At 55.6% G+C, this 201,859-nt stretch carries 192 protein-coding genes, 2 tRNA genes and 2 pseudogenes; 134 read left to right on the top strand and 62 right to left on the bottom strand.

The genetic code is table 11. The features are described 5' to 3' along the window. Nucleotides 1–344 precede the first annotated feature (344 nt). The 11 genes from KQI26_RS02525 (at nucleotide 345) to KQI26_RS02475 (ending at nucleotide 11,944) form a co-directional block, all read left to right on the top strand. Nucleotides 345–2,675 carry a SpoIIE family protein phosphatase gene (locus tag KQI26_RS02525; protein ID WP_216503064.1) on the top strand — a complete coding sequence of 777 codons (2,331 nt, stop codon included), beginning with the start codon at nucleotides 345–347 and terminating at the stop codon, nucleotides 2,673–2,675. Between the two features lie 59 nt (nucleotides 2,676–2,734). Further along, the gene (locus KQI26_RS02520; protein WP_118746412.1) at nucleotides 2,735–2,989 is read left to right on the top strand and encodes a hypothetical protein; all 255 of its coding nucleotides are present in this window, start codon (nucleotides 2,735–2,737) and stop codon (nucleotides 2,987–2,989) included. Between the two features lie 161 nt (nucleotides 2,990–3,150). After that, the gene (locus KQI26_RS02515; protein WP_216503063.1) at nucleotides 3,151–4,356 is read left to right on the top strand and encodes a CapA family protein; all 1,206 of its coding nucleotides are present in this window, start codon (nucleotides 3,151–3,153) and stop codon (nucleotides 4,354–4,356) included. Beyond that, on the top strand, nucleotides 4,344–5,312 hold the full coding sequence (gene dusB, locus KQI26_RS02510) for a tRNA dihydrouridine synthase DusB (RefSeq protein ID WP_216503062.1): 969 nt from the start codon (nucleotides 4,344–4,346) through the stop codon (nucleotides 5,310–5,312). The genes KQI26_RS02515 and dusB overlap by 13 nt, the downstream gene beginning before the upstream one ends. A 29-nt stretch (nucleotides 5,313–5,341) precedes the next feature. Further along, entirely contained in the window at nucleotides 5,342–5,947 is a 606-nt protein-coding gene (locus tag KQI26_RS02505; RefSeq protein WP_371744058.1) for an RNA polymerase sigma factor, read from the top strand. Then, complete coding sequence (locus tag KQI26_RS02500; RefSeq protein WP_216503061.1) at nucleotides 5,944–6,996, top strand: zf-HC2 domain-containing protein; 1,053 nt, start codon at nucleotides 5,944–5,946, stop codon at nucleotides 6,994–6,996. The genes KQI26_RS02505 and KQI26_RS02500 overlap by 4 nt, the downstream gene beginning before the upstream one ends. Nucleotides 6,997–7,128: 132 nt before the next feature. Then, the gene (locus KQI26_RS02495; RefSeq protein ID WP_177613663.1) at nucleotides 7,129–8,574 is read left to right on the top strand and encodes a spore germination protein; all 1,446 of its coding nucleotides are present in this window, start codon (nucleotides 7,129–7,131) and stop codon (nucleotides 8,572–8,574) included. Then, complete coding sequence (locus KQI26_RS02490) at nucleotides 8,564–9,688, top strand: Ger(x)C family spore germination protein (RefSeq protein WP_216503060.1); 1,125 nt, start codon at nucleotides 8,564–8,566, stop codon at nucleotides 9,686–9,688. The genes KQI26_RS02495 and KQI26_RS02490 overlap by 11 nt, the downstream gene beginning before the upstream one ends. 8 nt (nucleotides 9,689–9,696) lie before the next feature. After that, entirely contained in the window at nucleotides 9,697–9,924 is a 228-nt protein-coding gene (locus KQI26_RS02485; RefSeq protein ID WP_118746406.1) for a hypothetical protein, read from the top strand. Further along, nucleotides 9,921–11,009, top strand: a complete 1,089-nt coding sequence (locus tag KQI26_RS02480) for an endospore germination permease (RefSeq protein ID WP_118746405.1) — start codon at nucleotides 9,921–9,923, stop codon at nucleotides 11,007–11,009. The genes KQI26_RS02485 and KQI26_RS02480 overlap by 4 nt, the downstream gene beginning before the upstream one ends. Nucleotides 11,010–11,053: 44 nt before the next feature. Next, complete coding sequence (locus KQI26_RS02475; protein ID WP_216503059.1) at nucleotides 11,054–11,944, top strand: LysR family transcriptional regulator; 891 nt, start codon at nucleotides 11,054–11,056, stop codon at nucleotides 11,942–11,944. A 36-nt stretch (nucleotides 11,945–11,980) separates the two neighbouring features. Here KQI26_RS02475 and KQI26_RS02470 read toward each other — a convergent pair whose 3' ends face one another. The 9 genes from KQI26_RS02470 to gdhA all read right to left on the bottom strand — a co-directional run bounded on the left by KQI26_RS02470 (nucleotide 11,981) and on the right by gdhA (nucleotide 22,896). Then, nucleotides 11,981–13,228 carry a glutamate-5-semialdehyde dehydrogenase gene (locus KQI26_RS02470; RefSeq protein WP_216503058.1) on the bottom strand — a complete coding sequence of 416 codons (1,248 nt, stop codon included), beginning with the start codon at nucleotides 13,226–13,228 and terminating at the stop codon, nucleotides 11,981–11,983. A 14-nt stretch (nucleotides 13,229–13,242) separates the two neighbouring features. After that, a complete protein-coding gene (gene proB, locus KQI26_RS02465; protein ID WP_253292620.1) occupies nucleotides 13,243–14,040 on the bottom strand; it encodes a glutamate 5-kinase in 798 nt (265 codons plus the stop codon). A 135-nt stretch (nucleotides 14,041–14,175) separates the two neighbouring features. Beyond that, nucleotides 14,176–15,597, bottom strand: coding sequence for a dihydrolipoyl dehydrogenase (lpdA, locus tag KQI26_RS02460; RefSeq protein ID WP_216503057.1), 1,422 nt, complete (start codon nucleotides 15,595–15,597; stop codon nucleotides 14,176–14,178). Nucleotides 15,598–15,669: 72 nt separating this feature from the next. Next, nucleotides 15,670–16,686, bottom strand: a complete 1,017-nt coding sequence (locus tag KQI26_RS02455; RefSeq protein WP_216503056.1) for a lipoate--protein ligase — start codon at nucleotides 16,684–16,686, stop codon at nucleotides 15,670–15,672. Next, on the bottom strand, nucleotides 16,683–18,122 hold the full coding sequence (gene gcvPB, locus KQI26_RS02450) for an aminomethyl-transferring glycine dehydrogenase subunit GcvPB (RefSeq protein ID WP_216503055.1): 1,440 nt from the start codon (nucleotides 18,120–18,122) through the stop codon (nucleotides 16,683–16,685). Before gcvPB ends, KQI26_RS02455 begins: the two co-directional genes overlap by 4 nt. Beyond that, a complete protein-coding gene (gcvPA, locus tag KQI26_RS02445) occupies nucleotides 18,119–19,450 on the bottom strand; it encodes an aminomethyl-transferring glycine dehydrogenase subunit GcvPA (protein ID WP_118746399.1) in 1,332 nt (443 codons plus the stop codon). The genes gcvPB and gcvPA overlap by 4 nt, the downstream gene beginning before the upstream one ends. A 1-nt stretch (nucleotide 19,451) precedes the next feature. Then, the gene (gene gcvH, locus KQI26_RS02440) at nucleotides 19,452–19,829 is read right to left on the bottom strand and encodes a glycine cleavage system protein GcvH (RefSeq protein WP_118425312.1); all 378 of its coding nucleotides are present in this window, start codon (nucleotides 19,827–19,829) and stop codon (nucleotides 19,452–19,454) included. Between the two features lie 60 nt (nucleotides 19,830–19,889). Next, complete coding sequence (gene gcvT, locus KQI26_RS02435) at nucleotides 19,890–20,975, bottom strand: glycine cleavage system aminomethyltransferase GcvT (RefSeq protein ID WP_118746398.1); 1,086 nt, start codon at nucleotides 20,973–20,975, stop codon at nucleotides 19,890–19,892. Nucleotides 20,976–21,549: 574 nt separating this feature from the next. Next, nucleotides 21,550–22,896, bottom strand: coding sequence for an NADP-specific glutamate dehydrogenase (gdhA, locus tag KQI26_RS02430; RefSeq protein ID WP_118425308.1), 1,347 nt, complete (start codon nucleotides 22,894–22,896; stop codon nucleotides 21,550–21,552). Nucleotides 22,897–23,382: 486 nt separating this feature from the next. On the opposite strand from gdhA, the gene pepT reads away from it, so the two are divergent. From pepT to KQI26_RS02395, 7 genes are all read left to right on the top strand, one after another. Further along, nucleotides 23,383–24,618, top strand: coding sequence for a peptidase T (gene pepT, locus KQI26_RS02425; protein WP_216503054.1), 1,236 nt, complete (start codon nucleotides 23,383–23,385; stop codon nucleotides 24,616–24,618). Between the two features lie 148 nt (nucleotides 24,619–24,766). Continuing rightward, on the top strand, nucleotides 24,767–26,617 hold the full coding sequence (locus KQI26_RS02420; RefSeq protein WP_216503053.1) for an ABC transporter ATP-binding protein: 1,851 nt from the start codon (nucleotides 24,767–24,769) through the stop codon (nucleotides 26,615–26,617). Then, entirely contained in the window at nucleotides 26,614–28,437 is a 1,824-nt protein-coding gene (locus KQI26_RS02415; RefSeq protein ID WP_216503052.1) for an ABC transporter ATP-binding protein, read from the top strand. The genes KQI26_RS02420 and KQI26_RS02415 overlap by 4 nt, the downstream gene beginning before the upstream one ends. Before the next feature lie 711 nt (nucleotides 28,438–29,148). Further along, entirely contained in the window at nucleotides 29,149–29,493 is a 345-nt protein-coding gene (locus KQI26_RS02410; protein WP_216503051.1) for a metallophosphoesterase, read from the top strand. Next, nucleotides 29,453–29,716 (top strand): hypothetical protein, encoded by a 264-nt coding sequence (locus KQI26_RS02405; protein ID WP_216503050.1) that lies wholly within the window; start codon nucleotides 29,453–29,455, stop codon nucleotides 29,714–29,716. Before KQI26_RS02410 ends, KQI26_RS02405 begins: the two co-directional genes overlap by 41 nt. Nucleotides 29,717–29,892: 176 nt before the next feature. Continuing rightward, nucleotides 29,893–30,414, top strand: a complete 522-nt coding sequence (locus KQI26_RS02400; protein ID WP_118746392.1) for a hypothetical protein — start codon at nucleotides 29,893–29,895, stop codon at nucleotides 30,412–30,414. 54 nt (nucleotides 30,415–30,468) lie between these two features. Beyond that, the gene (locus tag KQI26_RS02395; RefSeq protein ID WP_216503049.1) at nucleotides 30,469–30,696 is read left to right on the top strand and encodes a hypothetical protein; all 228 of its coding nucleotides are present in this window, start codon (nucleotides 30,469–30,471) and stop codon (nucleotides 30,694–30,696) included. 84 nt (nucleotides 30,697–30,780) lie between these two features. Here KQI26_RS02395 and KQI26_RS15245 read toward each other — a convergent pair whose 3' ends face one another. From KQI26_RS15245 to KQI26_RS02340, 12 genes are all read right to left on the bottom strand, one after another. Next, a complete protein-coding gene (locus tag KQI26_RS15245; protein ID WP_253292619.1) occupies nucleotides 30,781–31,593 on the bottom strand; it encodes a type II toxin-antitoxin system HipA family toxin in 813 nt (270 codons plus the stop codon). 6 nt (nucleotides 31,594–31,599) lie between these two features. After that, complete coding sequence (locus tag KQI26_RS15240) at nucleotides 31,600–32,043, bottom strand: HipA N-terminal domain-containing protein (protein WP_371744057.1); 444 nt, start codon at nucleotides 32,041–32,043, stop codon at nucleotides 31,600–31,602. A 2-nt stretch (nucleotides 32,044–32,045) separates the two neighbouring features. Continuing rightward, nucleotides 32,046–32,369 (bottom strand): helix-turn-helix domain-containing protein, encoded by a 324-nt coding sequence (locus tag KQI26_RS02385; RefSeq protein WP_216495455.1) that lies wholly within the window; start codon nucleotides 32,367–32,369, stop codon nucleotides 32,046–32,048. 512 nt (nucleotides 32,370–32,881) lie between these two features. After that, nucleotides 32,882–32,958: transfer RNA gene (locus KQI26_RS02380), tRNA-Met, on the bottom strand. A 108-nt stretch (nucleotides 32,959–33,066) separates the two neighbouring features. Then, the gene (locus KQI26_RS02375) at nucleotides 33,067–34,677 is read right to left on the bottom strand and encodes a gamma-glutamyltransferase family protein (RefSeq protein WP_216503048.1); all 1,611 of its coding nucleotides are present in this window, start codon (nucleotides 34,675–34,677) and stop codon (nucleotides 33,067–33,069) included. 109 nt (nucleotides 34,678–34,786) lie between these two features. Further along, complete coding sequence (locus KQI26_RS02370) at nucleotides 34,787–35,749, bottom strand: ABC transporter ATP-binding protein (RefSeq protein ID WP_216503047.1); 963 nt, start codon at nucleotides 35,747–35,749, stop codon at nucleotides 34,787–34,789. 3 nt (nucleotides 35,750–35,752) lie between these two features. After that, nucleotides 35,753–36,769, bottom strand: coding sequence for an ABC transporter ATP-binding protein (locus tag KQI26_RS02365; RefSeq protein ID WP_216503046.1), 1,017 nt, complete (start codon nucleotides 36,767–36,769; stop codon nucleotides 35,753–35,755). A gap of 10 nt (nucleotides 36,770–36,779) precedes the next feature. After that, nucleotides 36,780–37,709 (bottom strand): ABC transporter permease, encoded by a 930-nt coding sequence (locus KQI26_RS02360; RefSeq protein WP_216503045.1) that lies wholly within the window; start codon nucleotides 37,707–37,709, stop codon nucleotides 36,780–36,782. A 14-nt stretch (nucleotides 37,710–37,723) separates the two neighbouring features. After that, complete coding sequence (locus KQI26_RS02355) at nucleotides 37,724–38,653, bottom strand: ABC transporter permease (protein WP_216503044.1); 930 nt, start codon at nucleotides 38,651–38,653, stop codon at nucleotides 37,724–37,726. Nucleotides 38,654–38,754: 101 nt separating this feature from the next. Then, nucleotides 38,755–40,455 carry a peptide ABC transporter substrate-binding protein gene (locus KQI26_RS02350; RefSeq protein ID WP_216503043.1) on the bottom strand — a complete coding sequence of 567 codons (1,701 nt, stop codon included), beginning with the start codon at nucleotides 40,453–40,455 and terminating at the stop codon, nucleotides 38,755–38,757. Between the two features lie 226 nt (nucleotides 40,456–40,681). Continuing rightward, nucleotides 40,682–41,566, bottom strand: coding sequence for a MurR/RpiR family transcriptional regulator (locus KQI26_RS02345; RefSeq protein ID WP_216503042.1), 885 nt, complete (start codon nucleotides 41,564–41,566; stop codon nucleotides 40,682–40,684). Nucleotides 41,567–41,720: 154 nt separating this feature from the next. After that, nucleotides 41,721–43,178: an MATE family efflux transporter gene (locus KQI26_RS02340; RefSeq protein WP_216503041.1), complete on the bottom strand. Its 1,458-nt coding sequence runs from the start codon at nucleotides 43,176–43,178 to the stop codon at nucleotides 41,721–41,723. A 510-nt stretch (nucleotides 43,179–43,688) separates the two neighbouring features. Between KQI26_RS02340 and KQI26_RS02335 the strand changes: the two genes are divergently transcribed. The 11 genes and pseudogenes from KQI26_RS02335 to KQI26_RS02285 all read left to right on the top strand — a co-directional run bounded on the left by KQI26_RS02335 (nucleotide 43,689) and on the right by KQI26_RS02285 (nucleotide 52,573). Then, nucleotides 43,689–46,028 (top strand): anaerobic ribonucleoside triphosphate reductase, encoded by a 2,340-nt coding sequence (locus tag KQI26_RS02335; protein WP_216503040.1) that lies wholly within the window; start codon nucleotides 43,689–43,691, stop codon nucleotides 46,026–46,028. A gap of 88 nt (nucleotides 46,029–46,116) precedes the next feature. Beyond that, nucleotides 46,117–46,230, top strand: a pseudogene (gene nrdD, locus KQI26_RS02330) (anaerobic ribonucleoside-triphosphate reductase); the annotation flags it as partial. Beyond that, complete coding sequence (nrdG, locus tag KQI26_RS02325; protein WP_118746378.1) at nucleotides 46,220–46,711, top strand: anaerobic ribonucleoside-triphosphate reductase activating protein; 492 nt, start codon at nucleotides 46,220–46,222, stop codon at nucleotides 46,709–46,711. The pseudogene nrdD and the gene nrdG, both read left to right, overlap by 11 nt. A 101-nt stretch (nucleotides 46,712–46,812) precedes the next feature. Then, the gene (locus KQI26_RS02320) at nucleotides 46,813–47,169 is read left to right on the top strand and encodes an arsenate reductase family protein (RefSeq protein ID WP_216503039.1); all 357 of its coding nucleotides are present in this window, start codon (nucleotides 46,813–46,815) and stop codon (nucleotides 47,167–47,169) included. 6 nt (nucleotides 47,170–47,175) lie between these two features. Beyond that, complete coding sequence (locus tag KQI26_RS02315) at nucleotides 47,176–47,535, top strand: YccF domain-containing protein (RefSeq protein ID WP_118746376.1); 360 nt, start codon at nucleotides 47,176–47,178, stop codon at nucleotides 47,533–47,535. 9 nt (nucleotides 47,536–47,544) lie between these two features. Further along, entirely contained in the window at nucleotides 47,545–48,066 is a 522-nt protein-coding gene (gene thpR, locus KQI26_RS02310; RefSeq protein WP_216503038.1) for an RNA 2',3'-cyclic phosphodiesterase, read from the top strand. 25 nt (nucleotides 48,067–48,091) lie between these two features. Next, complete coding sequence (locus KQI26_RS02305) at nucleotides 48,092–48,889, top strand: M55 family metallopeptidase (protein WP_216503037.1); 798 nt, start codon at nucleotides 48,092–48,094, stop codon at nucleotides 48,887–48,889. Between the two features lie 28 nt (nucleotides 48,890–48,917). Continuing rightward, nucleotides 48,918–49,634: an NAD-dependent protein deacylase gene (locus KQI26_RS02300; protein ID WP_118746373.1), complete on the top strand. Its 717-nt coding sequence runs from the start codon at nucleotides 48,918–48,920 to the stop codon at nucleotides 49,632–49,634. Between the two features lie 382 nt (nucleotides 49,635–50,016). After that, a complete protein-coding gene (locus KQI26_RS02295; protein WP_216503036.1) occupies nucleotides 50,017–50,418 on the top strand; it encodes an alpha-isopropylmalate synthase regulatory domain-containing protein in 402 nt (133 codons plus the stop codon). A 120-nt stretch (nucleotides 50,419–50,538) separates the two neighbouring features. Then, nucleotides 50,539–51,432: a hypothetical protein gene (locus tag KQI26_RS02290; RefSeq protein ID WP_216503035.1), complete on the top strand. Its 894-nt coding sequence runs from the start codon at nucleotides 50,539–50,541 to the stop codon at nucleotides 51,430–51,432. 157 nt (nucleotides 51,433–51,589) lie between these two features. Further along, entirely contained in the window at nucleotides 51,590–52,573 is a 984-nt protein-coding gene (locus KQI26_RS02285; RefSeq protein ID WP_216503034.1) for an ornithine cyclodeaminase family protein, read from the top strand. A gap of 285 nt (nucleotides 52,574–52,858) precedes the next feature. Here KQI26_RS02285 and KQI26_RS02280 read toward each other — a convergent pair whose 3' ends face one another. The 9 genes from KQI26_RS02280 to KQI26_RS02240 all read right to left on the bottom strand — a co-directional run bounded on the left by KQI26_RS02280 (nucleotide 52,859) and on the right by KQI26_RS02240 (nucleotide 62,462). Beyond that, nucleotides 52,859–54,118, bottom strand: a complete 1,260-nt coding sequence (locus tag KQI26_RS02280) for a pitrilysin family protein (RefSeq protein WP_216503033.1) — start codon at nucleotides 54,116–54,118, stop codon at nucleotides 52,859–52,861. Between the two features lie 116 nt (nucleotides 54,119–54,234). Next, nucleotides 54,235–56,382, bottom strand: a complete 2,148-nt coding sequence (locus tag KQI26_RS02275; protein ID WP_253292618.1) for a polyribonucleotide nucleotidyltransferase — start codon at nucleotides 56,380–56,382, stop codon at nucleotides 54,235–54,237. 189 nt (nucleotides 56,383–56,571) lie between these two features. After that, the gene (gene rpsO, locus KQI26_RS02270; protein ID WP_118425244.1) at nucleotides 56,572–56,838 is read right to left on the bottom strand and encodes a 30S ribosomal protein S15; all 267 of its coding nucleotides are present in this window, start codon (nucleotides 56,836–56,838) and stop codon (nucleotides 56,572–56,574) included. Nucleotides 56,839–57,007: 169 nt separating this feature from the next. After that, nucleotides 57,008–57,706, bottom strand: coding sequence for an aspartate/glutamate racemase family protein (locus tag KQI26_RS02265; RefSeq protein WP_118746367.1), 699 nt, complete (start codon nucleotides 57,704–57,706; stop codon nucleotides 57,008–57,010). A gap of 24 nt (nucleotides 57,707–57,730) precedes the next feature. Continuing rightward, entirely contained in the window at nucleotides 57,731–58,918 is a 1,188-nt protein-coding gene (locus KQI26_RS02260) for a M20 family metallopeptidase (protein ID WP_216503032.1), read from the bottom strand. After that, entirely contained in the window at nucleotides 58,915–60,150 is a 1,236-nt protein-coding gene (locus tag KQI26_RS02255) for a DUF4129 domain-containing protein (protein ID WP_118746365.1), read from the bottom strand. The genes KQI26_RS02260 and KQI26_RS02255 overlap by 4 nt, the downstream gene beginning before the upstream one ends. Then, the gene (locus KQI26_RS02250; protein ID WP_216503031.1) at nucleotides 60,147–61,223 is read right to left on the bottom strand and encodes a DUF58 domain-containing protein; all 1,077 of its coding nucleotides are present in this window, start codon (nucleotides 61,221–61,223) and stop codon (nucleotides 60,147–60,149) included. Before KQI26_RS02250 ends, KQI26_RS02255 begins: the two co-directional genes overlap by 4 nt. Before the next feature lie 14 nt (nucleotides 61,224–61,237). Then, complete coding sequence (locus tag KQI26_RS02245) at nucleotides 61,238–62,182, bottom strand: MoxR family ATPase (RefSeq protein ID WP_216503030.1); 945 nt, start codon at nucleotides 62,180–62,182, stop codon at nucleotides 61,238–61,240. Between the two features lie 109 nt (nucleotides 62,183–62,291). Continuing rightward, entirely contained in the window at nucleotides 62,292–62,462 is a 171-nt protein-coding gene (locus KQI26_RS02240; protein WP_118425230.1) for a DUF362 domain-containing protein, read from the bottom strand. Between the two features lie 131 nt (nucleotides 62,463–62,593). On the opposite strand from KQI26_RS02240, the gene KQI26_RS02235 reads away from it, so the two are divergent. From KQI26_RS02235 to KQI26_RS02215, 5 genes are all read left to right on the top strand, one after another. Next, entirely contained in the window at nucleotides 62,594–62,737 is a 144-nt protein-coding gene (locus tag KQI26_RS02235) for a hypothetical protein (protein ID WP_177613645.1), read from the top strand. Between the two features lie 113 nt (nucleotides 62,738–62,850). Then, a complete protein-coding gene (locus KQI26_RS15485; protein WP_118746362.1) occupies nucleotides 62,851–63,306 on the top strand; it encodes a CtsR family transcriptional regulator in 456 nt (151 codons plus the stop codon). Between the two features lie 20 nt (nucleotides 63,307–63,326). Then, nucleotides 63,327–63,809 (top strand): UvrB/UvrC motif-containing protein, encoded by a 483-nt coding sequence (locus KQI26_RS02225; RefSeq protein ID WP_216503029.1) that lies wholly within the window; start codon nucleotides 63,327–63,329, stop codon nucleotides 63,807–63,809. Further along, nucleotides 63,806–64,816, top strand: coding sequence for a hypothetical protein (locus KQI26_RS02220; RefSeq protein ID WP_216503028.1), 1,011 nt, complete (start codon nucleotides 63,806–63,808; stop codon nucleotides 64,814–64,816). The genes KQI26_RS02225 and KQI26_RS02220 overlap by 4 nt, the downstream gene beginning before the upstream one ends. Nucleotides 64,817–64,838: 22 nt before the next feature. Next, a complete protein-coding gene (locus tag KQI26_RS02215; protein WP_216503027.1) occupies nucleotides 64,839–67,304 on the top strand; it encodes an ATP-dependent Clp protease ATP-binding subunit in 2,466 nt (821 codons plus the stop codon). Nucleotides 67,305–67,348: 44 nt separating this feature from the next. Here the strand turns inward: KQI26_RS02215 and KQI26_RS02210 are convergent, their stop codons facing one another. Continuing rightward, entirely contained in the window at nucleotides 67,349–67,882 is a 534-nt protein-coding gene (locus KQI26_RS02210; protein WP_216503026.1) for a stage V sporulation T C-terminal domain-containing protein, read from the bottom strand. A gap of 222 nt (nucleotides 67,883–68,104) precedes the next feature. Here KQI26_RS02210 and KQI26_RS02205 point away from each other — a divergent pair, with 222 nt between their 5' ends. The 3 genes from KQI26_RS02205 (at nucleotide 68,105) to KQI26_RS02195 (ending at nucleotide 72,282) form a co-directional block, all read left to right on the top strand. After that, on the top strand, nucleotides 68,105–68,545 hold the full coding sequence (locus KQI26_RS02205) for a MarR family winged helix-turn-helix transcriptional regulator (RefSeq protein WP_118746357.1): 441 nt from the start codon (nucleotides 68,105–68,107) through the stop codon (nucleotides 68,543–68,545). Nucleotides 68,546–68,665: 120 nt separating this feature from the next. Continuing rightward, nucleotides 68,666–70,393, top strand: coding sequence for an ABC transporter ATP-binding protein (locus KQI26_RS02200; RefSeq protein WP_216503025.1), 1,728 nt, complete (start codon nucleotides 68,666–68,668; stop codon nucleotides 70,391–70,393). A gap of 5 nt (nucleotides 70,394–70,398) precedes the next feature. Continuing rightward, the gene (locus KQI26_RS02195) at nucleotides 70,399–72,282 is read left to right on the top strand and encodes an ABC transporter ATP-binding protein (RefSeq protein WP_216503077.1); all 1,884 of its coding nucleotides are present in this window, start codon (nucleotides 70,399–70,401) and stop codon (nucleotides 72,280–72,282) included. A gap of 49 nt (nucleotides 72,283–72,331) precedes the next feature. Here the strand turns inward: KQI26_RS02195 and KQI26_RS02190 are convergent, their stop codons facing one another. The 8 genes from KQI26_RS02190 to KQI26_RS02155 form a co-directional block, all read right to left on the bottom strand. After that, complete coding sequence (locus tag KQI26_RS02190) at nucleotides 72,332–73,708, bottom strand: MATE family efflux transporter (protein WP_216503024.1); 1,377 nt, start codon at nucleotides 73,706–73,708, stop codon at nucleotides 72,332–72,334. Between the two features lie 162 nt (nucleotides 73,709–73,870). Then, complete coding sequence (locus KQI26_RS02185; protein WP_118746354.1) at nucleotides 73,871–74,254, bottom strand: zinc-ribbon domain-containing protein; 384 nt, start codon at nucleotides 74,252–74,254, stop codon at nucleotides 73,871–73,873. Between the two features lie 142 nt (nucleotides 74,255–74,396). Further along, nucleotides 74,397–74,636: a preprotein translocase subunit SecG gene (gene secG / locus KQI26_RS02180; RefSeq protein ID WP_216503023.1), complete on the bottom strand. Its 240-nt coding sequence runs from the start codon at nucleotides 74,634–74,636 to the stop codon at nucleotides 74,397–74,399. A 101-nt stretch (nucleotides 74,637–74,737) separates the two neighbouring features. Next, nucleotides 74,738–75,712: a hypothetical protein gene (locus KQI26_RS02175; RefSeq protein WP_216503022.1), complete on the bottom strand. Its 975-nt coding sequence runs from the start codon at nucleotides 75,710–75,712 to the stop codon at nucleotides 74,738–74,740. A 12-nt stretch (nucleotides 75,713–75,724) separates the two neighbouring features. Then, nucleotides 75,725–77,284: a S41 family peptidase gene (locus tag KQI26_RS02170; RefSeq protein WP_216503021.1), complete on the bottom strand. Its 1,560-nt coding sequence runs from the start codon at nucleotides 77,282–77,284 to the stop codon at nucleotides 75,725–75,727. Between the two features lie 51 nt (nucleotides 77,285–77,335). Beyond that, nucleotides 77,336–79,027, bottom strand: a complete 1,692-nt coding sequence (gene argS, locus KQI26_RS02165) for an arginine--tRNA ligase (RefSeq protein WP_216503020.1) — start codon at nucleotides 79,025–79,027, stop codon at nucleotides 77,336–77,338. A 35-nt stretch (nucleotides 79,028–79,062) separates the two neighbouring features. Continuing rightward, nucleotides 79,063–79,482: a DUF1934 domain-containing protein gene (locus KQI26_RS02160; protein ID WP_216503019.1), complete on the bottom strand. Its 420-nt coding sequence runs from the start codon at nucleotides 79,480–79,482 to the stop codon at nucleotides 79,063–79,065. 360 nt (nucleotides 79,483–79,842) lie between these two features. Then, a complete protein-coding gene (locus KQI26_RS02155) occupies nucleotides 79,843–80,052 on the bottom strand; it encodes a hypothetical protein (protein ID WP_216503018.1) in 210 nt (69 codons plus the stop codon). A 382-nt stretch (nucleotides 80,053–80,434) separates the two neighbouring features. Between KQI26_RS02155 and KQI26_RS02150 the strand changes: the two genes are divergently transcribed. From KQI26_RS02150 to KQI26_RS02125, 6 genes are all read left to right on the top strand, one after another. Beyond that, on the top strand, nucleotides 80,435–81,814 hold the full coding sequence (locus KQI26_RS02150) for an oxaloacetate decarboxylase subunit alpha (RefSeq protein WP_118425201.1): 1,380 nt from the start codon (nucleotides 80,435–80,437) through the stop codon (nucleotides 81,812–81,814). Between the two features lie 12 nt (nucleotides 81,815–81,826). Then, the gene (locus tag KQI26_RS02145; RefSeq protein WP_216503017.1) at nucleotides 81,827–82,207 is read left to right on the top strand and encodes an OadG family protein; all 381 of its coding nucleotides are present in this window, start codon (nucleotides 81,827–81,829) and stop codon (nucleotides 82,205–82,207) included. Nucleotides 82,208–82,224: 17 nt separating this feature from the next. Continuing rightward, the gene (locus KQI26_RS02140) at nucleotides 82,225–82,638 is read left to right on the top strand and encodes an acetyl-CoA carboxylase biotin carboxyl carrier protein subunit (protein WP_118746345.1); all 414 of its coding nucleotides are present in this window, start codon (nucleotides 82,225–82,227) and stop codon (nucleotides 82,636–82,638) included. A 15-nt stretch (nucleotides 82,639–82,653) separates the two neighbouring features. Next, nucleotides 82,654–83,820 (top strand): sodium ion-translocating decarboxylase subunit beta, encoded by a 1,167-nt coding sequence (locus KQI26_RS02135; RefSeq protein WP_216503016.1) that lies wholly within the window; start codon nucleotides 82,654–82,656, stop codon nucleotides 83,818–83,820. Nucleotides 83,821–83,982: 162 nt separating this feature from the next. Continuing rightward, nucleotides 83,983–85,284, top strand: coding sequence for a hypothetical protein (locus tag KQI26_RS02130; protein WP_147421384.1), 1,302 nt, complete (start codon nucleotides 83,983–83,985; stop codon nucleotides 85,282–85,284). 45 nt (nucleotides 85,285–85,329) lie between these two features. Beyond that, nucleotides 85,330–85,854, top strand: coding sequence for a hypothetical protein (locus KQI26_RS02125; protein ID WP_216503015.1), 525 nt, complete (start codon nucleotides 85,330–85,332; stop codon nucleotides 85,852–85,854). Between the two features lie 59 nt (nucleotides 85,855–85,913). Here KQI26_RS02125 and KQI26_RS02120 read toward each other — a convergent pair whose 3' ends face one another. The 7 genes from KQI26_RS02120 to KQI26_RS02090 all read right to left on the bottom strand — a co-directional run bounded on the left by KQI26_RS02120 (nucleotide 85,914) and on the right by KQI26_RS02090 (nucleotide 92,437). Further along, nucleotides 85,914–87,104 carry an iron-containing alcohol dehydrogenase gene (locus KQI26_RS02120; RefSeq protein WP_216503014.1) on the bottom strand — a complete coding sequence of 397 codons (1,191 nt, stop codon included), beginning with the start codon at nucleotides 87,102–87,104 and terminating at the stop codon, nucleotides 85,914–85,916. A 217-nt stretch (nucleotides 87,105–87,321) separates the two neighbouring features. Beyond that, complete coding sequence (locus KQI26_RS02115) at nucleotides 87,322–88,068, bottom strand: amino acid ABC transporter ATP-binding protein (RefSeq protein ID WP_371744056.1); 747 nt, start codon at nucleotides 88,066–88,068, stop codon at nucleotides 87,322–87,324. Continuing rightward, a complete protein-coding gene (locus KQI26_RS02110) occupies nucleotides 88,052–88,738 on the bottom strand; it encodes an amino acid ABC transporter permease (RefSeq protein WP_216503076.1) in 687 nt (228 codons plus the stop codon). Before KQI26_RS02110 ends, KQI26_RS02115 begins: the two co-directional genes overlap by 17 nt. Nucleotides 88,739–88,831: 93 nt before the next feature. Next, entirely contained in the window at nucleotides 88,832–89,641 is an 810-nt protein-coding gene (locus KQI26_RS02105) for a transporter substrate-binding domain-containing protein (RefSeq protein WP_216503013.1), read from the bottom strand. Between the two features lie 164 nt (nucleotides 89,642–89,805). Then, complete coding sequence (locus KQI26_RS02100) at nucleotides 89,806–90,621, bottom strand: transporter substrate-binding domain-containing protein (RefSeq protein WP_216503009.1); 816 nt, start codon at nucleotides 90,619–90,621, stop codon at nucleotides 89,806–89,808. A gap of 113 nt (nucleotides 90,622–90,734) precedes the next feature. Further along, nucleotides 90,735–91,832, bottom strand: coding sequence for a DUF3810 domain-containing protein (locus KQI26_RS02095; protein WP_216503007.1), 1,098 nt, complete (start codon nucleotides 91,830–91,832; stop codon nucleotides 90,735–90,737). A 14-nt stretch (nucleotides 91,833–91,846) separates the two neighbouring features. Further along, nucleotides 91,847–92,437, bottom strand: a complete 591-nt coding sequence (locus KQI26_RS02090) for a CYTH domain-containing protein (protein ID WP_216503006.1) — start codon at nucleotides 92,435–92,437, stop codon at nucleotides 91,847–91,849. Between the two features lie 205 nt (nucleotides 92,438–92,642). On the opposite strand from KQI26_RS02090, the gene KQI26_RS02085 reads away from it, so the two are divergent. From KQI26_RS02085 to KQI26_RS02045, 9 genes are all read left to right on the top strand, one after another. Next, on the top strand, nucleotides 92,643–92,936 hold the full coding sequence (locus tag KQI26_RS02085) for a cell division protein ZapA (RefSeq protein ID WP_177613628.1): 294 nt from the start codon (nucleotides 92,643–92,645) through the stop codon (nucleotides 92,934–92,936). 43 nt (nucleotides 92,937–92,979) lie between these two features. Beyond that, nucleotides 92,980–95,076: a U32 family peptidase gene (locus KQI26_RS02080; RefSeq protein ID WP_216503004.1), complete on the top strand. Its 2,097-nt coding sequence runs from the start codon at nucleotides 92,980–92,982 to the stop codon at nucleotides 95,074–95,076. Nucleotides 95,077–95,139: 63 nt separating this feature from the next. Then, on the top strand, nucleotides 95,140–95,592 hold the full coding sequence (gene dut / locus KQI26_RS02075; RefSeq protein WP_118746336.1) for a dUTP diphosphatase: 453 nt from the start codon (nucleotides 95,140–95,142) through the stop codon (nucleotides 95,590–95,592). A gap of 9 nt (nucleotides 95,593–95,601) precedes the next feature. Next, the gene (locus KQI26_RS02070) at nucleotides 95,602–96,204 is read left to right on the top strand and encodes a nucleoside triphosphate pyrophosphatase (RefSeq protein ID WP_216503002.1); all 603 of its coding nucleotides are present in this window, start codon (nucleotides 95,602–95,604) and stop codon (nucleotides 96,202–96,204) included. Between the two features lie 13 nt (nucleotides 96,205–96,217). After that, nucleotides 96,218–97,051 (top strand): rod shape-determining protein MreC, encoded by an 834-nt coding sequence (mreC, locus tag KQI26_RS02065; protein ID WP_216503000.1) that lies wholly within the window; start codon nucleotides 96,218–96,220, stop codon nucleotides 97,049–97,051. 3 nt (nucleotides 97,052–97,054) lie between these two features. Beyond that, nucleotides 97,055–97,567, top strand: coding sequence for a hypothetical protein (locus tag KQI26_RS02060; protein WP_216502999.1), 513 nt, complete (start codon nucleotides 97,055–97,057; stop codon nucleotides 97,565–97,567). A gap of 24 nt (nucleotides 97,568–97,591) precedes the next feature. Continuing rightward, entirely contained in the window at nucleotides 97,592–99,826 is a 2,235-nt protein-coding gene (gene mrdA, locus KQI26_RS02055; RefSeq protein ID WP_216502997.1) for a penicillin-binding protein 2, read from the top strand. A gap of 128 nt (nucleotides 99,827–99,954) precedes the next feature. After that, a complete protein-coding gene (gene minD / locus KQI26_RS02050; RefSeq protein WP_177613622.1) occupies nucleotides 99,955–100,701 on the top strand; it encodes a septum site-determining protein MinD in 747 nt (248 codons plus the stop codon). 61 nt (nucleotides 100,702–100,762) lie between these two features. Then, a complete protein-coding gene (locus KQI26_RS02045; RefSeq protein WP_118746330.1) occupies nucleotides 100,763–101,176 on the top strand; it encodes a methylglyoxal synthase in 414 nt (137 codons plus the stop codon). Nucleotides 101,177–101,210: 34 nt separating this feature from the next. On the opposite strand, the gene KQI26_RS02040 is transcribed toward KQI26_RS02045, so the two are convergent. Both KQI26_RS02040 and KQI26_RS02035 read right to left on the bottom strand, forming a co-directional pair. Beyond that, entirely contained in the window at nucleotides 101,211–101,699 is a 489-nt protein-coding gene (locus KQI26_RS02040; RefSeq protein ID WP_216502996.1) for a hypothetical protein, read from the bottom strand. A 121-nt stretch (nucleotides 101,700–101,820) separates the two neighbouring features. After that, the gene (locus KQI26_RS02035; RefSeq protein ID WP_216502994.1) at nucleotides 101,821–102,552 is read right to left on the bottom strand and encodes an S-layer homology domain-containing protein; all 732 of its coding nucleotides are present in this window, start codon (nucleotides 102,550–102,552) and stop codon (nucleotides 101,821–101,823) included. 383 nt (nucleotides 102,553–102,935) lie between these two features. Between KQI26_RS02035 and hisS the strand changes: the two genes are divergently transcribed. The 3 genes from hisS (at nucleotide 102,936) to KQI26_RS02020 (ending at nucleotide 106,780) form a co-directional block, all read left to right on the top strand. Further along, nucleotides 102,936–104,285 (top strand): histidine--tRNA ligase, encoded by a 1,350-nt coding sequence (gene hisS, locus KQI26_RS02030; RefSeq protein ID WP_216502992.1) that lies wholly within the window; start codon nucleotides 102,936–102,938, stop codon nucleotides 104,283–104,285. 28 nt (nucleotides 104,286–104,313) lie between these two features. Continuing rightward, nucleotides 104,314–106,110, top strand: coding sequence for an aspartate--tRNA ligase (gene aspS, locus KQI26_RS02025; protein WP_216502990.1), 1,797 nt, complete (start codon nucleotides 104,314–104,316; stop codon nucleotides 106,108–106,110). Nucleotides 106,111–106,297: 187 nt separating this feature from the next. Continuing rightward, a complete protein-coding gene (locus KQI26_RS02020) occupies nucleotides 106,298–106,780 on the top strand; it encodes a hypothetical protein (RefSeq protein ID WP_216502989.1) in 483 nt (160 codons plus the stop codon). Nucleotides 106,781–107,044: 264 nt separating this feature from the next. Here KQI26_RS02020 and KQI26_RS02015 read toward each other — a convergent pair whose 3' ends face one another. From KQI26_RS02015 to KQI26_RS02000, 4 genes are all read right to left on the bottom strand, one after another. Then, nucleotides 107,045–108,208, bottom strand: coding sequence for an amidohydrolase (locus KQI26_RS02015; protein WP_118746323.1), 1,164 nt, complete (start codon nucleotides 108,206–108,208; stop codon nucleotides 107,045–107,047). A gap of 63 nt (nucleotides 108,209–108,271) precedes the next feature. Next, nucleotides 108,272–109,738 carry a cardiolipin synthase gene (gene cls, locus KQI26_RS02010; protein WP_216502987.1) on the bottom strand — a complete coding sequence of 489 codons (1,467 nt, stop codon included), beginning with the start codon at nucleotides 109,736–109,738 and terminating at the stop codon, nucleotides 108,272–108,274. Nucleotides 109,739–110,208: 470 nt separating this feature from the next. After that, nucleotides 110,209–111,285 (bottom strand): glycosyl transferase family 2, encoded by a 1,077-nt coding sequence (locus tag KQI26_RS02005; protein WP_216502985.1) that lies wholly within the window; start codon nucleotides 111,283–111,285, stop codon nucleotides 110,209–110,211. Between the two features lie 3 nt (nucleotides 111,286–111,288). After that, nucleotides 111,289–112,005, bottom strand: coding sequence for a hypothetical protein (locus KQI26_RS02000; protein ID WP_216502983.1), 717 nt, complete (start codon nucleotides 112,003–112,005; stop codon nucleotides 111,289–111,291). Between the two features lie 221 nt (nucleotides 112,006–112,226). On the opposite strand from KQI26_RS02000, the gene lexA reads away from it, so the two are divergent. From lexA to KQI26_RS01865, 27 genes are all read left to right on the top strand, one after another. Continuing rightward, a complete protein-coding gene (lexA, locus tag KQI26_RS01995) occupies nucleotides 112,227–112,817 on the top strand; it encodes a transcriptional repressor LexA (protein ID WP_118427946.1) in 591 nt (196 codons plus the stop codon). Between the two features lie 9 nt (nucleotides 112,818–112,826). After that, a complete protein-coding gene (gene recG / locus KQI26_RS01990; protein WP_216502982.1) occupies nucleotides 112,827–114,857 on the top strand; it encodes an ATP-dependent DNA helicase RecG in 2,031 nt (676 codons plus the stop codon). Nucleotides 114,858–114,980: 123 nt separating this feature from the next. After that, the gene (locus KQI26_RS01985; RefSeq protein ID WP_216502980.1) at nucleotides 114,981–115,418 is read left to right on the top strand and encodes a SpoVA/SpoVAEb family sporulation membrane protein; all 438 of its coding nucleotides are present in this window, start codon (nucleotides 114,981–114,983) and stop codon (nucleotides 115,416–115,418) included. A gap of 13 nt (nucleotides 115,419–115,431) precedes the next feature. Continuing rightward, nucleotides 115,432–116,448: a stage V sporulation protein AD gene (spoVAD, locus tag KQI26_RS01980; RefSeq protein ID WP_118746316.1), complete on the top strand. Its 1,017-nt coding sequence runs from the start codon at nucleotides 115,432–115,434 to the stop codon at nucleotides 116,446–116,448. Beyond that, the gene (gene spoVAE, locus KQI26_RS01975; protein ID WP_216502978.1) at nucleotides 116,436–116,792 is read left to right on the top strand and encodes a stage V sporulation protein AE; all 357 of its coding nucleotides are present in this window, start codon (nucleotides 116,436–116,438) and stop codon (nucleotides 116,790–116,792) included. Before spoVAD ends, spoVAE begins: the two co-directional genes overlap by 13 nt. Before the next feature lie 353 nt (nucleotides 116,793–117,145). Then, nucleotides 117,146–117,532 carry a thioesterase family protein gene (locus KQI26_RS01970; protein ID WP_216502977.1) on the top strand — a complete coding sequence of 129 codons (387 nt, stop codon included), beginning with the start codon at nucleotides 117,146–117,148 and terminating at the stop codon, nucleotides 117,530–117,532. 73 nt (nucleotides 117,533–117,605) lie between these two features. Beyond that, nucleotides 117,606–117,692: transfer RNA gene (locus tag KQI26_RS01965), tRNA-Leu, on the top strand. Between the two features lie 223 nt (nucleotides 117,693–117,915). After that, nucleotides 117,916–118,149, top strand: a complete 234-nt coding sequence (locus tag KQI26_RS15225; protein ID WP_253292616.1) for a hypothetical protein — start codon at nucleotides 117,916–117,918, stop codon at nucleotides 118,147–118,149. A gap of 117 nt (nucleotides 118,150–118,266) precedes the next feature. Further along, the gene (locus tag KQI26_RS01955) at nucleotides 118,267–119,190 is read left to right on the top strand and encodes a toprim domain-containing protein (protein ID WP_253292615.1); all 924 of its coding nucleotides are present in this window, start codon (nucleotides 118,267–118,269) and stop codon (nucleotides 119,188–119,190) included. Nucleotides 119,191–119,238: 48 nt separating this feature from the next. Then, on the top strand, nucleotides 119,239–120,150 hold the full coding sequence (locus tag KQI26_RS01950; protein ID WP_216502976.1) for a hypothetical protein: 912 nt from the start codon (nucleotides 119,239–119,241) through the stop codon (nucleotides 120,148–120,150). A gap of 2 nt (nucleotides 120,151–120,152) precedes the next feature. After that, a complete protein-coding gene (locus KQI26_RS01945) occupies nucleotides 120,153–120,920 on the top strand; it encodes a class D sortase (protein ID WP_216503074.1) in 768 nt (255 codons plus the stop codon). Nucleotides 120,921–120,935: 15 nt separating this feature from the next. Then, the gene (locus tag KQI26_RS01940) at nucleotides 120,936–125,849 is read left to right on the top strand and encodes a SpaA isopeptide-forming pilin-related protein (RefSeq protein WP_371744055.1); all 4,914 of its coding nucleotides are present in this window, start codon (nucleotides 120,936–120,938) and stop codon (nucleotides 125,847–125,849) included. Between the two features lie 96 nt (nucleotides 125,850–125,945). Next, on the top strand, nucleotides 125,946–126,320 hold the full coding sequence (locus KQI26_RS01935; protein WP_216502974.1) for a single-stranded DNA-binding protein: 375 nt from the start codon (nucleotides 125,946–125,948) through the stop codon (nucleotides 126,318–126,320). Next, complete coding sequence (locus KQI26_RS01930; RefSeq protein ID WP_253292614.1) at nucleotides 126,320–127,270, top strand: hypothetical protein; 951 nt, start codon at nucleotides 126,320–126,322, stop codon at nucleotides 127,268–127,270. The genes KQI26_RS01935 and KQI26_RS01930 overlap by 1 nt, the downstream gene beginning before the upstream one ends. Beyond that, a complete protein-coding gene (locus tag KQI26_RS01925; protein ID WP_216502972.1) occupies nucleotides 127,221–127,649 on the top strand; it encodes a synapsin-1 (Synapsin I) in 429 nt (142 codons plus the stop codon). Before KQI26_RS01930 ends, KQI26_RS01925 begins: the two co-directional genes overlap by 50 nt. After that, nucleotides 127,636–128,031 (top strand): hypothetical protein, encoded by a 396-nt coding sequence (locus KQI26_RS01920; RefSeq protein WP_216502971.1) that lies wholly within the window; start codon nucleotides 127,636–127,638, stop codon nucleotides 128,029–128,031. The genes KQI26_RS01925 and KQI26_RS01920 overlap by 14 nt, the downstream gene beginning before the upstream one ends. Continuing rightward, nucleotides 128,021–128,710 (top strand): DUF4240 domain-containing protein, encoded by a 690-nt coding sequence (locus tag KQI26_RS01915; protein WP_216502970.1) that lies wholly within the window; start codon nucleotides 128,021–128,023, stop codon nucleotides 128,708–128,710. The genes KQI26_RS01920 and KQI26_RS01915 overlap by 11 nt, the downstream gene beginning before the upstream one ends. Then, nucleotides 128,707–129,633: a ParM/StbA family protein gene (locus KQI26_RS01910; protein ID WP_216502968.1), complete on the top strand. Its 927-nt coding sequence runs from the start codon at nucleotides 128,707–128,709 to the stop codon at nucleotides 129,631–129,633. The genes KQI26_RS01915 and KQI26_RS01910 overlap by 4 nt, the downstream gene beginning before the upstream one ends. Then, on the top strand, nucleotides 129,623–129,919 hold the full coding sequence (locus KQI26_RS01905; protein ID WP_253292613.1) for a hypothetical protein: 297 nt from the start codon (nucleotides 129,623–129,625) through the stop codon (nucleotides 129,917–129,919). Before KQI26_RS01910 ends, KQI26_RS01905 begins: the two co-directional genes overlap by 11 nt. Before the next feature lie 14 nt (nucleotides 129,920–129,933). Further along, the gene (gene dcm / locus KQI26_RS01900; RefSeq protein WP_216502967.1) at nucleotides 129,934–131,169 is read left to right on the top strand and encodes a DNA (cytosine-5-)-methyltransferase; all 1,236 of its coding nucleotides are present in this window, start codon (nucleotides 129,934–129,936) and stop codon (nucleotides 131,167–131,169) included. Beyond that, nucleotides 131,166–132,116, top strand: coding sequence for an amidoligase family protein (locus tag KQI26_RS01895; protein WP_216502966.1), 951 nt, complete (start codon nucleotides 131,166–131,168; stop codon nucleotides 132,114–132,116). Before dcm ends, KQI26_RS01895 begins: the two co-directional genes overlap by 4 nt. 44 nt (nucleotides 132,117–132,160) lie before the next feature. Then, nucleotides 132,161–133,390: a tyrosine-type recombinase/integrase gene (locus KQI26_RS01890; RefSeq protein WP_216502964.1), complete on the top strand. Its 1,230-nt coding sequence runs from the start codon at nucleotides 132,161–132,163 to the stop codon at nucleotides 133,388–133,390. Then, entirely contained in the window at nucleotides 133,387–134,376 is a 990-nt protein-coding gene (locus tag KQI26_RS01885; RefSeq protein ID WP_216502962.1) for a tyrosine-type recombinase/integrase, read from the top strand. The genes KQI26_RS01890 and KQI26_RS01885 overlap by 4 nt, the downstream gene beginning before the upstream one ends. Beyond that, nucleotides 134,373–135,365, top strand: a complete 993-nt coding sequence (locus tag KQI26_RS01880; RefSeq protein ID WP_216502961.1) for a tyrosine-type recombinase/integrase — start codon at nucleotides 134,373–134,375, stop codon at nucleotides 135,363–135,365. The genes KQI26_RS01885 and KQI26_RS01880 overlap by 4 nt, the downstream gene beginning before the upstream one ends. Beyond that, nucleotides 135,341–135,574, top strand: coding sequence for a hypothetical protein (locus tag KQI26_RS01875; protein WP_216502959.1), 234 nt, complete (start codon nucleotides 135,341–135,343; stop codon nucleotides 135,572–135,574). Before KQI26_RS01880 ends, KQI26_RS01875 begins: the two co-directional genes overlap by 25 nt. Continuing rightward, entirely contained in the window at nucleotides 135,558–135,806 is a 249-nt protein-coding gene (locus tag KQI26_RS01870) for a hypothetical protein (RefSeq protein WP_216502956.1), read from the top strand. Before KQI26_RS01875 ends, KQI26_RS01870 begins: the two co-directional genes overlap by 17 nt. Before the next feature lies 1 nt (nucleotide 135,807). Next, nucleotides 135,808–136,311, top strand: a complete 504-nt coding sequence (locus KQI26_RS01865) for a gamma-glutamylcyclotransferase family protein (protein ID WP_371744054.1) — start codon at nucleotides 135,808–135,810, stop codon at nucleotides 136,309–136,311. Between the two features lies 1 nt (nucleotide 136,312). Here KQI26_RS01865 and KQI26_RS01860 read toward each other — a convergent pair whose 3' ends face one another. Beyond that, on the bottom strand, nucleotides 136,313–136,522 hold the full coding sequence (locus KQI26_RS01860; RefSeq protein ID WP_216503071.1) for a hypothetical protein: 210 nt from the start codon (nucleotides 136,520–136,522) through the stop codon (nucleotides 136,313–136,315). 146 nt (nucleotides 136,523–136,668) lie between these two features. Between KQI26_RS01860 and KQI26_RS01855 the strand changes: the two genes are divergently transcribed. The 8 genes from KQI26_RS01855 to KQI26_RS01820 all read left to right on the top strand — a co-directional run bounded on the left by KQI26_RS01855 (nucleotide 136,669) and on the right by KQI26_RS01820 (nucleotide 142,017). Further along, entirely contained in the window at nucleotides 136,669–136,935 is a 267-nt protein-coding gene (locus KQI26_RS01855) for a hypothetical protein (protein WP_216502954.1), read from the top strand. A gap of 124 nt (nucleotides 136,936–137,059) precedes the next feature. After that, nucleotides 137,060–137,410, top strand: a complete 351-nt coding sequence (locus KQI26_RS01850; protein WP_371744053.1) for a DUF3846 domain-containing protein — start codon at nucleotides 137,060–137,062, stop codon at nucleotides 137,408–137,410. After that, nucleotides 137,400–138,551: a methionine adenosyltransferase gene (gene metK / locus KQI26_RS01845; protein ID WP_216502948.1), complete on the top strand. Its 1,152-nt coding sequence runs from the start codon at nucleotides 137,400–137,402 to the stop codon at nucleotides 138,549–138,551. The genes KQI26_RS01850 and metK overlap by 11 nt, the downstream gene beginning before the upstream one ends. Then, entirely contained in the window at nucleotides 138,509–139,291 is a 783-nt protein-coding gene (locus tag KQI26_RS01840; protein WP_216502943.1) for a phosphoadenosine phosphosulfate reductase, read from the top strand. Before metK ends, KQI26_RS01840 begins: the two co-directional genes overlap by 43 nt. 26 nt (nucleotides 139,292–139,317) lie before the next feature. Then, nucleotides 139,318–139,941 (top strand): hypothetical protein, encoded by a 624-nt coding sequence (locus KQI26_RS01835; RefSeq protein WP_253292612.1) that lies wholly within the window; start codon nucleotides 139,318–139,320, stop codon nucleotides 139,939–139,941. Beyond that, the gene (locus KQI26_RS01830; protein ID WP_216502941.1) at nucleotides 139,938–140,708 is read left to right on the top strand and encodes a DUF4406 domain-containing protein; all 771 of its coding nucleotides are present in this window, start codon (nucleotides 139,938–139,940) and stop codon (nucleotides 140,706–140,708) included. Before KQI26_RS01835 ends, KQI26_RS01830 begins: the two co-directional genes overlap by 4 nt. Beyond that, complete coding sequence (locus KQI26_RS01825) at nucleotides 140,709–141,299, top strand: hypothetical protein (protein ID WP_216502940.1); 591 nt, start codon at nucleotides 140,709–140,711, stop codon at nucleotides 141,297–141,299. Further along, nucleotides 141,289–142,017 carry a site-specific DNA-methyltransferase gene (locus KQI26_RS01820; RefSeq protein ID WP_216502938.1) on the top strand — a complete coding sequence of 243 codons (729 nt, stop codon included), beginning with the start codon at nucleotides 141,289–141,291 and terminating at the stop codon, nucleotides 142,015–142,017. The genes KQI26_RS01825 and KQI26_RS01820 overlap by 11 nt, the downstream gene beginning before the upstream one ends. A 6-nt stretch (nucleotides 142,018–142,023) precedes the next feature. Here KQI26_RS01820 and KQI26_RS01815 read toward each other — a convergent pair whose 3' ends face one another. Together KQI26_RS01815 and KQI26_RS01810 are read right to left on the bottom strand one after the other, a co-directional pair. Further along, nucleotides 142,024–142,941 carry a nucleotidyl transferase AbiEii/AbiGii toxin family protein gene (locus KQI26_RS01815; RefSeq protein WP_216502936.1) on the bottom strand — a complete coding sequence of 306 codons (918 nt, stop codon included), beginning with the start codon at nucleotides 142,939–142,941 and terminating at the stop codon, nucleotides 142,024–142,026. Beyond that, nucleotides 142,938–143,531 (bottom strand): type IV toxin-antitoxin system AbiEi family antitoxin domain-containing protein, encoded by a 594-nt coding sequence (locus KQI26_RS01810; RefSeq protein WP_147562423.1) that lies wholly within the window; start codon nucleotides 143,529–143,531, stop codon nucleotides 142,938–142,940. Before KQI26_RS01810 ends, KQI26_RS01815 begins: the two co-directional genes overlap by 4 nt. Before the next feature lie 241 nt (nucleotides 143,532–143,772). On the opposite strand from KQI26_RS01810, the gene KQI26_RS01805 reads away from it, so the two are divergent. From KQI26_RS01805 to KQI26_RS01760, 10 genes are all read left to right on the top strand, one after another. Next, nucleotides 143,773–144,957: an XRE family transcriptional regulator gene (locus KQI26_RS01805; protein WP_216502934.1), complete on the top strand. Its 1,185-nt coding sequence runs from the start codon at nucleotides 143,773–143,775 to the stop codon at nucleotides 144,955–144,957. Nucleotides 144,958–145,130: 173 nt separating this feature from the next. Continuing rightward, entirely contained in the window at nucleotides 145,131–146,036 is a 906-nt protein-coding gene (locus KQI26_RS01800; protein ID WP_216502932.1) for a HipA domain-containing protein, read from the top strand. A 393-nt stretch (nucleotides 146,037–146,429) separates the two neighbouring features. After that, nucleotides 146,430–147,008, top strand: coding sequence for a Fic family protein (locus KQI26_RS01795; RefSeq protein WP_216502930.1), 579 nt, complete (start codon nucleotides 146,430–146,432; stop codon nucleotides 147,006–147,008). Nucleotides 147,009–147,116: 108 nt separating this feature from the next. Then, nucleotides 147,117–147,515, top strand: a complete 399-nt coding sequence (locus KQI26_RS01790) for a DUF6329 domain-containing protein (protein ID WP_216502929.1) — start codon at nucleotides 147,117–147,119, stop codon at nucleotides 147,513–147,515. Nucleotides 147,516–147,739: 224 nt separating this feature from the next. Next, entirely contained in the window at nucleotides 147,740–148,051 is a 312-nt protein-coding gene (gene mobC, locus KQI26_RS01785; RefSeq protein ID WP_216502928.1) for a plasmid mobilization relaxosome protein MobC, read from the top strand. After that, nucleotides 148,051–149,457: a relaxase/mobilization nuclease domain-containing protein gene (locus KQI26_RS01780; RefSeq protein ID WP_216502926.1), complete on the top strand. Its 1,407-nt coding sequence runs from the start codon at nucleotides 148,051–148,053 to the stop codon at nucleotides 149,455–149,457. Before mobC ends, KQI26_RS01780 begins: the two co-directional genes overlap by 1 nt. Continuing rightward, nucleotides 149,438–150,184: a DUF3801 domain-containing protein gene (locus KQI26_RS01775; protein ID WP_216502924.1), complete on the top strand. Its 747-nt coding sequence runs from the start codon at nucleotides 149,438–149,440 to the stop codon at nucleotides 150,182–150,184. The genes KQI26_RS01780 and KQI26_RS01775 overlap by 20 nt, the downstream gene beginning before the upstream one ends. 86 nt (nucleotides 150,185–150,270) lie before the next feature. Continuing rightward, the gene (locus KQI26_RS01770; RefSeq protein WP_371744060.1) at nucleotides 150,271–151,995 is read left to right on the top strand and encodes a VirD4-like conjugal transfer protein, CD1115 family; all 1,725 of its coding nucleotides are present in this window, start codon (nucleotides 150,271–150,273) and stop codon (nucleotides 151,993–151,995) included. Beyond that, on the top strand, nucleotides 151,995–152,321 hold the full coding sequence (locus KQI26_RS01765) for a hypothetical protein (protein WP_024723018.1): 327 nt from the start codon (nucleotides 151,995–151,997) through the stop codon (nucleotides 152,319–152,321). Before KQI26_RS01770 ends, KQI26_RS01765 begins: the two co-directional genes overlap by 1 nt. Before the next feature lie 293 nt (nucleotides 152,322–152,614). After that, nucleotides 152,615–153,460 carry a hypothetical protein gene (locus KQI26_RS01760; RefSeq protein WP_024723017.1) on the top strand — a complete coding sequence of 282 codons (846 nt, stop codon included), beginning with the start codon at nucleotides 152,615–152,617 and terminating at the stop codon, nucleotides 153,458–153,460. Between the two features lies 1 nt (nucleotide 153,461). Here the strand turns inward: KQI26_RS01760 and KQI26_RS01755 are convergent, their stop codons facing one another. Then, nucleotides 153,462–153,800, bottom strand: coding sequence for a hypothetical protein (locus tag KQI26_RS01755; protein ID WP_186879025.1), 339 nt, complete (start codon nucleotides 153,798–153,800; stop codon nucleotides 153,462–153,464). Between the two features lie 101 nt (nucleotides 153,801–153,901). Between KQI26_RS01755 and KQI26_RS01750 the strand changes: the two genes are divergently transcribed. The 6 genes from KQI26_RS01750 to KQI26_RS01725 all read left to right on the top strand — a co-directional run bounded on the left by KQI26_RS01750 (nucleotide 153,902) and on the right by KQI26_RS01725 (nucleotide 161,127). Continuing rightward, entirely contained in the window at nucleotides 153,902–154,255 is a 354-nt protein-coding gene (locus KQI26_RS01750; protein ID WP_186879130.1) for a PrgI family protein, read from the top strand. Continuing rightward, a complete protein-coding gene (locus KQI26_RS01745) occupies nucleotides 154,248–156,581 on the top strand; it encodes a VirB4-like conjugal transfer ATPase, CD1110 family (RefSeq protein WP_216502922.1) in 2,334 nt (777 codons plus the stop codon). The genes KQI26_RS01750 and KQI26_RS01745 overlap by 8 nt, the downstream gene beginning before the upstream one ends. A 6-nt stretch (nucleotides 156,582–156,587) precedes the next feature. Next, a complete protein-coding gene (locus tag KQI26_RS01740) occupies nucleotides 156,588–158,651 on the top strand; it encodes a C40 family peptidase (RefSeq protein WP_216502920.1) in 2,064 nt (687 codons plus the stop codon). Nucleotides 158,652–158,872: 221 nt separating this feature from the next. Further along, nucleotides 158,873–159,745 (top strand): PepSY domain-containing protein, encoded by an 873-nt coding sequence (locus tag KQI26_RS01735; RefSeq protein ID WP_216502918.1) that lies wholly within the window; start codon nucleotides 158,873–158,875, stop codon nucleotides 159,743–159,745. 13 nt (nucleotides 159,746–159,758) lie between these two features. After that, a complete protein-coding gene (locus KQI26_RS01730) occupies nucleotides 159,759–160,826 on the top strand; it encodes a stalk domain-containing protein (protein WP_216502916.1) in 1,068 nt (355 codons plus the stop codon). A gap of 28 nt (nucleotides 160,827–160,854) precedes the next feature. Beyond that, nucleotides 160,855–161,127 carry an HU family DNA-binding protein gene (locus KQI26_RS01725; RefSeq protein WP_216502915.1) on the top strand — a complete coding sequence of 91 codons (273 nt, stop codon included), beginning with the start codon at nucleotides 160,855–160,857 and terminating at the stop codon, nucleotides 161,125–161,127. 136 nt (nucleotides 161,128–161,263) lie between these two features. On the opposite strand, the gene KQI26_RS01720 is transcribed toward KQI26_RS01725, so the two are convergent. Both KQI26_RS01720 and KQI26_RS01715 read right to left on the bottom strand, forming a co-directional pair. Then, nucleotides 161,264–162,091 carry a hypothetical protein gene (locus tag KQI26_RS01720; RefSeq protein WP_216502914.1) on the bottom strand — a complete coding sequence of 276 codons (828 nt, stop codon included), beginning with the start codon at nucleotides 162,089–162,091 and terminating at the stop codon, nucleotides 161,264–161,266. A gap of 22 nt (nucleotides 162,092–162,113) precedes the next feature. Continuing rightward, the gene (locus tag KQI26_RS01715; RefSeq protein WP_216502913.1) at nucleotides 162,114–162,596 is read right to left on the bottom strand and encodes a hypothetical protein; all 483 of its coding nucleotides are present in this window, start codon (nucleotides 162,594–162,596) and stop codon (nucleotides 162,114–162,116) included. A 194-nt stretch (nucleotides 162,597–162,790) separates the two neighbouring features. Here KQI26_RS01715 and KQI26_RS01710 point away from each other — a divergent pair, with 194 nt between their 5' ends. From KQI26_RS01710 to KQI26_RS01660, 11 genes are all read left to right on the top strand, one after another. Continuing rightward, nucleotides 162,791–163,267: a hypothetical protein gene (locus KQI26_RS01710; protein WP_216502911.1), complete on the top strand. Its 477-nt coding sequence runs from the start codon at nucleotides 162,791–162,793 to the stop codon at nucleotides 163,265–163,267. 128 nt (nucleotides 163,268–163,395) lie between these two features. Continuing rightward, entirely contained in the window at nucleotides 163,396–164,238 is an 843-nt protein-coding gene (locus KQI26_RS01705; protein ID WP_216502909.1) for a tyrosine-type recombinase/integrase, read from the top strand. A 429-nt stretch (nucleotides 164,239–164,667) separates the two neighbouring features. After that, nucleotides 164,668–165,072, top strand: a complete 405-nt coding sequence (locus KQI26_RS01700; RefSeq protein WP_216502907.1) for an Rrf2 family transcriptional regulator — start codon at nucleotides 164,668–164,670, stop codon at nucleotides 165,070–165,072. Between the two features lie 51 nt (nucleotides 165,073–165,123). Beyond that, nucleotides 165,124–165,405: a hypothetical protein gene (locus KQI26_RS01695; RefSeq protein WP_216502906.1), complete on the top strand. Its 282-nt coding sequence runs from the start codon at nucleotides 165,124–165,126 to the stop codon at nucleotides 165,403–165,405. 180 nt (nucleotides 165,406–165,585) lie between these two features. Further along, nucleotides 165,586–174,420, top strand: a complete 8,835-nt coding sequence (locus tag KQI26_RS01690; protein ID WP_216502905.1) for an S-layer homology domain-containing protein — start codon at nucleotides 165,586–165,588, stop codon at nucleotides 174,418–174,420. Nucleotides 174,421–174,547: 127 nt separating this feature from the next. Beyond that, nucleotides 174,548–174,874 (top strand): hypothetical protein, encoded by a 327-nt coding sequence (locus tag KQI26_RS01685; protein WP_216502904.1) that lies wholly within the window; start codon nucleotides 174,548–174,550, stop codon nucleotides 174,872–174,874. Nucleotides 174,875–174,886: 12 nt separating this feature from the next. Continuing rightward, nucleotides 174,887–175,426: a hypothetical protein gene (locus tag KQI26_RS01680; protein WP_216502902.1), complete on the top strand. Its 540-nt coding sequence runs from the start codon at nucleotides 174,887–174,889 to the stop codon at nucleotides 175,424–175,426. Nucleotides 175,427–175,489: 63 nt separating this feature from the next. Continuing rightward, nucleotides 175,490–175,693 (top strand): hypothetical protein, encoded by a 204-nt coding sequence (locus tag KQI26_RS01675; RefSeq protein WP_216502900.1) that lies wholly within the window; start codon nucleotides 175,490–175,492, stop codon nucleotides 175,691–175,693. Between the two features lie 47 nt (nucleotides 175,694–175,740). Beyond that, a complete protein-coding gene (locus KQI26_RS01670) occupies nucleotides 175,741–175,929 on the top strand; it encodes a hypothetical protein (RefSeq protein ID WP_216502899.1) in 189 nt (62 codons plus the stop codon). A gap of 102 nt (nucleotides 175,930–176,031) precedes the next feature. Further along, the gene (locus KQI26_RS01665) at nucleotides 176,032–178,128 is read left to right on the top strand and encodes a sensor domain-containing phosphodiesterase (protein WP_216502897.1); all 2,097 of its coding nucleotides are present in this window, start codon (nucleotides 176,032–176,034) and stop codon (nucleotides 178,126–178,128) included. Between the two features lie 5 nt (nucleotides 178,129–178,133). Continuing rightward, entirely contained in the window at nucleotides 178,134–179,261 is a 1,128-nt protein-coding gene (locus KQI26_RS01660) for a zinc-ribbon domain-containing protein (RefSeq protein ID WP_216502896.1), read from the top strand. A 321-nt stretch (nucleotides 179,262–179,582) separates the two neighbouring features. On the opposite strand, the gene KQI26_RS01655 is transcribed toward KQI26_RS01660, so the two are convergent. Continuing rightward, complete coding sequence (locus KQI26_RS01655; protein WP_216502895.1) at nucleotides 179,583–179,861, bottom strand: hypothetical protein; 279 nt, start codon at nucleotides 179,859–179,861, stop codon at nucleotides 179,583–179,585. A 461-nt stretch (nucleotides 179,862–180,322) separates the two neighbouring features. After that, the gene (locus KQI26_RS01650) at nucleotides 180,323–180,508 is read right to left on the bottom strand and encodes a hypothetical protein (protein ID WP_216502892.1); all 186 of its coding nucleotides are present in this window, start codon (nucleotides 180,506–180,508) and stop codon (nucleotides 180,323–180,325) included. 457 nt (nucleotides 180,509–180,965) lie between these two features. Here KQI26_RS01650 and KQI26_RS01645 point away from each other — a divergent pair, with 457 nt between their 5' ends. The 9 genes and pseudogenes from KQI26_RS01645 (at nucleotide 180,966) to KQI26_RS01605 (ending at nucleotide 191,247) form a co-directional block, all read left to right on the top strand. After that, nucleotides 180,966–183,872: an S-layer homology domain-containing protein gene (locus KQI26_RS01645; protein WP_216502891.1), complete on the top strand. Its 2,907-nt coding sequence runs from the start codon at nucleotides 180,966–180,968 to the stop codon at nucleotides 183,870–183,872. A 270-nt stretch (nucleotides 183,873–184,142) separates the two neighbouring features. After that, a pseudogene (locus KQI26_RS15640) lies at nucleotides 184,143–184,310 on the top strand (HU family DNA-binding protein); the annotation flags it as partial. A gap of 329 nt (nucleotides 184,311–184,639) precedes the next feature. After that, nucleotides 184,640–187,156, top strand: coding sequence for an S-layer homology domain-containing protein (locus tag KQI26_RS01635; protein ID WP_216502888.1), 2,517 nt, complete (start codon nucleotides 184,640–184,642; stop codon nucleotides 187,154–187,156). A 262-nt stretch (nucleotides 187,157–187,418) separates the two neighbouring features. Continuing rightward, nucleotides 187,419–187,604, top strand: coding sequence for an EAL domain-containing protein (locus tag KQI26_RS01630; RefSeq protein ID WP_253292609.1), 186 nt, complete (start codon nucleotides 187,419–187,421; stop codon nucleotides 187,602–187,604). A gap of 19 nt (nucleotides 187,605–187,623) precedes the next feature. After that, on the top strand, nucleotides 187,624–188,772 hold the full coding sequence (locus KQI26_RS01625; RefSeq protein ID WP_216502886.1) for an S-layer homology domain-containing protein: 1,149 nt from the start codon (nucleotides 187,624–187,626) through the stop codon (nucleotides 188,770–188,772). 26 nt (nucleotides 188,773–188,798) lie between these two features. Next, nucleotides 188,799–189,107, top strand: a complete 309-nt coding sequence (locus KQI26_RS01620) for a hypothetical protein (RefSeq protein ID WP_216502885.1) — start codon at nucleotides 188,799–188,801, stop codon at nucleotides 189,105–189,107. A 50-nt stretch (nucleotides 189,108–189,157) separates the two neighbouring features. Beyond that, nucleotides 189,158–190,114, top strand: a complete 957-nt coding sequence (locus KQI26_RS01615; RefSeq protein WP_216502884.1) for a YafY family protein — start codon at nucleotides 189,158–189,160, stop codon at nucleotides 190,112–190,114. Between the two features lie 120 nt (nucleotides 190,115–190,234). Further along, nucleotides 190,235–190,609: a helix-turn-helix domain-containing protein gene (locus KQI26_RS01610; RefSeq protein ID WP_216502883.1), complete on the top strand. Its 375-nt coding sequence runs from the start codon at nucleotides 190,235–190,237 to the stop codon at nucleotides 190,607–190,609. 20 nt (nucleotides 190,610–190,629) lie between these two features. Next, complete coding sequence (locus tag KQI26_RS01605) at nucleotides 190,630–191,247, top strand: ImmA/IrrE family metallo-endopeptidase (RefSeq protein ID WP_216502882.1); 618 nt, start codon at nucleotides 190,630–190,632, stop codon at nucleotides 191,245–191,247. A gap of 9 nt (nucleotides 191,248–191,256) precedes the next feature. Here KQI26_RS01605 and KQI26_RS01600 read toward each other — a convergent pair whose 3' ends face one another. Then, entirely contained in the window at nucleotides 191,257–191,556 is a 300-nt protein-coding gene (locus KQI26_RS01600; protein WP_216502881.1) for a hypothetical protein, read from the bottom strand. A gap of 229 nt (nucleotides 191,557–191,785) precedes the next feature. On the opposite strand from KQI26_RS01600, the gene KQI26_RS01595 reads away from it, so the two are divergent. The 8 genes from KQI26_RS01595 to KQI26_RS01560 all read left to right on the top strand — a co-directional run bounded on the left by KQI26_RS01595 (nucleotide 191,786) and on the right by KQI26_RS01560 (nucleotide 200,263). Then, nucleotides 191,786–192,280 (top strand): RNA polymerase subunit sigma-70, encoded by a 495-nt coding sequence (locus tag KQI26_RS01595; protein WP_216502880.1) that lies wholly within the window; start codon nucleotides 191,786–191,788, stop codon nucleotides 192,278–192,280. Between the two features lie 421 nt (nucleotides 192,281–192,701). Continuing rightward, a complete protein-coding gene (locus KQI26_RS01590) occupies nucleotides 192,702–194,624 on the top strand; it encodes an ATP-dependent DNA helicase (RefSeq protein WP_216502879.1) in 1,923 nt (640 codons plus the stop codon). Beyond that, nucleotides 194,621–194,770: an SHOCT domain-containing protein gene (locus tag KQI26_RS01585; RefSeq protein WP_216502878.1), complete on the top strand. Its 150-nt coding sequence runs from the start codon at nucleotides 194,621–194,623 to the stop codon at nucleotides 194,768–194,770. The genes KQI26_RS01590 and KQI26_RS01585 overlap by 4 nt, the downstream gene beginning before the upstream one ends. A gap of 69 nt (nucleotides 194,771–194,839) precedes the next feature. Further along, entirely contained in the window at nucleotides 194,840–196,393 is a 1,554-nt protein-coding gene (locus tag KQI26_RS01580) for a recombinase family protein (protein WP_216502877.1), read from the top strand. Beyond that, nucleotides 196,390–197,199 carry a recombinase family protein gene (locus KQI26_RS01575; protein WP_216502876.1) on the top strand — a complete coding sequence of 270 codons (810 nt, stop codon included), beginning with the start codon at nucleotides 196,390–196,392 and terminating at the stop codon, nucleotides 197,197–197,199. The genes KQI26_RS01580 and KQI26_RS01575 overlap by 4 nt, the downstream gene beginning before the upstream one ends. 3 nt (nucleotides 197,200–197,202) lie before the next feature. Further along, on the top strand, nucleotides 197,203–198,843 hold the full coding sequence (locus tag KQI26_RS01570; protein WP_216502875.1) for a recombinase family protein: 1,641 nt from the start codon (nucleotides 197,203–197,205) through the stop codon (nucleotides 198,841–198,843). A gap of 20 nt (nucleotides 198,844–198,863) precedes the next feature. After that, a complete protein-coding gene (locus KQI26_RS01565; protein WP_216502874.1) occupies nucleotides 198,864–199,613 on the top strand; it encodes a metallophosphoesterase in 750 nt (249 codons plus the stop codon). A 113-nt stretch (nucleotides 199,614–199,726) separates the two neighbouring features. After that, nucleotides 199,727–200,263 (top strand): hypothetical protein, encoded by a 537-nt coding sequence (locus KQI26_RS01560; RefSeq protein ID WP_216502873.1) that lies wholly within the window; start codon nucleotides 199,727–199,729, stop codon nucleotides 200,261–200,263. Nucleotides 200,264–200,453: 190 nt separating this feature from the next. Here the strand turns inward: KQI26_RS01560 and KQI26_RS01555 are convergent, their stop codons facing one another. Continuing rightward, a complete protein-coding gene (locus KQI26_RS01555) occupies nucleotides 200,454–201,587 on the bottom strand; it encodes an IS3 family transposase (RefSeq protein WP_216502872.1) in 1,134 nt (377 codons plus the stop codon). Nucleotides 201,588–201,859: the final 272 nt, after the last annotated feature.

Genomic DNA, 201,859 nt, shown 5'->3' with positions numbered 1-201,859 from the left:
CGACCTATGCGTGGCTTTTTGCACTTCTCAAGGGCGGGGCGCCCCGCTGGTCCGGTGGCCGGACGGCCATACTTTCTTTGCCTTTCTGCATCGGACCTGCCCAGCGCGGGAGCGCAGTATGGGAGCGGCGGCTCGCCGCCAGCCCCTTGCAAAAACTCGAAAAAGTGGCCTAAGCCACTTTTTCGACACGCTCAAGGCTCTCCCCAAAAGGGAGAGCCTTTTTTGAAGAAAGAAGCAGGACCAGCGCCACTCTGCGTCACTGGGCCAACGCCCCTTTTTCAACCTTTTCCGCAAAGAAAAGCCGGTATAATGGGAGCAAAACCGGAAAAAGCGGAGGGATGGACATGGAAAAACGAAAACGGGCGGAAAGAGCCCTTCCCCTGGGGGACAAGCTGCGCCGGTGGGGTGCAGACCCCCGGCTGCGATGGGCGGTGTGCCAAGGGATTTTAGCCGGGGGAGGGTATATTTTCACATCGGCGGCTTTGTTCGGCCAGGCCCATCCCTTTGCTCTGGCCTTCGGCGCTGCATTCTGCGGCGGAAAATGGGGGTTCGGCGCAGTATTGGGGGCTTTTGCAGGGTATGCTGTTACCTTGGGCAGCAATGGTCTTCACTACTGCGCCTCCCTTTTGGTGTGTGCCGCCTGTGCCCTGGTCTTTTCCAGCACCGGCTCCGACGGCCTGCGCCCTCTGATGCCTTTGTGTACGGCCTTTACCCTTTTATGCACCGGCAGCGCCCTGCTTATGACCCAATTCACCCCTGAGGGCCTGGCCCTTCTTCTGGGGGAGGCCGGGGTGTGCGGCGCCATGGTCTGCTTATACAGCCTTGCAGCCCGGCCTTCCTCTTCTCCCGGAAAGGAACAAGCCCTGCTGGCCGGGCAGGGAGCGCTGCTGCTTTCCTTTCTTTTGGCTCTGGAGCCCTGGCGGGTATTTCACATCCTGTCACCAGCCCGGGCCATCGGCCTGTTGGCTGTGATGACGGTGGCCTACTGTGCCCCTGGGGCCGGAGGCGCCGGGGCGGGAGTGGCTTTTGGTGCGGCTTTCGATCTTTCCGGCGGTATGGAGCTGCACTTTACCGGTCTGTACGGGGTGGCCGGGTTGATTGGCGGGCTGTGCCGGAAACGGGGCCGGCTGGGCTTTGGTGTGGCCTTTGTGCTGGCCCATTGTGCCGCCACTCTGTGGGCCATCCGCTCCCCCCAGGCGGCCTCCGGGCTGTATGAATGTTTCTGTGCCTCGGTGTTTTTTCTGGTGCTTCCCGAAGGGCTGCTGGCCCGAGTGAAAAGCGCCTTGGGCGATGGTGCAGCCCAAGCCTTTGCCCCAGCTGGACCGGGGCAAATGGGAAAATACGCCCAGCAGCGACTGCGCCAGGCCTCCCGGGCCTTGGAAGCTCTGGCCCTTAGCCTCACCGATGTACCGGTGAAAAACCAGGAGGACATCACCCAGGTGTTCCGCCGCAGTGCCGACAAGGTCTGCCGGTTCTGTCCGGTGCGGGAAGCCTGCTGGGACAAGGAATATGTGTCCACCATGGGGGTGATGAACGATGTGACCCAGGCCTTGCGGAAAAAGGGCAAACTCCAGGCGGAAGACTTTCCCGCCTATTTTGCCGCCCGGTGTCTGGAAATCCACCGGTTTGCCCAGGCGGTGAGCCTGGAATACGCCGCTCTGCTGCGCCGCCGGGGAGAGCTGGCCCGCCAGGGAGAAAACCGCAAACTGCTGCGGCGGCAATACGAAGGGGTGGGCGGACTGCTGCGGGACATGGGCACCACTCTGCTGGAGGGACCGGAATACTATCCCGCTTTGGAAAACCGGGCCAAAAGCGTGGCGGAAGCCTATTTCCGCCGGCCGGCGGTGGCCCTTTACACAAACCAGGGGCGAATGCGCTGTGAAGTGCGGGTATCTTCCCCAGAAGATCTTCCCGAGGATCATGGCGCTTTCGTCCGCAGTCTCTCCCTGGCCCTAGGCCGGGATTTCTGCCCGCCCCAGCCGGTAGAGGAGGACAAAGGCACTCTGGTGCGGTGTGTGGAGCGGGAGCAATTTGCCGTTTCTGCAGTGGCAGCCCAGCGGAAAAAAGAAGGGGAGACGGTAAATGGCGATCAATACATGGATCTTTCCACCGACGATGGCCGCCACCTGACCATGTTGGCCGACGGCATGGGCTCGGGAGAAGGAGCCGCCCAGGTGAGCCTGGAAACGCTGTCTCTCCTTTCCCGGTTTGCCCATGCGGGCTGCTCCCTGTGGGAAAGCGCCCGGGCGGTGACCCCTGTGCTCTCGGCCCGACTGGAAGAGAAGGGCTTTGTCACCCTGGATCTGCTGGAAATCGATCTGTATTCCGGCCGGGGCGCCGTGACCAAATACGGCGCCGCCCCCACCTGGCTCCTCTCCGGCGGCCGGGCCCGGAAGTTTTCTTCCCGGGCCTTGCCCGCCGGTCTGGAAGGGGGAGAAAGTCCGCCGGAACCGGAATATTTCCAGTTGAAAGACACTTGCACCCTGGTCATGCTCAGCGACGGTGCCGCCGAGCGCATCGACGGCCAATGGCTTTTGGATGCCTATCGCCGCCTGCCCTCGCCCCAGGCCCTGGCCCAGGAGGCCATCCAGGTCGCCGAACAGGGAGAGCGCCCTTTGGATGACCGGACGGTGCTGGTGGTTTCCGTCCAGCGCATCCCCAAAGAGCCGGTATAAAGGCCAAAAAACCGGGCCACACTAAGGGCAGACGCCATGGCGTTAAGGAGGAATGACAGATGGTGAAAGGTGCAGCCAAACGGGCGGTGATCGTCCGCCCTGCCGATACACAGCATTTTGAACAGGCGATCTTCATTGTGGCCGAAAACGAGAAGGGCGGCATGACCCAGGGGCAGCTTTTGCAGGAGGCCCAAAGGCTGACCGGCTGCTATGCCCCCGCCCAGAAGCTCCAGCGGATCAAAACGCCTCTGGCCTTTGTCGGCGGCATGGCCGCAGCCGGTGGTCTGTGGCTCATCAGTGCTCTGTTTTTTTGAAAAATGGGAACAATGGATGGTTTTGACCGTCTGGGTCCCGGAGGGAACATTTCCCTCCGGGATTTTTTATTGTTTTGGAGAAAATCTGTGAATTCCATTTGCACTTTTCCGGAAGATTGAATACAATAGAAAGAGAAAAACCATCGAAAAAAGGAGAAAAGATGAAACGGAAAAATTTTCTGCGCCTGATGGCGCTGCTTTTATCCCTGGTGTTTTTTGCCGGGTGTGCGGCTCAGAAAGTTCCACAAGAGGATGAGGCTTCATCCCAGGAACAGGAGGCCAAACCAGAAGAAGAACAAACCCCTCAGGAGCCGGAACCGGAACCTATGGAAGAAGCCTCCGCCACGCTGGTGGCCGTAGGGGACAACCTGCTCCACAACACCATTTCCTGGGATGCCCAGCAAAGCGACGGCAGCTATGATTTCACCCCGGTGTATCAACCGGTGAAGGATCTGATCCAAAGCGCCGACATCGCCTTTCTCAACCAGGAGGTGCCCCTCAACGGCACCGTAGGCCGTTATCCCAGCCTGGACGCGCCCCAGCAGGCCGCCGACGCCATTGTGGACTGCGGCTTTGACATCGTCAACGAAGCTTCCAATCATTCTCTGGACAAGGGGATCGACGGGCTGATGAATACCCTTAGTGCCTGGAAAGCCCGGAATATGCCGGTGATCGGCGCTTTCTCCACGCCGGAAGAGGCGGCCCAGCCCTGTATTCTGGAGCGAAACGGCATCACCTTTGGCTTTTTGGGCTATACATACGGCACCAACGGCATCCCCATTCCGGCGGGGAAGGAATACGCCATTTCCCTGATTGACAAAGACAAGATCGCCCAGGATATGGCCGCTCTGCGCCCTCAGTGCGACTATCTGGTGATCTCCCTGCACTGGGGCACCGAATACCTGCTGGAGCCTACCCAGGAACAGCAGGAACTGGCCCAGTTCGTCGCCGACCAGGGGGCCGACCTGATTCTGGGACACCATCCCCATGTGTTGGAAAGTGCCCAGTGGCTCACCCGGGCCGATGGGGGACAGACCTTCTGCATCTACTCTCTGGGTAACTTCGTCTCCTCCCAGAACACCAAGGAGACCATGCTGGGGGGTATGCTCAGCCTTACCGTTCATCGCCGCACAGACGGCACCATCGAAACCCTGGCCCCGGGCGTGCTGCCTATCATCACCCATTTTGAAAACGGGGGCAAAAATTACCGGGTCTATCCTTTGCAGGATTACACCCAGGATCTGATCTCGCTTCACGCGGTGAAAAAATACGACAATCCCATCACTTTGGATTATTATAACGGCCTCGCCCAACAGGTACTGGGAGAATTTTTGCAGACAAAGGAGAGTTTCGCGTGCCATCCATAGGAAATATCTCTTTTGAAAACCCTCTGTTGCTGGGCCCCATGGCCGGAGTCACCGACTCGGCCTTCCGCACCATCTGCCGCCAGGAGGGCGCGGCGGGAAGCTATACCGAGATGGTCAGCGCCAAGGCCTTGCTTTATCAGGACAAAAAAAGCCGTCAGCTGCTGTTCATCTCCCCGGAAGAACACCCCTGCGGCGTGCAGATCTTCGGCTCTGAGCCGGAAGTCTGCGCCCAGGCGGCCCAGCTGGCCCTGGAGATTTCCGGGGCGGATTTTGTGGACATCAACATGGGCTGCCCCATGCCCAAGATCACCGGCAACGGAGAGGGCAGCGCCCTGATGCGCAACATTTCTCAGGCGGAAAAACTGATCCGGGCCGTGCGCCAGGCGGTGCAGGTGCCGCTGACAGTGAAATTCCGCAAGGGCTATGAAGCAGACGAGGACACCTGTGTGGAATTCGGCCGTATGGCCCAGGCCTGCGGCGTGGATGCCGTGTGCGTCCACGGCCGCACCCGCCAGCAGATGTATGCGGGAAAAAGCGATCTGGATGCCGTTTTGCGGGTGAAAGAGGCTCTGAGCATCCCGGTGATCGCCAGTGGGGATATGTTCACCCCGGAAGATGCCCAGCGGGCTTTGCAGGGGGGCGCCGATTTCGTCATGGTGGCCCGGGGCGCTCAGGGAGACCCCCAGGTCTTTCGCCGGATGAAACGGGCTCTGGAGGGGCTTCCCCCTGAAAAAGAGCCCACTCTTTCGGAGAAGATCGCCTTGATGGACAAGCACATCGCCCTGATGTGCCAGCGGAAAGGAGAAAGCCGGGCCATGTCGGAGGCCCGCAAGCATATTTTGTGGTATCTCAAGGGCGTGCGGGGAGCCAAGCCCTTTAAACTGGAATTCAGTCATGTCAACACTCTGGCCGAGTTTCGGGCTCTGTGCCAGAAAATGGAGCAGCAGCTGGGGTAAATGAAAAGCAGGGGGAAGGAGGGGCGCCTGTGAATGAGCATATGGTCATCAACAGGGCCAAACAAGGAGATCAGCGGGCTTTTGAGACACTGGTCACCGAATACGAACAAAAGATATATAGCCTGGCCTATCACTATGTAGGCAGTGAACAGGACGCCATGGACATCTGCCAGGAAGTATTCCTGCGGGTCTACCGCTTCCTGCCCCAGTTCAGCGGGGAAAGTCGGTTTTCCACCTGGCTCTACCGGGTGACCTCCAACGCCTGCAAGGATTTCCTGCGGAAAAAAGGCAGCCGGATGGAAGTTTCTCTTTCTCAGGATGGAGAAGAGGAGGACTACACCCTGGAAGTTCCCGACCTACGCTATCACCCGGAAAATGTGCTGGAGCAAAAAGAAATGCGTCGCCAGATCGAAGAAAGCCTGCACCAGCTTTCCCCCGACCACCGGGAAATCCTGGTGATGCGGGATGTGCTGGGGCTGAGCTATGAGGAGATTGCAAACAGTCTGGACCTGGAAGAGGGTACGGTGAAGTCCCGCATTTCCCGGGCCAGGGAAAAACTGCGGATCAAACTCACCGAAACGGGGAACTTTTTCGGAAAGAAAAAGTCTAAAGGGGAGAAAGGAGGGAAACCATGACGGGCTGTGAAAAATACATCCAACAAATGAACCGGTATCTGGACGGTGACCTGCCCGCTTCCCAGATCTCCGATCTTCTGGAGCACCTGGAATCCTGCCCCTCCTGCCGCAACCGTTTTGACGCTTTGAAGATCATCGCCTTTGAAATGCGGCATATGCAGAAACAGCCGCCGGCCTCCCTCCATGAGCATATCATGGGCGCTGTGCGCCGTACCCCTCAAAAGCGAAGTCAATCCTATCTGCGGGCCTTCGGCATGCTGGCGGCCTGCGCTGCACTGCTGGTGCTCACATTGCAGCAGGGCTTTTTCCGCACCATGGGGGATTATTTCTTCCCTCAGGACGGAGTCTATTCCGGCGGCACCATGGCGGACACCACCGGCCAGGCGGCAAAGGGCAGCACCCAGGATTCCCTGGATCAGGGAAACAATCTGGAGAACGAAACCGACCTGCAATCTCTGGCCGATGCTTCCGATCAGACAGAGGACACTGAAGGTGCCTCCGAATACGACACCGCGGCCAAATCCAATGAAACCGGGGCTTCTAGTCCGCAGATGGAGGGACGCAGCCAGACGGCACCGGCCGATGGCGAAAGTTCCTCCAATTCCCAGGCAGGAGAAGCCCCCGCTTCCCTGGAGCCCTCGGAACATTCCCAAAGCGGATCCAATACACCGGAGACCGGCAGCGTGGAACCCAACCAGGACAAAGTGCAGCCGCACACCTCTGAAGCCGACAGCTCTTCCGACGCTTCCGGAAAAGCGGCATCCAATTTTATGGTGCCTTTTCTGGACACCGATGAAGTCTTTGCCTTCTATTGCGTGGCCACCGGCCGGGGGGAAATCCCCAATGCCTTTGAGGAAGACGAGATCGTCCGGTATCCGGAAAAAAACTGCGTTTATATCTATGTATCCACCCAGAACTTTACCCAGACCGGTTGCGAAAACCTGCTGCGGCTGGGCGGATTCACCATTCAAAACCCCACCAATCTGCCAAAGACCGACGCCGGTATGCCCTATGGCCTGGTGGTCATCTACCAATACCAGCAGCGGTAAATTTTGATTTTGCAAAGCAAAAAGCCATGGAAAGAGTTTCTTTCCATGGCTTTTTCTATTTCCCGGGTTTTTTCTTTTCCTTTTTGGGTGATACTACCCAGTATGAAACATGGAGGGAAAGGAGAAGAGCCAATGGAAAAATCCCTCACTTCCTCTTTGGAAAAAAACATCAAGCTGTTTCAGGAGATCTTCCAGGGGGACAGCACCATCATCTGCCGCCGGTTTGTGTCCGCCGGGACTTTGCCCCTGGAGTGCTGCATTTTTTACTGCGACGGCATGGTGAATAACCAGATCATCAACGAGAATATCCTGCGGCCTGTCACCCTGTGGGACCGAAACCAGGAGAGCACTCTGGAAGACACCCTGAAAACCGTGCTTCAGATCAACGAAGCCAAACAAAGTCAGGATGTGTCCTCCATGGTGCGGGATATGCTCTATGGAGACACCCTTTTCCTGTGTCAGGGAAGCGATCGGGCCCTGATCCTCAACACCAAAGGCTTTTCCATGCGTTCCATTGCCGAGCCCCAATCGGAGCAGGTGCTGCGGGGTCCTCGGGAGGGCTTCACCGAAGGCATTTTGATGAACATCTCCATGATCCGCCGGAAGATCCGCTCCCCCCATCTGAAATTTGAATTTTCCCAGGTGGGCGAAGAAACCAAAACCACTCTTTGCATCTGCTATGTGGAAGGGGTGGTGGAGCCCCGGGTTCTGGAGCGGCTGCGCAGCCGTTTGAGCAAAGTGAAGATCGACGGCGTGCTGGACTCCAACTATGTGCAGGAATTCATCCGGGACAGCCCCCGCTCTCCCTTCAAAACGGTGGGGGGCACAGAAAAACCCGATGTGGTGGCCGCCTGCCTGCTGGAGGGCCGGGTGGCCGTGCTGGTGGACGGCTCCCCGGTGGTGCTGACCATGCCCTACATCTTCATGGAGCAGTTCCAATCAGGAGAGGATTACTATGTGTGCTGGCATTTTGCCGCCATCTCCCGGCTGATCCGTCTGGCCGGCTTTCTCTTTGCCATCTCGGTGGTGCCCGCCTATATCGCCCTGATCACCTATCACCGGGAAATGCTCCCCGCTCCATTGCTTTTCAGCATTTCCGCCGCCCGGGAAGGGGTTCCTTTTCCCACCCTTCTGGAAGGAATCGGCCTTCTCATCGCCTTCGAGATCCTGCGGGAGGCAGGGGAGCGCACCCCGGCGGGCTTTGGCCAGACTCTATCCATTGTGGGAGGCCTTGTGCTGGGCCAGGCAGCGGTGGAAGCCCGGTTCATCAGCGCCCCCATGGTCATCGTGGTGGCCTTTTCCGGCATCACCGGCCTGATGCTCCCCCGGCTGAAAGGACCGGTGATTTGGTGCCGCCTGGGGCTGATCTTCCTTTCGGCCTGGCTGGGGCTTTACGGCCTGTTCGTGGGACTTTTGTGGCTGCTTCTCCATCTGTCCACCCTGCACTCCTTTGGGGTGCCTGTGCTGCGGGATGCGGCGCCAGGAGGCCGTGGACAGGAGGATTCCTATTTCCGCACCCCCTGGCAAAAAATGCGCCGGGCCGGCCGGTTCATTGCGGAGGAAACCAATGAAGAATAAAGTTTGTGCTGTTTGTTTGTCCCTGGCCCTGCTGTTTGCCGGAGGCTGCTGGGATTATCAGGAACTGAATACCCTGACCATCGTCTCGGGCATGGCCCTGGATGTAAATCCCGAAGGCCAGACCCTGTTCACCGCCGAGCTGGCCCATGTAGAAAGCGGCCAGAAGGATGTGGAAAGCCGTCTGGTGGAAGGGGAGGGCCCCAGCTGCATAGCGGCCAGCCGGGCGGCCGCGGGGAATACCGGGCGGCGGCTTTATCTGGGCCACACCCAGACGGTGGCCGTCAGCGCCGCGCTGGCCCGCAATGGGATGGAACAGGTGCTGGATTATCTCAGCCGCCAGCATGATATGCCCTTGTCCCTGGCCCTGGTGGTCTCCCGGGAAGACACGGCGGCCAAGCTGCTGGAAACGCCCCCTGTCACCGAAATCCTGGCGGGCTATGAAATTGCCATGCGGGCCTCGGAAGAGGGCCAGCAGGGCCCTTATATGCCCTTTTATCAGTTTTACAGCGAGGTGCAGGAAAAAGGCATTGACCCCTACCTGCCGGCGGTAGCCGCCGGGGAGGAGGGTACGCTCTCCCAGGGAGCGGCTCTTTTCCAGGAATCCCGTCTGGTGGGTTTCCTGGATGAAGAGGAAACCGACACTTTGCTGATGCTCCGAGGCAAAAAGCCCTCGGGAGCCATCACCGTTCTCCGTTCCCAGGAGGAAGGGGGGAATGTGACCTTCACTTTGGACACCTGCCGCCTGACTCTCCACACCGCTCTGACGCCCCAGGGGCAGGTGCAGGGGACGCTGTCCCTCCGGGCCGAAGTGATGGTCAGCGAGCTGGAGGGGGATCAGCCCCTGCTTTCCCAGGAAGGACACCGCCAGCTGGAGAGCTTGTGCAGCGCAGAACTGACCCAGCGCGGGCAGGCACTGCTGCAAAAGCTGCAAAAGGAATTTGCCTGCGATCCCCTGGGACTGGGGCTGGACCTGAGCCGCAGGCAGCCCACAGAGTGGGAGCAGATCAAAGACCAGTGGTACACATTCTTCTCCCAGGCCGATCTGGACCTTTCGGTGCAGGTGCAGGTCACCGGCACCGGCCGGATGTATCTGCCGGCGGCCAGAGCAAATTAGGAGGCGCTATGGAAGTTTTACTGCCCGTGCTGTTATTCTATCTGTTTTTCGCCTTTCTGGACCGGAATATCTGGAAAAGAAAAGGGAAGGCCCCCCTTTGGTACGGCCTGTTCTGGCTGGGGAACCTGGGGGTCACGCTGGCAGCGGCCTGGGGCGCCCGTCTGCCTTTTCCCGCTCAACGGGTGGAAGAATTCCTCCGGGCTTTGCCTGGACTGTGGCGGGGGGCAGGCGCATGAAAAAAGCCACTGTTTCCGGGCGGGGGTATTTCTCCCTGCTGGTGCTCTCCATGCTGGGCAGCGTCTCCCTCATCGGCGGGACCAGCGAGGGAGGACGGGATACCTGGATCACCATTTTATTGGCCGCCCTTCTGTATCTCCCTTTGCTTTTCTGTACCCTGTCCCTGCTCCCTGGGGAGCACAGTGTGGAAGGGGTCTTTTCCCGGTGTGCCGGAAAGGTGGGTGGGCGGCTGTTCTCCCTGTTCTATGGCCTGACAGCCTGGTATCTGGCCGCTGTCACCGCCGGGGTCTTTGTATTCTTCCTGTCGGAAACCACCTTGTGGGCCACGCCCCGGCCTGTGCTGGCCCTGATGATGGGCTGCACCCTCTTCTTCATGGCCCGGGCCGGCTGCGCCGCTCTGGGACGGACCGGAGAAATGCTGCTGCCCATTGTGATGGCCTTTGTACTGCTGTCGGTGCTGGTCACCCTGCCCCAGTGTGACTTCCGGGCCCTTCTGCCCTTGCAGGAAAAATGGAACAATCTGTTTCAGGGCACCTTTACCGCCCTGATCCTCTCTTTTGCCGAGTGCTTTTTCCCCCTGGTGGTGCTGGGTGTCTGCCTGACAGAGGAACAGAAACGGAAACGGGGAGCCATGGGTGCGGTATTTCTCACCGCCCTCACCTTATGTTCAGTGTTCATCAAAAACCTGGCGGCCCTGGATTACTACGCCGTTTCTTCCTATTACTTTCCTTCCTTTGCCGTGGCCAGCCTGGTGTCTCTGGGGTCCTTCTTTCAGCGATTTGAGATTTTCGTGGCGGTGAATTTTCTCTTCTGCCAGTTCTGCAAAGCAGGGCTTTGCATCCTCTTTGCCCAAAAGGCCCTGGCCCCGGTATTTTCCTGCCGGGAAAAGCTTCTGACCATGCCCCTGACGCTGTCGGCCGTCAACCTGGCCCTGCTGTTTTTCACCAGCGAAATGGAGCTTTTCACCTTCCTGGGTCTGGAAAAATATATCCTGACCCCGGCTCTTCTCCTTTTTCCGCCCCTTCTGGCCCTGGGTCGGTTCTGGCGCAGCCGCCGCCACGCCGCCTTGCAAAAGAAGCGGTGATGCCCTATAATAAAATGAAAATCCGGAAGAAAAGGGGAGAAACCATGACGCTGCGCCATTTCCGCATTTTTGCCGCGGTATGCAAAGAAGGTGGGGTCACCAAAGCGGCCAAAAGCCTGTATCTGGCCCAGCCTGCGGTGAGCCTGGCGGTGCGGGAGCTGGAAGAACACTATGGCGTGCGCCTGTTTGACCGGATCGGCCGCAGGCTGTACCTCACCCAGGCCGGCAAAGAGTTTCTCCGCTACACCGACCGGATCCTGGCCCTGTGCGATGAACTGGAGACCGGCGCCCGGCAATGGGGCGACCGGTCCCCCTTACATATCGGCAGCAGCATGACCATCGGCACAAAGCTGCTGCCCGCTTTGGTGCAGGACTTCCGCCGCCGCTATCCCTCGGTGAAAGTGACGGTGGAAATCCAAAACTCCGGAGTCATTGAAGAAAAACTGCTGGAAAATGCCATGGATTTCGCCCTGATCGAAAGCGCTCCCCACAGTGGAAAGCTGGCCTGCCGCCGCTTTTCCGGCGACCGGATGGTGGCCGTCTGTTCTCCCAAAGACCCCCTGGCCAAAGAGCAGGGAGTCACCCTGGCCCAGCTGATGACCAAGCCCCTGCTTTTGCGGGAAAAGGGCAGCGGCACCCGGGATCTCTTTGACAGCGTGGCCCGCTCCCACAACCTGACGGCGGAGCCTATGTGGGAAAGCGTCAACACCCAGGCCCTCATCGAAGCGGTGGCCATGGGGCTGGGCGTTTCGGTGCTGCCCTGGCGGCTGGTGCAGGACAGCGTGGGACGGGGGCTTTTGCAGGTGGTGCCTGTACAAGACGCCGTGTTCCGCCGGGATTTCAACATCCTCTATCACCCCGACAAATACCAGACCAAACCCGCCCGGGATTTTCTGGCCCTGTGTCAGGAGGCCGGAGACGATCTGGAAGAATAAAAAAGAAAAAGGACAGGCAATGCCTGTCCTTTTTGATTACCGAACCTGGCCCGAACCCAGAATCACATACTTGTAGGAAGTCAGCTCCCGCAGACCCATGGGGCCCCGGGCATGAAGCTTCTGGGTGGAGATGCCGATCTCCGCTCCCATGCCGAACTCGCTGCCATCGGTAAAGCGGGTGGATGCGTTGATATAGACGGCAGCTGAATCCACACTGCGGGCAAAGCGGCGGGCCGCTTCTTCATTGCGGGTGACGATGCACTCGCTGTGGCCGGTGGAATAACGGCGGATGTGGGCGATGGCCTCATCCAGGCCGTCGATCACTTTGCAGGAGAGGATATAGTCGTTATATTCCGCGGCGTAATCCTCCAAAGTAGCCGGAGCAATGCCGGGGAGAATGGCCACGGTGCGGGGGCTTCCCCGCCACTCTACCTTGCATTCATCCAGCTTCTGTTTGGCCCGGGGCAGAAATTCTGCCGCGATATCCTGGTGAACCAGCAGGCTTTCGGCGGCGTTGCACACCGAAGGCCGGGAACACTTGGCGTTATAGAGGATCTCCACCGCCATATCCAGATCGGCGTCCTTGTCCACATAGATATGGCAGTTGCCGGTACCGGTTTCGATCACCGGCACTTTGGCGTTTTCCACCACCGAGCGGATCAGCCCTGCGCCGCCCCGGGGAATGAGCACATCGATATACCCCCGCAGACCCATCATCTGCTGGGCAGTCTCTCGGGAGGTGTCGTCCAACAAAACGACACAGTCGGGGCACAGACCCTCCTGCTCCAGAGCGCTGCGCATCACCTTGGCCAGCTGGGCATTGGAGAAGAAGGCCTCTTTGCCGCCCCGGAGGAAAGCAGCACTGCCGGCCTTGAAGCAGAGGACGGCAGAGTCCACCGTCACATTGGGCCGGGCTTCATAGATGATGCCGATGACCCCCATGGGCACTGACACCTTTTCAATGACCATGCCATTGGGGCGATGGATGGTCTCCAGCACATTGCCGGTGGGATCGGGCAGCTGAGCCACCTGACGGGCCCCTTCCGCCATGCTGCGCACCCGGCCTTCATCCAGCCGCAGCCGGTCGATCATGGTGGGACGCACGCCGTTTTCCTGGGCCGATTCCACATCCCGGGCATTGGCCGCCAGGATGGCGGGGATATTGTCTTCCAGGGCCTGGGCAATGGCCAGCAAGGCCCGGTTCTTCTGTTCGGTATCGTAAAGAGCCAGCTGCCGGGCGGCTTCTTTGGCCTGTTTGGCCAGCTGGTGCAGATGATCGGTCATACTTGCAAAACCTCCTAAGAGATGGATTTGGCCGGAAGGAACAGCGAACCCACCGGAATACCATCCAGCAGATCATAAAGCAGATTGGGGTCGCTGCCGTTGATGATGGCCATGGGGATGCCGTGGGAGGTGGCGATCTTGGCGGCCTGGATCTTGGTGCTCATGCCGCCGGTGCCCAGCCCCGAACCGGAACCGCCGGCAATGCTCTCAATGTGGCTGTCGATCTGGTGAATCACCGGGATCAGGGGAGCCTTGGGGTTTTTCCGGGGATCTTCGGCATACAGGCCGTCGATGTCGGACAGAATGATCAGTCCATCGGCACCGGTGAGCACGGCCACCATGGCCGACAGGGTATCGTTGTCACCAAACTCCAGTTCTTCGATGGAGACGGTGTCGTTTTCATTGACAATAGGGATGGCCCCCATGGAAAAGAGCCGCTCGAAGGTGTTGCGGGCGTTCTGGGCCCGGTTCTCCACCTCCACCACATCCCGGGTCAGCAGCACCTGGGCCACTTTGTGGCTTTTTTCCAGAAAGAGCTTGTCATAGAGATACATCAGCTCGCACTGGCCCACAGCGGCAGCGGCCTGCTTGGAAGGGGTGTCTTTGGGACGGCAGGGGAGCCCCAGCTTGGCCACTCCCACGCCCACTGCTCCGGAGGATACCAGCACCACCTCCCGGCCGGAGTTCTTGATATCGGAAAGCACCTTGCACAGCCCTTCGAACCGGCGGATGTTGATCCGCCCGGTTTCATAAGTCAATGTGCTGGTACCGATTTTTATAACAATGCGTTTGGCCCTGGACAGCGTGTTCAAAAAAAGACCTCCCGGCGCCTTTGGCGCGATGATTTTATTTCATCTTACTATACCAAAGAATTGCTTCTTCGTCAAAGGAAAATGGCATCAAAAAGGACGGCCCAAAGCCGCCCTTTTTTTGTGCGTAAATTCCTGCTATATCTTGCGTTTTTTCGCCATATGGATGGCCATGCCTTCCAGATCCTCCACGGCCTCGGTAACCGCTTCCACATAAGTGGGGTGGGGACGGATGACGGCGGCCAGCTGCTTCTGGGAAAGTCCGTTGACGATGGCGGTGGCCAGCTCGCCCACCATATCGGTGGCCCGGGCGCACATCAGCTGTGCTCCCACCAGACGGTCTCCTTCCTCGTCATAAACCAGCTTGATAAAGCCCCGATCCTGCAAGGAGATCATGGATTTGCCGTTGGCCAGCATGGAGGCCTTGCTGGTTTTGACCTTCATCCCCTGCTCCTTGGCCTGGGCCTCAGTCAGGCCCACCGAAGCGATCTCCGGGTTGGTATAGATGCAGTCGGGGATCACATCCAGGCGGATGGAGGGTTCTTCGCCCAGCATATTCTCCACGGCCACAATGCCCTGGGCCGATGCCACATGGGCCAGCTGCACGCCGGGGATCACATCGCCGATGGCATAAACATTTTCCCGGTTGGTGCGGAAATGCTCATCCACCAGAATGGCGCCCTTTTCGTCCTGCTCCACCGAAAATCCCGGGCCGAACAGGTCTTTGGTGTTGGGGCTGCGTCCGGCGGCCAGCAGCACGCCGTCGCCTTCCACGCTCTTATATTCTTCCCCGTCCAGATACCAGCATTGAAGCTTGCCTTCGGGGGTCTGGGTGATCTTCTTCAGCCGGGCCTTGTGGACAAATTCCACCCCCCGCTTTTTCAGCACCATGGTCAGGTTCTGGGCCAGCTCCTTGTCCACCTTGGGCAAGATCCGGTCCCGGGACGCCATCAGGGTCACTTTCTTGCCATAGGCGTTATAGAGGGAAGCAAACTCCATGCCGATGACCCCGGCTCCGGCCACGATCAGGTGGTCATAAAGGGTGTCCATGCTCAGCAGTTCATCGCTGGTGATGACTCCCGGCAGATCCATCCCTTCCACCGGCGGGCTGGAAGGTACGCTGCCTGTGGCGATGAGAATGTGCTCTGTGTGAAGGGTTTCCTTTTCGCTCCCATCCAGGGGAGAAAAGGAAACGGTGTGCTCATCCAGGATGGTGCCGGTGCCCCGGAGATGGGCAATGCCATTGCTCTTGAACAGCTGTTCCACGCCGCCCCGCAGCTTGCCCACCACTTCTTCCTTCCGGACCTGGATCTTGGCCGGGTCCAGCGTCACATGATCGGCATGCAGACCCAGGGTTTCAAAGTTATGTACCGCTTCGTGATAGAGCTCGGCGGCATGGAGCATGGATTTGGTGGGGATACAGCCCCGATTGAGGCAGGTGCCTCCCACATCCCGGTTTTCAATGACGGCGGTCTTGAGCCCCAGCTGAGCCGCCCGGATAGCGGCCACATAGCCTCCCGGCCCGGCGCCGATGACCACCAGCTGATATTGTTGATCCATCTGGCTTTCCTCCCGTTCTCACAAAGATAAAAGAGGGCGGGGGCCTGTTTGACCTCCGCCCCTGTGATGATTTTAAAAGCCCTCCCCTTCCAGAAGGGAGCAAAGATCCCGGCCCATCTGGCCGTCCATCTCATAGCCCAGTTCTCCCGCTTTTTGCGGCAAAAGAGGCCGTATGGCCTGCAAAAGAGCCGCAGAGGAGTAGGGGAGTCCTATGAGGGCCTGTTCCAGCTGAGGGAAACATTCCGAGTCCATGGCATCGGAGAAAATGCGAGCTTTCTCCACCCGTCCGCCGTTGATCCCAAGGCAGATCTTCACTCCGCCCCAGGGGAACCGGCCGGCGATCTCCTTGTCAAAGGGGATCTTTTTCCCCAGCCGCCACTGGAAGGAAGCATATTTTTCCTCCAGGGCCTCCAGGGCCTTTTGGTCCAGATCCTCTTCCCGCAGCTTTTCCACAGGGCCGCCATAGACCTTTTCAAAGGCCGCTTCCAGCCGCTGTTTCATGGTTTCCACCGTGATGGCCTGGGAGAATTCCCGCAGGTTTGCCACACGGCTGCGCACCGAGCGCACTCCCTTGGATTGGAGCTTGTCCGGCTGCACATTGAGGTAGCGGCCCAGAGCACCCATGTCCACATCGATGAGGATGGTGCCGTGGTGGTAGGCATTCTGCCCTTTTTTATAAAAGGCATTGCCGGAAAACTTCCGGCCTTCCACCAGGATGTCGTTGCGGCCCGACCGCTCCACGGTCAGACCAAAGCTGGCAGCCGCTTCCTGAATCACCTGGGTCTGCCGGGCCACATCGTAATCGGCCCGGGGAACAAGGAAGGTGAAGTTCAGGTTTCCCAGATCGTGGAACACGGCACCCCCGCCGGAGAGACGGCGGGCCAGATGCCCGCCGTCTTCTTCCAGCTCTTTCACCCGGCATTCCTGCCAGGCGTTCTGATTTTGTCCGATGACCACCGTCTGCCGGTTTTGCCACAGATACAAGGTGCAGCATTCCGGCGGATTGCTTTCCATCAAAAGCTCTTCCAGTGCCAGGTTATGATAGGGGTTTACAGAAGCGGTGGTAATGAGCCGGGTGTGCTTGATCATTTGTCAAAATGATAGCAGATCACCGGCGTACGGGCGGCCTTCACCTCGTCGGGACGGCGAATGACGGTTTTCACCGGCAGTTCGTGCATATGCTCCGGATTTTCTTCCGCCATGGCATGGATCCGCTTGAGGGCGGCCACCACTTCGTCCAGAGTGGTTTTGCTCTCGGTTTCGGTGGGTTCCACCATCAGATCTTCCGGCACAATGAGGGGGAAGTACATGGTGGGGGGATGGATGCCCTCGTCCAGCATGGCCTTGGCGATGTCGGTGGCGGTGACGCCCTTTTCCTTGTGCATCCTATCCAGGGTGATGATGAACTCGTGCATACAATGGCCCTTGGTGGCGATGTCATAGGTGTCCGACAACTGGTGCATCATATAGTTGGCATTGAGCACCGCATTACGGGAAGCCTCGGGGATGCCCTTCTGGCCCAGGGTGAGCACATAGGTGAGGGCCCGGACCACCACCAGGAAGTTGCCGTAAAAGGCCTTCATCCGGCCGATGGACTGAGGCAGATCGTAGTCCATGGTGTACCCATTCTCCCCGGCCACCGCATGAGGCTTGGGCAGGTAGGGGGCCAGCAGCTTCTTACAGCCTACGGCGCCGCTGCCCGGTCCGCCGCCGCCATGGGGGGTGGAGAAGGTTTTGTGCAGGTTGAGATGCACCACATCAAAGCCCATATCGCCGGGGCGTACCTGGCCCATGATGGCATTGAGGTTGGCGCCGTCATAATAGCAAAGGCCGCCGGCGTCCTTGATGATCTTGGTGATCTCCAGAATGTTCTTATCGAAAATACCCAGAGTGTTGGGGTTGGTCAGCATCAGGCCGGCGGTGTCTTCGCCCACCGCTTCCCGCAGCTTATCCAGATCGATGCCGCCTTCTTCATTGGAAGGCACATTGACACAGGTGAAACCAGCCATAACCGCTGTGGCCGGGTTGGTGCCGTGGGCGGAGTCAGGGACGATGATCTTGGTGCGCTTGGTGTCTCCCCGCATTTTGTGGTACTGCTTGATGAGCAGCACGCCGGTGAGTTCACCATGAGCACCTGCGGCCGGCTGGAAGGTCATCTCATCCATACCGGTGATCTGGCACAGGTATTTCTCCGCCAGGGCCATCACTTCCAGGCAGCCCTGGACGGTGTGCTCCGGCTGGAGGGGATGGACGCCGGTAAAACCGGGCAGAGAAGCCATTTCCTCATTGATCCGGGGATTGTATTTCATGGTGCAGGAGCCCAGGGGATAGAAGCCATTGTTCACCCCATAGGTCCGCTCAGCCAGTTTGGTATAGTGGCGGCTGATATCGGTCTCACTCATCTCTGGGAGATGGGGGGCCTGCTGCCGGGTCAGGGAGGCGGGCAGCTGATATTCCGGCACATCGCAAGCGGGCATCTGAACGCATTTGCGCCCGGCCACGCTGTTTTCAAAAATCAGGTTCACTTCCCAGCCACCTCCTTGAGGGTTTCTACCAAGGTATCGATCTCTTCCTTGGTGTTCATTTCGGTGACGCACCAGAGGATCTGGCCCTTTTTGTCACCGGTGAGGGGCAGTCCGCCCAGGATGCCCTTTTCCTCCAGCGCCTGCATGACCTTCTGGGGGCACACCGGGCAGGAGGTGACAAACTCATGGAAGAACTCGCCTTGATAAACCATTTCAAAGCCAGGGATAGCCGAGATCTGCTGGGCGGCATAATGAGCCTTGGACAGGCACAGGTTTGCCACATTCCGCAGGCCGTTCGGTCCCATGGCCGCCAGATACACCGAGGCGGTGAGGGCACACAGAGCCTGGTTGGAGCAGATGTTGCTGGAAGCTTTCTCCCGGCGGATATGCTGCTCTCTGGCCTGGAGGGTGAGGACGAAGGCCCGATTGCCCTCGGCGTCGGTGGTTTCGCCCACGATACGGCCGGGGATCTTGCGCATCATCTTCTCCGAGCAGGTCATAATGCCCAGGTACGGCCCGCCATAGGCCAAAGGCATACCCAGAGGCTGGCCTTCGGCGGTGGCCACATCGGCGCCGCACTGGCCCGGGGTGGCCATCACCCCAAGGGCGATGGGATTGCAGCCCATGATATATTTGGCGCCCTTCTCGTGGACGATCTGGCCCAGCTCCTCACAGTCCTCAAACAGACCATAGTAGTTGGGCTGCTGCACATAGAAGCAGGCGGTGGTATCGTCCAGCAGTTCTTTCAGGGCTTCTTTGTCGGTTTTTCCGTCCTTTTCCGGCACGATGACCAGTTCGGTGTTGGCCGCCTGGCAATAGGTCTCCATCACCTGGATGGTGTCGGGCTGGGCGGTGGCGGACACCAGTGTCTTGGTGCGCTTCCGCTCCCGGCACATGGCAGCCCCTTCGGCAGCGGCTGTGGCGCCGTCATACACCGAAGCATTGGACACCGGCATATCCATCAGCTGGCACATATCGGTCTGGTATTCGAATATGGCCTGGAGCACTCCCTGGCTGATCTCCGCCTGATAGGGGGTATAGGAGGTGACAAACTCCTCCTTGGTGGGGATATATTTCACAATGGAGGGGATATAGTGGCGGTAGGCACCGGCCCCGCGGAACACCGTGGGGAACACCTTGTTTTTCCCGGCCAGCTTCTCCATCTTGCTCCGCACTTCCATCTCCGACAGCCCTTCCGGGATCTGGAGAGGACCCTGGAGCTTCACCGAAGAGGGGATGGCATCATAGAGCTCGTCCACCGACGAAAGCCCCATGGCCTGCAGCATGGCCTGCCGCTCCTCCATGGTGGAAGGAACATAAGAGCCCATGTTATGCCTCCTCTTCCAGCAGCTTCTCGTATTCTTCCGGTGTGAGCAGTTCTCTCTTGGCGGTCACATTGCTGATTTCAGCCAGCCATACGCCATAAGGATCGCCATTGACATCGCCCGGGGAGTCCAGAGCGGCGTCGTTGACAGCGGAGACCTCGCCGGTGGCAGGGCTGATGATGTCGGAAACGGCCTTTACCGATTCCACATCGCCGAAGGAGCCTTCGGCCTCCACCTGATCGCCCACTTCGGGCAGGTTGATGAACACCAGGTCGCCCAGCTGCTCGGAAGCATGCTCGGTCAGGCCAATCTTCATTTTATCGCCGTCGATCTCCACCCATTCGTGGGAAGCAGTATACATCAGATTCTTGGGAACATTCATGGTTAAACTCTCCTTTTTTAAAATAATCCGAATATGGAATGAATTTGTCTCGTTTGAAAGTTATGCTCTGTTATAAATGGGGGTAGCCACCACAACGGCCTCTACCCGGCGGCCGCGCACATCCACTTCCACCTTGGTATCCACGGCGTTATAGGGCAGATCCAGAATGGCGGTGGCATAGGCGCCCTTCAGATAAGGACAATGGGTGCCGGAGCAGGTGAAGCCCACCTTCTTGTCTCCCACATACACATCCTGGTGCTCCCGGGCGATGCCCCGGCCGGTGACTTTCAGTGTGCACATCTTCCGGGTGACTTCACCCCGCTCTTCCAGGGCCTTTTTGCCGATAAAGTCGGGCTTTTTCATCTTGACGCAGAAGCCCAGGCCAGCTTCGATGGGGGTGATGGTGTCATCCATCTCATGGCCGTACAGCGGCATGCCTGCTTCGAAGCGCAGCGTATCCCGGCAGCCCAGGCCGCAGGGGAGCAGGCCGAATTCCTTGCCGGCCTCCAGCAGCGCATTCCAGATATGGGCGGCGTCTGCCGGTGCGCAATAGATCTCATAACCGAACTCACCGGTGTAGCCGGTGCGGGAAACCAGACATTCCTTCCCCGCCACGGTGCACTTGGGCACAAAGGTATAATACTTGGTGGGCAGGGTGCTCTCGTCGGCCAGCTTGCGGATGATGTCCAGGGATTTGGGGCCCTGGAGGGCTACCTGGGCCACATCGTCGGAAATGTCTTTGAATTCCACATCGCCGAAGAGATGGTCACGGATCCATTCCACATCCTTTGCATGGTTGGCCGCATTAACCACCAACAGGATATGCTCTTCATCCACCTTATAAACCAACAGGTCATCCACGGTAGTGCCGTTTTCATAGCACATGGTGGTATATTTTACCTGACCATCCACCATGTTGCCGCACTGGTTGGTCACCAGCATCTGCACATTGGCCATGGCGTCCTTGCCGCACAGGGTCATTTCCGCCATGTGGGACACATCGAACAGACCGGCCTTCTCACGCACGGCCATATGCTCGGCGATGACACCGGCCTCATACTGTACCGGCAGCAAAAAGCCGGCAAAGGGAACGATCTTGCCTTTGGCCGCCAGATGGCAGTCATACAAGGGGGTTTTTTGTTCCATAGAGATCTCCTTCTTTCTTTTTGACAGAAGTGGCGTATACTCTTTGATGATCGCCGGAGAAACACTCCGAACTACCCTTATTATATCAAATGCGCAATAATAATCAATATCCTTCCCATCAGCAAGATTCACTATCTTTCGCAGGAGATTGTTGTGATTTTAACGAAAAATCGTGGAAAAATTTAAAAAATAACGATTGTTTTTGAGACGCTTTTTCAAATATGCATAAAAATTTCGGAGTTTTTTTGGAATGTGCTAAAATATTTAAACGGCAAAAGTGAAAGAAAAATAAAGAACTTTTCTAAATATAGATTTTTTCTATAACAGAATCTTGCTATGGCAGGGTTTATTTCCCAAAGCTTTTTATCCAAAAAGGCGAAGAAAAAAGATTGAAAAAGGATATTTTTGGTCATTTTAACAAGAAACGCCAAGGCCTATTCGTAAGAATATCCAGCAATTTAGGCATACTTCCATTCCTGCGCCCATTTTCCCCAGCCAGAAGGGCGCAAAAAAGCCCCGGTGCTTTGAAAGCACCGGGGCAAAATGCAATCCGTATCAGCTGCAGGGTACAGCCTTAGATCAGGCCTTCGGCCATCATGGCCTCAGCAACCTTCTTGAAGCCAGCGATGTTGGCGCCAGCCACCAGGTCATAACCCATGCCGCACTCCTCAGCGGCCTTGGCGGATTCGTCATGGATGTTCTTCATGATGCCATGCAGCTTGGCGTCCACCTCAGCGGGCTCCCAGCTGTAGCGCATGGAGTTCTGAGCCATTTCCAGAGCGGAAGTAGCCACGCCGCCGGCGTTGACAGCCTTGGAAGGAGCGACGATCTTCACATTCTTCTGGAGATATTCCAGAGCTTCGTTGGTGGTGGGCATGTTGGCCACTTCGATGTAGTACTGCACGCCGTTGTCCACCAGCTGCTGAGCTTCCTTCATGCCGATTTCGTTCTGATAGGCGCAGGGCATAGCGATGTCAACCTTCTCGCCCCAGACCTTGGCACCGGGAACGAACTTGACGCCGAACTTGTCAGCATAATCCTGAGCACGGTCACGGCCGGAAGCGCGCATCTCCAGCAGATAAGCGATCTTCTCGGGAGTCACGATGCCATCGGGATCATAGCAATAGCCGTCGGGGCCAGAGATGGTGACGACCTTGCCGCCCAGCTGAGCGACCTTTTCGCAAACGCCCCAGGCCACATTGCCGAAGCCGGAAACCGCAACGGTCTTGCCCTTGATGTCGTCGCCGAAGTGCTTCAGCACTTCTACCAGATAGTACACAGCGCCGTAGCCGGTGGCTTCGGGACGGAAGTAGCTGCCGCCGTAGGACAGGCCCTTACCGGTGAGCACGCCGTTCTCCCAGCAGCCCTTGATGCGCTTGTACTGGCCAAAGAGGTAGCCGATCTCACGGCCGGCCACGCCGATATCACCGGCGGGAACGTCCACATCGGGGCCGATGTGACGATACAGCTCGGTCATGAACGCCTGGCAGAAACGCATGATCTCAGCGTCGCTGCGGCCACGGGGGTCGAAGTCGCTGCCGCCCTTGCCGCCGCCGATGGGCAGGCCGGTCAGGCTGTTTTTGAAGGTCTGCTCAAAGCCCAGGAACTTCATGGTGTCCAGCTTGACAGAGGGATGGAAACGCAGGCCGCCCTTGTAGGGACCGATGGCGCCGTTGAACTGGACGCGATAGCCGCGGTTCACATGAGTCTCGCCCTTGTCGTCGGCCCAGGTAACACGGAACTCGATGGTGCGATCGGGCTCGCACATTCTCTCCAGCAGGCCGGCCTTCTCATACTCGGGATGCTGCTCCACGATAGGCTCGATGCTCTTGAAAACTTCTTCCACAGTCTGCAGGAAGAGTTCTTCGCCCTCGTTGCGGGCCTTGACCTCGTCCAGGACTTTCTGCATATAAGCGTTCATTTTCACTGCCTCCTCATAGGTTTAAAAAATCTTTGGAGCCTAGTATTCTACCATAATTATATTAAAGCGCCCGGGGTAAAAAGTCAAGAACAGGCTTATTAAATATCATTAAGAATTTATGGGTGAGCAAATCAAATTTGTGCAAAATATATAAATTCTTATCTTTCCGAAAAGGAGGATTTTTTGTTGGGTCGGTGCAGAGGGGATACAAACCAAAAAAATTTCGGAAAAACAAAGAAAAAGCAAATCTCCCCAGGCTGTCCCCCGGTTCATTTGAATAAAAATGGCGGAAAATGACCTGCCGGGCCCCATTTCCTGTTCCTGCAATAGAAAGGGGCCAAGCCCTTGGTGAAGATCCATAAAAAGGGAAGTGGGAAACAAGCGCTTTGCACAAGATGAATCAACCGATGCGGCCGCCGATTGCGAAGGGGGAAGGGGTTTGTTATAATAAAGGAAAATTCCAAAGGGAAAGAGGAAGATGCGATTATGACACGCGCTTATGAAAAACTGTTGGAGTATGTGAAGTTTGACACAGCCTCTGATGCCAACTCCCCCACCGTGCCCAGCACCATGAAGCAGAAGGACCTGGGCGAACACCTGGTGAAAGAGATGCAGGTCATGGGCATCAAGGACGCCGAAATGGACGAGAACGGCTATGTCTACGGCTCCATTCCCGCCACCCCCGGCTATGAAAAGGCCCCCAAGATCGGCTTTTTGGCCCATATGGACACCGTGGCCGATGTGCCGGCCTGTGAGGATCCCCGGATCGTGGAAAAATACGACGGCAGCGATGTGGTGCTCAACAAAGAGCACAATGTGGTGATGCGCATGGCCGATTTCCCCAGCCTGAAGCAGCTGGTAGGCGATGACATCATCGTCACCAACGGCCTGACTCTGCTGGGCGCCGACGACAAAGCCGGCATTGCCGAGATCCTCACCGCCGCAGAGCATCTGCTGAACGATCCCTCCATCCCCCACGGTGAAGTGAAGATCGCCTTTACTCCCGATGAAGAGATCGGCCGGGGTCCCGACCATTTTGACATCAAGCGCTTTGGCGCCGACTTCGCCTACACCATCGACGGCGCTTTGCTGGGCGGTGTGGAATATGAAAACTTCAACGCCGCCAGCTCGGAAGTGACAGTCAACGGCCAGAGCGTCCACCCCGGCTCTGCCAAAAACCAGATGAAAAATGCCAACTACATCGCCATGGAGTATAACTCCCTGCTGCCCCAGGAGCAGAAGCCGGAATACACCGAAGGCTATGAGGGCTTCTATTTCCTGCATGGCATGGAAGGCTCGGTGGAAAAGGCCACCCTCCACTATATGCTGCGTGATCACGACGCCAAGAAGTTCGAAGAGAAGAAGGCCATGATGGATAAGGTGGCCGCCTTTATCAACGAGAAATACGGCGCCGGCACCGTCACAGTGAAGACCACCGATATGTACCGGAATATGCGGGAGAAGATCGAGCCCCAGATCCATCTGGTTCACGCTGTTATGGACGCCATGCGGCAGCTGGGCGTGGAGCCTGTGGTTTCCCCCATCCGCGGCGGCACCGACGGCAGCAAGATCACCTATATGGGTACTCCTTGCCCCAACTTCTGCACCGGCGGCACCAACTTCCACGGCCGTTTTGAAACGGTGTCCATCCAGGCCATGGACAAGATCGTGGAGCTGATCGAAAAGATCCTGACAAACTACGCCGAACAGAGCAAGAAATAAACGATACACGCCAAAAAAGCGGGGCTTCAGCCCCGCTTTTTATTTGCCCCAAAGGCGCTTTGACCACATCCCCCCTCTGCTTGCGGGGAAACCAGGGGCTATGATACAATGAAGTTATCTGGAAACAACAGTGGGAGGAGGAGCGCATATGGAAAAGAAAGAATACACCGGCACCCGCTCCAGAAGCAGCGGCGGCTTCATCTGGGAGATGATGGGGGGCAGCTGGAAATACTTCTGGGGCTGCGTTGCCGCCATGACCGGCGGGGTGGCCTTTTCCTTTTTGTCCCCCGCTTTGGTGGGATTCATCATCGACTCGGTGATCGGCACCGAACCCATCGATTTGCCCGGGCCCCTCACTGCTTATGTGGAAAACCTGGGCGGGCGGCAGTGGCTTTTTGACCACATGACCCTTCTGGCCGGGCTGTTTCTTGTGATCGTGGCCCTTTCCGGCCTGTTCAACATGCTGCGCCAGTATCTGGCCGCCAAGCTCAGCGAAAGCCTGGCCTTTTCCCTGCGCCAACGGCTGTTTGACCACATCCAGCATCTACCCTATGCCTGGCATATGAGCGTGCAGACCGGAGACATCATGCAGCGGTGCTCCTCCGATGTGGACATGGTGCGCAATTTTGTGGCCGGACAGCTAGCCGATCTGCTGCGCATCCTCACCATGCTGGTGGGCGCTTTTGTTCTGATGTTTTCCATCAATGTGCCTCTGGCCGCGGCCGCTGCGGTGAATGTGCCCATCGTCATGGGCTATTCCGGCGTCTTTTACCGGTATATCAGCCGCCGCTTCCTGAAGGCCGACGAAGCCGAAGGAGAGCTCACCGCCATGACCCAGGAAAACCTCACCGGCGTGCGGGTAGTACGGGCCTTTGGCCGGGAGCGGTACAGCCTGGACCGGTTCCAGGAGCAGAACCAGGAATTTTCCCGCCGGTGGATCAAGGTGGGAAACCTTCTGGCCATCTATTGGAGCCTGGGCGATCTGATCGCCGTGTGCCAGGGCGCTTTGGTGGTGATCTTCGGCGCCTGGCTGGCCGTCCACGGCCACATGACCAGCGGCGCTTTGGTGACCTTCATTATGTACAACGGCCAGCTGGCCTGGCCCACCCGCCGCCTGGGACGGATCATCGGCGAAATGAGCAAAGCGGGCGTATCCATCGGCCGTCTGCGGGAAATCCTTCTGGCCCGGCCGGAAGAAGATTCCCCGGACGATCAGATTTTCCCCATCCAGGGAGCCATCGCCTTTTCCCATGTGAATTTTTCCTACGGCAGCCATCCGGTGCTGACAGATGTGTCTTTCTCGGTTGCTCCGGGGGAGACGCTGGCCATTCTGGGAGCCACCGGCAGCGGCAAAAGCACCTTGATGTATCTGCTTACCCGGCTGTATGAACTGCCGGAAAAAGGCGGCAGCATCACGGTGGACGGAGTGGATGTCCGGCAGATCCAGCGGGATCATCTGCGGAAAAACATCGGCCTGGTGCTTCAGGAGCCCTTCCTGTTTTCCCGCACCATTCTGGAGAATCTGCGCCTGCCCGCTCCTAACAAAAGCCAGGAAGAACTGCAAAAGGCCGCAGAGACTGCGGCGGTACACCGATCCATCCTGGGCTTTGCCCATGGGTATGACACCATGCTGGGAGAACGGGGCGTCACCCTTTCCGGCGGCCAGCAGCAGCGTCTGGCCATCGCCCGTACCCTGGCCGGTGCTCCGCCGGTACTGGTTTTTGACGATTCCCTCTCCGCCGTGGACACCGAAACCGACGAGCGCATCCGAAAGGCCCTCAAGGCCCGGGAAAAGAAGGCCACCACCATTCTGATCTCCCACCGGGTGACCACATTGATGGAGGCCGACCGCATTCTGGTGCTGGAAAAGGGGAGAGTAAAGCAAATCGGTACCCACCAGCAGCTGATCAAAGAAGAAGGCCCCTATCAGCGGATCTTCCAGCTCCAGAGCCTGGTGGCCGAAGAGGCGGAAAACGAAAGCGAGGTGGTGGGCAAATGAAACAGAAAGAAGAATATGGCTACCCCACATCCTTTGATTTTGCCCAGTGGCAAAAGCTGTTCCGGTATATCCGGTTTCTCAAGACCCCCTTTGTCCTGCTTTTGTTCGCGGCCATGGCTACCGCTCTTTTCGATGCCATCTTTCCCTATTTCAGCCGGTACGCCATCGACCATTTCATCGCCCTGCAAACCACCGAAGGCCTGGGAGTTTTCGCTCTGCTTTACGCTCTGGCCGCCGGTTTGCAGACCGGCGCCAATGTAATTTACTGCCAGCAATGCATCGTCATCGAAATGAAGGTGGGCCAGGCTCTGCGGGATGCCTGCTTTGAACACCTGCAGCGGCTGCCTCTGTCCTTTTTCAATGTAACCCCAGTGGGTTACCTGGTAGCCCGGGTGATGAGCGACACAAACCAGTTGGGCTCCATCTTCTCCTGGCGGCTGGCGGAGTTTGTGTGGAACGGCTGCTATCTGATTTTCGTGGTTATCTCCATGTTCCTGCTGTCCTGGCGCCTGGCTCTGCTGGTGCTCATCGTGGTGCCGCCCATCGCTCTGGTGTGCTCCTTTTTCCAGCGGCGGCTGCTGCGGGCCAACCGGCGGGTGAGACGGGCCAACTCCACTTTGACCGCTTCCTTCAACGAGAACATTTCCGGGGCCAAAACCATCAAGACGCTGGCCGTGGAGGACACGGTGTGCCGTGAATTCCGGGAAATCAACCTGGATATGCGCCGCAAGGCCATGCACGCCAAAACCCTTCATGCCCTGTTCCAGCCTCTGGTGATGTTTCTAGGGTCTGTGTCCCTGGCCCTGGTAATGGCCGCAGGCGGCGTGATGGTGGGTCCCTGGGGCATCCCTCTGGGTACCCTGGCGGTGTTCATCTCCTACACCATGAACATTGTGGAGCCCCTTCAGATGGTGGTCAGTGTCCTGGCCGATGCCATCGCCGTGCAGGCCAATGTGGAACGGGTCAACCGGCTGCTGGAAACCGTCCCCGCCATCCAGGACACGCCTGCCATTGAGGAAAAGTACGGGGATATCTTCCATCCCAAAAAAGAAAACTGGGAAAGCATCCAGGGAGACATCACCTTCCAGGATGTAACCTTCCGCTATCCCGACGGGGAGGTCAATGTGCTGGAGCATTTCAACCTGCACATCCCGGCTGGTTCCACCGTGGCCATTGTAGGGGAGACCGGCGCAGGAAAATCCACCCTGGTGAACCTGGCCTGCCGGTTTTATGAACCCACAGAGGGAAAAATCCTCATCGACGGGGTGGATTACCGGGAGCGAAGCGTGGACTGGCTGCACAGCAACATCGGCTATGTGCTCCAGTCTCCTCACCTCTTCACCGGCACCATTGAGGAAAACATCCGCTATGGCAAGCTGGACGCCACCCGGGAAGAGATCGAGCAGGCCGCCAAAATGGCCTGTGCTCATGACTTCATCATGGCCATGCCGGGAGGTTACCAGGCCCAGGTGAGTGAAGGGGGAAGCCAGCTGTCCACCGGCCAGAAGCAGCTGATCTCCATTGCCCGGGCCATTGTGGCAAATCCCCGGATCTTTGTGCTGGACGAAGCCACATCTTCGGTGGACACCGAAACCGAGGCACTGATCCAGCAGATCATCGGCAAGGTGCTGGAAAACCGCACCTCTTTCCTCATTGCCCACCGGTTGTCTACCGTGAAAAATGCCCATGTGATCCTGGTGGTGCGGGATGGGAAGATCATCGAGCGGGGCACCCACGGAGAACTTTTCCGAAAGCACGGCTACTACTATTCCCTCTACACCCGTCAGTTCCAGGAGGAACGGTTCCAAAAGGCATTTTGAACACGCGCTTGAAAGCAGCAAAAAATCCCCCGATCCTGGGGGATTTTTTCTGTTTTTAGGTTTTGTTTGCATACCACAGATAGGTCATCTGCTGCAAAAGCCATAGGCCGCCCACCACCAAAGCCCAAGTAGATTACAAGAACGAAGCAGACATTTTTGCAAATCAGATGAAGCATGTGCGCCCGTTGAAGCCTTATGAGATATTCATGGCTAATATCGAAAATAGATACAGCCTCTCATCTCCGATTTCCGTCTTTGCGCTTAAAGTGGAATCGCTTTCGCATATCCGGCTTCACGCAACCACCACTTTCTCTTCATTCTTATAATACAGTCATTATACCGTTATTGATGCTATAATTGCAACCGGTGAATGCGCGCTTCGCTGTTTCTTGTTTAATATTAGGGACAGTATTTTTCGCAACCGTCCCGGTACCCTTCTTTTGGCTCGCGGAGACGCTTCCCGATTGCGGGCGCGCACGCCGTATGGTATACTGCGGCCAAGAGATAGTGTGCTCCAAAAAGAATGGAAGAAGCAATGAGACCGTATCTGCGAGATAGAAAGCTGGACATGCCGCTTCGCAATAAGGACGACTCGGTAATGAGATGGTGCGCCGCATCTATGACCGTGCAGAAAAGATGTCCGATTTTGCGTCCCTCAAGAGATAAGTAGGTAGTGGAAACACAAGTACGAGAAAGAAGAGGTGCGGGTATATGATTTGCGCGGCATCGGACCTGCATGGGCAGTGGGACAAATATCAGGAGCTTGTGAAAAGGCTGGCTCTCAATGATGGAGAGAACGAGCTCTACCTTTTAGGCGACCTCATAGACCGAGGCCCTGGAAGCTGCAAAATACTTCTGGACATCAGAAAAAGAGACAACATCCATGCGCTGTTCGGGAATCACGAATACATGGCTGCGATGTGTCTGAGCTGGGTCTTGAAAGAGATAACCAAAGACAGCATAGACGACCTGACGGAGCTTCAGATGGCGACGCTGGATGAATGGATACTCAACGGTGGCGGCGCGCAAGGACATTTGCGAGTATCAGCTACATGACTTTATCTTTGGGCGCTCGTTCCTTGAGCAGGAGTTCTACCCGGACCGCTATCTGGTCTTCGGACATACCCCGACAAGAGAGATCCACAAGATGCTCGGCGAGCCGCCGACGGATGACATCATCTTTCACAAGAGCAAAATCGCCATCGACTGCGGCTGCTGCTACAAAGGCGGACGCCTGGGCTGCCTGAATCTCGATACTTTGGAGATGTTTTATATCTGATTTTGCGCTTTCGTCAGTATTAGCGATTCGACTTCGAAAGTCTAATGCTGGCGAAAGGTTTACCGTTGGTTTTGCAAATACATTGATGGTTTTTTAATTCCCGCTCTTCCCTACTACGCCCATCCCGGCAGGCGCGCTCTGCATCAGCGCCCGATAGAACGAATTGGAGGTATTGCATGAACGAAAAGTTAGAGCAGCAGTTGCAGGCTGACTTCCCCTTTATGGTGACAAACAAGGTCGACGGTGAAGAGAATCTGTACCGCCGTTATGGCTGCGACTGTGATGACGGCTGGTACGGCCTGATTCACGACATGTGTCAGGCTATCTCGAAGCGATATGCCGAAGACGGCCTTCCGGTCGACCTCATCCCTACGCAGCTCAAAGAGAAATATGCGACGCTTCGCTTCTACTACACCTTTGAAGGTGCACAGGGCGGAAGCGCTGCCATAGACCTTCCTGGCGGTCAGAGCCTGCGCTTAGAGCCCGAGAACGGAGCACCGCGGGATGAGCGCAAGGAGCTCCTCTGGCGCGATGTGGCGCAAATCGTCCGTGTCTACGAAGCGAAGAGCAGCACCGTCTGCGAAAAGTGTGGAAGCACAGATGGGGCATCCATCCGTAAGGACCTCGGCTGGTGGCGGACTCTTTGCAAAGACTGCTACGAGAAGCGGCTCGCGCAAAAGATGAGGAAGGACACCTGACGGCCTCTCCCCTGCGATGATAAAAGATGATAAAAAAAGAAGAGCGGCACCGGGATGGTGTCGCTCGATGTTCTATTACTGAGGATTGTATTGGCTGAAAGCTATGTGGAAAGATGGAAGAGCGGGGCTATTCTGTTGAGTTCTATGCTCGTCGCTTATAACCGAAAATGCAAATACACCTTGCGAATGACGAAGCTGCATTCTGGGAAGGTTGCTGCGGAAGATGACTTTGTAGCGGAAAACGAAGAACCCCTTGCAGACGATCCTGTCCTTGAGGAATAGCACACGCGGAATGCTCTTTGGCTTGTGACTGGCAAAAAAGATCCCCCTTGCTCGAAGGGAGATCTGATGGTAGATCAAGCTGTGTTATTCAAGAGCCAGCGAGAAGGCCGGCCGCATATATTCCTGTGCGCTCCGGCTTAATCCGCATTCTGCTGCCAGACGATTCCAGTTATCTCGGACGGTTTTCAGGACATCCTCCGCCATAGCAGTTGCGTCCTTAGTGCTGATCTCACAATACGGTGCGATCTCCAGCGCAAGGTCGAGGGAGATCGTCGCATCGTCCTCGTTTACGCAGAGGGACAGCTCGTCACCCTCTGGGACGGGGTTTACATCGTACAAGGGTGAGAGATGCCACCCATCCGCCTTAAGGATAAAGCCATGATTTCTCATGTGGTCATCCGTATTGGAAACAGCCATATTGAACACGATCCGCTTCCATAGCTCTGTCAAATCTCTCTTGGGCGCAGCGCCGTTGGCCTTGATAAAGGACACCAGTTCAAGATAACTGGAGCCATCCGCGGCTGATGCTCCACCCGTTTTTCCAAGTATTGTCATGGCGGACGCGAAATGAATCCGCGCAGCACCATTCCGGTCAAACCTGCGTACAAGGAAGGTGCTTCCGTACTTGGAGAAGTCGATCAGCATGGACTCGGGAACATCCAAGCCGCAAAGTCTTGCAAGGTCATGGGTGACCTTTTCCCACGCCCCCACATTGACATCGTCGTGCTTGGACGGAAACTTGGCGATCCACAGATTTCCGCTTATGTCCAGAACGGTGGCCTTCGGACGAGCGCCACCCAGCGAGGAACCGGGCTTGATGAGTTGATTGATCCATTTCTGCTCGAGACCGGACTCATCGTTTTCGAATTGACGGGAGGCTTCCTCCAGCGTTCGCAAGCTGGTCTAGGGAGGCGTCGGGGTTTTTGAATCATCCGAAAGGAACGGGCCGTCTTTGTCCAGCTTGAAGCGGATCGCGCCCATCCGAGTCTCGTCGTAGACGCCCAGCAGGAAGTCGCTGTCTAAGAGCTTTCGAGGCTTTCGGCCTTCCTGCTCCGCCAATATTCTTTCTCTGCGCTTCATCAGCAGGCGGCCCCAGCGGTCGGGGGAGGAGTCAGCGAAAAGACCGAACACATTTTTTGCGCCGGTTGGATACTGCCGCCCGGCATACAGTTGAAGATCCGGGTCGAGATACATGTAGTTTGCGCTGCTTTTTAACCAGTCAGCATCATACTCGAAGGAATAGCTTTCACGGCCGCGGACATTCTCCACGAAGAGAGTCCCCAGGAAGTTTGGCGTTGTAGATCTGAAGCTCTCATAGACATAAATTACTTTTTGGTTTGACGCCACGGTTAATCACCTCTGTTTCGCGGTGCTCTCTTGCGCGTGGTAAGTTCAAGGTCTTGGAGTTTACGCCCCAGCTCATCATCCTTTGCAACGAGCAGAAGGTCTTTATCCATATTGTTCAGTGCGTGCAGAACTGCGGCATAGATCCCAATCGCGACAGAGGGGTTTCCCTTTTCAACATTCCACACTGTGGCTCGGCTCACACCAGCTCTTTCCGCGACCAATTCGGCAGACAGATGCCGCCGTAATCTGGCAAGTTTGATCTGTTCTCCCAGCTGTTCTAAAATCGCCTGCGTCTGCGGCAGCACAGCAACACTCTTTCGTCCCATTCTGCACACCACCTCTACATCATCTTTGTGCTTGTTATTATAGACGATATATCTATAATTGTCAATAAATAAAGACATTAAAAGGCGGCGTGTCTGCGATTATCCCATACTTCATTGTGTGCTGACTACCTTGCCGATATGCATCCGGCCTTAGAGGTCTTTGTTGATTGCGCCGCAAAGGGGACAGATTACAGCTTCTGTGTTCATTGGATGCTCATCTCCGCCCTAAGGATTTGATAAACTGAAAAGAGGTTGGTATCAAAATATGATACCAACCTAATAAAAAGTTTCAAATTATTTAGGAAAGACGAGCAATAAAAAGCAACCGAGAGCGTAAAGCCCGCCATAAAGCAGGCCAAATCAGCCGAGAATTTAGTTCAAGTCCTGCCTAACGCTCTGAAATGCCCTTGTGCATCTATAAAACACGCTTTGAAAAAACAGGGCATAAAAACGCTGAAACCCCTGATTTCTCAGGGGTTTCAGGTGAGTGTATCTATTTTGGTCACTCAAGATGGTTGCGGGGGCAGGATTTGAACCTACGACCTTCGGGTTATGAGCCCGACGAGCTACCGAACTGCTCCACCCCGCGATATTCTGTTTGTTTGGTACTCGATTAGTATAGCATAAGGAGCATCCTCTGTCAAGAGATATTTTTCCTCCCCCCTGGCTTTACGGCCAGGGGGGGAGGAAAGGGGAGTTACCAGGCTGCACAGGCCCCTTCGCAGCGGGGCTCTGTACCGCCGATGAGTGTACCAAAGGGAGTGCGCAGGATCATCTGACCCTTGCCAAAGCCGCCCCGGTTGGTATCAAAGACGATTTTATGCCCGCGCTGGGCCAGAGAATCCGCCAGATAAGTGGAAAATTCCGTTTCCACATGGACTTCTTTTCCGGCAGTCCACAGCCAACGGGGGGCATCGATGCAGACCTGGGGATTGAGTCCGCAGTCGATGAGCTTGGTCATCACCTGCACATGGGCCTGAGGCTGCATGAAGCCGCCCATCACCCCAAAGGGACCCACCGGTTTGCCGTCTTTCGTGAGGAAACCGGGGATGATGGTATGGTAAGGCCGCTTGCCCGGTGCTGCGGCATTGGGGCTTTCCGGGTCCAGAGAGAAGCCCTTGCCCCGGTTCTGCAGGGCAATGCCCGTGCCGGGCACCACCACGCCCGAACCAAAACCGGCGTAATTGCTCTGGATGTAGGAGATCATATTGCCTTCGTTGTCCGCCGCGCAGAGATAGACGGTGCCCGGGTTCTTGGGATTGCCCGGGGCCGGTTCGATGGCGGTCTGGCCGATGAGCTTCCGCCGGGCGGCGGCATATTCCGGAGAGAGCATCTCCTCGGGAGACACTTCCATATACCGGGGATCGGCAATATAGCGCAGGCCGTCGATAAAGGCCAGCTTGGTGGCTTCGATCTGCCGGTGCACCCCCAGAGGATCGTCCAGGGGAGAGGGCTCAAAGCCATTGAGAATGTTGAGGGCCATCAGGGCAATGATCCCCTGGCCGTTGGGCGGCAGTTCCCACACCTCATAGCCATGGTAGGGCACGCTGAGAGGCTGTACCCACTGGACTTCATGCTCCATCAGATCTTCTTTTTCCAAGAAGCCACCGAACTTATGGGAGGCCGCCACGATTCTGTCGGCAATCTCCCCCTGATAATAGTCCTTAGCCTGGGTCTTGGCGATGGCCTCCAGGGTATCCGCCAGATCAGGGTTGCGGAACAGCTGTCCCGGCCGGGGCGCTTCCCCTCCCGGCATAAAAATGCGGAACCACTCGTCAAATTGCGGACCGCAATCGGTATTTTCCCGCATACGGGATGCCATGGTATTGATGCTGCTCCAGGTGATGGTGCACAAAGCCTGACCTTCCCGGGCATAGGAAATGGCGGGGGCCAGCACTTCGGTCAGAGGCAGACGACCATATTTTTCGTTGATGGCTGCCCAGGCGGCCGGAGCGCCGGGCACGGTCACCGGCTCAAAACCGTAATGAGGCATCTCCTTATAGCCCTTGTCCCGCATTTTCTGCAGGTCGAAGCCGCGGCCCATGACACCGGTGGAGTTCATGCCCTGCAATTTGCCTCCATTTTGCGTGAAGATGGCAAATGCATCGCTGCCGGCGCCATTGGTCTGAGGTTCCAGAACCACCAGACAGGCTGCGGCGGCAATGGCTGCATCAAAAGCGTTTCCCCCTTTTTTCAGCATATCCACCCCGGCCTGCGCCGCCAGATGGTTGGATGTGGCGCACATTCCCCGAGCGGCATAGGTCACATACCGTCGGGAAGGATAGGGATAAAGCGCGGAAGTCTCCATATTGTTTCCCCTTTCAAAAGAAATCTGTTGATATTTTACCATAGCTTCCCACTGGATGGGAGAAATCTGAACAAAAAAGGCGCCCTCTCAGGCGCCTTTTTTCGTTTGCTTACACTTCCCGCCAGTGATGGCAGGCTACAAAATGGCCGGGAGCCGCTTCTTCCCAAGTGGGGATCTCCTGGGCGCATTTGTCGGTGGCATAGGCACACCGGGGACGGAACTTACAGCCCGAAGGAGGATCGATGGGACTGGGCACTTCTCCCTCCAGAGGAATCCGCTTCCGGGTCTTTTCCGAATCGGGATCGGCCTCCGGAATGGCGGAGATCAAAGCCTTGGTATAGGGGTGCAGCGGCTGGCCGAAAATCGCCTGGCTGCTGCCCAACTCCACCATGCTGCCCAGGTACATAATGCCCACCCGGTCGGAGATGTGACGCACCACCGACAGGTCATGGGAAATGAACAGATAGGTGAGGTGGTTCTCCTTCTGCAATTTGATCAACAGGTTGATGATCTGGGCCTGGATGGACACATCCAAAGCAGAAATAGGCTCATCGCAGACGATGAACTCCGGTTCCACCGCCAAGGCCCGGGCAATACCGATACGCTGGCGCTGGCCGCCGGACAGCTCATGGGCAAACCGGTTGGCATAATCTTCCGTAAGGCCCACCTTGCCCAACAGCTCGTTGACCTTCTCCTGTTTTTCCTGATTGGACAGGTGATTGTGCACCGTCATACCTTCGGAGATGATCTCGGCAATGGTCATGCGGGGGTCCAGAGAAGAGTAGGGGTCCTGGAAGATCATCTGAGCCCGCTTTTTGAAATTCAACAATCCCTTCCCCTTGATGTGGGACACATCCTCTCCACCGAAGAAGATCTGACCGGAAGTGGGGGGATAAAGCTTCAGAATCGTACGGCCGCAGGTGGTTTTACCGCAGCCGGACTCGCCTACAAGTCCCAAAGTTTCGCCTTTGGCAATGGTGAGGGACACATTGTCCACGGCTTTCAGCGTGCGCTTTTTACCCGCAGGGAAATACTTGCAGAGGTTTTTGATTTCAATCAAATTCTCACTCATGCTTTAAACCTCTCTTTCATAGAAGGATTTCACCTTGGGGGCGTCGGGATGCTGAAGCCAGCAAGACAGCCTGTGGGTGTCGGACAAAACGGTTTCCGGCGGCATCTGCTCTTTACAGATAGGCATACAGAACTCACACCGGGCCGCAAAAGGACAATGTTCCAAAGGCAGGATCAGATCAGGAGGTGTGCCGTGGAGAGAATACAGCTCCTGTTTGCTCTCCTTGGCCAGCTTGGGAACCGAGCTGAGCAGTGCCCAGGTATAGGGATGCTTGGAGTCATAGAAGATCTCACGGGCTGTACCCCGTTCCACTACCTGGCCAGCATACATTACCTGAATGCGATCGGCAAAGTTGGCCACCACACCCAGATCATGGGTTACCAGAATGATGGCAATACCCAATTTTTCTTTCAGCTCCCGCAGCAGGTCAATGATCTGAGCCTGAATAGTCACATCCAAAGCCGTAGTGGGTTCGTCAGCGATGAGCAGCTTGGGCTGGCAGGCCAAAGCAATGGCGATCATCACACGCTGACGCATACCACCAGACAACTGATGAGGATAGTTATCCACACGCTTTTCTGGATCAGGAATCTTTACTAGACGCAGCGTTTCAATAGCCGCTTCCCGGGCCTGTGCTTTGGTCATATTCCGGTGAAGAATCAAACCTTCCATGATCTGTTTACCACAAGTCATGGTGGGGTTGAGGGAGGTCATAGGGTCCTGGAAGATCATACTCACATCGTCGCCCCGGTACTCCTGCAGGCGCTTTTTGGACATTTGCAGCACATCTTCTCCATTGAAAAGAATCTGGCTGCCCTCCTTGATCACAGCGAAAGGCGGCTGGAGCAGACGAAGCAGCGCTTTGGCCGTTACCGTTTTGCCACAACCCGATTCGCCTACAAAGCACAGGGTTTCGCCGGGAGAAAGCTCAAAATCCACACCGCGTACGGCCTTCACTTCGCCGGCATATGTATTGAAGGATACCCGCAGGTCCTTGACAGTCAATATTTTGTTACTCATGGCAATACCTCTACTTTCTCAGCTTCGGATCCAGCGCATCCCGCAAACCATCGCCCAACAGAGTAAAGGAGAGCATAGTCAGAGCGATCATCAGCGAGGGGAAGAAAAGCTGATACGGGTAGAACAGGAAGTTTGTCTGAGCAGCCGAGGACAAAGCGCCCCAGGATGTATTGGGAGGCTGAATACCCAGGCCGATAAAGCTCAGGAAGGCTTCCGAGAAGATATAGTTGGGAATCGCAAATGTAATGGAAACAATGATGGTGCTCATGGTATTGGGGATCAGATGCTTCAGAATGATCCGCCAGGGAGGAACGCCCAAAGCCTGAGCCGCCATTACGAATTCCTGACTTTTCAGCTGGAGCATCTGGCCGCGAACCAAGCGGGCCGTGCCGCACCATCCGGTAAGAGTCAACGCTAAGATCAATGTTCCTAGACTTTTACTATCCAATATCACCGAAAGCAAAATTACCACAATCAGATAGGGAATACTGCTGATCACTTCCACGATACGCATCATGATAGTGTCCACTTTACCCCCAAAATAAGCAGACAAACCGCCATAAACACAGCCGACAGTAGCGGCTACCAAAGCGCCAATCAAACCGATAGCCAATGAAACTCGTCCGGCTTGCCAGGTACGGGAAAATAGATCTCGTCCCAACTTATCTGTACCAAACCAGTGTTCTGCAGAAGGCGGAGCATTCTTGGCTTCGGGTCTGGTATCAATTTCTTCAAAAGCATAGCCGCTGAGAGCCGGGCCAATGATTACCATCACGATCAATGCGATCAAAATAATCAATGCCAGCATGGCCGTCTTGCTTTCTTTAAAACGGCGCCAGGTATCTTTCAAATAACTCACATGAGGACGGCCGATTTTTTCCGCTTCAGCCGTTTCTGCCCCCACAATGACAAATTTCTCTTTGGAAATGTTTGCAGCCATGATGATCTCCTTTCTCAATTATTCGAGGCGATACGGATGCGAGGATCAACCAACACATACGCAATATCGACTACCAACTGGGAAATAACGAACAATATGCCGTAAAAGATCGTCAGGCCCATAGTCATGGCATAGTCGTTTGTATTGATGGAGTTGATGTAATAGAAACCGATGCCAGGAATGGCAAACATACGCTCTGTGACGAAAGCACCGGTGAAAATGCCCACAATACGGGCACCCAACAATGTAATGGCCGGCAAAATGGAGTTGCGCATCACATGGCGGCGAATAACGGCTCCCTCACTGAGGCCCTTCACCCGGGCCGTAAGAATATAGTCCTGGCTCAGGGTATCCAGCATACTGGATTTAATATACCGGGCATAGGTGGCGATGGTGCCAAAACTGAGCACGATAATGGGAATGATAGCATGCTTTACTTCTCCCCAGCCAGAAGTGGGAAGCCAACCCAGTTTGACAGCAAAGAAATATTGTAGCAAAGCTGCCAGTACAAAGACCGGAATCGTGATACCTAGAATGGCAATAACCATTACCACATAATCTGGCCACTTGTTTTTAAATAGTGCGGCAATAACACCAAAAGTAATGCCCAATACCAAGCCAATTACCAGAGCAGGGCCACCAACAGTGGCAGATACCGGCGAGGTTTCCGCGATAACTCCTCCCACGCTGCGGCCAGGATACACATTGCTATCACCCAGATCGCCGTGGAGCAGGTTTTTCATATACATAAGATATTGGGTAAACAGAGGCTTATCCAGGCCATATTTGGCATAGTAGTTGGCTTTGGTCTGTTCCGGCAAGGTCTGCGCCATGCTGGACAAAGGATCACCGGGAATACTGCGCATCAGGAAAAAAGTTGCTGTTGCAATACAGAAAATAGTGATAAACATATAAATGATGCGCTTAACAACATATTTTAGCAAACCAGATCCTCTCCTTTCTCTCTTTTAAAAGAGGAGGCAACACCAACGGTGCCGCCTCCTCTCATTATTTCAGCGGATTGCTTCAGTCATTTTTTCGCAGTTTAGTGCTCGAGGATCTGAATGCTCTTATAGCCCATGGTGCTCAGCGGCATCATGCCATAACCCTTCACATAGTCCTTATAGAACAGAGTGTTGACCGTTGTAGCCAGCGGATTTGCAACACCATATTCTTTCAGCAGCATATCTTCGGCCTGCTTATACATTTCAGCACGCTTCTGGTTGTCCAAGGTTACAGAAGCCTCATTGACCAGCGCATCATACTCCTCGTTGGCCCAGCCGGTGTAAATGGCGTTGGACTGAGAAGTGTGCAGGCTGAGCACATCATAAGGATCGTTCATAGAAGCGCCCCAGCCCATGAAGCCGATCTGATAGTTGCCCTTTTCCACATTGTCAATGAAGATGCCCCATTCAGAGAAGCTGATCTCCAGATTGATACCCAGAGTCTTCTTATAGGCCTGCTGGAGATATTCGCCCAGAGTACGGAACCAGTCATCGGTACCAGCCAGGGAGAAAGTGATATCCAAAGTGGAGGGATCATCGCCCAGGCCCAGTTCCTGCATGCCCTGGAGCAGCAGATCCTTAGGAGTCTTGCCTTCAGCTTCCAGTTCATCGATCATCTCCTGAACGGGATCGCCGGCAAATTCACGGAAGTTGATATCGCCGCAGTACAGAGTGGGCACGACCCAACCATAGGTGGGAATACGGGCTCCGCCAAAGCACATGTCGTTGAGCTCAACACGGTCAATACCAGTGATGAATGCCTTACGAATGTTTGCGTTAGAGAAAATCTTGTCCTTCGTATTGAAGAAGGAATAAGTCAAAGTAGAGCTGGGATAGGAAACAGGCACCACACCTTCGGTGTTGTTGAACCGTTCCACCCATTCCACTTTGGTAGTGGAAACATAGTCCATTTCGCCATTGGCGAAAGCATTCACGGAAGTGTTGGCGTCAGCAATGATCTTGACGGTCACTTCGTCCAGGGTCACATTGTCAGCATCCCAGTATTTGTCGTTCTTTACCAGGGTGATTTCGCTGTTGTGAGTCCAAGATGTGATCTTGAAGGGGCCGTTGGAGACAACAGTATCTGCCTCGGCGCCATACTTATCACCATGCTGTTCTACGATATCCTGCCGCTGAGGACGGAACAGCATACCGTGAGTCAGGTCCATAAAGTAGGGGGTCGGAGCTTCCAGAGTAACTTCCAGTGTATCTTCGTCCACAGCACGGATACCCAGTTCTTCCACAGGAAGTTCACCGCTGTTGACACCTTCATAGTTCTTCAGGCAAGCCAGACGATAACCCAGAGGGGAGCCGGTGTTGGGATCTACATAACGGCGAACAGAGTAGACATAATCATCAGCCGTTACTTTCTGGCCGTCATCCCAGTAATTTTCATTGAGTTCAAAAGTCCAAACAGTCTCATCTTCGTTGGAGCTCCAAGACTTGGCACCTGCGGGGACATATTCATAAGCGTCATGGGTTTCATTTTCACTCAGACGGGTCAGACCTTCCAGAATGTTGGTCAGAATGGTGGAGCTGTATGTATCCGACCGGCGGTTCAGGTCCAGAGTCATAGGCTCAGAAGAAATGTAGGTGACATATTTCTGTTCGGAAGCCAGTTCGGTGCCGGTTTTGCTGCCACCGCCACCGCCACCTCCACCGCCGCCACCGGTCTCATTGGAGCAAGCGGCCAAGGAGAAACACATGACCAGCGCCAGGAGCAATGCCAGGTATCGTTTCATAAAATAGAACCTCCTTCTGTATTCCTCCGATTGTGCAGATGCTCCAACAGGAGGTATCAAGTTATGGGATTATTGTAGTGTCTACTATTAAAAAAGTCAATAAAATAATAAAAAACTGTGAATTCCGCCCAATAAATCTAGGCAGATTTCACAGTTTTCCATTTTGCGGCATAAACTATCTATAAAATCAATGTATATACTATAATTCCCAAAAAATTTTGGGAATTCAGCGTGTCCCTTTCATTTTTTTGGTAAAAACCTGGGAAAATTCCTCAGAGGAACAAAATTTGCTGGTGTGGCGGGCGCTCTTTTCGATATCCAGCGCAGCCGAAAGCAGATGGGCCAGCACCAAAAGTCCCCCGGGAGAATTGAGAAAAAGCCGGCTGGATGCGGGGGCGGTGAGCACCAGATCCCCAAACGGCGCCACAGGGGACTGCTCCAGAGAGTTGGTGAGTGCCAAAATCCGGCACCGTCTTTGCCGGGCAAACTCGCACACTTTTGTGGTCATTACATAGTAATCAGGCAAAGAAATAGGCACCAGCAATGTACCCCCTTTCAGCAGGGGGAGGGCCGACTGCACACTGTCGTTCAGCTCAGTGTTTATCACAATGGACGGAAGCCCCATAATGGCCAGACGCATGGAAAGAAAATCGGCAATCTGCAGCGATACTCCCCGGGCACAGAATATCGTGCAATCGGCATCCAGCATCATCTCGGCCCCCCGGAACAGCGATGGAATATCCAAATGGGCAAACAGCAGTTTGAGAAGGTCAAATTCCTCCTGACACACCTGATACAGCAGGTTCTGTTTGTCGTCCAGTTCATATTCCGGCACGCTAGAGTTGAGATAGGCATTCTCCCGCTGCACTTCGATCTTGTTTCGCTCATTGATATATTTGCGGAACTCATATTTCAGCTCATTGTAATTGCCATACCCCAAGGCCCCGCAATAATGAAGGATGGTCATCTCCGAAACCTGTGTCCGGCTGGACAGGTTCTTCATGGTCATAAAGGACATAGAGTCGGGGTTTTCCAGCATATAGTCTGCCAATACCCGCTGCTTTTTGGTCATTTCCCCGTACTTTTCCTGGATGCGCTCAATCACATTCATGGCATTGCCCCCCTTTTTCTTTGCGGCAGCCAAAGGGCTCACCTCGTCCACCTTTGCTCCAGCTTATTATTAGTAATACACTATTTTCCTCTATTCGTCCAGAGAAATTACTTAAAACATAAAAACCCCTCCGGAACACCGGAGGGGTTTTTGTTCAGATTCGAAGTTTCTTCCATTTGCCCGAAATAAATCGGAGCCAAACCAGAAGGGAACGAAGCAGCTGATCGGCTGCCAAAGCGATCCAGGCGCCATAAAGGCCCAGGTACGTCAGATTGATCAGCAGAATAGCCAGAGTAGGCCGGACAAAGAGCACGGTGATGGTGGTGATCACAGCGGTGGCCCGGGTATCTCCAGCGCCTCTCAATGCACCGGCCAGAATAAACTGACTGGACTGGAAGGGCTGAATCAGGGCCACAAACATCAGGATCTTGGCACCCGTTTCCACAATCTGCGGATCGTCATTGTACAGCCCCACAATGGTGCCGCCGAAGAGGATGAAGCAGGCCATGATGAAAACGGACACGCACATACCAAGCCGCCGCGTCCGGGAGGTGTAATACTCCGCCATATCGGGCCGCTTTTTCCCCAGGCTCTGACCCATCAGAGAGGTGGCCGACACAGCAAAGGCCTGGCCGTTCATGAAAGAAAGGGCTTGGATGTTCATACACACCTGATGGGTGGCAAAGGCCACAGTACCCAAACCAGCCACAGTACGGGAATAGATGATCATACCGGTACGCATGACCAGCTGTTCGACCATGGCCGGGATGCCCACATTGAAAATGGAGAACATGGCCTCTTTCTCAGGCTTGAACCCGCGGGGGAAATCATGGATGGACAGATGAACATAGTTGCGGTGGCCCATCACCGAAGCAAAGGCCAGCACCATTGCTACCACCTGACCGATGACCGTGGCCAGAGACGCACCGGCCACTTCCATACGGGGGAAACCGAAATTGCCGTAGATCAGCAAATAGTTGAAGAGCACATTGACCACATTGGCCGTCAGGTTGTACATCATGGCGGTACGGCTGTTGCCGGCGCCCCGCAGGGAAGCGGTAATGGTACTGGTAAGGGCCACGGTCACGATGCCCAATGCCTGGATCTTCAGATAGATGGTGCCGTCGGCCAGAGTGGGTGCCTCGGCAGCGCCCATGAACTGCACCAGGGGCTCTGCAAACAGGAACACCAGCACGCCGCCGATCAGCGACAGCACCAGGGTCAGCAGCAAGGCCTGACGCAAGATCAGGTTGGCTTTGTTCTGCTGGGAAGCGCCTTTGTGCCGGGCCACCAGGGCAGTAGCGCCCACATTCATGGCCTGGAACATGGTCATCATCAAAAATTTTGGCTGGGTGGTCAGCCCTACGCCGGCGATAGCGGCAGCCCCCAATTTGCCCACCATCATCAGGTCCACCATGGAGGCCAGCTGAGTCAATGTCAGCTCGATAAAGGAGGGCCAGGCGATGCGTACCACATCCCGGTACATCATCTTGGAAGTGACTCCTTCCGGCAGCTTTTCGGTGGTCTTTCGGGTGGCCACCATGTGTTCGTCCCGGCCTGGTTCCACAAGATCCAGGGCCAGAGACGGCTGGGCAGAAGATTTCGTTTTCATAAGTACCGCCGCGCAGTGCGCGACTGTCATCACTCCCCTTTCTCCGCATTTCTTTGTAAATAGTATATTACAATTTAGCTACCCTGTCCAGCCGAGGGGTGAAAAAAGTTTAGTCACTAAACAGATTCTTCCTATCCCAACACCCCTTGGTATACCCAGGAGGAAAATTTACTTTTCGTAAAAAGAGTTTTCCATAAAATACCTTGCACAAATTTTGGCCTGATTTTTCTCCGAATTTTTATCCCGCCTCTGAAACCCTTGCAACTTCAAGGCTCCCATGGGGGAAGGGGAGGCCAAACACGCCGCCGGACAGGGACTTGACTGCAAAATGCCCCTTGCATTTTTTCAGGAGGTGAATTACTATATATACAGTTTGAAACGATTATAATCACTATATATAGTATGGTAAAGCGACGGTATACAAGAACAAGGGCGATGCCCCTTGATGGGCCGCCGCTGCGGAGCAGGGAGGATGCCTTCCCTGCTCCCGCCATGCAAAGGAGGTTTTTTATGGCTGCTTCCAAACGGCTGCCGGTGCGGGTGAGCGCCGCTTCCTGGGCCGGGCCGGTGTCCATCCGCAAGCGCAGCGGGGATGTGGTGCCCTTTGATCCCAGCAAAATCCGGGAGGCCATCCGCAAAGCCAATGTGTCCGTCCGGGAGGAATCCCTTCCCTTTGCCGCTCTGGAGGAGCTGACCCGCCGGGTGGCCCGCTCCATTCCCCAAGGACAGATCCCGGGAGTGGAACAGGTGCAGGATCTGGTGGAGGAGGCCCTCATCAAAGCCGGTTATGCCAAAACCGCCAAGGCCTATATTCTCTATCGGGCGGAACACGCCAAGATCCGTCAGTCGGAAACCGATCTGATGGAGATCTATAAAGAATTGACCTTCTCCTATGCGGCCGACGCCGACATCAAGCGGGAAAACGCCAACATCGACGCCGACACCGCCATGGGAACCATGCTGAAATACGGCTCCGAAGGGGCCAAATATTTTGTGGACAACTATATCCTGCCCCGGGATGTGGCCGCCGCACACATCAACGGCGATATTCACATCCACGACAAGGACTTCTATATGCTCACCGAGACCTGCTGCCAGATCGATCTGCTGAAGCTGTTTAAAAACGGTTTCTCCACCGGTCACGGCTATCTGCGGGAACCGGCCAGCATCCACAGTTATTCCGCTCTGGGCTGTATCGCCATCCAGGCCAACCAAAACGAAATGCACGGCGGCCAGTCGGTGCCCAATTTCGATTACGCCATGGCTCCCGGTGTGGCCAAAACCTTCCGCAAGGAATATTTCAAGGCTCTGGGACAATACCTTAACGCCTTCTGCTCCCTGGAATACGGTCAGGGACAGGCTCTGGTCCAGAATGCCAAAGCCCAGGTGGGGGATGATGTGTCCATGGGCCAGCCTCAACTCTACGGCGCCCAGCTGGTGCCCTGGCTGGTGCAGCAGACCCTGCCTCAGGGCGGCACTCTCACCGCTGCACAGGCCCAGAAGGCCCATGATATGGCCACTCAAACCGCCATGGCGGAAACCGACCGAGCCACCTATCAGGCTATGGAAGCCCTGGTACACAACCTGAACACCATGAATTCCCGGGCCGGAGCCCAGGTTCCCTTCAGCTCGGTGAACTACGGCACCGATACCTCCCCCGAAGGGCGGATGGTGATCCGAAATCTGCTTCTGGCCACCGATGCCGGTCTGGGCAATGGGGAGACTCCTATTTTCCCGGTACAGATCTTCAAAGTGAAAGAGGGGATCAACTACAACTCCCAGGACCCCAACTACGATCTGTTCCAGCTGGCCATCCGCACATCGGCCAAGCGGCTGTTCCCCAACTTCAGCTTCCTGGATGCCCCCTTCAACCTGCAATACTACAAAGAAGGGGATTATAACAGCGAAGTGGCCTACATGGGCTGCCGCACCCGGGTGATGGGCAATGTGCACGATCCGGAGCGGGAAATCACCTGCGGCCGGGGCAACCTGAGCTTTACTTCCATCAACCTGCCCCGTCTGGGCATCGAAGCCCACGGGGATCTAGACCGCTTCTACGAGATGCTGGACGAGAATATCGACCTGGTCATCCGCCAGCTGCTCCACCGCTTCAAGATCCAGGCCGCCAAAAAGAGCCGCAATTACCCCTTTCTTATGGGCCAGGGCGTGTGGATCGACAGCGAAAAGCTGGATGTGGACGAGCCTGTGGGTGAAATCCTCAAGCACGGCACCCTCAGCGTGGGCGTTATCGGCCTGGCCGAAACCCTGGTGGCCCTCACCGGCCAGCACCATGGCCAAAGCCCGGAAAGCCAGAAGCTGGGCCTGGAGATCATCGGCCATATGCGCCGCCGGATGGACGAGGAATCCCAAAAGACCGGCCTGAACTTCACCTTGCTGGCCACTCCGGCCGAAGGGCTTTCCGGCCGCTTCCTCCGCATCGATCAGAAGATCTATGGCAAGCTTCCGGGAATCACCGACCGGGATTATTACACCAACTCTTTCCACATCCCTGTGTATTTCCCCATCCGGGCCTTTGACAAGATCCGGCTGGAAGCTCCCTATCACGCCCTGACCAACGCCGGTCACATCAGCTATGTGGAGCTGGACGGGGATGTGTGCAAAAACCCCAAGGCCTTCGAAGCAGTGATCCGTTGTATGAAGGAAGCCGGTGTGGGCTATGGCTCGGTGAACCATCCGGTGGACCGGGACCCGGTGTGTGGATATACCGGCGTCATCGACGAGGTTTGTCCCCGCTGCGGCCGCCGGGAAGGGGAGGGCGTGCCCATCGAAAAGCTCCGTGAACTGCGGAAAAAATTCCCCGGCATGCCGAACTTTTACGGTTTGGAATAAATAAGTAATAAATTGCATTTTGTATAGAAAGGAAGCATGCACCATGACCGAAGGAAAGCTGACACAGAAAGAGGCCTGCGTGGGCCAGGGCGTGAAATTCGAACGAATCCGCCGGATCACCGGTTATCTGGTGGGCACCACCGACCGGTTCAACAACGCCAAGCGGGCGGAGGAAAAGGATCGGATCAAGCATGGCGTCTAAGGAGCTGCGGCTCAGCGGCATTGTGGAGGAATCCATCGTGGACGGGGAGGGCATCCGCTTTGTGGTCTTTACCCAAGGCTGCCCCCACCACTGTCCTGGCTGCCACAATCCCCAGACCCATCCCTTTGAAGGGGGATTTTTGGGGGACATTCCCGCTCTGCTGCGGCAAATGGGAGAAAACCCCTTGTTGCAAGGCCTGACCATCTCCGGCGGAGAGCCCTTCTGCCAGCCGGAAGCCCTTCTCCCTCTGGCCCGCGGGGCCAGGGAACAGGGGAAGGATGTGACCATCTATTCGGGCTATACCCTGGAGCAGCTTTTGGAAATGGCCAAAGATCATCCGGCTATTCTGGATCTTCTCCGCGCCTGCGACATTCTGGTGGACGGCCCCTATGTAGAGCAGCTGCGGGATCTGACTCTGACCTTCCGAGGCAGCTCCAACCAGCGCATTTTGGTTTTGAAAGAGGTTTTGCCTCCCCAATGAAAAAAGCCCTGAGCATCAGGGCTTTTTTTGTTGCCCCTTTCCTGGGATAGGAGTACAATAAGGGCATACGAATCCGTCATCTGTTTGACAAGGAGGAGATCATGGTATTTATCTGCTATAACAACTGCAGCACCTGCAAAAAAGCACAGGCCTTTCTGGACAGCCGCGGCCTTTCCTATGAATCCCGCCCCATCAAGGAGCAGAACCCCACGGCCCAGGAGCTGGAGCAATGGCACAAGCAAAGCGGTCTTCCTTTGAAAAAATTCTTCAACACCAGCGGCCAGCTCTATCAGAAAATGGGGCTGAAGGACAAGCTGGGTGAAATGGACGAAAAGGCCCAATACGATCTGCTGGCCCAGGATGGCATGCTGGTCAAGCGGCCCATCCTGCTTTTGGACGACGGCCAGGTCCTTCTGGGGTTCAAAGAAGGGGAATGGGCCGCCGCCCTGGAAGGGTAACAGGCTATGGGCTGTTTAGGCAATCTGCTGTGGCTCTGTCTGGGCGGCTGGTCTCTGGGCCTTTCCTGGCTGCTGGCCGGCGTGCTGTGGTGTATCACCATTGTGGGCATCCCCATCGGCCTGCAATGCTTTAAATTCGCTGGACTGGCTCTGTTCCCCTTTGGCAAAGAAGTGGTCTATGGGGGCGGCGCTGTGTCCTTTTTGTGCAATCTGGTGTGGCTCATCGTCAGCGGCCTGCCCTTGGCCTTGGTATCTGTGGGGACCGGGCTGCTTTACTGCATCACCATTGTTGGTATTCCCTTCGGGATTCAATGCTTCAAGCTGGCCCAGCTGGCTTTGATGCCCTTCGGGGCCCGGGTGGAATAAGGAGGAGCCATGCGTCTGTTTATCGCCCTGCCGGTGACAAGGCGCTGCCGGGAACAGATCTGGGGACTTTCCCAGCGGCTGCAAAAATGGGATCCCCAGGCCCGATGGGAAAGGCCGGAAAAGCTCCATCTGACCCTGGCCTTTCTGGGAGAGCAGCCGGATGAAAGGGCCGCCCGCGAGGCCCTTTCCAGGATGAAAGGCCGGGAGTTTGCTCTCACCTTTTCCCACCTGGGACGATTTCCCGGGGAAAGAGGGGATGTGATCTTTCTCCGCCCGCAGCAAAGTCCTCCCCTCATGGGGCTGCAAAAACAACTGGCCCAGGAAGTGGAGCAAGAGGGCATCTTCCTGGAAAAGAGGCCCTTTTCCCCGCACATCACTCTGGCCCGGCGAGGGAAAAAGGAAGTGTCTTGGGAGCGCCTCCCGCTGTCCCCCTTGATGCTCCCCGTGCGGACCCTTTCTTTGATGGAATCCATCCCATCCCCTGGCGGCACCAGCTACCGCACCCTGCATCAGATTCATCTGGAAGAATAGCAACCAATCGAAAGGAGCGATTCATATGAAGGTATTCATCAGCGCCGACATCGAAGGCGTGGCCACCACTCTTTCCCACGAGGATTGCCGCCCCGGCAATCCCAACTATCCCTATCACTGCGACGAAATGACAAAGGAAGTGCTGTCGGCCTGTGAAGGGGCCATGGAAGCAGGAGCCGACGAGATCGTCATCAAAGACGCCCACGGCCCGGCCTGCAACATCGACAGCAAAGTCCTGCCTCCCTGTGCCCAGATCATCAAAGGCTGGTCGGGGCATCCCTACCTGATGGTGGAGGGGCTGGACAAAAGCTTTGACGCCGCTTTGTTCGTGGGCTATCATAGTGCCGCTTCCCGGGAGGGCAATCCCATGTCCCACACCGTCAGCGGCCGCCCGGCCTGGATCAAACTCAACGGCCAGATTTGCAGCGAATTTATGATGTTCAGTTTGTGCGCCGCTAGCCTGGGTGTGCCCACCGTCTATCTTTCCGGAGATCAGCAGCTGTGTGAGGATTCCCAGAGTCTGCACCCCTGCCTGGTAACCACGGCAGTCAAGGCCGGTGTGGGCGGTGCGCTGCGCTGCCTGGCCCCTCAGAAGGCCCAGCAGCTGATCCGGGCCGATGTGAAGCGGGCCCTCTCCCAGTCTTTCCAAGGGAAAGTTCCCGCCCTGCCCCAGCATTTTACCGTAGAAGTGTGCTACAAAGATCACAATCTGGCGGCCAAAAACGCCTTTTACCCCGGCGCACATCGTTTGGATGACTGCACCATCTCCTTTGAAACCGATGATTATTTTGAAGTGATGCGCTTCTTCCGGTTTGTTCTCTAAATCCCCGGCCGGAAAGGAGTCCTGGTTCATGGACAAAATACAACAGTTGCAGCAGTTTGTGGACGAAAGCAGTTACATCGTCTTTTTTGGCGGCGCCGGCGTCTCCACCGAAAGTGGCATCCCCGATTTTCGCAGCACCGACGGGCTCTATTATATGAAATACCACTATCCTCCGGAGCAGATCATCAGCCGTAGCTTTTTTGAAAAGGACCCGGAGGAATTTTACCGGTTTTACCGGGATAAGATGCTCTGGCCGGAGGCCCAGCCCAACCCGGCCCACGAAAAGCTGGCCCAGCTGGAACAGGAGGGCAAGCTGAAAGCGGTGATCACCCAGAACATCGACGGACTGCATCAGATGGCAGGCAGCCGCCGGGTGCTGGAACTCCACGGCACGGTACACCGGAATTACTGCCAGAAATGCGGCAGGCTCTTCGGCATGAGCGATATCCTGCGCAGCGAAGGCGTGCCCCACTGTCCCTGCGGCGGCGTTATCAAACCCGATGTGGTGCTCTATGAAGAGAGCCTGGACACCCGCATCCTCACCCAGGCGGTGGAGGAGATCGCCCGGGCCGATCTGCTGATCGTGGCCGGTACCTCTCTTGTGGTCTATCCGGCCGCAGGGCTGCTGGACTATTTCAATGGCCGTCACCTGGTGCTCATCAACCGCACCGAAACCGGCCGGGAGGGAAGAGCCAGCCTGTTTATCCAGGACAGTGTGGGAAAAGTTCTTTCCCGCCTGCGCTGAAGCTGCTTTTTTTGGCAGAAATCGCCCTTGACAACCGGAGAAAAATGGTTTAATCTTGTAAGAAACCAATCCAAATGCATTGACCGGGGGAAAAGAAGCCCGCCTGGCCTGCAGAGAGCTGTCGGATGGTGCAAGACAGCGGCAGAAGGCTTTTCTAACTGACCCACGAGCAGCAAGCCCAACGGCATTTTGCCCAGTAAGCGCGCCGGAAGCCCACCGTTATGAGGGCACGGGGTGATGGCCCCGACCGAGTGGGCCCTTTGGCCAACAAGAGTGGTACCGCGGGATTGCACCGAATTCCGTCTCTTGCGTTTTTTGCAGGAGACGGTTTTTTATTGGTTTGCCTCGCCTGCCAGTTTTCATCGAAAGAGGAGAAGGAAAAATGGATCTGATCAAAAAAACCCGGGACGAAAATTGGGAAGAAGAAGACTGGTGCAAAGACCGCTGGATGCTCCAGGGCTATGTGGTCAATTCCGGCTCCCACATTTCGGCAACCGCCAATGTGAGCCTGTGTTACAATGGAGATGGAATGGAGACGGTGGCCTTTGGCATCGGCCCCATTGAGGCGGCCTTCCACGCCATCGAAAACATCGTACAGACCGGCGCCCAGCTGGTCAGTTACAGCATCCGCTCTATGAGCCGGGGCATGGACGCCCAGGGCCAGGTGGAGGTGCAGCTGGAGCATGGCGGAAACACCATCACCGGCGTGGGACTGAGCACTGACATCATCGAAGCCAGCATCAAGGCCTATCTGGACGGCGTCAATCAGATTCTGGCAAAGTAACCAAAGCGGGAGGCAAGCCTCCCGCTTTTTTGTAGGGCCCGTGCCTTGTGCCCAATCTCAAATGGGGGTACAATGGGAAAAGACTGCCTCGGAATCGAGAGGCAATAGGGGGAGGACACAATGGAAAAAGGGAGAAAAAAGAAACCGCTTCCCACCAGGCGGACCATGATCGTGGCCTTTGTGCTGACGGCGCTGTTTGCCGCCATGGCCATGCCTCCTCTGGCGGTGCATTTCAGCGAAAAGCGGGGAAGCATCCAGGTGGAGGGCACGGTGGTGGACATGGAACGCAGCCGCTCTCTGCGCCAGAACAAAAACGGAGGATATTACAACTCCTACGACCAGTTCCCGGTGTATGAATTCACTTATGGCGGGGAAGAGCTGCGCCTGACCGGCGACGCCCGGGGCGATGTGGAGATCGGTGAAACCCGCTCCCTGTATTACTGGCCGGAAACCGGTCTGGTCATTGCCAAGGGAGACGCCCGGCGCCTTGTTCTGTCGGCAGTAATGGGACTGGCCGCCTGCTGCGCCTTTGTCACCGGCACCCGGGCGGCCTGGCTGCGGCGGGATATGGAGGAAAACAAACCCAGCAAAGCCAAAGGACGGATTTTCCGGATTTTCATCCTCACCGGTGTCGTGTGCATCGTCTTTGTCATTTTGCTGGTGACCACCGAGCTTCGCTATATCTGGACCGGCGTGCAGGTGCGGGCCCAGGTCCAATATCCTGACGGGGACGGCCGGGGAGCCAGCGTCACCTTCCAGTGGAAAGACAAGGAAAAAGGGGTCCATGCCGTGACCTCGCCCTTCTCTCTGCTGCCCAAAAGCTACTACCGGGGCGACAAATTGATCATCTACTATAACACCGGCTGGCAGCAGGGACATATTCCGGCCAACCGGGGCCTTGTGTGGACCGGCGCTTTGGGCGGAAGCGCTGCGGGGATCATCACCCTATCCTGGGGCGTTTGGGGACTGACCCGGCAAAAACGGCGGCAGAAAAGCGAAACTCCCAGTATCTGAGCTCCCATACTTTTCTTTGCCCGTATCGGTTGTTTCAGTCCAGAAATCCATTGTCCTGCGTGATGCGGATTTTGCGAAAAAAAGGCGGCCTTGCGGCCGCCTTTTTTTCGCATTATAATAAAATATAAAATCATCCAAAGGAAAGAGGGGGACCGCCATGAACCAAACTCTGATCATCGGAAAGAAAGACGCAGAAGAACTTCTCACCATGGAAGCCTGCATCCGCGCCATGGAAGAAACATTCCGGGACATTTCCGCTGGAAAAACCACCATGCTTCAGCGGAGCATGATGCCCCAGAAGAAGGGGAACACCTTTGCCCTCATGGCATCGGACAACCAGCAGCAGGAAATCTGCGGCGTCAAGGCCATTGTCTTTCCCGGCTCTGAGGCCAAGAAAAACGGCACCAGCCAGGGAGTCATCCCCTTGTTTGACAGCACCACCGGCGCTCTTCTGGCCATTGTGGATGCCGAGCACATCACTGCACTGCGCACCGCCGCCGCCAGCGCTGCGGCCACCCGTGTGCTGGCCCGGGAGGACAGCTGCACCCTGGGATTGCTGGGCGCCGGGCGCATTGGCCGGATGCACATTGCCGCCATATCCCAGGTGCGCCCCATCCGCCGTGTCTTTGTATGGAACCGCACTCCTGCCGGTGGAGAAGCCTGTTGCAAATGGGTAAAAGAGCAGTTAGGGCTGGAAGCTGTCCTGTGCGAAACACCCCGTGAGGCCACGGAGCAAGCGGATATTCTCTGCACCGTCACTCAGGCCAAGGAGCCGCTGGTGGAGGGAGAATGGATCAAGGAAGGAGCTCATATCAACGCTGTGGGCGCTTGCGCCCCCACGGCCCGGGAAGTGGACAGCTGCACCGTCTGCCGCTCGGCCATCTACCTGGATCAGCGTCAGGCCGCTTTGCGGGACGGTGGAGATCTGGTGATCCCTCTGGAAAAAGGGGAGCTTTCCATGGACAACATCCGGGGCGAAGTGGGCCAGGTGCTTCTGGGCACCGTGCCCGGCCGGCAGAGCCTGGAAGAGATCACCTTTTTCGAATCGGTGGGCATCGCTGTGGAAGACCTGTCCGCCGCCCATCTTCTTTACCAGCTGGCCCTGGAAAAAGGCCGGGGAACGATGGTGGAAATCGGCTGATCTGTTTATCAAAATCCGGCCTATACAGAAAATCCGCCGCTTGCTGTGCAAGCGGCGGATTCAGACTGTAGTAAAAGCAATATCATCAAAAGAAATCTTATGCTCTTCCCCGAATCAATTTGCAAAAAGCCGCGACCTGTGCGTGGCTTTTTGCACCTCTCAAGGGCCAGTGTGGCCGAGTGGCTGCACGCAGCCCCTTGCAAAAACCCGAAAAAGTGGCCTAAGCCACTTTTTCGGAACGCTCACCCCGCCGCTTGCTGTGCAAGCGGCGGGGTTTCTTGTTTTTCAGCAAAGGGCGGCACGGATGACGGCCTGGTATTCCTCTCGAGAAGAAACCTTGCCCACAGCAGAGAAGGAAGCATTGGGCAGCTTAAACAGCTCCTGGGCCAACTGATGGACTCCATCCCGGGTGACGGCGTCATATCCCCGGATGATATCCTCGGCGCTGAGGGGATGGCCATAGAGGAACTCGCCCCGGGCGTTGGCATTCATCCGGCTGTTCATGCTCTCCAGGCTCATCAAAGCCGAACTCTTCAGCTGTTCCACCGAACGCCGCACTTCTTCTTCCGTGGGGCCTTCCTGGGCAAAGGCCCGCACTTCCTGGCCGATGAGCTCCAGAGCCTGCATTTCGGTGGGACGGCCCAGGGCGGTATAGATGTCGAAATAGCCGGTGTCCCGATGGGCCGAAGAGAAGGAATAAATGGTATAACAAAGGCCCTTCTGCTCCCGCACCCGCTGGAACAAGCGGGAGGACATTCCGCCGCCCAGGATGTTGCTGAGCACCTGCATCCGGTAACGCTCCGGGCTTCCGGCGGCGATGCCGGGGAAGGCCAGGCACAGATGGTTCTGCTCAATGTCCTTGGTCTTGGTGGTGAAAGAGGGCTGATAGACGGCCTGGGGCGCTGTCAGCGGCTCTCCCCCCGGCATCTTTTCAAACCGGCGGGCAATCTGCTCGATGTCGTTCATGGTAAAGCTGCCGGCCACCGATACCACGGTATTGGCGGCAGAATAACGGCTGCTGCAATAATCCCGCAGGGTGTCCCCCTGGATCTTCTCCAGGGTCTCCCGGGTGCCCAGAATGGGACGGCCCAGAGAGGAACCCTTGTAAATGGCCGAGGACAGCCGCTCGACCACCAGATCGTCGGGGGTGTCCTCATACATACCGATCTCTTCCAGAATGACGCCCCGCTCCAAATCGGTCTCCTGCTGGCCAAACCGGGAGTGGAAATACATATCACACAGAAGATCGGCGGCTTCCTGGATGTGGGTGTCCAGCACCCGGGCATAGTAGCAGGTGTTCTCTTTTGTGGTAAAGGCATTGACCTGGCCGCCGATAGCGTCAAAGGCCGTGGCCAGCTGGGCCGCCGTGCGGCTTTCGGTGCCTTTGAAAAGCATATGCTCGATGTAGTGGGAAATGCCTCCCAGCTCTTCCGGCTCATGACGGGAGCCGCTTTCCACCCAAACGCCCAGGGCGCAGGAGCGCACCGAGGGAACCTGCTCATAAAGAATACGCACGCCGTTGGGCAAAGTGATTTTTCCGATCATAGTCACACCTCAAACGCAAAAATCTGCGGCCCTGCCGCGTAAAAGGCGGGGCGGGCCGTGAGACCCGCCCCGTTTCCCGGAGCTTTGTCTGGCTCCGTAACAGTATTTCTTCTTTTTTACCGGATATGTTCGCCGGGCTTGGCGCCGCCCCGGGCGTTGATCTCGGCAATGGCGTCCTTGCGGGACAGGTTGATCCGGCCCTTGTCGTCGATCTCCACCACCTTGACCCAGGTCATGTCACCGATGTTCAGCACATCTTCCACCTTCTCCACCCGACGGTTGTCCAGCTTGGAGATGTGGATCAGTCCATCCTTACCAGGGGCAATCTCTACAAAGGCGCCGAAGCTCATGATGCGCACCACTTTGCCATAGAAGATGTCGCCGATCTCCGGATCCTTGACAATGGCCAGAATGGTCTTCTTGGCGGCGTCGCAGTCGGCGGCATTGATAGCGGCGATGCACACCGAGCCGTCGTCCTCGATATCGATCTTGGTGTTGGTGTCGGCAGTGATCTTCTGAATCACAGAGCCACCCTTGCCGATGACATCGCGGATCTTCTCGGGATTGATGGTGAAGCGCACCATCTTGGGAGCATAGGCAGACAGCTCAGGACGGGGAGCGGGGATGCAGGGGAGCATCACCTCGTTGAGGATCTCCATCCGGGCCACACGGGTCTTTTCAAAGGCTTCTTCAATGATCTCCATGGTCAGGCCGTCGCACTTGATGTCCACCTGGATGGCGGTGATGCCCTTCTCAGTGCCAGCCACCTTGAAGTCCATGTCGCCGAAGAAGTCTTCGATGCCCTGGATATCGGTGAAGGTAATATGGCGGTCGCCTTCCACCACAAGGCCGCAGGAAATGCCGGCCACAGGGGCTTTGATGGGCACACCGGCATCCATCAGAGCCAGGGTGGAGCCGCAGACGCTGCCCTGGGAAGTGGAGCCGTTGGAAGAGAGCACTTCCGAGACCAGACGGAAGGAATAGGGGAACTCTTCCACAGAGGGGATGACGCATTCCAGCGCACGCTCGGCCAGAGCGCCGTGGCCGATCTCCCGGCGACCGGGGGAACGGGAGGGTTTGGCCTCGCCCACGGAATAGCCAGGGAAGTTATACTGGTGCATATAGCGCTTTTCGGTTTCTTCGTAGATGGTGTCCAGCTCCTGGGCATCCCGGAGAGTACCCAGGGTGCAGGTGGTCAGAACCTGGGTCTGGCCACGGGTGAACAGGCCCGAGCCATGAACACGGGGCAGCAGGCCCACTTCGGCGGCCAGAGGACGCACCTCGGTGAGGCTGCGGCCGTCCACACGCTTCTGCTCATCCAGCAGCATGCGGCGCACCACATACTTCTGCAGCTTGTACATGCACTCGCCGAAGAGCTTTTCGCTGTCGGGGTATTTCTCGCCGAACTTCTCGATCACTTCATCGGTGAGGGCGTCGATGGCCTTGTCCCGCACGGTTTTGTCCACAGCCAGAATGGCCTCCCGCACCTGGGCCTCGGCATAATTCTTCACATCTTCGTACATCTCAGCAGGCACGGTGATGTGCTCGAAATCAAACTTCTCTTTGCCGATCTCCTTCTTGATGCCGTCGATGAAGGCCACCAGCTTCTTGATCTCATCGTGGGCGATGGCGATGGCCCGGAGCATCTGGTCGTCGGGGAACTGATCGGCGCCGGCCTCGATCATGACCACCTTGTCAGCGGTACCGGCCACGGTCACATTCAGCTGGCTCTTCTGCCGCTGCTCGGAGTTGGGACACACCACATAAGCGCCGTTGACATAACCCATGTTGACGCCGCCAATGGGGCCGCCCCAGGGGATGTCGGAAATGGACAGGGCAATGGAGGTGCCGATCATGGCGGCGATCTCCGGCAGGTTGTCGTGGTCCACGCTCATGACGGTACAGCTGATGACCACATCGTTGCGCATATCCGAGGGGAAGAGGGGACGGATGGGCCGGTCGATCAGGCGGGAAGCCAGGATGGCCCGCTCGGAAGGACGGCCTTCCCGGCGCATGAAGCTGCCGGGGATGCGGCCCACGGCGTACAGCTTTTCTTCAAAGTCCACAGACAGGGGGAAGAAGTCGATGCCGTCCCGGGGCTTCTTGGAAGCAGTGGCATTGACCAGCACGCAGGTATCGCCCCAGCGCACCATGCAGGAAGCGTTGGACAGGCCGGCCAGCTTGCCGGTCTCCACCACCAGAGGCCGGCCGGCCAGGGTGGTTTCAAATCTTCTTTCGTTGGGGAATTCCATCTTGGTAATCATAAAAAGGTTCCTCCTTTTCCGGTGCGGATACCCAATGCTTTTAGCACTTGAATGGCCGGGCCTTGCCATGAGACCGGGTCATTCAACTGCTAAAAAGACAGGGGGCACCGCAGGTGATTGTGATATTCTGGATGAAAGAAAATGCACAGAAGGGAGGACAAAGATTTGTCCCCCCTTTTGCATATTTCTTTACTTACGCAGGCCCAGCTTCTTGACGATGGCGCGGTAACGCTCCACATCCTTCTTCTGGAGATAAGCCAGCAGGCCACGGCGCTGGCCGACCATCATCAGCAGGCCACGACGGCTGTGGTTGTCCTTCTTGTGAACCTTCAGATGCTCGGTCAGCTCGTTGATCCGGGCAGTCAGAATGGCGATCTGCACTTCGGGAGAACCGGTGTCGGTCTCGTGCAGGCGGTTGGCTTCGATCACTTCGGCCTTTTTGTCTTTGAGAATCATTGGTATTTCCTCCTGTTTTTCATTCGCCGCAAGGCTGTGTGGGGGGCCTGGAAGGCGCTTTGCTGAAACAAAGCCTGGATCCCCGGACAAAGCACAAGGGCACACATTTGGATTTTACCATAGCTGCTCATAGATGTAAAGGAAAAAAACAGAAAAAACCGATGCTTTTTTATTCTTTCACCTGATAGCCGCAATAGGTGATGGCGGCCTTGGCCAGAACCGTGGTGGGGTCGACGCATTCCTCTTCCAGATGGAACAGCTCCTGGAGAATGGGAAGCTCGGTGCAGCCCAGGATAAAGTAACCGGCACCCTTTTCCTTCATCTGCTGCAAAACCTTGCGGAAAGCCGCTTCATCCAGGTTCTCGCTGCCCGATTTTACCCCGTAGATCAGCTCCATCAGCACTTTCTGCTGCTCTTCGTCGGGAGCGATGCAGGGAACCCCCTGCTCTTCCAGGGCCTTGTGATAGATCCCCGAGCGGATGGTGCCGGTGGTTCCCAGCAGTCCCACCGGAGTATCGCCGTGGCTCTCCCGGCAGGTGCGGGCGGTCTCCTCCAGCATGCTGATGAAGGGGATGGGGGAGACTTCCTTCAGCCGGGGCAGGAAGTAATGGGCGGTGTTGCAGGGCATGATGAGCACATCGGCCCCGATAGAAGAAAGCTTCTTCACCGAATCGGTCATGGCGGGCACCGGATCGGCTCCCCCTTCCAGAATGGCGGTGGTGCGGTCGGGAATCTGGGCGTTGTCGTCGATATAGATGCGGATATGATCGTTATCGCAGCCGGCCTTGGTGAGCAGGACGATCTTCTTGAACAAGTCGGCGGTGGCTAGAGGCCCCATGCCTCCCAGGATGCCAATGGATTTTTTCATTTTTCTAACCTCACAAACAGAATTTTATTGGTTTTCTTTCAGCCAACGGGTGGCACAATGGGCATAGAGGGCGGCCCCCACCGGCAGACAGCCTTCGTCCGGGGTGACAAAGGGGCTGTGGAGGGCATAGGTATACCCTTCCTCTGTGCTGCCCGCCCCCAGGTTGATCATCATGGAAGGCACTTTGGTGGACACATAGGCAAAGTCCTCACTGCCCAGAGAGGGCTGGTTTTCCCGGACGAATACCTTGTCCTCCGGCACGATCTCCTTGATAAAAGGGAGCATTTCTTCGCACAGGGCCGGATTATTATAAGAAGGAGGTGTGCCGCCGGTGGGTTCTTCCACCCGGATGGTGGCCCGGAAGGCCTTGGCAATGCTTTCAGCCACTTCCCGCACCCGGCGGATGAGGAATTCCCGGTTTTCCGGAGACAGGGCCCGGATGGTGCCCTCCAGTGTGGCGGTGTCGGCGATGATATTGCAGGCCGATCCGCCCCGGAACACTCCCACAGTGACGATGGACAGCTGATCGGCCGGCACTTCTCTGGCCGGGATCTCTTCCAAAGCGATGAGGATATGGGCGGCTACGCTGATGGCGTCCACACCCTGATAGGAAGAGGCCCCATGGCAGCCCTTGCCCTGGACGATAATGCGGAAACTGTCCCCCGAGGCGTGGGAGGGGCCTTTGGTGAACTTGACGCTGCCCACCGGGCTTTCCGGATTGCCGGTGCCAATGTGCATGGCAAAGGCGGCGTCCACATGGGGATTTTCCAGCACGCCGTTTTCCACCATATCTCGTGCGCCGGCCAGCTTTTCCTCGGCCGGCTGGAACATCAGTTTGACGGTGCCCGGAAGGGCGCTTTCATTTTCCTTGAGGAGCTTTGCCGCCCCCAGCAGCATGGCCGCGTGGAAATCGTGGCCGCAGGCGTGCATGCAGCCGTTTTTGCTGGCAAAGGGCAGATCGGTCTGCTCCGGGATGGGCAGAGCGTCGATGTCTCCCCGCAGCAGGATGGTTTTACCCGGCTTACCCAGGGTAACCACCACCCCGGCTTTGCCGCAGCGCTCCCCTTCGATGCCCATGGCACGAAGCTGGCTCATGATCCGTTCCACAGTGTCGTCCAAATCAAAACCCACGCCGGCGTGAGAGTGGATATACCGGCGGTTTTCGGTGATCTCCTCCTGGAGTTCATAGGCGCGTTTCAGATAGGGATTCATTTGATTTCCTCCTTGTGATTTCGGGCCGAACGAACAGTTTTATTATAGTACTCCCGGGCCTGCTTGACAAGGACGCGATCCACCGGGGAGGGATCGTAGCGGGCCGACAGATATACCTGCCGCAGCAGCGTGAGCCCTTCCTGTTCGTAGCAGGACAGACACCGCTGCAAAATCTCCCGGGTGGTGCTCTCCGGCGTGATGTGGATGCCCCGTTTGTGGGCATCCCGAAGGAAGCGGGCATAGTAGTGGCGCACCGCCCGGCGAGGGTCCCGGGGCGTGAAGATCTCCCGTCGGGGCCCTTTGGGTTCCCGCCATTCCTCCCGGGTGTCCTCCATCTCCGCTTGTCGGTCGTCGCTGTAGCGCCGCCTTGTCATGCGCCAGAGCACATAGCCGATGATGGCCATCAGCGCCAGAATCAGCGCGCCGATGATGATGCGCTGCACCCACAGGGGCGTTTGCGTCACCTGTTCATATTCCATTCCCTTGAGTCCAAAAGCCAGCTCCACCTCTCCTTCGGTGGGCAGGGTGGGCTCAAACTTTCCGTGAAACAGGGAATAGATAAAACGGAAAACATAGGCGATGACGGTCACCGCCAGCAGCAAAAGCCGGGCAAAATTCACAACCACCAGGTTGTAAAACAGGGCCAGACCATTGCGGTAAAGGATCTGGGCCGGTTCTGTGGCCGAGATCAATGTGAGGACGGCCAGAAAGACCAGCACGGCCAGATTCCGCAGCAAAAACTTCTTGTTTTCCAGCGTGGCCGGGCTGTGGCGCAGCATCCGGGTCTGGAGCACCGAGGATGCCAGAAAGAGAAAGGCCAGGGGCACCGCATCGGTGAGGGCGGCCACGCCGCCGCTGGCCAACGCCAGAAGGGGCATGGCAATGGCCAGAATAATGGAACAGCGGTTGAAATTTTCCAGAGCCATATCATAGGAATGATAGTAGATCTTGCGAAACACCAGCAGCGTTCCATAAAGGCAGCCGAAAAGATAGACTCCGATATCCGGAGCGGTATGTAAAAAGAAAAGCCCGATGAGACACAACAGAAGGGGAAGCCGCTCCCACTTGTTTTTTCGGCTGTTCAACAAACGGCACAGCGCCACGGCCAAAGGGGGGAGCAGACACAGAGGCAGGGGAATTCCATTCCCTTTCATCTGGGTGGCAAAATAATTGCCCAGGATGAAATAAAAGGAGAACTCCGACACCATTTTAAAACAAAACAGCAAGTTCATCCGCTCACCTCCTGGGAACTCATCCCATCCTCCCGGGCGTTGATGATAAACAGGCGGCCCTGGCTCTGCTGAAACAGGGGAGCCAGGAAGGCGTCGCTTCTCTGCAGCGGCGCAGGAGTGATGAGAATATGGGCCTGTCCATCCCTGGCCCCCCGCACTGCCCGGTTGACCAAAGAGGAAAAGGATTCCCGCACATCATAAGTGGCCCGTCCCAGGCCCTCCAGGATGGCGCGGGTATGGCCGGAACCCAGACCGTCGGACACCTGGTTCCACTGGCCGATGGCTCCGGCGGTGGCTGCATTGGTAAGGAAGGAGCAGGAAAAGCCCCGCTTCTCCAGCGCCTCCAGCACCATACGGGTGAGGGAGAAGCACCGCTCCAGCTCTTCATGGCTGCCCCCCTCCACATTGAGCAGCACGGTGACGGTGTTTTCCACCGTGTGATCCAGCTCCTTCACCATCAGATGGCCGGTGCGCACCGAGTGCTTCCAGCTGATGGACTTCATCGGCTCTCTCCCGGTGTATTCCCGGGCGCCAATGGTGAGCATGGGATCTTCCAGAATAAACCGCTGCACCGAAACATCCCCCAGAAAGCCGCCCAAAGCCCGGCTGAGGGCCGGCTCTTCCACCCGGGCCGGCAGCACCACAATCTCATAAAAAAGGGGGACATTCCGGAATCGTCTGGTAAACCCCAACAGGTCCCCGCCGGTGATGGTGGCATCGGAAATGATCCGCCGCCCTCTTTGGGGCAGGCTGGCCTTGATGCGCCGGGTGAGTTTTTGCCGGGGGCCCAGAAAGCAGGAGGAATACAGCCTGCAAACAGTGGGGTCGCTTTGGAAATGGCCCAGGTAGGCATTGAGGCAGATGTCGTGAGGCAGATTCTGCACCACTTCCAGATAGGACACCGGCAGCCATTTGCCGTTTTGTATGGTGGTCAAAAGCTGAAATTCCTCTCCCGGTTCCACCACGCTCTGGGAAGGACGGCAGCTGTATGACACACGGGACAGCGCGCTTTTCACCGACACCAGTTCACAGAGCAGGGCGCAGACAATGAGCAGAAAAAGAAGGAAAAGCAAAGTGCCTCCCTCCTTTACAGGTTTTCTGTGGGCACCGGCACGGCGGCGATGAGCTTTTGCAGATAGGTCTGCACATCCCGGGAAGAAGCCAGGGAAGAGGAAGACAGACGATGTCCCAGCACATGGGGTGCCATATCCTTCACATCCTCGGGAATGACAAAATCCCGGCCGTGGAAGGCGGCCGTCACCTGAGCAGCTTTATACAGGGCGATGGCGCCGCGGGTGCTGACGCCCACGGAAAAGCCGCTGTCCTGGCGGGTCTTTTCCACCAAATCCATGAGATAGCCGGAAACCACGGGAGAAAATTTCACCTGGGTATAGTTTTCCCGCACATAGGCGATGTCCTCCGGGGTGACGGTGGCCTGCAAAGAATTGATCATATGAGCTGTGCTGGGTCGGCCGATCAGCTCCAGTTCCTCCTGCCGGTCGGGGTAGCCCATGTGCAAACGCATGAAGAACCGGTCGGTCTGGGCTTCCGGCAAGGGGAAGGTGCCGTAGGACTCCAGGGGGTTCTGGGTGGCCATAACCATAAAAGGTTCTTCCAGAGGATAGGTCTTGCCGTCCACCGAGATCTGCCGCTCCTCCATGGCCTCCAGCAGACTGGACTGGGTGCGGGGCGTGGCCCGGTTGATCTCATCGGCCAGCACGATATTGGCGAAAAGGGGCCCGGGGCGGAATTCAAATTCCCCGGTCTTCTGGTTGTAAAAGTCGATGCCGGTGAGATCGGAGGGCAGCAGATCCGGGGTGAACTGGATACGGCTGAACTTGCCGCCCAGCACCTTGGAAAAGGCTCTCAGCATCATGGTTTTACCGGTGCCCGGCACATCTTCCAGCAGCACATGGCCCGAGCAGACAAAACAGGTGAGCACCAACTGGGCCACCTCTCTTTTTCCCACGATCACCGAACACACCGGCTCCAGAACGGCATCGCGGAAGCTTTCAAATCGTTTGATATCCACAGGCAAAACTCCTCTCTGAAAAATGGGGATACAGATGATCCATATAGATATGACAAAGGCCGTTTTGCAAAGGGTTTCTTTGCAAAACGGCCAGGCTTGTCCGAATGTCTTATTCCTCGCTGATGGCGCCAACGGGGCAAGTGGAAGCACAAGCGCCGCAGGACACGCAAGTGTCGGCATTGATCTCGTAGTGAGAATCGCCTTCGCTGATCGCGCTGACGGGGCACTGAGCCGCGCAAGCGCCGCAGCTTACGCAAGCATCGCTGATTTTATAAGCCATGGAAAAAGCACCTCCTCTTTAAATTACAGATTCATCATACCATGATTTGCGGAAATTGCAAATGAATTTTTTGCGAATCTTCGGAAAAAATACCCTCAGCGAAAAATGACAAAAAGGTGGTGTCGAACAAAGTGGAAAAAAATCAAAACCTGGAAAACCTGTCCTGGCGGCAGCTCCGCCAGGAATTGGGCGGGCCTGTGACCCTTCCCCACGAAAACCGATTCGGCAGTGCATCCGCGCTTTCCGCTCTTTCCACCCAGCCCAAAACCCAGTGAACAGGGTTTTGAGGCTACATACACCGCCTCTTGCAATTTGAAAAATATTTGCTATACTGTTGGCATAAAGTCAAAGAAAGTCAAAGTCAAATATTTTGAAGAAGGGAATCCCCATGAAACTGTCCGATCTCATCGCCCAATTCATCACCGACCAGCTCACCGGCCAGGATGCCGTGGAGCTCCAGCGCAGCCAACTGGCCAGCCGCTTCGGCTGCGCCCCCAGCCAGATCAACTATGTGATCGAGACCCGCTTTTCCCCGGCCCGGGGATTCAGTGTGGAATCCCGCCGGGGCGGAGGAGGATATATCCGCATTGTGCGGGTGCCCATGGGGCCCTCCGCCCTTTTGCAGCACACTGTGGCCGCTCTGGGAGAGCAGGTGGATCAATCGGGAGCTCAACTGCTCCTGTACGATCTGCACAAGGCGGGCATCCTGGGGGATGAGTGCTTCTGCGCTCTGAAGGCCTGCCTGGGCGACCAGGCTCTCTCCGCCGTTCCCCAGCCCCTCCGCCCCCGGCTGCGGGCGGAAATGCTGGGGGCCGCTCTGGCGGCTCTGGCTGCGGAACAATAACGAGAAAGGAGGCTATGGGTATGCTGTGCCAAAAATGTGGCAAGAATCAAGGGGAAGGTTACTTTCGCTGCTTTTCTGAGAACGGTTGGGTGAGCTTATGGCTGTGCCCGGCCTGCGCCAGGGAGGAGGAAGCCATCCCCTGCAAAGGCAAACAGGCCCCTTCGCTGGAAGATCTGCTTCCCCCGGTGCCGGAAATGACATCTTCTCCCGGCCGGGTCTGCCGCTGCGGCGCCCGGGAAGAGGAAGTCCGCCGCACCGGAAAGCCGGGCTGTGCCCATTGTTATGAAACCTTCCGGGATACCTTTGTCCCCTTGATCTCCAAGATACAGGGGGATACACATCATCAGGGCCAAGTCCCCCGAAGCCAGGAGGGACGGCAGGCCATCCTGCGGCTGCGCCAGCAGCTTCAGCAGGCGGTGGAGCGGGAAGAATACGAAAAGGCCGTCCTTTTGCGGGACACCTTGCATCAGATGGAAAACACCCCCAAGGAGGGAAACATATGACCCAGCACACATGGCTGAACGACCCCTATCTGGCTTTGGGCGCCCAGGTACGCCTGCGGCGCAATGTGGACGACCTGCCCTTCAGTCCCCGTTTGCAGGAAGCACAGGCCCTGGGCCTGCTGCATCGGGCCGAGGATGCATCAAAGCGGGCATCGGGCGCAGAAATGGTTCTGGTACCTTTGCAGGATCTTTCCCCCGATTGCCGCCAGGCTCTGGTGGCTCAGGGGCTGATTTCCCGGGATATGGAACGGAAAAACCCCTGCGGTCTGATCTGGGGCCGGGACAAAGGGCTGGAGCTTTTGGTCAATGGGGAGGAGCACCTGACCATCCAGGCCCAGGGAGAGGCCCCGGACCTGGAGCCGCTGCTGAAAAAAGCAATGGTTCTGGAAACCCTGCTGGAAGAGAGCCTGGACTTTTCCTATGACGAAGAGTGGGGCTATCTCACCCAGGACCCCCAGCACATCGGCACCGGATTGCAGGCTTCGGTGGTGCTTCATCTGCCCCTGCTCACCCGCACCGGCCAGATCAAAAATGTGGCGGCTGCGGCCCGTCGGGTGGGGATCAAAATGGAAAACACCCCAAGCCGGAAGGAAAGTTACCGTCTTATAAATCAAGCCACATTGGGCATGGACGAAGAAAGCATCATTCACAAGGTCAATGAAGCTGCCCAGGGAATCTTATCCCGGGAAATGGCCTGGCGGCAGGCTTTCCGCCGCCAGCATCCCGGCGTGATGGAAGACCGGGTGTGGCGGGCCATGGGCATTGCCCGCTGCGCCCGGCGGATGGACTGGGAAGAAGGACAGCTGGCCGTCTCCCAGCTGCGGCTGGGAGCATCCCAGGACATCCTGCCCGGGTTTTCTCCCGGAGAGCTGATGCGGCTGGAGGAAGAGATCCACCCGGCCCTTTTGACACTGGGAGCCGGCCGGTCCCTTTCCCCGCAGGAGGAAGAGGAGGCCCGGGCCCGCTGCTTCCGCCGTGTCCTTTCCCAAAAGCCCTTGGAGGACTGAACAAAGGAGGTCACCATTTCACATGGCAAACAACAGATGGACGGAAAAAGCCCAAAACGCCCTGCGTCTTTCCTATGAGGCGGCCAGCGCTCTGGGCCACAACTATGTGGGCTCGGAGCACATTCTCCTGGGCCTTTTGGGAGAAAAGCGGGGAGTGGCTTCCAAAATACTCCTTTCCTATGGTGTGACAGGGGATGCCCTCACCGCTGCCATCGTCCAGGCCATCGGCAAGGGGACACCCGGCGTTCAGCCCATGGGCATGACCCCCCACGCCAAGGAGATCATGGAGCTGGCCGCAGCCGAAGCGGCCGGACAGGGGGCGGAATACATCGGCACCGAGCATATGCTCATGGCCATCCTTCGGGAAAAAGACAGCTCCGCCATGGGTCTGCTCCGCTCTCTGGGCACCGACGCCCGGGCCATCTACCGGACGCTGGAGGAGGGAGGAAGGGAAGAATCCCCTCTTGCCTGCCCTGGAGAAAGGCGGAAAATCGGAGAGAAAAACACCCTCAAGGCCCTGGGACAGTTCGGCATCGACCTGACCGCCCAGGCCCGGGAGGGAAAGCTGGACCCGGTGATCGGCCGGGAGCAGGAGATCCAGCGGGTGATGCAGATCCTTTCCCGGCGGCAGAAGAACAACCCCTGCCTGATGGGTGAGCCGGGCGTGGGCAAAACCGCCATTGCCGAAGGCCTGGCCCAAAAGATTGTGCAGGGGGATGTGCCCGAGACCCTCAGCGGCAAGCGACTGATCACCCTGGACCTGAGTGCCATGGTGGCCGGAGCCAAATACCGGGGTGAATTTGAAGAACGGCTGAAAAACGCCCTCCAGGAAGTAAAGAGAGCCGGGAATATCATTCTCTTTATTGATGAGCTGCACATGATTGTGGGGGCCGGGGCCGCCGAAGGGGCGATGGATGCCGCCAATATCTTAAAGCCCGCCCTGTCCCGGGGCGAACTCCAGGTGATCGGTGCCACCACCACCCAGGAATACCGGAAACACATCGAAAAGGATGCCGCCCTGGAGCGCCGCTTCCAGCCGGTGACGGTGGAAGAGCCCTCCCAGGAGGATGCCCAAAAGATCCTGCTGGGTCTGCGGGACAAATACGAAGCCCATCACAAAATCAAGATCACCGACGAGGCCATCCGGGGTGCGGTGGAGATCAGCGCCCGGTATATCCCCGACCGGTATCTGCCGGACAAAGCCCTGGATCTGCTGGACGAAGCAGCTTCCCGGGCCAGACTGAAAAACATGACCCCGCCGCCCTCCCTCAAGGCTCTGGAAGATACCATCGCCCAAACCGAAAAGGAGAAGGAGGAAGCGGTGCGCACCCAGGATTTTGAGCGGGCCGCCGCTTTGCGGGATGAAGAAAAACAGCAGAAAGCCCAGCTGGAAGAGCAGAAAGAACAATGGGCCCTTTCCCGGGGCCGGATCTCCGGGGCCATCGGTCTGGAGGACATCGCCCAGGTGGCCGCTCTGCTCACCGGCATCCCGGTGGCTCAGATGACCGAGGACGAAGCCGTGCGCCTGGCCCACCTGGAAGAAGAACTCCACCGCCGGGTGGTAGGGCAGGAGGAAGCCGTGCGGGCTGTGGCCAAAGCCATTCGCCGGGGACGGGTGGGACTGAAAGACCCCAACCGTCCCGTGGGCAGCTTTCTCTTCCTGGGCCCCACCGGCGTGGGAAAAACCGAACTGGCCAAGGCGTTGGCCCAAGGGGTGTTCGGGGAGGAAAAATCCCTGATCCGCCTGGACATGAGCGAATACATGGAGCGCCACAGCGTCTCCAAGCTGGTGGGCTCGCCGCCGGGATATGTGGGCTATGAAGAGGCAGGACAGCTCACGGAAAAAGTACGGCGCAGACCTTACTGCGTGCTGCTGTTTGACGAGATCGAAAAGGCCCATCCCGATGTGTTCAACCTGCTTTTGCAGGTGCTGGACGACGGTATCCTCACCGATTCCCAGGGCCGCCGGGTGGACTTTAAAAACACCATTATCATCATGACCTCCAATGTGGGGGCCAGCCAGCTGCAAAACAAGCGCCCTCTGGGCTTTGGCGGCGCACAAGGGGAAGAAGAAGACCGGCAGATGAAAAAAGAGCTGCTGGCCCAGCTGAAAAAGGCCTTCCGCCCGGAGTTCCTTAACCGCATTGACGACACCATCGTCTTTACCCGGCTGCAAAAGGATGAGATCTGCCAGATTGCCGCCCGTCTGATGAATCAAGTAGTAGAGCGGCTCCGGCAGACCGGTCTGGAGGCTTCCTATGACGACGCTCTGCTATATCATCTGGCCGAAAGCGGCTTTGACCCGGACTATGGCGCACGGCCTCTGCGACGGGCCGTACAGTCCCAGATCGAAGACCTAGCCGCCATGGAACTGCTGGAAGGCCATGTGAAAAAAGGAGAGCATGTGCTCTTTACCCTGCGCGACGGTGAAGTACTTCTGGAAAGAGAAGAGAACCGAAAACCTGCTTTTGCCCCGGCCCTTTCCTAAAAGCAAAAGCCCCGGCGGAATGTCCCGCCGGGGCTTCATTTCTTTCAGTGCTCCATATGCCGGCCCAACAAGGCGGCCATGGCCTGACAGAGCTTGCTTTCGCTGTCGGAAGCAGTCTTGCTCTCTCCCAGGCAGGCCACAGCTCCCAGCAGATCCCCGCCCGACAGAATGGGGGCGGCGGAAGTGACAAACAAGGGCGCCTCCCCCTGACACAGGGGAAGGGGCTTTCCTGCACCGGCCCGATACACCTGCCGCTCCTCCATCATCTGACACAGCTCCGGGGAGAGCCGGCCTTCCTGCACCTCTTTGCGGCAAGGACCTGCCGCGGCCACCACCGAATCCCGATCGGTGACCGCGGCGCTGCACCCCAGGGTACGGAAAATAGCGTCGCACATCTGCTGAGCAAATTCTCCCTGGTCATCCATCATGGAATATTTTTTAAAAATCACGCTGCCGTCCTTTTCAGTAAAGATCTCCAGCGGGTCTCCCTCCCGGATGCGCAAAGTGCGCCGGATCTCCTTGGGAATCACCACCCGCCCCAGATCGTCAATACGCCGGACGATACCGGTAGCTTTCATATGCCAATTTCTCCTTTTATTTCAGATACTGGGAATAGTGTATGGAATCCATGGGCAGTTATACAGGCAAAGACGGGAAGAAACCCCTCTCGGCTTTTCCTTCGGCCCCAGGCCTTTGCCGCCTTTTCAGACAAAAGTTTCCCATCCCCCCTTGACGAGACAAGATGCTTTGGCTATACTATTAGTTAGTGTCCTAATTAGTTTCAGAAAGAAGGATGACGATTGAAGCTGGAACGCATGATTGGCGCCCGGATCAAGTCCCTTTCCAATTTGCTCAAACGACAGGTGGATCAATCCATGTCCGAAATTGGAATCGAGCCCCTCACCGGTATGCAGGGGCGCATTGTGGGCTATTTAGGGCATCACCAGGATCAGGATGTTTTTCAGCGGGATATCGAAGAGGAGTTTCAGATCCGCCGCTCCACGGCCACAGGCATTTTGCAGCTTCTGGAGAAAAAGGGGCTTTTGGAACGCCGCCCGGTGGCCCGGGATGGGAGACTGAAAAAACTGGTGCTCACTCCCAAGGCTCTGGCCATCCATCAGTGCATCGAAGAGCGGATCATCCAAAGCGAAAACGATCTGTACAGCTGCCTTACGCCGGAAGAACTGGAACAGTTTTTTGTCATCACCGACAAGCTTCGCCATCATCTGGAGAAGAAATAAACCGATCGAATCAATCAACCTACGCCGCCTTGTGCGGCGTTTCTCCCGCCCATATAGTTAGGATGCTTACTGTCAGCTCCATAACAATTCGCTATATTTTTCAATTTTAAGGAGGTCCCTATGCTCAAAACACTGCTTTCCCATCTGCGGGAATTCAAACGGGTCTCCATCCTCACGCCCATCTTTGTGGTGTTGGAAGTGGTGATGGAGGTGCTCATCCCTCTGATGATGGCCGCCATCATCGACAACGGGGTGGAGAAGGGGAACATGGCCTATGTGTACCGCACCGGTCTGCTGATGGTGCTCATGGCGATGCTCTCCCTATTTTTCGGCGCCTGCGCCGGACGCCTGGCCGCCAAGGCCAGCAGCGGCTTTGCCCGCAGCCTGCGCCGGGGAATGTTTGCAAATATCCAGCGCTTCGCCTTTTCCAACCTGGACAAATATTCCACCGCCGGTCTGGTCACCCGCATGACCACCGATGTGACCAATGTGCAAAACGCCTATCAGATGATCCTGCGTATGTGCACCAGAGCTCCCACCATGCTGCTGTGCGCTTTGGTGATGGCCTTTTCTATTAACGCCAGACTGTCTCTGATCTTTGTGGCAGCCATCATCTTCCTGGGCTTCTGCCTGGTGCTCATCACCAAAAACTCCCATCCGGTCTTTCTCCGGGTCTTCCGTAAATACGACGCCCTCAATGCCAGCGTCCAGGAAAATGTGGGCGCCATTCGGGTGGTAAAATCCTATGTGCGGGAAGACCATGAGATCAGCAAATTTGAACAGGCCTGCCAGAATGTGTACCGGCTGTTTGTCCGGGCCGAGCGGGTGCTGGTGCTCAACGCCCCGGTGATGCAGCTGACCGTCTATGGCTGCATCCTGCTTCTGTGCTGGCTGGGCGCCAAGATGATCGTAGTGAACGATCTGACCACCGGTCAGCTGATGAGCCTGTTTACCTATGTGATGAACATTCTCATGAGCCTGATGATGATCTCCATGGTCTTTGTTATGATCACCATGGCCCGGGCCTCGGCCGACCGTATTGCCCAGGTGCTCACCGAAGAGCCCGACCTGGAAAACCCGGAACACCCGGTGACCACCGTCAAAGACGGCTCCATCCAGTTTTCCCATGTGACCCTGCGGTATTCTTCCGGCGGCAAGCCGGTGCTGCGGGACATCGATCTGACGATAGAACCGGGGGAGACCCTGGGCATCATCGGCGGCACCGGCTCTTCCAAATCCAGCCTGGTGCAGCTGATCCCTCGCCTTTATGATGTGAGCGAAGGCTCGGTGGCCGTGGGCGGCGTGGATGTGCGCCGCTATGACTTACAGACCCTGCGCAATGAAGTGGCCATGGTGCTGCAAAAGAATGTGCTCTTCTCCGGCACTGTCCGGGAAAACCTGCAATGGGGCAAGAAAGACGCCACCCAGGAAGAACTGGAGCACGCCTGCCGTCTGGCCCAGGCCCATGACTTTGTCACGGCACTGCCTCAGGGCTATGACACCTACATCGAGCAGGGAGGCACCAATGTGTCCGGCGGCCAGAAGCAGCGGCTGTGCCTGGCCCGGGCCATTCTGAAAAACCCCAAAATCATGATCCTGGATGACTCCACCAGCGCCGTGGATACCCGCACCGACAAGCTGATCCGGGATGCCATGGCCCAGGAACTGCCGGGCACCACCAAGATCATCATTGCCCAGCGTATTTCCTCGGTGCAGGACTGCGACCACATCCTGCTGCTGGACGCCGGAAGCATCTGCGCCTATGGTACCCATGAGCAGCTTCTGAAAACCAGCCCCATCTATAAAGAGATCTATGTTTCCCAGCAGAAAGGAGGGGATGAAGAATGAGCCCCATGCCCAAAGGCCCCATGATGCAGAAAGGCCCGGCCGTGGCCCATCCCTGGAAGGTGCTGCGCCGCCTGTTCGCCTATTTGCTCAAGCGTTATAAATTCCAATGTCTCCTGGTGTTTGTGCTCATTTTGTGCGGCACCGCCGCCATGGTCATGGGCAACCTGTTCATCAAGACATTGATCGACGACTATATCGCTCCGTTCCTCACCCAAAGCTCTCCCAATTTCACCCCGCTGCTGAAACAGCTTGTGCGCATGGGCCTGATCTTCCTGGCGGGCGCTCTGTCCACCCTGGCCTACAACCAGATCATGGTGTATGTGACCCAGGGCACCCTGCGCAGCCTGCGCTGTGATCTGTTCCGCCACATGGAGACCCTGCCCATCCGCTATTTTGACACCCACCCCCACGGGGATATCATGAGTATCTACACCAACGACATCGATACCCTCCGTCAGATGATCAGCCAGAGCATGCCTCAGCTGGTATCCTCGGCGGCGACCACTCTGGGCGTTCTGCTCTCCATGATCTCCCTGAACATCCCCCTCACCTGTCTGTCTTTGTTCATGGTGGGGTTGATGCTGCTGGTCACCCGGCAGATCACCAACCGCTCGTCCCGTTATTTTGTAGCCCAGCAGAAAAACCTGGGCACCGTCAACGGCTACATCGAAGAGATGATGGAAGGGCAAAAGGTCATCAAGGTTTTCTGCCATGAAAAGGAGAATGTGGACCGGTTCAATGCGCTCAACGATGAGCTGTTCCACAGCGCCGACAACGCCAACGGCTTTGCCAACATTCTCATGCCCATCATGGGCAACATGGGCAACCTGAGCTATGTGCTCACCTCCATTGTGGGCGCCCTTCTGGCCATCGGCGGCGTGGGCGGCTTCACTCTGGGCGGCCTTGCCTCCTTCCTCCAGTTCAACCGCAGCTTCAACCAGCCCATCTCCCAGATCTCCCAGCAGATCAATGCCATCATCATGGCCCTGGCCGGCGCCCAGCGGATCTTCACCTTGCTGGACGAAGAGCCCGAAGAGGACAAGGGCGATGTGACCCTGGTCAATGTGCTTCTGGACAAAAACGGCAAGCTTCAGGAGACCCAGGACCGTACCGAGCTGTGGGCCTGGAAGAGCCCCGACGGCACCCTCACACCTCTGCGGGGCGATGTGCGCATGAAAGATGTGACCTTCGGTTATGTGCCGGAGAAAACCGTGCTTCACAACATCAGCCTCTATGCCAAGCCGGGCCAGAAAATCGCCTTTGTGGGCGCCACCGGTGCAGGCAAAACCACCATCACCAACCTAATCAACCGATTCTATGACATCGACCGGGGCGAGATCCTCTATGACGGTATCCCGGTCAGCCGTATCCACAAAGAATCCCTTCGCCGGTCCCTGGGCATCGTTTTGCAGGATACCCATTTGTTCACCGGCACCGTTATGGACAACATCCGCTACGGCCGGCTGGACGCCACCGACGAGGATGTGATCCAGGCCGCACACCTGGCCAATGCCGACACCTTCATCGAGCAGCTGCCCCAGGGCTATGCCACCATGCTCACCGCCGACGGCGGCAGCCTGTCCCAGGGCCAGCGTCAGCTTCTGGCCATTGCCCGGGTGGCGGTGGCCGACCCGCCGGTGCTCATTCTGGACGAAGCCACTTCCTCCATCGACACCCGCACCGAGCGTATCGTGCAGGAAGGCATGGACAATCTGATGTCGGGCCGCACGGTGTTTGTCATTGCCCACCGTCTGTCCACCGTCCACAATTCCAACGCCATCATGGTGCTGGAAAACGGCAACATCATCGAGCGGGGCACCCACGAAGAGCTGATGGAGCAAAAAGGCCAATACTATCAGCTCTATACCGGCAAATTCGAATTATCCTGATTCCTCCCATACAAAAAAGCTGTCCGGAAATTTTTCCGGACAGCTTTTTTTACGCTTCTTCTTTTTTCACAATGGCTTTTTTCCGCCATTTGCCCCGGCGGTAGGCGATCACCGACAAAATAGCGCCCATACACCAGGAAATCAGCAAACTGATAAACAGGCAATAAGGGGAGTGCATCACGGCCGCCAGGCCATAGGCCAGCGGCACCCGGATGACCACTGTGGTGGTGAGCGAGATCCACATGGGGCTCATGGTGTCACCCGCACCCCGCATGACGCCGGACAGCGTCTGGGTAATGGCCATGGCAATATAGCCCAGGGCCAGCACCCGCAGCACATTCCGGCCCATCTCCACCACTTCCGGCGTATCGGTAAACAACCGGATGAGAGAGGAGCCAAAGATCACAATGGCCGCCACCAGCACGGCGATGACCAGCAGTCCCAGACGCAGACCATCCCGGATGCCTTCTTCCACCCGGTCGGTGCGTCCAGCGCCCATATTCTGGCCGGTATAGGTGGTCATGGCATTGCCAAAGGTGAAGTTGGGCATCATGGCAAAGCCGTCCACGCGCATAACTACGGTATTCACCGCCACCACCAGGGCGCCGAAGCTGTTGGTAAGCGACTGCACCACAATGGCCGACATGGAGAAGATGGCCTGGGACAAACCGGAGGGCAGGCCCAGAATCAAAAGCTCCTTGGCCAGAAGGAGGTGGGGCTTCAAAGTGTGGAGGTTGATGTCCAGGGTATCCTTCATCTGGAACAGACGGAACAGACAGAGGGAGGCCGACAAAAACTGGGCGATGATGGTGGCAATGGCCACACCGGCCACGCCCCAGCCAAACTTGGCCACAAAGAGAAGGTCCAGAACGATATTGGTCAAACAAGCCGCCATCAGAAACAGCAGCGGCATTACCGAATCTCCCATGCCTCGCAGCACACCGGCGATGATATTATAATAGGCCATACCGGCGATGCCCAGGAAATAAATGGTGAGATAGGAGGATGTCATATCAAAGATCTCCACCGGCGTATCCACCATACGCAAAAAAGGCGGCACCAAAAGCGGGCCGACAATCATGATGATAATGGAGGCCAGCAGAGTAAGGGTAATGACCGTTCCCACTGTATCGGACAATTCCGAACGGCGCTTGGCCCCAAAATACTGGGCCACCATCACATTGGCGCCGGTGGAGATACCCACAAAAAGCACCAGAAGCAAATTGATCATGGGACCGCTGGCTCCCACGGCCGCCAGGGCATTGTCGCCCACATAACGACCTACCACAATGGAGTCTACAGTGTTATAAAGCTGCTGGGCCAGATTTCCAATGAGCAGAGGGATGGAAAACTGGATGAGTTTTTTCACCGGGCTGCCCACCGTCATATCCTGGGCGCCCATAAATCGGGCAAGGCCTTTGGCCATGGGATCACTTCCTTCCATGATTTTCGCCGGCAAGCAGTTTAGAGTCGAAACTGCTGCATTGAAAAGAATACCATAAAATCGCAGTTTCCGCAAGCGCCCCCACCGGCTTCATCCAAAAACAAAGAGCGCCCTTTTATCGCAAGGGCGCTCTTTGTTTGCATATTAAGGCAGCTTTTTGCCGCAGCGGCGGCAGAAGTCATAGTCCTTTTCCGCCGGGGCCCCGCAATAGGGACAGAAGCCTCCTCCCGGCTCTTTGTTCTCCTCCGCAGGGGAGGAGGGAGGGGCCATCCTCTTTTCCAACGGGTCGGGCTCCTCGCCGTCCTCGGTGATGTCAAACTCCGAATACCGGTTTTCCCCGGTGGCATTTTTAAACTGATAGACGGCCTGCAAAACGGCAAACAAAATGAAAACCACGCCGAACAAGGCAAAAATTCCGGCTCCCATCTGCACAGCCGCCATGGTCCAGATGACGCCGAACACCCCGGCGAAAATGCTGCCCAGGCCTCCCATCATGGAAGGGCCCCGTCCGGGCTTGATGCTTTTCATAAAATACCCTCCTTGCCATACCAAATTCCATAAATGCAAATCAAATTTTTCTCAGTATAGCACAGAGCCTTTCGGCCGGAAAGAGGAAAAAACGAAAAAGCCCTGGGACTTTTCCCAGGGCTTTGGTTTCCTTTGCTTATTCTTACAGGATGGTGAGAACAAAGGTGAGGACGATAAAGCAAATGGCGGTGATGGTGGTCAGCCGCTCCAGCTTGGCGTCCAGAGAACGGGCTTTGTTCTTCCCGAAGAAGGTGTCGGCCACACCGTTGATGGAACCGGAGAGGCCGGACTGCTTGCCGGACTGGAAAATAACGGTCAAAATAAGCACCAGGCTGACAATCACCTGGATGATGGTCAATACAAGGCGAACGGTCTCACTCATTCTAAAAAAACCTCCGGTCAATCATAGGATGGCAAATACTTTGATTTCGATGCATTCAATATAATACCACAATCCCTGGCAAAAGGCAAGGACTTTTTCCATTACAGCAGGATCAGGCCGTATTTTTTCACCAACGGCCGCAGATCCTCCTCTTCCAAAGGCCAGGTGCCGTCATAAACCGCCCGGCCCCAGAAGGCCCGCAGCGCCCGCTCCAGCAGCACCGGGTCCTGTGCACACAAACTGATGGGCATCTTGACCATATACTGCTCAGCGGCAAAAAGATCCACTGCATCTTCATCGGGCAGCAGCAGACGCAAAGCGGTGCAGCCGTCGCTTTCCAGATCCAGCAGCTGCTGGGTAAAATCCCCCTGGCACTCCAGTTCCCCGTCGATGTCAAAAGCAGGGTCCAGCAGATGATCCCGGCCATTGGACACAGCAATGAACCAGTCCTCCTCCGGGGGATCGGCTATGACCAGCTCCCGCTTCCAAAACCCTGTTTTTTCTCCCAGCTCTCCCAGATGAATGCAGGCGCTTTCATCCAGGCCCATCATCAGACAGGACCGGGGGAAGGCGGCCACCAGCTGCTGATCGCTTTCCTTGGGCAAAATAACCCCCACTGGAATCCGGGCATCCTCCCACAAAGTGCTGAACAGGCGGGGCAGCTCTTCCATCGCCTCTTTGTCGCCGGCGGTGAAGAGCACCGCTGCACAGCCCATGCTTTGCAGCAGAACCAGGGATGCATCCCCATCCCAGCCGTCGGGGGTGTGGCTCTCTTCGTCCAGGGTGAGGCAAGCCACAAAGGCCGGCTTCCCGGGGCTCTCCTGGCAGGCCAGCAAAGCGGCCCGCTGCTGTGGCACCGGCATACCGCAATCGGCCATGACAAACCCCTGGGCATCCCCGATGATGGCTTTGAACTGCTCTACCCATTGCTGGGTGTCTTCCTCCTCCTGCTCCGGCAGGGAAAAGAGCAAGCGGTCAGGCCGCTGCAACGGCCAGGGCAGATCTTCGCCCTCGCCCTCAGCAGAAAGCTGAGGACACAGCAGGGCCGGAAGGGAAAAGGGAAGTGGTTTCATCATTCGCTCTCCTTTTTAAGCAGCAGGAGTCTCCTGGCCCTGGGTTTCCTCCGGCGCAGGGGTCTCCTCTGTCTGTGTCAGATTGGTAAAGTTACCGTATTCATCCACGGTGTATTGCAGCGGCTGCTTGGCATATTCCCGGGCCAGCTCCAAAGCATACTGAAGCTGCTTGTCCGCCACCACCTGCTGAGAGGCCATGTCGGTGAGCTGCTGGTTGATAAGGGCCGCTGTCTGGGCATCCAGATAATTCTGGGGTGCAATGCCCCGATAGCCGCGGAAGGCGTTGAGGGCATCGGCGGTGAGCTGATCGAACTCATACATATCGGCTTTCTGGCTCTCGTCCAGAAGGCCAAGCGCCGCCAGAGCGCAGTTGAGCTTATAGGTATCCTCCGACCAGTTGGTGATGTTGAGGAACCGCTCGGGCACCTTGCCGCACTGGGCGGCAGGGTGGGGCTCTACCGTATTTTCCACCTCATGATCGGGGGCCAGGCCTACGCCGTCATAGTCCGGGGTAGAGGGGGCGATGAGCTCCAGACCGGTGATGACCACAGCGGAACCGTCGTCAAACACCAGATGATACTGGCCACGGGCCTTGCCATAGGTGGTGGTGCCCACGCTTTCGGCATAACCCAGATCACACAGAGAACTGATGACGATCTCCGAAGCGCTGGCGCTGCCTTCGTCCTGCAGAATAAGGATCTTGTTGAGCCGGGGGCCCATGCCCTCGGATTTATAGACTTCGATATTCTTGTCCTCTCCCTGACGGCTGGAGATGGCAAAGAAGTTCTTTCCCTCATCGGGGATCAACCGGTTGAGGGCGTTAAGGGCCATGTTCACTTCGCCGCCGGGATTGCCCCGCAGATCCAGAATGAGCACGCCGCACTGGTTTTCCACCAGATCTTTAATGGCAAAGACGAACTGGAGATAGGAAGTGGTCTCGGCAAAGCGGGTCCACTTCATATAATAGATGCCGTCCTCCAGCACCCGGGAAGAGAAGTTGGAAATGTCGATGTATTTCCGCTCCAGCACATAGGTATAGCCGCCGGTGGCCCGCCGGACGCTGACGGTGACCTTAGTGCCCTGCTCACCTCGCAGCAGGGGAGAGACCTGATCCAGCGTCATGCCGTGGGTATAGGTACCGTTCACCGACATCAGGATATCCCCCGGCTGGATGCCGGCCTTCTGGGCGCTGCTCCCTTCGGTGACGGCGGCGATGCGCACATCTTCTCCGTACTGCTCCAGAGTGACGCCCACGCCCACATAGCTGGAGTTTGAGGGATAGCTCACATCATACTGGCCGGCAGGCACATAGTTGGAATACCGGTCATAGCTGCTGAGCATGCTGCTCATCAGCTTTTCGTAAGCCTCAGGATCTTCTTCAAAGAGGGTCTTAAGGCCCCGGGCCAGCGGATCGTCGCTCATGGAGGAGTCCACCGCCACCCGGCGGATCAGATCCACAATGGCCATCAGGTTGTCATACTGTTCCTCCGCCGTGAAGGCCGACGCCGGCACGCTCAGAGAAACACAAAGGACCAGCGCGCACAAAAGCGCTGTGAGTTTTCTCGCGGTTTTCATCTTTCTTTCCTTTCCTGGGGCGAAACCAAAAGAAGGCAAACAATCGTTGCATTACATCTTGTCGGGAGCGGTGACGCCAAAGACCGACAGGCCATTTTCGATGACGGTGGCCACCTGGCGGATCAGATAGACCCGGGCATCCCGCAGAGCCTCTGTCTCTGCATCCCGGATACGGCTGACGGTGTAGAACCGGTGGAAGGCAGCGGCCACATTGTTTACATACCGGTTGATGCGGGAAGGCTCCCGATCCCGGGCGGCCAGGCGGATCTCTTCGGGCAGACGGGCCAGTTCCCGGATGAGTTCCAGCTCCTCTTCGCTTTTCAGCAGGGACAGGTCGGGATTCTCACTGCACTGCACCCCTTCCTGCTCCAGGTTCCGCAGGATGCTCTTGACCCGAGCGTGGGCATACTGGACATAATACACCGGGTTTTCGTTGTCCTCCCGCACGGCCAGGCCCAGATCAAACTCCAGGTGGGTGTCAGCGGCCCGGGAATTAAAGAAGTAACGGGCGGCATCGCAGGAGATCTCATCCAGCAGGTCGGACAGGGTGATGGCCTTACCGGTACGCTTGCTCATACGCACCACTTCGCCATCCCGCATCAGCCGCACCAGCTGCATCAGCACGATCTCCAGCCGGTGAGAGCCATCCAGGCCCAGGATATCCAGAGCAGCCTTCAGACGGGCCACATGGCCATGGTGATCGGCGCCCCAGATGTTGATGACCCGATCAAAGCCCCGCTGCTCAAACTTGTTCCGATGGTAGGCGATATCAGCGGCAAAATAGGTATAGAAGCCATTGGCCCGGCGGAGCACATCGTCCTTTTCACAGCCGTAGTCGCTGGTGCGCAGCCACAAAGCCCCTTCGCTTTCATAGGTGGCGCCCTTCTGGGTGAGCAGATCCACCGTCTCCTTTACATAGCCGGAGTCATGAAGGGTGGATTCAAAGAACCAGGTGTCATAGGTGATCCGGTACTTTTCCAGATCCCGGCGCATTTTGGCCAGGTTCTTTTCCAGGCCGAACTGCACCAGCGCATCATGACGCTCCTTCTGGGATACATTCCGGTAGGAATCCCCATGCTGCTCATAGAAGATCTTGGCCAGCTCCCGGATGTCGTCGCCGTGATAGCCGTCCTCGGGGAAGGGGACATTCTCTTCCCCGTCCAGAATCTGAAAATACCGGGCTTCCAGAGACTGAGCGAACTTTTCGATCTGGTTGCCGGCATCATTCACATAGAATTCCCGGGACACATCGTTGCCTGCCCGGGACAGAACCTCTGCCAGGCTGTCGCCCAGAACGCCGCCCCGGGCGTTGCCCATGTGCATGGGGCCGGTGGGGTTGGCGGAAACAAATTCCACCATGATCTTTTCCTTTTTCCCGCTCTGGCTGCGGCCGTAGTTTTTCCCTTCCTCCTGGATATCCCGCAGCACATTTTCAAAATAACCGTGGCCCAGGCGCAGATTGAGGAAGCCAGGGCCGGCGATCTCCAGACCGGAGAAGATGGTCCCCTCCAGCTGGGCTTTCTCACAGATGGCCTCGGCGATCTTCCGGGGATTCATGCCCAGAGGCTTTGCCGCCTGCATGGCAAAGGTGGATGCGAAATCGCCGTTCTTCACATCCTTGGGGATCTCCACCGGAGCGGTCTCAAAAGGATGGGAGGGCAGCAGTCCTTCTTCCGCCGCCTGCCGATAGGCTTTGAGGATCAGGCTCTGGGCCTGCTCCTTTGCGTTGAGCACATGATTCATAAGGTCAAACCTCCAAATTTATTCTTCCCCTGTGTCTAGGGGCGCACTTCGATCTGCAAATGATTTTCTGAGGCAAGCTGCCCGTCCAGCTCCACCTGATAGCGAATGGACAAAGCGCCGCCGTCCTGTCCCATCCGGGATGTAAGGCTATGGGTGACAGTGGCCAGCTGCAAAAGGCCGTAGGGGGTGCGGTAGGGGCTTTCGTGCCGCAGCCCTTCCTGAAAGCACAGACGGCTGTGGTTTTTTCCCGTGCGGATGATCTCCACCCGTCCTGGTTCCACTTTCAAAGTGGTTCGGGTTCCCTCCATACCGGTCATGGCGCTTTCTTCATAGGAAACAAAGAAACAGCCGCCCCGGAAATAGAGCTTGCCATGTACCGTCAGCTCCATCTCTTCCGGCTCCTGCTGGGGATAACGCTGACTGCTGCGGAGGAAAATCGTCACATCCCGACTCATCCCGCTCCTCCTCTCCCGCCAAAAGCGGCTTTTTATAGATACTGACAATATGTTATTATATCATATTCTGTCAACTACGGCAAAGGTCAAAGGAAAAAAAGAGCCCCGAAAAATTCGGGGCTGTCCGTGTCGAAAAAGTGGCTCAGGCCACTTTTTCGAGTTTTGCAAGAGTCTGCGTGCAGCCGTTCGGCCACACTGGCCCCTTGAGAAGTGCAAAAACCGACGCACCGGTCGCCGGTTTTTGCGAATTGATGAGGGGTAAGGCAAACGGTTTCTTTGCATTATATAGGTTTTTTGACAGTCAGGGCCCCGAAAAATTCGGGGCCCTGAACGATGCATTTTTTCACTGTTTGTTTTTGCTCACCAGATCAGCTCTGCGGCCTCTTCCACCAGCTCCGCAGGCAGCTCCACCTGGGTATGGCTCCATATATGCTTACCGCAGGTTTCGCAAGCCAGGGGATAGGAGCAGAACACCACAGGGGCGTTGTTTTGTGTCCGGTCAAAGCCCTGGGCCAGTACCGCTTGCCCGTACTGGGCATAGTGGCCGCCGCAGCCGGTGTCACACATCATGCTGCTATCCCGCATTTCTATTGACGGCCTGCACAGTTTGCCTCAAATCAATATGGTTATATTGCGCAGATCCATTTGATATCTATCCGCTATTTTGTGCACTTTCTCCCGTCGCTCCAAGCAGGCAAACAGGAATAAGTTGTCTTAGGATCCATTTTCTGTCATATATATTCATAATTTTTTATTATATCATATTTTTCTTTTAAAAGAAAAGCATGGGAAAAAAGAAAAAAGAAAAAAAAGTCCCTTTGGCCCCTTTTTACATTTTCTTTAAAATCCGTTTAGAAAATAACAATGTTCTTTGATTTTAAGCAATTTTATGGTACTATGAAAATAACGGAAATTTTGATCTGTCACTTTTAATCAGATGGAGGAAAAGCAGATGAAAATCAACATCACCGAAACGGTACTTCGGGACGCCAACCAGTCGCTGATCGCCACCCGCATGCCCATGAGCGACTTTGAGCCCATCCTGGAGACCATGGACAAGGCCGGCTACTACGCCCTGGAGTGCTGGGGCGGCGCCACCTTCGATTCCTGCCTGCGCTACCTACATGAAGATCCCTGGGAGCGCTTGCGCAAGATCCGCAAAGTGGTAAAGAACACCAAGCTGCAGATGTTGCTGCGCGGCCAAAACCTGCTGGGCTACAAGCACTATCCCGATGACATCGTCCGGGCTTTCGTGCGCAAGAGCGTGGAAAACGGCATTGACATCATCCGCATCTTCGACGCCCTCAACGACTTGCGGAACATCGAAGTGGCGGTGGACGAGGCCATCAAGGCCGGCGCCCATGTTCAGGGCACCCTGTGCTATACCACCAGCCCCATTCACACCCCGGAAAACTTCGTGAACCTGGCCCGTCAGCTGGAGAAGATGGGCTGCCACAGCATCTGCATCAAGGATATGGCCGGCATCATGTCTCCCAAGGAGGCCTATGACCTGGTCAAGGCGGTGAAGGAAGCCGTCAAGCTGCCCATCGTGGTTCACACCCACTGCACCACCGGCCTGGGCCCCATGACCTATCTGAAGGCCATCGAAGCCGGCGCTACCACCATCGACTGCGCCATCGCCTGCATGTCCGGCGGCACTTCTCAGCCCCCCACAGAGTCCATGAACTACACCCTCAAGCAGTTTGGCTATGACGCCGGCCTGAATGAGGATGTGCTGAAAGAGATCAACGACTTCTTCCGCCCCATCCGGGACAAGGCTCTGGAAACCGGCCTGCTCAACCCGGTGGTCATGGGCACCGATCCCGACTCTCTGACCTATCAGGTGCCCGGCGGCATGCTGTCCAACCTGATTGCTCAGCTGAAGGCTCAGAACGCTCTGGACCGTCTCCAGGAAGTTCTGGAAGAGACCCCCAGAGTCCGTGCCGACCTGGGTTATCCGCCCCTGGTCACCCCCTCCAGCCAGATGGTGGGCGTGCAGGCGGCCAACAATGTGCTCTCCGGCCAGCGGTATAAGAACATCACCAAAGAGATCAAGGCCTATATCCGCGGCGAATACGGCAGAGCTCCCGGCGAGCTGAACGCCGAGCTGGTCAAGAAGGTGCTGGGAGATGAAAAGCCCCTGGAGTGCCGCTTTGCCGACACATTGGAGCCCGGCTTTGAAAAGGCCAAGAAAGAGATCGGTGACCTGGCCCGCAGCGATGAGGATGTGCTGTCCTATGTGGCCTTCCCCCAGATCGCCGAGAAGTTCTTCAAAGAGCGCGAGGAGCGGGAACACAACACCGTCTCCTATCAGATCCGCAAAGTGGACTAAGGAGGCAGCGGTATGACAAACATCGTTTTGGCCATCACGGAAATGTCGGTGGGCGAAGCTCTGGTCACCGCTGGTCTGGGCATTGCAGTGGTCATGGCTGTTCTGGCCCTTCTGGCCGTGATCATCGCCATCATGTCCAAGGTCGTGGCCCGCATTTCCCAGGAGGATAACGCCCCCGCCAAGGCAGAGCCTGCGGCCCCCGCCCCGGCTCCCAAGCCCCAGGAGCCCCCCAAGCCCCAGGGCAAACCCATCCCCGTTACGCAGTCCCGCGGGGAATGTGACTTGACCACTGTGGACGACAAAGACGCTGCCATGATCATGGCCATCGTAGCCGACCAGATGGGCGAGCCGCTGAACACCCTGCGGTTCATCTCCATCCGGCCCATCGACTAAGGGAGGAACAAGAGCAAATGAAATACATCGTCACACTCAACGGCAAGAATTATGAAGTCCTGGTGGAAAAGGGCGAGGCCATTCTGGAAAGCGTCACCGACGCTCCCGTGGTGGTAGCCGCCGCTCCGGCAGCACCCGCTCCGGCACCGGCCGCAGCACCTGCTCCCGCAGCCGCCCCGGCCCCCGCTGCTGCTCCCGCTCCTGTGGCCGCAGCCGCCGGCACCAAGGTGGAATCCCCCATGCCCGGCTCCATCATCGACATCAAGGTCCAGACTGGCGCCGCTGTCAAGGAAGGGGATGTGATCATCATCCTGGAAGCCATGAAGATGGAAAACGAGATCACCGCTCCCTGCTCCGGCACCATCGCTCAGATGGCCGCCACCAAGGGTGCTCAGGTGAACACCGGCGATCTGCTCTTTGTGATCTCCTAAGAGGAGGACATCTTTATGAATATCACAGAAGTTCTCAAGGGTCTGGTGATGGACAGCGGATTTGCTGCCATCACCTGGGAGCAGGTCGTCATGATCCTGGTGGCCTGTGCCCTGATCTATCTAGCCATTGTGAAAAAGTTCGAGCCCATGCTCCTTCTGACCATTGCTTTTGGCATGCTGCTGGTCAACCTGCCTCTGGGCGGACTGATGAGCCCGCCGCCGGAAGGGGAGAGCTGGACCAAGGCCGGACTGCTGTATCTGTTCAGCCAAGGCGTTAAGAGCAGTATTTTCCCCTGTCTGATCTTTATGGGCGTGGGCGCCATGACCGACTTCGGTCCCATGCTGGCCAACCCCATGAGCCTGCTGCTGGGCGCTGCTGCTCAGCTGGGCATTTATGTGGCCTTTGTGCTGGCCATTGTGATGGGCCACACCATCCCGGGCATCGACTTCACTCCCCAACAGGCAGCGGCCATCGCCATCATCGGCGGCGCCGACGGACCCACGGCTATCTTTCTGGCCACCAAGCTGGCTTCTGAGCTATTGGCTCCCATTGCGGTGGCGGCCTATTCCTACATGGCTCTGATCCCCCTGATCCAGCCCCCCATCATGCGGCTGCTGACCACGGAAAAAGAGCGGAAGATCCAGATGAAGCAGCTGCGGAAGGTCTCTCAGACCGAAAAGATCATCTTCCCCATCGCCGTGACCATCGTGGTGGTGCTGATGCTCCCCTCTGTGGCTCCTCTGCTGGGTATGTTCATGCTGGGCAACCTGTTCCGGGAAAGCGGCGTTGTGCCTCGTCTCAGTGACACCGCTCAGAATGCTCTGATCAACATCGTCACCATTCTGCTGGGTGTGTCTGTGGGCGCCAGTGCCGACGGCACCATCTTCCTCAAGCCCCAGACTCTGATGATCATCTGTCTGGGCCTTGTGGCTTTTGCCTTCTCCACCGCCGGCGGCGTGCTGCTGGGCAAGTTGATGTGCAAACTGTCCCACGGCAAGATCAACCCCCTGATCGGTGCGGCCGGCGTGTCTGCTGTGCCTATGGCTGCCCGTGTGGCCAATGTGGAAGGCCAGAAGTACAACAAATCCAATTATCTGCTGATGTTCGCCATGGGCCCCAATGTGGCCGGCGTGATCGGCAGTGCTGTGGCGGCGGGCTTCCTGCTGAAAATGTTCGGCTAAGCTGCAAACTGCAAAAAAGAACGCTGTGCTTTGCACAGCGTTCTTTTAACTTTATATATATTTACTTTGTTTTTTGTACATATTGACAGTTGCTTTTTTAGTTATATACTGTATAATATTTACTATATTATACAACTAATATAGTAAAGGAGGAAAATTGTTATGAAAAGATGGTCATCGCTCTTATGTGCAGTAATGATGTTGGTTTCTATCTGTATCCCACGAACATATGCGGTAAATACAGCAGCACCTGAGTATTCTCGCAAAACAGATCCTCTTATTCGTACTGAAGTAGCAAAGCTTCAAGCGCAACTTTTATATCAAAAAGAAGTTCTTGAATTTTCTTCCAAAGACACTGCATTATCTTCGATTTATGGAGGCATGTACACAAATGGTGGAGACACTGTATATGTTTGTGTGGTTGCTGCTCCCAATGAGTTGCATTCTGTAGCTAATATAAAAACAGAAATTTCACCATTGAATATCGCTGAAACTAGCAATTTTGATTCTGAATTGAAATCCGAAATTACTACCCATATGAAAGAACTTCCTGTGAAATATATACCTGTGAAATATTCTCTTTTGCAGCTACAAAATGTACAATCAATACTCGAAAATGTTATGGAACAATATAACATCCGAACCATTGGTTATGTACAAAAAACTAATAGTGTAGATGTATATGTTGAATCCTTAACTCAACAACTAGAGGATGAGATTCGTAATTATGTGCAAAATCGTTTTCCTGCTTATTCAGAAGAGTTGCTAAACTTTTTTGAAGCACCTGAAAATAATGCACTAGCGTATTTCTATGGTGGAGATGCTATCGCTACCAATACCAGTCCTCTTGGCTCTGTCGGCTACAATGCTTTTAATGAAAGTACACGCAAATATGGCTTCGTAACTGCAGGCCATGTCGCTTCTATTGGAGATCGTGTTTCGATGTTCACAAGTCCCTATACTTATGTAGGAACTTGTACACACTCTATGATTGGAGGCACCACTACTACAACTTATGGCACTGGCGATGCAGCTTTTGTTCCATTTGAAACCTCTTCCGGAACAACATGGTATACATCCTATGTTCTAAAAAATCAATCTGGCGGTTCTGAATATCTCCAAGTTGATGATATTGCCCAATCTTATATGGAAGGTAATTCTATTTCCATATTTGGCGCACGCTCTGGAAAGGTAAATGGAACTTTGCAAATGGTAAATGCTACAGAGTCTGTACGAGATGAGCACACTGGAGGTTATCGTTATTATAGAAATCTCCTGCGATACAATGCCAAACTACAACCTGGAGATAGTGGCGGTGCTATATGCTATACCGCTGGTGGTTCTAATGTTCTTATTGGCATTGTCACATCCGGTCTAAATGGAACACGCCAAGATGTAATCGCCTCTAGACTTCGTATTACCCCGGTTACTGTATATAACAATAACGCTGGTGCACACAATTAAGCAGGTATTAGTTTTGCACCTTAGTAAAGGGAATGATTCTCTTTTATGAAAAAGAAAAAATGGCTGCTAGGGACGTTGCTTGTGCTTCTTGTTCTCGGTCTGGGCATCGGCGGCTGGCTCTATTACGGCTTCCAGCGGGATCAGATCGCCACTTTGGAGGACTTCAGCCTTTCTATGAAGGTTATCCAGAAGCCCAGCGACAAAAACGAAGGAACGATCACCGTCCAGTGCACCCTGCGGAACAATACGCCCTGGCCCCAGCGCATCGCCTACAGCGGCTCGGTGTTTACCCCCTTCTCCTATAATGAAGCCCTGGGCCGACCCGATCCCACTCTCCAGTCCACTCTCAGCGTCACCGATCAGCCGGTGCTGCTGCCCTTTGAAAGCATCACCGAAACCTACACCTTCAATTCCGAGGACCGGTATCATTTTTACGCCGGTTGGGGAGAGGGTACCCTGCTGGGATGCAAAGCCTGGTTTTCCTGCATTCCTCTGAAAAAGTTCGAAGAAAACCACACTTTTTCAGATTGGAACGAATGCAAAGTGGATCTGAAAGACATCCCGCTTTAACCTGTAACAAGCAAAAAAGCAGCGCCGCGAGATGCGGCGCTGCTTTTTTATACTTTATTTTAGAAATCGATCTCCAGGTCGTAATAGCAAGCCTTCAGCAGCTTCTCCATCTCTTCCTGGGTGGGGATGCGGGGATTGGTGCCAGTGCAGGCATCGCCGATGGCCAGCTCGGCCACCTGAGGCAGTTTCTCCATGAACTCATTCTCGTCGATGATGCCGCCCTCGTAATCCTTGATGCAGGAGGGGATCTCCAGGGTCTTGTTCATCTTCTTCAGCTCTTCGATCAGGCTGGTGACCAGCTCTTCGGTGTTGCTGCCGGAGAGGTGGAGGAACTTAGCGATCTGGGCATAGCGCTCCGCAGCTTCCGGATTCTTGGCGTTATAGCGAATGACCTTGGGCAGGTACATGGCGTTGGCGCAGCCATGGACAATATGCCCACCGGAGAAGGCGGCGCCGGTCTTGTGGGCCATGGAATGAACGATGCCCAGCAGAGCGTTGGAGAAGGCCATGCCGGCCAGGCACTGGGCGTTGTGCATCCGATCCCGGGCGGCCATATCTCCCTGGAAGGAGGCGATCAGGTCCTCATGGATCATATGGATAGCATGGAGAGCCAGAGGATCGGTGTAATCGCAATGAGCGGTGGACACATAAGCCTCGATGGCGTGGGTCATGGCGTCCATACCGGTGTGGGCCGTCAGCTTTTTGGGCATGGTTTCGGCCAGATCCGGGTCCACAATGGCCACATCGGGGGTGATGTTAAAGTCGGCCAGAGGATACTTGATGCCCTTCTCATAGTCGGTGATGACGCTGAAGGCTGTCACTTCAGTGGCTGTGCCGGAAGTGGAGGGAATGGCGCAGAAGTGAGCCTTGGTGCGCAGAGTGGGGAAGTTGAAGGGGGTGATCAGCTGCTCAAAGGTGGTCTCCGGATATTCATAGAAGGCCCACATGGCTTTGGCCGCATCGATGGGGGAACCGCCGCCCATGGCCACGATCCAGTCGGGCTCAAACTCCCGCATCATCTGGGCGCCGCGCATGACGGTCTCCACAGAAGGATCGGGCTCCACATTCTCAAACAGCTGCACTTCCATGCCGGCCGCCTTCAGGTTGTTCACCGCTTTATCCAGGAAGCCGAAACGCTTCATGGAGCCGCCGCCTACCACAACAATAGCCTTTTTGCCTTTCAGATTCTTCAGTTCTTCAATAGCGCCCTTACCATGATACAGATCCCGGGGCAATGTGAATCGTGCCATATCAATTCCTCCTAAGTTTGCGGCCCGTGCCGTATTTGTTATTTTTTTAACACTTGATCCCAAAAAAAGAGCGCCGCAGCGTTTCCTTTGATTTCGGCCTTATTATGCGCCTTTTTTTCTCAAAAGGGAAGAGGCAAAGCGGACAAAATTTTGATATTTTTTTGTCAATATCGCCGAAACAACTGGGCCGGAGGATTCCTCCGGCCCAGTTTGAAATTTACAGCACTTTGGACAAGAATTCTTGCAAGCGGGGGTTTTCGGGATGGCCGAAAAACTCCTCCGGGGGCTGGTCCACCAACAGATGGCCCTGATCCATAAAGAGCACCCGGGTACCCACTTCCCGGGCAAAGCCCATTTCGTGGGTGACCACCACCATGGTCATGCCCTGGGCGGCCAGGTCCTTCATAACCTCCAGCACCTCGCCTACCATTTCCGGGTCCAGAGCCGAGGTGGGCTCGTCAAAGAGCATCACATCGGGCTGCATGCACAGAGCACGCACAATGGCGATACGCTGTTTCTGGCCGCCGGAGAGCTGAGCCGGATAGGCCTGGGCCCGATCTTCCAGATTGACCTTGCGCAACAGGTCCATAGCCATACTTTCCGCCTGGGCCGGGTCCATCTTCTTCACCTTGATGGGAGCCAGAGTCATGTTCTCCAGCACGGTTTTGTGGGGGAAGAGGTTAAAATGCTGGAACACCATGCCCATCTTCTGGCGGTGCTGATCCAGATTGATCTTTTTATCGGTGATATCCACACCCTCAAAAATGACGCTGCCTTCGGTGGGAACCTCCAGCAGATTGAGGGAGCGGAGCAGGGTGGATTTACCCGAACCGGAGGGGCCTACGATGACCACCACCTGGCCCTTGTCGATGGTCAGGTTCACATGGTCGAGAGCGGTGATCTCCGGGCCGAACTTTTTCACCAGGCCCTGGACTTCGATGAGATGATTAGCGGGCGTCGCCACGGCGCATCCTCCTTTCCACATAACCCAGCAGTTTGGAAGCCGGGAATGTAATGCACAGATAGAGACCGGCGGCCAGGAACATGGGGCCCATGGTCTGATATGTAGCGCCGCGGGTCAGGTTGGCGCCGAACATCAGCTCGCTGACGCCGATGGTGGAGCAGATGGAGCTTTCCTTTACCAGGGTAACAAACTCGTTGCCCAGGGCGGGAAGAATGTTCTTCACAGCCTGGGGCAGCACGATCATGCGCATGCACTGGCCCTGGGTCATGCCCAGGGAGCGGGCCGCTTCGGTCTGGCCCCGGTCCACCGCCAGGATGCCTGCCCGGATGACTTCCGCCACATAGGCCGAGCTGTTGATGGCCAAAGCGATGATACAGGGCAGGAACATGGAAAAGTTCATAAACCCGAAAAGCATGTAGTTGGGCAGCTTTACCGCTCCAAAAAAGCCAAAATAAACGATATAGACCTGCACTAGCATGGGAGTACCACGAACAATCTCAATAAAAGCACTGGAAATGAATCTGAGGATCTTGTTGTTGGACAAACGCATCAATGCCAGACAGATGGCAGGGATCACAGCCACAACCACTGTGAGGAAAGCCAGCACCACTGTGTAATAAACACCGTCCCTAAAATAGGGCCAGTAGTCCGGCAGGAAGGAAAAGGATATATTCAAGCCGGTAACCTCCTTTTTTCTCTCTCTTGTCGCCTTGGAAAGCGCTCAAGAGCCGGCCGGAGCGCTGCCCCGTCCGGCCCATATTTTTTAATACTCGGAATCCAGGTTGGCCTGGTTGACCATCTCGTCCATCTCACCGGAAGAAGTCACATCGGCGATGACGGAATTGATGTGATCCAGCAGCTCGGTGTTGCCCTTCTTCACGGCAATGCAGCTGCCGGTGGCGTCATAGGGAACATCGAAATCAGCGATCATCAGATCGGGGTTCTGAGCGATAAAGCCTTTGGCCACGGCCACTTCCACGATAACACCTTCTACCTTGCCGCTGCTGAGGGACATGATCTCATCGGGCAGCTTGGGCAGGGAAACCAGCACGGAACCGGGGAACTGCTCCTTGGCGATGCCCTCCTGAATGGAACCGGTCTGGGCCGCAATCTGCTGGTCCTTGAAAGATTCCAGGGAAGTATACTTTTCGGCATCCTCTTTGCGGATGATGCAGCACTGTTCACCGGAGTAATAAGGATCGGAGAAGTCCACCTGCTTTTTCCGCTCTTCATCGGGAGACAGGCCGGCGGCCACAAAGTCCACGGTGCCGTTGTTCAGCTCATTGAGCAGGCTGTTGAAGTCCATGTCCTTGATCACCAGCTCTTTGTCCATCTCTTCGGCGATCTTCTTGGCCAGAGCCACATCGAAGCCCAGGATGGTGTCTTTGCCGTTGACCATCTTGTGGAACTCATAGGGAGCAAAGTCGGCGGAAGTACCCAGCACCAGCTGATCCTTCTCTTCGCCGCCCTTGGAGCCGCCATCATTGCTCTGGCCCTCTTCCTTGGTGCAGGCCGCCATGGAAAGAGTCATCACAGCTGCCAGCAGCAAGGCTGCAAATTTCTTCAGTTTCATCTTCATTTCCTCCACAGTAATCCCCATATGGGGCGTTTTGATTGTGTGCAATAATTATACATCGCTATACATATTAATTCAATAGCAAAATACCCATCAACTTGTATGAAATCCCCCAATGGAAAGGGAAAATACTGGTTCAATGTGACGGAAGAGTGAAAGGATCAATCCTCCGAGGGGGCCTGGGCCTTGGCTTCTTCCATATACTGATCAAACAGGCCCTGCTCCTTCACTTCTTTCACCGTTTCATTGATCTGCTCCAGCAGCTGAGTGTTGCCCTTTTTCACTGCCACAGCGCAGGTGCTTTCTTCGTAAAACACCTCAAAGGATGCCTGGGCCAGGTCGTCATTTTCCGCTAGATAGCCGTCTGCGGTGTCTTTATCCATCAAAACAGCGTCCACCTTGCCGGTTTTCAGCTGCATGATCATATCGGGCACCTTACCCAGGGAGACCAGGGGAGAGTCGGCCATCTGATCTTTGGCCACTTTTTCATGGATGGAGCTGGTCTGGGCCGCCACCGAATGACCGGCCAGGCTGTCAGGGGTGGTGTAGGTATCCACATCTTCCGCCCGCACCAGGCAGCAGACGCCGCCGGTATAATAATAATCGGAAAAGTCCACCTGCTCCTTACGCTCCTCATTGGGGGCCAGGGAAGCGATGACGAAGTCTACCGTGCCGTTGTCCAGCTCGGTGAGCAGACTGTTGAAGTCCATATCTTTAATGACCAGTTCTTTGCCCATGTCGTCGGCGATCTTCTGGGCCAGAGCCACATCGCAACCCATGATGGTGTCCTCGCCGTTGACGATCTTGTGAAACTCAAAAGGAGCGTAGTCGGCCGAGGTGCCCAGGACGATCTGGTCTTTTTCCTCCTGGTTCTGGGAGCCGTTCCCGCTTTGTCCCCCTTCTTTGGTGCAGGCCCCAAGGGTGGCGGCGGTGATACCCGCCAAAAACAGGGCGGTGAGTTTTTTCAGCAGTTTCATTGCAATTCCCTCCATCAATCTGAAAAGCATTCGCTTTGTCTTCGATGGGATAATTATACGATACTCCGTATAAAATCGCAATAGTTATTTATTCATCACTCTGCATAAAAATCTCATTCCAAACCGTCCAGTGTATAGGCAATGAGCAAGTCCGCCATATTGCCATAACTCTGGATGCCGGCCGTTTGGTTCTGGGCTTTCAGGTAGGCATCGTTGACGGCCGTGCCCGCGGTTTTGGCCGGGCCTTCGAACTGGCTGAGATAATCGTTGAGGGCCCGGATATCCCGGCGGAGGTTTTCTCCCACCTGACTGCTGAGCAGGGAGGACAGCTCCGGGGACACATCATAAAGGGCGTTGGACAGATAAATATAGCCATTGATGACGCCGCTGTACCGGACACCGAGATCATCGCTGTTCACACAGGCCAGATAGGCGGAAAAACCTGCCCCATCCTCGGGAGCCACTCCCAGGCAATGGGCCTGCTCATGGGCGATGTTATAGGCCAGGTGGGTGCTCACCGTGGGCCCCACGGTGGGCTCGGCGGTAAAGGGGAAGTAATAGCCTGCAATGCCCACCCAGGGCATCAGTTTTCCCAGCACCCGGGCCTGTTTGGCCATGGTCACCCGCCCGGACCCATAGACCGAATAGCTTTCTCCCAGCTTTTCATACTGGGCGCCGGTCTCCTGGCTGAGGGCGGAAAAATCCCCGGATAAAAAGGTGCCGTCTTCATCCCGGGGCACCTGATCGGCCAGCTCATTGGCCTGCTCCAAAAGGATCATGGCGCTTTCCATCAGTTCATCCACCGACCGGGGCCGGACGGAAAGGCCCAGCTCCTCCGCCAGGGAAGGGGCCTGATACTGTACGCCCCACAGGAAGGTAAAAGCGCCGCCTACCCAAAGGGTCAACGCCGCCGTACGGCAAAGTCCCCGAAGAAAGCCCCGGCCTTTTCCCCGGATGGCGCCACCCAGAAGGAACCAGAGCACAAGCACCACCGCCAAGGCCAGAAACACCTCCGACAGGGGAATGGGGATCTTTTCGGTGCAGAAGGCGATGGCCCCTGTCACCGCCCGGGCCATGGCCCGGCTGCCCTCGCCGAAAAAGTGCCCCATACATAAAACGATCAGCCAGAATAGTCCGCCCCACAAAGCCGCAGGAAGAGCCCGACCCAACAGCTGCCGCAGTTTCCCATAGCCTTTTTTCAAAAAGGCCAATATGTTCCGCCCCCTCATGCCAAAAGCTCCATGGCCCGAGCGAATTTGGACTTTTCCCAGCCCTTGAGGCCCAGGCTTTTTTCCAGCTCCCGGCGCAAGGCGTCAAAATCCTCTTCCGAACCTTTTTTCAGCTCCAGTTCCCATTCGTCAATGGGGGCCTCTTTGCCCCCGGCCCGAATGCACCCTTGATCCCGGCACAGCTCCACCGTCAATCCCTCCCGGGAAAACAGAGCGGATAAGCGACAAAACTCCATCCGGGCCTTTTCCTGAAAAGGCCCGCTCAAGGTCTCCCGCCAGCTTTCCGGCAGGTCGGGACGGTTCAAAAGAGCCTGCACCCCCTGTTCCAGGGTGTCTGCCTTTTCTTCGATCTCCACCCGGCGGGCCACGCCGTCCTGCATACCGCCGCCTTTGACTGTACACACCGACTCCGGCCCCTCCCGGCGCAGGCGCAGGGCAAAGCCCGCCTGAGCACAGCCGGACTCCGGCGTATCATAATAAAAAGCGCTCATGGGCGTCTCCCCCAAAGGCCCCAGGAAGGGGGCCAAAAGAGGATGGGCAAACAGATCGATGCCTTCCTCTCCTTTGTACTTCACTTCGATTTCCATGTTCTGCTCCTTTGCTCCGCAGAAGGTCTGCGGCCATACCGTGCCTATGATACCTATTTTATATGGGTATTGTATCACGGCCCGTCCCCTGTCTCAAGAAGGGGGTTTTTTCCCTTAACAAACAGCGATTCCTATGATATACTTCTATATTAGGTATATTATTCTTAGAAAAGGCGGCCAAAGCCGCCGGAAAGGGCGGGTTTCTGTGAAGAATCGAGTGACGGTGACCATCGGAGGCATGGAATATCATCTTCTGGCCGACGACGACCCCCAATATGTGAAAAAAACCGCCGAGCTGGTGGACCGTAAACTGCGGGAAGTGCACCAGGGCTCTGCCAATCTTTCGGCTTTGACAGCGGCAGTGATGGCCGCTTTGAATATTGCAGACGATTATTACAAGGCCCAGGCGGCTTCGGACAGCCTGCGCAGCCAGATCCGGGAATACGCCGATGAAGCCGCTTCCCTGCGGGCCGAACTGGCCCGGCTGAAGCGGGGATAACCGGACCCAACAGACAGACCAGGCAAAGGAGGAAAACAAAGCCATGGCTTTGGAGCTGATGAGCCCCGCCGGTTCTTTGGAATCGGCCATGGCCGCCATCGCCGGCGGCGCCGACGCCATCTATTTCGGCGCCGGAGACTTTAACGCCCGGCGCAGCGCCAAGAATATTTCCGGAGAGGAGCTCCCCGAGCTTTTGCGCTATTGCCGCCTGCGGGGCGTGCACACCTATGTGACGGTGAACACCCTTCTCACCGACCGAGAACTGCAAAAGGCCGCTTCCCTCATTAGCACACTGAACCGGGAGGGAGCCAGCGCCGTCATCGTCCAGGATCTGGGCGTGCTGCGCATGGTGCGGGCGCTGGCCCCCGATCTGCCGGTGCACGCCTCCACCCAGATGACTGTTCACGACCTGGCGGGGGCCATCGCCTGCAAAGAGATGGGCTTTTCCCGGGTGGTGCTCTCCCGGGAGCTGCCTCTGGATGAGATCCGCTTCATCACAGAGCGCTGCGGCATCGAAACCGAAGTGTTCTGTCATGGAGCTTTGTGTATGTGCTATTCCGGCCAGTGCTATCTCTCTGCCGCCATCGGCGGCCGCAGCGGCAACCGGGGCCTGTGCGCCCAGCCCTGCCGCATGGCCTATGGCTTTGACGGCGGAAAACCCGCCCCCTGGCTCAGTCTGAAGGATCTGTCTCTGTGCACCCACCTGCAGGAGCTGGAACAGGCCGGGGTGGCCTGCGTCAAGATCGAAGGCCGGATGAAGCGGCCGGAATACACCGCCTTGGTGACCAGCATCTATAAAAAAGCCATCCAGCAGGGAAGAGCGCCCACCCAGGAGGAAATGAAGCAGCTGGAACAGGTTTTCTCCCGCAGCGGCTTTACCGACGGGTATTATACAGGGAAAACCGGCTCCCAGATGTTCGGTGTCCGTCGGGAAGAGGACGCCCGGGCGGCCCGGGGTGTTTACGCCCAGGCCCGCCAGCTCTACGAGGGGAAGGAAAATCCCCGGGTGCCCATTCATCTGTCCTTTACCGCTCTGGAAGGGCGGGAGATGAAGCTAACCGTCACCGATGGAGACGGCTTTTCCTATGAAGCCCAGGCCCCCATGGCAGAATGGGCCATTTCCCGGGCTACCACCCAGGAAGAAGTGGCCCGGAACCTGTCCAAAACCGGCGGCACGGTGTTTTATCCGGAAAAGATGGACATTGCTCTGGACCCCATGCTGCGCATCCCGGCCAGCACCATCAACGCCATGCGCCGCCAATGCCTGGACGGCCTTACCTCCTTGCGCCGCCGGTCGCCCCGGCGGAGAGAAGGGGAGTGGCAGCCCGGTGCACGGCGTCTGGAGCACCAGGGAGAGCCCGGCCTGATTTTCCAGGTCCAGCGGTTTGACCAGCTTTCTGCCCCTCTCCTTGTTCTGTATCCGGACTATGTGTATCTTCCCCTGGAGGAGTGCGTCCGGCATCTGCCGGAGTGCATCGCCCTGCAACAGGAAAAGGGCATCCAGGTGGCTCCGGTTCTGCCTCGAATCATGTTCGACAGCCAGTGGCCGCCGTTTTTGGAGATGCTGCGCCAGTGCAAAAAGGCGGGGATCGGCCAGGTGGTGTGCTCCAATGTGGGCCATGCCGCCCTCCTGAAGGAAAGCGGCTTTGCCCTGCGGGGTGATTTTGGGCTGAACATCATGAATTCCCAGGCTTTGAAGGAGCTGAAAGCCCAGGGGCTCCAAAGCGCCACATTGTCCTTTGAAATGACCTTCCCCCAGATGCGGGATGTGAGCAAGGCTTTGCCCTGCGAGGCCATCGTCTACGGCCGTCTGCCCCTGATGATCTTTGAAAACTGCGCCATCCGCCGGGGAGCGGGAAAATGCGCCTGCAAGGAAGGACAGCATTTCCTTTCGGACAAGACCGGCCGCCAGTTCCCCCTCTTTCCCGAGCCGGGATGCCGCAACACCCTTTATAACAGCGAACCGGTGGTGCTCAGCGACAAAAAGAAGGATTATACCCGCCTGGGCCTGCGCTATGTCCGCCTGTGCTTCACCACCGAAAGCGCCCAGGAATGTGCCGCCGTGGCCCGCCGCTATGACCAGGGACTGACCATAGAAGGGCGCTTTACCCGGGGACTTTATTACCGGGGTGTGGAATAAATCCATAAAAATTTTCTTTTTGTTCGCCAAATTGTCTGTCTGATGCGTTAAGATAGGAGTACTATGGAAACACTAAAAATACAATGTATCCCTGATAAAATGGGCCGTCTGGCCCCCGTGCCCCAATATGCCACCCCCGGCTCCTGCGCCATGGATCTGCGGGCTTTTCTTCTGGAGCCCATGACCTTGCAGCCCATGGAGCGGGCCGCCATCCCCACGGGCATCGCCATTCAGCTGCCCGCCCTCCATGCCGGGCTGGTGCTGGCCCGCAGCGGCCTTGCCACCCGCCAGGGGCTGACTCTGGCCAACGGAGTGGGGCTCATCGACACCGACTACCGGGGAGAGATCCTGTGCAGCGTTGTCAATCTTTCTTCCTCTCCCATCACCGTGCGGGACGGCGACCGGATCGCCCAGCTGATGGTGGTGCCGGTGGTGCAGGCCGAACCCATGCCCTGCGAGACCCTGGACCCCACAGAGAGAGGGGCCGGTGGTTTCGGCTCTACCGGACGAAATTAAGGAGGATCTATGCTGATTCTGGCTTCCGCCTCCCCCCGCCGCCGACAGCTGCTGCAGGGGTTGGGGCTCTCTTTTGATGTTCGCCCGCAAAACTGTGAGGAAGTGAGCGATGCCGCCCTTCCTCAGGACTATGTCACCCAAATCGCTTTGCAGAAGGCCTGCAGTGCTTTAAAGGGGGCCGGGGAAGGGGATGTGGTGCTGGCCGCCGACACCGTGGTCTGCCTGGAAAACACCATCCTGGGCAAACCGGGCGCCTTGGCGCAGGCCCGGCAGATGCTGGAGCAGCTCTCGGGCCGCACCCACAAGGTGTGCACCGGCCTGGTGCTGATGAGCCACAGCCGTACCCTGACCCACTGGGAAGAGACGGCGGTGACCTTTTATCCCCTGTCCCGGGAAATGATCGATTGGTACCTTTCCACCGGCGAGCCCATGGACAAGGCCGGTTCCTACGGCATCCAGGGCAAAGGCGCTCTGTTGGTGCAGCGGGTGGAAGGAGATTTTTACAATGTGGTAGGCCTGCCTCTGGCGCCCCTGGCCCGACTGTTTTCGGAGATGGGGCTTCCCTGGGCGGGAGAAGGGGGCCGCGGGCCCCTGTTAGACGATCCGGCGTGAGGTGCCGCAGAACATGAAACTTTTTTCTTCCAAATTATTTTGCTGGGCTTTGGCCCTGTTTTTGTGCTCCTCGGTGCTGCTGGGGTTCAACCTGGCCACAGGAAGGCTCACCTTCCTGACAAACGGCACCGGTGTGCTGGTGACCCCGGTGCAGCAGGCTTTGACCCGGGCCGGGAATTTCGTCAGCGATGTGTTCGGCTATTTTTATCGCTATGACAGCCTGGTGGAGGAAAACCAGGAGCTGGAAAAGCGGGTACAGGAGCTGGAACAGAAGGAGCGGGAGTATTACGCCGCCATCGACGAAAACACCTATCTGCGGGAGCTGGCCGGACTGCGCCGGAAAAACTCCCAGTTTGAATATGAGCTGGCCGAGGTGATCGGTCTTTCCAGCGACGGTGTCTCCACCACTTACACCCTCAGCCGAGGGGAAAAGGACGACATCGAAGTCAATGACGCCGTGGTCACAGGAGACGGCCTGGTGGGGTATGTATCCAGCGTGGGTTATAACTTCTGCGAGGTCAAGCCGGTGACCGATATCTCCCTGAAAATGGGCGCTGTCATCTCCCGCACCCGGGAAGTGGTGGTGGCCCAGGGCAGCTATGACCTGGCGGAAGACGGACTTCTGCGCCTGTCCTATCTGAAAAACGACAGCGATGTGCTGGTGGGAGACACGGCGGAGACCTCGGGCTACGGCGGCATCTTCCCCAAGGGCCTGCTCATCGGCACCATCACCGAAGTGCTGCCCGAAAGCCACGGCATCTCCACCTATGCCAAAGTGAAGCCGGCCGTCGACCTGGATTCTTTGAAAAAGGTGTATATCATCAAGTCCTTTGACATCACGGAGTAAGCCATGCAAGAAAGAAAAAATTTTCGCTGCCGGATGGCTCTATATGCCCTGTTGGTGCTTGTGTGCTTTCTGCTCCAGTTTTCCCGGGGCACACGGCTGACTTTGTGGGGAGCCTCCCCCGATGTGCTTCCCTTTCTCTTTGCAGCGGTGGCCCTGTTTGAAGGGCCCTATGTGGGAGCCATCTTCGGCTTTGCTGGGGGGATTCTTTTGTCGGTGAATTCCACGGCCCCCGAAGCCCTTTTGTCCATGTATTACAGCCTGGGCTGTTTGGGCGCAGGCTTTTTTGCCTCCCGCTATATGCGGAGAGTGTTCCCCACGCTGCTGATGTGCGGCATTTTTCTTTCCCTGTTCAAAACCCTTTTGTCCTTTTTCTTCTTTTACGCCCTGGTTTATGAAGCCCATTCCCCAGGGCTATTGCTGACGGCGGGGAAGAGCCTTCTGTTGTCCCTGCCTTTTTCCCTTGTGGTCTATCTGATCGTCAAACACATCCATTCCCGCTTTACGGCTGAGGAATGACCCATCCCCCGGAGAGGATCGTCTATGAATCGAAGAAGTCAACTGAAACGAATGGCCCTGCTCAGTGGTTTTCTGGTAGTGGCCCTGGGCCTGATGGTGCTGCGCCTTGTGGATCTGCAGATCGTCAACGGCGCTACCTATCAGGAGAAAGCCCAGCGGAAGATCCTGCGCACCTATGACCAGCCGGCCTCCCGGGGAGAGATCCTGGATTGCTATGGCCGGCCGCTGGTATCCAATACCTTGGGCTTTTCCATCTCCTTCGATTACTATTCCTGGGAAAAAGAAGAACAGAACCAGGTGATTCTGGATATCTGCGCCATCACCCAGCAGGCGGGCATCGAGCATTACGACACCCTGCCTATCACAACAGATGCTCCCTTTGCCTATACCTTTGCCTCCTACGAAGAAGACACGGCCAAGAACCTTCGCTCCTTCATCGAGGACAACGAAAAGCTGTGGCGCATCCCGGTGGAAAAAGAAGAGCTGAAAAAAGCCGCAGACAAAAAACTCCCGAAAGATGCGGACACCGATGAGCAGACGGTACACACGGCCCTCCAGGCCCTCAGCGCCGTGGTGGATCAAACCGCTCCCGATTACATCGTCCGCACCCTGGAAGATCTGTCGGCTCCAGAGCTGATGGAGTTGCTGCGGGAAAAATACGACATCGATCCCTCTCTCTCCGACGCCCAGGCCCGCCTCATCGCCGGTGTCCGGTATGAAATGGATCAACAGCAATTCTCCTCCTACAACAACCTGTACACCTTCGCCAGTCAGGTGGATGTGGAGACGGTATCCCTGGTGGAAGAGCGGAGCAGTCAAATGCCCGGCGTCACCATCACGGTGGACAATGTGCGTCAGTATGACACCACCTATGCCTCCCATGTACTGGGCCGGGTGGGAAAGATCTACCGGGAAGAGTACGAAGAGCTGAAAGACCAGGGCTATGGCCTCAACGACACCATTGGCAAAGACGGCCTGGAAAAAGCCTATGAATCCTATCTCCGGGGTATTGACGGCGAAAAAGCGGTGGAGACCAACATCAACGGAGATGTTATCAATGAAACCGAGACCAAGGAACCTCAGCCGGGAAGCAATGTAATCCTGACGCTGGATCTGGATTTGCAGGCCGTGGCCGAGGGGTCCCTGGCCAGCACCATCCAGTCCATCAAAGAACGGGGCCAGCGCAACCACAGCAGTGGCTGGGATGTGGAAGGCGGCGCCGCGGTGGTCATTGACATCGACACCGGCGGTATCCTGGCCTGTGCCTCTTATCCCACTTACAACCTGGCCACCTTCAACCAGGATTATCAGATGCTCTATGATGACCCCTTGAAGCCCATGTTCAACCGGGCCATTATGGGCGCCTATCCTCCCGGCTCCACCTTTAAGCCGGTGACCGCCCTGGCCGCTTTGGAAAGCGGCACCATCACCACTTCCACCAAGATCCGGGACGAAGGCGTTTACACCTACTATGCCTCCAGCGGCTATACTCCGGCTTGTTGGATCTGGAACGACAAGCGGGGCACCCACGGTCTTCTGGATGTGAGCGGCGCTTTGAAATATTCCTGTAACTACTTCTTCTATGAGGCCTCCCGGCTCATGGGCATCGACACTCTGAACTACTATGCCAAACAGCTGGGCCTGGGTGAAAAAACCGGTGTGGAACTGCCCGGTGAAGTGGCAGGCAATCTGGCCGGTCCGGAAAGCCGTGAAGCAAACGGTGAAACCTGGTGGCCCGGTGAAACCCTGCAGGCCGCCATCGGCCAGAGTGAACAGCAGTTCACCCCCATCCAGATGGCGAACTATATGGCCACCATCCTCAACGGCGGCACCCGGTACCGTCCCCACTTCCTCAAACAGGTGGTAAGCTACGATTACACCCAGGTGGTGGAAGAATACGAACCGGAAGTCCTGGCCGAGATGGATATCTCCGAAAGCACCATTGAAGCCATCAAGGAAGGCATGCGGGGCGTGGTTACCGACGACGGTACCGCCGCCAGCGTCTTCCGGGATTATCCCATTGCCGTAGGCGGCAAAACCGGTTCGGCCCAGACCACCGCCAGCAAGAGCCAATCGGCCCACGGTGTCTTTATTTCCTTTGCTCCCTATGACGATCCCCAGATCGCTGTATTCGTCCTGGTGGAGCACGGCGGCAGCGGCGGCAATGTGGCCCCCATCGTCCGGGATATCTATGACGCCTATTTTGGCAAACAGACCAATCCCGATCCGGCGACTCAGGAAAACACGCTGATTTACTGATTTTCTACGCTGCCGCGATTGATTTTCCATTGCATGCCGGCATCTGATACAGTATAATAAAATCACTATGGGGAGAATGCTCCGCCGGTTTTGCCGGCGGAGCTCAAACGGGAAGGAGATGTTCTTCGGTGGGAACGGTGATCATCACGGCCTCCGGCAAGGGAGGGACGGGTAAAACCTCCTTTTGCTGCGGCACGGCGGTGGCCCTGTGCGCCCTGGGCGAAAAAGTGCTGCTGGTGGATGCCGACAGCGGTTTGCGGAACCTGGATATCGTTTTGGGCATGACCGACCAGCTGCTGTTTTCCTTTTCCGATGTGATCGCCGGGCGGGCCTCGCTGAAGGAAGCGGCCGTCAAGCATCCCATTGTCAAAAACCTGCGGGTGCTCACCGCCCCGGCCTCCAGCAAGCTGGAAAGCTGCGTCACCAAAGAAAAAGTGGCCGCTTTTCTCCAGAACTGCCGGGCTCATTTTACCTATACCATTGTGGATTGCCCTGCGGGACTTCCGGACACCATTTCCTATTTTGCCGCCGGGGGAGACCGGGCGGTGATCGTGTCCACCCCGGATTACACCTCCCTGCGGGGGGCCGAACAGGCCGCCCAGATCTTCTACCGGGAAAAAATGGACAATGTGCGCATCGTGGTCAACCGGGTGCGCCCGGGAATGATCGAACAGGGGGATATGGTGAACATCGACCGGGCCATGGATCTTTCCGGCCTGGGTCTTTTGGGGGTGGTGCCCGAGGACCGGGATATCATCGCCTGCGGCAACGCCGGAAAGGTGCTGATGCTCTATTCCGAAGGCCCGGCTGTCACCGCCTATCAGAACATCGCCCGCCGCCTGAAGGGGGAAAAGGTACGGCTGATGAAACTTTGAAAAAAGAGCCGGGGTCTCCCGGCTTTCCATACAGATCGGAGAAACGGAGTGAGAATAGATTATGAATATCGCCATCATTGCGCAAAACAGAAAAAAAGAGCTGATGGTTCAGTTCTGCATCGCCTATTGCGGCGTTCTCTCCCAGCATGAGCTGTGCGCCACCGGTACCACCGGCAAGCTGATCATGGAGGCCACAGGGCTGAAGGTCAACTGCCTGCTGCCCGGCATCAGCGGCGGCGATGAGCAGGTGGCCGCACGGGCGGCCTACAACGAACTGGACATGGTGCTGATCTTCCGGGACCCTCTGGACAAATACAGCGGCGATTCCGATTTCACCAACCTGCAGCGTCTGTGCGACATGAACAACATCCCCTTTGCCACCAATGTGGCCACGGCGGAAGTCCTCATCCAGGGCCTGATCCGGGGCGACCTGGCCTGGCGTGATATCGTCAATCCCAAAAACAACAAATCATAAAAAACGCCGCCTGAGATACAGGCGGCGTTTTTCATCATTCATCCACTTCACCCGCCACAACGGAGGGCATGTTTTCCTTTTCCTCCGGCTTGAGCAGGGCGTTGAGTTCTTCCATCAGCTCATCTTCGTTGAGGATGGTGTAATAACGGCAGCAACTTCCAAACACATCGGTTTCCAGCCGGTTCATTTCGCCCAGAAGAATGGTCCGGCCCCCCTCCAGAGTGAGCATATAGGTCACGGCCCCATGAGGAAAGGTTTTCGGCCTCTGAAAGGGCAGAAAATGGGGAACAACCCAGGCTTTTTTCAGAATACTCTCCAAAGCATCCTGAGGAAGTTCCTGTTCCTCTCCTTGAATGGGGTAATAATAATGAAGAACATCCCACTCTGGCGCCCGATACAAGATGGTATCCACCTGCTGTCCCTTTAAAAACAACGGGTGTGGCACATAGAGCACAAGGAGCAAAAACAGCACCACCAAAGCGGCAATCCACCGAACTCTCTTCCGTTTGTCCATCTTCTTCATTCCTTGCACCCCTCTCTGTGATTTCGTGACTTTATTTTATCAGATTTGAAAATTTTCATCAACCATGAGGATAAAAAATCCCCTGACCATAGGTCAGGGGATTTTTCACTTCTAACAGAGATCAGATCTTTTCATAGAGACGGTACAGAAGCAGGATGCCTTGCTCCACGGTGCAGGGATCTCGGGGAGCCAGGGTGGTGTCCGATGTGCCATTGATGACGCCATTGGCCACCAGCGCCTTCATGCCGTCTGCGTCCCGGGCCTCCTGGCTGTGGAAGGCATAGTCCACCAGGCCGTTCACCGCCGAATAGGAGTAGGTGCCATTTCCCAGATAGATGCCGAACTCTTCCATGTTGACAATACCGGCGGCCTGGGTGGTGCTGTGATTTTCCTTTCCTGTTCCATAAACCTGGATGGGGAAGCTGCCCTCGCTGTCCGATCCGTAATAGATCTGACCGCCGCCGCAGTCATCCCGGCCCATGGGCTGCGCATCTTCCGGCAGAACGATGCCGTCATAGCAGAAATTATAATAGGTCATGGGGTTTTTATGCTGGATCTGGAACTGGATATGGGAGCCCTCCTTGAGCACGGGAACCTCTCCATCTCCCTTTAGCCCCAGATCGGAGGCCTTCAGGCTGCCCAGGTAGCCGTCATAGGTGACGGTGACCTTCACATCCTTGAGGGAGGAATACACATTCACCGACAGCCAATCGGAGGGTACTTCCATCTGTGCCTTTTTGGCTGCGGGCATCTGGAGTCCTGCGGCCTGCACCGGCAGCACACCGGCCAGCAACACCATGGAAGCCAGAAGCGCCGTCATCCGGCGGCCCAACATACGCAGGGGTCTTTTCATCAAGCATCTTCCTTTCTGTTTCATTGTGCAATCATATTACCGTATCCTCCATTTTCTTTTAACAATGCTTCTCTTCCGGCTCTTGACTTTCCCTTGCAAAAAGGATAAAATATCTCCAAGCACCGTGATGAAGGCGACTTAGTAGCCGGTCACCACCGCAGCAGAGAGAAACGCCCTGGCTGAAAGCGTTTTGCGGAAAGGAACTGGGGAAGACAGCGCCGGAACGGCGGGCGGAGACGCCTGCGGCAGCCTCCCGCACCCTTGAGGCATCAAAAGGGCGGTTTTCCGCCGAAATTGGGTGGCACCACGAAAGACTGCGCTTTCGTCCCATGTGAGGGACGAAGGCGTTTTTTTATTTCTCTCAAAAGAACAGGAGAAGGACTATGAGCAAAATGAAACCCCGCACCCTTTCCGGTTTTATGGAGCTTCTGCCTCACCAGCAGGCCCAGATGAACTGGATGATGGACATTCTGCGCCAAAGCTATGAGCTGTATGGCTTCACCGGCCTGGACACACCGGTGATCGAGGCCGCCGAAGTGCTGCTGGCCAAGGGCGGCGGCGACACCGAAAAGCAGATCTACCGCTTCCAGAAGGGGGACAGCGATCTGGCTCTCCGCTTCGATCTCACCGTGCCCCTGGCCAAATATGTGGCCCTTCACTATAACGACCTGGCATTTCCTTTCCGCCGGTATCAGATCGGCAAGGTCTACCGGGGCGAGCGGCCCCAGCGTGGACGCTTCCGGGAGTTTTACCAGGCGGACATCGACATCATCGGCGATGGCAAGCTGGATATCCTGTGCGAAGCTGAAATTCCCTCGGTGATCTACCGCACCTTCACCGCCCTGGGCCTTGAAGATTTCCAGATCCGGCTGAACAACCGGAAGGTGCTCAGCGGTCTGTTTGACCTGCTGGGGCTGGGGGACAAGGCCACCGATGTGATGCGCACCATTGACAAGCTGGAGAAGATCGGAAAGGAAAAAGTGCTGGAAGTGCTCACCGGCGAGTTTGCCGTGGCGGAAGATGCCGCTTCCAAGCTGCTGGAAGTGCTGGAAAGCGCCGATCCTATGGAAGCTTTGGAAAAGCTGAAGGGCCAGAACGAGCTGCTGGACACCGGCATCCAGGAGCTTTCCCAGGTGGTACGCCACATGGAAGATTTCGGCGTACCGGAGACCCACTTCAAAGTGGACCTGACCATCGCCCGGGGCCTGGACTATTACACCGGCACCGTTTATGAGACCCAGATGACCCGGCATCCGGAGATCGGCTCCATCTGCTCCGGCGGCCGCTATGACAACCTGGCGGCGTTTTACACCGATAAACAGCTGCCCGGCGTTGGCATTTCCATCGGCCTGACTCGGCTGTTTTATGTGCTGGAGGAGCAGGGCCTGCTCAATGACGAGCTGCTCACCGCTCCGGCGGATGTGCTGATCCTGCCCATGACCGAGGACCTTAGCCCGGCCATCTCTCTGGCCACCCAGCTGCGGCAGGCAAACATCCGCACCCAGCTTTACACCGAGCAGAAGAAATTCAAAGCCAAGATGAGCTATGCGGACAAGCTGAAAGTACCCTTTGTCCTCTTCCTGGGCGAGGATGAGGTCAACGCCGCCGCCGTTTCCATCAAGAACATGCGGACAGGGGAGCAAGAGACCATTCCCCAGGAGCAGGCCGCGGGCTGGCTGCTTTCCAAAATTGCCCTTCTCAGCGAGGGCAAGCCCATCCGTCCGGAAGAATAAACAATTATCACCATAAGGAGATGTTTTTATGTCGATTTTTCTCAACCCTCAACGGCATTACTGCGGCTCCCTGCGAGAAGAGCACATCGGGCAGCGGGTCACCGTCTGCGGCTGGTGCGCCCGTATGCGGGACCTGGGCGGCCTGATCTTCATCGACCTACGGGATCGGGAAGGCATCGTCCAGTGCATCTTTGACGAGGCCGACAACAAAGAGCTGTTTGATCTGGCCTTCACCGTTCGTTCGGAATACACTCTGAAGATCGAAGGCGTGGTGCGCCAGCGCTCTTCCATCAATGACAAGATCCCCACCGGCCGCATTGAGATCCTGGCCGACAGCCTGGAAATCTACGAAAAGGCCGACACCCCGCCCTTTGAGATCAGCGACGAGGCCACGGTCAACGACGCCCTGCGTCTGAAATACCGTTATCTGGACCTGCGCCGTCCCTCTTTGCAGAAGTCCCTGGCTTTGCGCCACAAGATCGCCCATGTGGCCCGGCAATATTTTGACGAGCAGGGCTTCCTGGAGATCGAAACCCCCATGCTCACCAAGTCCACCCCCGAAGGAGCCCGGGACTATCTGGTGCCTTCCCGGGTGCATCCCGGCGAGTTTTACGCTCTGCCCCAGTCCCCCCAGCAGTACAAGCAACTGCTGATGCTCTCCGGCTTTGACCGGTATATCCAGATCGTCCGCTGCTTCCGGGACGAGGACCTGCGGGCCGACCGTCAGCCGGAATTCACCCAGATCGACCTGGAAATGTCCTTTGTGGATCAGGAAGATGTAATGGCCGTCAACGAAGGCTTCCTCCAGCGGGTGTTTAAAGAAGTGCTGGATGTGGACATCACTCTGCCCATTCAGCGGATGCCCTACCAGGAGGCCATGGAGCGTTTCGGCTCCGACAAGCCCGACCTGCGCTTCGGCTATGAGATCTTTGATCTGTCGGAAACAGTGAAGAGCTGCGGCTTCGGCGTCTTTGACGGCGCATTGGAGCAGGGCGGCACTGTGCGGGGCATCAAGATCGAAGGCGGCGCCAAATTCAGCCGCAAGGAGATCGACAGCTTGACTGAGTTCGTCAAGACCTATCGGGTGAAGGGCCTGGCCTGGGCCAAGGTCAACGAAAATGGCGAGCTGAGCTCTTCCTTTGCCAAGTTCCTCAAGCCGGAGACCATGGAGGCTCTGCTGGAGAAGGCCGGAGCAGGGAAGGGAGACCTGGTGCTCATCGTGGCCGACACCGACACCGCGACCGCCCTCAATGCCCTGGGTATGCTCCGGTGTGAAGTGGCCCGGCGGATGGACGCCATCCCCGAAGGGGTTTACAAGCTGCTGTGGGTCACCGATTTCCCCCTCTTCGAGTACGGCGAGGACGACGAAGGGAAGAAGCGGCTCTATGCCAAGCACCATCCCTTCACCGCTCCCAAGGACGAGGATCTGCCCTTGTTTGAAACCAACCCCATCGCCATGCGGGCCAAGGCCTATGACATCGTGCTCAACGGCACCGAGCTGGGCGGCGGTTCCATCCGTATCCACCGCAGCGATGTGCAGCAGCGGATGTTCAAAGCCCTGGGCTTTGAAGAAGCCGACATCCAGGAGCGTTTTGGCCATATGATCGAAGCCTTCCGCTATGGCGCACCTCCTCACGGCGGCCTGGCCTATGGCCTGGACCGGCTGGTGATGCTCATGGCCGGACGGGACAGCATCCGGGATGTGATCGCCTTCCCCAAGGTGCAGAACGCCAGCGACCTGATGATGCATTGTCCTTCTCTTGTGGACGAAAAGCAGCTGAAGGAACTGAGCATCGCTCTGGATATCCCCGAAAAGAAAGAATAATTCCCAAAAGGGCTGGGCGGCGAGCCGCCGCTCCCTTATCCCCCAAAAGGGCCGGTATTTGCCGGCCCTTTTTCTATCCAAATTCCATGACTCCGATTTGTAAATATTGCCTATTTCTTTTCTTTGGCAGCGTGATAAAATATATATAACCAATTGATACTGCCCATGAAGAGAAAGGGGGATCACTATGACCTTCATCAGAAAACATAAATGGACTCTCATCGTACTCTGTGCTCTGGTGGTGCTGTGGACAGTGATGGAAGTAACGCAAGGACTGCTTACTCAGTATACCAGTTCCCTGCGGGAACAACTTCCCGCCCTGCGCAACCAGGCCCAGGTGGAAGCCATTGAGACAAAGATCGAATTCTGGCAGCCGATCAGCCTGTTTGTGAGCAATTTCTGGGGCTATTTGATTTATTTCTTCATGGCATTGCCTTTGCTGACCTTGCTTTTCAAACTGGACTCCTGGCTCACCCTGGCCTATTATCTGCTGGCTCATCTGTGCACCTACATCTTCTCCTGCCTGATCATGGGCGGTGGGTTGGAGATGGTTACAGCTCCCTTGAAGCAAAGCGGCTATATGATGCTGCGGGGCTACCTAATCTGGGCAATTTGTGCCATCGCTCTCCATTTCTGGAAAGGACAAAAGCGGAAAAAAGTCCAGGCATAACAAACACAACAAAAAACAGCCGGGACATCCCGGCTGTTTTTTTATCCAAAGATCCCTATATCGAAAAGGGACTGCCTGCCCTACCCCTCATCAATTTGCAAAAATCCGCGACCTGTGCGTGGCTTTTTGCACCTATCAAGGGGCCAGTATGGCCGAATGGCTGCACGCAGATCCTGCAAAAACTCGAAAAAGTGGCCCAAGGCCACTTTTTCGATCAGCTCCAGCCGGGAAATTTTCCCGGCTGCTTTTTTGTTTATGTAGATCTTACAGGCTCTTGTTATAGGCAACGCCATCGATCATGGTCATCATGCACTTGCTCAGGCTGCTGAAGGGATGGCCACTGAACACGGCCAGGTCAGCGTCCTTGCCCACTTCGATGCTGCCCATTTTGTCGGCTACGCCCAGCAGACGGGCGGGATTGATGGTAACGCCTTCAAAGGCGGCCTGCTCATCCAGGCCATTGACCATCAGGATGCCCACGGTGGCGGGGAGGAACTGGGTCTGGGAGCCGGAATCAGCGGTGAGGCACACAGTGATGCCCGCTTCATGGAGCGCCGCAGGAGTATGCAGGCTCAGGCCATGGATTTCCTGCTTGCCCGGTCCCCACAGATGAGGGCCTACCACGCAGGTCACATCGTTCTTCTGGAGCACATCGGTGATCTTATAGCCCTCGGTGGCGTGCTCGATGGAGAAGTCCAGATCAAACTCCTTGCAGATGCGGATGGCGGTGCAGATATCGTCGGCCCGGTGGGCATGGATACGGCACTTCATCTCCCGGCGCATGACGGGCACCAGAGCATCCAGCTTGAAGTCGGGCTTGGGAGCCTTGGAGGGATCTTTCTCCGCCTTGAGCAGAGCATCGGAATAATTCTTGGCATCATAGAAGGTCTGGCGCAGCAGAGCAGCTGTACCCATACGGGTCATGGGCATCTGATTCTTAGTGCCATAGACGCGCTTGGGATTCTCGCCCAGAGCGAACTTCATCTGCTCAGTACCGGGGATGATCATTTCCTCGGCGGTATGGCCCCGCAGCTTATAGACAATGCCGGTGCCGCCGCACACATTGGCCGAACCAGGCAGAGTGCAAACGGTGGTAAAGCCGGCGTTACGCACCTTTTCAATGGCATAATCACAGGGGTTGATGGCGTCAGAGGCCCGCACCTGAGGAGTGATAGGATCGCTCATCTCGTTGCCATCCTTGCACAGGGCCGGCATGGTGTCGGGTTCGTTAAAGTTGGAGATATGGGTATGGGCGTCGATGAAACCAGGGGTCACCCAGCCGCCCTTCACATCGATGACTTCCGCATCGGCGGGAATGGCCACATTGGCTCCCACGGCGGTGATTTTTCCCTTTTCCACCAGCACGGTACCGTTTTCATAGGTCTCGCCGGTGACTGTCACAATTTTTCCGTTGGTGATCGCAATCATTTTGCCAAGTCTCCTTCTCATTGTTTTTTTATGGTCAAGGCCAAAGGCCATGATCCCGAAATATCAAAGCAAGGGGGCCACCAGCCGCAGAAGCCCTGCTTTCACCTTATCCGGCAGGGGACGGCTCTGGTATTCTTCTCTGGTAAGGCGGCGGCTTTTTTCCTGATCCTGCAAAAAAACCTTCCGGCACTCCAAAGCAAAATCCCGGTCATAGACCAGGGCGTTGAGTTCATAATCCAGGTCAAAGGAACGGATATCCAGGTTGGTGGAGCCTATGGACGCCACCATATCATCCATGACAAAGGTTTTGGCATGGAGAAAACCGGGATAACGGTACACCGGAATGCCCCAGCGGAGCAATTCACCGGCATGCCACATGGTCACATGATAGGCATAGGCCTTGTCCGGCACTCCGGGGATCATCAGACGCACATCCACTCCTGCCCGGCTGGCACAGCGCAGCGCCGTCAGAAGGGTGTCGTCGGGGATAAAATAGGGGGTCTGGATATAAAGATATCGACGGGCCCTTGTGATCATACCCAGATAACTTTCCTTGGTATAGGGATAGAGGCTATCCGGCCCGGAAGAGACGATCTGCACACCCACTTGTCCGGTGTTTTCCTCTTTCATACACTGTTCCAGGCTTTGGGAAGAGTCGATTTTCTCCACATAGGGCCGGGCGGCCTGAGAATCCAGAAAAACCCAGTCCCGGATAAACTGGCGCTGTACCTGCTGAACGCACGGTCCTGTCAGCCGCACCGAGGTATCCCGCCAAGGAGTGATCCGCTTGTCTTTCCCCAGATAGTCATCGCCGATGTTGATGCCGCCGGTGTAGGCCACTTTTCCATCGATGATGACCATTTTCCGATGCATCCGATAGTTGACCTGCAAAACAGTGCGCAAAGGGGAGGGGAGGTACCCATACACCATGCCGCCGGCCTGGATCAGAGGATCAAAATCCACCCTGTGGGTTTTGAGACAGCCCAGGGTATCGTAAATGACCCGCACCTTCACGCCCTGCCGTGCTTTTCGCACCAGCAAATCCAGCAGCTTTCTGCCGCATTCATCCTGGGTTTTGAAGATGAAATACAGCACATGGATGGTTTCCTGTGCTTCCTCAATGTCCCGAAACAGGCTTTCATACTTTTTTTCTGCATCCACCAGCAGCCGGGCGCTGTTTCCCTGGGTGTAGACGGCCCCTGCTCCCTGCAGGTTGAGCAGCATCAGATCCCGGCAGCCCTCCCGTCCCTGGCTGCTGAGATTGAACTGGCCGGAGAGCAAAGCCCGGGCATTTTCCCCAGGGCTTGGTCCATATTCGGCCAAGCGGGGATTGGGCCGGAACCAGCGGCGGAAAAGTCGCAGTTTTCGGGTACTACCCAGAAAGAAATAAAGCAAAAAGCCCAACCAAGGCACAAAGGCGAAGACCAAAAGCCAGGCCAATGTGCTGCCCACCTGTTTTTTGCGAAAAAACAGGATGGAAATTGCAGCCATCACATTGAAAAAATAAAGCAAAAACAATAGGGGACTCACATCTTTCCTCCTTCTGGTGATCTTCGCCACGGTATTATTATAGCATAGTTTTCCTGCGGCATACTTACCGAAATACAAGGAAAAAAATCGTACAATTCTCACAGCCAATCTACGCAAAAGGGCGCATGCCTCAGCGGATGCCCTGAGCATTTCAAAAAAGTGGCAATAGCCACTTTTTCGAGTTTTGCAAGGGTCTGCATGCACGCCTTCGGCGCACACTGGCCCCTTGAGAAGTGTAAAAAGCCACGCACAGGTCGCGGCTTTTTGCAAATCAATAAGGGTAGGGCCAGTAGTCCTTTTGGCTATCCCGTTTTTTTGACAATCTAAGCAAAAGGGCATCCGCCTAAGCGGACGCCCTTTTGCTTCTTTATTGTTGTGGGGGGAATAAAGAGAGGTATGTTGCTGATATCATAATAACACACTCAAAAAAAAAGATGTGGACGGTTTGTAAAAAAAATTTGAAAAATATATTATTTCTCCCCTTGGTAAAAGGCCAGATTCTGCTGTAATCGTTGGTTTTCCGGCTCTTTTTCCAAGGCCCTGGCTCCATAGAAACAGGCCTTCTCTTTTTGGCCCAGATGCCAGAAGGCCAGGGCGGACAGATCCCAGGGCACGCTGCCCCAGGCAAAATCTTCATTGATATAGGTTTTATCCCGCTGGGTAATGGCCAAAGCGCTTTGGCTCATGAGCAGCACTCCGGGCCAATTTTCTTCCTGGGAAAAATACCAGGCACACTCCACATACCCCTCCCGCAGGGAAGGAGCTTCCGCCACCGCCCGGTAAAACCAGCGCAGAGCCTCTTTCCGCCGCCCGGTCTCCAGACAGCACCGGGCCAGATAGCGCATGGAAGCGGCCCGCTCCGCTTCCCAGGTGGAGCGGGGGAGTGCCAGGTGGCGCAAAAGCTCCTCTTCGGCTTTGTTCCAATCCCCCTGATACATATACTCCCGGCCCAGGTAGTGAGCGCAGCGGGGGGCCTCCGGCTCTTCCCGGGCGGCCAGCTCCAAAAGGGGCAAGTACTGTCCCCGGGATTTCTGGGGATCGGGCCAGTGGTGCAGAGAGACCCCGGCAGCCTCTCCCAGGGCATATTCTTTTTCCCCCTGCCATTGCAGCACTTCGTGCACCGGATAATGCCACACAAAACCATGACGACGGTGGATCTTGTTCTGCCAGAATACCATGCCCTCTCTTCCATCTTCTCCATGGCTCCACACAAAGCGGCACCGGTATTGAGGGCAGGACTGCATCAGGGCCGCTTGTTCCAGCTTTTTTCGCCAGCCTTTTTCAAACACCTCATCCAGATCGGTACAGACGCACAGGTCGGCATCCTGGGGCACCAGATCCAGGGACAAATTGCGGGCTTTGTCAAACCGCCAGGGGACGACCTCCCGACAGGCCACCCAAGCCCCCCGGGAAGCCAGGGCGGCCGGAGTGCCGTCCTGGCTTCCTGTGTCCAGCACATAGACCCCATCGGCCTCTGACATGGAATCCATCCACCGGTCTGCAAAGGCTTTTTCGTCTTTGCAGATGGCATACACATAGATTTTCATGGCTCAGCCGTCCAACCGAAGCACGGTGAGGGACAGATCCTGATACAGGCCGTCTTCCAGGCAGATCACCTGGAGCTTTGCCCCCTGAGTGGCCAGAATCGCTCCCAGGGATGCGGTTTCCTTGCCCCGCCAAAGTCCTCCGGGCACGGCCTGGCCGTCCAGCAGCAGCTGAAGACCGGCTTCTTCACCGGAGTAATCCTGGGCCCGGCCCTGGAGCAGCACCAGATAGGCACCCTTTTCCAACCGGATGCCCTCTTCCTCCATACAGATGCTATCCCCCTGCTGAGCTGCCAGGGCCAGTTTCAGCGCCGTGTCTTTTTCCCCTCGCTGGCCGCCCACCACCGGGTCCACACCGGTGAGATAATCATGGGCGGGTGCATCCCAGGAACAGACACAGGAGCAGGAACAGGGCTCACAGGGGCAGGGAGGACAGGGGATACAGGGACGATTCTCTTTGTCCTCCTCTTTCTCCGGTCCGGAAGGACACTGGCAACTGAGACTTAGTCCCTCGGGCACCCACTGGCCGCTTTCTCTGGCCCATTGGAGAAGGGGGCTTTCGGGAAGGGACTGCTGCACCTCCTGCTGGAGCCCTTCCTTTTCCTCATAACTGCCGTCGGGCCGCACCCGCACCACCCGGCGTACCCGGTGAAGGAGCGGGGTTTCCTCCGTCTCCTCTCCGGAGGCCCGGCTGGTCTTTTGCTTCCAATCGATCTCCTTCAACAGGGATCCCTCCTTGTTTCTCGTAAAACTTTTCGATGGAGCCGGGGCAGTCCTCTCCCAGGCCCCAAAGCCATTACAATGACAGCATATGCCGCAGCAGAACTTCCTGTGCCCATCCAAAACCGTTTTTCCATGGATCGGAACAAATGTTTGCCTCATCCCGTATTTTATGGTATACTATATACAATTCTATGCCATAGACCGTCCCTTGAGGTGATCCCATGAAAAAACTCAGTCCCATGCGCCAAAAGATTTTGGACTATATCTCCCGCTATACCGACGAAAATGGCTATCCTCCCGCCGTGCGGGAGATCTGCCAAGCGGTGGGGCTCCGATCCCCCTCCACGGTCCACTCCCATCTGAAGATCTTGCAGGAAGGGGGATTTTTGGACAAGGGCGAGGGCCGCACCCGGTCCATCACCCTGAAAAACCATCCCACCGGCGTGAAGAAGATCCCGGTGCTGGGAGTGGTCACCGCCGGCCAGCCCATCCTGATGCAGGAGGATATTCTGGGCTACATCCCCTTTGAATATCACAGCGGGGAATATTTTGCCCTGCGGGTCCGGGGCGACAGCATGATCGGGGCCGGTATCCTGGATGGGGACGATGTGATCGTCCGCCGTCAGGACACCGCCGATCAAAAGGCCATCGTGGTGGCCATGCTGGAGGATGAGGCCACCGTCAAGCGGCTGGACAAATCCAATGGCCATGTGCGCCTGCTGCCGGAAAACCCCGCCTATGAGCCCATCGATGGGGACGATGCTCAGATCCTGGGCCTGGTGGTGGCGGTCTACCGCCAATACCAGCGCTAGGTGTATCCCATGAGCCATCTCACAGACGATATCCGCACCCTGCGGGGTGTGGGGGAGAAGAAGGCCCAGCTTTTTCACAAGCTGGGCCTTTTCACCCTGGGAGACTGCCTGGAGCACTTTCCCAGGGAATATGAGGACCGCAGCCGCTTTTATCCCATCGCCCAAGCCCCCGTGGGGGAAAATTGCTGCATTCTGGCCACCGTGGCCCAGCCCCCTTCCACACGGCTGATCCGCAAAGGGCTGAGCATCACCAAACTGCGGGCCTTTGACGAAAGTGGCCAGATCGATCTGGTATATTTCAACCAGCCCTATCTCAGCTCTCAGCTGCGCCAGGGGGAGGAATACGCCTTTTTCGGCAAAATCGAAGGAACACTGCTGAAAAAACAGCTGACCAACCCTCAGTTTGAACCGGCCGGGCGAGGGATGATCACCGGACGATTGCTTCCGGTCTACCGTCTCACCGGCGGGCTGTCCCGCACGCTGATGCTCCAGGCCACCTCCCAGGCCATCCAGTATACCGACGAGCTCACCGAAAGCCTGAACGAAGAAATCCGCCAGCAATATGACCTGTGCCACATCCGCTATGCCTATGAAAACATCCACTATCCCGTCCATCGGGAAGCCCTGGAAGAGGCCCGGAAACGGGTGATTTTTGAGGAGTTCTTTCAGTTTGCCTGCGGTTTGCAGCTGATGGGACAGCAGAATATCACCGCCCAGGGCATCGGGCTCACCTGGTATTCTCCAGAGGAATTCTACCAGGTTCTTCCTTTCTCTCCCACCGGCGCCCAGCGGCGGGCTGTGGCCGAGGCCTTTGCCGACATGACAGGAGGCAAACGGATGAGCCGCCTGGTGCAGGGGGATGTGGGCAGTGGCAAAACCATGGTGGCCGCCGCCTGTCTGTGGCTGGCCGCCAAAAACGGGATGCAGGGGGCGCTGATGGCCCCCACCGAGCTTCTGGCCCGGCAGCATTACGAATCCCTCCAGCCGCTGATGGAGCAATGCGGCATCTCCTGCGCTCTGCTCACTGGCTCCACACCCAAAAAACAGCGGGAAACCATGCTGGAAAAGTTGGGTCAAGGGGAGATCTCTGTTCTCATCGGCACCCATGCCCTCATCGAAAACAATGTGGTCTTTTGCCGTCCGGCCCTGACCATTACCGATGAACAGCACCGCTTCGGCGTGCAGCAGCGGCAGCTTTTGTGGGACAAGGGGGCGGACACCCATTCTCTTGTGATGAGCGCCACGCCCATTCCCCGCACCCTGGCCCTGATGCTCTACGGCGATTTGCAGGTGTCGGTGCTGGACGAACTGCCCCCGGGACGCAAACGGGTGGAGACCTACGCCGTGCCCCCCAGCTATCGCCCCCGGCTGGATGCCTTCATCCAAAAACAGGTGCAGGAAGGGGGACAGGTGTACATCGTCTGTCCTCTCATCGAAACCGAAGAAGGGGAGGACGAGCGGCAATCGGCGGTAGCTTATGCCAAAGCACTGCAGCAGCGGGTTCCCCAGGTGTCCATCGGCCTGATGCACGGCAAGCTGAAAAGCCGGGAAAAGGAACAGGTGATGGAGGATTTCGTCCAGGGAAAGATCCAGGTGCTGGTGAGCACCACCGTGATCGAAGTGGGCGTCAATGTACCCCGGGCCTCCCTGATGATCGTGGAGGACGCCGACCGGTTCGGCCTGTCCCAGCTCCACCAGCTGCGGGGCCGGGTGGGCCGTGGAGACCGGCAGTCCTATTGTGTGCTGGTGTCCGCCAGCAAAAGCGCCAAAACACAGGAGCGGCTGCGGGTGATGACCCAGTGTCACGACGGCTTCCGCATCGCCGAAGCCGATCTGAAGCTGCGGGGGCCGGGAGACTTTTTCGGCGACCGGCAGCACGGTCTGCCGGAATTCAAGATCGCCGATCTGTCCCAGGATGTATCCCTTTTGCAAAATGCCCAGCAAGCGGCCCAACAGGTGCTGCGGCAGGACCCGGACCTTTCTTCCCATCCCCTTTTACTAGAAAAGGTAAAGCAGCTTTTTCACCGGGCCCAACAATAAAAATCCATTCTTTATCACCATCAAAAAAGTGGCCAACGGCCACTTTTTTTGTATCATTGCCCTTTTCCGGCATATACTACCGGCAAGAAAACGAGCCGGTGCGCCGGCAGAAAGGGTTTTTTCATGGATATCACCAACCAAGAATATAAAAAGCTTTATCAAAACGCCTCCCCGCCCTCGCCTTTGCTGAAAGACGCCTTTCTGGCCTTTCTCACAGGCGGCACCATCTGCACCCTGGCCCAATTCATCCGCAATTTCCTGCTGAGCCAGGGCCTGGATGAAAAGGCAGCCGGAGCATCTCTTTCCATCATTCTGGTGTTTTTGGGCGTGCTGCTCACCGATCTGGCCATCTATCCCAAAATCGCCAAATTCGCCGGAGCGGGCACCATTGTCCCCATCACCGGCTTTGCCAATTCCATCGCCGCCCCGGCCCTGGAATACAAAACCGAAGGCCTGGTGCTGGGCACCTGCGTCAAGATGTTCACCATCGCCGGGCCGGTGCTGGCCTGCGGCCTGACGGCCTCGGTGATCTACGGCCTGATCTATTATATTTTTGCATAAAGGGGGTGGGAATATGAAAAAAACAGGGAACACCTATTGCTTTCAGGACCCGCCCCGGGTACTGGCCTATGCCTCGGTGGTGGGCAAAAAGGAGGGGGAAGGCCCTCTGTCCCGGGATTTTGACTATATCAGCGATGACAACACCTTTGGAGAACAAACCTGGGAAAAGGCCGAGAGCCGGATGATGTCCATGGCCCTGGAGCGGGCCCTCTCCAAAGCCCATCTGCCCCCTTCCCAGCTGGGATGTATTTTGGGCGGGGACCTGCTCAATCAGTGCATCGGCACCACCTTTGCCCTGCGGCCTACCAATGTACCCTTTTTGGGGCTGTACGGGGCCTGCTCCACCATGGCAGAAGGGTTGCTGGTGGCCTCCTGCCTGGTGGAAAGCGGATTTGAGCAGACGGCCTGTGCCATCACTTCTTCCCACTTCTGTTCCGCCGAGCGGCAATACCGCTATCCATTGGAATACGGCGGCCAGCGTCCCCAGACAGCCCAGTGGACGGCTACCGCTTCCGGGGCAGTGGTGCTGCAAAAGGGAGGCATGGGGGTGCGCATTACCCACGCCACTCCCGGCCGGATCGCCGACCCAGGAGTGACCAGCCAGGCCAACATGGGTGCCGCTATGGCCCTGTCGGCCTACGAGACCATCAGCCGCTTCTTCCAGGACACCCACACCGGACCTTCCCATTATGACCTCATCGTCACAGGGGATCTGGGGAAGGTGGGGCATCAGATCGTCATCGACCTATTTCAGCGGGACGGCATCGATATGCGCCCCACCTATGACGACTGCGGCCTTTTGCTCTATGACGGCAGCCAGGATGTCCACGCCGGCGGCTCAGGCTGCGGCTGTTCGGCAGCGGTGCTTTGCTCCTATATCCTCAAGGCCATGGAACAGGGGATTTTCCGCAAGGTGCTGTTCTGCGGCACCGGCGCTCTTTTGAGTCCCACTTCCTGCAACCAGGGCCAGAGCATCCCTGGGATCTGTCATCTTATTTGTTTGGAGGCCGATGAAAAATGGAATATGTAAGAGCCTTTCTCACCGCCGGGGTGATCTGCGCCATCAGCCAGGTGCTCATCGACCGGACCAAGCTGACCCCTGGTCGGATTCTGGTGACCTTTGTGGTACTGGGGGTCATTCTTACCGGCATTGGTGTTTATGAGCCGGTGGTGAAGTTCGGCGGGACCGGAGCCACCGTGCCCCTTCTGGGCTTTGGCTACACCATGGCCGAAGGAGTGAAGGAAGCCATCGCCCAGCGAGGATTTCTGGGGGTCTTTACCGGCGGTCTCACCGCCACAGCCGGCGGGATTGCCGCTGCCGTGGTTTTTTCCTTGATCGGTGCGCTGATCTTCAAAAGCCGGGACCGGTCGTAACAGTCTGAGGGGAAACCCTCCCCTCTGAGCGTGTCGAAAAAGTGGCTTAGGCCACTTTTTCGAGTTTTTGCAAGGGGCTGGCGGAGTGCCTCCGCTCCCATACTGCGCTCCCGCGCTGGGCAGGTCCGATGCAGAAAGGCAAAGAAAGTATGGCCGTCCGGCCACCGGACCAGCGGGGCGCACCGCCCTTGAGAAGTGCAAAAAGCCACGCACAGGTCGCGGCTTTTTGCGGATTTATAGGGGTAGGGCGGACGACCCTTTTCGTTATATAGGTTTTTCGACAGTCTGTTTCTTGTGGGGAAAAGGGATTTTTGCTATACTTTCTTTACAGCCTACGAAAAGGAGACGAAACCATGCTGAAAACAGGACTGACCCATGAGACAAAGGTGAAAGTGGAAGAAAACATGACGGCCGGCGCCCTGCGCTCCGGGCTGGTTCCGGTGCTGGCCACACCGGTGCTGCTGGCCATCATCGAAAACACCTGCTATGAATGTGTGATGGATCATCTGGAGCCGGGACAGACCACCGTGGGCACCGGCGTCAACATCACCCATGAAGCCCCCACACCGGTGGGAATGACGGTGACCGCTTCTTGCCGTCTGAAAGAAGTGGAAGGCCGCCGCCTGGTTTTTCAGATCGAAGTGAAAGACGAGCATGAGATAGTCAGCCGGGGAGACCATGAGCGCTTCATTGTGGACATGGACAAATTTGTGGCAAAATCCCGGCAAAAAGCCCTGTGATGCGGGTCTTTCCCCCCTATTCTTGACGGAGAGGGGCGGGGCGTGCTATACTAATTCCTGGTTTCCGCTTCCTGCCGCTGTGGCGAAACAGGCAGACGCAAGGGACTTAAAATCCCTCGGTCTTTTGACCGTACCGGTTCGATCCCGGTCAGCGGCACCAGAATGTGTTGATGAAAGATGCAGCACCGAAAACACCGCACGAAAGTGCGGTGTTTTTGCATATTTAACGCCGTTTCATGCAGAGAAAAGTTCGAAAAAACGCTTTTTCCGGAAAATCAGTTTTTCCACGCGAGAGGCGACATTTCAGAGATGCATCGGAACCCTTTTATGGACTGGTGCGACTCGAACCCCAAGGCTGCAAAAAAGAATAAAAAGGCAGAACCATGGCATTCCAAATCTCCGAGGAACTCTTCCAGCGCATCAAGCGTCACATGGAGCGCGAGACGCTCCGCACCGGGAAAGCTCACCCAGCAGGACTTCGTGCCGAACCTACTCACGCAGGCGCTGAGAACGCCATGGAGCAGAACACCCACACTGAGGCCCCTGTCGCGCCCTGTGTGGCCAACGAGACCGTCCCCACAGGCACGGACACCCCCAACGAAGATAAAGCCGTGTAAGCCCACATAAAAGCCAAAACAAAAGAACACGATTTAGGGAAAAGCCACCCAGGGCATCCGAGATATTCGGATGCCCTGGGTGGCTTTTTGCGTTTCACCAGAGAGGAGGGCATCACAATGACAAGCGAGATCAAAAGACGCTTCACAGACACAGAAATGCAGACTGCCAGAGAAACCGACCTACCGGAGCTGCTGACCCATCTGGGTTATCAGGTCAAACGCATCGGCAGGTACTACACCACCGCAGAAATGGACAGCTTGCGGATCAAGGATCGACGCACCTGGTTCCGCTACTCTCAAGGCATCGGCGGCGACGCGATCACTTTCCTACAGCATTTCTGCAACCAGTCTTTTCCGGAGGCAGTAGAGTACCTGCTGACCTTTCAAGGCAGACCCAGAGACGCTCCCGTCAAAACAAAACCAGTCACCAAGCAGGACAAGCCGGCAGAGCAGTTTGCATTGCCTCCGCGCAATGCCGATGACCGCCGCGTATTCGCTTATCTTCGCAAACGCGGCATCGCCACACAGGTGATCCGTCAGTTTATGAACAGCGGATCACTGTATGAGGATGCAGTCCATCACAACTGCGTTTTTGTTGGCAGAGATCACACCGGACAAGCCAGATATGCAGGTCTGCGCGGCACCTATGACCGCGACGGGAAAGGGTTTCGCGGAGATGTATCCGGCAGTGACAAAGACATTGGCTTCGCTATCCCTTGCGATCCTGTTTCCGACCAAGTCCGAGTCTTTGAAGCGCCTATCGACCTTATGAGTTATTACACCCTCCACCGAAGCTGCTGCAATGCAGTCGCCTTGTGCGGGCTGTATGATGGCGCCTTGCGAACCTATCTTCGGAACAATCCTCAGATCAGGCGGATCGTTCTTTGTTTGGATATGGATACACCAGGACAAGAAACGGCGGAACAGCTCCGAAAAAAATACGCGGAACTGGGATATGAGATATCACAGGAGAAGCCCCGCAGCGGGAAGGACTGGAACGAGTACCTGCAAAAAAGGAAAGTGCTGGAAAGGGGGCGATGACGCGATCGATCCACAATAGCCGGAAAAAACAACAAGGAGGAAAACACGATGAGACCGAGGAAATTTGTTCGCAGCACGGCGCTCGTGCTCGTGCTGACGGCAGCGCTGACTGTCACTGCTTTCGCAGCAGATCCCACACAGCAGCCAGCAACCAAAACCGAAAATAAGTCTTCGTATTATCCCACCTCGGTGGAAATGACCGAAGATGACGCCGGGAATCCCATGATCCGAAAGACCTACCAGCTGAGCGTTTCGGATGACCCGCAAAAACTCCCTGTCGCAGACTTTGAGCGCGACGGCAGACGGTATTACCTTTTGGACATGACGAAAGAGGATAAGATCGGCGTAGATACGAAAGAACACAGCGAAACGGTCAAGCTGTCCAGCGATACCAAAGAGATGGAGCAGATCCTCCAGAGACTGGACGCGCAGAAAGAGGTCACCACAGAGGATGGTCATACCGGAGTTCTGACACTGGACCATACCAGCGTCAAGGTAACTGCGGACGGGTATGGTACAAAGAAACGCACCCTCTCAGCGACGCGCACCTATCCCAATTTGTTGGATGCCGATGTAGCTCTGATCCCCAAGACGATTCAGGACAATGGCCATACCCTCACGCTGGCAGATGTCCAGTGGGACAGCGCTTACCAAACCGAAGCAGACGAAGCCGTGGTGCGCTACTGTGCTACCGCACAGTACACCGGCGAAAGCAGCAGTCAGTATGTGACCGGTTACACGGTCACTGCGGATTACTCCGGCAGGGTCACAAAAACAAGCTGTGATACTGTCGTTTACACAGCGATCTTTGACAGTATGCCTCTGGAAGCGGAACAGCCGGTGGAAGAAACGGATCACCGCCTGCCCATTGTGCTTGGCGGTGCGGCACTGCTGGGGGCAATGCTCGGCGGAGCGGCAACACGGATCAAAAAGAAAAAAAGAAAGGGGGACGAATCGTGAAAATGAAATTTTGCGGCCTGATCGCGGCTGCGGTTCTCTGTACTCTGTGTGTTGGACAGGCCAGCGCATTGGAATACACCGTAGAAGCGCCGGAGGACTATCTGTTCGGCACGCCCACCAGTGAAGGAACTGTGTATGAGCAGGAATCGAACAATGTGGATCGCGGGAAAAACACCGCCCTGATCCCGCCCGTTTTCGGAACGGCCACCAGCTATTTGCCGGGCAGCGGCGAGCCGTTGACGCCGAACCTGCTCCCCGGCGCAATGTCCGGCGGACTGATCAGCTCAGTCAAAACGGATAGCAGCGAAGTGAGTTATCCGACGGTTGACTCGACTGCGGATCGTTGGACCGGTACATCCTTTACGGCGGTCACGCCAAACCTCTACTACAACAGCGATCATCTGGGAACTTTGAGCATTCCGTCCATCGGTCTGAATGTCAAGGTCTACCAGGGCACAGACAGTGCCGCACTGCGGAAAGGGGCGGGACACTTCTCAGAAACGAGCATATGGGACGGAAATGTCTGCCTTGCGGGGCATAACCGAGGCGTTGCCAATCATTTCGGCAAGATCCATACGCTGAAAACAGGAAACATCATCACCTATACGACGAAGCTCGGCACCAGAAGCTACACGGTCCGCAGTGTTTCCAAGGTGTTGTACACCGATACCAGCGGAACCTGTGCTTCTGATGAGAACTGCCTTACTCTGTACACCTGCGTCATGGATCAGCCCTCGTACCGATGGATGGTCCGAGCGGCAGCACAATAAATTGGAGGTGTGACCTTGAAAAAACGATTGATTTCCATGTTCCTTGTGTTGGTGATGGCGCTTGGGTTGTTCCCCATCTCCGCTTTTGCCGCCAGCAGCACCATCGGCGGTGCGCTGGGCGAGGTGAACATCACCAACGGCGGCTATAAAATGTCCTATCTCAGCATGAACGGCGTTGTCCGTTCCCTGTCCTATACCTACTTCAATTTCAAGTCGGCCAGCGGCGCGATCAAGGAGATTCCCGCCTACTGCATCAACCCGACGATCAAAGGTGTGCCCCAGACCGTTGGTCCTGGTCAAAGCATCAAGTATATTGCAAACGAGGCCAGCAACGACCCGAAGATCGTCGGCATCATCGCCAATGGCTACCCCCATCGTGGTCTGTCTGAACTTAAGCTGGACAATAAGTATCAGGCGTACTACGCCACGAAGATGGCGCTCTGGTGCTATCTGATCGACGGCTGGAGCATTGATCGGCTGACGGTCAACCCGTCCCTGTCCGGCGTAGAGAAGGAACGCGGCGAAAAACTGCTGGCGGCGGCAAAGGACATCTACAAGCGCGGTATCTGGTGGAACCGTGTGCCGCAGCCTGCCATCACCGTAACGGCGGACAAGGACTCCGCCTATCCCGTCACCGTGGATGGCAAAGAATACTTGCAGCAGGTGTTCACGGCGGATTCGGAAACATGGGTATGCGATTACGACATCGACATCGGTTTCACCATGCCCGATGAAGTGCCGGAGGGCACCCGCATCGTAGACATGAACAACAACGACATCACTAAAATCAGGACCTCGCCCAATGGTGCCAGCTATGCCGGTCAGTTCAAGGTGCTGTACCCCAAGGACAGCGTAAGCGACCAGACCGGCGCGGTGCAGATGTCGCTCCACGCCAATGTCTACAAGTATGCCATCTACTATGCCCTATGCGCGGAAACCAGCAAGTATGGCACCCTCCAGCGCTATATGTGCGACACCGATCCTACGACGGAAATCCGCCAGTCTACCTTCAGCCGCTATTCTTCCACGCCGTCTGATACCCCAGACGAACCAGAAACATCCACAGAAACTACCCTTATCATCAAAAAGGTAGAAACCGGAACGAATACGCCCCTTTCTGGCGCAACTTTCGAGGTAAAGGCACCGGATGGGACGGTCCTCGGCAGCTTTGTCACGGATACCAGCGGCAAGATCATTATTCCGCTGACCCTCTCCGGCCAGTATGTCATTACAGAGAAAGCGGCGCCCAAGTGGCACCTGCTGGGCACGGAAACCACTAAGACCGTTTTCGTGGACTACGGCAATACCGCGACTGTCACCTTTGAAAATGCCCCCTACGGCAATCTGCGCGTGGACAAGATCGACGCGGACAGCGGCGCTTCTCTCGCTGGTGCGACTGTGGAGATCAAGCACATCGAAAGCGGCGTCACCCAGACCGGCACCACCGACCTCGGCGGCAGCGTGTACTTCGACAAGCTGAAGCCCGGTGCATATCAGGTGCGCGAGGTGTCTGCCCCCGGCGGCTATGTCAAGGATGACCAGACCTACACTGTCAATGTGACCTCCGGCACGGAAACCAGCTTTGTGCTGAAAAATCAGGCCAAACCGGGTCTTATCATCACCAAGTACGATGAGCAGACCCACGAAGTCCTGCCCGATGTGACCTTTGAAGTTACCCGCGATACTGTCCTCATCGGCTCGTTCTCCACGGACGAGATGGGACAGATCCGCCTGACCGACCTCCAGCCGGGAACCTATCTGGTGAAAGAGGTTTCCACCAGTGCAGGCTATGTGTTGGACAGCACGCCGCAGCAGATCGAGCTGACCGCAGGCGGCGGTATCAAAACACTGACCTTCTTCAACACCGTCAAGCCCGGTATCCACATCATCAAGGTGGACAGCCGCACGATGGAGCCGCTGACCAATGTCAAGTTCCGCATTTCTCTGGTGGGCGGCACTTTCTCCAAAGAATATGTGACCGACAAGAACGGCGAGATCGACCTGACCGCACTGGAGCCGGGTGCATATACCGTGGAGGAAATTACCGCGCCGAATGGTTATCTGATGGATGATGACAAGCGCGTTATCCAGATCAACGCCGGAGAAAATGCTCGTTTCGTGTTCACCAACACGGAAAAGCCTATTCTGTCCGTGGTGAAATACGACGCGGAGAACGACAGCTATCTCGCCGGTGCAACCTTTAGGATCGCAAAGATCGAGGACGGCAGTCACTACCTCGACCGTGTGACCGACACCAACGGGCGCATCTCTATCTCTGATTTGGAACCCGGCGTGTACTCGGCCAAGGAGATCGCAGCGCCCAGCGGCTATGTGCTGAACGACACGGAATACCATGCAGAGCTGTTTCCCGGCAAGGACAGCACGCTGGTGGTGAATAACGAGAAGAAGCCCAACCTCAAAATCGTAAAGACTGACGCTGTGACGGGCGCACCGCTGGCCAGTGTGACCTTCACCGTCAACAAAGCAGACAGCAGCACGCTCACCACCGTCAAGACCGACGCCAACGGTGAGGCTCTGCTCACCGCCCTTGACCCCGGCGTGTATGTGGTGCGTGAAACCGGTGTGCCGGACGGTTATCTGCTGGACAGCGAACCGCAGACTATCACCCTCGTTCCCAATAAAACGGGTACGGTGCGTTTCCGCAATTATCCCAAGCCTACGCTAACCATTGACAAGGTGGACAGCATTACGAAAGACCCTATCAAGGGCGCAAAGTTCCACATCACCTATGCCAGCAACAACAGCTTCACTGGAGAACTGAATGACCTCGGCACTTATTTCACCGATGAAAACGGTCAAATCAATATCACCAAGCTACGCGACGGCTGGTATCGTGTGACCGAAGTGGAACCGGCAGCGGGCTACGCCATCAAAGACCCGGCCACGCAGGACTGCTTTATTCAGGCAGGCACCGGCAAAGTGCTGACCTTTGAAAACACGCCCCTTTCAGCGCTCATCATCAAAAAGGTGGACGCAGACAGCGGCACCATGCTGCAAGGCGCAAAGTTCCGTGTGCGCTATCTGGGCGGAACCTCCGGCACCGGCGGCACGGTCATCGGAGAATACACCACCTCGGCCAATGGAACCATCGTGATCACCGGGCTGAAGGCCGGAACCTATGTCGTTGAGGAAACGAAAGCCCCCACAGGCTATGAGATCGAGGACACGCCGCAGACCGTCTATCTCTCCGGTAAGGAGCAGGATGTGGTAACAGTAGAGTTTTCCAACGGCAAACACGGCGATCTTATCATCGACAAGATCGACAGCGTGACCAAGCAGCCGCTTCCCGGCGCGCAGTTCAAGATCACGACCTCAGATGGTTCGTTTGTCGGAAACTACGGCGGCACGGTCACTTCTAATGGCATTTACACCACGGACAGCAATGGCCAGATCAAGCTGGTGGATCTCAAACCGGATACTTATGTGGTAACGGAGGTCAAAGCGCCGGACGGCTATGTGCTGGACAGCACCTCGCAGACTGTAAAGGTAGACCGCAACGACACACAGACGCTGACCTTTACCAACACGCCCATCGGCGGCGGCCAGATCATCAAGGTGGACGCGGACAGCGGTGAGCGCATCAAGGGTGTGCAGTTTGAGATCGCCAAGATGAATGGTGAGCGCATCGGCACTTATACCACGGACAGCAACGGCATTATCACGCTCCCGCAGCTTGCGGACGGCTGGTACACCGCCACCGAGATTAAAGCGGCTAAAGGCTATCTGCTGGATACGACACCCCACAATTTTGAGGTGAAAGCCGGAAAGACGACCTCGCTGACCGTTGAAAACACGCAGGCCAGCTCCATGCTCATCCACAAGATCGACAGCGTGACCGGCAAGGGCATTTACGGCGTGACCTTCCTTGTTTCGGACAGCAAGGGCAACCCCATCGGCCAGTACACCTCCGACCAGAACGGCTATGTCTACATCGACAAGACGCTAACGGACGGAAAGTATCTGGTGCGGGAAATCCAGGCGGCGGACGGCTATATGCTGGATACCACAGTCAAAACCTTCTATGTGGAATACGGCGGCACTTCTACGATCACATGGAAGAACACGCCCATCACAGGCCAGATCCAGATCGTGAAAAAGTCTGCCGACTATAATCCCACCAACGGCCTGCCAGCCGGGACACTGCTGGAGGGTGCAGTCTTTGAGATCACTGACAAAGCAGGCAATGTGGTCGATACCATTCGCTCTAACAGCCGAGGACTGGCTGTTTCCAAGCAACTGCCCCTGTCCCGCTACTTTGTGCGAGAGATCAAGGCGCCGGATCATTATGGTATCAATGACAAGGAACTGACTGCCTATCTGGAATACGAGGGTCAGATCCTGCGCTTTGAGGTGGAGGACAAGAGCCTGAGTACCGGCGTATCTATCACAAAAACAGGACCGAAGGAGATCGTGGCCGGACAGCCGGTGCGTTATGCGTTCTCCGGCATCGCCAACACCTCCAATGTCAGCCTGAGCAATTTCTACTGGCGCGACACGCTGCCGGCGCAGGTGCGGTTGGATACCGTAGTGACCGGCACCTACAACAGACCCGGTACTTATAAGATCGTCTACCGCGTCAACGGCGGCGGCCACCGCACACTGGCCGACAATCTGTCTACACAAAAGAACTATACGCTTGCCGCATCGGCCACGGCGCTGAAGCTGGCATCCAATGAGCGCGTGACAGAGATCATGTTCGTGTTCGGACAGGCACCCGCAGGCTTCGCACAGGTAGAGAAACCGTACCTTCACTGCAAGGCGGTGACCGGGCTGTCCGCAGGTTCCTTCGTCAATGTAGCCGATGTTGGCGGCACTTATGGCGGCACCTGGGTACAGGGCATCAGCCGTTGGGTCACAACGGTCTACGGAAAACCTGTCATTCCCACACTGCCCAAGACGGGCTATTGACTCACATGAAAACTGCGGCAGACGCACGAAGCGGAGCGTCTGCCGCTTTTTCTATCCCATTCAACAACATATCAAACAAAAAAGGAGAACTGAACTATGCTGAAGATCACTGCCATTGGTAACCTGACCAACGATGTGGAACTGAAAATGAATGAGACCACCGGCAAGCCCTACGCCATCCTGCGAATCGCCTCGGACCGCCGCTATAAGGATAAGGACGGCAACAAGCTCACCGACTTTATCTCCATCAAGGTGCGCGGCCCTCTGGCCGAGCGCTGCGCCGAGTTTGCCTGGAAGGGCTGCAAGCTGGCGGCGTTCGGTGATTTCGAGACCATCACCTTTGAGGACGAACCGGAGCGTCAGCCCGGTTTCCTCATCAAAGCCAGCGAGGTGGAGTTCCTCTCTCCCCGCAAGGTGGAGGAAACGGCGCAGGAATTGGAAGATGAGTCTGTCCGCGAGGTCGCTGCCTGATGAAAAATACCGGGATCACATATACCAGCGCTGAACGCATCCCTGTGATCCTGCCGGAGATGGCCGAGCTGCTCCCGCCTTTGAGCGCGGAGCAGCTCGACGCTCTGGAAACGGATCTGGTCAACAATGGCTGTTATTCTCCCATCATCGTCAATGAGGACATGGCCATCATCGACGGGCACAACCGTCAGGCGCTGTGTGAAAAGCATGGCCTGCCGTACACGATGGCCGTTTTCTCGTTTGAGGATCTGTTGGAGGCCAAGCAGTGGGCGCTGGATACCCAGAAGGGACGCCGCAATCTGGAAAAGTGGGAGCTGGGCAAGATTGCCCTGAAGCTAAAACCAGAGATCGAAGCCAAGGCCAGAGCAAATCAGGGGACCCGCACAGACCTTTCGGCAACATTGCCGGAAAGTTCTGACGCGGTAGATACTCGCAAAGAGCTGGCCGAAGCGGTCGGTCTGGGCGAGCGTACCATGGGCAAGGTCATGCAGATCGATGAGAATGCCCCGGACTCCATCAAGGAGGCGCTGGACAAAAAGGAACTGTCCATCAACAAGGGCTATGACCTGACCCGCCAGCTTCAGGATGTACCGGAGGATCAGCGGGAACAGGCTGCCGCGGAGCTGCTGGAATATGAAAAGGCGAAGAAGGATCTCAAACAGCAAAATGCGGAGATCGACCGCAGGGGCAAAGTTGCAAACACTTTCTGCAAGGCATACGAAAAGGCTTCTCTTCTGACTGCCGCCGAGGAAGATGTCCGCTGCTGGACGGAAGGTACCCGCATGACGCTGGAAGAACTCCAGGACACCGTGAAGGAGTCCCGTGAGATCGCCAAGGTGTTCGCCGCCATTGCCGATATCATCGAGCAGAAGATCCTGCCTGCGGATTGGAGGTGTGTCGATGCAGAAAGTGAGGAAAACGATGCCCAGCCGGACGGGAATCCCGCCTGACGCGCAGACGGAGATTTTGCAAAAGCTGTCTGCCGAAACGAAAATCACTTCCGGTGAGATCGCGGAAATCTTGAAAAAGCATGATATCTGCGGAGATATTGATGCGCTTCAGGACGCCTATCGGAAGCGGCTGGGCCAGCGTCTCATGTCCACCATTCGGGATGAGACCGGCAAGCGTGAGGTGCTGGCCGCCAGCGGCGGCGAGTATGTCATCGTGGACTGCTGCAACGATCCGCAGAAGCTGAAGGCCATTCGGCACCGCATCCAGGCGCAGATGAACGGACTGGATGTGTCTGCCGGAAAGGTGCGCAAGCGTGTTCGCTTCTTGGAACGCTTCGCTTCTTGGGTGAGAAAGGAGACCTCGGATGAAGCGGCGTGAATTGTCAGCGGCGGATATCTACTGTAAATTCGCAGCACAGCTGGATGAGGATGGCTTTCGGCTGTATCACGCCGCGCAGCGGATCACTGGCTTCCAGCCCTATGACGCTTTCCCTTATGAAGATAACCGGGGCGCGTTTGAGGTAGCGGACGGACATACCCTTCTGCGCTATCTGGAAGCAGCTCATTTCGATGCCGTCACATGGGAGATCGTCCCCGGCACCACCTATGAACGGGCCATCCTCGGCAAAGTGGACACCACTACACCGGAATACCGCGCGTTTCGTGAAGCAATCTACAAGGACGCACTGGGGCGCATGGGGTTGGGGCATCTCCTGAAAACAAAGGAAAAAGAAGTGAAAGAGGTGGGACATGAACGATAACATCACCGAGATCAACAAAGATACCTTCTGGAAGCTGATCCAGAGTGCAAAGGAGACCTGCGGACAGGATATGGACGCTATGATGGACTTCCTGAAAGACCGTCTGGTATCTATGGGACCGGAGCAGGCTCAGAACTTCCACGACACCCTCAATGCCTATGAAGACCTTGCGGACAAGTTTGGACTGTGGGACGCCGCCGGGGTCATGAAGGAATATGGCTGCAGCGATGACGGCTTTATCGACTTTCGCGCCTGGCTCATTGCCCAAGGCAAGGAGGTCTATCTGTCGGCGCTGGCAGACCCGGACTCTCTCGCGGAGGTCATCCCCTACGGGGACTGCTGCTTTGAGACGCTCAGTTATGTAGGAGATCAAGCCTATGAGCAGCTCACCGGCAAAAGCGCCTATGATCAGACGGATCGGGCAAGGTATGAAACGCTGCTGGCAGAACTGGAACAGGATATCGTCTACAAAGGCGGTATAGAATTCCCAAGAGAGGGACCGGAGCTGAAACAGTACCTGCCACGGCTCTGCGCGGCGCATCCGGGCTGGGATGGAAAAACGCGCTGGAATGTGCAGCAAAAGGAAATGCGGGATCTCATCCGTGCCGGAAAGGCGTATGACCAGCAACAGATGGCCCCCAAAAAGAAACAGCATCGTCGCGGAGGTGAGGCCAGATGAGCGAATCTATCATCATCGGTGTGGATCATGGCTACGCTGCCATGAAAACCGCGCATTTTTCCTTTCCGACCGGGTTGGTGGCCTATGAGCATGAGCCATATACGCTGAACGATGTGTTGGAATACGGCGGTAAATATTATGTGGTGGGCAGCGGACGCCAGCCGATCCAAAAGAATAAGACACAGACGGAGGATTACTACCTTCTTACGCTGGCCGCCATCGCAAAGGAACTGGCATACCGCAATGCCGGAACGGCAGCGGACATCCATCTGGCAGCCGGATTGCCGCTCACCAGCTTCGGCAGGGATAAGAAAGCGTTCCAGGACTACTTGTGCCGGGGCGGAAAACCGGTGTCCTTCCGCTATGAAGGACAGGACTATGCCGTCACAATCTCCAAAGTGTCTCTGTTCCCGCAGGGTTACGCCGCCGTGCTGACGCAGAACGGACTGCTGGACGAGCCGTCCATCATCGTTGCGGACATCGGCGGCTGGACGGTGGATCTCATGCGGCTGGATGATCGTATTCCCAACGCTGCCACCTGCCGCAGTATGGAGCTTGGGATGATCCGCTGTTTGGATGAGATCAGCGAACAGATCCGCCGCAGCCTCGGCCTGTCTATGACAGCGGCGCAGATCGAGAGCGTTCTTCGAGCCGATGCCAGCCGCATGGATGAGGATGCGAAAAAGATCATCCGTCAGGAGGCGGAGCACTACACCAAGCACCTGCTCTCTGCCATCGCGGAGAGCGGCCTGGATGTCCGAGCTATGCCCGCTGTATTTCTGGGTGGTGGTGCGGCTCTGCTCAAGCAGTATGTCTCCGCTGCGGACGGCCTGTGCCGTCCTATCATTTTGGATGATGTGTCTTTGAACGCCAAAGGATATGAACGACTGACGGAACAAATGGCGCAAAAGTATGAGCAGTAACAAAAAACGGCTGAATCTGTCCTTCTCTATGACCTCCCCTGTCCAACAAAGGGCATGGAAAAAGCTGATGGATATCCCCGCCGGGCAGCGTTCCGCCGCTGTGTGCCGCATGATCTGCGAACACAGAGAGCAGCGGGAACTGCTGGAGGCTGTGCGGCAGGTCATCCGTCAGGAATTGCAGGGCAGCCAGATCCAAATCGCACAAGCAGCGCCGCAGACCGGGGATGTCGATGACGATGTCCTTGGCTTTCTTGCGGCGCTGCAGGAAGGAGATGATACGATCTGATCCGATACTTTGATATGTTTGCCGGCATTGGCGGCTTCCGATCCGGATTGACCCGCGCGGGCGGTTTCCAGTGTGTTGGACACTGCGAGATCGACAAGCACGCCAATGCCAGTTACCAAGCGATCTACGAACCGGGAAAGGAGGAACGATACTATCCCGATGCAACCAAACTCGATCCCGCAGACCTGCCGGACTTCGACCTTATCTGCGGAGGATTCCCTTGCCAGGCATTTTCTCAGGCTGGCCGCAGACGGGGCTTTGCCGACGCCAGAGGCACTCTCTTCTTTGAGATCGCCCGACTGGCTCAAGCCAAACGACCTGCGTATCTGCTGCTTGAAAATGTTCCCGGCCTTTTATCGCATGACAAAGGGAAAACCTTTTCGGTCATCCTCTCCGCATTGGATGACCTGGGGTATCATGTCGAATGGACTGTGCTTAACAGCAAATGTTTCGGAGTCCCGCAATCAAGACGAAGGCTGTTCCTTATCGGATATCTTGATCCCCGATGCGCCGGAAAAATATTACCTGTCTTCGGCACAGGTGGAAAAGCTCTTGTACAAGTCCTTGGAGGGCCGCAAGGCTCCCGGATCTATGACGCGGACGGAGTAGCCTGCACCCAGACTGCCAGTGCAGGCGGCATGGGCGGGAAGACCGGATTATACCTGGTGGGCTTTAACCGGAAAGATGGGATCGTCGGAAAGCGGGATACAGCAATTCCGCTGAACGCCAGCGATTTCAGAGGAATCAACCGGAACCAAACACAAAACGCTGTGCTGGTAGACCTTTGCAGCGGGCATCCAAAGCAAACGGACGCTGCCCGCTGTCTCACCGCCCGGTATGGACAGACCACACTGTCCAACCGTAAAGGCGAGCGCTCCGGTGTCCTGCTCATCAAGGAGGCGACCAAGAAGGGGTACAAGGAGGCTCAACCCGGCGATACGGTAGACTTGGGCTACGCGGGCAGCAACACCCGCCGCGGGCGCGTTGGGCGTGATATTGCCCATACATTGGAAACCAGCTGTATCCAAGGGATCGTGGAAAACGGCGGGCGCATCCGCCGTCTCATGCCCCGTGAGTGCCTGCGGCTCCAGGGCTTTGAGGAATGGCAGATCGACCGCATCCTCGCCATCCAGTCCGATGCCCAGGCCTATAAGCAGGCGGGCAACAGTGTCACCGTCAATGTAATTGAGGCGATTGCCAAGCGTATCCAGGCAGTGGACGAGGAATTGAAAGCAGGGGCCGCGGCATGATCGGAATGAAGGATCAATACTTCGGCGTTGAAGTAGAGATGACCGGCATCACTCGTGAGCAGGCGGCAACAGCGCTGGCCGCGTATTTTGCAACGGACGCCCGCTATGTGGGCGGCGCTTACGATAAATGGTGTGTGACGGATCGGGACGGCAAAGAGTGGACGGTCATGAGTGACTCCAGCATCCACGGGGAGCAGAAGATCGGCAGCGGCTATCGTGCAACAGGTGACTACAGATACCGCGTGGAGATGGTAACGCCAAAGCTTACCTATGCGGAACTGCCCAAGCTGCAGGAATGTGTCCGGCAGGTACGCCACGCAGGAGCCAAGGCCAACAGCTCCTGCGGCATCCATGTCCATGTGGACGCAGCCAATCATAACCGGCAGAGTCTGAAAAACCTCATCAGCATCATGTACTCCAAGGAGGATATCCTGTTCAAAGCGCTGCAGGTCAATGAAAGCCGGGCGTCCCGCTGGTGTCAGAAGGTGCGGGAACCCATGCTGAAGCAGGCACGCAGGCTCTCGTCGGATGAGACAAGGGATCTGACGCAGTTGGAGAATATCTGGTATGAGGGGGATAACGGCAGCGCAGACCACTATAACTGGACCCGCTATTATGCCCTGAATCTGCATTCTGTGTTTTATAGAGGAACCGTTGAGTGGCGTTGTTTCAACTCGACGCTCCATGCCGGAAAGGTCGCGGCCTATGTGAATTTATGCCTTGCCATGTCTGCTCAAGCCATTAGCCAGCGCAGCACCGTTATGCGGAAAACCCATAGCGACAACGAACTGTTTACCTTCCGCGTCTGGTTGGTGCGGTTGGGACTCAACGGTGACGAGTTCAAGAATACCCGCAATCATCTGCTGGCCAATCTGGAGGGTAATCGGGCTTATCGCTATCCATATAAAATGAAAAGGAATCTGTCCAAAGTAAGAGATAGCAGGTAAAATTAGAGTGCATTCTTTGCATAATAATTTTTGGAGGCATCTACATGGACAACACGAAGTCAATGCAGGAACTGACCGCTGCCTTTGATCAGGCGTTGGTCGCAGCCGGGTATAGTGAATCCCGGCTTTCAAATTTTAGGACAGTAACAAAACGACTGCTCACATTTGGAGCAGACCTGGGAATCGAATGCTATTCTTCCTATGTAGGAAAGCAATTTCTTGAAAAGCATTATCCTGTTGAGTTCGACGGACGCCTTGTCCACGAGCTGCCATGTACCACGCAATATGCATGGAGAACAATTGCACTGCTGAATGACTTTCATACACATGGCTCATTTTTCCGTGCCAGACGGTTAAAGGGAAACCTCCAACTCACGCCAGAATTCCAATATCTGAGTGATAAATTTGGAGATGATTGCCGGAGCAAAGGCACTTCAGAGGCCACTGTATACAGGTGGCAAGCAGATCTGCGTAAATTTTTCAACTACCTGCACTCAAACAAGATTGCCATTTCTGAGATCTCTTATAAAACAGTAGTTGGATTCTTGGGCACAATTATTACATTAAGCGATGATGCGGTAGAGCACCACAGGCGCACGATAAGCCTTTTCTTGCAGTTCCTGTTTCATAACGGATATGTGAGCGAAGATTATTCCCGCAATATGCCGGCAAAACGATCGTTGCACAAAAATCCTCTGCCATCTGTGTGGGAACATGAAGATGTAGATAAGCTGCTATCTGCGGTGGATCGGGCAAATCCTATGGGGAAAAGAGATTATGCAATTCTGCTGCTTGTAACAAAACTTGGACTTCGTGTCGGGGATATCCGTGCGTTGTGCCTTGGGGATATAGATTGGGAGAATAGCAGACTGTCTTTTGTACAATCCAAAACGCAAAAGCGTGTCGATTTGCCGCTGCCTGATGATGTTGGCTGGGCAATCATTGATTACTTAAAATATGGACGGCCCAAAACTGATATACAGAACGTTTTTTTGACAGGGCGGACTCCCATCATGGCTTTTTCAGATACGTCTTCTCTGAGCGGCATCATTGTTCGCTATGCGCAGATGGCAAAGATTAATTTATCCAAGCGCAAGCAGGGTATGCACTCGCTGCGGCACACCTTGGCAACGAGACTCATGGAGGAAAACATTCCTATTTCAACCATTGCAAACATTTTAGGCCATACCTCAACCGATACAGTAAAAAAGTATTTGCAGGTCGATGTAACCCATCTTCGAGACTGTGCATTGGATGTGGAGGTATTGCTATGATTGGATTGGCTGAATTTTGCGAAAAGGCTGGATTCCAAAATGCTTTGTCCGAAAGATGCCATGAATATTTGGTGGAAAAGGAAAGTGTCGGGGTGCAGGTTCAGAAACCGATGGGTATGCTGCTCCGCTTTCTACGAATGTGTCTTGCAAACGGAGAACCATTGGATCATGCCTCCAAAAGCGCGGTTGAGCGCTGGAATGAAAAGGATATCAATGAAAGTCCTCGCAACCATTATTACCGTGCCACAGAGATCCGGCGATTCATGCAGCACTTAGAGAAAACTGGCATAGACGCATATGTTGACAGGGATATCCGAAGGGTTCAATCCAACTTTGTACCATATATTTTTAGCCATAGTGAGATTGTACGCTTATTTGCAGCCGCAGATGGACTTCCATACACACCGATTTCTCCGCAGCGCGTTTATGTGATGAGTTTGCTGTTCCGAATGCTTTATGGCTGCGGTCTGCGGGTTTCAGAAGCATTGAATCTTGTTATTGCGGATGTCAATTTGGAGCAAGGTGTCCTACATATACGAAACAGCAAATTTGGCAAAGAACGCCTGGTTCCAATGTCTGAATCGCTAACATATTGCTGCTCCAAATATGTTTCAAGTGTGGGGCATCATAGAAAAGACGAAACAGCATTTTTTCAGACACCAAAGGGCGAACACTACGTTTCACACACAATTCACTATGCATGGCGGCAGACGCTTCACTATGCAGGGATATCTTACGGTGGGAAAGGAAAAGGTCCGAGAATCCATGACTTACGTCACACTTTCGCGGTTCATTGTTTGCAGAAGTGGGCTGAGGCTGGCGAGGATCTAAATGCTAAACTTCCGTATTTGTCCGCGTACATGGGTCATGTAGGACTCTCCTCGACACAGCAGTATCTGCGTTTGACCGCAGAGGCATTTCCTCATATCGTTTCTGCAATGGAAGCTAATTTTGATGTTTTTCCTGGAAAGCAGGTGGAGTTGTGAGAACTACAGATTTTGCGTCTTTACTCAGCAAATATTTGCTCTCCTACTTACCATGCCAACGCGGAGTCAGTGACAATACACTCGCTTCCTATGAAACAGCTTTTTCCCGTTTGCTTCTGTATTGTGAGGAAGTATGCGGATTGCCTGTTCGCAAAATTACGATTGAGGCCCTGTCACCCGACTTAATTGAGGGATACCTAAACTGGCTTTGTGAGAAACAGGGGAATTCCGCCTCAACACGAAACCAACGATTGTCTGCCATAAAAGCCTTTTTCAAGTTTGTTCGCAGAGAAAATTCGCGCTATATTTACAGCTGTGAGAGAATCCTCCAGATCCCCATGAAAAAATGTCCAACGCCAGTCCTACAGTATCTTTCATATGAGGAAATCAAGGAAATGTTGGAAAAACCAGAGCCTTCTACTGAAAAAGGTTTTCGAGATCTGCTTATACTCTGCTTGCTCTATGATACAGGGGCAAGGGTATCCGAACTGCTGGATCTGACTGTTGGAGACATACACTTTGGACGGTATGCGCGTGTACAACTTACAGGGAAGGGAAACAAATCCAGGGAGGTCCCACTTTCAACAAAAACGGCGGATCTGCTGAAAACTTATGTTCAAAGGCAAAACTTATCCAGCCCAGAAAGACGAACTCAACGGCTACTTTTGAATTCGCAAGGGAAATCTTTTACACGCGCAGGAATTACTTATATTTTGCAAAAGTATGCGCCTGATGGCCACGAAAAAATCACACCGCATATTTTGCGGCATACAAAAGCCATGCACCTTCTTCAATCCGGTGTCAATATCGTCTATATTCGTGATATCTTAGGCCATGTCGACATTAAGACTACGGAAATATATGCTCGTGCTGACACCGAGATGAAGCGAAAGGCATTGGAGCAGGCATATCCAACCCCTGTTCCAGAGACAGGTACATGGCAATCCGACAGCAAACTGATGGATTGGCTGAAATCGCTGAGTCCTTAAATATTATGAAAAGAAATTTGCGGGGACTTCTCTTGTTTACCGGGAGAGTTCCTGCTTCCTTTTCATTTTATATGGATAGCGATAAGCCCGATTATGAAAAGCTTTCCATAATCGGGCATGGCGCTATGACAAGGATACTTATGAAGCCAATAAAAAGAAGAAAAAATCCAGAGAAATGGAGAGGTGAAGCCTTTGAAGATTCAAATTGAAGATACCGTGTACGAAGGGACCGCAGCCGGGATCATGGAACAGCTTCGGGATCTCAGCTTTGATCCCACAGAGTTCCCGGATGTGGAGACCTACATCTGGTTTGTACAGAACAATGTCATCCGCACCACAGGAATGGACTGCCCGCTGCCGGATGGCGATGTGGAAACGCAGGCGGCAGCCCTGCTCCGTCATCTGGATCGCTTTGGCGCTCTGACGATGCTGGAGGTGTGACGTGGAGGAAAACCTGTATTTTGCCTACGGCAGCAACCTTGATCTGGAGCAGATGGCGCAGCGCTGTCCGGACGCCGAGATCGTGGGGCCGGTCAGGCTGGAAAACTACGAACTGCGCTTCCGCGGCAGCGGCTTCGCTACCGTTGCACCGAAAAAAGGCAGTACTGTCCACGGACTGGTGTGGAAGATCACGCCAAACTGTGAACAGTCTCTGGATCGGTATGAGGGGTATCCCCGCCACTACACGAAAGAAACCGTGACTGTTAAAGACGCGGCCGGTGCAGAGATCCCAGTCATGGTTTATATCATGGCAGAGCCTTATTGCCGCCAGCCTGCACTGCCGTCCCCGTATTATTACCGCGTGATCCAGCGAGGCTTTGAAGCCAACGGCCTGCCGGTGGAGTCATTACAGGCTGCGTGGAGCAGGACCATTGACGAGGTGTGGAGCGGCAGGATTGACAAGCCAAAGCGAGCGCCTGAGCGAAACAGAGGGCCGGAGCGGTAACTCAGAGCAGCGCCGGCGTCTGTGCAAGAAAGAAGATCACCAGAATAGAGATCACAAAGGCCAAGATTCCAACGAGCAAGAAAACCTTTTTGCCGGGGCGGATTTTTGCCGCCTTGCCGATCAGCGCGGCCGCGGCGACGCATACCGCGGAAACCAGTAACGAGGCGCCAAGCATCTTCCACATCCATGAAAGCTCCCAAAACCATATCATCACAGCCGCCTCCTCATATTTTTGTTCGTGAGCACAGTGTATCACAGGCGCGGTATCCGCGCAACAGACAGTCGGAGTGAAAAAAGAGGTGTTCATTTTCCACGGTCTGTGTTACAATAACCCCTGTTTGTGAAAGGGGGGCGGATATGTTTTACACGATGGAGGAAGCCGCTGTCATCGGCGGCTTTCTGGAACTGTATCTGGACCGGGACAGCGTGGACCCGGCGGTGCGGGAACGGCACCGGAAATTCCGGCAGGGACTGCTGGGCGGCGCACTGGAACGGGCCGATTATGAATGGGCGGCTGCGGCGCTGGGATTCTTGCGCCCCCAATGGTGGCCGGAGCATGAAGATCATCGGGCGTTGGAGAATGCCCTGCTGAAGACCCGGACACTGGCATCCAAAAAAGAATAAGAATCACCATTTGCGGCAACGGCAGTGCAAACTGCTGCTGCCGCTTTTCTTTTGGGAAGGAGGAACCCATATCAGCACAGAAAAAATGAAAGTCCTTGTGGTGCGCCCCATGGAACTGCCTGCGGTGCAGGAGATCGACCACACCCTTTCTGCCATGCAGGAACTGGTCGGCGGCACCATTCAGGCAGTTTACCCCTTCGATGACCCGGTGGCGCTCGTCTGCAATGACGAGGGCAAGCTGCTGGGCCTGCCGTGGAACCGCGCCCTGACCGATGATCACGGTGTGCCGTATGACATTGTCTGCGGCACATTTTTTGTTGCCGGTCTTAAAGAGGATGATTTTGCCTCGCTGACGGAGCAGCAGATCGAAAAGTACAAGGACAAATACAGCCATGAAATGATCTTTTCTGTTCCGAAACAGCCGGAAGCACATAAGAAACCGATGAAAAAGGAGAAACATGAATATGAAAGATAACTGCATTCTGACCGCTGAGTCAGTCACCGAGGGACATCCCGACAAGCTCTGCGACACCATCGCGGACGCGGTGGTAGATGCCTGTCTTACGCAGGACGCCGCTGCCCGCGTTGCCTGCGAGGTCATGGCCACAGCCGGAAAGATCATCGCCGCAGGCGAGATCACGGCAGCGAAGATTCCGGATATCCCTGCCATTATTTGCAGAACGGTGCGGGAAGCCGGATACGGCGGCAGCGACTATGAGGTGGAGGTCATCACCCATGAGCAGAGTCCCGACATTGCGGAAGCTGTGTGCGGCGGCACGGAGACCGGCGCAGGAGATCAGGGAATCCTGTACGGCTTTGCCTGCGATGAAACAAAGGAGCTGCTGCCCCTGCCTGTGGTGCTGGCCCATCGACTGACCCGCCTGTTGACCGATACCCGCAGGCAGGGCATCATCCCCGGCCTGCGTCCGGACGGCAAGGCACAGGTGTCTGTGGAATACCGCTCTGGAGTCCCGTGCCGCGTTGCCGCAGTGGTGGTATCCTGCCAGCATGAGGATGGTGTGGAGCTGGCGGAACTTCGCCATGCGGTCATGCGCCATATTATCCAGCCCGCTTTTCAGAACTTCCCGCTGGATGCCGAAACGGATATCCTCATCAATCCTTCCGGCAGATTTGTGGAGGGCGGCTTTGAAGCGGATACCGGACTCACCGGCCGCAAGCTCATGGTGGATACCTACGGCGGCCTTGCGCCCCATGGCGGCGGTGCGTTGTCCGGCAAGGACGGCACCAAGGTGGATCGCAGCGGCGCCTATATGGCCCGCTACATCGCAAAAAACATTGTGGCGGCGGGACTTGCTGAACGCTGCACGGTCAGCCTCGCCTATGCCATCGGCAAGGCGCAGCCGGTCATGGTGGAGGTGGATGCCCACGGCACCGGCAAGTTTTCCGATGCTGTGCTGGAGCAGGCTGTCCGTGTCGTATTCAATCTGACGCCGGACGGCATGATCGGCACGCTGGGACTGGACAGACCCATCTTCCGCCGGTTCTGCAATTACGGTCATTTCACGCACGATGACGCGCCTTGGGAACAGACGGACATGACCGAGGTACTGGAATGTGCCTGCCGTGCGAAGGAGGCGGGAGTATCGCAGCGTTAAAACACATCGTCAGCTGCAGCTTTGGTAAGGACAGTCTTGCTACCATTTTGCTGGCGCTGGAGCATGGGGAACCGCTGGACGAAGCCGTCTACTGCGAGGTGATGTTTGATAAAACCATTTCAGGTGAGGTACCGGAACACAGAGACTTTATCTACCATACTGCCATTCCCAAACTGGAGCGGATGGGGGTGGAAGTGCGTGTCCTACGCGCGGAGAAGACCTATGTAGATCTGTTCACAGGGACGGTCACCCGTGGACCCAAGAAGGGGATGCTGCGAGCCTTCCCATTGTGCGGAAAGTGTTATGTCCAGCGCGACTGCAAGATCAAACCGATCTGTCAGTATCAAAAGAACCTGCCTGCTGACACGGTGCAGTATATCGGCATCGCCTACGATGAACCAAAACGGCTGTCACGCCTGAAGGGTCAACAGGTGTCCCTGCTGGCAAAATACAAGTTCACAGAAGAAGATGCGAAGCAGCTCTGCCGCAAGGCAGGGCTGCTTTCTCCTGTGTATGCGTTTACCGACCGGGGCGGCTGCTGGTTTTGTCCCAACGCCAGACGAAAAGAACTGCGGCATCTCTATGATCATCACCCGGAGCTGTGGGAACGGATGCTGGAACTGCAGGCCCTGCCGGGAAAGGTGTCTGAGAAATTCAACCGCACAGGCACATTTTCAGATATCGACGCCCGTTTCCGCATGGAGGATGCCCAGAAGTCTCTCTTTGAAAATGCGGCATAAAGAAGGAGCTGATAAAAACGAACAACTTGAAATATGAGATCACCGACATCGTCCATGAAGCCTATCCTTTCCTGCACCGCATCCGTGCGCTGCAGGATGTTGGCGATCAGGTGAAAGCGGGGGATCTGGGCGGCTTTGTGGAGAGTGAAAGTAACCTGGAAACCGACCCGTCCGACGGCGCCTGGATCTTCGATGACGCCATTGCAGCGGGTGACGCCTATGTGGATCGGGATGCCTGTCTGCGGGGCGATGCCATTGCCTGTGACAGAGCCTATATTTCCAAAGGCAGCGTGATGAGCGGTCACAGCCGCGCCGAGGACAACGCCTATCTCCGCGGAGCCTCCATGACCGGAAAAGCGCTGGCTTCCGGAAACGCGCAGATCATTCACGATCCCCATACGATGGGGACTCCCATCCTGTCCGGCAACTGCAAGGTGTATGGCACGATACAGGGTGATGTCCGCGTCACCGGCTCCGCCGTGATCCTACCCTGCGAGGAAGTCCGCAACGATACAAGGGATACCTTTGTCCTGAGCGGCAAGAGCCGCAGCGTGATCCGCGGTATCGGGCGTGAGACCTTGAAACCTCTGCAAAAAGAAGTAAGTCACATGAAAACAAAAACGCTAAAGAAACGAGGTGTGGAGCGATGACCGTATATGAGCAGGAATTGCGAAAGCTGTTTGATCACAGCGATCTCGTGGATCGGCCTCAATTTTCCGGGCGTGTGTGCGTGGGAGATCTCGGAAAGGACCTGCGTGTGCGGGCGGAGTTTCTCTCTACCCATATCTCCAGCCAATATGACGCCATCCGCCTCACGGTGCTCAACCGCACGGAGGGTGTGGTGGACCGGACGCTGCTGCGCTTTCAGGATGTCTGGGGCAAAAAGCAGGTGCCGAACAACCCGAACTTCCGCAGCGGCGTCATTCCCCACCTGTGGGATGACTACGGAAAAGTGGAGTGGTACGCCTATCACCCCACTGCCGCGGACTATGCCGCTCTGCGGGATGCCGTCGGTCAGTATCTGTCCGCATTCCGGGAGCGCACGCCGGAGCTGGAACGGAGCGGCCCCAAGCTGGTCTATATCTGTGCTCCGCTGCGGGGCGATGTGACAAACAATGTAGAGTTTGCGCGGCAGAAAGCGCAGGAGGTGTTTGCGGATGGAGATATCCCCGTTTGCCCACACCTGCTGTTCCCACCCATAGCGGACCCGAACAACCCGGAGCAGGATGCAAAGGCGCGGGAGATGTCCCTGCAGCTTCTGGGTTCCTGCCAGCAGCTCAATGTTTATGGGCCTATCTGGACGGAGGGGATGTGGGATGAAATCCATCATGCCAGCAAGCTGGGAATCCCGATGATGACAGATCAGAAAACCATTGGCCGGACACCGCCTAGGCGTTCCGGCAGAAAGGAGAGGTAAATGCCAATTGAAAAGATCACCGCAGACGATCTGCGGGATATGGAGCATCAGGAGGGACTGGTGCTGCAGGGCTGCGGCGGCGAGGCACAGGAGTGGCTGGATGGCATCAACGACCTGTTGACGCAGGACGGCATCCTGCAGCATGGCAGCCGCTTTGAGACGGTCAAGGTTTTTCAGCACGATGGACTCACCAATCTGCTGTTCCCCTTCGAGAACATTCAGGTGGATATGGGGAAACTGGCGATGTGGCGCTTGCAGACCCACGGCACATTCGGCGGCACATGGCTTTCTGACTATGTTCCCAACAGACTGGGTGGATTCCGATCTGCCCTGCAGGAAAAAAACCGCCCCCTCTGCCCTCTGCTGGGGCAGGACGGCAACATCTTCCATCTGATGGGCATTGCCGCCAGAGTCCTCCGGCAGAATGGCATGGCAGCGGAAGCAAAGGAAATGCAGACACGCATTATGGGCGGAGACTGCCACAGCTACGAGGAAGCGCTGGGGATCATCAGCGAATATGTGGAAACGGAGTTGTCCGGCAATATCCCTACAAAAAACAAGAAGAAGGAGGATCACACGCATGAGCGATAACCAGAAGTGGGAGATCATCCAAGGGGATGCCTTGAAGGTGCTGAGCGGCTTTGCGCCCGGCACCTTCGATGCTGTCATCACCGATCCCCCGTATGCCTCCGGCGGACGGACCCAAGCCGAAAAGAACAAGTCTACCGCCAAGAAGTATTCCAGCATGGGGGAGAATGCTCCGCCTCCCTTTGACGGCGACGCCAAGGATCAGCGATCCTGGACCCGCTGGGCAGCTGAGTGGCTGTATGAAGCGCGAAAGGTCTGCAAGCCCGGTGCCCCAGTGTGTATGTTCATCGACTGGCGGCAGCTTCCCGCGGCGACAGACGCTCTCCAGTGGGCCGGTTGGATCTGGCGAGGCACCGCTGTCTGGGACAAGGGCAACAGCCGCCCGCAGAAGGGGCGCTTCCGCCAGCAGGCAGAGTACATCGTCTGGGGCTCCAACGGAGATATGCCCATCAACCGTCCGGTGCCCTGCCTGCCGGGGGTGTTCAAATATGGCAATCCGCAGAACCGCATCCATCTCACGGAGAAACCCTTGCAGCTCATGCAGGACATCGTGAAAATCACGGAGCCGGGTGGCCATATCCTGGACCCCTTTGCCGGTTCCGGGACAACGGTACTGGCGGCTGTGCTGGAAGGCTACTCCGCCACCGGCATTGAGGTGACCGATGCCTATGCCAAACTGGCCAGGGAGCGGATCAATGCTGCGGTAGAATCGGTTGCATAAATCGGATCACCGTTCTGGAACACCATGTGGTTTTCCTTTGGGAGCCTGCTTGATCAAAGAAATATCCTTCGGCGGTTCGACTGCCAGTCCTGCTTTTACACAAAGGCCGCGTACAGCATCCATAACGGCATCCCAGGACAGATCGGAAGCATACTGGAATTTGTTGTGATAGCGCTCCCAAAGTTCTTTCATATAAGTGCTGCTCAGCAGCTCGACAAGAACTTCTTCTGTTTCCGACAGCAATTGGACAGATCCGCGCTTTCGAGCCGTTGCATATAAGGCAGCAGACAGTGTGTTCGTGTCCAGCGTCGGTCCATAAAGCTGCAGTAAGACGCGGATATCATAAAAATCTCGCATCCTTGTGTTTGTAGAGGCGCGGGAAATAACGGTCTCCAGCTTCTCGGCAAGAACAGTTTCGAGATTGTAAGCTAAGACTTCGATGGATCTGTTCTCGAACATCAAACGAAAGATATAGCGGATCTCCCTGGGGGTGATCGCATCTCCGGTCGAAATATCGATTTTGAATGGAGTACGAACTTTGTCAAAGAGAGCATCCAGCGCTACCCTGACGCCGGGATAGTCTGCCTCATCCATGATCTCCGAAACACTTTTTAAGGAAAAAGAAACACCATCGTCCACATGGACAGAAATGATCTCCGACACGATATCACTGACTTGGTCTACATCGACGGTCGTACCTTGGATCGTTGCGTCGATATCCATGGTGGATCTGGCATCCAGACCTACCATAGCGGCGACCAACATGCCGCCTTTCAAAATGAATTTGTCTTTGTAGGGCGAGAGAGAAACACGCTCCAAGAACCGTTCCATCATATAGTTCCGCATGAGAAGCTGTGCGTCTGCCGCATTTTTTCTGGAGAGGTTATTGATTAGGTCCTTGAGCTGTCGGGCTGTTTTTATCATAGTAGTACCTCCAGGTAATTTCGCAGAACGGTTTCGATGTGCAGCGCCTGTGCGTAACGCATCAATCGACGCAGATCCTTGTGTTTTCGGGCTGTATATTGTCTGAGTGCATCTCGGATCGTCTGCATCTCCATCCGATTTCGGCTGCGGATCACATCACAAATCGTGCGCTCCGGATCGTAGACAGCAACGGTGTTCCCAAACGGCGTTTCTGCCTGCGAGAGGCCAAGATCATAAAACTCTTTTTTGATGGTGTACACAGTGATGCCATCTCCATGCAGCCGATGCGGGTTATAGCCCGTTTTCACAGTGACGGTATAGGCAAGAGGCTCCCTGTCTGTCAGACCATGTAGAAATAACGCTGTGTCATGGGAAAAGATCACCTGCGGACAGCGCAGCTGCAGCAGCCGCATCCCGTCTTTCCATGCATCCGGCGACAAATAGATCCCGTTCCCGACTCGCTCCATGCCACGCAGGCGCACATACTGAGCAAATGTGGTTCGGGAAATATGAGCCGAAGCTGCATCCGATGTCCGCAGGAGTCCGTTTTCATGTTGCACCAGGGCATCTAAGATTTGATAAGCATTCATAGCATCACCTCAATCTGTGCTAATATGATAACCCATATTAGCACAGATGTAAAGTGGAATCCAATCCATATTTAAAAAGACTCTTTCCTGCCACCTATGCTGAGTGAGCCGGAGAAAGGGAGCGTTCAGGGCGGGAGAAAGCCACTTGACCCGCCATGCTGTCCGTCAAAAAGGCTTGCTATGGCACAGGGAAATCGGTATAATAAAATAAAACTTTTTTATAATACGAGGATCGGATCACATGAAACAAGAATATATCCTCCGTCTTTACGACACGGATATGCTGGCTTTCACACTGACGGAGCAAGGCATCGAGGGCCTAAAAGCTCATATCCTGTGGATCAACGAAGAAAAGCGGCATTTACTCCCGCTAGATATGCAAGAAACGGATGCCGGCGTGCTGAAATGGCTGCAAAAGCGCGTAATTCCCAAAAACCGCACATATGTGTCCGAAATACTGAAGACCTTCGGACTGAGTGTCAACGACACAAAGGGGATCATCGATATCTGCAAGGGCTTGTCCTTGAACGACAGCTATTGGGTAGTGCCCAAAGGCTTTGAAGGGACATTCAAGCAGTACGATCTATACGAAAACCGTTTTTCGGAGATCCTGTCTCTGGTGGCTTACACCGGCATCGGGCAGAGCGATGCTGCCTTTACCACATCCCCAGAGTTGACCACCAACGGTATGCTTCCGAAAGCATGGCGCTTCATCCCTGACGATGGCATCTACCTGTACAAAGGCGGCACCTTTGGAGCAGCCAACACAGGCAATGAGCCTTACAGCGAATATTACGCCAGCCAAATCGCCCAAACGATGGGACTGAATGCGGTATCTTACGAATTGGAGAACTGGAAAGGGATCACTGCCTCACGCTGCAAGCTGTTCACAGACATTGACACTGCTTACATCCCCATCGGACGGATCGTCCGGGAAGGCGGACTGAAAGCCTGTCTGGAGTATTATAAGGACCTTGGTGCGGACGCCTATGAGCAAATAAAAAGTATGCTTGTCTTTGATGCCGTGATCTATAATGAGGATCGGCATTTCGGTAACTTCGGAGTCCTCCGGGATCAGCACAGCGGCGAGATCATTGGCGCAGCCCCCATCTTCGATAACGGCCTGTCGTTGTTCAACTTCGCCATGCCGGACGATTTCAAAGACTTAGACAGCTACGCCAGGACTCGCGGCACGGCATACGGGGTCAGCTTTGAAAGTGTTTGTCAGGAAGTGATGGGACCTGTGCAGGCACGGCAGCTTCGTCGGCTGATCGGTTTCACATTCCATCGCCATCCCAAGCTGAATCTACCGGAGTACCGTCTCAAGGCCATCGAAAAACATATTCAAGTGCGCGTACAGCAGTTGCTTCGCCTCCAGCCAGAGCATGAAAAAGAGTCTGTCAAACATGGCGGGCCAGAACGATAATATTTCTCAGGAGTATGCTGCCGCTTCGGAATCCGGCTTTTCTTGTTAGAATAGCTTGCTGCCACCGGGACAGTGCAAACTGTTCGTCAAAATGTGTGGATATTGGAAACTCATTGTGATATGGTGCAGCTAAGCAAAGAGAAAATACCTATCTAAGGAAGGAGCGGTGCCGCTTGATCGACTTTACGAACCTCCCCACCAGCAACAAGTTATACGCAGGTGGCAGCGGTGCAAAGCGGGCCGTGATCTATCAGGGGGAGCAGTATTTGCTGAAGTTTCCAGCAACATCGTCTAAGGATAAGAACTCCAGCCATGCCAACAGCAGTATTGCAGAGTATATAGGCAGCCATATTTTCAACAGCGTTGGAATCTGCGCCCAGGAAACAGTCCTTGGCATTTACCGAAAGAACGGCATGGAAAAGGTCGTTGTTGCCTGCAAAGACTTCACTTCCCCCAGAGTTGTTCTGCAGGACTTCGCCTCTTTGCAAAATTCGGTGATCGATTCTGGGCATAGCTGTTATAGTACCGAGCTGTCGGACATCATGAAAGTCATGGAGATGCAAGCCGCATTCCCACCTGCATTCCTGAAGCAACACTTTTGGGATGTGTTCATCGTAGACGCCTTGATCGGGAATGAAAACCGAAACAATGAAAACTGGGGCTTTCTCTATAACACGGAAACGGACGCAATCACCCTCGCTCCCGTGTTCGGCTGCAGCAGAAGCTTGTATCCGCAAGCGGATGAGACCACCATGCGGAGCGCCTTGGAAGATAAGCAGCAAGATCTACGAGCGTTGTTTCTCCCGCTTTCCAGAGTCAAGATCAATAGTCAGCGGATCAACTACTTTGATTTTATCTCTTCGTTAAAAAGCACAGATTGCAACGGTGTGCTGAAACGGATACTCCCACGGATCAACATGGATGAGATATTCCGCATCGTGGATGAAACTCCGTTCATTTCGGATCTGCAAAAGCAATTCTATAAGACTATGTTGCAGACGCGAAAAGAGCGCATCCTCGATTTTTCCATGGAGAAGCTGTTGAAGCGAGAAAAGAAAAGGCAATTTGGCGAACGGTAATAGCATACCGTATCGTGTCAGGAAAGGACAGGCTATGATAATCCGAAACATGATACAATGTAAAAAGTGCGGCGATATTATCGAATCTGTTACCGTACATGACTCCAAGACCTGCTCTTGCGGAGCCTGCTCAGTAGATGGCGGGCACGACTATTTAAGGCGAAGTGCGGAAGATTGGGATGATGTTATCGAACTGAGCGAAATTCAAGAAGATGTACAGGATCGCACCGAGCAATGACTCTTCATAATAAGTACCGGATGACGGTGGAGCAGAACCTATATGTCGCAAAGCGAAATGTCGTCGATTATATTTGGGAAAGTGCTTGCTTAGAGGGCCGAAGCATCACATTTCATCAGACGCAGAGTGTTTGCGACGGAGGTATGATAAACGGGATGCTGCGAGATGATGTGATCACAGTGAACAACCTGAAACACGCATGGCGGCTATTGTTCGAAAGAGTGGACCAGCCCATAGACATTACCCGCATTTGTCACTTGAATCAGGTTGTTGGCTCAAATCTGATTTATGATTCTGGATACCTGCGAAAAGTCCCTGTACGCATGGGCGGGACCTCTTGGGTGCCGGATATGCCGATCGAGTCTCAAATCAAAGAGGAACTACAAGACATTATGGATATTCCAGCGGCAACAGATAGAGCGATCACGCTTATGCTTTGGTCGATGCGTCGTCAGATGTTCCCGGATGGTAATAAACGGACGAGTATGCTGGCAGCGAATCAGGTGATGATCCAGAACGGATGCGGCGTGATCAGCGTACCGATCGAAAAACAGGATCGGTTCAAAGAGCTGCTGGTTCGGTTCTACGAAACGAATGATATGTCTGCTTTAAAGACTTTTGTTTACGATGACTGCATCGACGGAGTCGATTTTCCCAAAGAACAGGAGCGCAGGCCATTGGATGATGAGAGCAAGTTCAAAAACTATAATAAAAAGCAGGAGCGATCCAGATAAATACCAGTGTTGGGCTAATGGCCAAACAGCGACTGGCAGGGTGTCATTTTGACACCCTGTTTTTTCTATGAGGGTGTTTAGAAAACACCCTGCCACAAGGAGAGAAGTATGTCAGAAAATTTTGCAAGTTTTTATCGGAAAGCAAGCAGTGTGCGGGAGTTGGTAGATAAAGCACCTTTTCCTGAAAAAGCGCGGTTTCAAATCACGAAGGTGATCGAACTGCCAGCCAAGCAGTACCACCGCTACATGAACGAGCTTTTGCGGGATGTTTCCTTCATATCCCGGAACGTGGAGGATATGAGGTTCGATGGGAAAACAGAAACATTTCTCTGCCTGTTCGTGACCTGCCGAGATGCGAACACCGGCCTGCTGGTGGAGTCCGAAGGTTTTGGATATGCCAGGTACGCGGCCTTTATCCCCGAAAAGAAAGCTCTCGTGCTGGACGGTATCCCGGTAGAACACGCAAATGAAAAATGCCTTCGCCAGCGTTCTGTCCCGGAACGCTGATTTCTTTTTACGAGGAAGCGGGCAGCGCCCGCCCAATATTGCAATCACCATACCGCTTGCAAACAAAGCCCCGCGCAGCGGGGCGAAAGCCAACGCCGCCGTGGGCGGCGCTGGCGCAAGCATAGCGTTTGTATGACAAACGCGCTTGCTGGGGCTTGCCCCAGTCCCCAATGCCGCCTGCGGGCGGAAGATTTTGCGGCAGCGCCGCAGGAAAGGAGGGCGATATGCCCGGAAGAACACACATGATCTCCGTCCGGCTGACCGACGCGGAGCGCAGGAAGCTGTCGCAGATCTGCGCCGTCTCCGGCTTGCCGGTCAGCGCGGCGGTCCGGGAAATGATCGGCGGCGTTACCATCCGCCAGCGGCCGCCCCAGGAACTCCACGATCTGTATGTGGAGATCAACCACATCGGCAATAACATCAATCAGATCGTCCGCAAAGCCAATGCCGGCTTTGCTACGAAAGAGGATGTCCGGGAACTGAAATTCCTAATGCGGACGATAGAGGCAAAAATGGCAGAACTGGTGAAGCAGTAATGGCAGTCACAAAGATCCTTGCCCGCAGAGGCGGTTTGGCTCAGGCCATTGCCTATGTGGTCAACGGAGACAAGACGGAGGAACAGGTGCTGACTGCCGCGCAGGGGTGCTCGATCAGAAGCGCCTGCTTTGAGATGCAGGATGCCAAGATCCGCTGGAATAAAACGGATGGAGTGCAGATCTATCACATCATCCAGTCCTTCCGCCCCGGCGAGATCTCACCGGAACTGGCACTGGAGATCGCGCAGGAATTTACGCGAGAGCATCTGCCGGGATATCAAGCGGTGATCGGCATCCATACAGATCGGGATCACATCCACGCCCATATCGTATTCAATTCCGTAAACCAGCTTACCGGCGAGAAATATCACAGCAATGCCCGGAGCTACTATCAGCAGATCCGGGGCATCTCGGATAGGCTGTGCCGGGAGCATGGACTGTCCGTTATCATGACAGGAGAGCCGTCTAAAGCAGTCAGTTATATCGAGTGGCTTCGTCAGTCCAAAGGACAGCCGACCTTTCGCTCCATGCTGGAAGCGGATCTGCGGACGGCCATCCAGGACGCAAACGATCTCGGACACTTTTTCCTGCTCATGGAGCATATGGGCTATGAGATACGCCACGGGGATCGTTTGGGTTTTCGCCTGCGCGGGCAGGAGCGTTTCATGTATCCCGGCAGACGGGACCCTTTGTTCACTGAAGATGGTATCCGTGCCGCCATTCAAGGGAATCTGGCAGAGATCGAGGCAGGCCATCGCCCTGCTGTCATTCAGCGGCCGAAGTATCGATCCTACCGAAAGCATCCCAAGTACACCGGCTTTCTCGCACTCTATATCCATTACCTCTACCTGTTGGGCAAGATCGGGCAGCGGCAGTATCCACCTCGCATGACACCCCATCTTCGCCAAGAGGTCATGCGCTTCGAACAGTATCAGGTACAGTTTGTCTTCCTGCGGGAAAATAACATCGTCACGCAGGCGGATATGGATGCCGTTCAGTCCCGCACAGAGGGATCGCTGGCCAAACTCATGAAGCAGCGTACCATCCTCAATGTGCGGAAAAAGAGACGGCAGCACCTATACACGGCACTGGCAGACGCAGAGGCGCTGGCTCCCAGCAAGGCGCTCTACGAAGAAGGGCTCACCGGTATGGAAGCGGAGTTCGAGAAATACATGGAAGCTGTAAAGCAGTTGGAGAAATGCGGCATTTCCGCGGAACGGCTGACAGAAGAAAAAGCCGAGATCTATGAGCAGCTGGCGAGCTTGAATCGTGAGATCCGGGCGGAGCGCCGGAAACTGAAGCTCTGTCAGGAGATCAGACAGCAAATTCCTGCCATGGAGCAGGACATTCAGAACACAGATGAACACCAGAAGGAGGTGCAGGAACATGAACATCGGAGGCGGTGAAGCGGCGGACCAGTTGGTACGCATGATGCTATCCGGCAGCGAGGTAGCTGTCCGACTGGGCGGCTCCGCCCTCAAAAATGTGCTGGCGCTGAGCATGGCGCTGGCGAAGAACCACAAGACGATCTCCGGAAAGGTCAACCTTGCGAAGATGCTGAAAGAGACCCGCGATGTGCGCAAGTTTACCATGTCCCCGGAGCAATACCAGGAGTTCCGCAAACGCGCTGGAAAGCAGAAGCTCCTGTTTTCCGCCATTCGGGATACAGACGGCCACGGTAAGGTAGTGGATGTCATCATGCCGGTCACAGAGATCGACCGCGCCAATCTGATCTTTGGCCGCATCCAATACCTCGGTCGACCGGAGCAGGCACAACAGGAGCAGCAGGAACCACAGCGGGAGGCACCGTCCAAGGACAGAGAGACTCGTACAGCGCAGGGGGCACCCCAGGTCGAACAGGATCACCATCCGCAGACCAAAGCCCCCGTAACGCCGCCTGTGGACCAGCGGCAGGAGGTGCCGTCAAAAAAAGGATCTCGGTCGGGACGCGACTCGCCCGCTACCGTGCCCAGCTCGACCTCGTCCAAAGACGAGAGCCGGACGATGAGTGAGGAACGCCCTTCTGTACTGGAACGCCTGGAACGCTATAAGACTCAGCTGGATCAGCAGCAGAAGTCTGCCCCGACCAGAACGAAAAATCGGCAAAAAAGCAAAAACGGCAAAGTGAAATAAGCATTATAGATCACCCGAAGCAGTCCCATCGGCGGTACACGATCCGCCGATGGGACTGTTATTTTGTTCTCTCGGAGGTGAATTGCCTGAAACAAACATCCAAACAAAGCGACCTGATTTTGCGCCTTTTCCTCTACCTTCCGGTCGTCTGGGCAGCGCTGCTCATTGCGCAGTCGATGAGCGGCGGCTTGCCGGAGCTGCTGTCTAAGCTGACCGCCGCGCTGGAGCATCCATTCCAGATCCAATGGACGGACAAGAGTTTGCTGTCCATCCTCATTTGCACTGGCGCCTACATTATGGGTCTGTGTCTGTATGACGCGGAGGGGAGAAGGACGCGAGACGGCGAGGAACATGGTTCTGCCATGTGGGGCTCTCCCAAACAGGTCAACGCACAGTTCTGCCAAAAGCAGAATAAGATCCTGACCCGCCATGTCCGGCTGGGGCTGGACACACATAAACATCGACGCTCCCTCAATGTGCTGGTCATTGGCGGCAGCGGCGCGGCCAAGACCCGCGGCTATGTGAAACCCAACATCTTGGAGGCAAACACGAACTATGTCATTACAGACCCGAAGATGGAGGTGCTGACAGACACCGGAGGCTACCTCAAACAGCAGGGATACGATGTCCGGGTACTGAACCTCGTCAATTTGGATCAGTCCGACGGCTATAACCCATTCCGCTACCTGCGGGATGAAAAAGACGCGCTGAAGCTGGTGAACACGCTGATCCAGGCGACCACGCCCAAGGGCAGCCATGAGTCGGACCCGTTCTGGACGAAATCCGAAACGGCACTTTTGCAAGCTATCATCCTCATGCTGCACCAGGAGGCACCGGAGTATGAACAGAATTTCTCTATGGTCATGCGGGTGCTGGAATATGCTGAGGTCCGAGAGGATGACGACGAGTACATTTCGCCGCTGGATCTGCTATTTCGTGCCATAGAGCATGAAGATCCGGAGAGCGTCGCGCTGCGGCAATACCGGGTATTCAAGCAGGCCGCCGGCAAGACGGCAAAAAGCATCCTGATCAGCGCCGCTGTGCGGCTGGCTCCCTTCAACCTGCCGCAGATCAAGGCGATCACGGACCATGACGATATGGACCTGTACACACTGGGCGAGAAAAAGTGCGCCCTCTATGCCGTGATCCCGGATAATGATACGACCTTCAACTTTTTGGTAAGCCTGCTGTACTCCCAGATATTCCAGACGCTTTACTACTGTGCAGACCAGCTGCACCATGGCGCACTGCCGTGTCATGTCCACTTCATCCTCGACGAAGCGCCGTCCGTCAACCTGCCTGGGCTCCCAAGGGAACTGGCGACCATGCGTTCCCGCAACATTTCGTGCAGCACGATCATCCAGAACATGGCGCAGATCAAGGAACTCTACAAGGATTCCTGGGAAACAATCCCCGGCAACTCGGACACGCTGCTCTATCTCGGCGGCAACGAGGCAAGCACCCACAAGTACATTTCGGAGGCCCTGGGCAAGTCCACCATCGACACCAAGACCCATGGGCAGACGAAGGGACGCTCCGGCTCCTACTCCACCAACTTCCAGATGAGCGGCAGAGAGCTGCTGACCCCGGACGAGGTGCGGATGCTGGACAACCGGTATTGCATCCTGTTCATACGAGGGGCCAGACCGATTCTGGATTTGAAATACGAACTGATGGAGCATCCCGCGATCCGCTACACCATGGACGGCGGAGCGCCGCCCTATATCCATCACGGGACAGCCGCACCGGCCCTGACGGGAGATCCGCTGTTCCGATTTTATTCTAACAATGAAAAGGAGAACGCTGCGTAATGAAACACGATCTGAAAACCAAGAACTTTGAAAGAAAGGCAAAGCGCGTCTACGCCGTCCTTGCCTGCACTGCGATGGTGATGATGGTCACCGCTGTTCCTGCATTGGCCGCGGACGACCCGCTGGCGGTAGTCAACAATCTGAGTGAGTTTATTTTCTCGCTCATCCGTGCCATTGGCCTCATCCTGCTGGGCTTCGGCATTTTGCAGGTGGGTCTGTCCCTCAAGAGCCACGATCCCTCCCAGCGCGCCAATGGTATGCTCACCGTTGCAGGCGGCATCGTGATCACCTTTACTAAGGAGATCCTCAACCTGATCACCGGCTAAGCATAAGAAAAAACGCTGTGGACCGCAAGGTCCACAGCGTAGCATTTAAAGGGGCGGCAGAAGCAGAAAGGAAAGTCAGGCACTTCAATGATACAAAAAGGACACATGACAGCGCACTCACAACATCCGAAGCCTTGAATAACCATAGGCAACACCCCCATAACAACTATCGACGATTGCCCCATATGGACGCCGAAGTCGCTTGACGGCTTCTTTTTCTACACAATGCCCCCGCTTTGGGGCTGACCTAAGTATATCCTACTCGACGCCAATGATCAAGGAGGTGATTTTGAATGGGAAGTGGAAACTGGATCGTAGACAACCTGAACTCCGCACTGGAGATGTGGAACGGCAGACTGGCGGAGATCTGGCAGCTTATCACCACCTCGCCGGAAAACTTCAAGGGCGGCGGTATCTGGAACGTTATCGTCAATATCAACGATGGGTTGAAGGCGGTCGGCTATGCGCTGCTGGTGTTGTTCTTCGTCATGGGCGTAGTCAAGACCTGCGGCAGCTTTGCGGAGATGAAGAAACCGGAGATGGCGTTCAAATGCTTTATCCGCTTTGTGCTGGCGCAGGCTGCGGTAAGCTGGGGCATGGAGCTGATGACAGGAGCTTTCCGGGTAGCCCAGGGCATGGTGACCACGATCATCGACTCGTCTGGACTGAGTGCCATGTCGGCCACCGCACTGCCGGACGAGATGGTGAGCATCATCGAGGATGTGGGATTTATCGACTCCATCCCGCTGTGGGCAGTGACACTGCTGGGATCGCTTTTTATCTGGGTGCTGTCTCTCGTAATGATTCTGACGGTGTACAGCCGCTTTTTTAAGTTGTATATCGCGACGGCTATCGCGCCTGTGCCCTTGGCCAGCTTTGCAGGACAGCCCTCCAGCAGTATTGGCGTAGCCTTTTTGAAAAGCTATGCCGCCATCTGTCTGGAGGGCTGCGTCATCGTATTGGCTTGTGTGATCTTTTCGGCGTTCGCGTCCTCGCCGCCCGCCATCGCGGACGATACGCTGGCCGCAGCCACCATCGTGTGGAACTATGTAGGCGAACTGATCTTCAATATGCTGGTGCTGGTGGGCGCGATCAAGATGAGCGACCGGATCATCCGGGAACTGATGGGGCTGGGCTGATTCAACGCCACAGCCCCTCGGTGCTGATGGTGTCCTCGCCGTTCTCTCTTGCCTTGCGGACGCGATATTTGAAATATTCTACGGCGGCGCGGTCATCCTGCTTCTCCTGAATGAAGCTCCAGACCCGCCCTAACAAAGAAAACAGCCAGGACAGAACGACCAGACCGACCAGCACGAACAGGATATTGTCCGCCAACGCCGTATGTGTCTGATACCAGCCGTGAAAAACGGTCAGCATGGACACCGTGTACAGCAGCGGGATCGTCAGCCGGGTCAGTGCGGCAAGGCGGAACAGGAGCGCCAGGACGCCGAGTCCTGCGCCGATCATCCAAAACATCATTTGCCATGACCTCCTTATCAAGTTTGGCAGATGGTAACATAAACGGACAGAAAAAGCAAGTATCTGTTCGGGAAAACTCAGAAGATATCGGAGGTGGTACATTGGAGGTACGCATCAACAAAGAAGTACGCAATTATCAGGAAAGCTTGTTTTTCGGACTGTCCCTGCGGCAATTCCTATTCGCGCTGCTGGCGGTGGCTGTGGCAGTTGTCGTTTACTTTTTCCTGCGCCCGGTGCTGGGAAACGGCGAGATCGGCTGGGTCTGCATTCTGGCCGCGTTCCCATTTGCCTTGGGCGGTTTTTTCCAGTACAACGGCATGAATCTGGAACAATTTTTATTGGCGTTTTTTCGCTCAGAATTTCTCACCCCAAAACGGCTTGTGTTCAAATCGGAAAATATATATGCAAAACTGATGGAACACACATCGATGAAGGAGGCGCTAAAACTTGATTAAAACTCTGCAAACCACACTCAAGCAGGACAAAGAACGGTTCAAGGTGCCGAGATCCGTACAAGACATCATTCCCATCCGCCGTCTCTGGCCGGATGGGATCTTTCAATTTGGCAGCAAGTATTCTAAAACGATGCGTTTTAGCGACATCAATTATGCCATCGCCTCCAAGGAGGATAAGACGGCGATGTTTCTCAGCTACTCCGAGCTGCTGAACGCACTGGATACCGGCTCCACCACCAAGATCACCATCAACAACAAGCGGATCAACCGCCACAATTTTGAGCAGGAGATCCTCATCCCACCCCAGGGAGATTTTCTGGATGGCGGACGGGCAGAGTACAATGCCATGCTGCTGGACAAGGTGACCGACTCCTCCAACAGTGTCGTGCAGGAGAGGTACATCACGCTGTCCGCACACAAGAAGAACATCGAGGAAGCGCGCACCTTCTTCGACCGCACGATGGGCGACGCGGTCTCTCGCCTGAACCATATGGACTCCCGCTGCGAGGAACTGGACGCTGTGGAGAGGCTCCGCATCCTCCACGACTTCTATCGGGTCGGCGAGGAAACGCAGTTCCGGTTGGATCTGGCGGACTGCATGAAGAATGGGCGTTTCTTCAAGGATGCCATCTGCCCGGACAGCATGGAATACAAAAAGGATCACTTTGTCATGGGCAATAAGTATGGCCGGGTGCTGTTCCTGAAGGAGTACGCCAGCTACATCAAAGACTCCATGATCAACGAGCTGACCAGCCTGAATCGCAGCCTCATGCTGTCCATCGACATCATCCCCGTTCCCACAGACGAGGCGGTACGGGAGATGCAGAACCGCTTGCTGGGCGTGGAGACCAATGTGACCAACTGGCAGCGCCGGCAGAACAGCAACAACAATTTCTCCGCTGTGGTGCCTTATGATCTGGAGCAGCAGCGCAAGGAGACCCGTGAGATGCTGGACGATCTTACTTCCCGTGATCAGCGGATGATGTTTGCCGTAGTGACGCTGGTGCATCTGGCAGACAGCAAAGAGGAACTGGACAGTGACACGGAGCTGCTCCAGTCCACGGCGCGCAAGCACCTCTGTCAACTCACTACCTTGAACTGGCAGCAGGCGGATGGTCTGGTGACGGCGCTGCCCCTTGGTCTGCGCCGCATCGATGCCCTCCGCACGCTCACCACTGAGGCGCTGGCCGTGCTGATGCCCTTCAAGGCGCAGGAGATCTGGGACCGGGGCGGCGTGTACTACGGACAGAATGCCATCAGCAAAAATCTCATCGTAGCAGACCGGAAACAGCTGCTCAACGGCAACGCCTTCATCTTGGGTGTTTCCGGCTCCGGCAAATCCTTCAGTGCCAAGAAGGAGATGGTGTCGCTGGCGCTGTCTACTGATGACGATATCATCATCATCGATCCGGAAGCCGAGTACCGTCCTCTGGTAGAAGGTCTTGGCGGGCAGGTCATCAACATTTCCGCCACCTCGCCCAACCACATCAACGCCATGGATATGGAGCAGGGCTACGGTGATGGCGAGAATCCTGTGGTGCTGAAATCCGAGTTCCTGTTGTCTCTTTGTGAGCAGCTCATCGGCGCCGGGAAGCTGTCCGCCAAGGAAAAGTCCATCATTGACCGATGCACCGCCCAGGTCTATCGGGACTATATCCGCGGCGGGTATCAGGGGCAGGCTCCGACCCTGCAGGACTTCCACGCGGAGCTGCTCCGCCAGCCGGAAAAGGAGGCCGCCGATGTGGCTCTGGCCATCGAGTTGTTTACGGAGGGCAGTCTGAACACCTTTGCCAAGCCCACCAATGTGGATACCAACGCCCGCATCCTCTGCTATGATATCCGGGATCTTGGCAAGCAGCTCCTGCCGGTAGGTATGCTGGTAGTGCTGGACAGCATCTTCAACCGCATCATCCGCAACCGCGGGCTGAAGCGCAACACCTGGATCTATATCGACGAGATCTACCTGCTGTTCCAGCATGAGTATAGTGCCAATTTCCTGTTCACACTCTGGAAGCGTATGAGAAAGTATCAGGCTTGCGGCACCGGGATCAGTCAGAACATCGAGGACCTACTCCAGTCCCACACGGCAAGGACCATGCTGGCAAACTCCGAGTTCCTCGTCCTGTTGAATCAGGCGGCGACGGATCGGGAGGAACTGGCGCGTCTGCTGAACATCTCAGACAACCAGCTCTCCTACATCACCAATGTAGACTCCGGCCGCGGCCTCATCAAGTGCGGCAGCGCCATTGTGCCTTTCGTGGATCATTTCCCCAAGAACAAACTGTACCAGATGATGACCACGAAACCCTCGGACCTGGCATCGTGATCCAATATGGAGAAGATCAAGGAAAAACCGGCGCGATCTGAGCGTATCAAAGAAAAAGTAGTTTCCGCGCCAAAGGAATTGCTGCACAAGGGGCTGGATGACGGTGCTGAACGCCTGCGGACCCAGCTCCGGGATACAGCGCAGCAAGGACGCCGGGATGAGTACGGCGGCGACGATATCGAGGATACCGCGGTCAGCGGCTCCAAGCGAGCCGCCGCGGAACTGTTGAAACAGCGCAAGCAGAAAGCCACAGAGCAGCCGAGCGATCCCGCCCGGAATAGCGCGTCAGCACCGGATGCACGCAGGAATGAAAGCCCCATCATCCGAACCAAAGATACAGAGTTTGTAGAGACCCAAACGCCTGCTGCAGCGCCCCAGGCACAAGCGCGTCGCGCTGCGATGCAGAAAGCGGCAGCCGTCAAGACGAAGGACACCTATATCGAAACACAGGCGAAAACCAGTGTCACAGCAGCACCGGAGCCGCAGCGGCAAGGACAGCGGGCATTCGTCCGAGAACAGGGGCGCAAGGCGATGCGGCAGACGAGGCTTCGGCAGACGGAGCAGAACAGACGGCTTCGGAATACATCATCAGGTCTCGGCACTTCGGAAACGATCGGTACAGCGCAAAATGCGGAGGATCTTTCACACAAAAGTATTAAAGAGAGGACCGACATTCCATTACCGAAAGTCTCTCAAAAAGCGCTTTTGAAGAAAGACGGGCAGGCTGAACATTCCGTGCAGAAGATCCGTGTGGCCAGCCGGGGCATCGGACGATTGACCGATCAGACGACCCGGGCTGCCGCACAGTCCGCCGCAGCGCGAGGCGCAGTGCAGAGCGCCAAGGAAGCCGCCGCGCAGGCGGCACGATATCAGCAAACGGCAAAGGCGGCGCAAACCGCGGTGCAGAAGACCGCGCAGGCGGCGGGCAGGGCGCTTCGCGCGATCCTCGCCGCCGCCCGCAGTCTGCTTGCAGCCATGATGGCAGGTGGCAGTATGGTGGTGTCTATGGTGCTGGTGATCTGCCTCATAGGGCTTTTGATCGCATCACCCTTCGGCATTTTATTCTCTGGTGAGGACAGCGGCACCGGCTATACCATGCCGGAAGCTGTCCGTACATTGAATGGAGAGTTTACTGACCGGATCGAGCAGATCAAAGCGGAGAACCCGCATGATGAATTGGATATGGACAACGCCGGCAGTGCGACGATGATCGCTAACTGGCGGGATGTGCTGGCCATCTATGCTGTACGGACGACTACGGATGATACCTCGCCGGATGAAGTCGCCACGCTGACGGAAGAAAAGCTGGACATCCTGCGGCAGATATTCTGGGACATGAACGCCATTTCATATTGGGTGGAAACCATCTCGGGCGACGAGGATGAAAGCGATACCGTCATCCTGCACATTACTGTCACAGTCAAGGATCATCTGCAAATGGCGGACGAGTATCGGTTCAACACCGAGCAGCGCAAGCTGTTGGAGGAACTGATGCAGCCGGAGTATCAGGAGCTGTTCATGGCGCTTACCGGCAGTTATCAGGATATCGACCTGTCTCCGGAGGAGATCCAGGAGATCATCAAAAAGCTCCCCGCCGATCTCAGCGAGGAACGCAAGCAGGTGGTATTGACTGCGTATCAGCTCTTGGGAAAGGTCAATTACTTCTGGGGTGGAAAGAGCCTTGTGCTTGGATGGGACTCTCGCTGGGGAACGCCTATGGAGGTGACAGCGGCAGGCAGCTCCAGCAGCGGGACCGTGCGCCCGTTCGGCTTAGATTGTTCGGGATTCGTCGATTGGGTATTCTACAACCAGTCTGGCGGCAGCTATATCATCGGCCATGGCGGCGGCGCCTCTGCCCAGCACAGCTACTGCACACCCATCAGCTGGAGCGATGCCAAGCCGGGCGACCTCGTCTTTTACCCTGGCGACAGTCATGTGGGGATTGTATGCGGCTTCGACAGCAGCGGAAATATCCTCATCATCCACTGCGCCAGCAGCTCCAATAATGTGGTGGTGACTGGAAAGATTGGCTTCACTACGATCGGCAGACCGGAGTATTACGGGGAATAGATCAAGGGGGCTCATGGAAACTTTTCTATGAGTCCCTGTATTTTTTTGCTTATATGCTTTACTAAACTAAAACGATAAAGCGAAAGCGGACGGGTGGAGAATGACATATCATGGCATCGGATACGGAGGTTCTTTTCTCATCAAATCTTGTTTTCCCTATTGACACAGTATGTTTCTATCTGTTACACTTCACGCAATACTCAAGATTGGAGGTTTTCCCCATGAAACAAAAATGGCTTTTGACAGGAACAGCGCTCCTGCTTGCGGCGGCGCTGGCCGGATGTGGTAATACGCCTGCGGCAGATCAGGCGGCGAAGATCAGCATGGAGCAGGCACAGACGGCGGCGCTGGACGCTGCCAACATCGAAGCGGCAGACGCGAATTTCTCCGCAACCACGCTGGACGATGTTGCGGGCATCACCTGCTATAAAGTCGATTTTTCTGCGGGCGGCTATGACTACGCCTACTCCATCAACGCCGAGAGCGGCGAGGTGCTGGAGGCAAGCTATCACGAACAGGCCGGTGCCGCTGCACTCCCGGACGGCAGCACGGGCACGACCACAACACAGCCCAGCACCACGAAACCCAATGTGGGTGCGGTCACAACGGCTCCGGCGCAGACAAACACGCCCAACACGGGCAGCGCCACCGGCGCGGTGGACGAGGCCAAGGCGCAGGAGATCGCCTTGACTCACGCTGGGGTCAAGGCGGCGGATGCTACCATCACCAAGTCCAAGCTGGACTATGACGATGGCCGCCAGGTCTATGAGATCGAATGGTACGCAAACGGCGCGAAGTACGACTATGAGATCGCTGTGGCTACCGGCGAGATCGTCAACTCCGGCTACGAGGCAAAGACCGTGGTCGGCACCGGCAGCAGCACCACCGTCAGCGAGGCGACGGCAAAGCAGACAGCCCTTGCCCGCGTATCCGGCGCAACGGAAAAGGACATCTATGAGTGGAAACTGGACTACGACGATGGCCGCCCGGAGTATGAGGGCAAGATCATCTACGGCGGCACCGAGTACGAATTCACCATCGACGCGAACACCGGCGCTGTATTAGAATGGGACGCCGAGGCACTGAACCGCTAAGGAGGAACCGAACATGAAAAAGAATCGACTTATCAAAACGACTGCCTGCGCGATGGCGCTGTCCGCCGCATTGACGGTGAGCGCCTTTGCCGCCACCAATGTGACCGCGACCCTGAGTCCGGATGTGACCGTCCGCATCGACGGCGTTACCTGTGACTTTTATAATGCGCAAGGAAAGGAAGTCCATCCCATTATCTACAACGGCACGACCTACATTCCCCTCCGCGCCGTGGGCGAGCTGATGGGCAAGAATGTGAACTGGGACGGCGCCACCGGCACCGCCTCTCTCAGCGGGACGCGCACCACCGGCAATGTGACCGGAACGCCGGACACGGCGGCGAAGCGCACGGATGTGACCTTCACCCTGCGCCCGGAGTACCACATCGTCATCGACGGCACCGAGCGTACCTTTGTGAATGCCAACGGCACGAAGATCGATCCGGCAATCTACAACGGCTCCATCTATCTGCCCCTCCGCGCCATTGGTGAGATCATGGGCAAGCGCGTGAGCTGGGACGGAGCCACCCAAACCGTCCGTCTGGACAGCACGGCTTCCGGCGGCGATGTCACCGACTTTGACACCAACAATTCTTCCCAGTCCGCGCCCACCGGCGGCGTGACGCTGGAGCAGGCGAAGCAGACCGCGCTCCAGCACGCGGGCAAGACCGCTTCGCAGGTGCAGTTCGTCAAGGCACAGCAGGATTGGGAGAATGGGCGCAAGGTCTATGAGATCGAGTTCATCGTCAGCGGCGGCACCGGCTATACCGAGTACGACTATGAGATCGATGCCGCCACCGGCAAGATCGTCAGCTACGACTACGACGCCGAGAACTACACCCCGACCCAGAACACGAACACCAACGCCAATGTGAAGATCAGCGAGGCCACGGCAAAGCAGACCGCCCTGTCCCGCGTCCCCGGCGCGACGGCTGCGAATATCTACAAGTTCAAGCTGGACTTTGACGATGGCCGCTGGGAGTACGAGGGCGAGATCCGCTATGGCACGATGGAGTATGACTTCACCATCGACGCAACTACCGGCGCGATCATCGAATGGGACATGGAATCCATCTACGACTGAACAAAAAACGAATCAGGAGAACGAGAACATGAACAAAACGGAACTGATTGCGGCGGCCGCAGAAGCCGCAGGCGTGGGTAAGAAGGACACCGAGCAGGTGCTGAACGCCTTTTTCAGCACGGTGCAGGAGACCTTGAAACAAAACGACAAGGTACAGATCCCCGGCTTCGGCAGCTTTGAGGTGCGCGAGTGTGCCGCCCGTCAGGGCCGCAACCCCCACACCGGCGAAACCATCGAGATCGCCGCGGCGAAGGTGCCTGCGTTCAAACCTGGAAAGGGTCTGAAGGACGCTGCTCGGTGAAATAAAAAGGGCTCGTCTCGAATCATTCGAGGCGAGTCCTTTTTATTCACGCGGTGAGAACATCTCTATAGCACCGAGAATTATGTCTGGTGGGAAAATAATTCTATTACAAGATGAGGATGAATCCAGGGTGCAGTTACTTATTTGGAAAAGTAATTCTATAAAGTTCGTCTAATGCATATTCAGGTGGAATATTGGGGTTCCTATTGTGCTCACTGTACCATTGCTGTAATTGACCGTCCGAAAGCGTTTTCATTTCGCCCAGAGCCTTTGTCACATCATATTCGATTTTTGGTCTCTCATCATGTGCGGACTGTGCAAAATCAATGTGATCACGATGTTCCAAGATTGCTCTTGATCTACGCGGTTCTACAACTTGGAGCATAGTAGTCATAGACAATTCATGATAGATCCACGGGGAGATCGTTGACTGCTTGCTGTTCTTTTTGATTTTATCCAATTCTGAAGCCATGTTGATTGACTGTGGCGTATTAAAAAAGATGATGCATTCTGTCTTGTATATCATTTCGGTCAACGCCGTAGACAACATCATATGTACATGGCTTGTCGTGTAATTTCGCAAATTGTAGTTATAGGTGCTGGTTTTAGAATTATAGCAGTATTTTTTATCTATTTTGTTCAGCAGATCGTCGCAGTATCCCCAAGAACACGAGTCAATGAACGCTTCTAAACCAAAGGAATCGTGGAGCCAACCGGCAAATGCTATTACTTTGCTGATGTCATCGTGAGAATGCGAAATAAACACATCTTTTTTAGAAATAGAAAACCAATGCTTCTTTAACGCGGTACCGTTGATAACACCGTCCTCTGTAATGTACTGTGCAAGGCAATCATGGACCTCATCCTCATGCTTTTTGTATATAGCGCGACCATGTTCCAAGCATGGGTTTATGACCCGGTTATAAAATGATCCGGCTGGAGAATAATTGAATTTTGTGTACATAGATTTCTCCTTGCTGCTGTATTTATACTGCCCTATACAAGTAACCTAAGCCCGCAATAATTGCTCCATAGAGCAAAATCTCCGATGGTGAAACTATCGCCCGGAGAATACCATATTGCCAGCCGGCATATTTTTCCATGGGGATCTCAAATTCTTTAAGATGGATGATTGGTTGCTTTGTGCCATTTCCGACTCCTATCAAATCGTTATACATTCCAATAAACCGACGTTCTTTAGACAGGTAAAGCGAGTCCAAACACCAGAAAAGAATGGTTGCAGCAATAGCAGCCATCAAATAGATTTTGCTGCCTGGATGCTCGTCTGAAATCGTTGATACAAAAACTGCAATCAAAGCTGATGCAATCGTGATAGCCCATCCCTTCATCTGGAATGAGCACTGATTCATTCTGGCAATGTTATTTTGCAAAAATTCGAGATGCTTTTCATTTGGCTGTGATTTTATTGTTTTGTCTTGCGGTTGTGTCCTTTGCTCCTTTTGAGGCATATTCTCAGCCACCCCCACTCTATGAAATTGGTTTTATGAGGTGTTGCAGCGCACAACCGTTGACTGGTCAGCCAAACGAGCAACACTTCTATTTTTAATTTAGAATACACCATTTTTGGCTATTTTTCAATGGCTCATATCCCTACCGTAATTGAACCGAATGTGGTAAACTTGGCGTAAAGGAGGGAAAACTTATGTGTGCTACTATTATTGCAGTTTTGTCCTATGCCTTTCAGCTTGCAGGTGCTTTACTCTTGCTTCTGTGGTGTATCGGGAAATGCGATGCCAATGTGGTGAAGGGCTGTTTTGATAACCACGCCAGTTCCTATGTTGGTGGATTCGATGAAGGTGGCCCCTTTACAATGATTCCGGAAGAGGATCTACAGCAGAGTGCCCAAAATGTATATCGCAATATAGCCACCTTTGCTAATCTGGCCATAGGATATGCACTGACTATATTCATGACGGATATTTGCATCTCGCCTTGGTGCGTCTTAATTTATGTTGCAATTGTGGTAGTCCTCATTTTAGCAGTAGAACATTTCAGTATTAACTTGATTGCAAGCAAAAAGTATAGCTCAGATCGAAAGATATACGATAACGAGCACAAGCCTAAAAAAGGTGATCTCAAACTTGAAGCTGCGGACAGCTCTCCCAAAGATAAACCTTAACCCATAACTTCCCAACGCCCTATGGACGAACCCCCGTCCATAGGGCGTTTTTTCATTTTCTCCACAAATTCCGGGCAACATCCCCCCGCCGGAGTAAACTGAGGATACCACAATCAGGAGGTATCCACATGGACAACAACATCATCACCGCCGAACACATCACCGCCTACGCCGACCATCTTCGCGCAGAGGAACGCAGCCCCGGCACCATCGCCAAATACACCCGCGACCTGACGGTCTTCGCCCTCTGGCTGGACGGGCGCGGCGTGACAAAAGAGAACGCCGCGCGCTGGAAAGCGCACCTGTTGGAGCGCGGCTACAAGCCGACCAGCATCAATGCGATGCTGTCCGCCATCAACGGCTTTTTTGCGTTTATGGGCTGGTCTATCAGAGTCAAATTTCTGAAGATTCAACACCAGCTGTTCCGTGATCCGGCGCGGGAGCTGTCCCGGCAGGAATACGACCGCCTGCTCACCGCCGCGCGGGAGAGTGGGCAGGAACGCCTCGCCCTCATCATGGAGACCCTGTGCGCCACGGGTATCCGCGTGTCCGAGCTGCGGTATATCACCGTGGAGGCGGCGCTGGCGGGACGGGCCACCATCACCCTCAAGGGCAAGATCCGCACGATCTTGCTGCCCGCCAAGCTGTGCCGCAAGCTGCTCAAATATGCCAAAAAGCAAAAAACCGCCTCCGGTGAGATCTTTCTCACCAAAAGCGGACGGCCGATCACTCGTCGGCAAGTGTGGTTTGAGCTCAAGCGGCTGTGCAAGGCGGCTGGGGTAGAATCGACCAAGGTGTTCCCGCATAATCTGCGGCACCTGTTCGCCACGACATTTTACCGCGCCTGCCGGGACATCGTGCGCCTGGCGGATATGCTGGGTCATTCCAGCATCGACACCACCCGCATCTACCTGATGGTCAGCGGGGCGGAGCAGCAGCGGCAATTAGATCGGCTGGGGCTTGTTTCGTAGGCAATTAAATCAGCATTTTGTGATTTAGCCCCGGCAAAATGCTCGACAATTATCTATCTGTTTTGCTTGTATCGTACCATAGATATAGGCAAAAATCAATACCTGTCATGCAGATAGGCACGACGATAAGACCTACAAAAATTCATCGCTTTGTAGGTCTTGTTTCTGCGCTCTTTGACCAGTTTTTGAAGGCTCAAAAAGCGCAGAATTTCATTTATGTGCGGAAAAATGCCGGAGAGTGGATGTAATCAAATCACAAAATGCTGATTTAGTTCCGCGCCGGTCAAACGGCGCGTTCGTTGTTTAGCGGCAAAATGCTGATTCTGTTGTTTTTCACAATGCCGGGCGCACCGAGCTTATTTTTTTGAACGGATAGATAGGAAAGTATGCCATCTATCTTCACTTCATCCGACACCAAAGGAGCGAACCATGCAGCTGAAAGTTTCCACCGACTATGCCATACGGATCGTGCTGCATCTCGCCGTCAAGGGCGGAGCTGCCACCAGCAGCGAGATCAGCGGTCAGATGGGCATCCCCCGGTCGGTGATCGCCACGCTGGCCAAGCCGCTGCAAAAGGCGGGCATCCTCACCACCCAGCGGGGCACGGGCGGCGGCTTTGCGCTGGGGCGCAGGCCGGAGGACATCTCCCTCCACGAGATCGTCAACCTGATGGAGGGCACGACCCGCATCAACCGCTGCCTGGAGCCGGACGGCTTCTGCTCCCGCAAGGGGACGGTATCTTGCAGCGTACACAGGTTCTTCTTGAGAGAACAGGAAAAATTAGAGCGATCGTTTCGGGAGATGACCATCGCGAAGCTCCTGAGCGACGAATAACGAGTCACATAACACACACCATCCGCAGAGAGAAAGAAGGAGGTGAGGACCATGTACCGAGAGGACAAGCAGATTCGGGATCGGCATGCCGTTGCCTGTGCGGCGCGGCGCTGTGCCCTGCTGGGGCAGCACTACACCAGCCAACGCGCCCGTATCTATCTCCGCATCGCGGAGGACGATCCCCCGGAGCATCCGGCGAAACCGCCCTGCACCTTGACAAAGAAGTGGAGCAATGCTCCGCCGAATAACATGCTCCCCGCCACTGCGGGAAAAGTACGGACAGGCCCTCGGCCGGTCCGGCGTTTTGCTTTTCCGAGAGGGGGTGATGGATGATGAGATACGAAGCACAGGTCATTGCGATCCTGCCGATGTTGGACGCGCCGTCCCGATGGTGGGATGAAACGCGCCCCATTCAGGCAAGGTATGACGTGCGCTCCCTCGGATATGAGGTGCGGGCACCCACTTGACCACAGTTGAACCATGAAAACGCAAGAAAAAAGGAGTTAAAACGATATGAAAAAAAGACTTTTATCATGGCTCTTAGTGCTGACCATGGTAATCTCCCTCGTCCCAAGCACTCTCGTTACGACCGCGTTCGCGGCGAACGCGGCGGGCGGCGGCGTGGTCATCACCGGCGCGCAGTCTTTGGGCGATGATGCGAACCCTGTCACAACTGCCAGCGTTTACAAGATCAGCGGTACCCGCCAAAACCCGGTGAAGATCACCGCGACGGATAAGGTTGTGCTGGTGCTGGACGGCGTGACCATCGCAACAGCCACCTCCCCCATCGAACTGGCGGATGGCGCAAAGGTCATCCTTGTGGTGAAGGACAACACGACCAATGTGCTGACCTGTACCGCAACGAACTTGACCGCGGACAACAGCGGCAAGACGGCCGGTATCCTTGTGCCGGAAAGCGCTTCGCTGATCATTGACCGCGTTTCTGGCGAAACCGGCACCGGCACACTGTCCGTCACCGGCGGCTACGGCGGTGCGGGCATCGGCGGCGCGGCCACCCTGGGATACACCAGTGAGCGCGGCGCGAAAGGCGCGGATGGAGACAACGGCTCTGCTGGTGCATGGGATGTGGCCGACATTAAGGGCCAAGCTGGCACAAAGGGAACTGGCGGTCAGGGTGGACTTTACGGTCAATCCGCAACAAATGCAGGTGCCATCACTATAAATGCCGGTACAGTGAATGCTGTTGGTGGTCAAGGCGGCGCCGGTATCGGCGGCGGCCGTGGCGGCGATGGCCAAAATGGTGAAGTCGGCACAAACGGCAGCAGCGGTACGGAAGGGCAGGCCGTTCGTCGATGGAATACAGGCACATACAGGAATCAGCGAACGGACTGCGGTGCATCTGGCAGTGCTGGCGGCGGCGGTGCCGGCGGTAACGGCGGTAATGGCGGTGCTGGCGGCAATGGCGGTGTTGTTGCTATCAAGGGCGGCACTGTGACCGCAGAAGGCAAGAACGGCGCTGCCGGTATCGGCGGCGGTGCTGGCGGCAACGGCGGCAACGGCGGCAGCGGTGGCTCTGGTGGTGCCAAAGTTGGCAACCAAAATACAACGGTAGCGAATCACTTCGGTTGGGGCGATGTGTACTGGTATCCTGGTTTCGGCGGCGCTGGCGGCAACGGTGAAGGTGGCCATGGCGGTACTGGCGGTACTGGTGGCGCTGGCGGAACGCTGAGTATCACTGGCGGCAAGGTCCAGTCGAATGGCTATACTGGCTTTGGCGGCGGCAGTGTCGGCACAGCCGGTACAAAGGGTAATGGAACACGGACGAATGGTGAATCCAGTACCTATGCATATTTCTGGTACGCAAAGGGTGGATCCAATAGTTGGTCAAATCAGTATTATGGTCACTGGTATGGCAATAATGCGGAGGCTTATTACAGCCAAGCGGCAGGCCCCGGCGGCAACGGCGGTGCGGCTGGCACACAGGCTGCCGCCAACGCCAACGGCGCTGACGGTACGCTGACCATCACTGGTTCCAGCAACAACGTGGATTTTATGTCGAATGGCAGCGGAAACCTGACCAATGGCCAACCCACGGACAAGAACAACAATCCGCTGTACCGCGTGGAGCTGACGGTTTTTGATCTGGAAAAGGACTCCAAGATCAAGGACGCTAATGTCAATGTAGAGGTTCCCGGCGGCGGTAGCAAGGTGGCATATACCTATAAGACCGTTTCGGAGGAAAACGGCAAGGCGGTTCTTTGGCTGCCCGTCGGTGAGTATACGCTCACGCAGAAGGCGGTCAACCATGCAACGCTGGGCGCGATCCCGAAGGATCGTCCTGTCACGTTTACTGTTGCTGAAAACAACGGCAACAAGCAGGACGTGATGATCGGTGTTTCCGTCAAGGTGACCGCCGACAAGACGGACAAGGTCTACTTCACGAAGGATACCGAATACCCGGTGAAAATCCAGGTGGATACCTCTGATATGGATGAGGTGGATCAGCCGATCCAGTCTATTAAGTGGTTCCGCGAGACCATAAAGGACCATGAAGATACGGAATATGGCCCCACGGATACGGGAAATAAGGGGGAATTTGACGAAAGATACGGCCAAATTACGGATGGCAATAAGGGTACGCTGACAGTTGCGACAGAGAAGGTTTACAGCCTGTCCATCAACCAGAATGGCCGCTATTGGGTGCAGATCGAGTATAAGTCCAACGGCATGAATGCGAAGCTGGTCAAGGGACTGACCGTGAACAACATCTACCGGACCTTCGACATTCAGTTCCGCACGGAATGGTGGGAAACGGTCGGCGGTGCCGGCGGTACCCAAAAGCTGATCAAGTCCAAGCCCGAGGGCGACGGCGTCTATGGTCCGCTGCTGGACAGTCAGGGCAACCCCGGCCCCCAGAAGGTCGGCTTTGCTTGGGATCTGGACGGCTACAATGCTGCCGATATCAGCGCGGGCACTCTGCTGGCCGATCCCTACGGCGGCTTTGATCAGGTGAAGTTCTATGCCGTAAGCTCTGAGCTTTCCTACAATACTGCGGTGCTGGGCAACTATCACGGCTTCACGCAGACCAATCTGCATTATGACAAGACCATGGACGGGAGCTTCTTTACCGCCAATGAGGACTGCGATATGGTCCGCGGCGTGAAGGACTACGGCAAGTATACGCTGAAGTACAGCCCGAAGGACGCGAATCTGACGCTGGTCACCATCTATGGTCGGGTGCAGGATGAGCACGGCGCGGTGGATCCCGATGCTGAGCCTCTGTACACCAGCCAGCGGGCCTATACGCCCCTCATCACCGAGGACAACATCAAGGCCAGCGCCTGGACGGGCTACAAGCTGGTGGGCGTTCGCGTCAACGGTCAGCCTACCGCGTTCGTCAAGGATGACCAGGGCAATGACACCGATGTGGTGGCTCTGACGGAGATCCATGGCTCGATGACGAAGGATAAGATCCGCACGGTGGAGTTCCTCTATGAGTACAACATGACCAATGTGACCATCCACGGCTATCTGAAGGGCACGACGGACAAGGTGTTCGACGACATCACGGTCCCCGCGGAGATCGGGACGCGCTTCAACTATCCCCAGCCGGACATCGCCGGGTACGACACCGAGAGCGCGGTCCCCGCGAACGGCATCATCGACGCGGTCGCCAAGAATGATACGATCATATTCTACTACCTCAAGTCCAAGGGCAATGTGACCTATAAGGCCGTGGATGCGGACGGCGGGGTGCTGGCCACCAAGACCGAAACGATCAACAACGGCGGTACGGTCGTTAAGACCACGGACAAGGCAAATGACCTGTTCACCATCCCGTATTACACGCTGACCGGTGCGGGCACGGCTTCTGCCGATACCTACAACGGCAAGGACGATGTGACCGTCACCTACACCTACACCCGCAACAAGCACAAGCTGACCGTTGTGAAGAAGGATGTGGACAGCAAACAGGCGATCACAGGCGCAGCGCAGGAGATCACCAATGTGCCCGCCGGCAAGACCTATACTTTCGGCGCGACGGAGATCACAGCGGTAGCCGGCTACACCGCGGCCACAGAGCTCAATCCCACGAGCTACACCATGGGCGACGCGGACGCGGAGGTCATCTTCTGGTATAAGAAGAACGATGATCAGCGCTACGCCACTGTGACGGTCAACTGCGAGTATGATGGCCAGGTGTTCCATAGCTATACGCTTCCGGCGGTCAAGGACGTGACACTGCCTATACCGGCACCGACATTGGACGGATACAAGATCAAGACGGGTACAGATGCGACCAAGAATGTCACCCCCAACGGCAATCCTGACAATGACACCGTGACATTCCAGTATGAACTGGACGGCACCCAAAAGACCGTCACGGTCAAGCTGGTCGGCAAAGCCACCGTCGGCGGCACCGAGAGCGAATTGACAAAGCCAAGCGGTTATCAGGTCGAATACCTCCTCAAGAAGGGCGAGAGCGTGACGATCCAGGCGCCGCACATCGACGGCTATGACCCGGTGAGCGCCGATCTGACCAGCAGTGCGACCCAGCCGGGCGACAAGCAGAGGGTAACGGTTTCTTGGGGCGGCCTGACGGGCAACGCAACCTTGACCTTCCACTATGAACCCAAGAGCAGCACCAGCTTCGTGACCCACACCATCAAATTCACGGTGATGAAGCAAGGAGCAAACCATGAGGTGTACTCTTACAGCAAGCTGATCCCCAGGGGCACCGGCGCGGGCAAAAAAGTGGAGTACAAGGAGGATGATGTCAAATACACCCTCCCCGGCTATGCCTTCACTGACATCAGCTATGAGGTGGGCGGACACGAAACCTACGATCCGAATCAGGTGACCGACCTGGTCGACGCCACCATTATCTACCACTTCGAGGAGGACGCGGCGCAGATCGTAATCAAGCAGAACTGTACCGTAGAACCGGATCAACACTCTAAGAAAGTGACGCTGACCGGCTACCGAAAAGGACAGACCAACATCAAGGTCATGGCACCCCTGCTTGATGGCCACGCGCTGGCACCCGGTGAACCTACCTTCCAAACTGTCGGACTGGCTGCTGATGGAGGGCTAAAGGCGGGAGCGAATGAGGTTACCTTCAAATATGTCGGCGAAAAAGACCTCATGTTCAAGCTGGTCGAGGTTGAGCTCGACGAAAGCGGCGCTGTGACGAGCCAGAAGACGATCCAGCTCATTCAGGCTGGAATAAATGAAACCTATAACCCCAAAACACAGGGCAATGCACTGGATCTCAGCGACTTGGGTTATACATTTGCGCCCTGCAACTTGGCAACAGACCCGTTCAATAGCGATACTAACCCCGAAATAACGCATAGCACTACTCTCGCAGTATCAAAAACCTACACCGTCTGCTACACCAAGAAGACCCGCGATGTGGACTTCGTTGCAGTGGATAAGAGCCAGCTGGACGCGGCCGGCAAGACGCTGGACGCGGTGATCAATGACGGCACTGTGGACAACTACACCATCGCCGACCTGAATCCGGTCATCCCGGAAAAGGCCCGCGTGGGCGAGACCTACAAGGCTGTGGCGCAGAGCTTCAACGGCTGGGCACTGCGGGATGACTACAGCAAGTACTACGAGGTGGCGGATGCAGCGGACCAAAACGACCACCTGAAGGTCTACTTTATGTATGTTCCCAAGGCCAGCGGCACCGTTGTCATCCAATACAACTCCGGCACCGATGACCAGAATAAGGGCATGCCCCTCAATGAGTATTCCTTCCAGGCAGTGGCCGGCGAAAAGGTGTCCATCACCCCGCCGAAATACATCCTGAACGGCAAGTACAAGCTGCGCACCGGTCAGGATATCGCCCACCTCTTGTCGGTGGAAGCCACCCATGCAACGGAAAAGACCTTCTACTATGAGCCGAACTTCGTCACGGTTACGGTCAAGACTAAAACAGGCGACGCTCAAGCCGAGCTTTACGCCACCCATGAGGTGAATAAAACCAACGGCAGCGGCACTCCGACGACCGACAGTCTGACCCTGACCCCGCCCAACAAGGCAGGCTACACGCTGGTGGGCATCACCGGCGCGGGCGACGGCACGGCAGCAACGCTGCCCACCGGCTTCAACGGAAGCATCCAACTCACCGGTTGGGACGCTGATAAGGAAATCACATATTACTATCAGAAGACCACCGCGGCGGAGTATCAGTATGACCTGAAGGTCAAGTATCTGCACAACAACAATCCGCTGGCAGAGGAAAAGATCATCAAGGTCAGCAAGGATCAGGAAAACAGCATTGATGTCCCGACCTTTGGCGATTATCAGGCAAAAACCTATCAGCTGAACGGCAGTACTCCAGCGGATGTCACCGGCAATACCGTCACCATCACCCCGACCGCGGACGTCGACACACTGGTGATCCATTACGGCCGCACGGACGGCACCATCGTCCTGCCCGGTAAGGATAACAAGATCCTCGCGCCGGATGACAAGGACAATGTGGTCGTCAAGCCGGGAACCGGCACTACGATCACCGGCCCGGAGGCGGACGGCAGCATCAAGATTCCGGAGAACGGCACAGGCACCGTGACCCGCCCCATTGACCCGACCAACCCGGATCAGGGCAAGGAAGAGGTCAAGGTCCCCGGCGGCACGGTCATCAAGCCCGACGGCAGCATCGTTCTGCCCACCACTCCGGACGGCCCCGGCGGCACCATCGCCCCCGGCGACAAGCTGCCCGACGCAGTGCCGGTCGGCTACCGCGCTGTGGTCTACAAGGCCAACGGCGGCGTGGGCGACGATCAGATCAACATCTATCGAAACGATGAGACCATCCGCACCATCTTCAACCCCTTCACCAACGGCACCATGACCTTTACCGGCTGGAGCACGGCGGAGAACGGCGTGGGCGGAACGAATTTGGATGAGGATGCGGAAATTACCGGCCTCACCGGAAATGTGACCTTCTATGCCCAGTGGGCGAAGAAGAACAACGACGGCTCCATCGAGCTGCCCGGCAAGGATAACAAGATCCCCGCGCCGGATGACAAGGACAACATCATCGTGACCCCCGGCAACGGCGGCACGCTGGACGGCCCCAAGAAGCCGGACGGCAGCGTTGAAGTCAAGGGCGACGAGGGTACAGTCACCCGTCCCATCGACCCGGCGAAGCCGGATCAGGGCAAGGAAAACATCAAGGTCCCCGAGGGAAGCATCGTTTACCCCGACGGCACGATCAAGCTGCCCGACGGAACGACCGTCAAGCCGGAGGATAAGTTCCCGGATGCGGTTGTCACAGAGAAGTATGTGGTCATGACCTATGAGCCCAACGGCGGCGGCGGCAATGTCGTCCGCAAGGTGGTCGAAAAAAATGCGGAGACCACCACACTGCCCGGTACAGAGTTCACTGCTCCCTCCGGCAAGGAGTTCAAGTCCTGGCTCGATGTGACCACCAATGCGGAAGTGGCGGAGAACAGCGCGATTACCCCCACAAAGGATATGGTGCTCCGGGCACAGTGGAAGGACAGCACACCGATCCCCACCACTTACTCGGCGGAGATTACGTTTGAGTCCAACCACAATGATCCTGCTGCAACCCAGACGCTCACCGGCACAACCGGCGAGATCCTTACCGGCAAACTGAATGCATACGCATTTACTCCGCCGACAGGTTGGAAGTTTATGGGCTGGAGCACCGCAAAGGCGGCCTCCCAGAATGCAGCCTTCTATGCGAATGAGGCAACGGTAACACTGAAACACGGGGAGAAGCTGACGCTGTACGCGATCCTCTACAAGCTCGATGCGAACACTGGCGTTGCAACACTCCCCGGCAAGGACGGTCAGCCCGAGGGCGGCGACGATGTCACGGTGAAACCGCCTGCTGGCGGAACACCGCCTCTGGTTCCCGGAAACGGCTTTATTACGGCCCCCACCGGCAGTGGGATCAAGCAGCCTGCAAACGCAAATCCCATCAAGGTCATCGAGGGCGAAGTGAATGTCTACCCGGACGGCAGCGTCTTTGTGCCGGACGGCAGCAAGGTGACGGACAAGGACGGCGGCGAGGTCACCGGTCCTTCGATCATCAAGCCCGATGGCTCGAAGGATGAGGATGCCAACAAGAAGCCCATCCAGAAGCCGGACGGCACCATCGTGCTCCCCGGTAAGGACGGCACCATTGGCGGCGGCGACGACATCATCGTGAAGCCCAACGGCGGTAAGCCTGCGGGCCGGATCGACGAAACCACCGGAAATGTGACCATCACCGACCCCAACGGCGCTGATGTGAAGTTTGAGGGCAAGACGCCGGAAAATGTCAAGGTTCCCGTTGGCTCGATTATTGAACCGGACGGCACTGTGACTTTGGCTTATACCATTCGCTATGTGGATGGCAGCGGCAGAGATCTTCATACGCCTGCGATTCTGCTGCTCAAGGAAAACGCGATTAAAACCGTAAAGTATGTGAGCATCGACGGCTATACCCCGAAGGGCGACCAGACGCAGACCATCACCGGCAAGCTTAGCGAAAATCTGAGCCAGTACACCATCACCTTCACCTACGACAAGCTGGCGACCGGCGGCAATACCGGCGGCGGCTCCTCCGGTGGTGGCGGCGGCTCCTCCGGTGGTGGCGGCGGCTCCTCTGGCGGTGGCGGTGGCTCCTCTGGCGGCTCTGCCGGCGGCACCACCAACCCCACGCAGCCGGATACCAAGCCTACTCCCGGCACGAAGCCCAACGATCCCACCCAGACCGGCATCGCCAACTGGCTGCGGACCGACAAGCACACCACCAGCATGACCGGCTACGGCAACGGCCTGTTCGGGCCGGAGGACAAGGTCACCCGCGCACAGGTCGCGCAGATCTTCTATCGTCTGCTCAAGGACAACAATGTGAAGATTACTGTGAACTTCACGGATGTTCCTGACGACGCATGGTACGCGACCGCTGTCAATACCCTTGGCAGCCTCGGCATCGTGGGCGGCATCGGTGACGGCAGCTTCGACCCGGATCGTCCGATCACCCGCGCAGAGTTCTGCGTGATCGCAACTCGCTTCGCCAAGGTCATCAGCACGGTGGAGAACCCCTTCTCGGACATCAATGCCCAGGATTGGTATTACACCGCAGTCACTACGGCTGCCAGCTATGACTGGGTCACCGGCATGGGTGACGGCAGCTTCCGTCCCTACGATGTGATCACCCGCGCACAGGCGGCTACCATCATCAACCGGATGCTGGGCGCTGCCGCGGACCGGGCGTATGTGGACGAGCACGTGACGAATCCCTACCGGGACGTCGCGCCCACCCACTGGGCCTACTATCAGATCATCGAGGCGTCCGTTGCCCACGATCACGGCTATGATGCCGAGGGCGTGGAAATTTGGAAGAGCTTGAAGTAAGGTAGTATCCCCGACGTAAAGGAGGGGAGCCGAAAGGCTCCCCTTCTTCTCTAAGCGCCTATCTTTCGCATGATAGGCGTTTAGAGAAGAATTTCATTCTGTAAAAAATTAATGTGAGGCATCCCATATGACACTATTACAAATCATCCTTTTGATCGCACTTGGCTTGCTGGTCGGTGCGGCAGCGGTCTTTCTCTTTTCCTGGAAACATACGGAAAAGAACGCACCAAAATTCGATGCACTCGGTACTGTTATTGGGTGGCAGGATGTTAAGATCCCCTTTATGGGGCGGGCTATCATACAGTGTACGAAAAAAGGCAAGCCCATGCAGGTGCAGAGCACTCTCATGTTCCGCAGCCGAAAGCCGAAGCAGGGAGGCAAACGACTGTGGACGATCACAGTGCTCCCTACCAAGGATAAGCAAAAGGTCTATATTGCAAGAAAGGTCAAATAAGGAATGAACCATATGGTTGGAATAAAAATACAAAATGTGTTTGATCACATGGGTCGAGGCATGGTCGATCAAGCATTGGCAGAGCTATACAGTGCCGTCCGGATCACCGCATCAGGCGTATATGATAGTGCGTTGGATGGGGATGTACAATGCAGACGATTCCTGCACGATCGCATGGAGATAATTTTAGGGACATGGTTAGGTACAGTTGCAGCGCCGGGACTGCATATTGTACCTCGGAAGGAGTCGGAGGTCTGTATCCCGATGGAGGATATCCTGCTCGACCTGCTGAAAACTGCGGCAGATGGGAAATCCCCTGCTGTGATATGGAAAAACGCTGGGCAGATGATGATCTTCCGAGATGGGAAACTCTATTCGTCGCTCAGCCTGGTGTGGGGCATCGTTCTGGCAGTCATGACCTGCCCCTTTAATAAAGATCAGCGTATTGGTGAGAACTGCTGGCTCTCGACCATGACATTCAAATACCTGGCAAACGACCTCTGGGGGGAAGAAAAGCAGGTATTGCGAATGCTGCAAATGCAGACGGATTAAGCGTGCTGTACAGCGAAGAATGTGCATCCAAGATAGCAGAGATATCGGGAGGTGAAGGACTCTGTGGTTACCAAGATAGGAAAAACGGCTGCGGATGAGCTGAATGCCTTGGCGTGGGCGGCCCAAAAAGCCGGACAGACTTATGGACAGTTTCGCATACAGGTGACGCCGGAAATGCTCGCTGATATCCTCTGCGAATACAGAGCCATGAAACAGAAACAGCGGGATGAGGAGGCTGCCCGTTTATCAAGAAGCAAGAAGAAGTAGAAAGACAGATAAGAAGAAAAAAATGAACCATACGGGGAGAATACGATATGAAGAAAACGCCCCACAAGCGGGGTCTCGCCCTGCTGCTGAGCCTCATGCTCCTGCTGTCCATGCTGCCAACGGCGGTGATGGCGGAGGGCGAGAACAAAAATACGATTTATACCCGCTATGTTTCTTCTAATAGCCAAACGGGCAGCGGCACACAGGGGGAGCCGAACGGCTCCCTTCTTCTCTAAGCGCCTATCTTTCGCATGATAGGCGTTTAGAGAAGAAGACCAGACACCGAGATACAACGCGGCGGTCAAGCCGTAAGATCGTATGATCAAGGAGAGCAGAGTATGGATTTGCAAACTATCTTAGACCAAATGGTTGAGATCGTTTATGTCAGCGATCAGACGACCGATGAACTTCTATATCTAAATCAGACCGGCATACAGCGCTTTGGCACGCCCACGCCGGGAGCGAAGTGTTACGCGCACCTGTGCGGCAGAGCATCGCCCTGCCATTTCTGCGCGCAGGGTCGGTCGAGCTCCCAAAAGCAGCGGCAGGCATGGCTGCGGGAGCGCCCGGATCTCGGCAATGTGCTTTTGAGCCATACGCTCATCGAGTACGAGGGCAGACCGTGCCGCTTGGGCACTGTGACGGACGTAGACCGCTACATTGCGGAGTTGAGCGCGGCGAAGAGCGATCTGACCGCGGCAAAAATGCTCATAAGCTGCATGGAGCAGATGGTCAGCGGCGGTGACGCCAAATGCGTGATGGATACGGTGCGGGCGTATTACGACGCGGACAGGGCCTATGCGCTGAGATTTGCGGCTGACCGCCGGACTGCCAGCATAATCCATGAGGTGTGCCGGGAGGATGTGGTATCCCAGCAGGAGCTCATGCAGGATATCCCAATGGAGCTGCTCAAGCCGATGCTCTCTGCCCTTCAGCCGTCCAATCAGCGGACGGTGTGTGTAATCGCGGATGTGGACGCGCTAAGAGATGACCCCGCCCGCCGTGCTGTGTACGACTGGCTGCATCCGCAGGGCATTCACAGCCTCATCGCCGTACCGGTCTACCACGGCATGGAGCTGCATGGATTTCTGTGCGTAGAAAACCTGCGGCAAAATGTTGACGCACCGGAACTGATGGAGAAGATCGCCTACATGGCCGCGGGGGAGCTGCATCGGCGGGAGCTGATGGAGGAGCTGCGCCAGAAGGCGTACTACGATCCTTCAACTATGTGCTACAACCGCATCGCCTACGATGAGGCGCTGGATCGGCTCTGCGGCACGGAACGGCCGGTGGGCATCGGCAGCCTTGACCTCAATGGTTTGCGGCGGATCAATGAAAGCCTTGGGTACCGCTACGGGGATCGGATCGTTTATAAAGCCTGCGCCATGCTCAAAAGCTGCTTTGGATACAAGAATGTGTATCGCGTCAGCGGCAACGAGTATGTGGTGCTGTGGCCGGATGTTTCCCTCGAGACTTTTACGGCGGCCTGTGAGCGGCTGGAGACCGAGCTCAAGGAAGAAAATGACTTTGCCAGCTTTGGACATGCATGGGGGACGAAGGAGAAGGTCGGCGACCTTATTTCGGAGGCCGAAACCGCCATGCGGGCACACAAAAACCGCTACTACGCGGAGCGGGATCAAAGCGAGCGTCCGGCCTATATTGATAGGTTGCTGCGGGAGTTCCGGGAGAGCACCTTTATTGGATTTTTGCAGCCGCTTTATAGCATTGAAAAGGGAAAGGTCTATGGCGCTGAGGTGCTTGTCCGCAAGGTGGACGCGGCGGGCAGGATGCAATTTCCCATGGAGTTTATCTCCGCGCTGGAGCAGTACGGCATGATCTCCATGGTGGACCTCGAAATGTTCCGCCAAGCCTGCGGACTGATCCGCCGCTGGAAAAGCATCTGGCCCGACCTGATCCTCAATGTCAACTTTTCAAAGGCAACCCTCGGTGAGCCGGACTGCATGGAGCGTGTAGATGAGATCCTCCGCGATACCGGCGCTGACCCAAAGCAAATTATCGCGGAGGTCACGGAGCCGTCCCAGAAGATGCAGCTGGAGGTCATGGACGAGCGGCTCAGCGCCTTGAAGGAGCGGGGCTTCTCCGTGGCGCTGGACGATATGGGCACGGAGGCGTCCTGTCTGGAAACGCTGTTTCTGCCGCAGCTGGACATTATCAAGATCGACCGCAGCCTGATCTCCCGCGCCGAGCACGGTGAGCGGGAGCGTACCGTGGTGGCGGGCCTCATCGAATTGGGCCACCGTTTAGGCATGACCTGTGTGGCCGAGGGAATTGAGCAGGAAACGCAGATGGAATTGCTCAAAACGCTCCGGTGCGACCGCTTGCAGGGCTACTATATCGGCAAGCCCATGCCCCCGGAGGAGTTTTTCAAGCGCTTCGCTCCGGTGGAACGGCTAACGGGAACGAATGATACTTAAATACCATGAGAACATCTTTTTATGATTTTTGCGCTGAAAGCGGAAACGAAAGCCTGCTGAGAGAATGGGACGCGGAATTGAATGGGGATCTGACGCCCCAAGCGGTCTCCCACGGCAGCACAAGGGAGGTCTGGTGGCAGTGCCAAAAGGGGCACAGCTGGAAAAGCGCCGTCTACGCCAGGACGGCGGGAAAAGGCTGCCCCTATTGCGGCGGACGCCGTGTTATACCGGGCTTCAATGATCTGGCCTCCCAAAACGGAGAATTGGCGGCGCAGTGGGATGCGACAAAGAACGCCCCGCTGCGGCCGGAGGAAGTCACGCCCGGCAGCCACCGAAAGGTTTGGTGGCTGTGCCGGAAGGGGCATAGCTGGCAAGCTGAGATCAAATCACGGCATTCCGGCAAGGGTTGCCCTGTCTGCGCCGGAAGGACAGCGCCCGGCATTACCGACCTGAAAACTGTGGCGCCGGCAGCGGCGGTCAGATGGGACCCGGAGCGCAATGGCCGCGACACACCGGACCGGGTATCTGCCGGGAGCTCCCGGCAGGCGTGGTGGCGCTGCGAGAAGGGACACTTTTGGCGATCCCCCATCCGATTTCAAAGTGGCGGGGAGCGCGGATGCCCCTACTGCATGGGGATGAAGGCGTGGTATGGCTTCAATGATTTGGAGACCGTCGCGCCGGAGCTTGCGGCCCAATGGGACAGCGAAAAAAATAAAGAGCTGACACCCCGGCAGGTCACGGCCTTCAGCAACAAAAAAGCATGGTGGCGCTGCCCACGGAACCATTCCTTTCAGGCGGCGATCTCCGCGAGAAGCCGCGGAACCGGATGCCCCTACTGCGCGAACAAGAAGGTACTGGCAGGCTACAACGATCTTGCCACCAGATTTCCGGAGCTTGGCAGGCAGTGGCACCCCACGCTCAACGGCGATCTGGTACCGGAGCGAATCGTGTACGGGAGCTGCCGGAAGGTGTGGTGGCAATGCGAGGATGGGCACGTATGGAAAACCAGTGCTTATAAGCGCACAAAGAAGGACCGGCCGACCGGCTGCCCGGTTTGCGCCGGGAAAACGAATAAAGAGCGGACAAGACGCTATGACCGCCTGATGGCGGAACTTGAACGCCCGGATGCATGAGCGGCAGACAGCGCCAGCGGGTAAATACAGCGAAAAATGAACGGAATGGGGTGCATGTTATGTATCGCAATGATGAAGGAACGGTTACGGTGAGGGAATTGGACGCCATCACCTGGGCCGCAAAAAACGCCGGTGTTTCCTATTTTCCGCGCGGAACGCGCGTGAATAGAAGTACCCACAAAAAGGAGAATGACTATGAAGAAAAGAATCTTGAGCACCTTCCTCACGTTAGCCCTGTTGCTGACTCTGCTGCCAACGGCAGTGATGGCAGAGGGCAATACGATCTACACAGATATGAGTCACACGGGCGCGGAAAACGGCTCATACAGCCAGCCCTACGCCAGCTTTGAGACAGCGCTGGAAAAGGCCCAAGATGGCGACACCATTGTAATCAAGGGCAAAGGCTTTATCAATGTGCAGACGGTGGAAGACGCGCCGTTTGTCATCAATAAGGCTGTCACCATTACAGGAGACGGTAATTCGACTGGCGAACTGTATATTCGCGCCTCCGGTATTCTGCTGGGCGCGGATGTGACGATGCGAAATGTGGAATTGAATCTGGCAAACAAGTATCACAACGCCATTTTTGTCAACGGTCACAGCTTTAACGCCGAAAATATCACCCGGGGCTCCGGCTCCCGTGCGGTGCATCTGTTTGCCGGTGGATTAACCACCACAAACACTATTCAGGTACCCGCTCCCGGCTCTGCCGCCGCGTTGACGCTGACCAACAGCACATTCGGCAATATCCACGGGGGCGGCATGAATGGCACATATACCGGCAACGCGCAGATCAATATCACAAACTCAACCGTTGGCAGTATCTATGGCAGCGGTGCGAAAGAGGCGGAGTTTAACCGCGACGGCTGGTTCGACACCACGGAGCCGCCCGTGCCGACAGCCGATCCCACCCAATATACAGTCGACGGCTCGGTGAATATCACCGTCGATGGCGCGTCCACAGCCGGTGGGACTTATACCGTTTCCGTGAATGGAAACGGTTCGAACGACACCTCCTTGACCATTAACACGGCTAAGGAAAGCAAGAAACTCAACCTCGCTCATTTGACCGGTTTGACCGTCAACGGCGGCACGGCTACGGTCGCGGCGATCAATGAAACGGCTGATGTAGCGCTTAATAACGCGACCATCAGCTTTGCGGGATCAAAAACCATTAACAGCCTGACCGGTGACGGCAAGATCATTCTTGGCAAGGAGAACATGCTGACCATCACCGGCGCGTTCAACGGTACTTATCACTTTGAGACAACCGGAGGCTTCAATGGAGAATCCGGTCTTGCGGAGTATGAGCACACCTACATTACGGCGGGAACGAATAGCGCCACTGTCAGTTTCACCCCATATAGTTCACAAGCCGGAATGAACTTAACGCAATCTAATAACGCATGGGTAACCAGCGCGATGCCTGATAATCTTCCGTATGTTGAGAGTTTTTCGATTTTAGATGCAAATAGAGTTGTTAGCCAAACATATGCGGCGATCAATGGACAAGACGGAACTATTTTCCCCGCTGAAATTATCGTGAACTGGAGCAGTCCGAGTGATTCGGCATCTTTGGCGGATATCCCCTTGAAGTTTAAGGTATCTGTTGTAGGCGGAGCGTCCTATGATGCAAAAACCGAGAGGATAAGGGAAGATGGGGATACAGCAGAAAAATACATCGCAAGCGTTTCGGAGCTTGGTATGTGGATAGAGATGGGCGATGATGATCCTGGTAAAACCGGATTTATCACAATTCGAAAAGACATATCCAGCGCTGAAAGTACAAGAAATATTGAAATTGGAACCTATATCTTCTCCGTCTTTGCGCCGGACGCCAATGGCGGCGAGATCCAGCAGAACTTCACGCTGATCGTTACCGAGGAAAATTCCAGCAAAACGGAAACTTCCACCGCGATCACGAGCATCGCCCCCGCCGCTTTTGGCGACACGCTGACGCTGACCGCGACCGTGACCGCCGATACTCCTGTGGATAATTCTGCGGTGGAGTATTACATCAACGGTAAGAAGATCAACAGCAATCCTGTTTCTGTCACGCCCGACAATGGTTTCAAACTGGACGACAACGAACTGCGGGCCATTTATCCCGGTAACGACACCTATGCCGTTTCGGTGGGCACCGCGAATGTCACGGTCAGCAAAGCCACCGACGCAAGCATTCATGGTTTCCAAGTCCCCACCGGCGGCACGTTCAACGGCACGGCCCACACCGGCAGCCAGACAAATCTCGCGATTCAAAGAAACGGCATAACGCTGGACAGCAGCCCCTCCGTTACGGTGGAATACACGCAAAACAACCAGCCGGTCAGCCAGCCGGTTTTCCCCGGTAACTACACCGTGACGCTTTCCGCGCCGGAGGGGGAGACCTATGAGGCAATCTCCCGGCAGAGCGCTGGCAACTTTACCATCGGCAAGGCAGCGCCCACTGTGACCGCAAGCGCCGAGGACAAGGGCAACGGCACGGTGGAGCTGACGGCCACGGTCAGCGGCGTCGGCGCGTATTTTCCCACCGGCAGCGTGACCTTCAAATTGGGAACACATGAGGTTTCGGCGGTTCTGAATAACGGCACAGCCAGTCAAACCATCAAGAATGTGGCCGCCGGAACGCACCAGTACAGCGCCTCCTACACCCCGGCAGGTAACGACGCTCTCTACAATGGGGCAAGCAGCGGCGAACAGTCTATTGATGTCAATGGCTCCCAGCCCCAGCCTCCCGTCAAGCCGGAGATCACCCTCACCGACATCTCCATCACCAAGCAACCGGACAAGATGGAATATGTCGAGGGTGATAAATTTGATCCCACCGGCATGGTGGTCACGGCGACATATAGCGACGGCACCACAGCACCAGTGACCGAGTTTACCTTCGAACCCAAAAGAGCGCTGACCACGAATGATACAAGCATCACCGTCAGTTATGCGAAGAACAACGAGACAAGAACCACTACACAGGCGATCACCGTAACGCCCAAGGATCCGACGGTCACGCCGGGTGCTGTGGTCACGATCAGCGGCGCGCCTGCTACCGCCGTCTACGGCGACAGCTTCACACTGACTGCTTCGGCTGCCAACGCCGACACGAACGGTACATGGACCTGGACGAGCAGCAATCCCGCCGTGCTGGAGATCACCGGCAGCGGCAGCAGCGTGACCGTCAAGGTCCTCAAGGCCAGCACCGCCCCGGTCACGATCACGGCGACCTATACCTCCGGCGAGAAGAACGTCAGCGCCACAACGAGTGACATTCGTGTCACACACCGCGCCATCACTGTCCGGGCGGATAACAAGAGCATGACCGTGGGTGGTACGCTCCCGGCGCTCACTGTCAGCTGCGGCAATTTTGCCAGCGGCGACACCGCCGACATGGTGTTTGCGACGCAAGCCGCCGCCTCCACCACGGCGGACGGCAAGACGGCGGGTAGCTTCCCCATCACCGTCACGGCTCCCACGCTCAAGGATGGTTGGGCGGATAAGTATGAGCTCGGCACGATAGAGAGCGGAACCCTGACGGTCCGCGCCCAGTCCTCCAGCGGTTCTTCCTCCGGCGGTGGTGGTTCTTCCTCTGGCGGCTCCAGTAGTTCCGGAAAGGTGGAGACCACCACCAAGCCCGACGGCACCACCGTCAAGACCGAGACCAAGAAGGACGGCACCAAGGTGGAGACCACTACCGCCAAGGACGGCAGCACTTCCAAGACCACAACCAATCCCAACGGCAGCTCCGTCACCGAGAACAAGGCCGCTGACGGCTCCACCGGCACGGTGAAGACCGACCGGTACGGCCAGACTACGGCGGAGACCCAGCTGAGCGGCAAGGCCATCGAGGACGCCAAGAAGAATGGTGAGCCTGTCAAGGCCCCTGTTGAGGTGGAGGCCACCCGGAATTCCAATACCGCGCCCGTGGTGAACATCGAAGTACCCAAGAGCGCAGGCGAGACCAAGGTGGAGATCCCCGTTTCCAATGTGAAACCCGGCACCGTGGCTGTCCTCGTCCATCCTGATGGCACCGAGGAGATCATCAAGAACTCCGTTCCTACCGAGGACGGCATCCAGCTCACCGTGAACGGCGGCGCCACCGTGAAGATCGTGGACAATTCCAAGGACTTCATCGACACCCGTGAGCACTGGTCGAGAGATCAGGTGAACTTCGTTGCCGCCCGTGAACTGTTCCAGGGCGTGGGCAACAACCAGTTTGGCGTGGAGCATCCCATGACGCGCGGCATGGTGAATACCGTACTGGCGCGGCTTGCCGGCGTGGACACCACCTCCGCTGCCGGGCAGAACTGGTACGATAAGGGCGTCGCGTGGGCGCGGGAAAACGGCGTCTCTGACGGCTCGAACCCCGATGGCAATGTCACCCGTGAGCAGCTTGCCACCATGCTCTATCGCTATGCCGGGTCTCCCGCCGTGAATGGCTCCCTGCCGTTCTCCGACGCGGACACCGCGAGCGATTACGCCCAGGACGCGCTCCTCTGGGCGACGCAAAACGGCATCCTCAACGGCTACGGAGACGGGCGCATTGGCCCGAAAGCCAACGCCGAGCGCGCGCAGGTCGCCGCCATGATGGCGCGGTTTATCCAGAACGCACAGTAAACAAACCCTCATCCCATCAAAGCAGCTTTCACAAAGACGAATCGGAGGGCACTTATGATTGGATAAACTACTATGACAAGCGGTGAGGAACGCTGGAACGGACTTACCACCAGATAACCAAAAGAAAGAAGATTGGGGACGATAGTCCCCTTCTTCTCCAAGCGTCCCATGATGTATGAGGCGTTTGGAGAAGAAGACTTCCTACCATAGAAAAAACAACAGCAGGAGGAAAGCCATGAATAAGAAAGAACTGATCGCAAGTTAGAGACGCGCACCGGCGTATCACAGGACATGATCGAAACGGTGCTGAATCACACCATGGATGAGATTGGGCGGCGGATTGCGGAGAAAGAGTGTGTAAGACTCTCCGGCTACGGTATCTTTGAGCCCCGCCCTCGGCGGGGGGCATCAGCCGGGACTCCCGTGTGCGGTGGATGACCGATGAGCCGCCTAAAATATCCGTTGTCTTCAAGGCGGGGAAGGAGCTCCGCAAGGTAATGAATGCCCCCATCCCCAAGCCGCCCAAGGCGTGCCTGGACTGACAAAGAAAAATGCAGATGATGTGACGAATTTATAGAAAGGTACGAAAGATAAATGAGCAAAAGAAACGGAAATGCGGTATAGGAGGACTGATTCTTGATTTTATACTGACGCTTTTCACGGGAGGTCTGTGGCTGATAGGGATCATCATTCATTATCTGCGGAATAATAGCTGACGATTTTTGCGTGAAACCAAAACATGAATCAAAAAAAGGAAGAAAATGATTATGAGACGACAAAAGAATCTGCAAAGAGCGGCCAGCGTGACCCTCTCCGCTCTGCTGCTGGCAGGCGCCGCAGCGTCGCCTGCCCTCGCCGCCAACGTGAGAGCACGCCATGACCTCACGGCAGCCCTCACGCTTGCCAACGATAGCCTGTACCGGCCCAGCTCTATTGGTGGTACTTATCTGGGCGTCAATGACGATGGCCTCTATGAATTTGAGGTGACTATCCCGGCGGACTTCCAGAGCCAGCCCACACCGCTGGAACCGGATCATTATTATCTTCAGCATGAGATCAGCAATCCGGAGGTGTTGGGGAGCCGGGCCCAGTATTACTATGGCATCCGCCCCGGCAAGTCGGACATTACCTACTCCGTCAGTGAAAGCTCGGACGGTCCGTTTACCCCCAAGGCCATCGTCCATGTGACTGTGGTGAGCAAGGAGGACTATCTGGCCCTTACCGGTCTGGATCATATCCACAAGTGGTACTACAGCTATGACAGCGACGGTCCCACCTGCATCAAGGAGAGCGTCAGCTCCCGCAAATGTATGACCTGCGGGGAAAATCAGATTATCGAGGTAAGACCCAAGCTGGAGCATCAGTACGAGTCCAGGGTGACCACACCGGCTACCGCCACTAAAAGCGGTGTCCGGACCTATACATGCTCCCTCTGCGGAGACTCCTACACAGAGACGATCCAGAAGATCGGAGGTACAACAGAGTCTGTCATCGTGAAGGACCCTAACGCGAAGGCGGCGGTATCCAGCAATCAGGGAGAACAGAACTACAGCTGGTACGCCAGCAAGCCGGTCACCTCATACCTCTATGAACGGCAGGACGGGAATCTCACTCGTGTGGAGTGCATCGAGGGGAAGGTCGTCGTGGAGAACTACGACAGCAGCTTCCAACTTCTGACCTCGGACAGTGTCCCTATGGAGCTGGAGCTGTTCGGCGGCTTCTACGCAGGCGAGGGCTATAACTTCCTTATCTTCGGTCAGCAGAATCCGGAGGAGTCTCAAAGCAAGGAGGTCGTCCGGGTGGTGAAGTACTCCAAGGATTGGAAACGCCTGGATGCTTCCAGCCTGAAGGGTGCCAACACCACGATCCCATTCAGGGCAGGCTCCCTGCGCTGTGCGGAGTATAACGGGATGCTGTATATCACCACCAGCCACCAGATGTTCAAATCCAAGGACAGGCTGAATCATCAATCCAATCTGCTCATCGGCATCCGGGAATCGGACATGGCTATTACGGACAGCCGCTATGATGTGCTGTATGCCGCCACCGGCTATGTCAGCCACTCCTTCAATCAGTTCATTCTGGTGGACGAATCCGGACGGCTGGTGACCATGGATCACGGCGACGCTTACCCCAGATCGGCGGTGCTGTTCCAGTATAAGAACCCCGCGGGCAGCGAGAAGTTTGGCACTGCCTCCTACGGCGAGGTAATGACCTTTTACGGCGCCATCGGAGAGAACTACACGAACGCAGCTCTGGGAGGTCTGGCCGCTTCCGGCAGAAATTATCTGTCCGTGATGAATACCGCGGTACAGAATGGGAGCGCGAACAGCAAAAGCGTAAGAAATGTTGTGCTGTATGTGACCGGCCAAAGCGACCTGAACAGCACAAAGACTGTCCAGCTGACGAACTACAGCGCAGGTGGAACTACCAGCGCATCCGTTCCGCAGCTCGTGAAGCTGTCGGAGGACCGATTCCTCGTGCTGTGGGAGATCAACACAATGGATCAGTATGGGAACTTTGAAGCGGACGGGACGATTTGCTATGTCATCGTGGATGGCAGCGGGAAGCAGATCGGACAGGCCCAGAGCGGAAAAGCACGGCTTTCCGATTGCCAACCGATTACAGTAGACGGCAAAGCGGTGTGGTATGTCACTTCCAACAGTGCACCGAAGTTTTATGAGATCAATCAAAACGGTAGCCTGACAGCATATAGTGCCGCTTCCAGTGGGACTCAGCAGCTGGGACAGTCGGCATCGGGACTTGACTTCAAAGATGTCCCTGCGAACGCCTACTATCTGGATGCGGTAAAGTGGGCGGTCGATCAGAATATTACCGGAGGGACCTCTGCCAATACTTTCTCACCCAACGCATCCTGCACCCGCGCACAGATGGTGACCTTCCTTTGGAGGGCAGCAGGCAGCCCCGCACCCAAGAGTACAACGAATCCGTTCAAGGATATCAGCAGCACGGATTATTTCTATAATGCCGTCCTGTGGGCAGTGGAGCAGGGCATCACCAGCGGCACCGGCGCGGATACCTTCTCACCGGGCGCAACGGTGACCCGCGGTCAAACCGTTACCTTCCTGCACCGGGCGGCAGGTTCGCCCTTGGCAGGCAGCTCCGGCTTTAACGATGTTTCGGATGGTGCCTACTATGCCAAGGCTGTCGCTTGGGCAAATGAGAACGGCATCACCAGCGGCACCGGCAGCAACAAGTTCAGCCCCGGTGCGGACTGCACCCGCAGCCAGATCGTGACGCTGCTCTATCGCGCCAACAATTGATATTTCTCTTCACTTTTCTCTTTTTTCGGGAGGTTGGGGGCGTTTGCCCCCGCCTTCTCAAGGCGCTCCATCGTTGATGGAGCGTCTTGAGAAGGTATTCATTCACGAGTAATCCGGGTGTCGTTTCGGAGCAATACTCAAATGCAACTGAATATCGGCAGGTTTGAAGACATCCTGAAAAAGCGAGGTGAAATAGGTATGAGAGAAACGCTGCACGATTACTGTGACAGAACCAATATGCAGTATCTGCTGGATGAGTGGGATGAAGAAAAAAGCGCACCTCTCACGCCGGATGCTATGTGTGACAGAGGGCATTGAAACAGACAGCCAGATTGAATTGTTAAAAGCGCTCGGCTGTGACCGCCTGCAAGGCTACCTGATTGGTAAACCTATGCCCGCAGAAGATTTCTTTCATCAATTTGGAGAGTCTACTCTCCGCAAAAAATAAGGAAAAGGACTTGAGGAATATGAGAACCTACATAAACCAGCGTGGTCGGCTTGCAGTGCTTGTTTCTGCAATGATGATCACCGCACTGATCGCCGGACTGATCCCGACTGCGCTGGCAGCAGGCACATTGACATTCTCAGATGTACCTGAAAGTCATGCCTGCTACGAGGACATTCAGTGGGCGGCAGACAACGGCATCGTGAACGGATACAACGGAAAATTCAACCCAGATGGGAAAATCACTGTGGAACAGTATTGCACGATGCTGTCGAGGAGCATTCCGGAGAATGAGCAGGACACGGGCGATCTTGGTGTGTCAAAGGACTCTATGCTTTATCATCTACGCCGCGTGGTGCGTCATGGTTGGACAGGCTATGGTGCAGAGCTTGAATTACAAAAGGACCGTACCATCCAAGCCAGCAACGCATGGAACTATGCATTGACAGCAACTGGGACACAGGTCTATTCCAGTCGGCTGTATGGCGCAAACCCAAATACCAACATTGACGGAATGCGTACTGCCAAGGAACTGGGACTTGCGACTAAGGACGCTGATGCAACGGAGATCATCACCAGAGCACAGGCGGTATCCATCATCCATGCGGCGCTGACGAATACCAAAACTGCACAGGAGCCGCCCATCGTGACCGAGATGAAGGGTGTTGTTAAGGATCTGCCTCAGAGCGCGATCAATGATTTCTATGCAGATATGGCAAAGGTGCCGGAACCGATCCGCAAGGCATTTATCACGGACGGCTGGAAGATCTGCTTTGATACCGGAAAAATCAATGAATACTCGGATAAAAGTGGCATTTACAGTATTGGCGGCATGACGGTCTACTCGGAAAAGACAATCTACCTCGCCACTGAAAGATCCCTGCTTCACGAGATGGGTCATTACTATCAGGAAAAAATCAAGACTACCGGTATTGATAGAAATGTTTACAGCGCCTTTGAAACGATCCGCAGCAAAGAAAAATGGAGCGGCCCCCTGTATTCCAGCAACCGGCAAACAAACGGAGCAGAGTTTTTCGCTGACGCGTTCAGCTATTATGTAACGTGCGGTATTGTGCGGGCCGACCCCGCTGGTACGGATGCAAAAGCAACACTCCAAAGTCAGGAATATTTTGATGAGCTTGCGGCAAAAGGCTGGCTTTTTACACGCTGACCTTGTTGAACGGATAGGAGTGTACCATGATCTACGGTCCATATATGCACAGGAGAAAGTTCAAAAGCAAAAAAGTCGCGCGGATCGTGCGCTACAATTACAATGCGCGTCCCGGTAAGTGCATTGTGATGCTGCGGATCGCATTCGCACTCTGCTTGACAGCATTGGCGGCAATGGGAGGCAGACTGCTCTACCTGGATCGTGCGGCGAAAATGGCGCAGGTCGCATATTGCCCATCGGTTCCGGAGCTGGTCGTCACGGCTGCACTTGTATGCGCCACCTTGTTGCTGCTCTGCCTGATAGAGCGATCGGGCAGCCGTCGAAAGAGAGGTTGATACCGGCAATATGTCTATCGTACAAACAGAAAAGGACGGGGTCGAGTAAAATGCCGCAAGACAAACCAAATCACTTACTGCTGCAGCGGCTTTTATATGAAAAGACCGATGACTTGCATACCATTTCCGTGGCTGACATCCTTAGCCACTGGGAATCCCACGGCATCAAGCTGGGACGCAAAAGCGTGTACAGCGCCATCGACAGCCTGCGGGATAACGGGATGGATATCATCTGCGTGAAAAGTACGCAGAACCAGTATTTTGTTGGAGATCGGCTGTTTGAATTGCCAGAGTTGAAGCTGCTGGTGGATGCCGTGGAATCCTCACGGTTCATCACAGCAAAAAAGAGTGATCGACTCATTCAAAAGCTCAGTATGCTCACCAGCCAATATCACGCCAGACAGTTGGAGCGCCATATCTATATGGCCGGTACCGCAAAACCGGGGAATGAGCGTATCTATTACATCGTAGATAAGATACAGGATGCCATTCAGGAGGAACACCGGATCACATTCCAGTATTATGAATACACACCGCAGAAAGAAAAGGTCCTCAAGCATGGTGGCTATCGCTACCGGATCAGCCCTTATGCTCTGATATGGAGCAGAGATTACTACTATGTTGTAGGGTGGTCAGAGAAGCATGGCAAACTCGCACAATTCCGGGTGGACCGGATGACGGCAGTAGAGTCCTCTGAACAGGCAGCAATCTTATCACCCGACTTCGATGCTGCCGAATATGTTCGTAAAGTTTTTGGGATGTACCCGGAGCGACCTTGTACTGTGGATCTGCTGTGCGAGAATGAAACGATGCGCAGTATCATAGACCGCTTTGGCTCGGATATCTGTACACAAATTGTGGATGAGCGGCATTTCAGAGCTGCTGTCGAGGTTGCGCCCAGTCCGCCATTTTTCGGGTGGGTATTTGCATTCGGCGGCAAGATCCGTATTCTTGGACCGGTCGATATCTTGCAAACAATAAAAGAAATGGGGCGTTGGCTGACCTGAATGCCCGAGGTGTTCCCTCCAGGGAACACCTCGTTTTTGATACATTGAAAATAGAACAGATGTTTGCTATGATAATATCGTTCCCAGATAAGAGAACATTGCGGCAAGGAGGTGAAATGAGTGGAACAGACCTTTGGCAGCTTTGTTCGAGAAAGGCGGAAGTCCTATGGGATATCCCTCCGTAGCATGGCGGCAAAGCTGGATCTATCTCCGGTCTATATGAGCAATATCGAGAACGACCGTCGAGCAGCCCCGGCGCAGGGCTGTCTGGACCAAATGGCTATATTGCTGCACCTCGGCAAGGCCGACCGGGAACGGCTGTTGGATCTGGCTGCAAAGTCCCGGCGTGACCGGGTATCCGCAGATCTCCCGGAGTACATTATGGACCGCGAGATCGTTCGCACGGCACTGCGTACTGCCAGAGAAGCGGACGCCACCGATCAGGAATGGCAGGACTTTATCGACCGGATCAGCCGGCGCATGAGATCATCGTGAGAGGATAGTGATACCACGGCATGAGAACACGATACTACAGGGAACAGGTCCTGGAGGGAATCGCCCGCGAAGTCATCACCGCCTATGATCAGTCTCTCTATCATGGCGTTCCCACAATGATCCCCATCGAGGATATCATCGAAGCGCAGGGCCTCACGCTGGAATTTCAGTGTCTGCGGAAAACCGGCAGTGTCCTGGGTGAGACCATTTTTGATGACGGCGGTGCGGTCATCTATGATCGCGACATCCCCGGCTACACCATCATAGAGGTCAAAAGCGGGACCATCCTGATCGACGACTCTCTTTGCGGAGAGGATTCCTCCACCGGACGGCTGCGTTTTACCTGCGCCCATGAGCTGGCACACTGGCTGCTCCATAAAGAGCTGTACAGCGGCACCGGAGAGAGTGCAGCCATGGTAACAGAGTCGAGCATTACACAAAGCCAGAATAACACATTGGAAACGCAGGCGAATCTTCTGGGAGCGATCCTCCTGATGCCGCGGCCCCAACTGAAGCGATGCTTTTATCGGCTCCGACCCGGTCGAGATCGGCAAAGACTGGTCACAGATATGGCAGATGTTTTCCAGGTCTCCAAGCAGGCCATGCGTATCCGACTGGAAAACCAGCAGCTTCTGTAAATAAAAATTTTAAGATAGTGTTCTCAAAAAAGAGAACACAGAAAGAGAGGCGACATGGTAAAAGAAACCCGTAGATCCCTTCGTTGCCCAGTTTGTGAAAAAGGCCGCATCGCGGATGTCCCCGCTGGAGCAGCGCTGTCCCAATATCGTTTGGTCGCCATGAAAATAGGCGATCCCGCAGACCTCATTACGAAGTGTCCAAAGTGCGGACAGCAGATCAGCATCGTCATTCTGCATCATCCGCCGCTTCCCGTTGCTGACGCTGTGTGCAACAGCAGCGAAGTGCGGATCTGAACCCATAAACATCATGTGACTTCGTCAAGAGCACCAACCACCTGCATTAGAGCAGGAGCATTGAGTTAGGAGCCTTACAAGTAGCTTTTCAGCTATGCGTAAGGCTCTTTTTGTACCCTTTTCGCCCCGTTGAAAGGCGGAAAGGGACTTTTTATATGCTCCGCTACTGGCAGCCCTACATCGCCAAATACCCATGACCCGATCTCAGAACTTTCAAAAAAATCTGAGATCGGAGTCATGACAAATGAAAAAATGGCAGGAAAATCGCAATTATAGACGGATCAAAAACGAGAACGGTGAAGTGATCGCCAACATCATCACAGTCGAAGGACGGGATGTGGAGGTGTCCGAGGACATTTTCAACGCCTACGCCCAGGCAGACCGTCGGGAGCGCTATCTGCTGGAGGAGCAGTCCGTAGGAAAGGTCCTCTCGCTGGAGCGTATGGAGGCAGACGACCTCCTCCCGACCTTTGTCGGAGCGGAAACTGCACCCAGCGCCGAGGAAGAACTGCTGGTGCGGGAGCAGCACCGGGAACTGGCGGAGCAGAAGCAGGTGCTTCTGCTGGCGCTGCTGTCTCTGAGCGACAGGGATCGGGAGCTCATCAACGCACTGTTCTTCGATAGCGTGTCTACCAGAGCCTACGCCAAGCAGATCGGGGTCACTCAGCGGGCCGTCATCAAGCGGAGAGACCGCATCCTGCGGGATCTCAAAAAATATTTCGCGTCTTATTCTCAGTAAAGGTATTCACCCCATAGCCGTTTCGGGAGGACAGCGAGAGACCATAAGCGCCTCTCGCTGTTCCTTGAAAACGACATACCAGCAGTACGGGCAACCGCCCGGACAGATGAGCATTCGCGCAGTGTGCGCCAAGACCCGGAGAAAATCTCTCCGGTGAGCGATAAAACCTGTGACGGGTCGGTCGTGGCAAGACCGGCTGGCATCGACGCTGTTCGGGCAAATAATGAGACACAACGCACTGGCCGGCATGATGAGGCTGGGCTGCCCTGGGATTGAAAGCAGTAGAGATCCCTGGAATACGCCCGTGAGAAGGTCGCTGCCTTCTGTCCGTACTGTTCCCTTTATCACTGGGGCGCGAGCTGCAAATACAGTGAGTCAAATGAGAATGATCACTATTTATTGTGTCAGGAGAAATTTACGGATGAATACCATTGAAGTGGAAAAGCAAAAGGCACACGCCTTGATCGACCATATATTCACAGACCTGCTGCCTGCCCAGGGCATGGCAGAGCGCCCGGAGCAGCTGAAACTCAGTCACCGGATGCTGGACACCATGCTGGAGGGCGGCATCGCCCTGTGCGATGCAGGCACCGGCATCGGAAAGACCTATGCCTACTTAGTAGCGGCTGTAGCCGCAGATATCAGGATGGGGGCATGCCATCGCCCTATCCTGATATCCACCTCCAGCATCGCCTTGCAAAATGCGGTGCAAAACGAATACCTCCCTCTGCTTTCCTGTGTGCTGATGGCTGACAGCGTGATAGACCAGCCAATCAAGGCGATCATTCGCAAGGGAAAGAGCCATTATGTCTGCGATGAGCGACTGAACAAGCGGCTGCGACAGGTCAACCTCCAAAAGAAAGACCCGAAGGCAGCAGAGGCGCTTCGCTCTTTGCGGGGGCGGTTAGATATGGATGGAGCACAGCATCTTAGCGGATATGACCGGGAGCGCGTCTGTGTTCCGTCCTTCTGCGACTGTGACGATCTGGATTGCCGGTATCAGCGATTCCTGAAGCGCTGCGATACAGACCGGCATATCTTTCAAATCTGCAATCACAATCTGTTATTGGCAGACGCCATCCATCGCAGTCAAGGGAAACGGCCTATCCTTCCGGAGCATGGCATCATCATTGTCGATGAGGCACACAAGCTTCCGGAAACGGCGCGAGAGATGTTCGGCCTGAAACTGACTGCCGGGGATATCCAAAGCCTGATCCGGCAGCTTCGGACAGAACGCTATCTGCTGGCGGCGGATGTCCTGACCGACACGGCCGGACCGCTGCTCCGCAAGCTCACAGCGCCCAGAGAAGAAACCGGGTCCATTGATGAATACCTGCGTCTGCTGACGCTCCCAGCCCACGCTCTTCCGGTCATTGTCAAGCAGATCGGCAGACTGCTGACGCCGCAGGGGCGCAGGCAGCTGGAGGATCTCAACAACGCCATTGCTCTTTTTAGTAGCCAGAGATCGAATATGATCTTTTACACTGCGGAGGATGACGAGGGTGGCACCATGCTGTGTGCTACGGTCTCCGATTTGACCGAGCAGATGCGCCGGACGCTGTGGCGACCGGAACACGCCTTTATATTGGCTTCCGGGACGCTGGCGGTAGGGGATGACTTCCACCGTTTCCGGGCGCAGGCAGGACTGCCGGATGGACGGCGCATAACGGAGTCCGTTTCACTGTCTCCTTTTGATTACCGGCACAACTGCCTGCTGTACTTACCGCAGGACCCGCCAAACCGGTGCGCAGAAGGGTACTATGACGAACTGGCAGATGAGATCGCCGATCTCATCCGCGCGGCTTGGGGCCATGCGCTGGTGCTGTTTACCTCTTATGCAGCCATGTCCGCAGTGAAGGATAAGCTGCAGGAACGGGAACTGCGCTTCCCACTATTCACATTGGGCAGGAACGCTCTACATATGACCGAGCAGTTCCGGCAGACACCGGGAGCCGTCCTGCTTGCCACAGGCGCCGCATGGGAAGGCTTTGATTTTCCCGGCGACTGCGTTTCTCTGTTGGTGATCCCGCGCCTGCCCTTCGCTTATCCGGATGCGCTCAAAGAAAAAGAACGGGAGGAATATCACTCCCTCCGTGAGTTCATTCAGAGCGTGGCAGTTCCGGAGATGCAGATCAAGTTACGCCAGGGCTTTGGCAGAGCCATCCGAACCGAGTCCGATACCTGCGTCGTTGCCATTCTGGATGAGCGCGCAGGCCGCGGACGCCGGTATAACAAAGCGGTGCGGGAGGCACTGCCGGAAATGCACGTCACAGGCAGCCTTCAGGCAGTGACGAAGTTTCTGCGGGAGAAAAAATCCGAAGAATATTTTGAGGTGCTCGTATGATGGATGCTAAAAAGGAATTGCAGTATCGGGTGGCGGTCCAAATGCTGGAGCATTTGTTCCAAAATGACCGGCTGACAGCGGAAGAACTGACTTATGCCAAGCGATTGGTAATGGAGAAATACCAGCCGCAAACTGTGTGGGAATAGTACTGGATATTCCGGCAGTAGTGTGGTAGCTTGTGTGTTGACAAAAAAGATGCAAGGAAGTGAAGAAAAATGGCAAATGTAAAAGTCATCGCGCCGCAGACATTCCAGCCGGAACACCTGCGGGTAGCTGCCTACTGCCGCGTCAGCTCAGATTCCAGAGATCAGCTCCATTCCTACGCAGCTCAGATCCGCAGCTACACCGAGAAGATCGCCCAGCACGACGGCTGGGAGTTGGTGGATGTGTATGCGGACGAAGGACTCACCGGGACTCGGATGGACAAGCGAGACGATTTCAACCGGATGCTGAAGGATTGTCGGAAGGGCAAGATCGACCGCATCCTGGTGAAGTCGGTATCCCGCTTTGCCCGCAATACGAAGGAATGCCTGTCCACGCTGAGAGAGCTTTCCGTTATGGGAGTATCCGTCCAATTTGAAAAAGAGGATATCGACACGAAAACGCTCACCACCGAATTGATGGTGAGCGTTTCTGGTTCTCTGGCGCAGCAGGAATCCATCTCCATCTCAGCAAACCAGAAGATGAGCTACCAGCGACGGATGGAGCGCGGCGAATTCATCACCTGTAACGCTCCATATGGATATCGGCTCGTCGACAGGAAAGACCTTGAGATCGTCCCGGAGGAAGCCGCGGTCGTGCGGTGGGTCTTTAGCGCCTACCTCAAGGGGCACAGCTCCAACTGGATCGCAGAGCAGCTGACCGCAAGGGATATCCCGTCCCAGAGCGGCACGGAACAATGGCTTGGGACCAGCATTCGATACCTGCTGACCAATGAGAAATACATTGGCGATGCACGATGCCAGAAATCCTACAGCTGCGGCTTCCCCTTCACACAGAAGAAAAATCACGGAGAACGCCCGCAATACTATGTAGATAACACACATCCTGCTATCATCGACCACGACACCTTCGAGAAGGTGCAGGAGTTGATGCAAAGGAGAGCACAGAAAGAGGATAAACGCCGAGCAAAAAGTCCATTTGCCTCAAAGATCATTTGTCAAAACTGCGGAAGAGTCTTTGGGCGTCGATGCAGCCGAAACGGGTATGTGTCCTGGAGCTGCCGGACGCATGACGGGAATGCCGCAGACTGCCCGGTGGGGCGCATCCCGGAAACGGAGCTTCGATCGGCCTTCCTACGGATGTACCGCAAGCTCAAATGCAATGTCGGGATCATCCTGACGCCTGCCATTGAGCAGATGGACACGCTGGACAGCATCCTGCGGCAAAAGAACCCGAAGATGTTGACTATCAACCGCGCTATCGCAGAAGCGACGGAGGAAAGCCATAAGATCAGCACCCTGCGCGCCAACGGCCTGCTGGATGCCGACGCCTGTGCGGCCCGCATGAACGCCATCAGCGCCAAGTTGACGCAGCTTCGTGGGGAACGACGCAGGCTGACCGAGAACGAGGCGCTGGACGAAACTATGAGCGCCCTTCGCAGGCTGGAACAGACCATCCTCGATGGACTGGAACAGCTGGATGGCTTCGATGAAGAATTGTTTGAAAGCCTTGTAGAGAAGATGATCGCAGAGTCTCAGACCTGCATCCGCTTCCGCCTTTATGGTGGACTGGAGCTGAGCGAACGAATGGCGGTGACGGCAAGATGACAAATCGCAAGATCTTATATGGATATCAGATCCGGAACGGTGCGTTGGAGATCGTGCCGGAGGAACAGCGGATCGTCCGCATGGTGTTTACCCTCTATAATGCAGGTGCGTCCTACCAGAACATCTCCGATTCGCTGGATCAGCAGAACATCCCATACAGTGTTGATGCGCCAGCTTGGAACAAGCACAAGGTGAAACGCCTGCTGGAAAATCCCCGCTACATCGGCAGGGACGGCTATCCTGCAATGCTCGATGCCGCTGACTTTCAAGCGGCGCAGGATAAAACCGCAGAGAAGAATGCCAGCCGACAGGCCTGCGGAGAGAAATCTCCCATTGCGCACCTGACTCCGTACTTGCAATGCACTTGCGGTACGAAGATGACGCGTATCGGCGGCAGCTGGCAGGCTGAGGATAAGGTGTACCTGAAATGCACGACCTGTGGCAGCACCGTCACCTTGGATATGGACGGGATGGTAACGGAGATTATTGGGCAATTCAGAGCGCACGAAAATCAAGCACTGGCTGTTTATGCGCCCTCTGCTGAGGTCATCCGACTGAATAATGCCATCAATCGAGGCTTGGAGCAGCCGGAGTCCCCAGAAGCCGTCATGATGCTGATCTTACAGGGGGCAGCCGCACGATACGACTGTTGCCCGGACACCATTTGTGGATACGAAAATTCTGACCGCCTGACGAAAGTGGACTGGCGCCGCTTTCACCGGGCGGTTTCGCATATCACCATCACACCGAACGGCGCGGTAAGGCTTACATTTTTGGATGACAAAATGAAGGGAAAGGACGAATGATACATGGAAACAACGGCGACAACTTTGGAACGCCGGGTGCGGGTGATCCCTGCAACCAAGGCACCGGAGACCCTCCGTAAAGCGCAAGACGGCAAAATGCGTGTAGCGGCATACTGCCGCGTCTCCACCGACAGTGAGGAGCAGCTCAACAGCTATGAGGCCCAAAAGAGCTACTATACCCAGAAGATCCAGGATAGCCCGGATTGGGAAATGGCGGGGATCTATGCCGACGAGGGCATCACGGGTACCAGTCTCAAAAAGCGAACAGAGTTCAAAAAGATGATTACTGCCTGCAAACGAGGCCATATCGACCTCATCATCACAAAATCTCTCTCCCGCTTCGCCAGAAACACCGTGGACTGCTTGGAAACAGTGCGCCTGCTGAAAGCCAACGGGATCGGCGTGTACTTTGAAAAAGAGAACATCAATACGCTGACGGAATCCAGCGAGTTCCTGATCACACTTTTCAGCGGCTTCGCCCAAGCGGAATCCGAATCCCTGAGCAAGAATGTCGCTTGGGGCAAAGCAAAAAGCGCGGAAGCCGGAAAAGTGACCTTCCAATACAAAAAGATGCTGGGATACCGCAAGGGCGCAGATGGACAGCCGGAGATTGTCCCAGAGGAAGCCGAGGTCATCAAGCGTATTTATCACCGGTATCTGGACGGCTGTACGCTGGGGCAGATCAAGCGAGAATTGGACGAGGACAAGGTCCCGACCGCACAGGGGGTAGAATGCTGGTCGCCTGCTATCATCCACAACATCCTGACGAATGAAAAATACATCGGAGACGCCCTCCTGCAAAAGACCTATATCACAGACTGCATCTCCAAGAAGGTGAAGAAAAACCAAGGCGAACGCGCCATGTACTATGTGGAGAACAACCATCCTGCAATCATCTCCAGAGAGATGTTCGATCAGGTGCGGAACGAGATTACGCGCCGCTCCAGCAAGCGCAAGGTGCTGCAAAAAAGTGGCAAGACAGAGCTGGGGAAATACTCCGGCAAATACGCCCTAACGGAACTGCTGGTATGCGGTGAGTGCGGTTCCCCGTACAAACGAGTGACCTGGGCAAGAAACGGGAAAAAGCGGATTGTATGGCGCTGCGTGTCCAGATTGGAGTTCGGCACGAAATACTGTCACAACTCCCCGACACTGGATGAGAGCAAGCTCCACAGTGCAATCCTCGCCGCCATGAACGAGTTTGCCGCCATCCGGCAGGAGGTCTGCCCCGATGTACTGGCGATGGCAGAGGAAGCCAAGCAGGCATTATCACAGGCTGGTACAAAGCTGCTGGAGCTGAAGAAACACATGGAAACGGTGAGTCGAGAGCAAAGCGACCTGCTGGACCGGCTGCTGGAGAACATGGGCGATGCCGAACTGAACGCCCAAATGAAGGCGCTGACAGACGAGAAAGAATCCCTCAAAGCACAGATTCTGGATGCTCAACAGACGGAAGTCAGCTTGGAGGAACAGGCCGCCCGCCATCAGCAGATGTGGGACAGCATCATGGAGTGCAGCGTAGGCTACACGGAGTTCGACGATGAGTTTGTCCGCCAGATCATCCAGAAGATCACGGTAGAGAACGAGGAGACCATTCATATCCACTTCCGGGATTCGGAGATGGTGCTGGAACAAGAATTATAAGAAGAAATGGGGTAAGGGATATGGCAATTTTTATGACTGGCGATACACATGGTGATTTCAGCAGACTTCGCCCCGCGGCCTTTTATGAGCAGGTGCAGCTGACGAAAGCAGATTACCTGGTCATTTGCGGCGACTTCGGCGGCATCTGGGATGGCAGCAATACCGAACAGCAATGGCTGGACTGGTTGGAAAACAGGCCGTTCACGACGCTGTTTGTGAGTGGGAATCACGAAAATTTCGACCTGCTCTGCAGTTACCCGATCAATCAGTGGCACGGCGGACTCGTACAGGTGATTCGCCCCAGCGTCCTGCACCTGATGCGGGGACAGCTTTATGAGATCAGCGGAAAGCGGATCTTCACAATGGGTGGCGCAAGCAGTCACGATATCCAAGACGGCATTTTAGAGCCGGACGATCCGAACTTTGAACGAAAGCTCCGGCAGCTTAATGCCGCAGGAGCGCTGTTCCGTGTCGATCACCACTCCTGGTGGAAAGAGGAACTGCCCGACGATGCGGAATACCAGACCGCGCGAGAAACGCTGGACAAGGCTGGCTGGGATGTAGACTACATCATTACGCACTGCTGTCCCAGCAGTATCCAGGACATATTCAGCGGCGGGCTGTACCGACGGGACGCACTGACAGACTTCTTCGATGAAATCCGAGAACGCTGCCGCTTCAAATACTGGTTTTTCGGACACTACCATGAGAACATGGTGGTAGAAAATGGGTTCGTCATGCTGCATGAGCAGATCATCCGATTGAAATGATGGATGGAGGCACACCGGACGATTGGCCGATGTGCCTCCATCCATCATTTGTCGTATGTGATGGACAGAACATCAAAATGGTTGTATAATTAAATCCGTTAGGGGGCGATTATATGGCGCAAATAGATTCTTATCTAAAACGCTTGGTAGCTGAAAATGAGTTAAATTATTTAGATGACTTCCTGGATCTATATGATTTTATCCCTAACGAAGATTTGAAAACACTGCTTGCCGTTTATCACACACAACTGAATCATTGGTTTGCTGTCTTGAACCATGATATAAACTTGCAATATGATGACGATGGAAATGTGATTTATACTGGTGGCTATTTTCATGCTCAGGATAGCAGAGATTTTCTGGATATCATAAACAATATTGAAACCTTAAAAACAAAATGTCATAAAACGCCTTATGCATTTAGAATCTCAGATAACGGGTATGATGATGCCATTAGACGCTGTCGTCGTTTTGTTGTAAAAAGCGGTGGAAGTACCATACCAGAAGATTTTAAGCCTATTGAAATTGTCGATTTGACACCTATATTTCAGTTGACCTCTGGTATTACGATTGAGCAAGATAAACGGTCTATCTATAGTACACTGAAATCTGTAGGCGAAGGTTCATATGCACAGGTGTTCTCCTATTGAATGACCCTACCCAATTCGAACAAGTCGATGAGACTTGAGGATTGGGTAGGGTCATTTTATGTCCTGAAAGTCTTGGTATGACAGGGATTTCAGCGAGTGGCGCGCTGAAGCAAATATGAGACACGAAAATACAAACCATCTCAAAACGTAGTAGAAAACGAGCAAATTAGGCGATTCGAACACGGATGTCTCATTTAACAGTTGCACAGCAGCTCTCTTCCATTTGGCATGGCGTCAGATTTTTCAATGTGCGATGAGGTCGTTTGGTATTGTAAAACTCAATATAGGAAGCTACACTGGCTTGAAATGCTCTATCGGAAGGATGATCTTTCCGGTAGAGTTCTTCTTTTTTCAACGATGCAAAGAATGATTCTGCGACTGCGTTATCATGCGGCTTGCCGGGCTGAGAAAAGGATTGCTTCGTATTGTATTTATGCAAAAGCTGTTGAAACCGGTGAGAGGTATATTGCGCTCCACGGTCGCTATGAAAAATAAGACCAGATGGGGGATGGCGTTCTTCATGTGCCATTTTAAATGTTGCAGTGAGAAGTTGCGTACTGTTCTTTTTTGAAATTTTATGTGCAATCACTTTGCGCGAGAAAAGGTCGATAATCACACAAATATAAAAGTAGTGATCCCCAAGTTTAAAACAGGTGACATCGCTGACCCAGCGTTGATTTGGCCGCTGAGCGTTAAATTGTTGTCGCAGGATATTTTTCTTTCGTTCTGGTTCACGCAGCTTTAGATATTCCTGCTTTGCTGTCGACCGAACACTGCTCAAGCCCATCTCACGCATGAGTCGCGAAATATATTCAGCGCTGACCTGATGTCCACGCTGAACAAGAATCGTTCGAATTTTCTCTGCACCCAACACCTGCCTATATTCGTCAAACACATCACGGATGAGCTGACAGTATTCTTGATGACGTTTATCAAACCAAGCGTTGCCGCGCTTGCTGCGTAACATATGGTTGTAGAATGTACCGCGGTCAACATCCAGCGCCTCGCATATTGTGTGAACTTCATATTTTCCATAAAACGGCTCTAAAGCGTGCAGCCGTTCTTTCAATGGGGCAGATGCCAGACAATCCACAGATTTCAAAATTGTGATGATATTCTGCAATTTTTCAACTTTGCGTTGGAGTGATGCGTATTCTTGATAGGAAAATTTCAATGGCTTGCCAGAGCTGTCTGTCGGAAAGGAGTTGAGCCAACGGTATAAGGTGCTTCGAGGGATAGCGAGTTCATTGGAAAGAGCGATAGCACTTTCGCCCTGCTGATAGCGCGTGATGATGGATAGCTTTTCTTCGTTTGAATATTTCATAGTAATATCCTCCTCTTTATATGTTAGGATATCACGGAAAATAAAGCGTAGAAATTTGCAAGACATTGGTGCTAATGTGATGTGCAATATTAGCACCGATGTAAAGAGTGCGCTATGAGTGAGAATGCGCCTCTTCGGCAGGAAATTTTCTTAATATGCTGACGGTTGATACCTCTAAACGGGTGCTATTACCAATCAATACAGATCAGTTAAGGTCAAAGAAACTACACGGATACGATAAGCCAGAATCAACATAATTTGCTGGATCGGCT

Origin of the sequence: Intestinimonas sp. MSJ-38 (genome assembly GCF_018917925.1) — a bacterium.
In the GTDB taxonomy this organism is placed as follows: Bacteria; Bacillota; Clostridia; order Oscillospirales; family Butyricicoccaceae; genus Pseudobutyricicoccus.
This window is presented reverse-complemented; position numbering and strand designations above follow the sequence as displayed.

Coding starts and splice junctions, on each gene's coding strand:
- KQI26_RS02525 (WP_216503064.1), top strand. CDS start 345: ATGGAAAAACGAAAACGGGCGGAAAGAGCCCTTCCCCTGGGGGACAAG.
- KQI26_RS02520 (WP_118746412.1), top strand. CDS start 2,735: ATGGTGAAAGGTGCAGCCAAACGGGCGGTGATCGTCCGCCCTGCCGAT.
- KQI26_RS02515 (WP_216503063.1), top strand. CDS start 3,151: ATGAAACGGAAAAATTTTCTGCGCCTGATGGCGCTGCTTTTATCCCTG.
- KQI26_RS02500 (WP_216503061.1), top strand. CDS start 5,944: ATGACGGGCTGTGAAAAATACATCCAACAAATGAACCGGTATCTGGAC.
- KQI26_RS02495 (WP_177613663.1), top strand. CDS start 7,129: ATGGAAAAATCCCTCACTTCCTCTTTGGAAAAAAACATCAAGCTGTTT.
- KQI26_RS02490 (WP_216503060.1), top strand. CDS start 8,564: ATGAAGAATAAAGTTTGTGCTGTTTGTTTGTCCCTGGCCCTGCTGTTT.
- KQI26_RS02485 (WP_118746406.1), top strand. CDS start 9,697: ATGGAAGTTTTACTGCCCGTGCTGTTATTCTATCTGTTTTTCGCCTTT.
- KQI26_RS02480 (WP_118746405.1), top strand. CDS start 9,921: ATGAAAAAAGCCACTGTTTCCGGGCGGGGGTATTTCTCCCTGCTGGTG.
- KQI26_RS02475 (WP_216503059.1), top strand. CDS start 11,054: ATGACGCTGCGCCATTTCCGCATTTTTGCCGCGGTATGCAAAGAAGGT.
- KQI26_RS02470 (WP_216503058.1), bottom strand. CDS start 13,228: ATGACCGATCATCTGCACCAGCTGGCCAAACAGGCCAAAGAAGCCGCC.
- lpdA (WP_216503057.1), bottom strand. CDS start 15,597: ATGGATCAACAATATCAGCTGGTGGTCATCGGCGCCGGGCCGGGAGGC.
- KQI26_RS02455 (WP_216503056.1), bottom strand. CDS start 16,686: ATGATCAAGCACACCCGGCTCATTACCACCGCTTCTGTAAACCCCTAT.
- gcvPA (WP_118746399.1), bottom strand. CDS start 19,450: ATGGGCTCTTATGTTCCTTCCACCATGGAGGAGCGGCAGGCCATGCTG.
- gcvH (WP_118425312.1), bottom strand. CDS start 19,829: ATGAATGTTCCCAAGAATCTGATGTATACTGCTTCCCACGAATGGGTG.
- gcvT (WP_118746398.1), bottom strand. CDS start 20,975: ATGGAACAAAAAACCCCCTTGTATGACTGCCATCTGGCGGCCAAAGGC.
- gdhA (WP_118425308.1), bottom strand. CDS start 22,896: ATGAACGCTTATATGCAGAAAGTCCTGGACGAGGTCAAGGCCCGCAAC.
- pepT (WP_216503054.1), top strand. CDS start 23,383: ATGACACGCGCTTATGAAAAACTGTTGGAGTATGTGAAGTTTGACACA.
- KQI26_RS02420 (WP_216503053.1), top strand. CDS start 24,767: ATGGAAAAGAAAGAATACACCGGCACCCGCTCCAGAAGCAGCGGCGGC.
- KQI26_RS02415 (WP_216503052.1), top strand. CDS start 26,614: ATGAAACAGAAAGAAGAATATGGCTACCCCACATCCTTTGATTTTGCC.
- KQI26_RS02410 (WP_216503051.1), top strand. CDS start 29,149: ATGATTTGCGCGGCATCGGACCTGCATGGGCAGTGGGACAAATATCAG.
- KQI26_RS02400 (WP_118746392.1), top strand. CDS start 29,893: ATGAACGAAAAGTTAGAGCAGCAGTTGCAGGCTGACTTCCCCTTTATG.
- KQI26_RS02395 (WP_216503049.1), top strand. CDS start 30,469: ATGGTGTCGCTCGATGTTCTATTACTGAGGATTGTATTGGCTGAAAGC.
- KQI26_RS02385 (WP_216495455.1), bottom strand. CDS start 32,369: ATGGGACGAAAGAGTGTTGCTGTGCTGCCGCAGACGCAGGCGATTTTA.
- KQI26_RS02375 (WP_216503048.1), bottom strand. CDS start 34,677: ATGGAGACTTCCGCGCTTTATCCCTATCCTTCCCGACGGTATGTGACC.
- KQI26_RS02370 (WP_216503047.1), bottom strand. CDS start 35,749: ATGAGTGAGAATTTGATTGAAATCAAAAACCTCTGCAAGTATTTCCCT.
- KQI26_RS02365 (WP_216503046.1), bottom strand. CDS start 36,769: ATGAGTAACAAAATATTGACTGTCAAGGACCTGCGGGTATCCTTCAAT.
- KQI26_RS02360 (WP_216503045.1), bottom strand. CDS start 37,709: ATGGCTGCAAACATTTCCAAAGAGAAATTTGTCATTGTGGGGGCAGAA.
- KQI26_RS02350 (WP_216503043.1), bottom strand. CDS start 40,455: ATGAAACGATACCTGGCATTGCTCCTGGCGCTGGTCATGTGTTTCTCC.
- KQI26_RS02345 (WP_216503042.1), bottom strand. CDS start 41,566: ATGAATGTGATTGAGCGCATCCAGGAAAAGTACGGGGAAATGACCAAA.
- KQI26_RS02340 (WP_216503041.1), bottom strand. CDS start 43,178: ATGAAAACGAAATCTTCTGCCCAGCCGTCTCTGGCCCTGGATCTTGTG.
- KQI26_RS02335 (WP_216503040.1), top strand. CDS start 43,689: ATGGCTGCTTCCAAACGGCTGCCGGTGCGGGTGAGCGCCGCTTCCTGG.
- nrdG (WP_118746378.1), top strand. CDS start 46,220: ATGGCGTCTAAGGAGCTGCGGCTCAGCGGCATTGTGGAGGAATCCATC.
- KQI26_RS02320 (WP_216503039.1), top strand. CDS start 46,813: ATGGTATTTATCTGCTATAACAACTGCAGCACCTGCAAAAAAGCACAG.
- KQI26_RS02315 (WP_118746376.1), top strand. CDS start 47,176: ATGGGCTGTTTAGGCAATCTGCTGTGGCTCTGTCTGGGCGGCTGGTCT.
- thpR (WP_216503038.1), top strand. CDS start 47,545: ATGCGTCTGTTTATCGCCCTGCCGGTGACAAGGCGCTGCCGGGAACAG.
- KQI26_RS02305 (WP_216503037.1), top strand. CDS start 48,092: ATGAAGGTATTCATCAGCGCCGACATCGAAGGCGTGGCCACCACTCTT.
- KQI26_RS02300 (WP_118746373.1), top strand. CDS start 48,918: ATGGACAAAATACAACAGTTGCAGCAGTTTGTGGACGAAAGCAGTTAC.
- KQI26_RS02295 (WP_216503036.1), top strand. CDS start 50,017: ATGGATCTGATCAAAAAAACCCGGGACGAAAATTGGGAAGAAGAAGAC.
- KQI26_RS02290 (WP_216503035.1), top strand. CDS start 50,539: ATGGAAAAAGGGAGAAAAAAGAAACCGCTTCCCACCAGGCGGACCATG.
- KQI26_RS02285 (WP_216503034.1), top strand. CDS start 51,590: ATGAACCAAACTCTGATCATCGGAAAGAAAGACGCAGAAGAACTTCTC.
- KQI26_RS02280 (WP_216503033.1), bottom strand. CDS start 54,118: ATGATCGGAAAAATCACTTTGCCCAACGGCGTGCGTATTCTTTATGAG.
- KQI26_RS02275 (WP_253292618.1), bottom strand. CDS start 56,382: ATGATTACCAAGATGGAATTCCCCAACGAAAGAAGATTTGAAACCACC.
- rpsO (WP_118425244.1), bottom strand. CDS start 56,838: ATGATTCTCAAAGACAAAAAGGCCGAAGTGATCGAAGCCAACCGCCTG.
- KQI26_RS02265 (WP_118746367.1), bottom strand. CDS start 57,706: ATGAAAAAATCCATTGGCATCCTGGGAGGCATGGGGCCTCTAGCCACC.
- KQI26_RS02260 (WP_216503032.1), bottom strand. CDS start 58,918: ATGAATCCCTATCTGAAACGCGCCTATGAACTCCAGGAGGAGATCACC.
- KQI26_RS02255 (WP_118746365.1), bottom strand. CDS start 60,150: ATGAACTTGCTGTTTTGTTTTAAAATGGTGTCGGAGTTCTCCTTTTAT.
- KQI26_RS02240 (WP_118425230.1), bottom strand. CDS start 62,462: ATGGCTTATAAAATCAGCGATGCTTGCGTAAGCTGCGGCGCTTGCGCG.
- KQI26_RS15485 (WP_118746362.1), top strand. CDS start 62,851: ATGAAACTGTCCGATCTCATCGCCCAATTCATCACCGACCAGCTCACC.
- KQI26_RS02225 (WP_216503029.1), top strand. CDS start 63,327: ATGCTGTGCCAAAAATGTGGCAAGAATCAAGGGGAAGGTTACTTTCGC.
- KQI26_RS02220 (WP_216503028.1), top strand. CDS start 63,806: ATGACCCAGCACACATGGCTGAACGACCCCTATCTGGCTTTGGGCGCC.
- KQI26_RS02215 (WP_216503027.1), top strand. CDS start 64,839: ATGGCAAACAACAGATGGACGGAAAAAGCCCAAAACGCCCTGCGTCTT.
- KQI26_RS02210 (WP_216503026.1), bottom strand. CDS start 67,882: ATGAAAGCTACCGGTATCGTCCGGCGTATTGACGATCTGGGGCGGGTG.
- KQI26_RS02200 (WP_216503025.1), top strand. CDS start 68,666: ATGCTCAAAACACTGCTTTCCCATCTGCGGGAATTCAAACGGGTCTCC.
- KQI26_RS02195 (WP_216503077.1), top strand. CDS start 70,399: ATGCCCAAAGGCCCCATGATGCAGAAAGGCCCGGCCGTGGCCCATCCC.
- KQI26_RS02190 (WP_216503024.1), bottom strand. CDS start 73,708: ATGGCCAAAGGCCTTGCCCGATTTATGGGCGCCCAGGATATGACGGTG.
- KQI26_RS02185 (WP_118746354.1), bottom strand. CDS start 74,254: ATGAAAAGCATCAAGCCCGGACGGGGCCCTTCCATGATGGGAGGCCTG.
- secG (WP_216503023.1), bottom strand. CDS start 74,636: ATGAGTGAGACCGTTCGCCTTGTATTGACCATCATCCAGGTGATTGTC.
- KQI26_RS02175 (WP_216503022.1), bottom strand. CDS start 75,712: ATGATGAAACCACTTCCCTTTTCCCTTCCGGCCCTGCTGTGTCCTCAG.
- KQI26_RS02170 (WP_216503021.1), bottom strand. CDS start 77,284: ATGAAAACCGCGAGAAAACTCACAGCGCTTTTGTGCGCGCTGGTCCTT.
- argS (WP_216503020.1), bottom strand. CDS start 79,027: ATGAATCATGTGCTCAACGCAAAGGAGCAGGCCCAGAGCCTGATCCTC.
- KQI26_RS02160 (WP_216503019.1), bottom strand. CDS start 79,482: ATGAGTCGGGATGTGACGATTTTCCTCCGCAGCAGTCAGCGTTATCCC.
- KQI26_RS02155 (WP_216503018.1), bottom strand. CDS start 80,052: ATGATGTGTGACACCGGCTGCGGCGGCCACTATGCCCAGTACGGGCAA.
- KQI26_RS02150 (WP_118425201.1), top strand. CDS start 80,435: ATGAAAATCAACATCACCGAAACGGTACTTCGGGACGCCAACCAGTCG.
- KQI26_RS02145 (WP_216503017.1), top strand. CDS start 81,827: ATGACAAACATCGTTTTGGCCATCACGGAAATGTCGGTGGGCGAAGCT.
- KQI26_RS02140 (WP_118746345.1), top strand. CDS start 82,225: ATGAAATACATCGTCACACTCAACGGCAAGAATTATGAAGTCCTGGTG.
- KQI26_RS02135 (WP_216503016.1), top strand. CDS start 82,654: ATGAATATCACAGAAGTTCTCAAGGGTCTGGTGATGGACAGCGGATTT.
- KQI26_RS02130 (WP_147421384.1), top strand. CDS start 83,983: ATGAAAAGATGGTCATCGCTCTTATGTGCAGTAATGATGTTGGTTTCT.
- KQI26_RS02125 (WP_216503015.1), top strand. CDS start 85,330: ATGAAAAAGAAAAAATGGCTGCTAGGGACGTTGCTTGTGCTTCTTGTT.
- KQI26_RS02120 (WP_216503014.1), bottom strand. CDS start 87,104: ATGGCACGATTCACATTGCCCCGGGATCTGTATCATGGTAAGGGCGCT.
- KQI26_RS02105 (WP_216503013.1), bottom strand. CDS start 89,641: ATGAAACTGAAGAAATTTGCAGCCTTGCTGCTGGCAGCTGTGATGACT.
- KQI26_RS02100 (WP_216503009.1), bottom strand. CDS start 90,621: ATGAAACTGCTGAAAAAACTCACCGCCCTGTTTTTGGCGGGTATCACC.
- KQI26_RS02090 (WP_216503006.1), bottom strand. CDS start 92,437: ATGGAAATCGAAGTGAAGTACAAAGGAGAGGAAGGCATCGATCTGTTT.
- KQI26_RS02080 (WP_216503004.1), top strand. CDS start 92,980: ATGGCTTTGGAGCTGATGAGCCCCGCCGGTTCTTTGGAATCGGCCATG.
- dut (WP_118746336.1), top strand. CDS start 95,140: ATGGAAACACTAAAAATACAATGTATCCCTGATAAAATGGGCCGTCTG.
- KQI26_RS02070 (WP_216503002.1), top strand. CDS start 95,602: ATGCTGATTCTGGCTTCCGCCTCCCCCCGCCGCCGACAGCTGCTGCAG.
- mreC (WP_216503000.1), top strand. CDS start 96,218: ATGAAACTTTTTTCTTCCAAATTATTTTGCTGGGCTTTGGCCCTGTTT.
- KQI26_RS02060 (WP_216502999.1), top strand. CDS start 97,055: ATGCAAGAAAGAAAAAATTTTCGCTGCCGGATGGCTCTATATGCCCTG.
- mrdA (WP_216502997.1), top strand. CDS start 97,592: ATGAATCGAAGAAGTCAACTGAAACGAATGGCCCTGCTCAGTGGTTTT.
- KQI26_RS02045 (WP_118746330.1), top strand. CDS start 100,763: ATGAATATCGCCATCATTGCGCAAAACAGAAAAAAAGAGCTGATGGTT.
- KQI26_RS02040 (WP_216502996.1), bottom strand. CDS start 101,699: ATGAAGAAGATGGACAAACGGAAGAGAGTTCGGTGGATTGCCGCTTTG.
- KQI26_RS02035 (WP_216502994.1), bottom strand. CDS start 102,552: ATGAAAAGACCCCTGCGTATGTTGGGCCGCCGGATGACGGCGCTTCTG.
- hisS (WP_216502992.1), top strand. CDS start 102,936: ATGAGCAAAATGAAACCCCGCACCCTTTCCGGTTTTATGGAGCTTCTG.
- aspS (WP_216502990.1), top strand. CDS start 104,314: ATGTCGATTTTTCTCAACCCTCAACGGCATTACTGCGGCTCCCTGCGA.
- KQI26_RS02020 (WP_216502989.1), top strand. CDS start 106,298: ATGACCTTCATCAGAAAACATAAATGGACTCTCATCGTACTCTGTGCT.
- KQI26_RS02015 (WP_118746323.1), bottom strand. CDS start 108,208: ATGATTGCGATCACCAACGGAAAAATTGTGACAGTCACCGGCGAGACC.
- KQI26_RS02005 (WP_216502985.1), bottom strand. CDS start 111,285: ATGAAAATCTATGTGTATGCCATCTGCAAAGACGAAAAAGCCTTTGCA.
- lexA (WP_118427946.1), top strand. CDS start 112,227: ATGAAAAAACTCAGTCCCATGCGCCAAAAGATTTTGGACTATATCTCC.
- recG (WP_216502982.1), top strand. CDS start 112,827: ATGAGCCATCTCACAGACGATATCCGCACCCTGCGGGGTGTGGGGGAG.
- KQI26_RS01985 (WP_216502980.1), top strand. CDS start 114,981: ATGGATATCACCAACCAAGAATATAAAAAGCTTTATCAAAACGCCTCC.
- spoVAD (WP_118746316.1), top strand. CDS start 115,432: ATGAAAAAAACAGGGAACACCTATTGCTTTCAGGACCCGCCCCGGGTA.
- spoVAE (WP_216502978.1), top strand. CDS start 116,436: ATGGAATATGTAAGAGCCTTTCTCACCGCCGGGGTGATCTGCGCCATC.
- KQI26_RS01970 (WP_216502977.1), top strand. CDS start 117,146: ATGCTGAAAACAGGACTGACCCATGAGACAAAGGTGAAAGTGGAAGAA.
- KQI26_RS15225 (WP_253292616.1), top strand. CDS start 117,916: ATGGCATTCCAAATCTCCGAGGAACTCTTCCAGCGCATCAAGCGTCAC.
- KQI26_RS01955 (WP_253292615.1), top strand. CDS start 118,267: ATGACAAGCGAGATCAAAAGACGCTTCACAGACACAGAAATGCAGACT.
- KQI26_RS01950 (WP_216502976.1), top strand. CDS start 119,239: ATGAGACCGAGGAAATTTGTTCGCAGCACGGCGCTCGTGCTCGTGCTG.
- KQI26_RS01945 (WP_216503074.1), top strand. CDS start 120,153: ATGAAATTTTGCGGCCTGATCGCGGCTGCGGTTCTCTGTACTCTGTGT.
- KQI26_RS01935 (WP_216502974.1), top strand. CDS start 125,946: ATGCTGAAGATCACTGCCATTGGTAACCTGACCAACGATGTGGAACTG.
- KQI26_RS01930 (WP_253292614.1), top strand. CDS start 126,320: ATGAAAAATACCGGGATCACATATACCAGCGCTGAACGCATCCCTGTG.
- KQI26_RS01925 (WP_216502972.1), top strand. CDS start 127,221: ATGCAGAAAGTGAGGAAAACGATGCCCAGCCGGACGGGAATCCCGCCT.
- KQI26_RS01920 (WP_216502971.1), top strand. CDS start 127,636: ATGAAGCGGCGTGAATTGTCAGCGGCGGATATCTACTGTAAATTCGCA.
- KQI26_RS01915 (WP_216502970.1), top strand. CDS start 128,021: ATGAACGATAACATCACCGAGATCAACAAAGATACCTTCTGGAAGCTG.
- KQI26_RS01910 (WP_216502968.1), top strand. CDS start 128,707: ATGAGCGAATCTATCATCATCGGTGTGGATCATGGCTACGCTGCCATG.
- KQI26_RS01905 (WP_253292613.1), top strand. CDS start 129,623: ATGAGCAGTAACAAAAAACGGCTGAATCTGTCCTTCTCTATGACCTCC.
- dcm (WP_216502967.1), top strand. CDS start 129,934: ATGTTTGCCGGCATTGGCGGCTTCCGATCCGGATTGACCCGCGCGGGC.
- KQI26_RS01895 (WP_216502966.1), top strand. CDS start 131,166: ATGATCGGAATGAAGGATCAATACTTCGGCGTTGAAGTAGAGATGACC.
- KQI26_RS01890 (WP_216502964.1), top strand. CDS start 132,161: ATGGACAACACGAAGTCAATGCAGGAACTGACCGCTGCCTTTGATCAG.
- KQI26_RS01885 (WP_216502962.1), top strand. CDS start 133,387: ATGATTGGATTGGCTGAATTTTGCGAAAAGGCTGGATTCCAAAATGCT.
- KQI26_RS01860 (WP_216503071.1), bottom strand. CDS start 136,522: ATGATATGGTTTTGGGAGCTTTCATGGATGTGGAAGATGCTTGGCGCC.
- KQI26_RS01855 (WP_216502954.1), top strand. CDS start 136,669: ATGTTTTACACGATGGAGGAAGCCGCTGTCATCGGCGGCTTTCTGGAA.
- metK (WP_216502948.1), top strand. CDS start 137,400: ATGAAAGATAACTGCATTCTGACCGCTGAGTCAGTCACCGAGGGACAT.
- KQI26_RS01840 (WP_216502943.1), top strand. CDS start 138,509: ATGTGCCTGCCGTGCGAAGGAGGCGGGAGTATCGCAGCGTTAAAACAC.
- KQI26_RS01830 (WP_216502941.1), top strand. CDS start 139,938: ATGACCGTATATGAGCAGGAATTGCGAAAGCTGTTTGATCACAGCGAT.
- KQI26_RS01825 (WP_216502940.1), top strand. CDS start 140,709: ATGCCAATTGAAAAGATCACCGCAGACGATCTGCGGGATATGGAGCAT.
- KQI26_RS01820 (WP_216502938.1), top strand. CDS start 141,289: ATGAGCGATAACCAGAAGTGGGAGATCATCCAAGGGGATGCCTTGAAG.
- KQI26_RS01815 (WP_216502936.1), bottom strand. CDS start 142,941: ATGATAAAAACAGCCCGACAGCTCAAGGACCTAATCAATAACCTCTCC.
- KQI26_RS01810 (WP_147562423.1), bottom strand. CDS start 143,531: ATGAATGCTTATCAAATCTTAGATGCCCTGGTGCAACATGAAAACGGA.
- KQI26_RS01805 (WP_216502934.1), top strand. CDS start 143,773: ATGAAACAAGAATATATCCTCCGTCTTTACGACACGGATATGCTGGCT.
- KQI26_RS01795 (WP_216502930.1), top strand. CDS start 146,430: ATGCTGCGAGATGATGTGATCACAGTGAACAACCTGAAACACGCATGG.
- KQI26_RS01790 (WP_216502929.1), top strand. CDS start 147,117: ATGTCAGAAAATTTTGCAAGTTTTTATCGGAAAGCAAGCAGTGTGCGG.
- mobC (WP_216502928.1), top strand. CDS start 147,740: ATGCCCGGAAGAACACACATGATCTCCGTCCGGCTGACCGACGCGGAG.
- KQI26_RS01780 (WP_216502926.1), top strand. CDS start 148,051: ATGGCAGTCACAAAGATCCTTGCCCGCAGAGGCGGTTTGGCTCAGGCC.
- KQI26_RS01775 (WP_216502924.1), top strand. CDS start 149,438: ATGAACATCGGAGGCGGTGAAGCGGCGGACCAGTTGGTACGCATGATG.
- KQI26_RS01765 (WP_024723018.1), top strand. CDS start 151,995: ATGAAACACGATCTGAAAACCAAGAACTTTGAAAGAAAGGCAAAGCGC.
- KQI26_RS01760 (WP_024723017.1), top strand. CDS start 152,615: ATGGGAAGTGGAAACTGGATCGTAGACAACCTGAACTCCGCACTGGAG.
- KQI26_RS01755 (WP_186879025.1), bottom strand. CDS start 153,800: ATGATGTTTTGGATGATCGGCGCAGGACTCGGCGTCCTGGCGCTCCTG.
- KQI26_RS01740 (WP_216502920.1), top strand. CDS start 156,588: ATGGAGAAGATCAAGGAAAAACCGGCGCGATCTGAGCGTATCAAAGAA.
- KQI26_RS01735 (WP_216502918.1), top strand. CDS start 158,873: ATGAAACAAAAATGGCTTTTGACAGGAACAGCGCTCCTGCTTGCGGCG.
- KQI26_RS01730 (WP_216502916.1), top strand. CDS start 159,759: ATGAAAAAGAATCGACTTATCAAAACGACTGCCTGCGCGATGGCGCTG.
- KQI26_RS01725 (WP_216502915.1), top strand. CDS start 160,855: ATGAACAAAACGGAACTGATTGCGGCGGCCGCAGAAGCCGCAGGCGTG.
- KQI26_RS01720 (WP_216502914.1), bottom strand. CDS start 162,091: ATGTACACAAAATTCAATTATTCTCCAGCCGGATCATTTTATAACCGG.
- KQI26_RS01715 (WP_216502913.1), bottom strand. CDS start 162,596: ATGCCTCAAAAGGAGCAAAGGACACAACCGCAAGACAAAACAATAAAA.
- KQI26_RS01710 (WP_216502911.1), top strand. CDS start 162,791: ATGTGTGCTACTATTATTGCAGTTTTGTCCTATGCCTTTCAGCTTGCA.
- KQI26_RS01705 (WP_216502909.1), top strand. CDS start 163,396: ATGGACAACAACATCATCACCGCCGAACACATCACCGCCTACGCCGAC.
- KQI26_RS01700 (WP_216502907.1), top strand. CDS start 164,668: ATGCAGCTGAAAGTTTCCACCGACTATGCCATACGGATCGTGCTGCAT.
- KQI26_RS01695 (WP_216502906.1), top strand. CDS start 165,124: ATGTACCGAGAGGACAAGCAGATTCGGGATCGGCATGCCGTTGCCTGT.
- KQI26_RS01690 (WP_216502905.1), top strand. CDS start 165,586: ATGAAAAAAAGACTTTTATCATGGCTCTTAGTGCTGACCATGGTAATC.
- KQI26_RS01685 (WP_216502904.1), top strand. CDS start 174,548: ATGACACTATTACAAATCATCCTTTTGATCGCACTTGGCTTGCTGGTC.
- KQI26_RS01680 (WP_216502902.1), top strand. CDS start 174,887: ATGGTTGGAATAAAAATACAAAATGTGTTTGATCACATGGGTCGAGGC.
- KQI26_RS01670 (WP_216502899.1), top strand. CDS start 175,741: ATGAAGAAAACGCCCCACAAGCGGGGTCTCGCCCTGCTGCTGAGCCTC.
- KQI26_RS01665 (WP_216502897.1), top strand. CDS start 176,032: ATGGATTTGCAAACTATCTTAGACCAAATGGTTGAGATCGTTTATGTC.
- KQI26_RS01660 (WP_216502896.1), top strand. CDS start 178,134: ATGAGAACATCTTTTTATGATTTTTGCGCTGAAAGCGGAAACGAAAGC.
- KQI26_RS01645 (WP_216502891.1), top strand. CDS start 180,966: ATGTGGATAGAGATGGGCGATGATGATCCTGGTAAAACCGGATTTATC.
- KQI26_RS01635 (WP_216502888.1), top strand. CDS start 184,640: ATGAGACGACAAAAGAATCTGCAAAGAGCGGCCAGCGTGACCCTCTCC.
- KQI26_RS01630 (WP_253292609.1), top strand. CDS start 187,419: ATGAAGAAAAAAGCGCACCTCTCACGCCGGATGCTATGTGTGACAGAG.
- KQI26_RS01625 (WP_216502886.1), top strand. CDS start 187,624: ATGAGAACCTACATAAACCAGCGTGGTCGGCTTGCAGTGCTTGTTTCT.
- KQI26_RS01620 (WP_216502885.1), top strand. CDS start 188,799: ATGATCTACGGTCCATATATGCACAGGAGAAAGTTCAAAAGCAAAAAA.
- KQI26_RS01615 (WP_216502884.1), top strand. CDS start 189,158: ATGCCGCAAGACAAACCAAATCACTTACTGCTGCAGCGGCTTTTATAT.
- KQI26_RS01605 (WP_216502882.1), top strand. CDS start 190,630: ATGAGAACACGATACTACAGGGAACAGGTCCTGGAGGGAATCGCCCGC.
- KQI26_RS01600 (WP_216502881.1), bottom strand. CDS start 191,556: ATGATGTTTATGGGTTCAGATCCGCACTTCGCTGCTGTTGCACACAGC.
- KQI26_RS01595 (WP_216502880.1), top strand. CDS start 191,786: ATGAAAAAATGGCAGGAAAATCGCAATTATAGACGGATCAAAAACGAG.
- KQI26_RS01590 (WP_216502879.1), top strand. CDS start 192,702: ATGAATACCATTGAAGTGGAAAAGCAAAAGGCACACGCCTTGATCGAC.
- KQI26_RS01585 (WP_216502878.1), top strand. CDS start 194,621: ATGATGGATGCTAAAAAGGAATTGCAGTATCGGGTGGCGGTCCAAATG.
- KQI26_RS01580 (WP_216502877.1), top strand. CDS start 194,840: ATGGCAAATGTAAAAGTCATCGCGCCGCAGACATTCCAGCCGGAACAC.
- KQI26_RS01575 (WP_216502876.1), top strand. CDS start 196,390: ATGACAAATCGCAAGATCTTATATGGATATCAGATCCGGAACGGTGCG.
- KQI26_RS01570 (WP_216502875.1), top strand. CDS start 197,203: ATGGAAACAACGGCGACAACTTTGGAACGCCGGGTGCGGGTGATCCCT.
- KQI26_RS01565 (WP_216502874.1), top strand. CDS start 198,864: ATGGCAATTTTTATGACTGGCGATACACATGGTGATTTCAGCAGACTT.
- KQI26_RS01560 (WP_216502873.1), top strand. CDS start 199,727: ATGGCGCAAATAGATTCTTATCTAAAACGCTTGGTAGCTGAAAATGAG.
- KQI26_RS01555 (WP_216502872.1), bottom strand. CDS start 201,587: ATGAAATATTCAAACGAAGAAAAGCTATCCATCATCACGCGCTATCAG.